Raw genomic sequence first — 228,653 nt, 5'->3', positions numbered from 1 at the left:
AAAATTAACTAGACAGGCAGTACGCGATAATTAAATACTCTTTTCAACGGACTGTTAAAACATGTGCCACGCTCATCCAGCAGGAGCCCGGATGCCCTCTCTCCAATACCCGATCAATGTGCCAGGCCCGGCAACGCCTGCGGCCGAGCCGTCCGTCCCTCGTTTAATGCAGGCAATCCCAAGCAGCATCTGACAAGAAGAAGAGTGGCGCCTGACAACGATCAGATGTCCACCGAATAATTGTGTGGAAAAACCGACAGTGATAGTCAGGTTCGGCTCAAACCGCCGGATCGTTTGATACAGGAGTGTCTCCATGCTGGTCTTGCGTCCAGTCGAGTTGGCTGACCTGCCAAGGTTGCAGAAGCTGGCTCGTGAAAGCCTGGTGGGCGTCACATCCCTGCCCGACGACAGCGAACGGTTGCGCGAAAAAATTCTCGATTCCTGTGCCTCGTTCGAGAAAGCCGTCGAGGGTCATGGCCGGGAAAACTATTTCTTTGTCCTCGAAGACCCGGCGACGCAGCACCTGGTCGGCTGCTCGGAAATCCTCGCCACGGCGGGGTACGACGAGCCGTTCTACAGCCTGCGCAACCGGCACTTCACCAGTGCCTCGCGGGAACTGAACATCGAGCACGGTGTACCGGCCTTGTCGTTGTGTCACGACCTCAGCGGCCACACCTTGCTGCGCGGCTTCCATATCGATGCCGCACGGGTACACACCGCCCACTCCGAACTGCTGTCCCGGGCGCGCCTGTTGTTCATCGCGGCCCATCCCGGGCGGTTTTCCGCAACGGTGATCACCGAAATCGTTGGTTACAGCAGTGATGAAGGGCACTCGCCATTCTGGGATGCCGTGGGCAAGCATTTCTTCGACCTGCCCTACGTCGAGGCCGAACGGCTTTGCGGCCTGCAAAGCCGTACCTTTCTTGCCGAACTGATGCCGCAGTATCCGATTTACGTGCCCATGCTGCCCAAAGCGGCACAGGACTGCATCGGCAGCATCCACCCCGATGGCCAGGAAGCCTTCGATATCCTCGAGCGTGAAGGCTTCGAAACCAACAGCTACATCGATCTGTTCGATGGCGGCCCGACGCTCTATGCGCGCACCTCGGGCATTCGGTCCATCGCCCACAGCCAGTGTGGCCTCACACAGCGCGGCCCGGTGAACGATGCCCGGGGCAGCTATCTGGTGAGCAACGAGTCCTTGACGGACTATCGGGCCATCGTCGCCGATCTTGACTACATCGCCGGGCAACCCGTCACGCTGGACGCGGCCATGTGCACGGCGCTGAAGGTCACCGAGGGCAGCCCGGTCAGGCTGATCGCCCTGTGAGTGCCCGCCTGGGTCAACGCCAACGCCCGAACACCCATGAACAAGGAACAGCCGCATGATTGTCCGTCCGGTCCAGATCACCGACCTGCCCGCCTTGTTTATGCTGGTGCGTCAGGCCAGCCCCGGACTCACCAGCCTGCCGGCCGACGAAGAACGCCTGGCCTACCGGATCCGCTGGGCCCAACGCACTTTCGCCGGGCAGGTCGATCGGGCCGATGCCGATTACCTGTTCGTGCTCGAGGACGACGAGCAGCAAGTGGTGGGCGTCAGCGCCCTGACGGGTGGGATCGGTCTGCGCGAGCCCTGGTACAACTACCGGGTCGGGCTGACGGTCAGTGCTTGCGCGGACCTGGGTATCCAGCGCCAGATCCCGACCCTGTTCCTGAGCAATGAATTGACCGGGCAATCGGAAGTCTGCTCGTTGTACCTGCGCCCCGATCAGCGCCAGGGAAGCAACGGCCGTTTGCTTTCGCTCGGGCGCTTGTTGTTCGTAGCCGAGTTTACGCAGCTGTTCGGCAACCGGCTGATCGCCGAATTACGCGGCAGTACCGACGAACGAGGCGGCTCACCGTTCTGGGACAGCCTTGGCCGGCATTTTTTCAAGATGGATTTCAGCCATGCCGATCACTTGTCCGGGCTGGGCAACAAATCGTTCATCGCCGAACTCATGCCACGCCAGCCGCTGTACACCTGTCTGCTCACCGAACAGGCCCAAGCGGTGATAGGCAAGGCCCACCCGAACACCGAGCCGGCCCTGAAAATCCTCAGTGCCGAAGGTTTTGCCCACAAGGGCCATATCGATATCTTCGACGGCGGACCGGTCATCGAGGCCCCGGTTTCCGGTATCCGCACCGTGTGCGACAGCCGACCGCTGCAACTGGCCATCGGCTCGCCGGACGCTAACGATCCGCTTTGGCTGATTCACAATCGGCGCCTGGAAAACTGCCGCATTACCTGCGTCCCGGCCCGACTGGCGGGCAACAGCCTGGTGGTCGATCGCCTGACCGCCAAGCGCTTGCAACTGCAGCCCGGCGACTCGGTACGCGCCGTGCCGCTGCTCAACCAGCGGCACCAGGCCGCAGCGGCGTGACCTATCAGCTTGCTGCCTCAGGCGTCAATCCGGCTTACCCAGCAAATTCGTCATCATTCTCCCCCTGCGCGCGTGATAGCCTTTTATTTCTTCGGCGTTGACACTTTTGCTCAAGCCCTTCCATTCCATTGGTGGAACTCATATGTCCAGGCTTTCCCATCAAGATTTGCGCCGCAACTTTCGCCAACTGTTCGCTTCCAACACCTGCTACCACACGGCCTCGGTGTTCGACCCGATGTCGGCGCGCATCGCCGCCGACCTGGGTTTCGAAGTCGGGATCCTGGGTGGCTCGGTCGCCTCGCTGCAGGTGCTGGGCGCCCCAGACTTTGCCCTGATCACCCTCAGCGAGTTCGCTGAGCAGGCCACCCGCATCGGCCGCGTTGCCCAGTTGCCGGTGATTGCCGATGCCGACCACGGTTACGGCAACGCGCTCAACGTCATGCGCACCATCGTCGAACTCGAACGCGCCGGCGTCGCCGCGCTGACCATCGAAGACACCCTGCTGCCCGCGCAGTTCGGTCGCAAATCCACCGACCTGATCACGGTCGCCGAAGGCGTCGGCAAGATCCGCGCGGCACTGGAAGCCCGCTGCGATAAGGAAATGGCGATCATCGCCCGCACCCACGCCGGGATTCTGCCGGTGCAGGAAATCATCAGCCGCACCCGGCAATACCAGCAAGCCGGGGCCGACGGGATCTGCATGGTGGGCGTCAAGGACTTCGACCATCTGGAGCAGATCGCCGAGCACCTGAGCGTGCCGCTGATGCTGGTCACCTACGGCAACCCCCTGCTGCGCGACGACAAGCGCCTGGCCGAACTGGGTGTGCGTGTGACCATCGACGGCCATGGCGCCTACTTCGCCGCGATCAAGGCGACCTACGACAGCCTGCGCGAGCAACGCCAGATCCTCACCCAGACCTCGGACTTGAGCGCGACCGAGCTCACTCACACCTACACGCAACCTGAGGAATACATCCGCTACGCGGAAGAGTTCATGAGCGTGAAGGAGTGATGGTTTAACCCGGCACGACGCCATCGTCGGATCGCCTGGTTCGCGGTTGCACACCAATGTTGGACTCGCCACAGATCCACTGTGGGAGCGGGCTTGCTCGCGAAGGCGTAGTGTCAGTCGATACAAATACTGAATGACACACCGCATTCGCGAGCAAGCCCGCTCCCACATTTGGATTGCGGGTGTACACAGGTGATGGACTCACCACAAATCTACTGTGGGAGCGGGCTTGCTCGCGAAGAGGCCATCACAGCCAACATCCCTGCCGCCTGACACTCCGCCTTCGCGAGCAGGCTGACTCCCACAGGTCTTGCGGTGGGCGGTCACGCCGAGTCGAGCAGTTCGCGATGGGGTTTGCCATTGCCGCAACAGATCACGCGGTTACGCCCGGTGGTCTTGGCTTCGTATAGCGCATGATCGGCGTCGTTGAGCCAAAGCGTCGCGTCGGCGTGCGCCGGGTCGAATGACGCCAGGCCAATGCTCAGGCTGACTTTCAGTGCCGGACTCTGCTCGTAGCCCAAGGTGGCGAAGCGATCACGCAACGCCTCCATGAGCACCGCGGCGCGGTTCAGGGGCAGGTCCGGAAGGATCACGCAGAACTCGTCACCGCCGTAGCGCCCGGCCACATCGGTCGCTCGCAGGTTCTGCTTGAGCATTTTGCTCAACTGACGCAGGACGATGTCACCGGCAACATGGCCGTAGGTGTCGTTGATGGCCTTGAAATGGTCGATGTCGATCAGGGCAATCGCCCCGCCTTTTTGCTGGCGTTTGCAGCGCTGGAACTCGACTTCCAACTGGTCCTTCCAGGTGCCATGGTTGAACAGGCCCGTCAGGCTGTCGGTGCGGCTCAGTGCCAGCAGTTCACGCTTCTGACGGCCGAGGGTATGGGCCTGGCGGAAGCAGATCCAGCCCAGCGCCAACGGATACAGGCACAGCAAGGGCAAACAGGCATAGAGCTGCAGCGGGCTGGTCGCTGGAATGAACGCAGGGGCGAAAATCTGTAAACCGACGCCGATGCCCAGCACTTGCGCGGCCGTCCCGGCCAGCAGGAAGCGCATGCCGCCGATGGCCACGTTGTTCATGGCCATCATGGAAATGGTGGTCGCGCTGGGCAACGGATTGAAATGCATCGCGGCAATCCAGAAGCCGCCGAGAAAGGCATCGATCAGCAGATTGCGGTGTTCGGCGTGATAAGGCTTTCTGGCCCGGCGCGCCCATTGATAAGCCACGTGCGGCCAGACCAGGCCATTAAACCACATGAAACCCCAGACCCAGGGCGCTGGATCGAGTGGATACATCGCCGCGCTCACGCACACCAATCCCAGGGCCACCCCCAGGATTCGCGATGTATAGAGCCTCCTGGCCAATGAGAAACCCTTTCCTCCCGCTTTTTCCATAAGGCCTCTGTGCCACTCGACGGAATGCGATAACAGCCTGCGCCTGTGCGCTGGAGTCTATCAGGGCGAGATTAAATAGCCATCACCGGCTGGCGGGCTGAATATCGCGGCATCACCCTCGCATAAAAGCAAAAGCCTCACCCCGGAAACGGCTATACATGAAAGAAGGGGTTGATCAATGACCATAAGAGGAGGCCCATGCAGACCTTTCAAGTATTGATCATCGGCAGCGGGTTTGGCGGCCAATGTGCCGCAATCAATTTGCTCAAGGCCGGGATCGACGATTTTCGCCTGCTGGAGCGGCGGGATTTCTTCGGCGGCACCTGGTGCCAGAACACCTACCCCGGCGCGGCCGTCGACGTACCTTCGCCGCTGTATTCGTTGTCTTTCGCACCCTATCGCTGGACGCAGATGTTCGCCGAACAGGCCGAGCTGCATCGCTACACCCGCCATGTGGTGGAACACTTCGGCCTGCGCGACAAGGTGGAACTGGACGCGAATGTCGAGCGCATCGAATGGGACGACACCAGCAAGCGCTGGACCGTCTACACCGCCGGCAAGGGCACGTATTGCGCGCAGTTCCTGATCAACGCGACCGGGCCGCTGAGCCAACCGGTGGTGCCGCACTTCGAGGGACAGGAGCGTTTTCAAGGTAAAACGTTTCACACCAACAACTGGGATCACGGCTACGACTATCGGGACAAACGCGTGGCCATCGTCGGCAGCGGCGCCAGTGCGGCCCAGGTGATACCGGCCATCGCCCCGGATGTCGGGCACTTGCATGTGTTCCAGCGCACGCCCCACTGGGTGTTGCCCCGGGCCGACCGCAGCTTTGGCCGTTTCCAGCGCTGGCTGCTGGGGCTCAAGCCGGCCTACAAACTGCTGCGCTGGGGGATCTACTGGCAGTTCGAAACCCGGGTGATTGCCTTCAAGTATTCGAAGCCGGCGATACACTTGGTCCAGCGCCAGGCCCTGCGCTTTCTCAAACGCCAGGTGCCGGACGCCGAACTGCGACGCCAACTGACGCCGGACTACACCATCGGCTGCAAACGAGTGATCCTGTCCAGCACGCTGTATCCGGCACTGGCGCGGCGCAACGTGACGCTGCATAGCCGCGAGCAAGGCATCGCCGCCATCGACGAAACCGGCATCGTTACCCTGGACGGCCAGCACATCGACCTGGACCTGATCGTCTGGTCCACCGGCTACGACGCCACCGACGGCGTGATTTCCTACCCGGTCACGGGGAAAAACGGCACCCGTCTCAAGGAGGTCTGGGCGCAATACCCCCGAGCCTACCTCGGCACCGCCCTGCCCGACTTTCCTAACCTGTTTATCGTCACCGGGCCGAACACCGGGATCGGCCACACCTCGGCGCTGTTCATCATCGAATCGCAGATGAACTACATCCTCGACTGCATTCGCACGTTGAAGGCTCAAGGTTTACGCAGCATCGAAGTTCGCCATGAGGCGGAACGTACCTACACTGAAATGATCCACCGGGAAATGGAACGTACCGTGTGGAAGTCCGGTGGTTGCCACAGTTGGTATCAAAGCAAGAGCGGTCATGTGATTGCGATGTTTCCGGGGTTCAGTTTCAGCTTTCATCGCTTGACCCGAGCGCTGAAACCCGCCGATCACATTTTGTCCTGAGCAGATAGAAGGGAGACGCGTGATGCTTTTGTTGTTCGTGGTTCTCGCAGTATTCGTCGCCTGGAGCTGGTTGACCTACCCGGCCATCGGCTACTGGCTCTATGACTTGTGCATGGCGGCCGAGGCCAAGCTGTACCGGCTGCACAAGATCGTCGTGCCCATCCCCGAGATGACCGTCTCGACCTGGCAAGGCGGGCCGTACGAGGCCACCAGCAGTGTGCTGATGCTCCATGGCTTCAGCGCCGACAAGAACCTCTGGCTGCGTTTCGCCCGGCACTTTGTCGGCAGCCATCGCGTGATCATCCCGGACATCGCCGGCCATGGCGAAACCGGCTTCAAGGCGGGCGGCGGCTACGACATCCCGTTGCAGGCCAAGCGCATGATCCAGCTGCTGGACGTATGCGGCGTCGAGAAAGTCCATGTCATCGGCAACTCCATGGGTGGCTACATGGCGGCGTGGCTCGCGGCCAATTACCCCGAGCGCATTGTGTCCCTGGCCCTGATCGACCCGGCGGGGGTCACCTCGCCCGAGCCCAGTGACCTGGAGCGGCATTTGGCCAAGGGCCACAACCCGTTCCTGATTCATTCGCGGGAAGAATTCCAGCGTTTCTACGCCATGACCATGGCATCCCCGCCCTGGGTGCCGAAACTCGTGCTCGATGCCGTGGCCCAGCGCTATGAACAGTCCCGCGAGGAGCTGGAAGAAATCTTCCGCGATTTCCGCGCCAGCCCGCCGATGGAACCCCACCTGCCCGACATCAGCGTCCCGTCGCTGTTGCTGTGGGGGCGCAAGGACCGGCTGATCGACGTCAGCAGCGTGGCGGTCTGGAGCAAGGGCATCGCCGACCTGCGCGTGCATATCTGGGACGCCATCGGGCACATGCCCATGGTGGAAGCGCCCTCCGGTTCGGCGCGCCTGTATCGGGAGTTTTTGGCATCGCTGCGCTCGGAGAGTCCACAGGATCAACGGCTGCACTAGGTTTGCAGTCCTTTGCAGAATGAAGTTCGTCAGAAACTTCGTTTGTCGGCGTCGCTGAAGGCTGCGATCTTTTGCCCATCCTTTACGTCACCGCGCCAGGAATCCTGTTCATGAACCACCCGAACTTCGTCAGCCCTGACCTGATCCGCCAACGCTTCTCCAAAGCGATGTCCGACATGTACCGCGAGGAAGTGCCGTTGTACGGCGCGTTGATGGAGCTGGTGGAGCAGACCAACCGTCACGTGCTGCACAGCGATCCACAGATCCTCCGACAGCTCAGCAGCACTGGCGAAATCGAGCGCCTGGACCTGGAGCGCCATGGGGCGATCCGCGTCGGTACGGCCGATGAACTGGCGACCCTCGCCCGCCTGTTCGCGGTGATGGGGATGCAACCGGTGGGCTACTACGACCTGACACCGGCCGGCGTCCCGGTGCATTCCACGGCGTTTCGCGCCGTGCATGAAGCGTCGTTGCAGGTCAGTCCGTTCCGGGTGTTCACCTCGCTGTTGCGCCTGGAGTTGATCGAAGACCTGGAGCTGCGAGCGTTCGCCCAGTCGATGCTCGACCGGCGCTCGATCTTCACCGCCAAAGCCCTTACGCTCATCGAGCATGCCGAGTCCGAGGGGGGCCTGACCGAACCGCAAGCCCGGGAATTCGTCGAACAGGCCCTGGAAACCTTTCGCTGGCACCACAGCGCCACCGTCACCGCCGAGCAGTATCAGAAACTCAGCGCCCAGCATCGGCTGATCGCCGACGTGGTGGCGTTCAAGGGCCCGCACATCAACCACCTGACGCCACGGACCCTGGACATCGACATCGTCCAGGCGCAAATGCCCGCCCATGGCATCACCCCCAAAGCAGTGATCGAAGGTCCGCCCCGCCGCCAGTGCCCGATCCTGCTGCGCCAGACCAGTTTCAAGGCCCTCGACGAGCCGATTGCCTTCACCGATCAGAACGAAGCTCGCGGCAGCCACAGTGCCCGCTTCGGCGAGATCGAACAGCGCGGTGCCGCCCTCACGCCAAAAGGCCGCGCACTGTACGACCGCTTGCTCAATGCCGCGCGGGACGAACTCAAGGACTTCCCCAACGAGGCCAACGCCGCGCGCTATAACACCCTGATGGCGCAGCATTTCAGCGAGTTCCCCGACACCTGGGAAGGCATGCGCCAACAGGAGCTGGCTTACTTCCGCTACTTCGTGACGGAAAAAGGCCTGGCGGCGGGCGACCTGAAAAACGTCGCCCTGGACGATCTGCTCGGCAGCGGTTACCTGCGGGTTGAACCGCTGGTGTACGAAGACTTCCTGCCGGTCAGCGCAGCGGGGATTTTTCAGTCGAACCTGGGGGACGCGGCGCAAACCCGCTACGGCGTGCACTCCAATCAGCAGGCGTTCGAAAAGGCCCTGGGGCGTACGACGATCGATGAGTTGGCGTTGTATGCCGAGAGCCAACGGCGCTCGATCGAACAGTGCTTCGCGGCGTTGGCCGATGTTGAAAAAGGCTCTTCGAGCAATCCCGGGAAACACCGATAACGCAATACCTGTAGGAGCCAGCCTGCTGGCGATGGACTCCAGTGCGCCGTGTTCATCCAGTTAACCCGCGTTATCGTTAACGACCATCGCTGGCAGGCCAGCTCCTACAGGGGACCGTGCCCACGCTGAAACCCCCAAAAAAAACGGGCGACCCGCAGGTTGCCCGTTTTTTTTATATCCGAAACTTTCAATACAACCAATAAAGTGTTCGCCCAGTGCAATGGCCTCGGCAATCCATGCACTGGTAAAGAGCCGCACACTGGGCGAACGGAAAGCATTTTAGTAGATGAGAATCAATATGTCCGCACTGCAAAGATGAAATTTATCGACACAATGTTTAAGGAAATATCGACTTGTTTGCGACGCCGCACAACGCTTTAAACGCGACCGTTAGACGCTATGAGCTGATTATTCCTGTACAAGACTTCTACAAAAACAATCAGCCCATATCACTCAATTTCAGTGCTTGCTGGTCACCGTCAATATGTCGGTGTAAACCACGTTAACGCTTTGTCCAACTTTCAAGTCCTTGAGTTTGGCCTGGACTTCAGGTCGCTTGACGTCAACCGTCTTGGACTTGCCTTCCGGGTTTTCAAAAGTCACTTGGTGTTTTTTCTGGTCGATGTGGGTGATTTTCAGCTGCACTTTCACTTGACGGTAAGCTTCGCCGCCGGGGTTGTCGCTACCGGGTGCTGCGCGCACTTCGCCAGTGGCTTCGGCAGTGCCCGGCAGGCCTTTGTCGACATCGGTGTCGAGGAAGGCGGCAACGGCGCTGGTGACCCTGATGTCGACCGTGTCGCCGGCCTTGAGGTTGTCGAGGTTTTTCGCCTTCTCGGTCAGTTGCACAGGGAATTCATTACCCTGCGGGCCTTTGAGGACCACGATACGGTTTGCGGTATCTACCGAAACGACTTGGGTGGCGACCTGATCGACCACCACCACTTCGGACAACGGGAGTTCGGCGGCAACCGCACCGAAACTGGCGGCAGACAGCAAGGTGGCGAGGGTGATGGCTTTGGTCAGTGCGTGGCGTTTCATAGGCAGAACTTTCCCTGTGATGGATGGCAACAGACGGCGTTGAAGCCAGGCCCAACGCCATGTGTGCGATGAGCATAGACGCTGTTTGGCGAGTGGTCGTGGCGGGCCGCTGATTTTCTAATACCCGGTCATTTCCAGATAGCCGATCCCTGCATGACTGCCACTGAGGCGCACCGGGCCTTCCCAGTACGGTATGCGCAAGTCCATCCACGCCTGGGGATTGAGCGCGGTGATGACGATATCGAGGTGTCTGGAGGGGATCCTGATCGACCAGCGAGTGGGCATCTCGCGCCCGGCCACGCTGGCCCTGTCTTGCGGTGTGAGGCTGATGTCGCCGGCGTGCAGCAACTGTGTCTGCCCCCGGGCGTCGATCCAGGTGCCGGTGAGGTAAGGCTCGCCGTCTTTTTGCCGCATGCGATACAGCATCACCTGCTCGCCGCTGTCCAGGTGCAGGGAGAACCAGTCCCAACCGCTCTGGTTGGCCGTCAAGGGCTGGCTGCTCCATTCGCGGTCGAGCCAGGCCGGGCCACTGACCTGAAAGGTCTGGCCGTCGATTTCCAGGCTGCCGCTGGCCTGGAAAAACGGCTGACTGTAGTAGTAAGAGGCCTGCCCCTGTTCGGATTTCTGGCTGAAGCCCTTGTCGCCTTGCAGCACCAGCGGACCTGTCGAGGTCAACCGCAGCCGGTAGCTGAAACGCTTGTCGCGGGCACTGAGCAGCAGGTCGGCCAACGGATCCTCGGCTGTTGCCTGGCTGCTCAGTTGCCAGTCGTCGATCCATGCATTGAACGGCGCAACGCTGACACCAGCCTGACCGACGCCGCCACGGGCGTAGCGCTCAGCCGCGTGATGCACCGTCGCCGACGTCACCGCCGCGTGACCGAGCCAGATCGTCTGGTTCTGCCAGCCTGCCCCCTCGGGGGTGGCTTTCAAGGCGCTGCGGAACAGCGTCCATTGCGCGCCGAACTCGTGCCCCTGAGCGTCCTTCAGGTTGGCGGTGATGTACCACCATTCGATGCGAAAGCCATCGTGCGGGCCGTGATCCGCCGGGAAGCTGAACACCCGGCCGGGCACCACCTTGGTAAACGCAGCGGCCTGGTTGCCCAGCCCGGCAAACCCCTTTTCTACCGGCGCCGGTTGATCGCAGCCATTCAACAGCAGCACCAGCAGCGCCAGGAGCAAGACGCCGAGATTAATCTTCATGGGCAAACGTTCGCAGCAAGTCCGCCGGTTGCGTGCGGTACAAACGGAACAACGGCCAGGCCGAAGCCAGCAATGTCGCCACCAGCGCCAGCCCCATCAACTGCAACAGTTGCAACGGAAACACCCGCAACGGCAGGCGCCAGCCAAAGGCCTGCACATTGATCACCGTGTCCAGGCACCACGCCAGGGCGATGCCCAACGGCAACGCCAGCAGCAGGGTCAGCATCGCCAGCAACCAGGTCTGCCCCAGGTTGAGCAACATCAGATGCCGGCGCGTCACGCCCAGTGCCCATAGCGGCGCCAGTTGCCCAAGACGGCTCTGGCTTTGGGTCAGCAGGCTGATGAACAGCGCCACGCCGGCTACGCACAACGTCAGGCTATTGAGCGCAGCAGTGGCGGCGAAGGTGCGTTCGAAGACTTGCGTGGACCAGCCCTTCAACTGCGCCTGATCGACGATGCGGCTGTCGTCCAGGGTAAAACGCGCCTGCAGCGCCGTGACGAACGCCGGGATCGACGCCGGCTCAATGCGCAGGTTGAAGCGGTTCGGTGCCAGTTGCGGCCAGACGCGCAACAGGTGGTTGATATTGACCAGAATGTGGCCCTTGGGATTGCCGTAGTCGGCGTAGATCCCGACTATCCGTGGCGACCAGGGGCCAGTGGGCGTCGGCAGCCTCAGATGGTCGCCCAGTTGCACACGCAGGCGCCGGGCCAGTTGTTCGCTGAGCATCACCGCATCGTCGTTGGCCAGACGTTCCCAAGGGTTGTCACCCAGGGCTTCGAGCAACGGCCAGTGCTGGCGGTAGGTCGGGTGGTCGATGATCCCGGACAGGTCCGCCGGCCAGCCCTGCAACTGGATCGACACCTGCCAGTTGGGCAACACCGCCGCCAGTTGTGGCTGCTGGTCGAGCCAGCCGTGCAGCTCCCTGGCCTGGGCCGGGTTCTGTGGGTTGAGGTAAAGCTCGGCCGTCAGCCGTTGCTCGAGCCAGTCGCTGAAGGTCTGGCGAAACCCTGCGGTCATGCTGCCGGCACCGATGTTTGCCGCCATGGCCAACAGCAGCGCCATCAACGCCAGGCTCAACGCCGGAAGTTGCTGGCGGCAATCGGCGACAAACCATTGACCCAGTACCGAGCGGTTGCGCGGCGAAGCGAGACTGAGCAGCGAACTGAGCACCACCGGCAACGCCAGCGCGGCGCCGATCAACAGCGCCGCCATCAGCACGAAGCCACTGACCAGGCTGTCGCCGAAGATCAACGCCAGCAACGCGATCACCCCGGCCATGGCCGCCACCCAAGCCTGGCGGCGCAACCAGCGTGCATGGGCCTGATGCCAGGCCTGCGGGTCGGCCAGCGCCAGCAATGGCAAACGCGCCGCCCGCAGCAGACTGTTGACACCGGCCAGCAACGCGCCGATCAGACTCAGGCCGATACCACTGAACCACCATGACAGGCCGAGGTTCAACTGCCCCGCCACTTCAGCGCCATACAAGCCACGCAGGCTGGCGGCGACATCCGGCAACAACACGGCGGCCAGCAGGTAGCCGCTGACCACCCCCGCCGCCCCGCCGACCAGGGCCAACCCACCCAATTCGACGGCGAGACAAGCGATCAGCATGCGCGCACTCACCCCACAGGCACGCAGGGTCCGCAGCAAACCCCGGCGTTGCTCCAGCGCCAGCCCGATGGCGGCGTGCACGATAAACAGACCGACCACGAACGACAGCACCCCCAAGGCCGCAAGGTTCAGGTGAAAACTTTCGGTCAGGCGTGTGAGGTTGTTTTCTTCGCCGGCGCTCTTGAGTTGCAGCTGGCCCTGGAAGACGTGCGGCAGCGACGCAGTGAAATCCTTCGGTAGCAGCAGGCGCGACAGTTGATCCGGCAACCCGAGAATCTGCTGGGCAAAACCGATGTCCACCAGCAGCACACCGGGCGCCATGTCGGCCTGCACCTGCAGCGGCGGCAGCGCCACGCCCGCCAGGTTCAGTGGCCGGTCACCTTCGTGCAAGCCCAGTGCCTGCAAGGTTTGCGACGATATCCAGGTACTGCCCGGCGGGCTGAAAAAGCCGACCACCTGCTCGATCGCCAAGGCCTGCCCCGCCACCGCCGCGCCCGCCGGCAGCGACACCGGCTCGATGCCCATCAACTGCAGGCGCTGCTCTTCATGCCCCTTGAGCGTGACCCGGCCTTGCAGCACCGGTGACACGGGCCACCCCGAGCGGCGCAGATCGACAAACCATTGCTGCGCGAAGGTGCCGCCACCGGGCGCACCGAGACTGGCCTGGGGTTCGCCGCCGATCAGCTGACTGGCGCGGGCATAGCTGTCGCGGGCCTGGCTGTTGAGTGCCTGGACGCCGGTCAACAGGCCGGTGGCCAGCCACAACCCGGTCAGCACGCTGAAAAACTGCACCGGATGCTGCCGCCAGTGGCTGAGCAGCGCGCGCAGGGTCTGGCCAAAGATGCCCATGTCAGCGCTCGCCCACAGCGGCCAGGCGCCCACCGCACAGCAGGGCCTTTTCCGCCAGCCGCGCCGCCACGCCGGGACTGTGGGTGACCATCAGCAGGCTGGTGGGACTGTCGTCGAGCAGTTCCAGCAGCAACTGCAACACCTCGGCGCCGGTGGTTTCATCGAGGCTGCCGGTGGGCTCGTCGGCCAGCAGCAATGGCGGGCGCGACGCCAGCGCCCGGCCCAGCGCGACCCGTTGCTGCTGGCCGCCGGACAGTTGCTCCGGGTAGCGCCGCAGCAGCTCACCCAAGCCCAGGCGCCGCACCAGATGGGCTTGCCAGCGTGGGTCATGACGCCCGGCCAGACGCGCCTGAATCGCCAGGTTGTCTTCGACCCGCAGGCTGCCGATCAGGTTGAATTGCTGGAACACCAGGCCGATTTCCGTACGACGCCAGTTCGCCAGTTGCCCTTCGTTCATCTGTTCCAGGCGATATCCGCCACTGCGGATGCTGCCGCGATCGACCTTGTCCAGCCCGGCGATCAGGTGCAGCAAGGTGCTTTTGCCACTGCCCGACTCGCCCATCAGCGCCAGGCTGCTGCCGGGCCTGAGCGTCAGGTCGACGCCTTGCAGCACCGGCAGCTGCCCCTGCGGTGTGGCGTAGCTTTTGAAAACGCCATGGACTTCAAGCATGGGTCAACCTGCTGGATATGCGTGGCTCAAGGATAGCGGCCCTGAATGTTTTTTGTCCGTTGCCGATGATCGCCCTGCCCGTGCCCCGCCCTACCCTCGAAGTTGGTCTAGCCATAACGATAAAAAACGGAGACGCCATGCCTCGTTTCACCTTGAGCCCTCGTGGGCTACTCGCTTGCCTGATCACTGCCTGCCTGGTGCAATCGGTGGTCGCCGCCGATGCACCGGTCGCGGCCAGCCCGCAAACCACGGCCAGTAACGCCGCCGTGCTGAAGCAACTGCCCTTCACCGACCGCACCGACTACGAGTCGGTCACCAAGGGCTTGATCGCGCCCTTCAAGGGCCAGGTCAAGGACGCCGCGGGCAAGGTCATCTGGGATATCCAGGCCTATGACTTCCTCGCCAAAGACCAGGCCCCGGAGTCGGTCAACCCGAGCCTCTGGCGCCTGGCCCAGCTCAGCGCCCATGCCGGATTGTTCGAAGTCAGCCCGCGTTTGTATCAGGTGCGCGGCCTTGATCTCGCGAACATGACCATCATCGAAGGCGACGACGGGCTGATCATCATCGACCCGTTGACCATGGCCGAAACCGCCAAGGCGGCACTGGACCTGTACTACCAGAACCGTCCACACAAACCGGTGGTGGCGGTGATCTACAGCCACACACACGTCGACCACTTCGGGGGCGTGCGCGGGGTCATCGACGAAGCCGACGTCAAGGCCGGCAAGGTCAAGGTGTTCGCCCCCGCCGGGTTCATGGAACACGTGATGAGCGAGAACGTCTACGCCGGTAACGCCATGAGCCGCCGTGCGCAGTTTCAGTTCGGCAGCCTGCTGCCCCGTGGCGAGAAAGGCCAGGTCGATGCCGGCCTGGGCAAGAGCACGCCGAGCGGCGGCACCGTCACCCTGATCCCGCCCACCGACCTGATCGACAAAGAACTGGAGACCCGCACCATCGCCGGCCTCGAGGTGGAATTCCAGTTGACCCCGGGCACCGAGGCGCCCGCGGAAATGAACCTGTACCTGCCGCAGTTGCGTGCCTTGTGCATGGCGGAAAACGCCACGCAAATGATGCACAACATCCTCACCCCGCGCGGCGCGCAAGTGCGGGACGCCAAGGCCTGGGCCGAGTACCTGGACGGCAGCCTGGCGCGGTACGGCGACAAGAGCGACGTGCTGTTCGCCCAGCACAACTGGCCGACCTGGGGCGGCGAACGCATCCGCATCTTCCTCGCCGACCAGCGCGACATGTACGCCTTCCTCAATGACCGCACCCTGCACCTGCTGAACCAGGGCCTGACACCGCTGGAAATCGCCGACTCGATCAAGAAACTGCCCGGCAGTCTGGACCAGAAGTGGTACACCCGTGGCTACTACGGCTCGCTGAGCTTCAACACCCGTGCGGTGTATCAGCGCTACATGGGTTTCTATGACGGCAACCCGGCCAACCTCAATCCGCTGCCACCCGTGGAAACGGCGAAGTACACGGTCGAAGCCATGGGTGGCGAAGCCGCGGTACTGGAGAAAATGCGCGCGGCGATGACCAAGGGTGAGTACCGCTGGGCCGCGCAACTGGGCAATCAATTGCTGTTCGCCAATCCGGACAACGGCGACGCGCGCAAAGCCCAGGCCGAGGCGCTGGAGCAGATGGGTTATCAAAGCGAAAACGCCACCTGGCGCAACATGTACCTGACCGGCGCCATGGAACTGCGCAACGGCGTACCGCCTCATGCAGGCACTTCGGTGTCGGTGGACATGGTGCGGGCGATGAGCCCGCAGATGTTCTTCGACTTCCTGGCCGTGCGTCTGGACAGCGAAAAGGCCGCAGGCCATGACCTGACCCTGAACTGGACCTTCGAGGACCTGAACAAGGACTTCAACCTGACCCTGCGCAACGGCGTGCTGACCCACCGCACCGGCCTCAACGCCCAGGCGGATGCCGGCGTGACCATGAGCAAGGCCACCCTGGAACAGATCAGCCTCAAGCAACTGGATATCCCCACGGCGATCCAGAAAGGCCTGATCAAGTTGCAAGGCAATGGCAAGAAGCTTGGAGAATTGATGTCCAGCCTCGATACGTTTGCGCCGCAGTTCAATATCGTTACCCCGTGACAGATCCCCTGTAGGAGCGAGCCTGCTCGCGATGGAGGTCAACGATGATGCGGGGGGCCTGACACCCCGCGGTGCGCTCAGGTTTTTCGCGAGCAGGCTCGCTCCTACAGGGCCCGCCGCCATCCATGCCGGGTTGCCCACTGGACAGAACCGGAGGGCAAGAAGATCAAAAGATCGCAGCCTGCGGCAGCTCCTACAGGCCGAGCGTTAGCTCGCCTGCAGCTCTTGATCTTGATCCACCCGCCCCCTCGGCAGGCTGAGCGCAGGTGTTCATCCGGGGATGGGCGCGCAGCGCCGTTCGACGCAGTCGAACTCATTGCATGTAGGTCGAAGCGAAGCCGACCGGAGGGCAATGCCCCCGGATGAATACCGCAGCGAAGGAACCCCGAGCCTCAGCGAGGGGCCGTACGTTCGGGGCGAGCGTTTTTTGCTTCCTTTTTTAGGCGCTTGTAAAAAAGGGAGTCGCCGTCAGGGCGAAACCATAAGCCGCCGTTACCGAAGAAACGGATATGTACACCCGTAAAAATCCACACCGCCTGACACTCCGCCTTCGCGGGCAAGCCCGCTCCCACAGGGATCCAGGTTGTCCAATACAGGTTTGAACGACACAGATCCGATGTAGGAGCGCAACTCAGGCAGACACCACTTCAACCACCGGCATTTTCCAGCGCTGATTGACCACCTGCTGCCCGGGCCCATAGAGGCGCAAGACCAGGGTGAACGCCCCGCTCGCCGGCGTCGGCAACCAGTTGCTCTGCTCAGGCGGCGTGGCGTTCTGCAGGATCAACGTCAACCCGCCGTCCGCGTCCATCTGCATAGGATCCCGGCTGCTCAGGCAATAACGATTGATCGGGTTGGCCACCAGTTGCCGGTCCGGCAAGTCATACAAGGTCAGTGACCAGAACTCGCTGGCGGGCGGCAATTGTCCCGGTGCGAAACGCAGGCGATAGCTTCGCCCGCCCTGCAAGGGTTGCCCCTGATTATCCACACGAGTGCCGGTGTAGAAGGCCTCCTCCACACTGTTACCGTAGATGCCGACATTCGCCGCAACAGCGCGGTTGAGGTAATTGCCGTCCATCGCTTCGCGAGTGCCGAACAGGCCGAGGGTGGTGCGGACCTGGCTCACCGCCGTTTGTAATTGCGCCTGGGCGTCCTGAATCCCGGCGAGCAGTGCCTTGCGGGTGGCTGGTGGCAACGTCGCCGGGTCGAAACCCTGGCCAGGCACGATGCCGATCCGCGCAAAGCGTGCACGCAAGGCTAGCTCGGACGGTTGCGTCGGACACAGGCTGAGGATCTGGTTCAACGCCGGGATAAACTCCAGCCCCAACCCGGTCTTGCTGTCCCAGGGGTGCCAGTCAATGGCTGGCGCAGCCACGGGCGGTGCACTGCCGATGTATTCATGCAACGAACGCAACTCGTATTGCTGCTGCAAGGCACGCACCGCCGGCAGGTCCCCGGCGTTTTTCAGGCCCGTTCTGCCAAGCACCATGACGATTTCGGTTTCGCTGCGCAGCACGGCCGTGACACCGTCCGGTATCTGTCCTTGCCAGCCGGGTCCGGCGATCAGGTAGTTTCCCGCATCGCGCCCGGTGCTGAGCACGCCGACATAGGCAAAGTTGTGGGTGTACTGGTCGACCAGTTGAAGCACGTAATAGCGGTCGTCAGGCACGGTCGGCACACTCAACACTTGCGGCTCGCTGCGCAGGTCGAGCCAGGCCCAGGAGTACGGCGTGTCGTTGTTCGGCGTGACGATTTCGCGGTTGTTCGGGGTGTACAACTCGCTGTAATGGCGAAAGCGATTGAAGCCGCCGACGTACTCCGGCGCAGACGCGTTGAGCGCCTGTTTTTCCATGGTCTGGTAATGCATGAGCATGGGGTACGCGTAAATCCACGCCTCTTTGGCAATCTGGCGAAGGTCATCGGAATCAGCGGCCAGCAACCAGCGAGGAAACATCAGGCTGCCTCCCAATACCCCCATGCAGCCCAACATCCGGCGGCGACTGAAAATCAGGTTCATGATTCGATCCTCGTGATCGTCGGCAACTGATAACTCCCGTCCAGTGCCCCGCCCTTGGGCAGGTACAGGCGCAACAGCAGGTTGAACGGACCTTGCGGCGTCGGCAGCCAGTTGCCCTGCGGCGCATCCTTGGGCGCATCGGCTTGCAGGGTCAGGGTCAAGCCGCCGTCGGCATCGTATTGTAGACCAGGGCTGCGGTCGCCAAGGGCGTAACGCTGGATCGGGTTGGCGGCGAGCAGTTGGGTTTGGCCGTCATACAAGGTCAGCGACCAGAACGCATTCACCGGCGGCAATTGACCGGCGGGGAAATGCAGGCGATAGGCGTGCTGGCCGCTGAGCATCTGCCCCTGGGCATCGTGCAGCGCCATCGGGTACAGCGCTTCCAGCGCATCGTTGGCGTAGATGTAGCGCCAGGCGACCGCGGCACGGGTCAGGTCGTCGTCGCCGAACTTGCCGACGTTGGACGGCGACGGCAACCAGCCCTGCTGTTCCACCGACAGCTGGCTGGACGCTGCGCGCACTTGCTCGCGACCGGCTTCGGCGCCCTGGGCGACGGCTTCGTGCAAATCCGCCGGCGCCTGGAATGTGGCGCCCGGCTTCACACCGATGGCGGCGAAACGGGCCAGCTTTTCCTGCTCGCTGGCGCTCCATTGGTGCAGCGGCGCCAGGGCGTTGAAGGTGCTGAACAGCGCCTGCGCCGGCCCCTGTCTGGTGTCCGCATACGCTGGAAGCTGTAGCGCTGCCAAGGGTTCAGGCGCCGCGCCGCCGCTCACGGAGGACAGTGCTTGCAAAGCGTAGCCCTTGAGCACTTGAGCGGCGTCTTTCTGATCCGCTTCGCCCTTGACCTCGGTGCGCCCCAACAGGAACACCAGGCGGCTCGGCGAGCGAATCACGCCGCTGAAACCCGATGGCGCTTCACCCTTCCAGTCCGGCCCGGCGATCAGGTAGCGCCCCGCTTTATCACCCGTGGCGCGGGTGCCGATGTAGTCGAGGTTGTCGGTGCGCATGTCGACCAGTTGAAAGCTGTAGTAGCGCCCCTGCACGGCCGGCACGTCCAGCACCATCGGTTCGCTGCGCAAATCAAGCAAGGCTCGGGAATAGAAGGTGTCGTTGTTCGGTGACACCACTTTGTTGTCCTGCGGGCCGAGCAAGCGCGGTTCGCTGTAGAGCCGGTTGAACGGCAGCTTCGCGGCAATGGCGCTGAGCACTTTGTCGTGCTCGACGGTGGCGTAGGCGAACACGTAGGCCTCCCGGGCCAGTGCCTTCGCCTGGGGTTGATCGAGGGTTGCAGCGTGAACGGTACCCAGGCTTGCGCCCAGGGCAAGAGCGGATATCCAGTAGCGCACGGTAGATCTCCTTTAGATAAACATCGGCATACACAGATCCCTGTGGGAGCGGGCTTGCTCGCGAAAGCAGTGTGTCAGCCAACATTGATGGCGACTGACACGACGCCTTCGCGAGCAAGCCCGCTCCCACAATGGGTTTGCAGTGATTTGGCGAAGGGTTACTTGGCCCAGCGCCGCAGGTCCGACGGGGTGTAGTCGTCGGTCTTGGCGGCGAAGCCCACGCGCATCGGTTCTGTCTCTTCGTTGGCCAGGCCGCCGGCGTAGTAGCGTCCGGAGATCAGGTCGTACGAGGTTTCCAGCACGTTGTAGGTGAAGCCGTGGTCGTACTGCTGAATCGCATGCAGTTCACCGCTGCGCCACAGTTCACCGCGGCTGTCGTACTGGTCCGACTGGGCGATCTGCCAACTGTCCTCGTCCACATAGAAGCGGCGCTTGGCGTAGATGTGCCGGGCACCCGGCTTGAGGGTCGCTTCCACCACCCACACCCGATGCTTCTCGTAGCGGGCCAGGTCCTGGTTGACGTGGTTGGGCTTGATCACGGCGTCGTACTTGAGGTCGCGGCTGCCGATCTTGTAGCTGTTGTAAGGAATGAACAGCTCTTGCTTGCCCACCAGTTTCCAGTCGAAACGGTCCGGCGCGCCGTTGTAGCCGTCGACGTTGTCGGCGGTGATCAGGCCATTGCTGTAACGGGCGCTGTTGTCGTAGGCGATCATCGGCGCACGACGCACGCGACGTTGCCCCGGCAGGTATTGCCAGGCCGAACGCGGCTCGGCGACCTGGTCGATCGGCTCATGCACCAGCACCGCTTCGCCGGACAGACGCGCCGGCTCCAGGACCCGGCTCTTGAACATGAACAGCACGTTGGAGCCCGCCTCCAGGCCACTCACGGTGTCGGCGAAGTTGATCAGCGACTGGTTGCGCACGTAGCTGGTGGCGCCGTTTTCACGCACCAGTGCGGCGCTGCTGATGCGCTCGTAGCTGCCGCCGCGATAACGGGTCATGTGGTTCCACATCACCTCCAGGCCTTCGGTGGGCAGCGGGAACGGAATGCCCCTGGCGTAGTCATGCAGACCGTTGCCGCCATCGGCCATGCTGGTCTTGGCCACGTTGTCGCGGCTTGCCGCCAGCACCTCCTTGGGCAGGTTGGCGCTGCGATGAGTCGGGTAGATGTTCATCTTGTAAGTGTCGGGAAAACGCTTGAACAAGGCGATTTGCCCGGGGCTGAGAAACTTCTCGTACTGCGCCACATTCTTCGCCGTGACGGTGAACAAGGGCTTTTCGGCCGCATAAGGGTCGCTATAGCCGCCCTTGCTGTCGACGGTACCGGCGTTGCTCGCCAGGCCACCGGTCCAGGCCGGAATGCTACCGTCGGCATTGGCCGCCATTTCCGAGCCCATGGGGGTCAGGGTCTTGCCCAGGGCCGCCGAATCGGTGCCTTTGGCCTGTGCCAGGCCGACGGTGCAGGCCAGGGCCAGCACGCACAATTGCATACGCATAACGGTTCTCCTTAGAAGTCTGCCTTGAAGCTGACGGATGCGAAATCGCGGTCGTCGAGGGTGCTGTAGTCGTTGGAACCGAAGAAGGCGTTGTAGGCCAGTTCCACGCTGTAATCGTTCATGTAGACGCCGGTCAGGCTCACGCCCAGCGCTTGTTGGCCCTCCTGGAACGGCCCTTGCGGATCGTAGGAATAGCCCTCGACGTCATGTCGCCAGTTGACGGCCGGAATCAGGTTGATGCCCGGCAACACATCGCTGTATTCGAGGCTGGCGCGCAGGCGATAACCCCACGACCACTCGGTGGCAAAGCCCTTGTCGGTGCAGTACTGGTTGGTGACCCCGGAGGCCACGGTGTTGCACGGTGTGCCGTTGCGCGGAGCACTGCGGCCGAACGCGGCGTTACGGCCAAGGCGCTCATCGCCGAGATCGTCGATGTGCACGACCCCGGCCTCACCGAACAGGCTCAGGCGCGTGGCGCCCAGCACGTTGTCGATGGCCTGGGTGGCCGAGCCGGTCAACTGCCAGACACCCTTGCGTTCCCAGGCATCGAACTGACTGCCATTGGTGGTGCTGAAGCCGGCCGGCAATTGCACCCAGGAGCTGCCCCCCGGCCCGGAAATCACGGCGACGTTGACGTCGGGTGCGTTGATCGCCAGTGGCATGTTCGGCCGGTAGCTCAGCTCACCGGCCAGGGAAATCCCGGTGACCGGTTCGACGCCGTTGAGGCTGATGCCGTACAGGTGAATGTTTTCCGGGAAGGCCGCCGCATAGCTCGGCGCCTGGGTGCCACCGGGAAAGGTGCCGGGCAAGGAAGTGTTCCTGGCGTTGAGGGTGAAATACGGCAACCGCGAGTGATAGTTGATGTAGTAGATCGCCGCTTCGGCATCGTTCAGCGCCGGGATCATCTGGCGCAAGGCGAAGCCGAACTGGCCGTAATCGGACGGCGACTCATTGCCCCGGGAGGTGGCGTACAACCCCGCGGCCTGCATCTGATCATCGGTCTGCACCTGGCTCAGGTACAGCGGCCCGCACCCCGGCTGAATCACGTCGCTGCTGGCGAAGAAAGTGCCGCAACCGTCGAGGACACTGGGCCGCCAGTTGTACTGATAGAAACCTTCGAGGTTGGTGGTGTCGGTCAGGCCGAAGCTGAAGGACACCATCTCCACCGGCAACTGGCCTTCCTTGATTTCCACGCCGGGACGGTTGAACGCCGAGATGTCCAGCGGGTTGATCACGTTGATGCCGTTCTGGATCAACAGCGCCTCGCCCCAGGACAACACCTGGTTGCCGACCTTCACGTTCAGCGGATGCTCGGCCACCTGGAAGTCTTTCCAGACGTAGGCGTCGAGGACCTGGAAGCCCTTGAACTTGGCCAGGTCGTCCCAGCCCGAATCGTCGAAATCCTTGAAGCGGCCATTGCCGGTTTCATAGGCGTGGTCGTACCAGTATTTGAAGCGCAGGAACGCGCCCTGGCCCTGGCCATCGAGACTGAAATCGGTGAGGCCCTTGAAAAGCTGCGAGATGGGATCGCCCTTCTCGAAGTTCAGCCGGTTGTCGTCGGCGCTGACGCTGGTGCCATTGGCATTCACGCCCTGGGCCTGCAAGGCATTGGCGCGGGTCATCAGGCTTTTGTCGGGGTTTTGCGTCGACCAACTGCTGCCCAGGCTCAGACTGGTCTTGGTCGACAGGCTCCAGTCTTCGTTGAGGTCAAAGGTGGTGGCGCAGGCCGGCCCCGTGAGTACGGCAAGAATCGCCAACGCAAGAGGTTGCGGGCGGGTATGGCCAAGCCGGTGAAGTCGTTGGCGGACTCCGGCTGTGGCCGAGCTTTTTTTTATCATTATTGGGCTCCGGTCAGGTTTGCTCAGCCCCGACACGGTGCCCAACTATCGACCGCGACACGCAAGCGATGGCCGACAAAAAATAATCATCGGGGGATCTGCGAGGCGGTAGGCTTATGTTTTCAAGGCGTACATATCCGTTTTTTCGGTAACAGCCCCAAATAACCAAGGGCTCTTGCCCCTTACATTAGGCCTCTCGAGGGGCAAGAAGATCAAAAGCCAAAGCGAGGTGGCCTACCCGCGCGCGTTTCCCTGCAGGAGCTGCCACAGGCTGCGATCTTTTGAATTTGATTTTTGACAATGTCGAAAGGGCAGAAGATCTAGATCAAAAGATCGCAGCCTGTGGCAGCTCCTACAGGGGGAGTGCATTTTGTCGAAAGAGATTGGTCGGCCATAAGGCCGAGTCTTGGCGAGGGGCCGTACGTAAGGGGCGGGCGAGTCCATACATAAGGGCGAAACCATCAGCCGCCGTTACCAAAAAACGGATACGCACTCAGGCCCAGAACCAAATCGACAAGTCCCGAACAAAGCCAAAAAAGTCCGACAATTATGCGGGACGGCCGCCGTACGCCCGTACTAAGCTCTGCGCTTCATTTCATCAAGGACGATTCATGATACGCATTGCCGTTTGCCTCCTGTACCTCCTCACCTTCAGTGCATACGCGGCAGACCTGAACCTGCTCACCGACAACCATCCGCCCTTGCATTTCCAGCAAGGCGGCGAAATGGTGGGCTTTGACGTGGACGTGGTGCGGGCACTGACCGAGCGCACCGGGGATCGCGCGAATGTGCAGCAATTGCCGTTGCTGCGGGCCTTGCATATCGCCCGCAGCGAACCGGCCACCGGCGTCTTCACCGTGTTGCGCACGGCCGAGCGCGATGGCCTGTATCAATGGGTCGGCCCGTTGCTGGACGTCGAAACGGCGCTGTACTCCGCCGACAGCACCCGGCAACCGGTGCACAGCCTGCTGGAGGCCGGCAGCCACGGATCCATAGTGGTGCCGCGCAAATGGTTGGCCTACAACTACTTGCAGAAGCAGGGTCTGAACAATCTGTATGGCGTCGAAACACCCGAGCAAATGATGCGCCTGGCGCGTCTGGGACGTGCCGACTATGTGGTGGCCGACACCTTGTCCATCGCCACCCTGGCCCGTGAAGAAGGCTTGCCACCCAGTCAATTGCACTACCAGATTCCGCTGATGCAGCAAGGCAGCTACATTGCGTTTTCCCTGCAAACCGATGCCCGTGACGTGGCGCGCTGGCAAGAGGCGCTGGATCAGATGCGCAAGGACGGAAGCCTGGAGCGGCTCAAACAACGCTGGCTGAGCGCCAACGCGCCGCGCTGACGGCGCGGTGTGTTGAATGGACGGCCTTAGCGCACCAGTCGCTCGGCCAGCGCCTTGGCCTGGCTCGCCACATCCGTGACGGCCGTGCTTTCCCACCACAGCCCGCGCAATGGCGGGCCCATGGCAAACAGACGGCCGGCGGGCAGGCCCTCGGCGTTCAGGACCGCACCATCGACTTCTGCCGCGATGCCCAAGGCCAACGGCCCCGGCCGCACCAGGCCACGGGCGAGCAGTTGCCGGGGCAGCGGTCGCGCGACCCGGCGCCAGTCGTACTCGATACCGCTGGAGTTGATCAGGGCAGCACCGCTGACCACACAGGCCTGCGCCTCGCCGCGTCGTCGAAGGCGGATGCTCACCCCGCCATTGATCGAAGGCTCAAGGCCCTGGTATGACGCTGCGTGAATACGCAGCCGTCCTTCTTTATACAAGCGCTCGACCAGTTCGGCACTCAAGGGCGGCGAGCGGTGGTGATGGCTTTCCCACCAGGGCCGCACATGCCGCACGAACTGCCGACGCTGCACATCCGTCGCCTGATGCCACAAGCGGCCGATGTGTGCCCGTACCGTGTCCAGTGGCGCCTGCCAGTCGATGCCCTGGGCGATGGCGTCCCGACAGTGTCGACGCAATTCGCGCAGCAACTGGCGAGGTGTGCGGATGTCCTGATCCTCGGCGAGAAAATCCACCCAGGCCGGTGGCTGGCGGCGCACATGGGGCAGCAGACCATGGCGGGAAAACACTTCGATCGGCCCGCGATGTCCGGCCTGTTCGAGGGATACCACGGCGTCGACCATGGTCAGGCCCGAGCCGATGATCATGACAGTCGATTGCGCATCGAGCTGCTGCATGGCCGCCACGTCCCACGGATCGAGGGCGGCCGCATTCAAGCCGCTGGATTGGGTTTGTGGCGTGCGTGCGGCGGGGAACATCCCGGTGGCCAGTACCGCAAAAGCGCCCTGCAAGCATCGGCCGTCGCTCAAGGTCAAGCGCACGGCGTCTGCATCGACATGCAAATCGACCACCTCGGCCTGCACATGCTCGACCGTCGAACCGACCAAGGCGCCCACCGCCTGCGCTTCGGCCAGGCGTTGCCGAGCGTACAGACCGAAGATTCCCCGAGGCGGAAACAATTCGCTGATCGGCACATGCTGCTGGTCCGACTCTGGCCAGCCGCCGCCGGCAATGTAGTCGGTGAGCCATTGGGTCAGGTCGTCGGGGTTGTCCGGGTCGACACTCATGCGCGCCGCGTTGCCGTTGAGCGTATGGCCCAGTTCCACCGCGCTGTAGGCTTCGCCCCGCCCCAACTCGGCCCGGGGTTCGATCACCAGCACCCGACGCCGGCCCGGCAAGCGCATCAACTGCGCCGCCAGCATCGCGCCACTGAGGCCGCCACCGACAATCAGGATGTCGGCGTGGTGAATAGTGTCGGACGCTTGTCTGTTCAAGGTTTCACTCATGCCGATCTCGCTGCTCAATGCGTGCCTGGGTAGAAGTCGGGCGTATCGAGGACGTAGAGCCGTCGAGACGTACTTGAGCGACACATTAATATTTTGCTCGGCAATCAGGAAGGTCATCTGCGTCTGGCGACTTCAGATGCTCCTGAGTTTCGCTGCTTCATGACCGATGGATGGCGTCTCAACTGGCGCGATTCAGAACACCAGCGTGTATTTACGGATATCGGATCGCTTGGGTCCCACCTCGAAAGAAACTTCCGCCCAAGTGTTCCCCTGCAACAGGAATCGATCGAACACACCGACCACGCCTCTAGTGAGCTGGCTTTCCTGATCGACTGACACTCGCCAGCCAGGGCCATTCGCGTTGTCAAATTTCACTCGAAAGGTGACGTGGTCCCCCAACTGTATTCCCTCGTAGGGCAGCACCAGAATGGGAACGCCCCCATTCATATCCGAATAGTGAATGTCGTCGCCTTGGGCTTTTGGAACCGAAGGCGCAGGAAAATCGTTTGCAAGCGCGTGACTGCTCATGATGGACACCTCAAATGTGTGGTAGCCGAGAACTGTTCGACACCTCTCGATTGCACTGCACAATTTGGGTCACGTCTACTGTCATAAATAACAGGTCGAAACAAAAAAAATTAGATCACCACATTACGCACAAACCGCGCAGCTACCAGCCCGTCATTGCGATAACAGTGCGGCTGGTTGCTGGCGAACATGAAGAATTCACCCGCCGCAATATTCTGTGGCCGGTCGCCGAGCATAACGGTCAGGCAACCTTCGAAGACATAAATCTGCTCGCTCCAGCCATCGGCGTCCGGCTCCGAGGGATACACCTCGCCCGGTTGCAGGCACCACTCCCACTGCTCGACTTCGCGGCTGGCGCTGGCCTTGGAGAGCAACACCGCCCTACTGCCGGGGATCGTGCCGGTCCAGGCCAGTTCGTTGATACGGCTGGGATCACGGGCATCGGGGGCCTGGATCAAGTCACTGAAGGCGACGTCGAGGGCTTCGGCCACCCGGTCGAGGGTGGTCAGGCTGACATTCTTTTCCCCCGCCTCGATCGCCACCAGCATTCGGCGGCTGACACCGGACTTTTCCGCCAGCGCGGTCTGGCTCAGGTCGGCGGCATGACGCAAACGACGAACATTTTGGCTGACGTGCTGGAGGACCGAAGCCCGTTGGGTAGAATCTTTGTGCACTATATTGCTCACTGAGTGGGGTTGGGCAGTATACTGCGCAACATTCGGCGCATTGTGCGTCCCCCTCCAGTAGCGTGCAAGGTCATGACGTCGGTGAATTCCCCAAAGGCTTCCTCCCGTTTCACAAGATTCAGCAAGGCCGAATGCGTGCTGGTGCTGATCACGATGGTCTGGGGCGGAACCTTCCTGCTGGTCCAGCATGCGATGACCGTCAGCGGCCCGATGTTTTTCGTCGGCCTGCGCTTTGCCGCCGCCGCGAGCATCGTCGCCCTGTTCTCCTGGCGTCACCTGCGGGACCTGACCCTGTTCGAACTCAAGGCCGGGTCGTTCATCGGCGTGGCGATCATGCTCGGCTACGGCTTGCAGACAGTCGGATTGCAGAGCATACCCAGCAGCCAGTCGGCATTCATTACCGCGCTGTATGTGCCGTTCGTGCCATTGCTGCAATGGCTGGTGCTGGGGCGGCGTCCGGGGTTGATGCCGAGCATCGGCATCATGCTGGCCTTTACCGGGCTGATGCTACTGTCCGGGCCGGCCGGTGCGTCGTTCAACTTCAGCCCCGGTGAAATCGCCACCTTGATCAGCGCCGTGGCCATTGCGGCCGAGATCATCCTGATCAGCACCTATGCCGGCCAGGTCGATGTGCGCCGGGTGACGGTGGTGCAACTGGCGGTCACTTCGGTGTTGTCGTTCCTGATGGTGGTGCCGACCAATGAGGCGATTCCGAACTTCTCCTGGCTGCTGCTGTGCAGCGCACTGGGCCTTGGGGCGGCGAGTGCGGCGATTCAGGTGGCGATGAACTGGGCACAGAAAAGCGTGTCACCGACCCGCGCCACGCTGATCTATGCCGGCGAACCGGTATGGGCCGGGATTGTCGGGCGCATCGCCGGGGAACGCCTGCCGGCGATTGCCCTGGTCGGGGCCGGGTTGATTGTGGCGGCGGTGATTGTCAGTGAGTTGAAGACCAAGGCGAAGGCAGCCGAGGTTGATGAGCTGCTGGAAAGCGAAAGCGGCAACTAAAAAGATCGCAGCCTGCGGCAGCTCCTACAGGGGAACTCGGTGTTCTGTAGGAGCTGCCACAGGCTGCGATCTTTTTTTGCCTCCCGATGAAACAATGTGAATCAGGGCTTTTCCGTCTACCGTGTAGGATTCTGCGACAGCTTGGCGTTTGGCGATCCGGGAGCTGGCACGTATGATGCTTAACAAACTTCCGCAGATTAGAAGCCTATGTCCCTGATAGTTCTACTGCTTCTGCCTTTCATAGGCAGCTGTTTGGCGGCCGTGTTGCCGCACAATGCCCGTAACGCCGAATCCCTGCTGGCTGGCCTGATCGCCCTGATCGGCAGCGTTCAGGTCGCATTCCTGTACCCGCAGATCGCCCATGGCGGCGTCATTCGCGAAGAGTTTTCCTGGCTGCCCAGCCTGGGCCTGAACTTCGTCCTGCGCATGGACGGTTTCGCCTGGCTGTTCTCCCTGCTGGTGCTGGGCATCGGCACCCTGGTGTCGCTGTACGCCCGCTACTACATGTCGCCGAACGATCCGGTGCCGCGCTTCTTCGCGTTTTTCCTGGCCTTCATGGGCGCCATGCTGGGGCTGGTGATCTCCGGCAACCTGATCCAGATCGTGTTTTTCTGGGAGCTGACCAGCCTCTTCTCCTTCCTGCTGATTGGTTACTGGCACCATCGCGCCGATGCCCGGCGCGGTGCCTACATGGCGCTGATGGTGACCGGTGCGGGCGGTTTGTGCCTGCTGGCGGGGGTCATGCTGCTCGGCCATGTGGTCGGCAGCTATGACCTGGACAAGGTCCTGGCCGCCGGCGACCTGATTCGTGCCCATGCCCTCTACCCCATCCTGTTGCCCCTGATCCTGATCGGCGCCTTGAGCAAAAGCGCGCAATTCCCCTTCCACTTCTGGCTGCCCCACGCCATGGCCGCGCCGACGCCCGTGTCGGCGTACCTGCACTCGGCGACCATGGTCAAGGCCGGGGTGTTTCTGCTCGCGCGGCTATGGCCGTCGCTTTCGGGCAGTGAAGAATGGTTCTACATCGTCAGCGGCGCCGGTGCCTGCACCCTGTTGCTCGGGGCGTACTGCGCGATGTTCCAGAACGACCTCAAGGGACTGCTGGCCTACTCGACCATCAGCCACCTCGGCCTGATCACCCTGCTGCTTGGCCTGAACAGCCCGTTGGCCGCCGTCGCCGCGGTGTTCCACATCCTCAACCACGCAACGTTCAAGGCCTCGTTGTTCATGGCCGCGGGCATCATCGACCACGAAAGCGGCACCCGCGATATCCGCAAACTCAGCGGCTTGTACAAGCTGATGCCGTTCACCGCCACCCTGGCCATGGTCGCCAGCGCCTCGATGGCCGGCGTGCCGTTGCTCAACGGCTTCCTCTCCAAAGAGATGTTCTTCGCCGAAACCGTGTTCATCAATGCCACACGCTGGGTCGAGCTGAGCCTGCCGATCGTGGCAACGATCGCCGGTACCTTCAGCGTGGCTTACTCCCTGCGTTTCACCGTGGATGTGTTCTTCGGTCCGCCCGCGACCGACTTGCCCCACACTCCCCACGAGCCACCGCGCTGGATGCGTGCGCCGGTCGAGCTGCTGGTGTTCACTTGCCTGCTGGTGGGGATCTTCCCGGCGCAGGTGGTCGGCCCGCTACTCGCGGCGGCGGCGCAACCGGTGGTCGGCGGCGCCCTGCCCGAATACAGCCTGGCGATCTGGCACGGCCTGAACGCGCCGATGATCATGAGCCTGATCGCCTTGTCCTGCGGCACCGTGCTTTACCTGCTGCTGCGCAATCAATTCAAGCGCGGACGCTTCAACCGCCCGCCCGTCATGGGTCGCCTGGACGGCAAGCATCTGTTCGAATGGGCACTGGTCGCCAGCCTGCGCCTGGCCCGTCGCCTGGAGCCGCGGATTGGCACCCGGCGCCTGCAAATGCAGTTGTTCCTGGTGGTGCTCGCCGCCGTGCTGGCCGGCTTGATTCCCATGCTGCACAGCAGCCTGCACTGGGGCGACCGGCCGAAGATCCCCGGCTCGATCGTCTTCGTCACCCTGTGGTTGCTGGCCATCGCCTGTGCCCTTGGCGCGGCGTACCAGGCCAAGTATCACCGTCTGGCGGCCCTGACCATGGTCAGCGTCTGCGGCCTGATGACCTGCGTCACCTTCGTCTGGTTCTCGGCGCCGGACCTGGCCCTGACCCAACTGGCGGTCGAAGTGGTGACCACAGTACTGATCCTGCTGGGCCTGCGCTGGCTGCCACGACGGATCGAAGAAGTCTCGCCGTTGCCGGGCAGCCTGCGCCGCGCGCGGGTGCGGCGGATCCGCGACTTGCTGCTGTCGACCGTGGTCGGTGTCGGCATGGCGTTGCTGGCCTACGCCATGCTGACGCGCCAGACCCCCAACGACATTTCCTCCTTCTACCTGAGTCGCGCCTTGCCCGAAGGCGGCGGCAGCAACGTGGTCAACGTGATGCTGGTGGACTTCCGCGGTTTCGACACCCTCGGTGAAATCACCGTACTGGTGGCCGTGGCCCTGACCGTCTACGCCCTGCTGCGCCGCTTCCGTCCGCCGAAAGAAAGCCTGCAACTGCCGGCCCAGCAACGCTTGCTCGCACCGGATGTGGTCACCGACCTGGTCAACCCGCGTCACGCCAGCGACACCGCGCTCGGCTTCATGATGGTGCCGGCGGTGCTGGTGCGCCTGCTGTTGCCGGTGGCGCTGGTGGTGTCGTTCTACCTGTTCATGCGCGGACACAATCAACCGGGCGGCGGCTTTGTCGCCGGGCTGGTGATGTCGGTGGCGTTCATCCTGCAATACATGGTCGCCGGCACGCAGTGGGTCGAGGCGCAAATGAGCCTGCGGCCGCTGCGCTGGATGGGCACGGGCCTGATGATTGCCACAGCCACCGGCCTGGGTGCGATGCTGGTCGGCTACCCGTTCCTGACCACCCATACCTGGCATTTTTCGTTGCCGCTGCTGGGTGATATTCACCTGGCCAGCGCGCTGTTCTTCGACATCGGCGTGTACGGCGTGGTGGTCGGCTCGACCCTGTTGATCCTCACCGCCCTCGCCCACCAATCGGTGCGTGGTCACAAAACCGCTGCCCAGCCTAAATCCGTTGCCGCCAAGGGAGCCGTCTGATGGAAGAAGTCATCGCAATCGCCATCGGCGTCCTGGCCGCGTCCGGCGTCTGGCTGATCCTGCGCCCCCGGACGTTCCAGGTGGTCATGGGCCTGTGCCTGCTGTCCTACGGCGTCAATCTGTTCATTTTCAGCATGGGCAGCCTGTTCATCGGCAAGGAGCCGATCATCAAGGACGGCGTACCGCAGGATCTGTTGCACTACACCGACCCGTTGCCGCAAGCACTGGTACTGACGGCGATCGTCATCAGCTTCGCCATGACCGCGCTGTTCCTGGTGGTGCTGCTGGCGTCCCGGGGCCTGACCGGTACCGACCATGTGGATGGCCGGGAGCCCAGGGAATGATGGCGATGACCCACCTGATCGTCGCGCCCATCCTGCTGCCGTTGCTGACGGCCGCGATCATGCTGATGCTCGGCGAGAAACACCGGCCGCTCAAGGCCAGGATCAATCTGTTCTCCAGCCTGCTCGGGCTGGGCATTGCCGTGGCGTTGTTGCAATGGACGCAAACCACCGGCGTGCCAGGCTCCATCGGCGTGTACCTGCCGAGCAACTGGCAAGTGCCGTTCGGCCTGGTGCTGGTGGTCGATCGCCTTTCGGCGCTGATGCTGGTGCTAACCGGCATCATCGGCGTCAGTGCCCTGCTGTTCGCCATGGCCCGCTGGGACAGCGCCGGTTCGAGTTTCCATGCGCTGTTCCAGATCCAGTTGATGGGGCTTTACGGCGCATTCCTCACCGCAGACCTGTTCAACCTGTTCGTGTTCTTCGAGGTGTTGCTGGCCGCGTCCTACGGCTTGATGCTCCACGGCTCGGGCCGGGCGCGGGTGTCGTCGGGGCTGCATTACATCTCGATCAACCTGCTGGCCTCGTCGCTGTTCCTGATTGGCGCGGCGCTGATCTATGGGGTGACCGGCACGCTGAACATGGCCGATCTGGCGGTAAAGATCCCGCTGGTGTCCGAAGCTGACCGGGGCTTACTGCACGCCGGCGCGGGGATCCTGGCCGTTGCGTTTCTGGCCAAGGCCGGCATGTGGCCGTTGAACTTCTGGCTGGTGCCGGCCTATTCCTCGGCCAGCGCGCCGGTGGCGGCGATGTTCGCGATCATGACCAAGGTCGGCGTCTACACCTTGCTGCGCCTGTGGACGCTGCTGTTCTCCGCCCAGGCCGGGGCATCGGCGTTCTTTGGCGGGGAGTGGCTGATCTACGGCGGCATGGCGACCATCGTCTGCGCCGCCCTTGCGATCCTCGCCGCACAACGCCTGGAACGCATGGCCAGCCTGAGCATTCTGGTGTCGGCGGGCATCCTGTTGTCGACCATCGGTTTCGCCCAGCCGAACCTGGTGGGCGCAGCACTGTTCTATCTGTTCAGCTCGACCCTGGCTTTGAGCGCGCTGTTCCTGCTGGCCGAACTGATCGAGCGTTCGCGCTCGGCCAACGAGATACAGCTCGAAGATGAAGCCGAACTGCTGCCCCGCCCCCTGGAATCCCTGCATCCCCCCAAAGGCACCAACCTCGACGACGACCAGAAAGCCGTGGTCGGCCAGGTGATCCCCTGGACCATGGCGTTTCTCGGCCTGAGCTTCATCGCCTGCGCCTTGCTGATCATCGGCATGCCGCCGCTCTCCGGGTTTATCGGCAAACTCGGGCTGATCGGCGCCCTGCTCAATCCGCTGGGCCTGGGCAACAGCGGCGACGCACCGATTTCCAACACCGCGTGGGGCCTGCTGGTGTTGTTGATTGTCTCGGGGCTGGCGTCGCTGGTCGCATTCTCGCGCCTGGGTATCCAGCGCTTCTGGACGCCGGCGGAACGACCATCGCCCCTGCTGCGACGCCTGGAATGCGTGCCGATCTTCGCGCTGCTGGGCTTGAGCATTGCGCTGACCTTCAAGGCCGATCCGCTGCTGCGCTATACCCAGGCCGCCGCCGATGCCTTGTACAACCCGCAACAATACGTGATGGCGGTGCTCGACACCCGCGTCGTACCGAACCCCACGGCCAAGGCGATCCCGCAGGAGGTGCAACCATGAAGCGTCTGTTTCCCGCCCCCTTGCTGTCGCTGGCCTTGTGCCTGCTGTGGCTGTTGCTGAACCTGTCGACCAGCCCCGGCAATCTGCTGCTGGGGGCGGCGCTGGGGTTCTGCGCGCCGCTGATGATGCGCAGGCTGCGTCCGCTGCCGGTGCGCATCCGTCGTCCGGGGGTGATCCTGCGCCTGGTCCTGCTGGTCGGGCGTGATGTGCTGGTGTCCAACCTCGCCGTGGCCTGGGGCGTGCTCAATGCCGGGCGCCGCCCGCCCCGCTCGCAATTCATCAAGGTGCCATTGGATTTGCGTGATGCCAATGGCCTGGCCGCGCTGTCGATGATCACCACGGTGGTGCCCGGTACGGTCTGGTCGGAGCTGGCGCTGGACCGCAGCATTCTGCTGCTGCACGTCTTCGACCTGGACGACGAGGCACTCTTCATCCAGCACTTCAAGGCGACCTACGAGCGTCCGTTGATGGAGATCTTCGAATGAGCCCCTTGCTGGCGAACGCGATCCTGCTGAGCCTGTTCCTGTTTTCCCTGGCGATGATCCTGACCCTGATCCGCCTGTTCAAAGGGCCGTCGGCCCAGGACCGGGTCCTGGCACTGGACTACCTGTACATCGTCGCGATGCTGATGATGCTGACGCTGGGTATTCGTTATGCCAGTGACACCTACTTCGAGGCGGCGCTGCTGATCGCTCTGTTCGGTTTCGTCGGCTCGTTCGCCCTGGCGAAATTCCTGCTGCGTGGTGAGGTGATCGAATGAATACGCCCTTGTCGTTGTGGGTGGAAATCCCGGTGGCGATCCTGCTGGTGCTCGGCAGCCTGTTTGCCTTGATCGGCGCCACGGGCCTGCTGCGCATGCAGGATTACTTCCAGCGCATGCACCCACCGGCCCTGGCCTCGACGCTCGGCGCCTGGTGCGTGGCGCTGGCTTCGATCATCTATTTTTCGGCGCTCAAGTCCGCGCCGGTCTTGCACGCCTGGCTGATTCCGATCCTGCTGGCGATTACCGTGCCGGTAACCACCTTGCTGCTGGCCCGGGCGGCGCTGTTTCGTAAGCGCATGGCCGGGGATGATGTGCCGGCTGAGGTGAGTAGTCGGCGTACGGAGAGTGGGAGTTAGATCAGAGATTTTTAGTGACCGGGCGGGCCTCTTCGCGAGCAAGCTCGCTCCCACATTTTGACCTGTGTACGCAGATCAATTGTGGGAGCGAGCCTGCTCGCGAAGTGGCCAGTACTGTCACTACAGAAATGTCGATCAATCAAATCCAGGCCACCGCCAACAACCCCGCCCCCAACACCACACACAACGGCGAATAAACCCAGGTGTCGAGCCGGGCAAATTTCGAGCCCTTGACCTCCTTGAAAAAGCCCACAAGCTCCGAATCGCCAATGGCCCGGGCAAACAGCAAGATCGCAATGGCGCTGATCACCCACTGCAACGACCAGTGGTGCAAGGGCGGCAGCCACCAGCCCACCCGCCAGCACACCAGCACGGCGATCAACAGCAATGCCCCGGCCACCACCAGCGTGATCCAGCCTCGCGGCTTGAACGCCGGTTTCAGTTTTGCGCTGCCTTCCTGCGGTACTTGCGGGACCGCCGCCACCGCCGCCCACTCGCCACCCAACGCCCAATACACATGCACCAGACTGATCACGGCGAAGATCGTCACCAGCGACTGAGCCAACAACAGGGTCATGGTTCAGAGATCCTTGAAAGGGATATGAACCGAACATTGTAGGAGCTACCGCAGGCTGCGATGTCTTGATTTTGCTTTTTCATGACAAAGATCAAAAGATCCCGACCTGCGGCAGCGCCTACAGGGCGGCGGAGACTTTGTCCGCCACGTCCTTGGGCAGCCAGGCCCGCCAGACGTCCGGGTGAGCCTTCATGAACGCCTGCGCCGCCTGGCGCGGCGGTGTATGTTTCTCGCTCATTTCGGCCAGCGCCTTGTTCAGCGGGTCGATCGGAAAGTCGACCTTGGCAAAGAACTCGGCAATCTGCGGATATTGCTTCTGGAACGGAGTGGACACACCGATCGACAGCTTCGAAGCCAGGGAACGGGTCGGCCGTGGATTGGGGTTGTCGGCGTCGGTCAGGGTCTTCCAGGCTTCGGCGTCGAACGGAGGCTCCTCCAGTTGAATCAGCTTGAAGCGGCCGAGCAAAGGCGTAGGCGACCAGTAGTAAAACAGTACCGGCTTGCCACGATGAATGGACGAACTGATCTCAGCATCCAGGGCCGCGCCCGAACCGCTGCGGAAGTTCACGTAGCTGTCGTCCAGCCCGTACGCCTTGAGCTTCTGCTTGTTGACCACTTCCGAGGTCCAGCCGATAGGGCTGTTGAGGAAACGTCCCTTGGTCGGGGCTTCCGGGTCCTTGAACACGTCCTTGTAGCGCGGCAGGTCGCTGACGCTGCGCAGGTCCGGCGCCAGCGGCTTGATGCCCTTGGCGGGGTCGCCCTTGATCACGTATTCCGGCACCCACCAGCCTTCGGTAGCGCCCTTGACCGTGTCACCGAGGCTGACGACTTTGCCTTCGGCTTCGGCCTTGACCCAGACCGGGCTGCGACCGGCCCACTCTTCGCCAATGACCTGGATGTCATTGTTGGCCAGCGCGGTTTCCAGGGTGATGGTGGTACCCGGCAAGGTATCGGTGGGCAGCCCGTAGCCCTTCTCGACAATGATGCGCAGGACATCGGTAATCAGGCTGCCGCTTTCCCAGTTCAGGTCGGCGAAGTGGATCGGCACCTGGGCGGCAAACACCGGGGCGGGTGTCGCCAGCAAACCGAAAGTGGCCAGGACAGCAGCCAGCAACCGTCGAAGTCCGTTCATGCTTTTGCACCTCGTGCTGTTCACAGCAATAGCAGGATGGCTTGGCAGTAGACCGCGAAGCCTCTGAATACTCAGTCCAATGACTGTAGTAGAGGTTCCCGTTTTCGAGGTGCGTGGATCAGTTTTCGGAAATTTCCTGCAAACGCGCCAGCTCACGTCTGACCATGTTGGCGTAGGGCGCCGGTTGCAGTTGGTAAAGCTGTGACGCCACCCAGTTCAGCCAGGCTCCTTGCAGAAGGGTCTTGTGCCCGAACAGCCGCCGCGCTTCGTCTTGAGCGCTGGCCAGGTTCTGTTCGTGGAAGTCGGCGCGGGTCAGGGTCATCACTCGCTGGCCTTGAAGGTCACCAGTTCGCCCTTGCGCCACTTGGCCGCTTTGGCGGTCACGGCCTTGAGGGTCTTGGTCAGGCCTTCCTGCAGCTGTTGATGGGCGGCAAACACCATCACCACGCTGTGCCCCTCCTTGAACACGACCCCCTGACCGTCGGCCGTGGTCACGAAGGCGTAATCGCCAATTCCGTAAACCGTCAGCTTGATGTCGCGGAACTTGATGTCCAGCTTGCCGCCTTCGCGACTGGGCAGCACGGAGGCGCTGAAATGATCGCCGACCTTGAGTTTGAGTCCGGGTTTGTCGTCTACCACCAGAGCTGATTCGGTGTCGATTTCGGCAATGTAAATGCCTTCAGCGTTCTGTTCGGTGATGTAAACGAAACGTGACTGAAACTGCTTGACCAGCTTTGCGCGCAAATCGCCCAGCACGAACAGGGCATGCATATCGAGATTACTTACTGCCAAGGAAACATCCCCACATCTGAAAAATGGTGCCGTACGCGAAAAATAAACGCACAGCCAAAAAAGCGGCAATGCCGAAGGTGTAGCCAGAGAACCCGGATTGAAGTCCTGAATGAGCAGTGCACTCATTCATCACGAAGCTTGAGAAGACTACTGGAACGTCACTCGTGTCGTCCTGACTGACGTTCGTCACAGGCTGAAGGAAAACGCCCTTCCTGCTGCCAGAAAATCATGGACTATCAACTTCGGAGAAAAATCTCACCAAGAGAAAAAAATTTCCTACATATCGTCAGCAAAAAATTGCTTTAGATAAACATCATTCACCCGCCAGTAAGGGTGATTCTAGAGCAGCGATGCTCCTGGAGACTAGCCAAAACGACGTACATACGTCGGTAAAACAATGAAAAGGACTTCATATGCGCACACTGACACACTTTGCCTATCCCTTGGTGCCTGACTCGCAAACAGCAGCATTCTCACAGCCGATACCGTTCGGCCGCTCTGAGCCGCTTCCCGATACCCCTCCTCGCCCGCGATTTCAGGTGGTGATGGCGGGCATTGCCTTCTTTCACATCAAGGATATTTCTACAGGCTGTGTAAGAGGTTTCCGAGTCAATCATAACGAAGCCTGCGCCCTCGCACGGTTTCTTGAATCACACGGTTGACAGGCCCGCCGCGCTCATTTCCATCTACGTTTGGTCTGCCCGTCGACTTATCTCAGCCGTCGACGGGCAACTACTGCCATACTGCCCGCCCAATAAAACGGATCCGCAACCAATCGGATTGCGTTGACAACAACAATGTATTTCCAGGGGAAGTCTGCAACGTGACGGAATTTGATATCGGCGAGTTTTTTATCCGGGGTGAAGCCAGAGAAGTCGAGGGTGAATTCCAGGCCGTGATTGTCATGCGCGCCAAACCACCGCTCAAGACCGTGACCTATCACCAGGTCGAAAAAGATCGCTGGTTCAAAACCCCGGATGTCGCCGCCATCGCGGCCCAGGAATCTGCCAGGGAACTGAAGGCGGCGGTCGATGCCGGGGCACTGAAAGCCTGATACCCGGATTGGCGGTCTATGCTCTGTGTTGCGTTTGAACATCGTGATCGAACTCCACCCGTGCGGCGCCCTCGAAACCAGGAGACCGCACGTCGCCCCTCGACCCGACTGATGACCTGCAAGGAGATGAAGATGGAATCACCGACACACGACTTGAAAGGCCTGTTCGACCAGCTCGGCCTGGACTCGAGCCAGAAAGCGATCGACGACTTCATTGCCGGCCATTCCCTGCCCGACGACAAGAAGCTCATCGACGCCGAGTTCTGGTCACCGCAGCAGGCCGGCTTCCTCAAGGAACAACTGCGCGAAGACGCAGACTGGGCGCGGGTGGTCGACGACCTGAACCTGCGCATGCATCAGACCCACTGACCACTTCAATGCAGGCTGTCAGGTCGTTCGGCGTTCAATTGCGCCAACCAGGCAGCCTTGCACTCCTCCGCTTCGTCGCGACTGGAGAACGCCATGCCCCGGCGCTCGCCATTGAGCAACACCACCCAGCAAACCTTGCGTCCCATGGAGCGCAGACTAGCAGGTACGCCACTGCCGATCATGACCGCGACATCAACTTTGCCTTGCATGCTGACCTCGAATTTCATTAGCAACCTAATTAGTAGGTATGCTAGTTAAATTCTCGACGAGGAAACAGCAAAACGCTGCACAGGTCAGTTGCAGGATTTGTAACAATCACTCAAGGATGAACACTGGACCTGTGGCGAGGGAGCTTGCTCCCGCTGGGGCGCGAAGCGGCCCCTCCTTTTCCCTGAAGAGCAGGGGCCTGCTACGCAGTCCAGCGGGAGCAAGCTCCCTCGCCACAGGTTGCTTATTGTTCGCTTGAGTAATCAGCATTAGCGGTTTCTAGCGCGGTTTTTCCGGCTTGTAGCCCAGGCGCAAACCGCCCCAATGCCGGCCCTTGAGCATGATCGGCACCGAAAGATCGTGCATCAACTCGCCGGTGTCACGGGTATAGGTTTGCAGCAGCACGGCCTTCTGATGGCTACCGCAGCGGATCCCGGTGCGGTCGGCGAACTTGCGTTTGGTCCGGTTCTGCAAGGCATCGACCTGCGCGTCCCCCGTCAGCGGCTGGCTGAACGCATGGTTGTGGGTCGGCACATAACCCTGCTGGGTGCAGGCGATGGCGAACACCAATCCTTCGTGACGCGGCAACAAGGGTTCCTGGATCGCTGGCAAGACCTGATCGGTGTAGCGGTCGAAACGCGTCTGGTACTTTGCCGGGCTGGTATGGGGGATGACCTGGTAGTTGCGGTCGAACAAATCGTCCAGACTGATTCGACCGGCATCGATATCCGCCTCGAAACGCTCTGCAATCCGGCTCGCGCCTTCCCGGGCCAGGTCATAGATCCGCTGGTGATAATCATCCAGCCCCACCTCGGCCAGTCGCTCGCTGATGATTTCGGCCTGCCCTTCCATTTGCACCGCCGCCTGGGCCAGACGCTGAGTCTGCTGGTCGCTGACCGCCAGGTCGCTGCGCATCTGTTCGATGGCGTGAAACAGGCTGTCGAGCTGTTCACGGTTGGTGTCTGCGCCCTGGGCGATTTCCCCGACCTGGGACTCGACACTGGCCGCCAGACGGGCAATGTTCTCCAGATGCTGCCCCGTGCGCTCGACCTGCTCGACGCCAAAGTCGAGGTCGCTGGACAGTTGGCGGATCTGCTCCACCACCTGTGTCGTACGTTGCTGGATATCGGCCACCATCTCGCCGACTTCGCCCGTCGCGGTCGCCGTGCGCGCGGCAAGCCCGCGAACCTCGTCGGCCACCACGGCAAACCCGCGACCGTGCTCCCCCGCCCGCGCCGCTTCAATGGCGGCGTTCAACGCCAACAGGTTGGTCTGGCTGGCGATGGACTGAATCACCAGGGTCACGCGCTGGATATCATCGCTGCGCAGGCTCAAGGCTTCGATCAGTTCACGGCTGTTGCTGGCGCGCTGGCTGAGCTGATGCATGCGGGCAATGGACTCGATCAGTTCCGTACGCCCCATCACGCCGCTTTGATGAGCCTCGCTGGCGGCGCTCAGCGCCTGGCGACTGAGCAGCGAGGTGGCGTGTTCGGTGGTAATCATGACCTCGGCGTTGCTGACGATCTGTGCCGCCGCCGAGAGTTGCGATTGCAGCTTTTGCGCCAATTGCCGAACCGAGAACGCCACCCCGGCGGCCGAGAGCGCGTTATGGCTGGTGGTGTAGGAAAGATCGCGAGTCAATTCGCCGATGGCATCGGGGTTGCCGGGGGAAGCCGCCTGTGGGGTCGCGCGCGAACGCAAGCGAGGCAGCCAGATGATCAGTACGGCCAGGGGCAGGCCAAGGTAGAGCGACCCACCGCCCAACGACATGCCACATAACAACAGCATCAAGGCGATGCTTTGCAGCGTCGGTGTCAGCCAACGGTTTTTCGGCAACAGCACTGGTGCAGGCACTGCCGCAGCCAGAGACCCGTCTCTTGTCATCATCGTCACCCCGGAAAACTTCTAATTGTTGTCATCGCATTAAACGCCGGCATAAGGCCATTATCCATGAGCCTTTAGTCGCGAACCTTGCAGCAGATCAATAGAAGAATCGGGAAATCGCAGACGACAGAAAACAAAGATCGCAGCCTTCGGCAACGCCCTACATCAATTGCGTAGGAGCTGCCGAAGGCTGCGATCTTTTCCAGGCAGCCCGGGATTAACAGGGCTGCCTAACAGAATCAGGCCTGACGCTGGTGCTTGTCGATTTGCTCGTGACGCTCTTGAGCTTCGATGCAGTACTTGGTGGTCGGGCTGATCAGCAGGCGCTTGAGGCCAATCGGCTCGCCGCTGTCGTCGCACCAGCCAAAGCTGTCTTCCTTGATGCGCTCAAGGGCTTGTTCCAACTGAGGCAGCATGCGCTGGTCGCGATCGATCGCGTTCACCAGCCAGGTGCGCTCTTCTTCGACCGAAGCCGCGTCTGCCGGATCGGCCGGGGTGTCCAGGCTTTCGATGGCGATGCGGTTCTGTTCGATGCGCTCATGGGTTTCGACTTTCATGTTCTGCAACAGCTCGGAGAAAAAAGCATGTTGCTCGGCATTCATGTAGTCATCCGCCGGCATGGCCAGCAACTTGTCCTTTGTCATTGATATCTCTATAAAAAAACGTGCATTAAGGCGAATAAGGGAGCGTTCCGGCAGACCTGGGCAGGCCATCGGAAAGGCGCCGTTTGTTCCAAGCGCCACCCGGCACTCAATTTACGAGGGGCGGCAGTCTACGGCCGACTTGAGGCCTCAGCAACTGAAAAGACAGCGAATTTGTCCGACAAAGCCCTGAAAATGCTCTACGGCAGGCTTTGAGGCGGTAATCGGAGTGCGTTTATAGCAAGAAATTCAATCGAGCGGCTGTATATAGAAGACAAACGGCCTGCACGGGGCCATTTTCCCCGCGTTTCTCCCTGCCATTTGCACGGCTGCGAACCTCAGCTAAGGTTGTCCCTCCCGAAATGGCCATATAAAGGAAAGGACCATGAAGCTGATCGGTATGCTGGACTCGCCCTATGTCAGGCGCGCCGCCATTTCTGCCAAATGCCTGGGAATCACGCTGGAACATCAATCGGTTTCGGTGTTCCGCCACTTCGAACAATTCCGGCAGATCAACCCGGTGGTCAAGGCGCCTACGCTGGTGCTGGATGACGGTGAGGTGTTGATGGACTCGACGCTGATCATCGACTACCTGGAAACCCTGGCCGATAGCAGCCTGATGCCCGTCGAACCGGCTCAGCGTCTGCGCGCGTTGCGCCTGATCGGCCTGGCGCTGGCCGCCAGCGAAAAGTCCGTGCAGCTTTACTACGAGCGCAACCTGCGGCCGGCGGAAATTCAATTCGAGCCTTGGGTGCAGCGGGTCGAAGGACAGTTGGTGGCGGCCTGGTCGGCGCTGGAACGGGAGCTGGAAAAGCAGCCGCTGAAGACTGAGGGTGCGATCGAACAGGACGGCATCACGCTGGCGGTGGCCTGGAGCTTTACCAACCTGGTGGTGCCGGACCAGGTGACTGCGGCGCAGTTTCCCCGAATTGCCGCGTTCACGGCGTATGCCGAAGGGCTTGAGGTGTTTGTCAGTACGCCGATTGACTGACGGATTCATTTCGCCTCTTCGACCGCCATCGCGAGCAAGCTCGCTCCCACAGGGAATCACGCGTTCCTGTGGGAGCGGGCTTGCTCGCGAAGCTTTTATAGCTTCAGTCGAATCAATGCACAAACAACGCAATCAAAATGATGATCGGGATCGGCACGCCGAGAAAGAACAGCAGTAATGAACGCATGGTAGTTCTCCTGGATTAACGGATCGATGCAGCGGTGACGTAGGTATCGGTTTCCAGATACACCACCGCATCCCGACGACGACCGCCGAAAGTGGCGGCAAGGCTGGCGAAGAACGCACCGGCCAACAGTGCAACGAACATCCACAGCGTGGTCCACGCCGCCACTTTCGCAGCGGTGTCAGCGGCTTGTTGAGCGGCCAGTTTGGCGTCGGCCACGGTTTTCTGGGTGCGGGCATAGACTTCATCGACACGACGTTCGGCGTCAGCCTGAGTGAGGTTGGTCCGTTGTGCGACCAGTTGCGCCAGGTAAGTCCGGTCTTCGGCGGCCAGTTCACCCCTGTTCAGGGAACGCACAAAGATCCGGGTGACGGCGCCCCGGGCCGCATCATCGCTCACGGCAACCGGGCGATCATCACGGAACAGGCTGTCGACGAAGTAACCGTACTCATCGCCTTGGGTGTTGCCCGCCGCAGTGCCGACGGCTTGCGTCGCGGCACTGGCGGCACCGCCGACCATGTTCGCCCCGACCTGCACGCCACCGCCGACCAGACTGCTGACCGACCCGGCGACCAGCGTGGCCGTCACCAGCGTCGCCACGCACCAGGCCAGAAAACCATGGGCCGTGTCGCGAAAGTAAACTTCATCGCCGTGCATGTACGCCCACTTCACCCGCAGTCGCCCGGCGATGTAACCGCCAAGCCCCGAAGCGACAATCTGGGTGAAGGCCAGCCAGACAATGGTCGAGATCCCCAGGCCTTTGGCGCTTACGCCTTCATTGGCCCAGGGCGATACCGCCGAAAAACCCAGGCCGAAGCCGAGCAACACCAGGATCAGCGACAACGCCGCCGCGGCAGCGGCACCCGCGAAAATCGCTCCCCAGGACACGCCGGACAGCGTCGTGGACTCGTCCATGGCGGGATAGAAACCGTCAGAGGATCTATTCATAGTTGTATCGCTCCAGGCAGAAAGATGGTGTTACAACTCTTCGAGGAAGGAATTGCAGTCACCGTGCCAGTCACGCACTTTGAATAAATCGTTGTGCCTCAATCGCTTAGAAAGTTTGAACTTCCCAGTCCCATGCAAACTGCAAGGATCAGGTTGAGCCAACGGGTTTTATGCATGGGTTATTTGCGCTTATAGCTTTTATTGCCACTGGGGGTCAGGCAGTAAACGCCGCCTCTTGGCCCGGTACAAAACGAACCGGTGCCACAGGAGCAGCCCTGCGTGTCCTGGATAAACGCTTGTGGACGTGCCTGGGTCTGACCGCCGAACATGGCCGAGCAACTTTTTTTCGAGCCGCTGATGGAGCCGTCGTTACACAGGAACAGATCGCCGTCGCAGCGATCGATTCCACCCTTTTTGCCGGAGCAGGGTGTATTGCCAGCCCAGGCAGATGAACTGAACACACTGAACAACAACAGACAAATCGGCATCCAGCCATGGCGGATCGAGTTACGCACAATGCAGCACCCCATTGAAGTTATGGCTCAATGATATCAATGTTGCGAACGGGACCCCGCCCAGATGAAAGTTAATTTATTAAGTCGCGGTTTTTTCTTGGCAAAATGCTCGCAACTTCGTATTGAACTGCAAATCAGGCCAGCCTTATGACCCGCATCTTGACCATCGAAGACGACGCCGTGACCGCCCGGGAAATTGTCGCCGAACTGAGTAGCCACGGCCTCGACGTCGACTGGGTCGACAATGGCCGCGAAGGGCTGGAGCGTGCGGTGAGCGGCAACTATGACCTGATCACCCTCGACCGCATGTTGCCCGAACTCGATGGCCTGGCGATCGTCACCACGCTGCGGACCATGGGCGTGGCGACGCCGATCCTGATGATCAGCGCACTGTCAGACGTCGATGAGCGCGTGCGCGGCTTGCGCGCCGGCGGCGACGACTACCTGACCAAACCCTTCGCCACCGATGAAATGGCCGCCCGGGTCGAAGTCCTGCTGCGTCGGCAGAACACCGTGACCGCCCAGGCCACCACGTTGCGGGTGGCGGACCTGGAACTGAACCTGATCAGCCACGAAGCGAGCCGCGACGGTCAACTGCTGACACTGCTGCCCACCGAGTACAAACTGCTGGAATTCCTGATGCGCAATACCGGGCAAATCCTCTCGCGGATGATGATTTTCGAAGAAGTCTGGGGTTACCACTTCGACCCCGGCACCAACCTGATCGACGTACACATCGGCCGTCTGCGCAAGAAAATCGACCCGCCTGGCAATGTCCCACTGATTCGGACCGTGCGAGGCTCCGGTTATGTCATTGCCGAACCCGTCTAAAGGCTGGCGCTCTTCCAGCAGCCGTTTGCTGGCGCTCTACAGTTCGCTGTTCGTGATCTGGAGCGGGATCCTCATGGGGGTCATGTACTACGAGGTTTCCGCTTATCTGGACAACCTGGCCAAGCACTCACTGATGCAGCGCCAGCACCTGTTTTCGCGCTTCTCGGGCGAACAACTGGTGGACGCCCTCGCCGTCAGCATGACCTTCGACATCCGCGGCATCGACGCCTATGGCCTGTTCGATGCCCGGCATCATTACCTCAGCGGCGCCCTGCGCTACATTCCGGACGGCTTGCCGCTCGATGGCAAGATCCACATGCTGCGCGACTGCGATGCCTCCGGCGACAATGATGACCAGACGCTGCCCGCCGACAGTTGCGACGCCGTGGCGACCCGCACCCTCGACGGCCGCTGGCTGGTGCTGGTGCGCGACAACGGTTCGCTGTTCGCCGTGACCCGCATCATTCTTCACGCGCTGTTCTGGGGGGTGACCCTGACCATCCTGCCGGGCATCGTCGGCTGGTATCTGCTGCGGCGCCGGCCGTTGCGCCGCATCCGCGGGATCCAGGCCAGTGCCGAAGCCATAGTCGCCGGCGACCTGAGCCGGCGCCTGCCACTGTCCAATCGGCGTGACGAACTGGACATGCTCGCCGCCATCGTCAACGCCATGCTCGAACGCATCGAGCGCCTGATGCACGAGGTCAAGGGTGTGTGCGACAACATCGCCCATGACCTGCGCACGCCCCTGACCCGTCTGCGCGCGCAGCTTTACCGCATGCAGCAGCAAGCCGGCGAAGGCTCGCCGCAGGCCATGCAACTGGACCTGGTGCTGGCCGAAGCCGATACGCTGATGGCGCGTTTCCGTGGCCTGCTGCGGATTTCCGAACTGGAAGATCGCCGGCGCCGCTCCGGTTTCGTGCAACTGGACCCCGTGGCGTTGCTGCAGGAACTGCATGAGTTCTACCTGCCCCTGGCGGAAGACGACGGCCTGGTTTTCCAGTTGCACCTGCCTGCGTCATTGCCCCCCCTCAATGGCGACCGGGCGCTGCTGTTCGAAGCCGTGGCGAACCTGCTCAGCAACTCGATCAAATTCACCCCGCCCGGCGGGGCGGTGATCCTGCGCGGGGTCAATGCTGGCGGGCATACACGGATCGAAGTGCTCGACTCCGGCCCGGGCATTCCCGAGGCGGAGCGTGAAGCGGTATTCCAGCGCTTCTATCGCGCCGAGGCCGGCAATCAAAAGACCGGCTTCGGGTTGGGCCTGTCCATCGTCGCGGCGATTGTCAGCCTGCACGGATTTACGCTGGAGGTGGGCAGCAGCGAACTGGGCGGTGCGCGGTTGGTGCTTGATTGTCGGGAAAGCTTGATAGCGCAGACTTGAAAACCAAAAGATCGCAGCCTGCGGCAGCTCCTACAGGTGTACACATAACCCTGTAGGAGCTGCCGAAGGCTGCGATCTTTTAAAAATCTCAACCCGGGTAATTGGCCCGCAATGCTTGCAGTCCGCCGGAATAAATCCCGGTAAACAACGCCTCCACTTCCTCGTTGCTCACGCCCACCGGTTCAAACCGCCCGGACCAGGTCACCCGCGCGCCCTCGCCTTGCGCCTCGACCTTGATCGTCGCCAGATAATCAGTCGCCGCAAAGGGTGCCTGCTCAATCGAGTAGCTGTAGGTTCGGCCCGCGTTGTCGAAGGTTTGCAGGCGTTCGATCACCACCGCGCCATCCGCCGTTTGCAGGCTGCGCACGCGCCCGCCGTCACTGAGCTCGCTCCTGGGAATGAACGGCAGCCAGTCCGGCAGCGAGTTGAACCCGCCAATCAATTGCCAGACCTGCTCGGCCGAAGCCGGGATGTCGATGAAGGCTGTTGCAGTTGCCATGAAATGCTTTCTCCAATCAATAAGGTTCAGATGGCCAGGCTGTCGACGACACCGCCGTCGACCCGCAAGGCAGCACCGGTGGTGGCCGAGGATAACGGCGAAGCGATGTAGGCCACCAGATTGGCAACCTCCTCGACGTCCGCCACGCGCTGGATGATCGACGTCGGCCGGGCCTTGCGCACGAACGCATCGGCTTCGTCCCGGGCACTGCGCCCGGATTCGGCCGTGGCGTCCTTGAGCATGTCTTCCAGGCCATCGGTAAAGGTCGGGCCGGGCAGGATCGCGTTGACCGTCACCCCGGTGCCGGCCAGGCGTTTGGCCAGGCCATGGGACACCGCCAGGTTGGCACTTTTGGTCACGCCATAGTTGATCATGTCCGCCGGGGTCGCCACGCCGGATTCCGAAGACAGGAAAATCACCCGCCCCCAACCCTGCTTGACCATGCCCGGTGTGTAGTGCCGGGACAGGCGCACACCGGAGATCACGTTGACCTCGTAGAAGCGCGTCCACTCACTGTCCGGGGCGTCGTAGAAGTCCACCGTGTTGAAGATCCCGAGGTTGTTCACCAGGATGTCTGCCCGTGGTTCGGCGGCGAACAGTTTCTCGGCGCCTTCGGCGGTGCCCAGGTCGGCGGTCACGCCACGCAATTGCGCAGCAGGAACACGCTGACGGATGCTCGCCAGTGCCTGCTCGACCTTGGCCGTATCGCGGCCGATCACCACCACCGTGGCGCCCGCCTCGGCCAGTGCCTGGCTGATGCCCAGGCCGATGCCGGCGGTGCTGCCACTGACGACTGCCAGTTTTCCACTCAAATCAATCTTCATGTTCAAGCTCCAATGAGGGGCAAGGGCGCGCGCTCGGAGACCAGCTTCGCCTCACGCAACGCCTGCCAGAAAGCAGCGGGAATCACCGCCGACAGCGCGGCCACGTCTTCGGCAATCCGCTGCGGACGGCTGGAACCCGGAATCACCGCGGCGACTGCCGGGTTAGCCAGCGAAAACTGCAATGCCGCGGCCTTGACATCGACGCCATGGGCCGCCGCGATACGCTTGATCTGCTCGACCTTGTCGATGATCGCCGGGCTGGCCTTCTGGTATTCGAAGTGCGCGCCACCGGCCAGGATGCCCGAGCTGTAAGGACCGCCGACCACGATTTCGACCTGCTGCGCCAGGGCGGCGTCCATCAAACGCTGCAAGGCGCGATCATGGTCCAGAAGAGTGTAGCGACCCGCCAGCAGAAAACCGTCCGGCTGCGCTTCGCTCAGATCAAGGGTCAGCTCGCAGGGTTCGACCTTGTTCACGCCCAGGCCCCAGCCCTTGATCACACCTTCCTCGCGCAAGCGTGTCAGCACTTTGAACGCGCCGGTGCGGGCCTGGTTGAAGTACTCCAGCCATTGATCGCCGTAGAAATCCTGGGCGATATCGTGGACCCAGACGATGTCCAGGCGATCGGTTTGCAGGCGCTTGAGGCTGTCTTCGATGGAACGCAGGGTCGCGTCGGCGCTGTAGTCGTTGACGATTTTGTTCGGCAGGCCGTGCTCGAACACCCCGCTCTTCTCGCCCAGGTCACGGGCGGCGGTGTCTTCGACTTCATCGAGGATCACCCGGCCGACCTTGCTGCTCAGTACATAGTCGTCGCGGTTGTAGCGGGCCAATGCGGCGCCGAGGCGAATTTCCGACAGGCCGGATCCGTAGAACGGCGCGGTATCGAAGTAACGCACGCCGGCGTCCCAGGCGGCATGGACGGTGGCCATTGCCTCGTCTTCGGGAATGGCGCGGAACATGTTGCCCAGTGGTGCGGTGCCCAGGCCCAGCGCGCCGGGCAGTTTGTCTTTCAAGCTCATGGTGGATCCTCTTGAGTATCAGAGGTCAGGTGGCTGACCGTTGAGCCGATCCTAGATTGCGAGCATCGGACCGTCCAAGACATAATGTGCAGCACTTGAGTCCCTGAAGGTCTGACATGATCGACATCCGCCAATTGCGCTACTTCGTCGCCGTCGCCGAGGAAGAACACGTCGGGCGCGCCGCCGAACGCCTGCATATTTCCCAGTCACCCCTGAGCCGGCAGATCGCCCAGCTCGAAGAACGCCTGGGCCTGACCCTGTTCGAGCGCAGCCAGCAACGCATCCGTCTGACCCGCGACGGCCAGACTTTCCTCGCCGAAACCCGCGCCCTGCTGACCCACGCCAATCGCCTGGAGTCCCTCGGCAAACGCCTGGGGCGCGGCGAGGAAGGCGGCCTGTGCATCGGCTACATCGAAAATGCCATGCACGCCGGCGTGCTGCCCAATGCCTTGCGCGTGCTGCGGGTCAACCGCCCGAACGTACATGTGGCGCTGTACAACCTGCGCTCGGCCGAACAACTCGAAGGCTTGCGCCAGCGTAGCCTGGACATTGCCCTGGTCAGCGAACCACCGACCGAAGACGACCCGGACCTGCTGGGCTTCCAGGTGCTGGACGACCCGATGCTGCTGGCCCTGCCCGAGCACCATCCGCTGGCACAGCAGACCGTGCTTACCCCGGCAGACCTCGCCGGTCAGGAGTGGATTGGCGTGCAACACCAGAATGTCGCCAGCCGTGAAAACTTCGTCAGCGCCTGCATCCGCGCCGGCTTCACCCCGGATATCCGCATGGAAGCCACCGGCCCGTTCACCGCAATGGCACTGGTGGCCTCAGGACTGGGCATCGCCATGATCCAGAAAGGCTTGAGCCGCAACGCACCGCCGGGCGTGGTGCTGCGGGAAGTGTCGTGGATTTCCCTCACCCGACCGCTGTGGGCGGCGTGGCACCGGATCAATTTGCGGCCGTTGGTGGAGACCTTCCGCAAAATGTTGACCGAGCCTGAGTCCACCCCATGAACCTGTGGGAGCGGGCTTGCTCGCGAAGGCGTCGGCATTGCCAGCAATGTTGTCGACTGATACACCGCTTTCGCGAGCAAGCCCGCTCCCACAGGTTTCGTGATCAGCCCAAAGCCATGTTTTTGTCGTGACATCCGCACATTAAACATCGACTGACCGCCATTGTTTAACGGCTGTCAGCGTAACTTGATGAAAGCTACAGCGCCTTGCGTCATTGCCTACGGTTACGCCAGAATCCGCCGGCTTACGCGCCTTGGGCCCGGGCTTTATCGTTAGCCGGTCGCTGAAAAACAGCGATCGGGTTTGGTAGCCCGGACTAATTAGGCGCATAGCGCACCGTTTGCAGACCTTTCAGGTCTCTGTTTTATGGTGGCCATGCGCAGGGCTCTCTCGGGAGCGCCGGGTTCCTAATTACCGGTCTACCAACCCGCGTATGGCCGCCACCCCTCGTTTGGTAGCGAGGGCTGAAGGCTCCGTAATTTCAATTAGGAGCTCCATCAATGATCAAGCCCACACCCAATCCCCCGGAAACAAATCCAGCCTCCCCCTACGAAAGCCCCGACTCCAAGCAATTCCACGAAGCCGCCGAACGCGCCCTCAATCACTACCTCAACCCCGCCGCCAACATCATGGCCACGCCCCACAAACCGTCCACGATGTTCACCATCAACCCCGACATCGACACCGAAACCCTGCTGGCCCACGCCTGCGAGTCGCTGGCCTCGGCCAATGTGATGACCAACGATCTGGCGGGTTTTCTGGAGGGCTCGCATCGCAACACGCTGCTGGGCATTGCTCAGGTCATCATGCTGGGTGAGTTGGCAGTGAACCGGGTGCTGGATCGACTCGATCCGCCTGAATAAAGCGCCGAACCTGTGGGAGCGGGCTTGCTCGCGAAGGCGTCGGCATTGCCAGCAATGTTGTCGCCTGACACACCGCTTTCGCGAGCAAGCCCGCTCCCACAGGTCATCAGCGAATTCCAGATTGCGCAGGATTTGGTGCTTTACTGAGAAGACTCAAGATCCCACCGAGAACCCCGGCATGAACCGCAACGACCTGCGCCGCGTGGACATGAACCTGCTGGTGATTTTCGAAACCCTGATGTTCGAGAAGAACCTGACCCGGGCCGGGGAAAAACTGTTCCTCGGTCAACCTGCTGTCAGTGCGTCGCTGGCCAAGCTGCGCGATCTGTTCGACGACCCGTTGCTGGTGCGCAACGGTCGAACCCTGGAGCCGACCCCGCGGGCGTTGCAGATTCTCAAGGAGTTGCAGCCGGCGATGGACACCATTTCCGGTGCAGTCAGCCGGGCCAAGGATTTCGAGCCCTCCACCAGTCGCGAGGTGTTTCGCATCGGCCTGTCCGACGACGCCGAATTCGGGCTCTTTCCGCCGCTGCTCAAGCAGATTCGCGAAGAGGCACAGAACGTTGTGGTGGTGGTGCGCCGGGTGAATTTTCTGCTGATGTCGTCGATGCTGGCCAGCGGCGAGATTTCCGTCGGTATCAGCTACACCACGGAATTGCCGGCCAATGCCAAGCGCAAGAAATTGCGCGACCTGAGTGTGAAGATCCTGCGCGGCGATGACCGTCCCGGCCCATTGACCCTTGACGAGTTCTGCGAACGCCCTCACGCACTGGTGTCGTTTTCCGGGGATCTGAGCGGTGCCATCGACAATGACCTGGCCCGGATCGGCCGTTCGCGCCGGGTGGTACTGGCGGTGCCACAGTTCGCGGGCTTGCGGGCGTTGCTGGCGGGTACTGACATGCTCGCCACCGTACCGGATTATGCGGCCAGTGCGCTGATCGAAGGCAGCAGCCAGTTACGGGCGGACGATGCGCCCTTTGAGATCAACCTGTCCGAACTGTCGATGGTCTGGAACGGGGTCAGCGATAACGATCCGGCAGAACGCTGGTTGCGTTCGAAAATTGCACAGCACATGGCGGCGCCACCGTCGGGGCATTGATCGACTGCAGGACCACCGGTTCGGATTCGCGTAGGTACACCGGCATGTCGGTCACCGGTGGCATGGCCGGAATCTCGAAGTACATCTGCACCACCCAGCCGCGGTGATAGCTGGCGTGGTTGACCACATGCATCAGCATCGCGCCGGCACTCATGGTGCCGCTTTCGCCCGAGACAAAGGTGAACTCCACCGGTCTGTCCAGGGAGGCATCGGTTTGCCGGGCGCTCCAGTCGCAGTACCAGCGGTCGATCTCTTTTTGCGCCTGGCGCAGTTCCGACAGGTCGGCATGCAGCAGATCGTGCGAGGTCTTGAAGCCATGTCCCCGGCCTTCAAGGTGCGCCCGCCAGATGCAATCCACCACGTAGACATGATTGAGGGTGCCGATCATGTTGTTGAACACCGACACCCGTTGTTTTTTGACTTCGCCCGGAGGAAGCGCCGCAAGGCTGTCAAACAGACGCTGATTGGCCCAGCGTTTGTAATCGGCCAGCAGGCAGGCAGTGCGTACAGTGATCATCAGAGGTCTCCGATGGCAGTAAGCGCACTCCCTAGCATAGACCCGATGCCCGCAAGGCAGGGTCAGCACCGATCATCGGTCATCGAGGCGTTTCACCACGTACTCGGCGAGCGCCAGGCAACTGGTCAGCCCCGGTGATTCGATGCCGAACAGATTCACCAGACCCGGCACGCCATGTTCGGCGCATCCGCTGACGAGAAAATCGGCGGCCGGCTCGGTTGGCCCGCTGATTTTCGGGCGAATGCCGCTGTAGGCCGGTTGCAGGCTGTTGTCCGGCAACCCCGGCCAATAACGGCGGATCGCCTGATAGAAGCCCTCGGCCCGGCGGGGTTCGACACGGTAATCAATGTGCTCGACCCATTCGACATCCGGCCCGAAGCGCGCCTGCCCGCCCAGGTCGAGCGTCATGTGCACGCCCAGTCCCGCACTCTCCGGAGCCGGATACACCAGGTGCCGAAAGGGTGCCCGGCCGCTGAAACTGAAATAGCTGCCCTTGCAAAGATGCGCCTGGGGAACGCACTGTGCAGGCAGACCGACGATAGCGCGCGCCACCTCGGGAGCGGACAGCCCCGCGCAGTTGATCACTTCGCGGCAGCGCAGGGTCATGGGTTGACTGCCGCCCATGTGCAGCTCGAAGCCCTGGTCGATGCACAGGGCCGACAGCAACGGCGTGTGCAAGGCCAGCGTCGCACCGAAGCGCTCGGCGTCGCCCTGAAGTGCCAGCATCAGCCCGTGGGAATCGACGATGCCGGTGGAGGGCGACCACAGTGCCGCGACGCAGGACAACGCCGGCTCGAGCTCGCGGGCCTGTGCGCTGTCGAGCCATTGCAAGTCATCGACACCATTAAGCCGCCCTTGCTCCAACAGACGCTGCAACGCCGCGCGCTGCTGCTCATCGGTGGCCACGATCAGCTTGCCGACGCGCCGGTATTCAACGGCGTGCTCATCGCAAAAAGTGTAAAGACGCTGCTTGCCCTCCACGCACAGTTGCGCCTTGAGGCTGCCTTCCGGGTAATAGATACCGGCATGAATCACCTCCGAGTTGCGCGAGCTGATGCCCGTGCCGATGCCCGCCCCGGCCTCGACCACCAGCACGTCCCGCCCGCTCATGGCCAGGTGCCTGGCCACCGCCAACCCGACGACGCCAGCCCCGATCACCACGCTTTGAATATCGACGTTCAACGACCCTGTCTCCCACAACCGTTCTCGGCGGCGACGCCTCAGAGCTCTCCTCACGGAACTCTCGTCGACTGCCACGTATCCTAAACTATGTGATACATCCCTTATGCTTCATGCAGTCGGAGGACACCGTCATGCGCCGCCTATTTATCATCTCTGCACTGGTACTTTGTTTGCCCGCAGGTTCGGCTCTGGCCAAAGTGGATGCCGGTGACGTCGCCACTTCCGCCGGGGTTTCCGCCTCGCTGTACTCAACGTTCAAAGACCACAAACTCATGATTCCCGCCCGGGATGACGCCTCCAGTTTCGTCGCCAGCGGCGGTGCGATTCGTGGTGCTTATCTGGAAGCGGTGTTGAAAAAGATCCGTCAGGACAATCCCGCCCTCAACAACGCAAGCGACGAAGACCTGGCCCGCGCCATCCTCGTCCAGGATGGCGTTGCCACCGATCACTGAAGACCGTCATCGCCAGCGGTAGGGCTTGTGACACCGGGATAGCGTTTCCAGCCCTGCCTTGCGTGCGTGCCAGTGGACATGCGTGCCCACCCGGCCACGAGCTGCGCGTTGATACTCACCCCGCCGCACACCACGATCACCACGTCATGAGCGTCGGCAATCGCCGGGTGATCCAGGTAGGCGATCGCCAATGAAACGCCGCACGCCGGCTCGACCATCTGACGCAAATCATTGGCGTAATGCACCACGCCCATGATCGCCTCATCATCACTGAGCACCACGCACTCATAGGGAAAATCGCCGATGTGCCTGACCGGCCAGGCGGCCACTTGCGCGGCCCCCAGGGACGTGGCAACCGTGTCGATTTTCGGCAGTCTGACCGGATGCCCGGCCGCCACCGCCGCGGCGAATGACGCCGCGCCTTCGGTTTCGCAGGCGACGATGCGGCAATCGGTGTGCCGATGACGAATCAGTCCGGTGAGCAGCCCGGCCAGCAAGCCACCGCCGCCCACCGATGCCACCAGCACATCCACTGGCGGGCAGTCGGCAAGGATTTCATCGACCATCGTGCTGTGCCCTTCCCACAACACCGGGTGGTCGAAGGCCGGCACGAATTCACTGCGTGGGTCCTGGGCGAGTTCCCGGGCCCGTTGATTGGCTTCGTCCCAGACCTTGCCGTGCTCGATCACCTCGGCGCCGGTCTTGCTGATCCGCGCCCGGGTGCTGTGGGGGGTGGTGTGCGGCACCACGATGCAGGCCTTGAGCCCCAGGCATGCCGCGGCCATGGCCGTGGCCAGTCCCGCGTTACCGCCGGAGGGACAGACCACCTTGCGCTTGCCCTGCTGCGCCGCCCGGCTGCACAGCAAGCCGATGCCGCGTATTTTGAACGAGCCGCCCGGTTGCAGGTTTTCCAGTTTCAGCCAGATACGGCGGGTCGGGGTCGACAGGCCGGGGTGCAGAATCAAAGGCGTGCGGATGTGAAGCATGTCGGTTCCTGTTACACGCCACCGGCTCGCCGAACAGGTCGACGAGCCAGCGGTGAACGGTCCTCTCATGCAAGTTTAGTTCACCCGATCCGGGGACAGTCTCAGCGATAACGCGGCGCCGCCACGCAATTGCCAAACAACCCGGACAGGGTCTTGCGCTGGGCTTCGTAACGATCCCACTGGCTGCCATCGTGCAGGCCCGGGATGGTCACCGTTTCACCGGCCGCCAGGCCCGCGAGCGCGGCATCGACCATGTCTTCGGCGGACATCACGATCTCCTGTGGCAGGTTTTCCACCGGATTGCCGGCCTCGCTCCAGAAATCGGTGGCGGTCGCCCCCGGCAACACCGCCTGCACGCGCACGCCTTTGTCCGCCAACTCATGCTGCATCGACTGGCTCAGGGCCAGGACGAACGCCTTGGTCCCGCCGTACACGCCGTTGAGGATTTCCGGGGCGATGGCGACGATGGAGGCGATATTGACCAGGGTGCCGGTGCCCCGTGCAACGAAACCGGGTACAGCGGCGTAGGCCAGGCGCATCAATGCCGTCACGTTGAGGCTGACCATCGCTTCCATGTCGTCCACGGGACTGGCCAGCAGCGGCATGACGCCACCGACCCCGGCGTTGTTGACCAGCAGGGTGATGCTGGCGTCGTTGCGCAGGATCTGTTCGACCCGTAGCGAATCCGCCTTGTCCGTCAGGTCGGCGGCCACCACCTCGACGCTGCGCCCGGTCTGGTCGCTCAAATGCTTGGCCAGGGCATTGAGTTTGCCCCGGCTGCGGGCTACCAGGATCAGGTCGTAACCCTGGCGAGCCAGGCGGTCGGCATACACCGCGCCGATGCCCGAAGAAGCGCCGGTGATCAGTGCAGTGCCTTTGGATGAGAGAGCCATGGTGCAATTCCTCAAGGGTGAGGCGAGAGATTCGCCGGGTGCAGTCCGTTATAAAGGGACTTACGCCTGTCTCAAATGACGTTTAAAGTACGTTTTTCGGACATAGCGTTTGAGGACAGGCCGATGATCAGCGTGGCGTTCGTGGTTTTCGAGGGTTTCCAGTCCATGGCGCTGGCCGCCATGCCGGTGTTCGAATACGCCAATTTCAGTGCCGCACAGACCCTGTATGACGTGCGCGTGCTGTCGGAAAACGGTCACACCCTGCGCGCCTCGGGTGGCTTGAGCGTTTGCACCGAGGCCTTCGACGGGCGCGTGTTCGACACCGTCATCGTGGTCGGTGGCGACTCGATCGTCGAACAGGCGCCCGAAGCCGTGCTGGACTACCTGAAGGCCAGCATCCACAGCGCGCGCCGCACCGCGTCGATCTGCTCCGGGGCGTTCGTCATGGCCCAGGCCGGCTTGCTCGACGGACGGCGGGCCACCACCCATTGGGCCTACGCCCGGGAACTGCAGGCGCGGTTTCCGGCGATCAAGGTCGAGGCGGATCGCATCTACGTGATCGACGGTTCGATCTGGACGTCCGCCGGCATGACCGCGGGTATCGACCTCGCACTGGCCATGGTGGAAAAGGACCACGGCGCCGAGCTGGCCCGGGCCGTGGCGCAGAAACTGGTGATGTACCACCGCCGCGCCGGCGGCCAGTCGCAGCATTCGGCGCTGCTGGAACTGGCGCCGAAATCCGACCGCATCCAGACCGTGCTCGGCTACGCCCGGGAACACCTCGCCCAGCCTCTGTCGGTGGAGCAACTGGCACAAGTGGCCAACCTCAGTCCCCGGCAATTCAGCCGGGCGTTTCGCGCCGAAACCGGGCAATCGCCGGCCAAGGCCATCGAGAACCTGCGTCTGGAAGCGGCGCGACAGATGCTCGAGCGCGGACGCCTGACCCTCGACCAGATCGCCGTGGAAACCGGGTTCACCGACCGCCGCCGCATGCGCGAAACCTTCCTGCGGGTGTTCGGACAACCGCCCCAGGTGATCCGGCGCAATGCGCGGGCGGAGGTGATTTGATCGCTCCCTCGCTCTGCGTGGGAACCCTCGGTATCTACACTGAACATACCGGAGGTCTTTTTTGGAGGCGCCATGAAAATCTCGGCCAAACTGGCGTTTTTTGCCGTCGTCAGCACCCTCGCCTATCTCGCCCTGGCGATCTGGGGACTGGGCGGTTTCGCGGCTTACTTCAGCCACGGCTCACTGGTCGTCGTTGCCCTGGCCACCCTGGTCATGGCCGTCGCATCGCTGTTCACCGAGGTCAACCTGAGTTCGGGAGAACGCGAAGACCGGGCCAATCGCTGGGTCCTCCCGGTCTTCGGTGTGATCGGCGTGCTCAGCGGCTTCCTGCCGGCCTATACCGACCGCATCGATTTCTGGACCTTTGGAGGTGAAGGCGTGCGCTGGCTCGGGGCACTGTTGTTCATCGCGGGCGGCGCGCTGCGGTTGTGGCCGGTGTTTGTGCTGGGCAAGCGCTTCAGCGGGCTGGTGGCGATCCAGCCGGGGCATCGACTGGTCACCGAGGGCATTTACCGGCGCCTGCGCAACCCCAGTTACCTGGGGATGATGGTCATCGCCGTGGGCTGGGCGCTGGCGTTTCGCTCAAGCGTCGGTCTGCTGCTGGCGGCGTTGACCCTGATCCCGTTGATTGCCCGGATTCACTCGGAAGAGGCCTTGCTCAGGGCGCAGTTCGGCAGCGAATACGAAGCCTATTGCGCCCGCACCTGGCGGTTGGTTCCGGGACTTTACTGAAGCAACGCAGGACCCTGTGGGAGCGGGCTTGCTCGCGAAGGCATAGTGTCAGTCGCAATCAATGTTGACTGACACACCGCTTTCGCGAGCAAGCCCGCTCCCACATTAGACCGCGTACAGGTGCAGGCCTGCGGCATCCACCTGAACCCGGACCAGGTCATAGTCAACCAAGGTCCCATGCGCCGTCTCGATCGGCTGCTCATGGGTCGCCGTGACAATCATCAAATCCGCCCCCGCCGCTTCAGCCGCCAGAATCCCCACCGTGGCATCTTCAAAAACCAGGCACTGCCCAGGCTCCACACCCAGGCGCCGGGCCGCGAGTCGGTAACCCGCGGGGTCCGGTTTGCCGGCAGTCACATCCTCGGCGGTGATCATCACGGCAGGCTCTGGGATTCCCGCCGCCGCCATCCGCCGCAATGCCAGTTCCCGTGGGGCGGAGGTGACAATGGCCCACTGCCTGGCCGGCAAGGACCGCAGGAATTTCGCCGCGCCAGCCACTTCGAATACCCCGTCGACGTCGTCGATTTCCGCTTTGGTGATCCACGCGGCTTCGGCCTCGGCATCCACCCCGGGCAAGCCCAGGCGCCTGATGGTGTCGATGGCGCGGGCACCGTGAATGGTCGGCAGGAAGGATCCGACATCGACCCCATGGCGCACGGCCCAGGTGGTCCAGACCCGCTCGGCAGCGGCAATGGACGTCAGGACGGTACCGTCCATGTCGAACAGAAAGGCACGGTAAGTCGAGTTGAATACAGAGTGATCGGACAAGGAAAGGACCTCGCAGCTGCCGGACGGATTTGCCCGGCAATGTAGCATCTGCGAACGGCTCAGTTGAGTCGTTTGGACTTGAAGGCCTGGCTCACACAATCGAGCAGCCCACCGATCATCCAGGGCTTCTTGATAAACGAGACCGCGTGCCGCACGCCGGAGCTTTCAGGGGTTTCGAAACCGGACATGATCATGATCGGCTTGTCCGGCCAGCGATCACCGAACTGGTTGGCCAGGTCCGCGCCATTGAGCGTGCCGGGCATGGTGATGTCTGTCAGCAGCATGCCCACCTGCGGCGCATGCTGTTCCAGATAGATGGCTGCCGCGTCCGCACTGGTGTGCGGCTCGACGACAAACCCCTCCTCCTGGAGAATCTCACAGAGAAACTCCAGGATCAGCGGGTCGTCCTCGACCACCAGAATCAACCCGCCAGGACGATGTCCGTCCGCCGTCGGTACTCGACTCATGACCGTGCCGCTCCCTGATTGCCTCAATGATTTCGCGGAATTGGATCCGCTGCCTAAAGGTATGAGCAGCGCAAACCGCGGAAATTCATTTTTGATACAGCCAGGTGACCGGCATCACGCGTCCGGATCAATCATCGATGTCTTTTTTCGGGGCTCAGGTCGTTCGGGGCGACAAAAAACCTGTGGGAGCGGCGGTGATTGGACTTACTGAGACATTTCGCTTTTTTTCATTGCATCCTTGGACATTGCATCTTTTTTCATCGAATCCTTGGACATGCTGCCTTTGGACATGGCGTCCTTGGACATCGAATCGGTCTTCTTCATCGCGTCCTTGGACATCGCATCCTTGGACATCGAGTCCTTGCTCATGCTGTCGTTGCTCATCGTGTCAGCTGCAAACACGGGGGCGGCGCCAACGGCCAGGCACATGGACAGTACAACGGTGGTCAACTTTTTCATGATGAAACTCCTTGGAGCGTGGGTTGTGGAGGTGTGAAAGGGCCAGGCATCCGTCAGCTGCCACCGAACCAGTTGTAGCCCTGGTCTTCCCAGTAGCCGCCGCTGTAGGTGTTGCTGACGAAAATCGCCTGAATGTGTTTGGGGTTCTTGTAGCCAAGCTTGGTGGGCATGCGCAGCTTCATCGGGAAGCCGTATTCGCGCGGCAGCACCGTGCCGTCCCAGGTCAGCGCCAGCAGGGTTTGCGCGTGCAGCGCCGTGGCCATGTCGATGCTGGTGTAATAGTCGTCGGCGCATTTGAAGCCGACGTATTTGGCGTCGGTGTCGGCGCCGATGCGCTTGAGGAAATCGCTGAAGCGCACGCCGCCCCACCGTCCGATCGCGCTCCAGCCTTCGACGCAAATGTGCCGGGTAATCTGTTCGGTCTGGGCCATGGCACGCAGCTCTTCGAGGCGCCAGCTGCGCTTGTCGGCGACCAGGCCGCTGACCTCCAGGCGATAGCTCTCCTCCTCCACTGTCGGTGCCTCGTCGATGCCGTAAAACGCATTGAACGGAAACGGCCGGGTGATCATCGACTCAGGGTAGGTCGGCGCCATCGCGTTGGGGTTGAACAGCCAGCCCTGCACCCGGTCGTTGAAGCGCGACATGGACGACAGCGCGGTGTCGACGCTTTCGTTGTCGGTGATGTTGCAACCGGACAACATGGCCACGCCACCGAGGGTCAGGCCACGCAGCAGGAACGAGCGGCGCGAGCGGTCTTCGATTTGCGGGGCCAGGATCTTGCGGGCGTCGGTGAGAATCGAAGATTCGTCCAGCCCGGGGATCTGAATACGCTTTTTCATGCTTGCTCCTTGCGGCCGACGATCATGGCCAACAACGTTTTCGGCACCAGCGCGACCATCAGCAGATGGACCGCCACGAAGGCCACCAACAGCGCCATGGCGAAGAAATGCACACGGCGTGCGCCCTCGTAACCGAACATCAATTCACGCAGCAGCGGAAACTGCACCGACTTCCACAACACCAGCCCGGAGAGCACCAGCAGCGTGATGTCGACCATCACGAACAGGTAGGCGACGCGTTGCACCTGGTTGTAATGGCTGAGATCGGCGTGTGCGAGTTTTCCGCGCAAGGCGGCCCACAGGTCATGCAGCACGCCCTTGGGCGAAACCGGGAAGAAGCGCCGCTTCAGGCGCCCGCTGAACAGGTTGAAGGCCAAGTAGATCAGGCCGTTGATCGCCAGGAACCACATCGCCGCGAAATGCCACTGCAGCGCGCCACCGAGCCAGCCGCCGAGGGTGATCGACTTGGGAAAGCTGAATTCGTAGATCGGCGAGGCGTTGTAGATGCGCCAGCCGCTGGTGACCATCACCAGCACCGCCAGGGCGTTGAGCCAGTGGGTCAGGCGTAGCCAGCGTGGATGACTGGCCTTGGGTGAAGCAGTTGACTGCGACATGTCCGGCTCCCGTTTGTTGTTCGTTGGGGCCGAGTATGGGAGCCGGAAGATCGCCAAATCCTCACGTAAAGTTAAATTAAACGTGATAACTCGCTCACAACGAGCACCACAAAACCTGTGGGAGCGGGCTTGCTCGCGAAGGCGTAGTGTCAGTCGCTATTAATGTTGGCTGACACACCGCCTTCGCGAGCAAGCCCGCTCCCACAGGGGGATTTGTGTGGTCCGTCGAGTGCGCAATTATGGTTAAATGCCGCCCCTTTCCATGCCACCGACCCGACCCGATGAACCCTGAAGCCCTAGCCACCCTCGACCAGCACCTGCTGACCGCCCTCGCAGCCGCCCCTGCCGAAACCCGTCGCCTGTTCCACGGCCGTGGCCGCTGCTGGCCGGGGCTGGAGCAAGTGACCGTGGACTGGTTGCAGGGCGTGGTATTGGTGGCGTTGTTCAAGGAGCCTGAAGCCGGGCAACTGGAAGACCTGAAGCAGCGGCTGATGGCGATCACCCAGTCTGAACAGTGGGCAAAATCCGGCGCCCATACGCTGTTGCTGCAACATCGCTACCTGCTGCAAAGCACCACCGAATGGCTGCAAGGCGAAGTCATCGAAGAAATGACCATCACCGAGGGTGGCCTGAAATACCGGGTCGACCTGGGCCGCAAGCAGAACACCGGGCTGTTCCTCGACATGCGCTACGGCCGCGACTGGGTCCGTGCCAACGCACAGGGCAAGCGGGTGCTGAACCTGTTCGCCTACACCTGCGGCTTCTCGGTGGCGGCCATCGAAGGCGGCGCGAGCCACGTGGTCAACCTCGACATGTCGAGCCCGGCCCTGAGCCGTGGCCGCGACAATCACCGCCTCAACGGCCATGACCTGGGCAAGGTCAGCTTCCTCGGCCACGACCTGTTCAAGTCCTGGGGCAAGGTGATCGGCAAAGGCCCGTACGACCTGGTGATCATCGACCCGCCGTCGTTCCAGAAAGGCAGCTTCTTGCTGACCAAGGATTACCAGCGGGTGCTGCGTCGCCTGCCGGAATTGCTCAGCCCTGAAGGCACGGTGTTGGCCTGCATGAACGACCCGGCGTTTGGGGCGGACTTCCTGATCGATGGCGTGACTCGTGAGGCGCCAGGTCTGCGGTTCGAGCAGCGGCTGGAGAATCCGCCGGAGTTTCCGGATGCGGATGTTGAGTGTGGGTTGAAGGCGTTGGTGTTCAGGCTGGGTAAATAGAGATTTTTCACGTCACGGATCAACATCGTCCCCTCACCGCTTACCAAACAGCTTTTGTAAAAACGAAGGTGTTCTGGGTTCTCTCCGGACTGAGGGAGTCGGCTCGGCGGCAAAAGCTCTGGAGGCTCGTCCAAGTCTATTCGAAGGTCCGGCTTTCCTTGATTCGATTTTCCTTGATTCGATTTTCCTTGATTCGGCATTCCTGGATTCGGATTCTTTGATTCGGACTTGCTGGGCCGTCAGCCCCGTAGCCTCCATTTTAAAGATGATATTCATTCCTTCGTTATCGTCCCAACGTACTTTCGAAGCCTCCCAAACGCCCTGTTCTTTCAAGTACCCGATCAAATCGTTGAAGTCACACCTGAACGCATTCACAAGACGCGAATACTCCTCAGGCGAGTCAATGGAACTCAATCGCAGTGTTGAATCAAATGTCGAACTTTCAGGAATCGGGACATAGCTCACTGACTGTTGTTGCGGAGCGATTTCACGAATCATCGCATCGACGTCGATTGATGACTCGGGTTTGTAGTGCCCGGAATGGTTGGTGATAACGAATCTTGACGAGTCCTGTTCGTCAACCTTCAACACCCCGGCAAACTCTGGCAGGCCCATCTCGGGTTGTATGCCCATGTGCTGAAAATACAAATTTGTAAAAAGACGGAGCTTACGATCCTGATCGCGAAATAGGGCAACCGCGCTCCCGAATAAACTAGATACCCACTCAGAACTTTCCCCCTCGATTACTTTCAATCCGCGGCCATAAACGGGTCCGACACTCACGAAAGTGCTTTTGTCTTCACTCCAAATCAATTCTTCGAACCACCCTGTTCCAATACTTGGGGCAATGGGGTCAACAATATCGATAATAAAAATGTCCACCGGAATTTTTAAAGTGCCTTGCCAGTCGTAGAAGCTGACGGGATTGTTTCCAACCATTTGATAGACATTAAGACCATCTATGTTCCCCGCAGGATCGGGACAAATCCAGCGCTGCAACCACGGCACGTAATACCGGTAGCCATAGTAATAAAGCCCGGTTGCATCCCGTTCCTTACCCGAGTAGCGCATGGTTTTGTACTGCGCCACCAACGCACTTTTCCCCGCCCAACACGCCGTGCCGCCAAAGGGATAATAGTGTTCCTGGGTCAGCACACCCGCCTCATCGTCCAGTTCTAGTGTGCTGGAGCCGAGGTGATCGCTGAGGCTGTAACGCAACTGGTCGTCATGATCACCTTCGGGCCAATGCAACGCCCGTACGTTAGTACGCCCGGCTTCGATGCTGATGACGTGATGTTCTTTGCCATCGGCCTGGCGGTGAATTTCCAGACCAGGGAGGTAACGGACCTCGGTGCGCAGGGTGCGACCGCTGCTTTGGGCGAATCCCACTTTGCGCAAGCGATGGCCGGGGCGGTCGTAGCGGTAGCATTCGTAGTCGTCGGGCTCGGTTTGGCGCTGGACCAAGGTGACCTGACTCAACTGGTTGCGCAGGTCCCAGGTCATGGCTTGGCCACGCTGCAGTTCCCGTTGATTGCCGCAGGCGTCGAAGCCCATGGCAATCTCGGGTTCTCCCGGCAATGAGCCGTCGCCCCGTTGCGCCAGGCTGCGATTGCTTCGGGTCGAGGTGAACATCGAGAAACCCGGTGCGCCGCTGTGCTGGCGGGTGATCAGGTTGCCGCCCCGGTCGTACTCGAAGCATTGGGTGTAATTGCGCCGTTGGTTGGGGTCCAGCGGTGTGGGTAAAAGCTCCGGCAGCATCGGGCCGTGGCTCGGCTGGCTGACCTCCCAGCCCCGGGCTTCGACCAGTTGGTACAGGCTGTCATAGCGGTAGCGGTTGACCGGGTCGATGCGCTGGTTGTTGAAGTGGATCACCGGTTGGGCCAGGTCTTGCAGCTCGACGATATTGCCCACCGCATCGTAAACGTAGTTCAGATCCTGCAACGGCTTTTGACTGCCGAGCGCGGCCTGCAACCTGAGCAAGCGACCGTCATCCGCCGCGTATTCGACACGGGTCACCACGCCATTGCCCGCAGTTTCGCTTTCGACCTGATCGAGAGCGTTGTAGCGGATGGCGCTGACCAATCGTTTTGGCGGTTTCCCCTCCCCGACCGCTTGCAGCCAGGCCTCATCCGGCTTGCCCGCGAGGTCGTAACCGAAAGTGCGCAGATTGCCCATGGCGTCGGTCTGCTGCCGTAGCTCGCCCGTGGGATTGAAGGTGTAGCGGGTGATGAACGGGCGGGTTTCCAGCAACTCATCGCGGGCCTCGGGTTCGAGAGGCCAGTCAGGCGTTTCAAGCTCGGCGAGAAAGCGCTGCTCTTCCCGCAACACCGCTGCGGCCATTCCATACTCGGGATAGATCTGACTGCCGGCCGGATCGTCATGACGGATCAGTTGACCGCACTGGTTGCGTACAGCGGATGCTGGATCGGAGCCAGCGTAGGTCAAGCGCTCGACCACGCGCGCAGCCTCTCCTGCAGCCTGCTCCACCAACGCGAGAGGGCGCCGCTGAGGGTCATATTCGAGGTGCCGCTGGCTGCCGCGAGCGTCCCAGAACGAACAGGGCAAGCCGCTCTGATCCAGCAAGCTCAGTTGCCAACCGGCATCGACGCTGTCGGTGCACAATGGCTGGCCGTTCAGGCCATATACGCTGGCCAGATTCGGCTTCAGTGCCGCTCCCCACAATCGCGGATCCCACGACTCCACCAAGCGCCCCGCCGCATCGAAACCTTGCCGGCTGATGCGCGAATCAATCCCGGCGCTGTCGGGATGCCGGCAGTAACCCACGCCGCGAATCGCCAGGGCGCGCGGATCGATGACCGACAGCGTCGGTGTCGCAGTGTGTGGGTGAGCGTTCACGGCATCGTCTGTCCTTCGCTCGGATCGCGGACAGCGTGAGCCTTTTTTGCGCCGGCCGATACTGTAAGAAGTAACAGGTCGGTGATTCTCCTTGCAGGAGTCGGCTTGCCAGCGATGACGTCATTGCATTCACCACCGCCATCGCCAGCAAGCCGGCTCCTACGGACTCTGCTTAGCCCAATTTTATCTGCACGCCACGCGGCACCGACGCCCCACTGTCCTCATCGATCTGCGCCATGCTCAAGTGCGCGGTTTCCTTGAGGAACAACGAGCAGACCGCGACGATGGCCAACGCCAGCGTGCCGTAGATCGCAACACCAAGCGGATTGTGATCGGTGGCAATCAGGATCGCCGTGGCCACGCTCGAAGCCGTGCCGCCGCCCAGTGCCGCGCCGATCTGGTAGGCGGCGGACATTCCCGAATAGCGCATGTCCCTGGGGAATTGCTCAGCCAGGAACGCCGGGATAGGTCCTTGTGTGGCGCCCATGAAGGCACCGACGGCGATATACGCCAGGGTTGAAACCAGCAGGCTTTTCAGACCGACCAGCGCAAAGAACCCGAAGAACCCCAGCGCCATGATGATCGCCCCCAGCACCATCACTTTGCGTCGACCGATCCGGTCGGACAGCAGGGCAAACAGTGGCGCGGTCACCACGATGGCCACCGACAGCGAAAAATCGAAGATCAGTGCATCGGTGCTGCCGTAACCGATCTGCGTGGCGTACGACAAAAAAAACGTGCTGCCGATGTAGGCAATGGTCACGTAGCCAAACGCAATCCCCGTGCACAGCAGCATTTCCTTCGGCCGCGCCCGCAGTGCCGCGATCAGTGGCATACGCACCGGCGTCTTGTGTTCGACGCGCTGTTCAACCGTTTTTTGCAGCCGCGCATAGAGCCCGATCAACACCAGCACACCACCCAGCCAGAAGGGAATGCGCCAGGCGAAATCGGCGAGATTATCGTTGGAGGCGACACTGACAATGCCGAACACTGCCGCGCCGAGGATGCCGCCGATGCCGATCCCCATGCTGGTGAAACTGCCCCACAACCCTCGTCGACCGGGCGGCGCCGACTCGATACCGAACAGCGCCGCCCCGCCCCACTCACCACCGGCGGCGAAGCCTTGTATCAACCGCAGCAACACCAGCAGTGCCGGTGCGGCCAGGCCTATCGACGAATAGCCCGGCAGGCAGCCGATCAGCAAGGTGCTCAAGCCCATAAGCAACAGGGTGATCACCAGCATTTTCTGGCGGCCGATCCTGTCGCCGTAGTGCCCGAACACCATGCCGCCCAATGGCCGGGCAAAAAAGCCTGCGCCAAAGGCGCCGAAGGCAAACAGCGTGGCGGTGAGCGGGTCCATCTGCGGGAAGAACACCTTGGGAAACACCAGCGCCGCCGCCGTGCCGTAGATGACGAAGTCATAGAACTCCAGCGCGGTGCCCATGCCGGAGACGAAGAAGGTTCTGAGGGCGGACTGCGAACCCGCCGGGGAATGACCGTAACTAGCCATATCGAGTGCTCTTTTTGTTGTTATGGAGGACGTCGTTTCAGAAGCGCTGGAAGCCGTCGCGGGCCAGCAGCATCGGGTTGCCGGCGGCGTATTCGAGGACCGCGTTTTCGCTGTCGATGCCGAGGGTCAGCAGGGTTTCCCAGCGCTCGGTGGCCGGCATGCTCAGGTCCGGATGGAAACAGATCGGCGCCTCGTCCCCGGCGTCACCGCACATGGCCGCAGCCCGGCGATTCAAGTCGCCATGGATCATCTCGACCCGGGCCGCGTTGACATGGGCCAGGCGTGCGTAGGTGGTCGATGCATCCGGCGTTCGCTCGCCAAGGCTCAGCACCGGGTCAAGGAAGTGATTGGTGTGGGTGATCCAGCCGTCTTCGCCGGGCAGGACCACGGCGGTGCCGGCGGCGGACATTTCAATGCTCGCCGCCCGTGGCGTCGTATCATGGTTCGAGAACACGGTCAGGACGGTCGACGCACTGACCCGCGCCGACCGCGCCAAGGCAATGGCCTCTTCAACGCTGGTCGCCTCCTCCAGGATCCGTCGGGCAATGGCGTGCACCGGCACGCCGGCTACCGCGTTGTCGCTGGCGTGGTGGAGGATGTTGAAATGCAGCCCGAGGCCGGCGCTGTTCACACCGATCTTGCCCAGCATGCCGAACTCGGTGAACAGCTTGACGGTCATGCCGCAACGGTTTATCAGTTGCAGCAGCATGCCGTGGGGTACCAGCGAGTCGTGCCAGTCCCAGGTCTGGAGGGTCCTGGGCGCATCGGCCCCCGCCGGCGCGAAGACCGCCGTGGAGCATTCGCCCTCGAGAGAGGCCGGCATCACCGCGAGGATTTCCGTGCGGGCGTTCAGGCTCGCCAGTTGCCACAGGGGAATCCCGGCGCCTTCGGCCGTGGCTCGCAGTTCCTGGGCCAGGCTCGGGCTCCAGTCGGTGAGTGCTTGCAGGCTGGCTTCGCCCAGGGCGCGCACCTGCTCGGATGCCACGCCCACCTGATTGAAAAAGTCGAGATAGAGCGCCACCGTCTGGCCGATTTGCGCCGCCCAGGTTTCTCCGATTTGCTGGCCTCGGATCTGGGGGTTGTGGGTGTCGGTGACGAAGCAATGCAGTTTCACGAGCGGTGTTCCTTTTTTGCGTGGGTATTCAACCTGTGGGAGCGGGCTTGCTCGCGAAAGCGGTGGTTCAGCTTGCATCAATGTTGAATGTGCCGCCGCCTTCGCGAGCAAGCCCGCTCCCACAGGGTTTGTGTGTTCTGGTGGATCGGGTTCAGGGATTGCGGGCAAAAATCTCGCGGCCGGCGAACCAGGTCTGCAGTACTTGGGTATCGCGCAGGGCCTCGGGCTTGACGGTGAAGACATCCCGGTCGAGGACGATCATGTCGGCCTGTTTGCCCGGCTTGAGCGAACCGATCCGGTCTTCAAGGCGCAGGGTGCGGGCGGCGTTGAGGGTGTAGGCCTGGAACATGGTCTGGCGGTCGATCGCTTCGGCGGCGTTGAGCACGCCTTTGGGGCCGGTGCGGCTGACCGCCTGGTAGATCGCCTTCCACGGATCCGGCGTGGTGATCGGCCAGTCGCTGGCGCCGGCAATGGTCGCGCCGTTCTTGAGCAACGAGCGGGCCGGGTACGAATACAGGAAGGCCATGGCACTGACATAGGGCTTGACCAGTTCCATGCTCGACTCATCGGCCATGGCCCAATACAGCTGCATCGAGGCATTCACGTTGAGGGTTTTGAACCGGGCGAATTCCTTGGGGTTGACCATTTGCAGGTGCGTGATGGAGTGGGGAATCCCGCTTTGTCGATCCTTGCGCGCCTGTTCGATGCCGTTGAGCGATTCACGCACCGCGCGGTCGCCAATCGCGTGGATGTGCACCAGCCAGCCACGGGCGTCGGCAGCGCTGACCAGTTCGCCGAAGTGCGCCGGATCGATCAGCAATTCGCCGGATTTTTTCGAGTTCTTGTAGGGCTCCAGCATGGCGGCGCTTTGCGCCGGGACTTCCGCCACGCCGTCGGCAAACACCTTGATCCCCGGCAGGGTCAGGTTGGGCACGCCGAGGAACTGCTGGCGAACCTTGTCCAGTTCATCGAGATCGGCCGGTGTGGCTTTCGAATCGGCCATCAGCAGTGCGGCGACATGCGCAGTCAGCTCGCCGCGTTCGGCCAGCGCCTTGTAGATCGGCAACACCCCCAGCGATTGATTGTTCACATCGCCGCCGGGAATTTCATTGGCGATGGGGTCCATCCAACCGGTGATGCCCAGGCTTTTGTAATAGTCGAGTGCTGCACGCGCGCCCGCCATCAGCTCCTCGGTGGTCGGCGGGGGCAGCAGGGCCTGCACCGGGTACAGTCCGGCGTCGACCAGGAAGCCATTGGGCCGTCCATCGTCGTGATGCCCTATCGTGGCCTGCTCTTCGTCCTTCAACGCCTTGACCCGCGCGGCATCCACACCGGCACGCTGGAGCATGGCCCGGTTGGCCCACCCCGTGTGCAGGTCCCAGCCCAGAAAGAGAATCGGCGTGTCAGCCCATTCGCCCTGATTGAAGCGCTGCTCAAGTGCCTCGACCTGGCTCCAGTAAGTCGATGGCAGGCCGCCGACGCTGAGGATGTCACCGTGTTTGGCCTTGCCGTCTTCGCGCCACTGGCGCAGGCGTTTTTCCAGCTCATCGAGCGCCAGCAACTCGCCGTCCAGATTGGCCTGACGCAATTGCAGGCCGCCCTTCACCGTATGTGAGTGCGAGTCGATAAACCCCGGCATCAGCACCTTGCCGCCCAGGTCGACGATGCGCGTACCCGGCTGTTTGAGCCGCAGCACCTGGGCATCGGAACCCACCGCCGAAACCTTGCCGTTCTCGACCGCGATGGCCTGCTGCAAGGGCTGGCCAGGTTCGGCGGTGTACACCCTGGCGTTGTGCAGGATGAGATCGACAGCGGCCATACTTTCCATCGAGGAACAGGCCAGAGCAAGTGACGCGGCCAGGGTCAGAATCTGTTTCATGGGTGGCTCTTTATTTTTGTTGGGCTGTAGCCAAGACTATCCAAGCCTAATCGAGAACTGAATGCCTGCTCCCGCACAACTTCTGTGCCTATCAGGAATAGATAAATGGATAAAATGAGTGCCCTGACCATGTTCGTCGCCACCGCCGAACAGGGTAATTTCAGCCGAGCCGCCGACCTGCTCGGCAAGACCCCGTCCGCCCTGACCAAAGCCGTGGCCCAACTGGAGGAAGAACTCGGCACGCGCCTGTTCGACCGCACCACCCGGCGCATGGCGCTGACCGAAGCCGGTCGCATCTACCTGGAAGGCGCACGCCAGGCGCTGATGCAACTGCAACTGGCCACCGAGGACGTGGAGCAGTTGCAGCATGAGCTGCGCGGCGACCTGCGGATCACCGCCCCGCCCTCGTTCGCACCGGCTTTTCTGAACCAGGTGTGCTGTCGTTTTTTGACTGCGCACCCGCAGGTCAAACTGGAAGTGGACCTGAGCGATAACTTCGAAGACCCGGTGGACGGTGGCTACGACCTGGCCCTGCGCGACGGCCCCATCGACCTGCCTGGCGTGATCGCGCAGCCGCTGGTGGATAACCAGATGTTGCTCTGCGCCAGCCCGGCTTACCTGGCGCGCAAAGGCGAGGATGTTTCACTGGAGAACTATCAGCAGCACGACTGGCTGATCTTCCGCCACCCGCTGCTCAACCGGCATTTCTGGTGGGTCAAGCAAGGCGAACAACGGATTCGGCTGACACAACCGACGCCGCGGGTAGCCAGCGACAACTACGATTTTCTGCTGGCCTGCCTGCTCGATGGGCAAGGTTTGCAGTTCACCCCGCAATGGAGTGCCGAGCCCTATCTGGCGCGTGGCGAACTGGTCGAGTTGATGCCGCAGTACTGGCGTGAACCCAGTGCGTTCGGGCCGTGGATCTACGTGCTGTATCTGGCCCACCGGCGCAACACGCGCAAGGTGAAAGTGTTCATCGAATACCTCAAGGCGCATTGGCAGCAACAGCAGGCCTGAAGACCGCATAGCGCCCTTCGCGAGCAGGCTCGCTCCCACAATGAAATGCAGTTCAACTGTGGGAGCGAGCCTACTCGCGAAGGCGACGGCTTGGTCAACCAGACAATCCGGATTAACGCGGCTGCAACACCAGCGCAAACAACTCGCCATGCCCGTTCACGTTGAGCTTGTGATAGAGGTTGCGCCGGTGCACTTTCACCGTTTCCGGGGAGATGCCCATTTGCTGGGCGATGGCCTTGCTGGAGAAGCCCTGGAGAATCAGGCGCGCGGTTTCGATTTCCCGCATGGTCAGGCGGGCATCGAAGCGATCGAGCAAGGTCGCCAGATCGCCGGCCGGCGGTTCAGCGACCGACCCTTCCGGAGGCAGCAAATCCAGGTGTCGGCGCATCGCGGACAGCACCCAGTCACGCACGCATAGCAGGCGCCCCTGATCCTCAAGGCCAAAGCGCGTCGAACGCCCGAGGGACAGGCCAAGCACGGCGCCGTCGAGGTTGACCATGAACTGCAACTCGTCGCCACCGACCACGGTGCTGAAATAACTCAGGTAGTACTCGCTGTGCTGGAACTGGTCGGGGGCCACCGATTCGAGGCTGTGCAAGCCGTCGGCGATGCCGGCGCACACGGCTTGATAGAACGGATCGAGCAAGTACATGCCGGCGCGGTAATCCGCCAGTTCTTCCTGCTCGGCACTGTTGCCCTTGGCATCGAAATCAATCAGCAGGCGCGGCACGTGGCCCGGACGCATCAGCGCCACCAGGGCGTTGTCCAGCGGTACCAGCAGCCGCAGGGTATCGACCAGCGCCCGCCAGAAACCATCCCGCCCCACCGTCGTGAAGACCCGCGCCAGCCCCTGGTGCACCGGCAACTCTTTCAACAACGCGTCCACGCACTACCCCTTTTGAGTAACCCATGATGGGAATGGGTGAAGGCCACCCCGGTCGATACGCTGAAAACTCCTGATTACCACCGGCCGCAACAGGCCAGGAGTGCCGCATCATGAGTCGTCACCGCTTGTATTTCAATCTGGGGTTTGGCGCCTGTCTGGCAGTGTCGCTGTCGGCGCAAGCCGTCGAAGCCCCGACCGTGCACGTGTACAACTGGTACGACTACATCGGCCCCACGACCCTGCATGACTTCAAGCGTGACACCGGGATCGCGCCGGTCTACGACACCTTCGACAGCGCCGAAGTGCTCGAAGGCAAGTTGCTCACCAGCCGCAGCGGCTACGACGTGGTGGTGGCCAGCAACTTCAGTCTGCCCACGCTGATCAAGGCCGGTGCCCTCGCCCCACTGCCCCGGGCGCAGATGCCGGACTTCAAGAACATGGACACCGATCTGCTGGCGAAACTGGCCAACAACGATCCGGGCAACCAGTACGCCGTGCCGTACCTGTGGGGCACCAACGGCATCGGCTACAACGTCGACAAAGTGCGCGCGGTACTGGGCGACAAGGCACCGGTGGACTCCTGGGACCTGGTGTTCAAGGAGGAGAACCTGGCCAAGCTCGGCGAGTGCGGCGTGGCCATGCTCGACTCGCCGTCGGAGATGCTGCCGGTCGCCCTGCACTACCTCGGCCTGCCGCCCAACAGCACCAACCCGGAAGACTACAAGAAGGCCGAAGCGCTGCTGCTCAAGCTGCGGCCGCACATTGCCTACTTCAACTCGTCGAAGTTCATCAGCGACCTGTCCAACGGCAACATCTGCGTGGCGGTCGGCTGGTCCGGCGCCATGCTCGAAGCCAAGACCACCGCCGAGCAGGCCGGCAACGGCGTGAAGATCGCCTACAGCCTGCCCAAGGAAGGCGCGCCGGTGTGGTTCGACACCCTGGTGCTGCTCAAGGACGCCCCGCACCCTGAACAAGGGATGGCCTTCATCGACTACCTGATGCGCGCCGAGGTCATCGCCCCGGTCAGCGACCACCTCAACTACCCCAACGGCAACCGCAACGCGACCACGCTGGTGGCCGAAGCGACCCGCAACAACCCGGCCGTCTACCCGTCAGCCGAAGCCATGGCCACCCTGTTCACCCTCCAGCCCCTGCCGCCGGCGACCGAGCGCGTGCGCACGCGAATCTGGAGCAAGGTCAAGAACGGCCAGTGAACACACCGCATGCCCCTGTGGGAGCGGGCTTGCTCGCGAAAGCGTTGGCTCAGCAAAAATTGATAGCGACTGACACTACGCCTTCGCGAGCAAGCCCGCTCCCACAGGGGATCTACGGTGCCCGAAATACCCTTTTTTCTGCCACGAATCGAAGATGAGAAAACCCATGAAACCACGCGCCCGCGACCTGAACATCCTGTTCGGCCAACTGCAACCCGGCCCGCTCAATGCCATCACCGACGTCCCCGGCGTGCGGGTCGGCCACTGTGATGTACGAGGACGCACGGCCAACGGCCGCGACATCCTTACCGGCGTCACCGTCATCGAACCGCGTGCCGGCTCCACCAGCCAGCAACCCTGCTTTGCCGGCGTGCATGTACTCAACGGCAATGGCGATGCCACCGGGCTGGAATGGATACGCGAAGCGGGCTTGCTGACCAGCCCCATCGCCTTCACCAACACCCACAGCCTGGGCGTGGTGCGCGATGCGCTGATCGTGGTCGACCGCGAGCAGCAAGCCGATGACGGGCGCCTCTACTGGAACATGCCGGTGGTGCTGGAAACCTTCGACGGCTTGCTCAACGACATCAACGGCTTTCACGTGAAGCCTGAGCACGTAGCCCAAGCCGTGCGCTCGGCGGTGGGTGGCCCGGTGGCTGAAGGCAATGTCGGCGGCGGCAGCGGCATGATCTGCCACGAATTCAAGGGCGGCATCGGCACCGCGTCGCGACGTTTGAACAGCGCTCAGGGCGGCTGGACAGTGGGGGCGATTGTCCAGGCCAACCATGGCATCCGTAACGAACTGCGCGTCGACGGGTATCCGGTCGGGCGCTACATGGAACAGGTCGATTCGCCGTTCCTCAAGGCCTCGCTGCCCCATCCGGGCATGGGTTCGATCGTGGTCTGCCTGGCCACCGATGCGCCGCTGCTGCCGCACCAGTGCACGCGCCTGGCCCAGCGCGCCAGCCTCGGCCTGGCTCGCACCGGCGGCGGCAATGAAGACCACAGCGGCGACATCTTCATCGCCTTCGCCACCGGTAACGATCACGTGCCACCGGCTGCCTACGAGAGCAAGAAAGCGCCGACCACAAACAACCTGAGCATGGTCAACAACGACCACATCAGCGAGCTGTTCCTGGCCGCCACCGAAGCCGTGGAAGAAGCCATCATCAATGCCCTGCTCGCCGCCGAAACGGCCGAAGGCAACGGGCATGGGGTGCCGGGGCTGGATGCCGAAACCCTGCTCGAGGCGTTGCGCCGCGCCGGCTGGCCGGGAGATGCGACTAGCGGTACTTGAGTGAAACACTCGGTCTTTCTAGGATGAACTTACGCAGTCGCTTGCTTGTGCAAGCCGCTGCGTAGGTGGTGAGTGAACTGAACCCCTACCAAGCTCACCGCCTGCTTCATGCGCATCTTGAGCCTCGAGGGCTCTACTTCCTCCCCATCAAAGAGCTTTGAGGCTCTTTTTTTGCCCCTGAAAAACCATCTCTCCATCAACACATTACATTCCCCCCTGTGGGAGCGGGCTTGCTCGCGAAGGCGGTGTGTCAGCCAACATGGTTGGCGACTGATACGACGCCTTCGCGAGCAAGCCCGCTCCTACAGGGAAATTGTGGTGTTTGGGAGCGTGCGCTCAGACCAGGCGCAACCGGGGGCCACTCGCCGGCACTGCCTCATCACCCAAGCGCTCGCGCACAAATTCACTGGCCTTGCGCGTCAACTGGTCCAGATGCCGGTCGCGCTGTTTTTCCGCGTCGGTCATGGCCCGCTTGCCGTGCTTTTGCAGCAGATAGGTATGAATCTGCCGCACTTCCAGCGAGCTGTAGATCGACGCCACGTCCAGCAGCGCCATCAAGCCATCGGTGCTGTGGTCGCGGGTATTCATCAACACCAGGGTCGCACGCACGCCCACCACCTGAAAACCCATCGCCTCGAAATACGGCACCTTGGCCACCGCGCAGGTCAGCTCGGCATGGGGATAGCGGCCGACCATTTCCCGCAGCATCCGCCGGGCCACACCCTGGCGCCGATACTCGGCCTGTACCGCCATGTACGCCACGCCACACGCCTCGGGGTCGTCCTGCACCGGCAGGTACAGCAAAAAGCCCAGCACCTTGTGCGGATCGTCTTCGTCCGTGGCAACGATCAGCTCCACGGCAATGCCTTTTTCACCGTTGAGCGCCTCCAGGTACAGGTGCACCTCATAGCCGATCGCGTATTGATAAAGGTTGTACAGCAGGTTGCTGGGCGGGATCGCGACCATGCTGATGTCGGTCAGGTTGTCGACCACCATCTGCAGGATCTGGCTATTGATGTGCTCGGGGCACGGGGTCTTGAAGTGGCTGATCAGGGGCATTGCGGTGACAGGCTCCGGGAGGCAAGGGCCGCCTATCATAACGCGCCTGACACTTGCGGTCCGAAGGGTGATGGTGGGGTGGCAGGTGATTGGGGAAATGGGTGGGTCAAGGCCCCCGAACTTGAGGATTGCTACCCACTTCGGCGCTACAGAAAAGTCTTAATATCTTGATACAAATCAGCCTTCCATACCCTCCGAGACTCCCTAGTGATTGGCGTAGCTCTTGCATCGACCGCATTGCGTACGTCAGCCACATCGGCGCGCCCCGAGGGAAACACTATGAAAAGCCTGCCTGACCTCAAACCGCTCGGTTTCAGCAAACCGGGCATCGCCGCTGTGATGCTGATCAACATCAGCCTCGGCACTGTCAACGCCACACCGCTGGACGATGTCAGCTATCCGCCGCCAACGGATCCTTCGGCTTATACCAACCCACCTGCCGACCCCCAGGCCGCGCTGGATGCCATTCTGACCATGCCGCCCACCTACCAGGGCGCCATCGCCCTGCCCAATGGTATGTACGGCACCCGCACGACGCCAACGACCGACAACGTGCTGCAGCCAGCCCAGCAAACATCATTCAAGATCCCCACCAATGGCAAGCCCAGCCCGTTGTTCGGGGCCCAGCCCTACACTCAGCAACTGCTGCTTCTCGAAGAGTTCGGCACGGAAAAACTCGACCCGACACTGCCAGCACCACCCCTGACGTTCCCGCCTCCGACCGTCGGCCCGGCGCCCGTGCAGGACCCGAACAGCATCGCCCGCAGCGGCCCTTCGGCCGCAGCGCTGGAAGCCTTCATGCGCCAGCCCGGGCTGTACCCGTTTCCGTCACAGTATTCCAACGCGCTGGACCGCAATCCGTGGCAAGCGCAGATCGAAGCCTTCCTCAATCGCCATCCGGTCGGCTCGCCGGCCGAAGGTCGTCCGCCAGGAAAAGGCTGGTCCCATCAGCGCTGGAACGAGTTCTACCCACAGGTCGCCTTCAAGACCGCTCAAGCGGGCGCCAAGCTCAACGGCGGCATGCGCGACCGCCGCCAGTTGCACAACTATGCCGTTGGTGAGTTCGGGCCGGGCGGCCTCTACAACCAGACCTCGGACACCCCGGTCATCGCGGGCACCACCAAAGGCATCGACACGCGTTTTCACCCCAACATGCCGATTCAGAACCACAAGGCGCTCTGGACCTTCGACGGCACCTTTCCGCCAAAACTGTTGATGGTGCGCTACGGCCAACCGGTGCTGATGCGACACTACAACGCCCTGCCGATCGATCCGTCGGCGAACATGGGGTTTGGCTTGCACACCCTCAGCACCCACGAACACAACGGCCACTCCCCGGCCGAAAGCGACGGCTATGCCAATGCGTTTTTCTTTCCTGGCCAGTACTACGACTATCGCTGGCCGGTGCAACTGGCCGGTTACGACACCATCAACACCACTGCGCAGGATCCGCGCGCGGCGTTCCCCTGCGCCCCAGGTGAAACCCTGTTCGTCAACGATGCCTCACCAGGCCTCAAGACCTGCAACAACGGCAGCATCAAGATCCGTGGCGACTGGCGCGAAACCATGAGCACCCACTGGTTCCACGACCACATGCTCGATTTCACCGCGCAGAACGTCTACAAGGGCAACGCGGTGATGATGAACTACTACAGCGCCCTGGACCGCGGTAACGAAGCCTTCGAAGACGGCGTGAACCTGCGCCTGCCCAGCGGTTCGGCGTTGCCCTGGGGCAACCGCGACTATGACGTCAACCTGATAGTGGCCGACAAGGCCTGGGATGCCAGTGGCCAGTTGTGGTTCAACCCGTTCAACACCGATGGCTTCCTCGGCGATCAGATCCTGGTCAACTGGCAGTACCAGCCACGCCTGAACGTGCGTGCGCGCAGCTATCGTTTCCGCATCCTCAATGGCTCGGTATCGCGCTACTTCAGGATTGCGCTGGTGCGTGAAGTCGTCGGCACCGGTGGCGAATTCCCCGGCCCGGCAGGTTCGGGCGTGTCCTATACCCGCGTGCCGTTCCACATGATCGCCAACGACGGCAACCTCATGGAACACGCCGTGCCGTTCGACGGCAGCATGGACCTGGACGGTGACGGTGATGTGCAGGACCACAACGCGATACTGCCCACCCAGGGTATTGCCGAGCGTTTCGACATCATCGTCAACTTCGCGAAAAACGGGATCAGCGTTGGCGACAAGCTGTACTTCGTCAACTTGATGGAGCACCAGACCGGCAAAGGTCCGGAGAGTGTACCGCTGAGTCTGGCCGATGTGCTGTCCGGCAAGTACAAGGCCGTGCTCAAGTTGGGCAGCAAAGGGCTGGAATGGGACGCCGGCGACCCGGTGGTGGGCAAGTTCATGCAGATGGTGGTCAAGCCTTATGCCGGCCAGGACGTGAGCATGAATCCCGCCGACTACGAACCCGCCAAACCGGGTAAAGCGGCCGGCAAGGTCATGATTCCGCTGACGGTCAACCGCGACGATCCAACGATGCAGGCCAAGCTCAAGACAGTGCGGCATCGCGAGTTCATCTTCGGTCGCTCCGACGGCACCGACCTGGCACCCTGGACCATCAAGACCGACGGTGGTTTCGGCTACCACATGGACCCACGGCGGATCAGCGCCGCACCGCAACTGGCCAACGGCCCGACCGATGCCGGGTTCTCCGGCGACGGCACCCTGGAAGTGTGGAAAATCAAGAACGGCGGCGGTGGCTGGAGCCACCCGGTACACGTGCATTTCGAAGAAGGCGTCGTCCTCAGCCGCGACGGCAAGGCACCGCCGGAATGGGAAAAATGGGCACGCAAGGACGTCTATCGCATCGGTGAAGGCATCGACAGCTCGCAGGAAGTGGAAATGGCAATCCGCTTCCGCGAATTCGCCGGGACCTACATGGAGCACTGCCACAATACCCAGCACGAGGACAACGCCATGTTGCTGCGCTGGGATATCGAGCACCCCGGCCAGTTCCAGTTGATGCCAACGCCCCTGCCCGGCTGGGACGGCGTCACCTACGTGAACTCCGCCGCGCTGCCAACCTTCCGCACGGGCGATACTCGCAACACTGATGGCGATAACAAACTGCCGATCGCCAACCCCGACAGCGCCATCAGCAACAGCGGCCCGGTGACCATCAACGTGCTGGCCAACGACAGCGACCCTGACGGCAACGTGCCGCTCAAAGTGGTGGGCCTGGAGCAACCGGACTCCGGCAAGGGCACGGTCACCACCGATGGCGTGCGCGTGATCTACACACCACCGGCCACGGTCCCCGCGCCGTTCACCGCGACCTTTACCTATAAGGTCGCCGATGCCAAGGGTGCGGAATCGGCACCGGCAACGGTGTCCGTGGCGGTCTCGGCAGCGGTCGTCGAGAACCTGATCGTCACCAGCGCTACCGTCACCGCCCGCAGCAACAACCGCTGGTATTGGGTGCTGTCCGGCACCACCTCGCGTGGCACGGGCAATACCATCACCGCGACGGTCACGACCACGACCGGCACGGCGAACCTTGGCACCGCCACCCTGACGCCTACGGCTACAGGCGCGCGCTGGAATATAGCGGTGACGACCGTCGGCAGTGCCCCCTCGCCGAGCCCGACAGCGACCATCAAGTCGGCATTCGGCAAAACCGTGACAGTGCCAGTGCACTAGAGCGGATTGATCAGCGCCCGGTTCATGCAATGTGGACCGGGCGTTTTTTTTTGCGGATCGTGCGGGGGGACCGAGAGTCTTTTTATTGACTGTTACAACGCCTTCGCGAGCAAGCCCGCTCCCACAAGGAGCTTATGCTCGACGCAGATCCCCTGTGGGAGCGGGCTTGCTCGCGAAGGCGGCCACACAGTCACCGTTGCGGCGCCACCATCCGAAAGCGGATATTGATCTCGTTGGACACCATGCTGTCCGCCCACTCGCCCTCGCCTATCTTGAAGTCGTTACGCTTGAGCACCAGTTGGCCATCGAAGATGCCGATGGAACTCTCCGACCTGAGCTGCACCGGCACACTCACTTCCCGAGTGAGCCCGCGCAGGGACAGTTTGCCGGTGATGGTGTAACGGTTATTGCCGAGGGCCTTGATGGACGTCGATTCGAACGTCGCCACCGGATAAGTCGCAGTGTCGAACCACGCCGGTTTTTGCAGCTCGGTGTTGGCGTCGTCGCTGCCGGCGTCGATGCTGCTCAGGTCGATGGTCAGTGCGGCATGGGCGGCGCCCGGGTTATCGGTGTCGAAGTCGAGATTGGCCTTGAACTTGCCGAAGGTGCCGTAGGTTCTCGACCCCATCTGCTGATAGGTGAAACTCAAGGTGCTGGCCTTGGCGTTGACCTCCTTGTATTCCACGGCTTCAGCGAACAGCACCGGGCCGAACACCAACGTGCCGGCCAGAGCGATGCAACGCGCGGATCGAAGGTTCATGGCACTCTCCGGGAGGACTCCCGTCTTGAGTTGGCATGCCGCACACAAAGGCCGGCACCAGATGGACTAAAGCAAACAACCGGTGTTTATTCCACCTCAGCCGTTGAATGGCGACCACCTGCCGATGACCGTCAGCGCTACCCGCACGCCTCGCGTTGCCACGCCCGCCGCAACAGCTCGATCACCTCGGCATCCGAAGTCTGGGAAAAGTCCATGTACCAATGGCCAATCGAAGTGAACCATTCGGGCATCAGCGGGCAGACCAGTTCATCCACCTCGCGGCGCAGCGCCTCCACCGTCTCGATCGGTGCCACTGGCACCGCCACCACGATGCGCGCAGGTTCCTGCACCCGCAGCGCCTGGATCGCCGCCCGCATCGAAGCGCCGGTGGCCAGGCCGTCGTCGATCAGGATCGCGACCTGATCCTTGAGCTGCACCGCCGGCCGCGTGCCGCGGTAGACCTGCTCGCGGCGCAGCAACTCGCGGCTTTCCCGTTCGACCACGGCGTCGAATGCAGACTTGGCAATCGGATGCACCCGCAGCGCCTCTTCATTACGAATCTGGACGCCACCGCTGGCAATCGCGCCCATGGCGTATTCGGGGTGGGACGGCACGCCAAGCTTGCGCACCAGTATCAGGTCCAGGCGAACCTTCAGCGCCGTGGCCACCTCATAAGCCACCGGCACGCCGCCACGGGGCAAGGCCAGGACGATGACATCGGGGCGATTGGCGTAAGGCAGCAGCGACTCGATCAAACGCCGCCCGGCTGCCGGCCGGTCTTGCAGGATGGAATGGGACAAGGGGCTCATGTGAAAACCTCCCCAGGCGATTGCGCCTGGCTTTTTCAGTCACACCGTCCTTTTGTGGCAAGGGGCTCTGTGGCAGGGGCTTTTGTGGCGAGGGGGCTTGTCGGGTCGCCGCACCGCCCCGTTGGGCCGCGCAGCGGCCCCAAATCACATAACAAACTCAGATCTTTGTGAGCGCTTCGCACTCAAACGGGGGCAAGCCCCCTCGCCACAGGGTTCAGTGAACAGCATGCCCCACCCGACGCGTCCCGCCTACACCAACCGCTCAATCTTCTGATGCTGCCACACCAGTTTGTAATACAGCGTCTGCAGCACCAGCATCCCCAGATACGCCACCGGAAACGCCATCCACACCCCTTGCAGCCCGAACTTCGCATCCAGCACATAGGCCGCCGGCAACTGCACCCCCACCACGCAGACAATGGAAATCGCCACCGGCACCATCACCGTGCCGCTGGCCCGCATGATGCCGCCGATGATCGCCTGGAAGCCGAACACCAACAGGCTCCAGAGCATGATGTGCAACAGGTGCTGAGCCATGGTCCGCGTCGCTTCTTCCGTGAGGAACGAGGCCAGCAGCCAATGCGACAGCAAATACCCGAGCACCACCAGACCACCGGTCAGGCACAGATTGATCATCAACCCCGTGCGCAGAATCGGCCCCATGCGCTCGATGCGCCCCGCCCCAATCGCCTGCGCGCCAAGAATCGATGCGGTAATCGCAATCGACAACGCCGGGAACTGCACGTAATTGACGATCTGCGTCACCGCGCCATAGGCCGCCGTCGCCTGGGAACCGTGCTGGTTCACCAGTGCCAGAATCACCAGCTCCGACAGCGACAACACCACCATCTGCAACCCGGTGGGCAAACCGATGCGCAGCACCTTGCCGAGAATCGCCATGTCCAGCTTCATCGCCGCAAAGAACTCGCGGTCCGGCGCCAGCGGATGGCCCTTGCCAATCAAGCGCCACGCCAGCAACCCCATCGCCACCAGGTTACCCACCAACCCGGCAAACGCCGCACTCTGAATCCCCATCGGCGCAAAACCCAACCAGCCGCGAATCAACGCCGGCGTCAGCGCCAACCCGACCATGGTCGACACCACCAGCGCCAACAATGGCGACAAGGTATCGCTTACTCCACGCAGCAGTTGCGTGAACAGCACAAACACCAACAGCGACGGCATGATCCACAACATCACATGGGCATACGCCACCGCATCGTCCAGCACATCCGCCGGCGTCCCCAACCCGACCAACGCCGACCGCGCAAACACACTGCCCACCACCGCCGCCGTCAACCCGATCAACACCCCCAGCAACAAGGTTGCCCCGGCAATCGCCTTCACCAGATGCGTCTCCCGCGCGCCCCACGCCTGCCCGATCAACACCCCCGCGCCGGCACCGAGGCCGATCACCAGAGCGATGAAGAAAAACACGATGGGGAACATCCCCGACACCGCCGCCAGTGCCTGGGTGCCAAGCATCTGGCCGATGTAGATGCTGTTGACCGTGCCGGACATGGATTGCAGGAAGTTCGACAGCACCATCGGGGCGAGGAAAAACAGGTAGGTTTTCCAGAGGGGGCGTTGGGGGTTGGGGGTTTGCATGGGCGAAGATCCATCTCGACGGCAGTAGCGATGATTAAGGATAGCGTGGGTGGCTGAAACCAAGGGGCGATGACCATCTCAGGTCTGTGTCTGGATTTCCAGCGACCAGAGGTGAAAGGTCTGAAGTTTCATCCTCAAAGGTCCTACACAAAGCTCGGAATGCCTCACCTTCCCGCGCTGATCTCGTGAGGCTTATAGTCGGCGCCGTCGCCCCAGAATGGCGGCCGGGTTTGGCGACCTGAACACAGAGAATGACCAACTGACGGCCTTGAGCCCATCAAACAGAGATCATTCAAAATGAATCGATACATGCCCCTCACCGGAATCGACCTAATTCCGGCCTCCCTGCTCATCGACACCCAAGCCCCACTCGACGTCCTGCAAGCCATGGCCGATTACCGTATTCGGACAGTCACACAGGTGCTGGAAAACATCGCCTACCGATCCGAACTAGGTTGCGACACGGTGGTGCTGGAAGACTTTTCCAAGCTGCTGGTCATTCCGTTGCGCGATGGTTGTGACTTGATGGATGTGATTGGTCGGCGGCTGCGGGCACAGGCGGCGCAGTAAAAAAAACGGGTGCTCTCGCGCCCGTTTTATTGCTACTCCAGAAAGGGGTTACCCGTCAGCTTGATTCGAGGCCGCGAAAAACCAATCAGGCGAAGATACTCAATATGCCCGTAACAAAGAGAAGAGCCGCCGGGTAGCGGCTCAACCTGGGAAACCTTCGATGATTTAAACGACTGGACAAGGGAACCGGACGGCCACGAAATGATGGCTACGGTCACCGCTCTCTGGCACCTGCGTTCAGGCACTTGGTGCTGTCAATCAAAGGTATATTTGCCTTCGAGCATGAATGCCGGCTCTCTCCAGTTGGGTCCCCTCACAACTCCGGTCCCACTATATTTGATAAAACCGGCATCACACATTTTATGAACAAGGTTCAATAGCCCTATGTTGTTCTCCACATGCGCCCAGTTAGCCAGATTATAAAGGCCATCAAGCCGCGGAAGGGAGATGCCTAATTTATTTTTTGTAAGAAATAGAATTACCTCTTCAGGCTTTTCGTTAAGTACGATGGTTGCAATGACGCTCATTATTTTACCCCTCCAAGTTCCTTGTACTCTCGCTCACTTTGCTTTCGATGCGCTTCTATAGCATCAGGTGTATAGAGCAGTTCAAAAGCATCCTTGACTTTGTAGTCCTCCAGCGTTGCTGCGTGAGTATTGTTCCAAATAACACCGTCGTCATTCGGGTCTACACCGTCAACCACGCCTAATACTCTGAAACGTTCCAGCTCTCTGAGTTCATGAGTATAGAAGCGTTTGTCTACACCTGTAGTTACCAATTCACCCAGCAGAATTTTTTCCAAGCGCTCAATCATGATGGCATTGGCGTCCGAGGGCCCAAAGCGTCCCGTATGCAATTTGACCAGGTCAATACCCGCTTGGGTCACGGTAGCACTTGTCCAATCGAGATCGAGTATTGGGCCTCCGGCTTTGGCGGGATTGAAAAATCGGCCGCTGTATTTCCCCTTTGTGGTTGCTCCTTTATAAGGACTATTAAAAACAACGTATACTGGCGGCAGGCCGCTTTCAATCGGAAAACAGTAAATACAATCCCTGAAATCGGGTAATTCGGACGCAGGTAAGGTTTCAGGCTGTACAAGCAATGGCGACAGCGTCACTCCAGTGTACGTCGGTACTTGCGCAGGTCGGGCGGGCGAAGTTGTCGAATTGCTTCCCAAGTGAATAATGGGAAAACTGAGGATATTGGGCGGCGTATCGTTTGACGTGAAACTGTAGCTGCTGGTCGTTGGATCGAACACCAATGCTCGCACTGGCACTTTTGCCGAGACACTCCCTCCAGCCGGGGTTGCAACAAGTGAGTATTGGTTAAGGTCGCCAACAATCCGATAAGGAAGGTCAATGGTTCCTTCGGCAGCGGCGATTTCACTCAGGTTTGGCGGCAGCTTTGGCAAAAAAGTGCTACCGGGTAGTGTGAGTACTGTTTGAGGAAAGCGTTCGCCGTTAGCAAGAGCAGGTGAATAGAGCAAGGCCCCTATCCCAACAGCAGTGGCCGGACTGATAAGTGCTTCCCCCAACCCTGCCAACAACTTAATGCCTTTATGGATCACTGCCTCGAAGGGCCAACCTTCGGCGAAATGGATGGCAATGGCACCCGCCACAGTTCCCGCCTCTATGTCATTACCAATGTGTAGCCTGTAGGTATAAGCGACTTCACCCCTTGCCAAGGCGCGATGGATTTCAGCGTCTGCAGTTGCGGAAGCGTCCTCCAAAATGCGAACGGCCTCGATTAGAATTCGTTTAACGTAGGCGGCAGTTAGTGATAACAGGAATTCCTCATAAAAACTTAGTCGTACTTCATCATCATCTTTTTCTGACTCCACATCACCTGCAAAATTCTCGGCAATTGTTTCTCTGCCTAGTGACAATGCGTCCACGCCAATATGTAATATTGCATCACCCCAACTCCCGTGCATTTCGACCCTTTGCAAAAGCTCAACGATGACCACTTTCTTTTTTAAGGCAGCTTCCAACGCATTTAACTCTTGGGACTCAATGGCTGCGACTATGCATTTCTCTAGATAACCTCGAATATTCGGGGTTCCACCCGAAAAAACATCCTTTATCTGATCGTACACCGAAAGCAACATCTCCACTAATTGTTGGTATTCGTTTCGGGTATTTTTGACGCTCTCAATACTATACGGCGTAGTAACCGCCGGGACAGTCTTATCCCAAAACAAAATACTATCGAAGCTTGAAGGAAAAACTTGGGCTTCTGTAGCTAGAACCTGTCGAGACTCAGGCATTATCAAAGGCGAGTAATGTGTAATTGGTTCCTGCATATAGCGCTCCATGCAATAATATTAATTCCACAACAAACAGCATAAAAGTTATGCCAAAATAACTTATAAGCTTCAACGATTAAATATTAACCACATACGTCACGCGCGAAAAATCACATCAACCCCAAACAACCTCTGCGGCTTCCGGCGCACCCCTTACAGCAAAAGCACCAATTCAATCTTCCATATATATGAGAGCCACCAAAACAAAAAGACCGATTTATTTTTACGATGTTTTTCAAACAATGGCGAATGTCGTGTTCGGACGGTTACACAGGTGTTGGAGAGCATCGCCTACCGATCCGAGATCGGTTTCGACACGATGCGTTGTAGGTTTTTTTTCAAACTACTGGTCATTCCATTGCGCGATGGTTGTGACTTGATGGATGTGATTGGTCGGCGGTTACGGGCGCAGGTGGCGCGGTAAATGAAAACGGGCGCAGAAGGCGCCCGTTTTTGTCCAGCGAGAAAAGTGGCTTGATAGACGACGCTAGCCTTTGCCTCCGCTAACGCTGCCACTTCCACTTCCACTTCCACTTCCACTGCTACTCCCACTGCCACTGCTAGTTCCCTGGTCATTGTTGACCTTGACCTGTGGCCCGACGCCATCTCCCGTACGGAAGGTCGGTAACGCCACCGAGTCCACGAATTTCACGCCGTCCCAGCTGGGCAATGGCGTGGGCATCAACTGGATCTGGCCCGGGTGCTCAGAGTCCCAGCGCAGCAGCATCGAGGTGTCCTCATGCTGTGTGTTGTGGCAGTGCTCCATGTAGGTACCGGCAAACTCACGGATGCGTATGGCCATTTCAACATTGTCGCCGCTGTCCGGATCGGGGCCTATGCGATAGATATCCTTGCGCGCCCCTTTTTCCCATTCCGGTGGAGTTTTGCCACCTCGAGTGAGAATGACCCCTTCCTCGAAATGCACATGCACCGGGTGATCCCAGCCATTGCCGCCGTTCTGGACCTTCCAGACTTCCAGCGTGCCCTCCCCCTTGAACCCTGCCGGTGTCGGCCCGGTAGCCAGTTGTGGCGCGGCCGAGATCCGGCGCGGGTCCATGTTGAAGCCTGGGCCGCCATCGGTCTTGATCGTCCAGGGCGCAAAGTCGGTGCCGTCGGAGCGGCCGAAGATAAAGGTGCGGTGCCGCGCCTGGGCGAGCCGGGCGATATCGGCAGGGTCGTCGCGGTGCAAGGGCAGCGGGATCATGAACCTGCCCTCGGGCTTGCCAGGCTTGGCGGGCTCGAAGTCGACCGGATTCATGCTGACATCCTGGCCGGTGTAAGGCTTGACGTTGACTTGCATGAACACGCCCACGCCCGGGTCACCGTTGATCCACTGTGGCCCGTGGCTGGTTTGCCTGACCACAGGCAGGTACCTCTCGGAGAGTACATCCGCCAATGGAATGTCACGATTGGGACGCTTGCCGTTTTCATGCTCCTCGATGTTGACGAAGAAAATCCTGTCGCCCGGCTTGATGCCGTTTTTCGCGAAATCGACGACGATGTCATAGCGTTCGGCAATGCCCATCATCGGCAAAATGGCATTGTTGTCTTGTCTGTCACCGTCACCATCGAGGTCCAGGCTGCCATCGAACGGCACCGCGTGTTCCATGATATTGCCGTCGTTGGCAATCATGTGGAACGGCACCCGGTTATAGGAAACCCCGGAGTTTTTCGGGCCGGGAAACTCGCCACCATTACCATTGACCTGACGCACCAGCGCCAGCTTGAAGTAGCGGGAAACCGAGCCATTGAGAATGCGCAGACGGTAGCGCCGGGCACGCACGTCCAGGAAGGGCTTGTACTCCCAGTTGGTCAGCACCTGGTCACCGAGAAAACCGTCGGTGTTGAAGGGGTTGAACCACAACTGGCCGGCCTGGTCCCAGGCCTTGTCGGCGATCGTCAGGTTGATGTCATAGTCGCGGTTACCCCAGCCCAGCGCCGAACCGCTGGGCAAGCGCAGGTTGACCCCGTCGTCGACCGTCTCGTTGCCACGGTCCACGGCGCTGTAGTAGTTCATCATCGTCGCGTTGCCCTTGTAGACATTCTGCGCGGTGAAATCGAGCATGTGGTCGTGGAACCAGTGGCTGCTCATGGTTTCGCGCCAGTCGCCACGGATCTTGATGGAGCCGTGGTCGCAGGTCTTGAAGCCGGGGGTGGCGTCGTTGACGAAAAGCTGTTCTCCGGGATCGCACGGGAACGCCGCACGCGGATCCTGAGCGCTGGTGTTGATGCTGTCGTAACCGGCCAACTGGATCGGCCAGCGATAGTCGTAGTACTGCCCCGGGAAGAAGAACGCGTTGGTAAAACCGTCGCTTTCCGCAGGTGAGTGGCCGTTATGTTCATGGGTGGTGATGGTGTGCAAGCCAAAGCCCCGGTTGGCCGACGGGTCAATGGGCAAGGCATCGTAATGACGCATCAGCATCGCTTGGCCATAGCGCACTAGAAGCAGTTTGGGCGGAAAGGTGCCGTCGAACGTCCACAACGCATTGTGGTCCTGCACAGGCATGTTGGGGTGAAACTGCACTTGAATGCCCTTGGTCGTGCCCTCGTTGGCCGGGTTGCCGTTGGTGTTGTGATAGAGCCCGCCCGGTGCGAATTCCCCCACGGCGTAGTTATGCCGTTGCATACGGTCACGCAAGCCGCTGTTGACGTGCGCGCCGGCTTGCACCGTCTTGAAGGCGTCGCGCGGGAAAAACTCATTGAAACGCTGGTGCGACCAGCCTTTTCCCGGCGGCCGGCCTTCTGCGGGCGAATCGACCCGGCGATTGAGGAAAAGCTCGATCTGCGCCTTCCAGGGGTTGCGGTCCAGCACATTGGAAAACTCTGTCGGGAAAGGCGTCAATGCCGGCTGCCTGAGAAAGGCATCCAGCGCAGCCGGCGACGGGCCGCTGCGCGCCACCTTCAAGGGATCTTGCGCCGGTGCGGGGCCCACCGTCGGGACCGGAAACGGAACGGGTGACGGTGGGTCGGCCGCGTTCAGTTTGTTCGAGCCGAACTCCTCGAAAAGCTCGAGCTTCTGCGTGAACGGCTGAGCCCCGAACACAGGGCTGGCATTTCCGTTGGTGGGGATGTTGAAGCTGGTTTGCAGATTGGGTGGCAGCACATTGTCGGCCAAGGGGGTCGTGCGGTTACCGACCACGCCATTGGGCAGGTCGAAGGCGCCTACATTTGCGCGAGGCAGCTTGAGCAAGTCCCTCAAGGCAGCATTGGGGTCGGCGGGCTGATTGGTGAACGCCGACGGGTCGGTGGGAGGCGGTGCATCGGTGTTGTCGAGGGGGGCTGCCTGGGTCTGGGAAAAGCCCAGCCCCAGCATGATCGCGGCAGCAGAGATACTCAGCGCCAGTCTGGTTTTGGACAATGCACCAGGATTCAACCTTGCGGTATCCAGTTTCATCGCAAACACCTCTGACGGGTTTTTCGGAGCGCGTGGCATTACAGGAGCAACGAGCCAATGCGCCTGGCCCGGCTGGCGAAACGCTTGATTTCGAGCCGGGATGGTAACGACGCAACTTCCCTGCCAAAAATGACAGGAGGTGACCAATGGCTCTAGGCCATACCCCCGTTGTCTTCTGGCGTGTGGCAGGCGTATGAGAAGCCAGGATGAAAGCCCCGATGACGGGGAATTTCCCCCGATACAGGGTGCGATTGTGTGGGGTATTCGGGCCAGGAAAAATCGCCACTTTCTGAATGTATCGAGCGGTTGAGTCCGCAGCCGATCACTGCTTGTGACGAGTGACTGCATAGACCGATATCGGCCTCGTCAAAGGCTCCAGCGCGTCCCTGCATGCGCCCCTATCCCCGCCAATTCGGCATTCCTTGCCTCTAAATCTGACATTGTTCCCCTCTGCCCCGCCAGCCCATCCAAGAATGATGGCAAACGGCTACACTCCTCAGGATTTCTCAACTACACCTCGACCATGGCGGCATCGATTTACCTCATGGTTCAAGCGATAACAGGCTTGTCTTCCGGTATCAGTCCAACCCCAGCTTCTTCCCGGTTCGATTACATGGAGTCAGCGTACATGCCCTTCCCCCCTCGCTTCCTCGACCACTACCGCAAAGCCGACCGCATCATGCTGGGCCTGATCTGGCTGATGTTCGCTTTCGCGGTGGGCCTGGCGTTCTGGCACGACACCTTCAAGCAGGCGCTGCTGGTGGGTGGCGGTACCAGCCTGTTGTTGACGCTGTTGTATCGCGCCATCGGCGGCTCGCGGTTGATGCGTTGTTTGCTCGGCACAGGCTTGATGGTGATGGCGGCGTTGCACATCAATCAGGCCGAGGGGGTCATTGAGTCGCACTTCGGGATTTTTGCGTTGTTGGCGGTGCTCACGTTTTATCGCGACTGGCTGCCGATTCTGGTGGCGGCGGTGACGATTGCGCTGCATCACGTGGTGTTCCATGTGCTGCAGCACCAGGGTTTTCCGGTGTATGTGATGGCGCATCACGGTGGCTGGACGATGGTGTTCGTTCACGCCTTTTATGTGGTGATGGAGACGGTCGCGTTGCTCTATCTGGCGGTGCACAGCCAGGCGGATGCGGTAGAGAGCCAGGACATGCTGGACAAGATGCTCGCCGCGACTTCGCAGCTGACAACCGATCCCGGCAAGGGTGACAAGGCACGGGCGCATGTGTCGCTGGCGCAGCGCTTCGATCAGTTCCTGATGCAGATCACCGCGTTGGTGGACGGGGTGGTGCGTGACTCCAACGGTTTGGGTCAGTTGGGCCAGGAGTTGGCCAAGGCCAGCAACACGCTGGAGAAAGGCGCCAAACATCAGCTGACGGAAATCGCGCAGATGACAGGGTCGATGCAGCGCATGGGCGATGCGATGGAGCACATCGTGGTGCAGGTCGAGCATGCCGTTGAGCATGCCGGCCAGGCCAGTGTGCAGATCACCCGCGGACAGGAAAGCGTGAACCGCGCGCGGCAGGAAATCACCCAGCTGGCTTCGCGCCTGGAAGGCACCAACCAGACCGTGCAGGTGCTGGCCGGGCAGGCACAGCAGATCGGTACGGTGCTGGAAGTGATCAGCAGCATTGCCGAGCAGACCAACTTGCTGGCCCTCAACGCGGCGATTGAAGCGGCGCGTGCCGGCGAGCAAGGCCGCGGCTTTGCGGTGGTGGCCGATGAAGTGCGCAGCCTGGCGCAGCGCACGGCGGTGTCGACCAAGGAAATCAGGACGATTATCGAGGCCCTGCAGCAAGGCAGCCGCAAAGCCGTGGAGGCCATGCAGGACAGCCGTGAAGGCGTGGAGCGCTGCGTCGAGGACAGTCAGTTGGCGGCGGCGATGTTGCAGGCCATCGGCAGCGACATCTCACAGATCGATGAACTCAATGGGCGAATTTTCACGACGACCCGCGAACAATCCACGGCGAGCGTCGAGATTGTCGGGCGCTTGCAGTCGGTGCAGAGCATCGCGCAGAACACGGCGGATGATGTGCAGATGCTGGCGTCGAGCAGTCGGCGCTTGCCGCCTATTGCGACTCGGCTGGATGCGTTGGGGCGCACGTTTCATCAGTGATGGAGCCGTGGGTGCCCAATTTGTACTCGATAGCGATCGGCACTTCCGAATTCTGGAGTTTTTCAAATAAGTTTGTGAAATAAAATGTGAAGACAGATCAATTAATAACCCTCACATTTCCACACAAAACCCAACAAAATAAGGCTTATTAAACGATTACCCATGTGAAATAAAATGTGAAGATAACTCTGACGAAACGAACTGCCATGTCCTTAATCACATCAAAATCCTGGCTGGACCCGGTTCTTCCAGAATTACTGCCTCCATCGATCATTGATCTTGCCGATGCATTGCTCAGAAAGACCCAGTTTCTAGCCGGGCGACTACCGCCTGAAACCGCCGCACGACTCGGCCGTCTCCTGCAAATCACCAATACGTACTACTCGAACCTGATCGAGGGGCAATACACCGAGCCTGCCGATATGCAGAAAGCACAAACGGCGCCGGTCAAAGATCGCAAGCGGCTCAAAAGCCTGGCGGTTGAACAAATGGCGGTGCAAGCCTTGTTTGAGCGGACGTTGCGCCAGCGAGGCCCCTTTACCTGGGGCGACATGTTCGCACCCGAGTTCGTGAGCGCTGCGCATAACCGGCTTTTTCGCGGCGCCAGTGACGCAGAACGTACATTGTCAGATGGCTCAATCATGCAGCCCGGCATACTTCGGTCGGTCACGGGGCAAACCGTGATCGTCGGCAATCATGATGCGCCGGACGCTTCAGTTGTCGAGGCGATGCTGCGACACCTTCAGTCAGGGTTTGGCCGGCAGACGGACCCTCGCCGCCAGCTGATTTCTTCGCTTGCCTACCACCATCGGCTCGCCTGGGTTCACCCCTTTACCGACGGGAATGGTCGGGTTGCGCGCCTGATCACTCATTTGCAGTTGGTACATCTGGGGCTGGAGCCAACCCTCTGGTCACTGTCACGCGGCCTTGCTCGACGGCATCAGGATTACTACAGCGCCCTGACCATGGCCGACCGCGCACGAGAAGGTGATTTGGACGGACGGGGTCAATTGTCCCAGCGACGTTATTTCGAATTCATTGAGTTCATGCTGCAGGTTTGTCACGACCAGGTCGACTACATGATTGCCGCAGTGGACCCATCCCGCCTGCGTGAGCGTGTCATACGCGCATTTCGCTACAACGAGAAACTTCTACAGCAAGGTATCCGTCCGGAAAGTGCACCCGCGATCATCGCGCTAATCACCCAGGGCAGCTTGCCGCGCAATGAAATCAAGACGTTCACCGGCCTGACGCCGCGCCCGGCAATCGACGAGTTATCCAGGCTTGTAAAAGTCGGCCTGGTAGAAAGTCGAACACCGAAATCCAGAATCGTGACCCCCGGCCTGCCCGCCTGGTTTGCCCAGGATGTCTTTCCAGACTTGCATCGACGTTTTCAGTAGCGCCTCAGCAAGATAGCGGCCCTGATGCAGAGGCACGCCAAGGCCACCTGTCGCACGAACATTGCTCTACAGACTCATTAAATCTACATTTGAATCTATAGATGCAAAAAAGGACACGAACATGGCCGTCCCCGCCCAAGCCCAATCCTTCACAAAAAACCAATGCGTCACCGGCCTGCGCGCCGCCGTGAGCATTCTGGAAAAGTGGCAGGCCAGCACTGACCAGGCCTGTCGCATCCTGCGCATTTCCCGCAGCACCTACACCCGCGCCCGTCAGCGTGACCCGGACTGGGCTGTGGCACTGGATGCGGACCAGATGCAGCGCATCAGCTTTGTGCTGAACATTCACGCCACGCTACGCCTGGTGTTCGACAACCCGGACAACGTGTACGGCTTTGCCTCGATGGCCAACGACAACGAGTTTTTCAATGGCCGCAGCCCGTTGGAGATCATGGCCCAGGGCGACATGATTGCGCTGTATGAAACCTTCCGCCGCATCGACATGTTGCGGGGTGCGCAATGGTGATGGCGAGTGAGCTGGCGGTGTTTGCCGGTCAGTCGTTGCAGGCTTATCGCTTGGTCAATTCGAAGTTTCCGCCGATTGCGTTGTTTGATGACGTCGCGGATGCGGATGAGTTTGAGGTGCTGTTCGAGATTCAGGCGTTGACCAATCCGCGGTTGAAGAATGAAGTGGGTCAGCTGGAGTTGATTGCGCGCAAAGAGATCCCGTTCGGGATTGCCGGGTGCTCTTACGCCATTGCGCCGTTTACCCATGTCAATCCGGCGGGGTCGCGCTTCAGTGACGGCAGTTTCGGGGTGTTGTACCTGGCGGACTCGATGGAAACGGCGCTGGCCGAAGTGCGGCATCACCAGGCGCTGTATTGGTCGAAGGTGCCGAGCCTGAACTATGAGCGGTTTGTGTTTCGCGGGTTGGCCTGTGCCTTTGGCGATGGCGGGATGAAGGACGCCACCGCCCTGCCACTGATCGATCCGGTGTATGCGTCGGACGATTACAGCCGTTCCCGCGTGCTGGGGCGGGCGGTGCGGGACGCCGGCTGTCCCGGTTTGCGTTATCGCTCGGTGCGAATGCCAGGCAGTCATTGCTGGGCGTTGATGACGCCGAGGCCAGTCTCGTCGATTGTGCAGACGGCGCATTACGAGATGGTGTGGAATGGGCAGATCACCAGCGTCAGCCAGATCAGCGAAGCCTGATTGCCTTGCGATGACCCTGTGGCGAGGGGGCTTGCCCCCGTTGGACCGCGCAGCGGGCCTGAGATCAACGACGGTGTTTTTCCTGACAGAACGCATTTTCCTCTCTTGCGACCGCTTCGCGGCCGAACGGGGGCAAGCCCCCTCGCCACAAAAAGCGGTGCTTGTATGTGCGGTGTTCGATCCATTGACTGCATCGATAGTCACCATCAGTTCAATGAAGTTCTCTTAAAAAATCCCCGGCGTAACATCTGCTCCATACCAACCCATCAGCACCCCGGAGCACACCATCATGAAACGCCAGACCCTCCTCAGCATCGCTTTCTCGGTTTTCGCAGTTAACGCTTTCGCCGCAACTTCTGCCCAACCTGTGGTCGCTGAAGGCGGCTCGGATCGTCTGATTGAAAGCCGTGTGGCTGAAGGTGGTTCCGATCGCTTGATTGAGAATCGTGTGGCCGAAGGCGGTTCGGATCGCCTGCTGGAAAAACGTGTTGCCGAAGGCGGTTCCGACAAACTGCTGCAAAACCGCGTCGCTGAAGGCGGTTCCGACAAACTCCTGCAAAACCGCGTCGCTGAAGGCGGTTCCGACAAACTGCTGCAGAACCGCGTTGCCGAAGGCGGTTCCGACAAACTGCTGCAGAACCGCGTCGCTGAAGGCGGTTCCGACAAACTGCTGCAGAACCGCGTCGCTGAAGGCGGTTCGGATCGTCTGATCGAAAGCCGCGCTGTCTGAATGCAGTGCTTTACCGCAGGACTCAACGATAAGCCCGGCCTCAACCGCCGGGCTTTTTCGTGCAGGTGATCAATTCGTCCGTTGTTCATGCGCTTTCGCATAGCGCGCCAGGCCAATCTTGATACCCACCAGGATGGGCGCGGCAAAGACGAACAGCAGGGCCACGGCGAAGAACGCCGTGTCGAAGGCAATCACGGTGGCCTGACCCGACACCGCCTTGCCCAGCAGACTGGTGGCTGCCCGGCCGGCGGTCACCGGGTCCATGCCCTTCCCCGCCAGCATCGCGGTTGTGGTCGTCAGCCGCTCGATGAGCGCGTGCCCACCCGGAGTGACGTAGGTGCCGAGGACCGCGCCGTTGGTGACGGCATGATGCTCGATCAGGGTCTGCAACCCGGCGACGCCCATCAGGCCACCCAGCTGGCGCCCTGTGTTGAACAGGCCTATGCCGCTGGCCAGGTTGCGGCTGTTGAGGTGGGTGAAGGCGATCAGTGTGATCGACAGAAACAGGAAGCCCAGGCCCAGGCCGCGCAGCAGGATGGCCGCCATCATGTCGTCGCTGCCACTTTCGCTGGTGGAGCCGGACAGCATCCACATCGCCGCCATGATCAACAAGATGCCCAAGGGCACGGTCGCCACCGGCGGCACGCGGCGGACCTGGAACAACCAGGCGGCGATGAGCAGCGAACCGACAAAAAAACCGCCGCTGGGCAATAGAAGCAGGCCGGCATCGGTCGGTGTGAAGGCGAGTACCGACAGGGCGAACGCCGGGATCAGGTAGGCGCTGCCGAACAGCGCGGCACCGGCGACGAAACTGACGATAAAGGCAAAGGTGAAATCGCTCGATTTGAACAGGCTGCAGTCAAGCAGACCCTGGCCGTCGGCCAGGACCTGTTGGCCGAGAAAGCCCAGCAGCGCGGCGGCACCGAGCACCGTCAGTACCAGGATGCGCGGTTCCTCGAACCAGTCCCAGCGGCTGCCCTGGCTGAGCACGTAGGTGAAACAGAACAGGGCCGCACAGAGCAACGAGAATCCGAGCCAGTCAAACGAAAGTTGCCGGCCCCTGGCGGGCACTGGGTGGTCGGCGATGAGCAAGAGCCCGCTCGCGGCCAAAGCCAGCGGCACCACACTGAAGAAAATCCAGGTCCAGGACTGGCTGTCGATCAACCACCCTTGCAGGGCCGGTGCGAGGGTCGCGGACGCGACCACGGCCGCCATGGCGAACAGGGCTTGCAGGATCGGCTGAAGGGCGCGCGGATAACCGCGAAAGATCATCGCCTGGCCCGCCACCAGCAAAGCGCCGCCGGCGAAGCCTTGCAGGATGCGCAATGCGATCAGCAGCTCCAGCCAGGCGCTGACGGCAGCCACGCAGCACGCCAGGCCCATGACCAGGGTGGCGCCGATGAGCACGTTGCGTGGAGAAAACCGCTGCATCAGCCAAGGGGCAAGCATGAACCCGATCAGCTTGAGGGCGATGTAGCCGACATCCAGCCAGGCGAACTCGTCAGGTGTGGCATAGGTGTCGCCGATGATGTCGCTGCGTCCAAGGGCGAGCACGGTGCTGGCGATCGCTTCGGTCAACGCGGCCAGGACGATGCCCGCGATCAGCAGCACGCCGGTCGTCGGCCTGACGCGACTCATGAGCCGGCCCCTTGTGCAACCTCTACCCGCGCGGACAGCCCCGGCACGATGCGCCCCGGCAGCGGATTGTCAGCCAGACGGATCTTCACCGGAACGCGCTGTACGACACGCACGAAGTTCCCGGTAGCGTTGTCGGGCGGCAGCAGGCTGAACGCCGAGCCACTGCCCGGTGCAAAACTGTCGACCACGCCAGCCAGTGCCGCATCGGGATAGCCATCGACCGTGACGCGCACGGGCTGACCAGGGCGAATCTGTTCGAGCTGGGTTTCCTTGAAATTGGCCACGACCCACACATCGTTGACCGGCACGATATCGAGCAAGGCGACACCCGGCGTGACGAAGCGGCCGAGGCGAACCTGACGATTGCCGACCACGCCATCCACAGGCGCATGCACCACGGTGTGATCGAGATCGATCCGAGCGAGATCACGGGCCGCTTCAGCCTGGGCCACCGCTGCCACGGCCGCCTCTCTTTGCGCGACAAACACACTGATGCGTTGCTGTTGGGCCTCGACCGTTGCCGAAGCGGCCGATACCGACGCCACGGCTCTGGATTGTGCCGTGCCGGTTTCATCGACCAGTGCCTGACTCACGGCATTGCTGACGATCAGTTTGCGGCTGCGGTCGTGGGTCTTGGCCGCCAGGCTCATGTCGGCGGTGGCCGAGCGCCTTTGCGCTTCAGCCTGCCTGATCAGCGCATGCTGAAGCCGGATCTGCGCGTCGACATGGGTCAGGTTCGCCCGGGCGGCGCTGACATTGGCCTCGGCTTGTGCGAGTCTGGCGCGATAGTCGCGGTCATCGATACGAAACAGCACATCACCCGCGCGCACGGTCTGATTGTCCTCGACCTCTAGCGCCGTGACATAGCCGGCGACCTTGGCGGCCAGCGAGGTGACGTCGCCGCGGACATAGGCGTTGTCGGTCGAGGTCACGCCACGGGTAAACGCCATGGCGCCCCAAACCGCCACGACCATCACGGCCGCGACACACAGCAACAGGCCGATGGTCTTGCGCTGGCTGCGCCGCACCACGACCACCGGCGTTGCGGTGGCAATGGCGGCCTTGTCCTGGAGCGAGTTCATTTTTTCATATCCTGTTCAGTGCCAAGAGCCAGGCAGCCACGGGGCGGCAGGGTCTGCCGCCCGGCTGTCGAGCCTTGATGAGCGGGTTGATCGGCTCACTGTTTGATCGGGGTGACGAGCACCTTTTCCTCGGTGTCGAGGACGAACACCGCCAACAGGCGTGCCGGTTGGGTGTCACTGGCGTTGGCGCTGACCAGGTGCACGGAACCCGGCTCCTCTACGAAGTTTTCGCCGACCTTGTAGATCTTTTCCGGCTGGCCTTTGACCTGGATGCGAAACGAGCCTTCCAGCACCGTCGCATAGATGAAGGCCGTTTTCGGATGGGTGTGGGCCGGCGACGCGGCACCCGGCCCATACTCGACGACCACCCCCCTCATACTCTTGCCGGGGATGTTGGGAATGGGACGGTCGAACACCACCGTGACCTTGCCGGGAGGCGGCTCGGCGGCCGAGGCGGCGCTGATCGAGAGCGCTGCGAAGACAGCAGCCATTAGCAATCGGGTAACCATGGGATTTCTCCTGGATGGGTAGGGAAATGTAAGGGTGCGATGCGTTACTGCGCTGTCGACCGGGCCAGCCAGTCGTCGAAGCGAATCGCCCCCAGGCGTGCGTTCTTGCCGGTGACCAGCGATTGATCGTCGAGCACGGCGCCGAAGTAACGGGCATGCACATCCGGCACGACCTTGCGGCTGTCCTGGGTGGCTCGCAGATAGCGCCTGGCCAGGTCGTCGATCGGCATGGTTTCCGGGCCGCCCACTTCAACCGTGCCATTGAGCGGTGCTGCCAGCACGACATCGGCCAGCGCCGCTACCACGTCGTCGGACGCTATCGGCTGGATCAGCGCCGGCGACGCATGAATCTCATCGCCAACGGCGAACGACTGGACAATGCCGCCGGCAAACTCAGAGAACTGCGTGGCACGCACAATGCTGTAGGGAATGCTGGACGCCTTGATAAGGGCCTCCTGCGCGACCTTGGCCCGGAAATAACCGGTATCGGGAAGCCGTTCGCTGCCGACAATCGACAGGGCCACGTGATGACGAACCCCGGCAGCCGCTTCGGCGGCCAGCAGGTTACGGCTGGAGGTCTGGAAGAAATCGAGAACGGCCTGGTCCTCCCACGACGGCGCGTTCGCCACGTCGACCACCACGTCAGCACCATCCATCGCTGCGGCCAGGCCTTCGCGGGTGATGCTGTTCACGCCCGTGCTGGGGCTGGCGGCGAGCGCATCATGGCCGTGCTCGCGAAGGGTGTTCACAAGTTTCGATCCGATGAGGCCGGAGCCTCCGATGACGACGATCTTCATGACTGTTCTCCACTTGTCGACTGCAACCATTGCGTCGGTGTAGAGAGATTGCCTGCACGCGCCAGGCAAGTCCTTGGGTTTACCTTGGAGAGCGCTTGGATTTTTGTCCAAGGCCACTGACGGTCGTCCAGCCTTCCTTGCCGCCGACGGTGCAGCGGCTGTCGAGCTGCCGTATCATCCTTCCCAGTTACCAATCAGCCGCCTGGGACACGGAGTTGAGGGCGCTTCGCCAGGGGATGCCCGACTTGCCATTCAGTTTTGAAGACTACGTACTCGATCAGGAACGCCGGGAGCTGACCCTGCGCGGGCAAGTCGTGGCCGTCGGACCGCAGGTCTTCGACCTGTTGCTGCTGTTCGTCAACAATCCCGACCGCGTCGTCAGCAAGGACGAACTGCTCAAGGCAGTGTGGGGCGACCGGATCGTTTCGGAATCAACCATCACCAGCCACATCAATGCCGTGCGCAAGGCCATCGGCGATACCGGTGAGGAGCAGCGCCTGGTGCGCACCGTCGCCCGCAAAGGCTACCGCTTCGTTGGCCGGATCAACGGCGACTCGACCGGGCAAGCACGACAGCCCGAGAGCGATGAACGCCCGACCGCCGCCCCCAAGCCAACCCCCTCCCCTGCGCTGGCCCTGCCGGAAAAACCCTCGATCACCGTCCTGCCCTTCCAGAACCTGAGCGGCGATCCGGAGCAGGAATACTTCGCCGACGGTGTCGTGGAGGACATCATCGCCGCCCTGTCGCGCCTTCGCTGGCTGTTCGTCATTGCGCGCAATTCGAGCTTCACCTACAAGGGCCAGACGGTGGACGCCCGGGGCGTTGGCCAAGCGCTGGGCGTGCGCTACGTGCTCGAAGGCAGCGTGCGCAAGAGCGGGAACAAGCTGCGTATTACCGGGCAACTGATCGATGCGACAAGCGGTACGCACCTCTGGGCCGAGCGCTTCGAAGGCTTGCTGGACGATATCTTCGAGCTGCAGGACCAAATCACCGAAAGCGTCGTCGGCGCGATCGCGCCGCAACTGGAGCGGGCAGAGATCGAACGCGCCAAGCGCAAGCCGACGGATAGCCTGGACGCCTACGACTACTACCTGCGGGGCATGGCCAAACTGCACAGCGGCGGCCGGGAAGCCATCGAGCAGGCGCTGCCGATGTTCTACCAGGCCATCGAGCTCGATGGGGAATTTGCCTCGGCCTATGGCATGGCCGCCTGGTGCCACTTCTGGCGCAAGCTCAATGGCTGGATGAGCGATCGGCCTGCAGAAATTGCCGAGGGCATACGGCTGGCGCGGCAGGCGGTGACCCTCGGCCGCGATGATGCCGTCGCATTGACCCGGGGCGGACATGCGCTGGCCCACCTCGCCGGCGAAGTCGACGGCGGCATTGCACTGCTCGACCGGGCGCGCCTGCTCAACCCCAACCTCGCCCCCGCCTGGTTTCTGGGCGGCATCCTGCGGGCGCTGCGCGGTGAAACGGACGCGGCCATCGAGCATTTGAACCATGCCGTTCGCTTGAGCCCGCTGGACCCGGAAATGTTCAGGATGCAGGTCGGCATGGCGCTCGCGCATTTCTTCGCCGGGCACTTCGATGCCGCTGCGGCCTGGGCGGACAAGGCACTGGGCAACCTGCCCAGCCTGCTGGTCGCCGCGGCACTGGTGGCGGCCAGCCACGCGCTCGGTGGTCGAATGGACAAAGCGAATCTGGCGATGCAACGCCTGCTAGCGCTGGATCCTTCTTTGCGCCTGTGCGCCCTCAAGGACTGGCTGCCCATTCAACGGCCTGAGGATTTCGCCCGTTTCGTCGAGGGATTGCGCCTGGCGGGATTGCCGGAGTAAACGCGCCCCACCTTGACCTGTAGGAGCGAGCCTGCTCGCGATGGTCGTCAACGATGACGCGGGTTACCTGATTAAACGCGGTGTCCTCAAGTCCATCGCGAGCAAGCTCGCTCCTACAATAGTTGCACATTGCTACGGTAGTCTAAGCTTTGAGCAACTCGTTGCTCATGATGCTCGGTTCTGCAGGTTTTGGGTGTTTCTGGAGAGCGTCTGCAACAGCGATCTCAGACTGGCCAAAACCTTTCACGCAGGATTGCCGTGATGACCGAGCCCCTCCTCAGCTTTGATGCACTCAAACGCGCCGCTGCCGCCGGCGAAATCGACACCGTGCTGGTCTGCATGGTCGACATGCAGGGACGCCTGGTCGGCAAGCGCTTCCAGGTCGAGTTTTTCATCGACAGCGGCCACGAAGAAACCCATTGCTGCAACTACCTGTTGGCCGACGACATCGACATGGAGCCGGTGCCGGGTTACGCCGCGGCCAGTTGGAGCAAGGGCTACGGCGATTTTGTGCTCAAGCCCGACATGTCCACCCTGCGCCGCGTACCCTGGCTTGAGTGCACGGCACTGGTGCTGTGCGACGTGCTCGATCATCACCATCGCCAGGACCTGCCCCACAGCCCGCGGGCGATTCTGAAAAAGCAGGTCGAGCGCCTGCGCGAGCGCGGCTATACCGGCATGTTTGCCTCGGAGCTCGAGTTCTATCTGTTCGATGAGAGCTACGAGGCGATCCACAAGCGCAACTATCACAAACCGAAAACCGCCGGCCATTACATCGAAGACTACAACATCCTCCAGACCACCCGCGAAGAGCCGGTGCTGCGGGCGATTCGCAAGCATTTGCAGGCCTCGGGCATTCCCGTGGAAAACTCCAAGGGCGAATGGGGCCCGGGCCAGGAAGAGATCAACATCCGCTACGCCGATGCCATGACCATGGCCGACCACCACGTCATCATCAAGCACGCCTGCAAAGAGATCGCGCAGTTGCAGGGCAAGGCGATCACCTTCATGGCCAAGTGGCGCTACGACGCTGCCGGTTCCAGTAGTCACATCCATAATTCGCTGTGGGACAAGAATGCCAAGAAGCCGCTGTTCTTCGACGCGAAATCCGAGTTCGGCATGTCGAAACTGATGCGTGCCTGGGTCGCCGGGCAGCTCAAGTACGCCAACGACATCACCTGCTTTCTCGCGCCCTATATCAACTCCTACAAGCGCTTCCAGGCCGGCACCTTTGCGCCGACGCGGGCGGTGTGGAGCCGCGACAATCGCACCGCCGGCTTTCGCTTGTGTGCCGAAGGCAGCAAGTCCATCCGCATCGAATGCCGCATCGGCGGCGCCGACCTCAACCCCTATCTGGCCTTCGCCGCGTTGATCGCGGCGGGCCTGGCCGGTATCGACGAAAAGCTCGATCTCGTGCCGCCATTCGAAGGGGATGCCTACCAGGACGAGCATTTGCCGGAGGTGTCCAAGACCCTGCGCGATGCGAGCGCCGCCCTCAAGGCCTCCGGCATGTTGCGCGAGGCGTTCGGCGATGAGGTGGTCGACCATTACGTGCACACCGCCGAGTGGGAACAGAAAGAGTACGACCGGCGAATCACCGACTGGGAACTGCAGCGCGGCTTTGAGCGCTATTGAGAACATCATGACTTCGAAGGTGCAATTGATCTCCCCGGTCGATGGCCGGGTGTACGTCGAACGAGAGATGGCCGATGCGGCGCAGGTCGAGCAGGCGCTGACCGCCGCTGCCAGCGCACAGGCGGCATGGCAACGCCGCTCACTGAGCGAACGCGCAGCATTGTGCAGCGCCGCAGTGGACGCGATGTTGTCGATGCAGGCGGACATCGTGCCGGAACTGGCCTGGCAGATGGGTCGCCCGGTGCGCTATGGCGCCGGCGAACTGCGCGGTTTTGCCGAACGCGCCCGACACATGATCGCCATCGCGCCGCAAGCGCTGGCCGCTGTAGAGCCGGAGCCTGTGGCGGGTTTTCGACGCTACATCAAGCGCGAGCCGCTGGGCACGGTGCTGGTGGTCGCGCCGTGGAACTACCCCTATTTGACGGCGGTGAACACGATCATCCCGGCGTTGATGGCCGGCAACAGCGTGATCCTCAAGCATGCATCGCAAACCCTGCTGGTGGGCGAACGTTTCGCCGAGGCCATGCGCCGCGCCAACCTGCCGGATGGCCTGTTCCACAACCTACTGCTCGATCATCGGCAGACCGCCGCGATCATTGATTCGGGCCGGGTACAGCAGGTCAATTTCACCGGTTCAGTCGATGCCGGCAAGGCCATGGAAAGCGCCGCCACGGGACGCTTCATCGGCGTGGGCCTGGAGCTCGGCGGCAAGGATCCGGCCTACGTGCGGGCTGACGCCAACCTCGAGCATGCGGTGGAAAACCTGGTGGACGGCAGTTTCTTCAATTCCGGGCAGAGTTGCTGCGCCGTGGAACGCATCTACGTCGACCAGAAAATCTTCCCGGTGTTTGTCGAGCGCTTCGCCGAACTGACCCGCCAGTACTTGCTGGGCAACCCGCTGGACGAAGCCACCACCCTCGGTCCGATGGTGACACCGGGCGCCGCATTTTTCGTTCGTGGCCAGATCGCCGAAGCGTTGGCCCAGGGCGCGACGGCGCTGATCGATCCGCAGGCCTTCAGCGCCGACGTGCCGGGCAGCGCCTACCTCGCACCGCAGGTCCTGGTCGATGTCAGCCATCAAATGTCGGTCATGCGCGACGAAAGCTTTGGTCCGGTGGTCGGCATCATGCCGGTGGCCAGCGATGACGAGGCCATTGCCTTGATGAACGACAGTGAGTTCGGGCTCAGCGCGTCCATCTGGACCCGGGACCTCGCAGCGGCCGAACGCCTGGGCAACCAGATCGCCACCGGCACGCTGCTCATGAACCGCTGCGATTACCTGGACCCGGCGCTGGCCTGGACCGGCGTGAAGAACAGCGGGCGCGGCGTCACCCTGTCGCTACTGGGCTACGAGCACCTGACCCGAGCCAAATCCTTTCATCTGCGTCACGAGGTGTAGACCATGAACCTGACTGGAAACTGGAACTACCCCACGAGCGTTCGATTCGGCGTCGGGCGCATCGCCGAGCTGGCCGACGTCTGTCGCAGCCAGGGTATCGAGCGACCCTTGCTGGTCACCGACAGCGGCCTGGCGCGCGCGCCGATCACCACGGCGGCACTGGACGCACTGCGCGCCGCCGGCTTGGGTGTGGCGCTGTTCTGTGACCTCAAGCCTAATCCGGTGGAAGCCAACCTGGCCGGCGGGCTCGACGCCTGGCGTGCCGGCAAACATGACGGTGTGATCGCATTCGGCGGCGGCAGTGGCCTGGACATGGGCAAGCTGATTGCCTTCATGAGCGGCCAGACCCGCCCGGTCTGGGACTTCGAAGACATTGGCGACTACTGGACCCGCGCCGACGACAGCCGCATCGCCCCGGTCATTGCCGTGCCGACCACGGCGGGGACCGGTTCGGAGGTCGGTCGTGCGGCGGTGATCATCGACGAGCGCACCCACACCAAACGCATCATCTTCCACCCGAAAATGATGCCACGGGTGGTCATCAGTGACCCGGCCCTCACCGTCGGCATGCCCGCCAAGGTCACCGCGGGCACGGGCATGGACGCGTTATCCCATTGCCTGGAAGCGTACTGCGCCCCCGGCTTTCATCCCCTGGCCGATGGTATTGCGGTGGAAGGCATGCGCCTGGTGGCCAACGCCCTGGTGAAAGCGGTACACACGCCGTCGGACCTCGAGGCGCGCGCGCAAATGCTCGCGGCGGCGGCCATGGGCGCCACGGCATTCCAGAAAGGCCTGGGCGGGATGCATGCGCTCTCCCATCCGGTGGGTGCGCTGTATGACACCCATCACGGCATGACCAATGCCACCTTCATGCCCTATGTCCTGCAATTCAATCGCACGGCCATCGAGGAGCGCATCACCCGCCTGGCGGCGTACCTGCGCCTGCCCTCGCCGGGGTTCGACAGTTTCCTGGCCTTCGTCCTCAAGTTGCGCAAGGACATCGGCGTGCCCCATACCCTGGTTGAACTGGGCGTGGATGACCGGCAGGCCGACCTGATCGCGGACATGGCGATTGTCGACCCCTCGGCAGGTGGCAACCCGCTGCCTTTGACCCGGGACGGCGTGGCAAAGATTTTCGACGCGGCACTTCACGGCCGTCTGTAGGAGCGAGCCTGCTCGCGATGGACGTGTGGATGACGCGGGGTGTCAGGCTCCCCGCGTCATCGTTGACGTCCATCGCGAGCAGGCTCGCTCCTACAGAAAACCAAGGTCGAGCCTACGGCGGCTCAGTTCGGCCTGTCCAACACCTGCAAAGGGGCACACAACAATGAACCCAACAAGCCAGCCGGGCACCGACGCGCATGACGAGGACGTCAAGGTGCTGCACAGCATGGGCTACGCCCAGCAACTCTCACGACGAATGGGTGTTTTCTCCAACTTCGCCATTTCCTTTTCGATCATCTGCATCCTCTCCGGTGGCATCAACTCACTGGCCCAGGGCACCTCGGGCGCCGGTGGCATATCCATCGGGATCGGCTGGCCGATCGGCTGCCTGATCTCCGGGGTGTTCGCCATGGCCATGGCGCAGATTTCCTCGGCCTACCCCACCGCCGGCGGCCTGTACCACTGGGGCTCGATCCTCGGTAACCGCTTCACCGGCTGGCTGACCGCGTGGTTCAACCTGCTGGGGCTGGTCACGGTGCTGGGCGCGATCAACGTCGGGACCTATTACTTCTTTTTCGGTGCCTTCGGACCGGCACTGGGCATGGAGGACACGACCACGGTCAGGGTGATTTTCCTGGCAATCCTCACGGGCCTTCAGGCCTTGTGCAACCACTTGGGTATCGGCCTGACGGCCAAGCTCACCGACTTCTCCGGCTACCTGATCTTCGCCACGGCGCTGGCGCTGACCATCGTCTGCCTGATCTCGGCACCCAGCTATGAATTCGCGCGGCTGTGGACCTTCGGCAACTATTCCGGCGAAGCGGGCGGCAGCGTCTGGCCGCAGGTCTCCAACGGCTGGGTGTTCATGCTCGGCCTGCTGCTGCCGATCTACACCATCACCGGCTACGACGCCTCGGCGCATACCTCCGAGGAAACCCGCAACGCGGCCATGTCGGTGCCGCGCGGCATGGTCATGTCGGTGGTCTGGTCGCTGCTGTTCGGCTGGCTGATGCTGAGCGCGTTCGTGCTGATGCTGCCGAACATGGACGAGGCGGCCAAGCAAGGCTGGAACGTGTTTTTCTGGGCCATGAACACCCAGGTCAACTCGACCTTGAAACTGGTGCTCTATGTGGCGATTTTCATCTCGCAGGTGCTCTGCGGGCTGGCCACCGTCACCTCGGTTTCGCGCATGATCTTCGCCTTCTCCCGGGACGGTGGCCTGCCCTGCTCCAAAGCCCTGGCCTCGGTCTCGCCGACCTTTCGCAGCCCGGTGGCGGCCATCTGGACCGGTGCCACCCTTGCCGTCCTGTTCGACTGGGGCTCGTCGGTGATCTCGGTCGGGGCAACGCCGGTCTACACGATCGTGGTGTCCTGCACGGTGATCTTCCTGTTCTTCTCCTTCGCCATCCCCATCGTGCTCGGCCTGTTTACCTACGGGACGTCGAAGTGGCCGACCATGGGGCCATGGAACATGGGGCGATTCTGGTACTCGGTGTTCGCCATCCTCTCGATCCTGTCGATGATCATCATATTCGTCATCGGCATCCAGCCACCGAACGATTGGGCGCTGTACATCACTATCGGCTTCCTGGTCCTGACCGCCATCGTCTGGTTCGGTTTTGAAGCCCGGCGCTTCCAGGGGCCACCGGTGGGCGACATGATCGTCAAGCGCCAGGCTGAAATCGCCGCGGCGGAAGCGGCGTTGAATAAACAAGCCGGAAGCTGATAGCACAATCACTGTAGGAGCGAGCTTGCTCGCGATGGACTCAAGAGCGCCGCGTTTAGCCAGTAAACCCGCGTTATCGTTAACGACCATCGCGAGCAAGCTCGCTCCTACAGGGTCCGGGCTTTTATGCACGCTGATGATTTATCCTGTGCCTCCCCCGATTTCATCCCGGAGACACCTGTGCCCGCCCTCACCGCCCGCGAGGTTTACCAGCCGTTGCGCGATGCCGCCCAGGGTATTCGCACGTTCCAGCGAGTCGACGACGCTTGCGAGTCCAGTCATGTTCGGGTCGACATCGACGGCTGGCGCCTGTTGCTCGACGTCGACGCCGGCCACTTGCGCCACTGCCTGCACGGCCAATGCCCCGATGGCCGCGAGTATGCGTTCGACAGCGGGCAGCGCTTCGGCACCGACCCGGTGAGTTTGCTCAGCACCTGGGAACTGGCGCAGATTGAGCGGTTGCTGGCCTGAATCATTGGCAAGCTATCGTTCCCTGGCCGCACTTGTGATACACAAGCCGGAGTGATTTTTGCGTCCAAGGAGATTCCGCCCATGCCCCGTTCCCCACGCCTTTCGCACTGGCTGGCCTGCGCCCTGCTCGGTTGGTTCGCTGGCGCTGCCCAGGCCGGCACGACGCCCCCGGCACCCGATGCCCTGCAACCCTTGCTGGCGACGATGAACGAGCGCTTGAACATCAGCGAGCTGGTGGCGCTGACCAAGTGGGACAGCGGCAAACCTGTCCAGGACAATGCCCGGGAAGCGCAAGTCATCGCCAACGCGCGCCAGCAGGCGGACCAGCGCAAGCTCGACCCCAACGATGTCGCCGACCTGATCGCTGCCCAGATCGAAGCCAGCAAACTGCTGCAATACGGCCGGCTCGCACAATGGCAAGCGGCGCACAAGGCACCGGACACGCCACGACCGGACCTCAACAACGACATCCGGCCCAAACTCGACAAGCTGCAGAACCTGCTGCTCACGCAGTACGCCGCGTTCCTGCCCTACCGCAAAGACCCGAACTGCCCGCAATGGCTGGCCACCGAACGCTCCGCACTGATCAAGGATTACCTGCATGGCCAGGCGATGATTCGTGCGACCGGGGAGCTGTGTATTGCGGGGCGATAACGTCATATGAGCCGGGTTGAAACCCTCGCCAAAATCCTCCTCGGCCCGGTGTTGCTGATGCAGGGCCTGTACACACGACGGGTGACGCCCAGGTTGCCGGAGGCCGAAGGTGAACGCCAGGGCGAGGCCGGTAGCGGCGAGGTTCTGCGGTTGTTGATTGTCGGCGACAGCGCCGCGGCGGGGGTGGGGGCGGCGACTCAAGGTGAGGCGCTCAGCGGTCGGTTGGTGGAGCGCCTGGCCGAGGATTACCGGGTGTCGTGGAAACTCTGGGCGCGCACCGGTCTGGATTCGCAAGGGTTGCTGGAGCTGCTCGAACAACACGCCCCCGAGCCGTTCGATGTGGCGCTGTTGTCGATTGGCGTCAACGATGTCACCAGTTCGCTCACCCTGGATCAGTGGCTCGCTCGGCAACAGCGATTGATGGCGTTGTTGTGCGACACATTCGCGGTGAAGCAGATTGTGGTGTCGCCGCTTCCGCCGATGCACCTGTTTCCTGCCCTGCCGCAGCCGCTGCGCTGGTTTCTGGGGTTCAGGGCGCGTCGTTTCAACGCACGGCTTGCGGATCTGGCCGCCAGCGTGGATCAATGTACGATGCTGACCACCCCGCTGGCGCCCGAACCGGACTTGATGGCCAGCGATGGTTTTCATCCGGGGCCGATGCTTTATCGTCAATGGGCCGACGATGCCGCCAGGGTTATCGATCAACGCTTTCGCACCACAACAATAAAAACAGGAGTTGAAGATGTCTGAGCTGAACCTGAACCCCAATGTCGCCGCGTCCCTGAAGCAGTGGCACGCGATGATCGGCAACCGCGATTTGAGTGGCTTGCCCGAATTGCTCGATCCGCAGGCGGTGTTCCGTTCGCCGATGGCGCACACGCCGTATCCGGGGGCGCCGGTGGTGTCGATGATCCTCAACACGGTCATGACTGTGTTCGAGGATTTTGCCTATCACCGCGAGCTGGCGACGGCGGATGGCTTGAACGTGATTCTCGAATTCAGCGCCAGGGTCGGCGAGAAAGAGCTCAAGGGCATCGACATGATCCGCTTCAACGAACAGGGCAGGATTGTCGAGTTTGAAGTGATGGTGCGGCCGCTGAGTGGCTTGCAGGCGTTGGGTGAGGAAATGGGGCGGCGCCTCGGTGCTTATCTGAAGGCCACAAAAGCCTGACTCAGCAAATTACCCTGTGGGAGCGGGCTTGCTCGCGAAGGCGGTGAACCAGTCGATAGAGATGTTGACTGACACTCCGCTTTCGCGAGCAAGCCCGCTCCCACAGGTTTTGTGTAGAGCCTGAAATCATCACACCATCGGCTGGTGACTGGTCACGCAGTGAATGCCGCCACCGCCTGCGGAGATCGCGTCGATATCGAGCTGCACCACCTTGCGGTCCGCGTAGAGTTCGGACAGCAGGTCGAAGGCCTTGGCATCCGCTTGTTTGTCGCCGAACTGCGGCGCAATGATCGCGCCGTTGATCACGAAGTAGTTGATGTAGCCGGCGGCGAAGTCCTGGTTGTCCTTGCTGAACTGGCTGTTGCGCGGGTTGAGCGGTGGCGAAACGGTATGCACCTGCAATTTGCGGCCATCGGCATCCGTGGCGTTTTCCAGGATCTGCAGATGGGCGCGAGTGACCTTGTAGTCGTAGGACTCGGGGTCGTTGTCGAGGTTGGCGATCACCACCCCGGGCTTGACGAAGCGCGCATAGAAGTCGACGTGGGCGTCGGTGATGTCCTTGCCCTTGATGCCCGGCAGCCAGATGATTTTGCGCAGGCCCAGGCGTTCCTTCAGCTCCGCTTCGACCTCGGCCTTGCTCCAGTCGGGGTTGCGATTGCGGTTGATCCAGCTGCTTTCGGTCATGATCCCGGTGCCGTGGCCATCCACTTCGATGCCACCGCCCTCGCCCACCAGTTCGCTGCGCTGGTACTCGGCCCTGGCGTTTTGCGCGACCTGGGCGGCCAATTGCGCATCGTCCTCATGCTGCTGCTTGTTGCCCCAGCCGTTGAAGTTGAAGTCCACGGCGCCGAGGTTGCCGTTGTCATCGACGACAAAATTGGCGCCGATGTCGCGCATCCAGATGTCGTCCAGTTCGGTGATCACGAAGGTGGTGTTGTGGCTGCCGCATTTGGCTTCGGCCAGGCGCCGTTCGCTCTGGCGACAGAACACCGTGACCGGCTCGTATTCGGCGATGCTGCGGGCGATCCGGCCAAGGGCGTCTTGCACGTGGGGCGTGAAGTCCTCCCAGATCGCGGCCTGAGCCCCGAAGGCGATGAAGGCCCGCTGGTGTTTTTCACCTTCATCGGGCATGTACCCGTTGCCTTTGCCGGCCGCGCGCACCGGCAGAGCGGCAAAGCCCAATCCCATGGACGCCACCGCGCCCAGTCCGGCGATGACCGATACCTGCTTGATGAATGTTCGACGTGTCGGCATGTGTTTTCCTGAAATCCGGGGTTTGGCCGGCCCGCGGGCCGGCCGGTGATCAATTGACCGTAGCGGTCTTGAACTTGGTCCAGGTGCGCATGCGTGCCCGCATGTCGGCCTGGGGAATGTCCTTGCCGGGAATCAACCGCGCGTAGGTGGCTTCATCGAGGTAGATGTCCGGGTTGTTGCGCATCGCGGCATCGACGTCCGGCCTTGCCTTGGCGTTGGAGGTCGGATAGCCGGTGAAGTTGCTGATGGCCGCCATGTTTTCCGGGCGCATCACGAAGTTGATGAACGCGTAGGCGTATTCCGGGTGCGGGGCGTCGACGGGAATGGCCATGGTGTCCATCCACACCGTGGTGCCTTCGCGGGGAATGCGGTAGTGGAAGGTGGTTTTCTTGCCGGCGCTGTCGGCCGTGCGCTGCGCCTGGGTCATGTCGCCGCTGTAGCCGAGGGACATGCACAGGTTGCCGTTGACCAGATCGGTCACCGGTTGCGACTGGAATTTGCGCACGTACGGCCGCATCTTCATCAACAACTCACTGGCCGCCGCCAGGTCCGCCGGTTTGCCGCTGCGCGGGTCGCGGCCGAGGTAGTTGAGCACCACCGCCAGCACTTCGTCCGGCGAGTCGATCATCGAGATGCCGCAATCGGCAAACTTCGCCGCCAGCTCCGGCTTGAACAGCATGTCCAGGCTGTTGACCGGTGCGTCCGGCGCACGCTGGGCGACCTGTTCGGCGTTGTAGGTCAGGCCGATGGTGCCCCAGGTGTAGGGAACCGTGGCGTTGCTCGAATGCTCATAGTGCGAGCGCAGCTTCTGCAACCCCGGCTCGACGTCGTTCAGGGCGCTGATTCTGGACTGATCCAGGGGTTGCAGGCTGCCGGCGCGCACCAGGCGTTCGGCCACGGTGTCGCCGGGGAAGATCAGGTCGTAACCGCTGCCGCCGGCAAGCATCTTGGCTTCCAGGGTTTCACTGCCGTCCATGACGTCGTAGATCACCTTGATCCCGGTTTCGGCGGTGAACTTGCTGAGAGTGTCCTCGGCAAAATAGTCGGCCCAGTTGTACAGCCGCAGGGTTTTCTCCTCGGCATGCAACGCAGGCACCGCACAGGTCAGCGCCAGCCCCATGGCCAGGCACAGCGTGTTGATCGTATTCATGTCACACCCCTTGGGTTGCCCAGCGAGAGTGGATCTGACGACCGTCCTGGGTCAGCAAGGCGCCGTACATGTCCGGACGGCGGTCGCGGTAGATGCCCCAGGTCAGGCGGTCTTCGCGCATGGCCGCCAGGTCCAGGGTGTGGACCAGCACGCCGGTGCTGTCGCGGTCGGCTTCGGCGAGCAACTTGCCCTTGTGATTGCAGATGAACGACGAGCCATAGAAGCTCATTTGCAGGGTCGGGTCGGTGGTCGCCGCTTCCCGGCCGACACGGTTGGCCGCCACCACCGGCAACAGGTTGGCGGCGGCGTGTCCGCGCATGGTCATCTGCCAGTGATCGCGTGAATCGAGGGCGGCGCAGCCAGGCTCCGAGCCGATGGCCGTGGGGAACAGCAGCACTTCGGCGCCCATCAAGGCCAGGCAGCGGGCGGTTTCGGGGAACCACTGGTCCCAGCAGATGCCCAGGCCGATGCGCCCGAACGCGGTGTCCCAGACCCGGAACCCGCTGTCGCCGGGGCTGAAGTATTCCTTCTCCTGATAGCCGATGGCGTTGGGGATGTGGGTCTTGCGGTACACGCCCAACAGGCGCCCGTCGGCGTCGGCCACGCTCAACGAATTGAAGTAGGCATTACCGGCCTTCTCGTACCAGCTCAGCGGCAGCACCACGCCCAACTCTTTGGCCAATGCGGCAAAGCGCTTGAGCACGTGGCTGTCGCGATATTCCTCGGCCAGGGCCAGGTGTTTGTGGTGTTGCTCGATGCAGAAGTACGGCGTGGCGAACAGCTCCTGCAGCAGGATGACCTGCGCGCCCTTGGCCGCGGCCTCGCGGACCAGTTGCTCGGCCTGGTCGAGGTTATTTTTCAGGTCCCAGGTGCAGGGCATTTGCGTGGTGGCGATGGTCAACAGTGTCATGGCATCAACCCCGCACCGGCCAGGCCGGCTGTTGCTGGGTGATGCAATGCACACCGCCGCCACCATGGGCCAGATGGTTGATCCGCACCGGCACCACTTCACGGCAGGGGAACGCCTGTGCCAACACTTCGGCAGCGGCCTTGTCGGCATCGATGCCGTAGGCCGGCATGATGATCGCGCCGTTGGCGATGTAGAAATTGGTGTAGGAGGCGCAGAACACTTCGGCCTCGGTGTCCACCGCATCGGTGGCTTCATAGAGTTCGATCAGCTCGAATTGGCGGCCTTGAGCATCGGTGGCCAGTTCAAGGGCACGACGATTCTCCCGGGCGACTTCGGCGTACACCGATTGTTGGTCGTGGGTGGCGTCCACCAGCAACACGCCAGGGCGGGCAAAGGCGCACACGCCGTCGACGTGGCCGTCGGTCATGTCACCGGTCACGTAGTCCGGATCGCCCGGCAGCCAGATGGTTTTCTTCACGCCCAACAGGCGGGTGAAGATCTCTTCGATCTCGGCCTTGGTCACACCCGGGTTGCGGTTAGGGTTGAGCAGCACCGACTCGGTGGTGATCAGCGTGCCCTCGCCGTCCACATGAATGGCGCCACCCTCGTTGCTCAGCGCCGTGCCGAAACACTCCAGGCCCAGATGGTTGAGCGCGCGGCGGGCCAGGCTTTCGTCCAGATCGTGGGCCGATTTGCCGCCCCAGGAATTGAAGCGCCAGCTCACACCGGCCAGGCCTTGCTGCGGGTGGCAGACGAAGCTCGGGCCGGAGTCGCGGCACCAGCTGTCGTTGACCGCCAGTTCGATCAACTCGATGTTCGGCCCGCACAAGGCTTTGGCGCTGGCGACCGCTGAAGGATCGACCACCAGTTTCACCGGTTCGAATCGGGCGATGGCGTTGGCCACCCGGGCGAAGTCCTCTTGAACCTGGGGCAGCGTCACCCGCCAGCCTGACTCCCACAGGGTCTTGTTGTGCGGCCAGACCATCCAGGTGGCGGCGTGGGTGACCCATTCGGCCGGCATCGTCCAACCGCTGTTTTGAATACCGTTCTGCTGCATGACAAGTACCTCTGAGTTAAGTCATTGTGTTCAATGAAAACGCCCTTGGCGGTCTTGGCATGCATGCTACGGCTGGTAAAACGGGCAAACAAACGATGTATTTTGCAGGAAACTGATTAGAGGAACTTATCGATATGCTCAAACACTGGCCGCCCCTGAGCACCCTGCGCGGCTTCGAAGCCGCCGCCCGGCTGGGCAGTTTTCACAAAGCCGCCGAAGAGTTGCACCTCACCCAGTCGGCGATCAGCCAGCAGATCCGCAGCCTTGAGGCGTACCTGGAGCAACCGCTGTTCTATCGCAGTGGGCGCAGCGTCAGCCTGACCGATGCCGGTCACGATCTGCTGAGCACCACCCAGGCGTTGTTGCAGCAACTGGCCGTGGGCATTCGCCGGCTGGGGCAATACCAGAAACCCAATCAACTGGTGCTCAACACCACCCCGGCGTTTGCCCGGCACTGGTTGTTGCCACGCCTGGGGGATTTCCGTCGACAGCATCCGCAGGTCGATCTGTGGATCTTCAGCACCGATGAAGTGCCGGACATGGCCAGCCAGACCATCGACCTGGCGGTGCGCGATGACATCAGTTCCCAGGCCGAGTGCAGTTTCAAGGTGCTGCACGCCGACCGCCTCTATCCGGCGTGTCACCCGAGCCTGTTGGCGGTGCCGACAGAACAGCGCACCACCCTGCATGGCGAGCGGGAAATGGACTGGAGCCACTGGGCGGTGGAATCGGGCATTGATGTGGGGCAGATGGATCAGGGGCTGAACTTTTCCGATCCAGGGCTGCTGCTGGACGCCGCCTGCACCGGGCTCGGCATTGCGCTGGTGAGCCAGTTGCTGAGCCGGCAGGCGCGGGCCACCGGGCTGTTGCAGCCGATGGTGGAACAAACCATCCGCGGCCCGAACTGGGCGTTGCTGACCCACCGTGACAGCGAGAACACGGCGATGGCGCGCAGCTTCACTCAATGGCTGGTGGAGAACCTGGGCGAGTGATTACTGCGCCGGAAACGTTTGCAGATAGGCCAACAGGTCTTCGATTTTTTCCGGATCGCTCAGGCCCCAGAAAATCATGCGCGTGCCGGGCACCACTTTCTTCGGCGCCTCGAGGTAGGCGATCAGGGTTTCGCGATCCCAGACCAGGTTGGCGGATTTCATCGCGTCGGAATACACATAGTCCGTGGTGACGGCGGAGTGGCGACCGATCACGCCATTGAGCTGCGGGCCGAAGAAGGCGCGCGCCGATTCGCCGATCTGATGGCAGCCGCTGCAGAGGCGCTTGAACACTTTCTCCCCGGCCTGGACATCGCCCGCAGCCAGGGTGGGAGTGCTGAGCAGGCCGGCGGTGAGTGTGCAGGCCAAGGTCAGGGCGGCGATTTTCTTCATGTTGCGGTTCCAGTCTGCGAAGGCTCGCTATTGGAACATGCAGGCCGGGGATACCCCAAGTGGTCAAATGGACGCAATCCCTGTGGGAGCGGGCTTGCTCGCGAAGGCGATAGTCCAGTCACCTACGATGTTGAATGTGAAGGCCTCTTCGCGAGCAAGCCCGCTCCCACAGGGACTTGTGCATGGCTTACTTTTTGTTGAGTTCAATCGCCGCCTGAATCAACGCCGTCAGCGCCTTTTCATCGATCTGCTCGCCCTCGCGTACATCGATGGCTCGGCGGGTATTGCCTTCAAGGCTTGCATTGAACAGCTTCGACGGGTCGTCCAGCGATGCGCCCTTGGCGAAGGTCAGCTTCACCACTTGCTTGTAGGTCTCGCCGGTGCAGAGGATGCCGGCACGGGACCACACCGGCACGCGCCACTTCCACTCTTCGATCACTTCGGGGTCGGCCTGCCGGATGATCTTGCGCAGGCGGGCCAGGGTTTCGCCGCGCCAGTCGGCGAGTTCGCGAATTCGCTCGTCGATCAGTGCCGAGGCTTCGTTTGATTCAACCTTGTCCGTTTTCATCACCGTCTGCACCCTCATCATGATGGTTGTGACCGATGAGGGTAGACGCTGTTGGCGGGTTTTCACGGTGACGAACCAAAACCCGGCGCTGAAGGCCAGGAAGACGGCAGGGACGGTGCGCCGATCCGACAGGCTCCCTCGCCACAATTGTTCATTTGTCATCGAATTGTCATGAAGTGGGCGCCATACTCAGCTCATCCAATGCGTGCTTTAACTTTCTGCTGCCTCTCCCGGCGGCTTTTTTTTTGCCTGAAATGGTGCTTACAGGCATTCCTGCGCCGCACGCTCGAAACTGGACGGCACGAAGGTCGACGCCAGCAGCTTGCGCTCGTACAGGAACACCTTGCCGCCGTTCGAGGCCTTGTAGGTTTCAAGCACGTTGTCCGCCGCCACTTTGCTCGATACGACGATCCGGTAGCTGCGCTGGGTCTGCGACACCGTGGGCGCCAGTGCATCGTGCTGCAACTTCGGCACCACGCAGTGGGTGTATTCCTCGGGCGACTTGCTGGTCTGCAAGGTCAGCGTCGGATTGTTCGGCGTGGCGCAACCGGCCAGCAACAGCGAGGCGAAGACCAGGGTCGGGGCAAAAAAAGTGCGCATGAGTCAGGTCCTGAAAAGCAATCTATGGTGAATTGGCTGGTTAATGGGTTGCTGCGGTCAATCCGGCGGAGACCAGCGCGCTCAACGACGCATCGAACTGTTTCAACGCGGTCAGTTGCAGGTCGCGTTGCTGTTCGATTTGCGCGGCAATCTCGGGCGCGGTCTTGTCATGCACCCACACCGACGGCAGCTGTTTTTCCACCGCGCCTTCGGCCTTGCCGATGTATTGCAGGCTGGCGTCGTAGAACCGTGCGGCAAAACGCGCCTCGACCCGATCGTTACGCTGGGTCAGCAACTGGTTGTGGGTATCGAGCATCACCACGACATCGGGATGGGCCTGTACCAGGGCATCGAGGCTGTCGTAGACCGTCACCGACAGAAAGGTCTTGTGCAAAGAACTCAGCAGCCAGTCGATGGCCAGTTGCGGATCGGAGCTGTCGACGAAGGCCTGACGAATTCGCGCATCCAGTGCGTGCTTCGCGCCGTTCACGGCCACCGAGTGGTATTGCTCAAGGTATTGCAGGTTTTCCACGGTGTGTTCGCTGTAGAGCACCCCGACCGTCTGCCCGTATTGCAAGCCGCCCTGGCTACCGGTGATGGGCGGCAGGTGGCAGGTGCGTGCGTCCCCGGCAAAGGCCGATGCGGTAGACGCAACACTGCCCAGCAACAGGGCGATCACAGCCAGTCGGGTCAAGATTTTCATCGCGCAGGTTCCTTGAGCGGCGTGTTCAATGCCGGCAATTTTCCGCCTTTGCGCAAAAAACAGAACTTGCGATTCTTGATGGTGACTATTGACTGAACCAATAGTGTGGCGGCGCCAGCACAGGCCTCTGACGCAAACTTACCGGTGAATGTCGAACAAGCGGCTGTGCCGGGCGCCCACTGTTGATTACAGTGTCGACTGCCCTCAAAACCTGATCAAGGAGTGAAACAATGGTGACCTGCTACCTGAAATACGTGCTCGACCCCTACCAGCTCGACGCCTTCGAGCACTACGGCAAGTTGTGGATCCCCCTGGTGGAGAAGTTCGGCGGCCAGCACCACGGCTACTTTTTGCCCTCGGAGGGCGCCAACAATATCGCCCTGGCGCTGTTCACCTTTCCCAGCCTGGCAGCCTACGAACATTACCGGCATCAATCGATGAACGACCCGGCGTGCATCGCGGCGTTCAAATACGCCGAAGACCGGAAATTCATCCTCAGCTACGAGCGTTCATTCATGCGGCCGGTGTTTGCCTGAAAGGCTCGCTGATTCAGTCTTTTTTCAGATCCAGGCAGTAGGTGTAGTAACCGGGATCGCGCACCCAGCCCAGGGATTCATACAAGCGCTGGGCGGTGAAATTGTCGGTGGCGGTTTCCAGTGTCATGCCTTTGCCACCGGCCAGCCTTGCAAAATCCCGGGCGGTGTTCATCAGCAAGGTGCCGACGCCTTTGCCCCGGGCCGCGGGCGTGGTGAACAGATCACCGAGCAACCAGGTGCGATGGGCATCGATCGAGGAAAAAGTCGGGAACAGCTGGACGAAGCCGAGGTTTTCACCGCCGGTGTCCCGGGCAAGAAAAATCACCGATTCATCCCGGGCGATGCGCTCGGCGATGAAGGCGCGCGACTGCGCCAGGTTCGACGGCTGCTCGTAGAACATCCGGTAGGCGTCAAACAGAGGGGCGATCTGGTCGATGTGCGATGCGTCGGCGCGCAGGGCCTGAATAGCCATGAGGGTGCTCCATTGCGGTCTCAAGGAATTACAGACTAGCAATGGCCAGGAAACAACGACGCACTATTTTCCTGAAAGCACCGAGATCCCTGTGGGAGCGGGCTTGCTCGCGAAAGCGGTGGATCAGTCACATCCATGTTTAATGTGCTGCCGCCTTCGCGAACAAGCCCGCTCCCACATTAGGTTTGCACATTGATTGCGGGTTGCCGTCAGACCCGCACGTTACGCCCCGGCAACGACGTACGCTGGCTGCTCTCCCAGCCCTCCACCAACCCTACCGGCACATCCGACGCCGGCAGCATCTGCACGCCACGCACCAGATCGGACGCCCGCTCAGCCAGCATGATGGTCGGCGCATTAAGGTTGCCGTTCGGTTCGGTCGGGAACACAGACGAATCGATCACCCGCAGACCGGCGATACCACGCACGCGCAATTCGGAGTCGACCACCGCCATGTCGTCCTCGCCCATGCGGCATGAACCGCAGGGATGGTAGGTGCTTTCCAGGTTGTCGCGCACGAAGGCATCGAGGTCTTCATCGCTGGTCACCTGCGCGCCGGGGGCGATTTCGCCGTCGCGGAAGCGGTCCATGGCTTTCTGGCCGATGATCTCGCGGGTCAGGCGAATACAGCGGCGGAAGCCTTCGCGGTCCTCTTCCCGCTCCAGATAGTTGAAGCGAATCTCCGGATGCTCGTACGGGTCGGCCGAGCGCACCCGCACGTAACCACGGCTTTTCGGTTTGTTGGGACCTGTGAGCACCATGAAGCCATGGCCCTTGATCGGTTTGTTGCCGTCGTAGCGCATCGCTGCCGGCAGAAAGTGGAACTGGATGTCCGGCCAGCGCAGGCCTTTTTCGGAGCGAATGAAGCCACCGGCCTCGAAGTGGTTGGTGGCGCCCAGGCCGTCCTTGAACAGCAGCCAGCGCAGACCGATCATCAGCTTGCTCAGCGGGTCCATCTTGCTGTTGAGGGTCACCGGTTCCTTACAGCCGAACTGGATGTACACCTCGGCGTGATCCTGCAGGTTCTCCCCTACCCCCGGCAGGTCATGGCGCACGCCAATCCCGGCCTTGCGCAGGACGTCCGCCGGGCCGATGCCGGAGCGTTGCAGCAGGTGCGGCGAGCCGATCGGCCCGGACGAGATCAGCACTTCGCGGTTGCAAAGCACCTGGTGGGTCTGGCCGCCGTGGTCATACATGACCCCGACCGCACGCTTGCCTTCGAGGATGACCTGGCGGGTCATCGCGTGGGTGATCACCGTCAGGTTCGGACGACCCATGGCCGGACGCAGATAGGCATTGGCCGTGGAGCAGCGCACGCCATTCTTCACGGTCATGTGCATGGCGCCGAAACCTTCCTGCATGTAGCCGTTGCAGTCTTCGGTCTTGATGTAGCCCGCCTCCGCGCCGGCTTCGACCCACGCGCCGTACAGCGGGTTTTTCATGTGGTTGCCGTTGGTGGTGTGCAAGGGGCCGGTCTGCCCGCGATAGCTGTCACCGCCCGACTCGTAGCTTTCGGCGCGCTTGAAGTACGGCAGGCAGTTGCGATAGCCCCAGCCTTCGGCACCCAGGGATTCCCACTCGTCGAAATCCAGCGCATGGCCACGGATGTACACCAGGCCGTTGATCGACGACGAACCGCCCAGCACCTTGCCCCGAGGGCAGTGAATGCGCCGGCCGTTGAGGAAAGTCTCCGGCTCGGTCTCGTAGCGCCAGTTGTATTTCTTGGTGTTCATCGGGATCGAGAAGGCACTGGGCATCTGGATCACTACGCTCTTGTCGCTGCCGCCGAATTCCAGGACCAGCACCGAGGTGGCCGGGTCTTCGCTCAGGCGGTTGGCCAACACACAACCTGCCGAGCCTGCGCCAATGATGATGTAGTCGTATTTTTGCGTGGTCATGCTTATCTCCCGACCGTCGATTCAGTGAATACCGGCAGTGGCTGCTGTTTGTGGGTCAGCGTGTCGCCGGTGGTGTATTGCGGGGAGCTTTTCTCGATCTGCTGGATCACCGCTTCTTCGCGCTTGAGGTCGATCGAGCGGCTCAGCCAGTAGTACGCCAGGCCCGAGACGATCAGCCCGACCAGCCAGGCGATGTCGATACTGCCCAGTGCCTTGGCGAGCGGGCCGACATACACCTCGCGCTGTTCAACGCCGTCGAAGATGTAGAAGAACGGAATCATCGAGATAAAACCGATGGCATAGGCCGCGATGCCGCGCAGTCCCCAGCTGCCATAGATGTTGCCGTGGGGCATGAAGAAGTGCGGGATGGCGTAGCGGCCTTTGCGCACGAAGAAGTAATCAGTGAGGTTGACCGAGGTCCAGGGCACCAGGAAGTACAGCATCACCACCAGGTAGATCCCCAGCACCGACAGGCCTTTGCCCGAACTCTGGATGCTCAGGGCCACGCCCAGTTGCAGCAGGATCACGAAGCCGATGGCCAGGATGCGTGCCTTGCGGGTGGGTTCGATGTGCTTGATCGAGTCGACGCAGGTCAGCGTGGTCAGCTTGGCGCTGTAGATGTTCATCGCGATCACCGGCAGGAACGCCAGGATAGTGACCACCACCACCGCCGTGCCCATCAGTGGCGACACGGTGTTGCCGACTTGCCCCAGGGCCACCAGCACATCAGTGGTATGCAGGTGATCGGCCAGCCAGCCACCCACGGAAATCATCCATGCGCCGGACAGCGAAGCCCCGAGGAACACCACCGCGATCAGCTTGCCGCTGGAGGTGTTTTTCGGCAGGTAGCGCGAGTAGTCCGACACGTAAGGCGCATAGGCGATGTTGTAGCTGGCGGCCGCCGCAAACTGCGCAATGAAACCGGTCCAGTTGAAACCCAGTGGCTCGCGGGCCACTTCGCCTTCCGCGAGTGCCGGCAGCACCGCATCCGGCACCCAACCCATCAGCACCGCCATGGTCACCAGGCCATACAGCGGCAACGACAGGAACAGCGCCCATTTGAAGCTGCGGTGCATCCAGTCATGGCCGAGGATCGCCAGCACCGCCGCCGGGATGGTCACCGCCACCGCGATCACCGCAGGGCTGAAACCGAACAGCGTGTGCAGCCCCTGCATCATCAGCACCAGGTTGACGATGTTGAAGCCGGCGAACACGAACAGCGTCGCCAGCAGCACCAGGATCACCCCGCGATAACCGAACTGCGCGCGGGACTGGATCATCTGCGGCAGGCCCAGGTGTGGGCCTTGCGAACCGTGAAACGCCATGAACAGCGTGCCGAACATGATGCCCAGCGTGCCGGCGAGCGTGGTCCAGAGCGCGGTCAGGCCGACGCTCGGGCCGACGAAGCCGATGGTCATGGTGAAAAAGGTGAAGTTGCCGAGGAACCAGAACGGGCCCTGGCTCGACAGTTTGTCGGTGCGCTCGTTCTCGGGGATGAAATCGATCGAATGGCTTTCGACGACGGGTTTGTCATCGAGGCTGGACACGCTCGGGGCTGACTTGGCGTTAGTGTTCATGATGGTCTCTTATTGTTGGAAGATCATGACGAGATAGGTGTACGCCCTTGTAGGAGCTGCCGCAGGCTGCGATCTTTTGATCTTGATCTTCAGCCGTCCGACAGGACAGCAAAGATCAAAAGATCGCAGCCTGCGGCAGCTCCTACAGGGATTGAGTCAGCCTTGACTCAGGGGAGCGTGATCCAGACTGCCTTGGTTTCGAGCAGGTAATCGAGCTGCTCGGCGCCCAGGTCCTTGCCGAACCCGGACTGCTTGTAGCCACCGAACGGCATCGACGGATCGAGGGTGCCGTGGGCGTTGACGTAGACCGAACCGGCCTTGAGGCGCGGGATCAGGCTGTGCACCTTGCCCAGGTCGTTGGAATACAGCGCCGCTGCCAGGCCGTAAGGCGAGTCGTTGGCCAGGGCCAGGGCCTCTTCTTCATCGTCGAAGGGTGCGGTGACCAGCACCGGGCCGAAGATCTCTTCCTGGACAATGCGCATGTCGTTGCGGCAATGGGCGAAGATGGTCGGCTCGACGAAGAAGCCAGGGCCATCGACCGCTTGTCCGCCGTAGACCAGTTTCGCGCCTTCGGCCTTGCCGGTCTCGATGTACTCGGTCACGCGCTGCTTTTGCAGGGCGGACACCAGTGGGCCGATGAAGCAATCCGGGTCCAGGCCCGGGGCCATTTTCAGGGTGCGCGTGTAGGCAATCAGCTCGCGCAGGAATTGGTCGTAGACACTGCTATGAATATAGGCCCGTGTACCGGCGTCGCATACCTGCCCGGAGTTGAAAAACACGCCGTTGGCAACCGCTTGGGCGGCGGCCGGGATGTCGGCGTCGGCGCAGACGATGACCGGTGATTTGCCACCGAGTTCGAGGGTCAGGCGCTTCATGTCATCCAGCGCCGCGCGGCCGACAGTCTGGCCGACCGGAGTCGAGCCGGTGAAGGTCAGTTTGTCGATGCCGGGGTGGGTGGCCATGGCCGCACCGACCACACTGCCGCGCCCGGTGACGATGTTGATCACGCCGTCGGGGATGCCCGCTTCCTGCACCAGTTCAGCGAAACGCAGGGCCGACAACGAAGTCAGTTCGGCGGGTTTGACCACCACTGTGCAACCGGTTGCCAGCGCCGCACCGAGCTTCCAGGCCATGGTCTGCAACGGGAAGTTCCACGGCACGATGGCGCCGACTACGCCCACCGCTTCCTTGCGGGTGTAAGCCAGGTAATTGCCCGGCAACGAAGGTTCGACGGTACGGCCGTGCAGTTTGGTGGCCCAGCCGGCGAAGTAACGCAGGGTATCGACGGTGCCCTGGATGTCCACGTCCTTGGCGAAGGCCACGGATTTGCCCATGTCGATCGATTCGATTTCCGCCAGTTCGGCAGCGTTCTTTTCGATCAGGTCGGCCAGGCGCTGCATCATGCGCTCGCGCTCGGCCGGTTTGGCCTGGCGCCAGGCGCCGCCGTCGAACTGGGCGCGGGCGGCTTGCACGGCGCGGTCCAGGTCAGCGGTGGTGCCCATGGGAATGCGGGTGATCAGGCCTTCGGTCGAAGGTTCGATGACATCGGAGGTCTGGCCGTCGCTGGCTTCGACCCAGGCGCCGCCGATGAACATTTTCTGGACTTTGCTGAGGAAGGTCTGGGTGGCTTCGCTGACGCCGAATTTCTGCAGGTAACTCTTGACGATCGTGTCCATTTTTATTCTCTCTGCCCGGCAGTCAGGTCCTGCCGGGGCTCTGGTTTCTGAGCTTTTTGGTTTCGATATCAGGCTGGAGTGGTTTCGCTCTCGGCGGCCGCACGCACCTTGCCGCGCTCGTGGAAGATGAAACCGATGCTGTTGAGCAGCAGTTGCGCGGCGAGGATCGAGGTCATGCCGGTCGGGTCGTACACCGGCGCCACTTCCACCAGGTCCATGCCGACGATGTTGCCCTTGCTGCGCTTGGCCAGGGCCTGGATGATTTCCAGCACTTCGTAGTAGAGGAAGCCGCCGTGGCTCGGGGTGCCGGTGCCGGGGGCGATGGACGGGTCAAAACCGTCGATGTCGATGGTGATGTAGTAGTTGATGTTCTGTGGGATCAGCGCCAGCACACCCTCGACACCGAGGCGGCGCACGTCACGTACCGAGAGGATTTTCGAGCCGGCTTCATGGGCCGCTTCGTAGTCGTCACGGTTGGACGACGACACGTTGCGGATGCCCATCTGGGTCATGCCGACGATGTGGTTCATTTCCGAAGCGCGGCGCAGCGGGTTGCCGTGGCCGTAGCGCACGCCGTGGCGCTCGTCGACGAAATCCAGGTGCGCATCGAAGTGGATGATGTGGATCGGGCCGCGGCCTTCGAAGGCCTTGATCACCGGCGCGTGCACCGAATGATCGCCGCCGAGCACCACCGGCATCACGCCGGCATCGAGGATCTTGCGCACGGCGTATTCGGTGTTCTTGTTGCTGGTGGCCATGTCGGTGTGGACGATGTCGGCATCCCCGACGTCGACCATGCGCACATCCGATGCGGTGAGGTACATCACGTCATCTTCGTGATCGTAGGCGCCGGCGTGGCCGAAGGAAAACAGCGTCGATGCTTCACGAATCCCGCGGGGTCCGAAGCGTGCGCCGGAGCGCCACTGGGTGCCCATGTCGTTGGGCACGCCCAGCACCGCGACGTCGGCATCCAGTGCATCCCAATCGGTGCACACCGGGGATTTGCCAAAGGTGCAATGACCCACGAATGGCAGGTTCAGGCGACCGGATTCATAACCGTTGTTCGACATTTCTAGCCTCTCCACTTCTTGTTATCGGCCTGGCGGACTGCAAGGCGACCGCCGTTGGAAAGACTATGGGCGCAGGTTTTCGTGGAAAAAATGCTAAACATCAGATACTCATATCGGCATTCCCGATGCATCCACAGGCCGGAGGTCCAAGATGATCCAGCTGCACGATGTCGACCTGAAACTGCTCAGGGTGTTTGCCACGATTGTCCGCTGCGGCGGCTTCTCGGCCGCGCAGGCGGCGCTGAATGCCGGGCAGTCGACCATCAGCGAGCAGATGACCCACCTGGAAACCCGCCTGGGGGTCAAACTCTGCCAGCGTGGGCGCAGCGGCTTTCGCCTGACCGAACAGGGCGTGGCGATTCATGAAGCCACCCAGCGCCTGCTGTCGGCGGTGGAAAACTTCTGCATGGACGCCGACGTGCTCAAGCAGCACATCAGCGGCAAGCTCAACCTGGGGATCATCGACACCACGATCACCGACCCCGACTCGCCGATCCCGCGCACCACCCAGCGCTTCGTCTCCCGGGGCCACGACGTTCACCTGAACGTGTACGTCGGTACCCCGGCGGAACTCGAAGAACGGGTGCTCGACGGTCGACTCCATCTCGCCATCGGGCACTTCCCGATCCATGTGCCGGGGCTGCTGCAATCGCCGCTGTACCAGGAAGCCCTGGGCTTGTATTGCGGGCGGCGCCATCCGCTGTTTGGCAGCCAGTCAGAAGGTGAGGAACTGCTCGAAGAAGTCGCCGCCGGGCGCATCGTCGTGCGCGGCTACATGCAGCAATACGACCTCGAGCACCTGGGCGTGAGCAAGGCGGCGGCCACTGTCGATAACATCGAGGCTTCGGCCATCCTGATCATCTCTGGCGCCTATGTCGGCTTCCTGCCCGAGCACTTCGCCAGCCAGTGGGTCAAGAGCGGCGAGATGCATCAACTGGCAGCCGCGAGCCTGCGCCTGAAGTCACCCTTCGATGTGATCACCCGGCGCGGTACGGCACCGCCACCCATCCTCCAGGCGTTCCTTGAGGACCTGGCCGCCAGCGCCCGTAAAACCGCCAAGCCGTGACATGACACTCGCCAAATTGAAATTTTGCCGGGCATACTGATTTTAGTTCGCCAACCTTGCAGGCCCGTCATGCGCATCCACGTCACCTTCATCGACCGCGTCGGCATCACCCAGGAAGTGCTGGCCCTGCTCGGTGGACGCAGTTTCAACCTGGACGCCGTGGAGATGGTCCCGCCCAACGTCTACATCGATGCGCCGACCCTCGGCGCCGAGGTGCTCGAAGAGCTGCGCGAAGCCCTTTTCGATGTGCGCGGCGTGCAGGCCGTGACCATGGTCGACATCCTTCCGGGGCAACGCCGGCGCCTGCAACTGGACGCCTTGCTGGCCGCCAGTTCCGACCCGGTGCTGGCGGTGGATGACCGTGGTCATGTGCTGCTGGCCAACCCGGCGCTGATCGCCCTGTGCGGCCGCGAACCAGCCGGTGAATCGCTGACCGCCCTGTTCGACGATGCCGATTTGCAGCGCACCCTGATCGCCCATCATTTCCGCCTGCCGATGCACGAGGTCAGTCTCGGCGGGCAGACGTTGCTCCTCGACGCGATGCCGATCACCGACGCCGGCGCCCTGCTCACCCTGTATCAACCCAATCGTATCGGCGAACGCCTGTCGGCGCTGCACCACGACCATGCCGAAGGCTTCGATGCGCTGCTCGGCGAATCGCCGCCGATTCGCGCGCTCAAGGCCCGCGCCCAACGGGTGGCAGCATTGGATGCACCACTGTTGATCCAGGGTGAAACCGGTACCGGCAAGGAGCTGGTGGCCCGCGCCTGCCATGCCATCAGCCCACGCCACGACGCGCCATTCCTGGCCCTGAACTGCGCGGCACTGCCGGAGAGCCTCGCTGAAAGCGAACTGTTCGGCTACGCCCCCGGCGCCTTCACCGGCGCGCAACGGGGCGGCAAGCTCGGCCTGCTGGAACTGGCCGACCAGGGCACGGTATTCCTCGATGAAGTGGGGGAAATGTCGCCTTACCTGCAAGCCAAGTTGCTGCGCTTCTTGAGCGATGGCTGCTTCCGTCGGGTCGGTGGCGACAAGGAAGTGCGGGTCAACGTGCGGGTGCTCAGCGCGACCCACCGCGACCTGGAAAAAATGGTCGCCGAAGGACGTTTCCGCGAAGATTTGTTCTACCGCCTCAACGTGCTCAACCTGCAAGTGCCGCCACTGCGCGAGCGCGGTCACGACATCCTGCTGATGGCCAATCACTTCATGCAACAGGCCTGCGCGCAGATCCAGCGGCCGGCCTGTCGCTTGGCACCGAGCACCTTCGGCGCCCTGCTCGGCAACCGCTGGCCGGGCAACGTGCGGCAACTGCAAAACGTGATCTTTCGCGCGGCGGCGATCTGCGAAAACCCGCTGGTGGACATCGATGACCTCGACATCGCCCGCACGGCGGTGGAGCGGCAAAACGACGGTGAAGTGGGCAGCCTGGAAGAGGCGGTTGGCGACTTTGAGAAGAACCTGCTGGAACAGCTTTATCGCAGCTATCCGTCCAGTCGGTTGTTGGCGGCGCGCTTGCAGACGTCCCATAGCGCCATCGCGATTCGACTGCGCAAGTATGGGATTCCCAACAAACCGTAAGCCTGACTCGGTCAAAATGTGGGAGCGGGCTTGCTCGCGAAGGGGCCGTGTCAGTCGACATCAATATTGACTGGCACGCCGCCTTCGCGAGCAAGCCCGCTCCCACAGGGGGATCAGTGTTGTTGCCGGATTCTCTGTCTGAAAATCGATACAGCGTAGCGAAATCAAGACACCCCCTTCCCTGCCAGCAATCACGGCGCTTGTGTCCGAGGCTTTACCTGCCTGTATTGATTTCCGTACAACGTCAGTCATCGCCAATTTGAAAAACATCTTCAAGCCATTGATTTAAAACAAATTAAGAACCTTGGCACCACCCTTGCTATCACTCCTGCAACCCCGCTCGTCGCCCCGCCACGAGCCTTAAAACAATAAGGAGTTGATATGAGCCAATTGCGTTTTACCGTCGATCACGAATGGTTGCGCCTTGAGAGCAATGGCCTGGTCACCGTCGGCATCACGGCATTTGCCCAGCAGGCGCTGGGGGATGTGGTGTTCGTTCAGGTGCCTGAATTGGGCGCCTTCGGTGCCGGCGCTGAAGTGTCGGTGCTGGAGTCGGTGAAAGCCGCCAGCAGCATCGGCATGCCGCTGGACGGTGAGGTGGTCGAGGTCAACGACACGCTGGAGAGCAGCCCGGAACGGGTCAACGAAGACCCGTTGGGCGAAGGCTGGTTCTTTCGCTTCAAACCGGTCGATGTCGAGGCGCTGGGAGATCTACTGGATCAAGACGCCTACGAACGCCTGACCGCAGAACACGCCGACGCTTGAAGCCCCCCGGGCATTTCCCGAATCCGCAAAAGGACCACACCATGTTCAGCAAACACGACCAGATCAAAGGCTACGACGACGAACTGCTGGCGGCAATGAATGCCGAGGATGCCCGGCAGGAACACCATATCGAACTGATCGCCTCGGAGAACTACACCAGCCAGCGGGTCATGCAGGCCCAGGGCAGCGGCCTGACCAACAAGTACGCCGAAGGGTATCCGGGCAAGCGTTACTACGGCGGCTGCGAGCACGTCGATGTGGTCGAGCAACTGGCCATCGACCGCGCCAAACAGCTGTTCGGCGCCGACTACGCCAACGTCCAGCCGCACTCCGGCAGCCAGGCCAACGCCGCGGTCTATCTGGCGTTGCTGCAAGCGGGCGACACCGTGCTCGGCATGAGCCTGGCCCACGGCGGTCACCTGACCCACGGCGCCAAGGTGAGCTTTTCCGGCAAACTGTACAACGCCGTGCAGTACGGCATCGACACCACCACCGGCCTGATCGATTACGACGAAGTCGAGCGTCTGGCGATCGAGCACCAGCCGAAGATGATCATCGCCGGCTTCTCGGCCTATTCGAAGACCCTGGACTTCCCGCGCTTCCGTCAGATTGCGGACAAGGTCGGCGCCTACTTCTTCGTCGACATGGCCCACGTCGCCGGGCTGGTGGCGACCGGTCTGTACCCGAACCCGCTGCCCTACGCCGACGTGGTTACCACCACCACGCACAAGACCCTGCGCGGCCCCCGTGGCGGTCTGATTCTGGCCAAGGCCAACCCGGAGTTGGAGAAGAAGCTCAACGCCGCGGTGTTCCCCGGCGGTCAGGGTGGCCCGCTGATGCACGTGATCGCGGCCAAGGCCGTGTGCTTCAAGGAAGCGCTGGAGCCGGCATTCAAGACTTATCAGGCGCAGGTGATCCGCAATGCCCAAGCCATGGCACAGGTGTTTATCGAGCGCGGTTATGACGTGGTGTCCGGCGGTACCGACAACCACCTGTTCCTGGTCAGCCTGATCCGCCAGGGCCTGACCGGCAAGGACGCCGACGCCGCCCTCGGGCGTGCCGGCATCACCGTGAACAAGAACGCCGTGCCCAACGATCCGCAATCGCCGTTCGTGACCTCCGGCCTGCGCATCGGTACACCGGCGATCACCAGCCGTGGCTTCAAGGAAGCGCAAAGCATCGCCCTGGCCGGGTGGATCTGCGACATCCTCGATCACCTGGGCGATGCCGATATCGAAGCCAATGTCGCCCGCCAGGCGGCCGCCCTGTGCGCGGACTTCCCGGTCTACCGCGACTGAGCACACAACACAAAACCCTGTGGGAAAAAACCTGTGGGAGCGAGCTTGCTCGCGATGGCGGACTTTCATTCAACATCAATGCTGAATGCAATGGCCTCATCGCGAGCAAGCTCGCTCCCACAGGGTCTCCCACAGGTTCTGTACCCTGTTGCACAAGGAAAGAACCATGAACGCCATTGTCGAATCGACCGGTAACCACCCGGCCAAGGTGGAGGTCGGCACCAAACTGCGCGGCGCGGACAAGGTTGCGCGGATTCCGGTGAAGATCATTCCCACGGATGAATTCCCGCGCAAACCCGACTGGATTCGCGTGCGCATGCCGATCTCTCCCGAAGTCGAGCGGATCAAGCAACTGCTGCGCAAACACAAGCTGCACAGTGTCTGCGAAGAAGCCTCGTGCCCGAACCTCGGCGAATGTTTTTCCGGTGGCACCGCGACCTTCATGATCATGGGCGACATCTGCACCCGGCGCTGTCCGTTCTGCGATGTCGGCCATGGCCGGCCCAGGCCGCTGGACGCTAACGAGCCGATGAACCTGGCCGTGGCCATCGCCGAGCTGCGCCTGAAGTACGTGGTGATCACCTCGGTGGATCGCGACGATTTGCGTGACGGCGGCGCCCAACACTTTGTCGATTGCCTGCGCGAGATCCGCAAGCTGTCCCCCGGCGTGCAGCTGGAGACCCTGGTGCCGGACTATCGCGGACGCATGGACGTGGCCCTGGCGATCACCGCCACTGAGCCGCCGGATGTGTTCAACCACAACCTGGAAACCGTACCGCGCCTGTACAAGGCCGCGCGCCCCGGTTCGGACTTCGAGTGGTCGCTGGACCTGCTGCAGAAGTTCAAGCTCGCCGTGCCCCACGTACCGACCAAATCCGGCCTGATGCTGGGCCTGGGCGAAACCGATGAAGAAGTCATCGAAGTCATGCAGCGCATGCGCGAGCACGACATCGACATGCTGACCCTCGGCCAGTACTTGCAGCCCTCGCGCAGTCACCTGCCGGTGCAGCGCTTCGTGCACCCGGACACCTTTGCCTGGTTCGCCGAGGAAGGTGCGCGCATGGGTTTCAAGAACGTCGCGTCTGGGCCGCTGGTGCGTTCGTCCTATCACGCCGATCAACAACTTCATGGAGGTGCCGGCGGTTTCCAGCCATGATGGAATGACTGGTCATGCATGGAGCCGTTCCCGATGCCGCGTTCACCCTGTCTGTTGTTGCTGTGCCTGAGCCTTGCCACGCCGTGCATGGCCGACGAGCCGAAACCCGGGCACATGCTGTATGTGCGCAGCGTCGACCCGGGCATCGTGCAGGACATCCGTTACGCCAGCGCGCACAATTTCACCGGGCACCCGCTCGACGGCTACCAGGCGGCGGAGTGCCTGCTGTCCGAAGATGCGGCAAAGGCATTGGCCCGAGTGCAAAGCGCACTGAAAGCCGAAGGCTACGGCCTGAAGGTATTCGACTGCTATCGCCCGACCCGCGCGGTGGCGGACATGGGCCGCTTCGCCAGCGAACCCGGCGACCCGCTCAAGACCGAGTTCTATCCACGGGTCGACAAGCAGGACTTCTGGCGCCTGGGGTATGTCGCCCGGGTGTCCAATCACTCCCGGGGCAACACCGTCGACCTGACGATGACCGGCCCCGACGCCCTGCCCGCCGACACCTGGACACCGTCGGTGAAACCGGTGGATTGCACGGCGCCTTATGGTGAGCGCTGGCACGACGGCGCGCTCGACCTGGGCACCGGTTTCGATTGCTTCGATGAGCGCGCGCACACCGATTCGGTGCTGATCAACGCCACGGCCAGGGCCAATCGCCAGCGACTGACCGATGCCATGGCCAAGGAAGGCTTTGTGGGTTATTCGGCCGAATGGTGGCACTTCACGTACAGCGGCAATCCGCCGAAGCCGGACGTCATGGACTTCCCCATCACGCCGTTGGCGCCATGAACAATCTGCTCAAGGCCCTGTTGATGGCGTTTTTTCCGCTGGCCGCCATGGCCCAGGGACTCGACGGCAGCGACCAACTGATCGTGGTCACCAGTAAAGGCTGGAATGACATCCAGGGTACTGCCCAGCGCTATGAACGGCACGGGCAGACCTTGCGCAAATTCGAAGCGCCCTTTGCCGTCGTTCTCGGCAAGAACGGCATGGGCTGGGGCAAGGGCCTGCTTGACCCAGAACAGGAAGGACCGGTCAAACAGGAAGGCGACGGCAAGGCGCCAGCTGGCATGTTCAAGCTGGACACGGCGTTTGGCTACGCGCCTTCGGCCGATACCCGCCTGCCCTATCTGTCGCTGACACCGAGCATCGAATGCGTGGATGACAGCCAATCGACTCGCTACAACGAACTGGTCGACGGCGAGGTCGTCGAAAAGGACTGGAGCAGCTCCGAACGGATGCGCCGCCCGGATGAGTTGTACCGCCAGGGCATTTTCATTCAGCACAACACCCCGGCCTCTCCCGCTGCCGGCTCGTGCATTTTCTTCCACATCTGGCGCGGCCCCACGGCGCCGACCCGTGGCTGTACGGCCATGGACCCGGGGGACATTGCGCGGCTGTTGGATTGGCTGGACCCGGGAAAGTCCCCGGTGCTGGTGCAACTGCCGCAAGCGCAGTACGAGCAGTTGCGTGAGCGCTGGAAACTTCCCCAGCGCTAATCAACGCTGAACCCTGTGGCGAGGGGGCTTGCCCCCTCGCCACAAAAGCCCCTTCACCACAAAAGCTCCCTCGCCACAAATGCGTGTTAAACCCGCTCAGCCACCACAGCACCCATCGACGGCTTGGCCAGCGCGTAATAGATCACTCCCGGCACCAACAACCCGACGATCCAGGAAATGTCCACGCCGCCCAGTTGCGCAACCATCGGCCCGGAGTAGAAATGGGTGTCGACAAAGGGCAACTGAATCAACACGCCGATCACATAGACGCTGATCCCCAGCACGTTCCAGCGACCGTAGCGGCCTGTCGGGTCGGACAGCGCCGGGATGTCATAACGCTCCTTGTTGATGAAGTAGTAGTCCACCAGGTTGATCGCACTCCACGGGGTGAAGAACGTCAGCAGGAACAGAATGAAGTACTTGAACGAATTAAGGAACGAGTACTGCCCGGCCAATGCCAGCGCGGTGGACGCCGCGACGATCAGCAGCACAAACAGCATGCGCTGGCGGGCGCTGATTTCCAGGCGGCGGCGAAAGCCACTGATGATGGTGGCGATGCACATGAAGCTGCCGTAGGCGTTGAGGGTGGACACCGTGACCTTGCCGAAGACAATGCTCAGGTACAGCAAGGAGGCGATCACCCCGCTACTGCCCAGGCCGACAATGGTCGCCACTTCGTGCCCACGGAAATTCGCCCCGGCCAGTGCAGCGGCGAACACCCCGAGCACCATCGAAGCCTGGGCCCCCAGCACCGTGCCGAGACCGACAGCGGCGAAGGTTTTCCATGACGACGTCTTGCTCGGCAGGTAACGCGAGTAGTCCGCCACATAAGGGCCGAAAGCGATCTGCCAGGACGCCGAGAGCGACACCGCCAGCAGGAACGTGCTCCAGCTGAAATGACGGTTGTCGAGCAGCAGGCCGATGTCGTTGAGGGTCATCAACCGGGTGAACAGGTAGGCGAAGGCGATGATGCCCAGCACGCTGGCCACCCGCCCGACCAAGTGAATCACCCGATAGCCGAAGATCGTCAGGAACGCGATGCACGCCGCGAAAATCAGGATGCCGGCGCTGTCGCTGACACTGATCAACTGCGCAATCGCCTGCCCCGACAGCACCGCGCCGGTGGCGCTGAAACCGAGGTACATCAGGCACACCAGGACAATCGGGATCGCCGCGCCATACACCCCGAACTGCACGCGGCTGGAGATCATCTGCGGCAGCCCGAGCTTCGGCCCTTGCGCCGCGTGCAGCGCCACCACGGCGCCGCCGAGCACCTGTCCGATCAGCAAACCGATCAGCGACCAGAACACATCGCCACCCAGTACCACGGCAAGCGCACCGGTGACGATGGCGGTGATTTGCAGGTTGGCGCCAAGCCACAGGGTGAACTGGCTGTAGAGGCTACCGTGACGCTCGGCCTCGGGAATGAAATCGATCGAGCGGGTCTCGATCAGGGGACTGCGTTGCGCACTCATGACGGTGTTTCCTTTGAGGAACTGTTTTTGTTGTCGGGGGTGAATCAAAAGGTCTTGGTGGCACTGGCAACGACCGTGGCCGAGCACAGGTCATCATAGCCATACCAACTGCTGCACTCGCTTTTCGACAAGTCCGTGTCGACGTAGCTCAGGCCCCAGGTCACGCCGACGAAGTCGCGTGTCAGCTTGGCCTCCCACTCGTAGTAAGACTCGCGGTTATCGCCACTGGCGGACCAGAATGCGGGGTCTTTCACATCGTTGCGTCCAAAGCGCAGGTCCAGGCCGACTTCAGCCGGCAGATCGATTTTGTAGCCCAGGTAGGTGTAGAGGGTGTCCTGGTCCTCGCCGAAGAAGTTCGGCGTGTCCTTTGAGTAATAGGCACCGAGCTTGACGCCATACACATCGACAATGGCGTACACCTCACTGAGGTTGAATTCGGAGTTTTTCGGGTAGTCGTACTTGATGTAGCCCAGGTCCAGGCTGATGGCCTCGGTCGCCTGCCAAAAGTAACCCGCGTAGTACTCAAGCTCCTGCCGGGTATCGAAGCCGCCACCGAAATCCACGTTGGAGGTCCAGGCGCCGATGTACAGGCCACTGCTGTGCAGCAGCGTTGCCCCGCCCTGCACGGCCGGATCACCCAGGGTTTGCGAGATGCCACGGGAACGGTAGTCGCTGACGACGCCCAGGGTCATGTCAAGGCTGAAGTCATCGTTGAGGGCCAGGGCTTGGCTGCTCAGGGGGGCCAATGCCAGTGCGGCGAGGGTCAATGCTGAAAGTGCGTTCATACAGTTCTCTTGTTGTTATGGCGTACGGGGAATTTCAGGCATGGCGATGCCAGGCCCCTCGCGCTGCGAGGGGCTGGCGGTTTTTGCGTGTGTCGGGTGTTCGCAGGTCAGGACGCGGGGGCGTAGACCTGCTTGCCGGCGAAGAAGGTGTTCAGGACTTTGGTTTCGAACAGGTCGTCATCGCTGACCTTGAACACGTCGCGGTCGAGGATGATCAGGTCGGCCTGCTTGCCCGGTGCCAGCGAACCGATCTGCTTGTCCAGGCGCAGGGTTTTCGCCGCGTTGAGGGTGTAGGCATAGAACATGGTCTGGCGGTCGATGCTTTCCTTGGCATTGAGTACGCCCAACGGCCCCTTGCGCGTGCTGGCCTGGGCAATGGCGTTGAACGGATTGGCGCTCGACACCGGCCAGTCGCTGCCACCGGCAATCGTTGCACCGGCGTCATGCAGGGACCGCGCGGGATACTGGTAACCGTAGGCAAAGGCGCTGATGTAGGGTTTGACCAGTTCGACGGTGTAGGACTCGCCGGTGGCCCACAGCAGTTGCATCGAGGCGATCACGCCCAGTTGCTTGAAGCGTGGAAACTCCTTGGGATTGACCAGTTGCAGGTGCGCGATGCTGTGCGGCACCGGGGTCGGGCTGAGCTTGCGCGCATAGGCCACGCCATTGAGCGCTTCACGCACCGCGCGGTCGCCGACGGCGTGCATGTGCACGATCCAGCCGCGTTTTTCCGCCGCCACCACCAGTTCACCGAAGTGCGCCGGGTCGGTCAGCAGTTGTCCGTCCTTGTGGCTGTTCTTGTACGGCACGATGACCGCAGCGGTTTGCCCCGGGAACTCGAGGATGCCGTCGACAAAGACCTTGATACCGGGGAACGTCAGGTTGGGCACGCCCTCGAACTGCTTCATCACTGTGGCAATCACTTCCAGGTCGGCGGGTTTGCTCTTCGGGTTGGTGACCATCAGCGCGGCGACGTGGGCACTGAGTTCGCCGTTCTGCGCCAGTTCCTTGTACAGCGGCAGCACGCCGACGCTTTCGGCGGTGGCATGGAAATCGAACATCGAATCTTCGCTACCACCGTTCGCCGCCGCGTCCATCCAGGCGGTGACGCCGAATTGATTGTTGATCTTCACCGCCTCGCGTGCGGCCTTGAGCATGGCCTCCGGGGTGGGCGCCGGAATACCGTTGCGCACCACGTCCCAGCGGGATTCGGCAAAGTAGCCGTTCGGCGTGAAGTCCGCTTCATGGCCGACGTAACTGCGCTCTTTCTCCGGCAGGCTCTTGACCAGTGCCGCGTCGATGTTCAGACGCTTGAGCATCGCGTTGTTGGCCCAACCGGTGTGGCCGTCGATGCCGCTGAAAACGACAGGCTGATCGGCCCAGCGCCCCTGATTGAACACCTTGCCCAGTTCACGGCTTTTTTCCCAATAGGCCGAACTGACCCCGGCGACGCTGATCACATCGCCAGCCCGGGCACGCCCGGCCTTGTCCTCTTCGATCAACCACTGCTCAAGTTCGGGCAGCGGTTTGACTTCGTCCAGCAGGTTGGCCTTCATGCTGTCGAACGCCCCCACCACCGGGTGGCTGTGGGTGTCGATCATGCCTGGCATCAACACCTTGCCCGCCAGGTCGATGCGCTGGGTCCCGGCATCGGCCAGGGCATTGATTTCGGCATCACTGCCGACTTTGAGAATCTTGCCGTCTTGCACCGCAACAGCCTGCACCAGCGCCTGGCCGGGTTCGGCGGTAAAGACCTTGCCGTTGAACAACACCAGGTCAGCGGCGGCCATCGCCTGCACCGACGACAAGGCCAGTGCGGCGGCCAACAGGTTTGGAATCAATCGCATCGGAACGCTCTCTAGTTTTTATTGGGCGGATCGGGAAGTAACGGCCTGGGAAACCACGTTTGGCGCAAGCCCCAGGAACGGCGCCTTGGCCCACACGACCTTGCCGCCGACCAGCGTCAACAGTACGTCATTGCGGCCCAGCGCCTCCTCGGGCACCTGCATGAAGTTCTTGTCGAGCACGATCAGGTCAGCGAACTTGCCGACTTCGACCGAGCCCAGCACCGCCTCCAGCTTCAGCTGTTGGGCGGCATTGAGGGTGATGCTGCGCAGCACTTCGGCTCGCGACATGGCCGGATCGCTGTTGAGCCGCCCGGCATATTTGGGTCCATAGCTGTGCGGATTGGTGGGGTCGCCGGAGCGGGTGACACCGACTTTCAGCGCCAGGAACTCATCGAGGGGATCGACCGGCCAGTCGCTGCCAAACGCCACACGGCCGCCGGCATGGGCGATGCTGCCCGAGGGTTCCATGCGTTCGAATCGCTCGGCACCGAGGTGATCGCTGGTGCCGTCGACCGTGGACGGTGCCTGCTGCGCCCACTGGAACGACATGGTGGCCGTGACGTCCAGTGCCTTGAAGCGTGGGTAGTCGGCAGGATCGACCGACTCGGCGTGCGCGATGGCCGGACGGAAATCGGCACCGGGCAGTTCCTTGCGCACATAGGCGACGCTGTCCAGTGCATCGCGCACCGCGCGTTCGCCGGTGGCGTGCAGGTGCGGATCGAGACCGGCCTTGACCGCTTGCAGCACCAGCGGATTGAGCACCTGCGGCGGGAAGTACAGCTCGCCCAGGTTCTTGCCCGGCGTCCACTTCGGCGCCTGTTCGGTGCCGCTGTTGTGCAGATACGGGGTCAACATGGCGCCGGTGTCCGCCGGGGCATTGATGATGCCGTCCATGAACAGTTTGACGTGGCGCATGCTCACGCCCGGCGCGACACGCACTTCGCCCTGGTCGTAGGTGTTGGCCAGGGCCTTGGCCTCGGCGATGGTTTTCACCGGGTCGGCGGCCGCGGCGGCCGGGTCCAGCTTGATCGCCAGCAAGGCCCTGGCGGTCAGTTCGCCGGTTTTTTGCAGAGTGGTGAAGGCCTTGCCGCTTTCCGGCCCCGACAGGGCATCGAAGAAGCTGGTGATGCCCTGCTGGCGCATGGCGTCGAGGGCCGCACGGGTCTGGTTGAGTTTTTCCGCGTCGGTGGCGGGCGGCACCACGGCGGCCAGAGACTCGGCGGCGCCGTCCTCGCAGATGCCGTTCGGGTTGCCGGCGCTGTCACGTCGGTACTTGCCGTCTTCGGGGTCGGCGGTGCTCTTGTTGATCCCGGCCAGTTCCAGGCCGCGAGAGTTGGTCAGCACGGTGTGAAAATCGGTGGAGCGCACCTGGATCGGACGCTGGGTCTTGAGCGCATCCAGGGTCGATTTGTCGGCGTCGCCGTCAAGCCCGGTCATGCCCATGCGATCCCAACTGCCGACTTCCAGCCAGACATCCGGGCCCTTGTCCTTCTCGGCATCGAGGCAGGCCTGGATGCTCGCCTGAAACTGCGCGCGGGTCATGGTCTGGTATTTCAGGTCGCACAGCGTCATGGCGCGACCGCCATCCCCCGGGTGCATGTGCGCATCGACGAAGCCCGGCATCAGCATGCGCCCGGCCAGGTCGATCAGTTGTGTCTGCTTGCCGATGTAGCCGTCGACCCCGGCATCGCTGCCGACGTAGACGATCTTGCCGCCCGAAATGGCGATGGCCTGCTGCACGGAATTCTGGCCATCGACCGTGTAGACGTAACCATTGCGCATGACCGTGTCGGCGGGTGTCGCCGCCAACGCCATGCCGGAAAATGTCGTGGTCGCCGCAATGGCGACAAAAAGCCTGGAAAGTCTCAAATGCCTCACCCCTGTTCTTATTGTTTTGAAGCGGCCCGAACGGCTGCACAAGCCCTTGCATAGACAGGGCCTACCCTATAGGGCGCAGCGTTCGAATGGACCTCTGCAAATGAGGAGGGGTCAGGCAAATAATTGAAACGGCAGGGATTAATCCCGGCGCACGGACTCCGTCAACGCACCCGGCGAACGCAGGACAGAGCCCAGCTCCACCTTGCTTTTCACACCGAGCTGCAAGTAGCAATTGCGCAGGTAGGTCCGCACGGTAGACGGGCTCAAGGCGAGCATTCTGGCGATTTCCTTGTAGGAGTGGCCAGCGGCGAACAGCATCGCCGCCGTGCGCTCCCGAGGTGCCAGGCCGTCCCCGCCCGAGGGGGCTTCGAGGGACAGGATGACGTGTTCGGCGTTGGGGCTCAGGGTCAGGGCGCAGCGGCCCAGACGGATCACGCAGGGGGCTCTGGACAGTTGCGCGATCACCTCGGGTGGCAGCGTGGAACCGCTCCAGCCGGGCAGTTCGCGCTGGATGGCAACGCACAACCTGGCCCCCACATAGAGCAGACTGCCGTCCATGCGCGCGATGCCAAAATCACTCGCGCCGTTTTCGCTGTCGAAGCGAATCATGTCCTGCACTTGAAACCGCCACAGCTGGAACAGGTGATCGCAGAACGCCAAAAACAGTTCGGCTTCGTTCTCCTCGAACGCCTGTTCATCCTCACCCCGGTAGAGGCAGACGAAAAACATCAGGCCGCTTTCGGGCAATTCGTAGGTGATGCTCATCAAGTGATAGAGATCGAAGCGCCGGGCGAAATCATTGACTGCCTCGCAAGGGTCGGTGAAACCCTTGTCGCGCACCACTTCACCGGGACGATTGAGCGTGGCGTAGGAGAACTGATCGTTGGCCGCCACCGGATGCCATTCGGCGGCAAAGGATTCAGGAAGATTGATGCTGCCATGCATCCAGCTTTGCATGGGCACATCATGACCTGGCGCAGACATTTCGCCCCACCAGGCAGAGGCGAAGGGTACCAGTTGACCGAATGCCTGCAGGCCATCGGCGATGAATCGCGACGCCCCGCTCTCCCGCGCCAGCCGGCCAAGGTGCAGTACGCAATGATTGAACGCCTTGAGCGTGACCATCGTTGCGTCACCGTCGACTTTATTTCCCGCCCCCATCATTGCGATCCCGTTCACTGCATGGCCTTTCGTTTCGACGATGCCATAGGCCCCTGACGGGCGTCCAGCACGCAATGACATCATCGGTTACAAAGTGCTGTGCAACCCGTACAGCTGTGGCCGGCGGTCCTGATGCAGGTCGTTGCGCGCGCTGATGCGCTTGTTGCGCGCTTCGGCGAGGTTCAGCGTCGCCAGCAGGATCTGCTCGCCGCCCTGCTCCGCCGGACCGGCCAAGGGGTAACCGTCGGCATCGACGATGACTGACCCTTGCACCCAGCCGACCCCGCGCTCATGGCCATAGCGATCGCATGCTGCAATGAACAGGCGGTTCACCGAGGCATTGGCCTGCACCCGCAGGACTTCCGCCGGGCGCTCGGTCTGCGGCCGCGGACCGTCGGGCCAGTTGACCGGCGCGCACAACAGATCGGCGCCGGCCAGCGCCGGAAGACGCACCCACTCGGGGAACTCCAGGTCGTAGCAGATCAGCATGCCGAGCCGTCCGTGCAGCGTTTCGACCACCGGCGGCGGCGCATCGCCAGCGGTGAAGATGTCCTTTTCGGCATCCCACAGGTGCGCCTTGCGGTACACCGCGCGCAGGCCATTGGCGTCGATCATCGCAGCGCTGTTGGCCAGTTCATCGCCAGGCAGGCGTTCGCAGAGGCCGCCCACGATCACCAGGTTCAGCTCACGGGCCAGGGCCTGCCACAACTGCAAGGTCGGACCGTCAACGGTTTCCGCCAGGCTCAGCGCTTCATCGCGGTCGGCAAACACATAGCCGCTCTGCACCAGTTCGGGCAACACCACGACCTGCGCCCCCTGAAAGGCCGCTTGGCGAATCGCGCGCTCGGTGAGTGTGCGGTTGTAGGTCAGGTCACCTATTTTCGGTGCCAGTTGGCAACAAGCGACCACGGTATTTTTTGCGTTGTTCAACGCCCTGCCTCCGCAGATGAATGGGTCATGGCGACGATGTCGCTCTCGCTCAGGGCGTCGATCACCCGGCGTTCGGCGGCCAGATCAATCGAGCGGCTGAGCAGGTAATAGGTCAGCCCCGACACCACCAGGCCCACCAGCCAGGCGATGTCCACGCCTTCCAGCACCCGCGCCAGCGGCCCGACAAACACCTCTTTGCCGGCGGCGGCATCGAATATGTAGAAGAACGGCACCATCGCGGCGAAGCCGATCAGGTACGAAACGATGCCGCGAAATTGCCAGGCGCCGTAGATGCCCTTCGGTGTGAAGAAATGCGGGATCGCATAGCGGCCCTTGCGCACGAAGAAGTAGTCCACCAGGTTGACGGCGGTCCACGGCACGAGGAAGTACAGCAACAGCACCAGGAAGGTGTTCAGCAGCGCGATGCCGTCCCCTTTGATCGACAGCACGCAGGTCAACAGAATCACGCTGATCACACTGATCGACAGCACGCGGGCGCGCGGTGTCGGGGTGATTCTCCTGATCGAGTCGACACCAGTCAGCAGCGTCAGCATGGCGCTGTAGGTGTTGAGTGCAATGATCGGCAGAAAACCCGCCACCGAGACGATCACCAGCAGATTGCCCAAACCCGGCACCATGGAAGAACCGACCTGATTCAACGCCACCAGTGCATCCGCTGCTTTCAACTGCTGCGCCAGCCAGGCGCCGAGGCCGATCATCCAGCTGCCGGACAACGAGGCACCGATGAACACCGCCGCGATCAATTTCACCCGGCTGGTGTTTTTCGGCAGGTAACGGGAATAGTCGGACACGTAGGGCGCATAGGAAATGTTGTAGCTGGCACCGATGGCGAACAGCGTGGCGAAGGCCACCCAGTTGAAGCCCAGATCGGTCGCCAGCGTGACACCTTCCTGACCCGCACCGAACATCAGGGCGATGGTCACCAGGGCGTACAGCGGCAAGGTCGCAAGCAAGGCCCACTTGAACGCCTTGTGCATCAGGTCGTGGCCGTAGATCGACAACAGCGCACCGATCAGCACCACGGCCACGGCGACGATGGTCGGGTCGATGCCGAACACATGTTCAAGGCCGTTCATGATCAGCGAGATGTTCACCACGTTGAATCCGACGAACACGAACATGGTCGCCATCAACGCCAGGATCACCCCGCGATAACCGAACTGGGCGCGGGACTGGATCATCTGCGGCAGGCCCATTTCCGGCCCCTGGGAGCCGTGGAACGCCATGAAAATGGTGCCGAACATGATGCCCAGGGCACCGGCGAGCATGGTCCACAGTGCGGACAAGCCGAGGCTCGGGCCGACAAAACCGATGGAGATGGTGAAGAAGTGGAAGTTGCCCAGGAACCAGAACGGTCCCTGGCTGCTGAGTTTGGCGTGACGTTCGTTTTCCGGAATGTAATCGATGGAATGGCCTTCGATGGCCAATCCGCCACTCGCCTCGGCGGCGCGCGCAGAAACTGGGGAACCTGACATACGATTGTTCCTATGCTGGTGTTTGTTGTTTTTGTGGTTACAGCGCTCGCTACGACGTCCAGATCGGGTGAAACTCCAGAAAAAGCTGACGATGACGCTGGTTTCACGGCAATGTAGGGTGTGAGTCCGGGCAATAAAATATCGCAGGCACACTGTTCACATAGATCAGCACCTATGTAATCGACAATCGGGAGCCCTCATGCTGGGAACTGTAACGGAGCTGGATCTGCGTCTGATCCGGGTATTTCTGACCGTCGTCGAGGCCGGCGGCATCTCGGCGGCGCAAACCGCCCTCAACACCACGCAGCCGACGATCAGCGCGCAATTGGCGACGCTGGAAGCGCGGGTCGGTTTTCGCCTGTGCGAGCGCGGGCGTGGCGGGTTTTCCGTCACGCCCAAAGGCACGCAGTTCATCGAGGCGGCCCGACGCTTGCTGGCGGCGGCCGAAGGATTCCGGGTCGAGGTGCAGCACATCAACCGCAAAGTCTCGGGTAGCATCAACATCGGCCTGCTGGGGCAAATCGATCCGGTGGCGAACAAGAAAATCGGCCTGGCCATTGCCCGTTTGCGGGCTCGGCACGAGGGGCTTTACTTCCATTTCACCGAGCTGTCGTCGTCGCTGCTGGAAGAGAAAATCATCAACGGCCATATCGACCTGGCCATTGGTTACTTCTGGCACCGCCTGCCCAGCATCGATTATTTCCCGCTGTTCCCGGAAACCCAGATTGCCTATTGCGCACCCTCGCACCCGCTGTTCGACCAGGTCGGCGCACTGACCCGCGAAGATGTCAGCGGCTTTGACTGGGTCTGGCCGAGCCATCCGCTGCCGGAGATGCCGGCCCCCACCTCCATCGAACGCCTGACCGTGCTCACCGACAGCATGGACGGCGCGGCCCTGTTGATCCTGTCCGGCCAGCACCTGGGGTTTCTGCCGCAGCACTACGCGACCCGGCATGAACAACTGGGGCAACTGCACCCGCTGAACCCGGAGCTGCTGCGCTATGAGGTGAGCTTTCATGCGGCGGTGCGGCATTCATCTCGTCAGAAGGACCTGGTGAGTGCGTTCCTCAACGAGCTGATCGAGATTTTCGGAGCGGTGTAGGGCAGGTGGGAGCTGTGGGTCAGCTGACATCAGCGCTGGCTGTAATGACGCCTTCGCGAGCAGGCTCGCTCCCACAGGGAAATGGGGAGGGTTCAGAAGCGGATTTCTTCCGCCGGGATCACGTCGATCCGCGCCACGGAACCGGTCAGGCGCTTCAGGTCCTTGTTGTGTTCGGCGATGATGTCTTCGGCGGTCTGGTTGCCGTTGTCAACGGTGGAATGTGCGTCGCTCGCCAGCACCACGTCGTAGCCCAGTGTCAGGGCCTGGCGCACGGTGGTATTGATGCAGTAATCGGTTTGCAAACCACAGATGACCAGGCGATCGAATTCTTGCACCGGCAACAGTTTTTGCAGGTGGGTCTTGTAGAACGAATCTGGGGTGGTCTTGCGCACGCGATGATCTGTGGGCAAGGTTTGCAGCCCTTCGGCCAGTTGCCAACCGGCAGCCTTATGCGTCAGCGGGCTGCCCACTTCTTCGTGCTGGATCAGCACCACGGTCACGCCGGCCTTGCGCGCCCGGGCAGACAGGTCATTGATGGTGTCGATGACCCGTCCAATCTCGAAGCACTCATACTCACCGGAACACAAGGCCTGCTGGACGTCGATGATTAACAACGCAGTGGTCATGATTTCCTTCCTTGAACGGTCGATGGTTCAGGGGACGAACATAAGCCCGTCCCCCTCCGGACACAACCCTCAGTAACCCAGCGACAACCCGGTGTTACGCCGTGGGTCGTTCGCCCCGTAGAAACGGTTCTTGCCCACTGGCTTGCCGCCCAGGGACGGCGCACCGACCAGGATCGCCGCCAGGTGGTTGGCGTCCTGTGGACCGGCAAACTTGTGCCCCCAGCTTTCGAGGATCTTCACTGTGTCCGGGCTGGTGGTGAAGGCTTCGAGGTTGGTCTCCTCCGGCAGCCACTGCTGGTGGAAACGCGGTGCATCCACCGCTTCCTGGATGTTCATGCCGTAGTCGATCACGTTGAGCATGGTCAGCAAGGTCGCGGTGATGATGCGGCTGCCACCCGGGGTGCCGACCACCATCACCACTTTGCCGTCCTTGGTGACGATGGTCGGGCTCATGGACGACAGCGGCGCCTTGCCGGGTGCGATGGCGTTGGCCTCGCCCTGCACCAGGCCGTACATGTTCGGCACACCGATTTTCGAGGTGAAATCGTCCATTTCATCGTTGAGGATGACCCCGGTCTTGCTCGCCATCACGCCCGCGCCGAACCAGTCGTTGAGGGTGTAGGTCACCGACACCGCGTTGCCCCACTTGTCGACGATGGAGTAATGCGTGGTGTTGTTGCCTTCATGGGGCGCTACGCCAGGCTTGAGCTCACTCGATACCGCGGCTTTTTGTGGCTTGATCGCTTCGCGCAGCTTGGTCGCGTAGTTTTTATCCAGCAGGTGAGCAATCGGGTTCTTCACGAAATCCGGGTCGCCCAGGTAGCTGTTGCGGTCCACATAGGCGTGGCGCATCGCTTCGATCTGATAGTGCATGCCCTGGGCCGAGTGATAGCCCAGATCCTTCATCGGATAGCCTTCGAGGATGTTCATGATCTCGCAGATCACCACGCCGCCGGAGCTCGGTGGCGGTGCCGAGACCACGTGGTAGCCACGGTAGTCGCACTCGATGGGCGCCAGTTCGCGGGTCTTGTATTTGTCGAGGTCGGCCTGGGTGATGATGCCCTTGTTGGCCTGGCTGGAAGTGACGATGGCGTCGGCCACCCAGCCCTTATAGAACCCGTCGGCGCCTTTCTCGGAGATTTCCCGCAGGGTCTTGCTCAGGTCCTTTTGCACCAGCTTCTGGCCGACCTGCATCGGCTCGCCGTTGCTGAGGAAGATCGAGCCGGAATCCTTGATGTCCTTCTTGAACATGTCGGTGGCGTAGTCCAGCAGATCGACGTCGCCCTGCTCCAGCACGAAACCGTCTTCGGCCAGCTTGATGGCCGGGGCGATGATTTCCTTGCGCGGCTTGGTGCCGTACTTGGACAGCGCCAGTTCCATGCCCGAAACGGTGCCCGGCACACCCACGGCCAGATGGCCACGGGTACTCAGGTCGGGAACGACGTTGCCGTCCTTGTCCAGGTACATGTTGGCGGTGGCGGCCAGCGGCGCTTTTTCACGGAAGTCGAGGAAGGTCTTGCGCCCGTCCGCCAACTGGATGGTCATGAAACCGCCGCCACCGAGGTTGCCTGCCGCGGGGTACACCACCGCCAGCGCATAGCCGACCGCGACCGCTGCGTCGACGGCGTTGCCGCCGTTCTTCAGTACATCCACGCCCACATGGCTGGCCAGGTGCTGGGCCGTGACCACCATGCCATTTTCCCCGGTAGCCGGGGCCACGGAGGCGCCATGGGCGGTCAGGCAGCTGAGCGCCAACGAAGTCGCAATCAGCGATTTGGCAAAAGGTTCGTACTTCATGAGTCGGTCTCTTCTTGTCATTAACCAGGGGAACGTTTCAAAAGCCGTTGCCAAGTATGGTCGGGATTACGGTTTGCGCCTCCCCGTCGAGACAGTATCCTTAACGCTTGTTCAGCAATTTCCCGCGAGCCCTGGCATGACCTATACCTGCATCACCGTGGATTCCCCGGTCGGCCAGTTGAAGCTGGTGGCGAACGGTTCGCGACTGGCAGCCATCCTCTGGGAAAACGACAAACCCGGGCGGGTGCGCCTCGGCCCGATTAGCGAGGCGCCGGACAACCCGATCCTGGTGCGTACCGCCGCGCAGCTGCGCGAATATTTTTCCGGCACCCGCGATCGCTTCGAACTGGAACTGGACTTTGCCGGCACGCAATTTCAGAAAAAGGTCTGGGCGGCGCTGCTGACCATCCCGTTCGGCGAGACCCGCAGCTACAGCCAGATCGCCGAACAGATCGGCAACCCGGCGGCGGTCAGGGCGGTGGGTGCGGCGAATGGCAAGAACCCGATTTCGATCGTGGCGCCGTGCCACCGGGTGATTGGTGCGTCGGGCAAGCTCACCGGGTTTGCCGGTGGGCTGGAGGCGAAGGAGCTGTTGCTCAAACTTGAAGGTTGCGAGTGGCCAGACGCTAGCCGGATGGATGATTTGTTTTAACGGAACACACGTTTTTTTGTGGCGAGGGAGCTTGCTCCCGCTCCAGTGCGCAGCGCTGGCAAAATCTTCGACAGTTCAAGAATTTTGGGGCTGCTACGCAACCCAGCGCGAGCAAGCTCGCTCGCCACACAAACGGTATGGATCAACCCGCGAATAGGTTTTTCATCGCCGCATACTGCAACAGCATGATGGTCTTGGCGTCGCAGATCTCGCCACGATAGAACGCCTCGAGGGCGTCGTCGAACGCCCACTCCAGCACTTCCAGCTCTTCGGTTTCCGCCTCCAGCCCGCCACCGTCGCTGACTTTCGACCTGGCGTCGTACTCGGCAATGAAGAAGTGCAGTTTTTCCGTCACCGAACCGGGGCTCATGTACGCCTCGAACACCTTCTGCACATGGTGCACGCGGTAACCCGTTTCCTCCTCCGCTTCATCACGGATGCGGTCTTCAGGCGCCGCGCCTTCCAGCAACCCCGCCGCCACTTCGATCAACAGCCCGTCGTGACCGTTGACGAACACCGGCAGGCGAAATTGCCGGGTCAGTACCACGGTTTTCCTTTCCCGGTTGTACAAGAGAATCGCCGCGCCGTTGCCACGGTCGTAGACCTCCCGCACCTGGCGTTGCCACTCGCCGTTGTTGCGTTGGTAATCGAAGGTGATTTTCTTCAGCAGGTACCAGTCGTGGGACAACACCTGGGACTCGAGGATGTTGACCCGCTCGGCTGTGTTCGACATGACAACGCGTCCTGTTATTTCTCAGAGAGTGCACATGTTAGGTGAAAACCTGCCTCTTCAAGCAAGCTGCGCCTTGTACTCCTTCTCGTATTGCCCGGCCAACGACTCTTTCTGTTTGTCGTCGAGCAGCTTGCCGGCCATCTGGAAGAACTTCTGCTCTTCTTCCTCGAGGTGGTGATGCACCGTCTCCGAGAGCTTCTTCGCGGTCACCAGCCAGGCCGGGCTGGACATTTCGGTGTCATCGAGCGCCTCCATCATTTCGTCCATTTCGTGGTGTTCGGCGATGCCATGACGGCTGAGGTCGACGCCGTTGTCGAACTTCATCAGCGGAATGTAGAAATGCCGCTCTTCGGCCGTGGCGTGAGCCTGCAATTCTGACTTGAGTTGCTTGTACGCCTCGACCCGCTCAGGCGTATCGCCGCTGGTACGGATCAGCGCCTTGGCATAGGTCCGTTGGCGTTCGTGGCTTTCGCGCAAGGCTTCAAAAATGTTCACGGGGCGTTGTCCTCATCAGCGGCGTCTGGAGTGACGCGTCTTAAGGAGTGACAGCTGTGCGTTGGCGACGGTTCAACTTTCCCGGGGATGGAACAATCACAGCAACCGGGATAGGCTGCGGCTTCACTGCCATAAGGATATAGCCATGAACCTGCGTATCGAACGCAAGCACAACCCCAGCACCGAAGAGCGCGAGGCGATCCTCGTGCCGTTGCGCGCCTACAACGCCTCGAAGTCTGCAAGCCCGCCACCGGAACATATCGCATTGCTGATACGCGACGACAACGACGAAATCGTCGGCGGCGTTTACGCCCGGTTGTTTTATCAGTGGTTGTTCATAGACTTGCTGGCGGTGCCGGAACAGGCCCGGGGACAAGGCATGGGCACCAGGTTGATGCAGATGGCCGAAGACCTTGCGCGCGAAAAGGAATGCGTCGGTCTGTGGCTGGAAACCTTCGAATTCCAGGCGCCGGAGTTCTACAAGAAATGCGGCTACAGCGAGATCGGGCACATTGCCGATTACCCGCCGGGGCACAAGCACTTCTTCTTCCAGAAGCGCCTGAGCTAAAAGATCGCAGCCTGCGGCAGCTCCTACAGGTTTCGCGCCCTCCGTAGGAGCTGCCGCAGGCTGCGATCTTTTGATCCTGATTTGCCTACAGGCAAGTCGCCAACGCCGCCAACCGGCGCTTGGCCACGAAATCATCCTTCTGTGCGTAGTAGCTCAACACCGTGCCCGAGGCATCGGTGGTCACGTCGACGAAGGACTCCGCCGAACGGGTATAAACGGTCGTGCCGCCCTTCTCGCCAGGCTCCAGATAGGCGGCGGCATCCACGCCGAACACAGCCTCGTCCTGCCAGGAAAACTGCACGCACTGGGCGACGTCCTTTCCCGGTTTATCCGAGTTCAGGGTCTTGTACGGGGCCTTGGTGCGGGCGTCGTTCATCGCCGAGCCGGCGCATCCGGCCAGCAACGTCACGGCCAGCGCCACCATCAGAATTCGCATTGCATTCACTCATCGGGAAAAAGCGGACTTTATCACCCCGGCAGCCCGTATCGTTCTGCTTTACTGCATTTATACCGCGACAGCGCCCATCGATTCGCGCACCCTGTCGCGCCAATAACGCCCCATCGCACCCCTGACTGGAAATCCGATGACACCTAATGCCGAGTTCTACAAACCGAGCACTGAATATGCCGACAAGCTGATCAGCCAGATCGGTCAGACGCCGTCCTGGATCGCCAAGCGAATCGGCGTCACCGACAAGCGGATTCGCTACATCCTCGACGGCGAAAGAACCGTCAAAGGCGAAACCACGCCGATCCAGATGACCTACACCGAGCAGTTTGCCCTCGAATGCCTGGCAGCAGCGGCCAAGGCTAGCAAGAAGCAACCCTCGTAATCCGTTCTCAAGGAGCGACCATGGAGGCAACCGAGCAGCAACATGAACAGGCACTGAAGCGGTTTCTCGACGAACGCCCCGAGTTGCGCCACGACCTCGACAACCTCAACCCGTTGCAGGCCCAGGCCAAGGGTGAAACCCCGGCGCAGTACCGTGACGAACGCTTGCACGAAGCCTTCGAAGCCGAGGCGGAACGCCAAGGATTGTTCGCCTGGGAGCTGACGCTGCAACTGACGGCTGCTACGGCCGAAGACTACGAAGCGCAGCGCCTGGAAGTGCACCGGGAAGTGGCGGAAATGGCCGGTATGGACTGGCTGGAGTATTGCGAGTTGAATGGGATAAAACCCTAAGCACCGTTCAAGGATGCCGTCGCCCATGCTGCCCAACACCGCCAGGACCCACGCCAGCCCCGGTCACTTGCACACGCAGAAATGGCGCGGTCGCATAGGCCTGAGCCTGGTGGCCATGCTCTCGGTACTCGCCGGCATGACCGACGCCATCGGCTTCATGGCCAGCGGCGACTTCGTCTCGTTCATGAGCGGCAATACCACCCGGATGGCTGTCGCCATCAGCACTGGCGACCTTGGCTTGACCCTGCGCCTGGTGATTCTCATCGCGACCTTCATCGTCGGCAACGCGCTGGGCATTATCGTCAGCCGCCTGGGTCGCCGTCGGGCCCTGCCGCTGCTGTTGTCCATCGCCACTCTGCTGTGCGCCGCCGCAGCCTGGCCTTATGACGCACAACTGCCGGCCCTGCTGGCGGCGATCATTGCAATGGGCATGCTCAACGCCGCGGTGGAAGAAGTGAACGGCCTGCCGGTAGGCCTGACTTACGTCACCGGTGCCCTGTCGCGCTTCGGCCGCGGGCTGGGCCGCTGGATGCTCGGCGAGCGCCGTAACGGGTGGCGCGTGCAACTGATTCCCTGGACCGGCATGTTCGCCGGCGCGGTACTCGGTGCCGTGCTGGAACATCACCTGGGACTCAAGGCGTTGTTTGCCAGTGGCCTGCTGGCTGCCGCGCTCGGGGTATTGTCGTTGAAGATCCCGCGGCGCTGGCAGTTGGGGTACATGCCGCGCTAACACCTCAATCCCCTGTAGGAGCTGCCGCAGGCTGCGATCTTTTGATCTTGTTTTTAAAAAATCAAAGTCAAAAGATCGCAGCCTGCGGCAGCTCCTACAGGGGGGTTGCGGGTATATGGCAGGTTACTTTCGCCGCCCCGCCGATAAAGCATTATCATGGCCGCAGTTTCGCTGATCGAGTCTGTCATGAAGTTCGCCATCGCCGTGTTTTCCGCCGCCCACGCGCCCTCCTCGCGCCGCGCCCTGCTGTTCGCCCAAGCGGCGCTGGCCGGCGGGCATGAGATTGTCCGGCTGTTTTTCTATCAGGACGGCGTCTACAACGCGTCCGCCAGCGTGGTCACGCCCCAGGATGAAGCGGACTTGCCCAAGCAATGGCGCGCCTTTGTCAGCGACCACCAACTCGATGGCGTGGTATGCATCGCTGCCGCCCTGCGTCGTGGAGTCTTGAATGAAGAAGAAGCCCGGCGCTATCAGCGCGAGGCCGTTGCCGTCGGTGCGCCGTGGGAATTATCCGGCCTCGGCCAATTGCATGACGCGGCGCAGGATGCCGACCGTCTGATCTGTTTCGGAGGCGCATGACATGGCCAAATCCATATTGATCATCAGCCGCCAGTCGCCATGGTCCGGCCCGGGCGCGCGCGAAGCGCTGGATATCGTGCTGGCCGGCGGTGCCTTCGATCTGCCGATTGGCCTGCTGTTTCTCGATGACGGCGTGTTCCAGCTCGCCACCAGCCAGAACGCCAAGGCCCTGCAACAGAAAGACCTGAGCGCCAACCTGCAAGCCCTGCCGCTGTTCGGTGTCGAGGAACTGTTTGCCTGTGGCTACAGCATCACCCAGCGCGGCCTCGACCCGAGCGGCCTGGCGCTGGAAGAAGCCCGGGTGTTGGCCGCCGACGAAATCACCGCCCTCATTGACCGTTACGACCAGGTGATCACCCTCTGATGTCGACTTTGCATGTGTTGTCTCACTCCCCGTTCGGTGACGAACGCCTGACCAGTTGCCTGCGCGTGATCGGTACCAACGACGGGTTGCTGCTGTCCGGTGATGCCGCCTATGCGTTGCAGCCAGGCACCGAACCGTTCACGGCACTCAGCACCCGTGGCCTGAAGCTGTTCGTCCTGGCCGAAGATGCCCAGGCCCGTGCGCTGGTGGTTCCGGACTGGGCCCGGGCGATCGATTACCCGGCCTTCGTCGAACTGTCGATTCACTATGACAAGGTCAACAGTTGGCTATGAATGCATTGACGGTCGGCGCTCGCGCCATCGAGCTGGACAAGGACGGTTTCCTGGTCGAACTGAATGACTGGTCTGCCGATGTGGCCAGTGCCCTGGCGGCGGCCGAAGACATCGAGCTGACGCCCGAACACTGGGAAGTCCTCGAACTGCTGCGTAGTTTCTACGCCGAGTTCCAACTGTCACCGGCCACCCGCCCGTTGATCAAGTACACCGCATTGAAACTCGGCCCGGAAAAAGGCAACAGCCTGCACCTGAACCGACTGTTCAAAGGCACCCCCGCCAAACTCGCCGCGAAGCTGGCGGGCCTGCCCAAACCGACGAATTGCTTATGACCGATTACCCAGCACTGACCCTCGAAACGCCCGCCGAGCACCCGTTCGCCCAGTTCGTACGGATCCTCGGCAAAGGCAAGCGCGGCGCCCGTGACCTGACCCGGGTCGAAGCCCGCGAGGCCATGGGCATGGTGCTCGATGAAAAGATCGAGGAAACCCAGCTCGGCGCATTCCTGATGCTGTTGCGGCACAAGGAAGAAAGCGCCGAGGAAATGGCCGGGTTCACCGAAGCCTTGCGCGAGCGCCTGAACCCTCCGGCGCTGGCGGTGGACCTGGACTGGCCGACCTACGCCGGCAAGAAGCGGCACTTGCCGTGGTACCTGTTGGCAGCCAAGTGCCTGGCGCAAAACGGCGTGCGGATTTTCATGCATGGCGGCGGCGCCCACACGGCCGGTCGCTTGTACAGCGAGCAACTGCTGGGTGAATTGAACATCCCGCTGTGCCGCAACTGGCAACAGGTGGGTTCGGCACTGGATAACGGCGGCCTGGCCTTCATGCCGCTGGTAGACTGGGCACCGCAGCTGCAACGGATGATCGACCTGCGCAACACCCTCGGTCTGCGCTCGCCGATCCACTCGCTGACGCGGATTCTCAATCCGCTGGGCGCCCGTTGCGGCCTGCAGAGCATTTTCCACCCCGGCTATCAGGCCGTGCATCGCGATGCCAGCGGCTTGCTTGGCGATACCGCGATTGTGATCAAGGGCGATGGCGGCGAGATCGAGATCAACCCGGACGCCGACAGCCATCTGTACGGCACCACTGGCGGCGAGAGTTGGGACGAGGAATGGCCGCAGTTGTCGGCGCAGCGTCACGTCAAACCCGCCTCGCTCGATCCCGAGCATTTGAAAGCGGTGTGGCGTGGCGAGGTGGTCGACAGCTACCCGCAAATGGCCCTGATCTCGACCATGGCCCTGGCCCTGCGTGGACTCGGTCAGAGCCGCGAACAGGCCTTTGAAACCGCCGAACAATACTGGGCCGCGCGCAACAAATCGATTTAACCGATCATTCGTGCCCGATCTTTGCGCTTTTTGTTCGAACCCATGGGAATAGACTCGACTCCAACGAATATTGGCTTCTGGAGTCTTGAACATGGGTTTGTTAGTCGATGGCCGCTGGCAGGACAAGTGGTACGAAAGCAGCAAGGACGGCGCGTTCCAGCGTGAACAGGCGCAGCGTCGGCACTGGCTGACCGCAGATGGCAAGCCGGGGCCGACCGGCGTCGGCGGTTTTGCGGCAGAACCCGGTCGCTATCACCTGTACGTATCCCTGGCCTGTCCATGGGCCCATCGCACCCTGATCCTGCGCAAACTCAAAGGCCTCGAAAGCCTGATCGACGTTTCGGTGGTCAGTTGGCTGATGCTGGAAAACGGCTGGACCTTCGACAAAACCCTCGGCTCCACCGGCGACAAGCTCGATCACTTCGACTTCATGCACCAGCGCTACACCGCCGATACCGCTGACTACACCGGCCGCGTCACCGTGCCGGTGCTGTGGGACCAACAGCAAAAGCGCATCGTCAACAATGAATCATCGGAAATCATCCGCATGTTCAATGGTGCCTTCGACGACCTGACCGGTAACGACCTGGACTTCTATCCGACGCCGCTGCGCGGTGAGATCGATGCGTTGAACGAGCGGATTTATCCGGCGGTGAACAATGGCGTGTACCGCGCCGGGTTTGCCACGTCGCAACAGGCTTATGAACAAGCCTTCGACGAGGTGTTTGCCGAACTGGACCGCCTGGAGCTGCTGCTGGGCGCCAACCGCTATCTGGCTGGCGAATACCTGACCGAAGCGGACATCCGCCTGTTCACCACGCTGATGCGATTCGATGCGGTGTACTACGGGCACTTCAAGTGCAATCTGCGGCGGATTGCGGATTATCCGAACCTGTCGAACTGGCTGCGGGAGATTTATCAGTGGCCGGGGATTGCCGAGACGGTGGATTTTGAACACATCAAGAATCACTACTATGCCAGTCACCGCACCATCAACCCGACGGGTGTGGTGCCCAAGGGGCCGGCGCAGGACTTTACCGTGGCCCATGATCGGGAGCGGTTGAGTGGGAAAGGGGTTTGGCGCAAGGCCTGAGTCTGAGCTGAGTTTTGCGGTGGATGTGAGGGCCTCTTCGCGAGCAAGCCCGCTCCCACAGGGGATTTGTGTCGTTCACGAATCCAATGTGGGAGCGGGCTTGCTCGCGAATGGGGGCAACTCGGTCTCTAGACCTGCCCCTGAGCCCCTTCAAACCACGCCAGCTTCTCGCGCAGTTGCACCACTTCACCCACGATCACCAGCGTCGGCGCATGCACTTCATGCTCCGCCACCAATCGTGGCAAGTCGGCCAGGGTTCCGGTAAACACCCGCTGATTGACCGTGGTGCCCTGCTGGATCAACGCCGCCGGGGTATCAGCACCGCGACCGTGCTTGATCAGCTGCTCGCAGATGATCGGCAAGCCCACCAGGCCCATGTAGAACACCAGCGTCTGTGCCGGCGCGACCAGATCGGCCCACGGCAAATCGGTTGAGCCGTCCTTCAGGTGCCCGGTGACAAAGCGTACCGATTGCGCGTAATCGCGGTGGGTCAGCGGAATCCCGGCATAGGCCGCGCAACCACTGGCCGCCGTGATCCCCGGCACGACCTGGAACGGGATGCCATGGGCCGCCAGTTCTTCGATCTCTTCACCGCCACGACCGAAGATGAACGGATCTCCGCCCTTCAGTCGCACCACACGCTTGCCCTGTTTGGCCAGGTCCACCAATTGCTGGTTGATCTGATCCTGCGGCACCGCGTGATCGGCACGGCGCTTGCCAACGTAAACCCGCTCGGCGTCGCGGCGGCACAGTTCGAGAATCGCCGGCGCCACCAGACGGTCGTACAGCACCACGTCCGCTTGCTGCATCAGACGCAGTGCCTTGAACGTCAGCAGATCGGGATCACCTGGCCCTGCGCCCACCAGATAGACCTCACCGGTCGCCACCGGAGCTTCACCATCGATTTTCGCCTGGAGCAAACGCTCGGCTTCAGCGCCCTGCCCGGCCAGTTGCCGATCGGCAACCGGGCCCTGGAAAACATCTTCCCAGAATGCCCGACGCTGCTGCACATCCGGAAACAGGCCTTTGACCTGATGACGGAAACGCGCCGCCAGACCGGCCAGTTGACCGTAGGTGGAAGGAATCCAGGTTTCGATCTTGGCGCGGATCAAGCGTGCCAGCACCGGCGCATCGCCACCGCTGGACACGGCAATGATCAGCGGCGAGCGGTCGACGATGGCCGGGAAGATCACGCTGCACAGGGCCGGCGCGTCCACCACGTTGACCGGCACGCAACGCCGATGGGCATCGGCGGAGACTTGTGCGTTCAGCGCTTCGTCGTCGGTGGCGGCAATGATCAGCCCGCAACCGTCCAGATCCGCTTCGGCGTAGCCACGCAACAGGCACTCGCCACCGCTGCCGGCAACCAGTTCGCGCAGTTGTGCTTCGATTTCAGGTGCAACCACCCGCAGCTGCGCACCGGCATCGGCCAGCAGGCGGGATTTGCGCAAGGCAATTTCCCCCCCACCGACGACCAACACACGACTGCCGCGAAGGTTGTGAAACAGCGGCAGATATTTCATTTAACCGATGACCTCAAGACCACCCATGTACGGCTTGAGGACTTCAGGTACACGGATCGAACCGTCGGCCTGCTGATAGTTCTCCAGCACCGCCACCAAGGTGCGACCCACTGCCAGGCCGGAGCCGTTCAGGGTGTGTACCAGTTCCGGCTTGCCGGTTTCCGGGTTGCGGAAGCGCGCCTGCATGCGGCGGGCCTGGAAGTCGCCACAGTTGGAGCACGACGAGATTTCGCGGTACTTGTCCTGGCTCGGGATCCATACTTCCAGGTCGTAGGTCTTGACCGCGCTGAAGCCCATGTCGCCGGTGCACAGCGCCAGGGTGCGGTAAGGCAGTTCCAGCAGTTGCAGGACTTTCTCGGCGTTGGCGGTCAGGCCTTCCAGCGCTTCCATCGATTTCGACGGCTCGACGATCTGCACCATTTCAACCTTGTCGAACTGGTGCTGACGGATCATGCCGCGGGTGTCACGACCCGATGCGCCGGCTTCACTGCGAAAGCACGGCGTGTGGGCGACGAACTTGATCGGCAGCAGTTTCGAATCGACGATTTCGCCGGCGACGATGTTGGTCAGCGACACTTCGGCAGTCGGGATCAGGTACAGGTCGGCCTCGCCTTCGCGGGCGATCTTGAACAGGTCTTCTTCGAACTTCGGCAGTTGGCCGGTGCCTTGCAACGCCGGAGCCTGGACCAGGTAAGGCGTGTAGGCCTCTTCGTAGCCGTGCTCGGTGACGTGCAGGTTGATCATGAACTGCGCCAGGGCGCGGTGCAGACGGGCGATCGGGCCACGCAGCAGGGCGAAACGGGCACCGGACAGCTTGGCCGCGGTTTCGAAGTCCAGCCAGCCGAACTTTTCGCCCAGGGCCACGTGGTCCTGAACCGGGAAATCGAAGGCAGTCGGCGTGCCCCAACGGCGCACTTCGACGTTGCCGTCTTCGTCTTCGCCAACCGGCACGGATTCGTGCGGCAGGTTGGGAATGCCCAGCAGGATCGAGTCCAGTTCGGTCTGGATCGCGTCCAGTTCGACTTTACCGGCGCTCAATTCGCCCGCCATGCGCTCGACGTCCGCCATCAGCGGCGCGATGTCTTCGCCGCGCTGCTTGGCCTGACCGATGGATTTGGAACGCGCGTTACGCTCAGCCTGCAGTGCTTCGGTGCGGGTCTGGACGGTCTTGCGCTGTTCTTCCAGCGCTTCGATGCGCGCAACATCCAGCACAAAGCCACGGGATGCCAGGCGGTCCGCTACGTCCTGAAGGTTGCTACGTAACAGTTTGGAATCGAGCATGTCGGTTTCTCGTTTATCAAAGTTTGGTCAAGGACAGGCCGGCCCAGGTGGCAAGCAGCCCGCCGAATACGCTGAGTGCCGCATAGCCCAGGGCCAGCGGCACTTGCCCGCTTTCCAGCAGGCGCACCGTATCCAGTGAAAAGGATGAAAAAGTCGTCAGCCCCCCGAGGAAGCCGACCATCAACCCGGCGCGCACCTCGATGGGCACCTCCGGGCGTATCAAAAACAGACCGTATAGAACGCCGATCAGCAAACAGCCCACGATATTAACGGCCAGCGTCGCGGTATAGAAGTGCCGCGGCCAATTCGCGTTGATCCAGTTACCCGTGGCAAAGCGCAACAGCGTGCCGGCCATCCCGCCGACGGAAACCGCAACGATCAAGGGAAGCACTATTTTCTCCGCTGCCGGGGGCTTAAACGGTCGAGTTTTGCCAGGTGGTTGAGTTTTTCGCCGATCTTCAACTCCAGGCCACGGGGCACGGGCTGATAGAACGGAATAGGGTCGAGTTCTTCGGGGAAATAGTCTTCCCCGGCAGCGTAGGCATCCGGTTCGTCGTGGGCATAACGGTATTCGTCGCCGTAGCCCAATTGTTTCATAAGCTTGGTCGGCGCGTTGCGCAGGTGCAGCGGCACCTCCAGCGAGCCGTGTTCGGCGGCGGCGCGCAATGCGGTCTTGAAGCCCATGTACACCGCGTTGCTTTTTGGCGCGCAGGCCAGATAGGTGATGGCCTGGGCCACCGCCAGTTCGCCTTCGGGGCTGCCGAGACGCTCCTGCACTTCCCAGGCCGCCAGGCACAGGCTCAGGGCGCGCGGGTCGGCGTTGCCGATGTCTTCGCTGGCCATGCGCACCACGCGCCGGGCCAGGTACAGCGGGTCGCAACCGCCGTCGATCATGCGCGCGAACCAGTACAGCGCGCCGTCGGGGTTGGAGCCGCGCACCGATTTGTGCAGCGCGGATATCTGGTCGTAGAACGCTTCGCCTCCCTTGTCGAAGCGTCGACGGGTGTCGCCGAGCAGGCTTTGCAGGAGCTCGGTACCGATCTCGCTGTTGTCTTCGGCCAGGTCCGAGGCGTTTTCCAGCAGGTTGAGCAGGCGTCGACCATCGCCGTCCGCGGCCGACAGCAGCATCTGGAAGCCTTCATCGCTGAGGGTCAGGTTGCGCCTGCCCAGGCCCCGCTCTTCGGTCAGCGCGCGCTGCACCAGTTTGCGCAGGGCCGCTTCGTCGAGGCTCTTGAGCACGTAGACGCGGGCGCGGGACAGCAAGGCGTTGTTGAGTTCGAACGAAGGGTTTTCCGTGGTCGCGCCGATGAAAATCAGCGTACCGTCTTCAACATAAGGCAGGAACGCGTCCTGCTGGGACTTGTTGAAACGGTGCACTTCGTCGACGAACAGAATGGTGCGGCGGCCGTACTGCGCGGCCTGCTGCTTGGCGATTTCCACCGCCTGACGGATCTCCTTGACCCCGGCCAGCACCGCCGAGACCGTTTCGAAGTGTGCATCCGAGACTTCCGCGAGCAATCGCGCCAGGGTGGTTTTGCCCACGCCTGGCGGCCCCCAGAAAATCATCGAATGCAGGGCACCCTGCTCCAGCGCTTCGCGCAAGGGCTTGCCGCGAGCGAGCACGTGTTCCTGACCGACGTACTCGTCCAGATTGGCCGCGCGCAGGCGGGCGGCCAGGGGCTGGGCGATGGGGGTGCTGCGAAACAGGTCCATGGCTATCTACAAAACCTCACTGGTTCTCTATCCCCCTGTAGGAGCGAGCCTGCTCGCGATGGACGTTAACGATAACGCTGGCAGCCTGACACCCAGCGGTGTCCTTGAGTCCATCGCGAGCAGGCTCGCTCCTACAGAGGTACTGCGTTTTATTCCTGGATCACGTCCGCCCCTTTAGGGATGTCGAACTTGAACTTGGACGCCGGGATCGGCTCGTTGGCCTTCACCCCGGTGAACAGGATATTGGTGCGCTGGCCGACACTGTCGATCAGCTGCATGTCGTTGACCAGACCATTGCGGAACGACAGGCGCAGGCTGTCGAACAGGGTGTCCTTGGTCTTCGGCTTCAAGGTGAAGTCAATCACGCCGCCGGCTTCCTTGGCGCTGATGTCGAAGCTCTGGCTGATTTTGGACACGTCACCGGACAGCAGCAAGGCTGGCGTCTGGGTCAGGCGCTGGTCGAGGTTCTTGATGGTGGCCTGTTCCAGGTCCGGGTCCCACAGGGTGACCTTCTTGCCATCGGACACCATGGTCTGTTCGGCCGGTGCATCGGTGTGCCAGTAGAACAGGCCCGGACGCTGCAGGGACATGTCACCGGCGGTTTCCTGCAACTGGGTGCCGGCGCCATCAAGGGTCAGTTGCGAGAAACGCGCAGTCAGGGTCTGGGATTTTTCCAGCAGTTGGGTCAGGCGTGCCACATCCTTGTCATCGGCGTTAGCCTGGAGCGTGGTCAAAGCCAGTACCGGCAGCAACAGCATGCGGATCAGACGCATGGGAGTCCTCATAACATTCGTGGGAGTGCGAGCGGCGCCAAAGGGCGCCACCCTTTCATATTCGGGTCAGTCGCGCACCGGGCCCGGGGCCAGGACTTCACGCGAACCGTTGGTGTTCATGGACGTCACGACCCCGGCCATTTCCATGGCTTCGATCATGCGCGCGGCGCGGTTGTAGCCGATCTTGAGCTTGCGCTGAACCGCGGAAATGGAGGCACGACGGCTTTCCAGCACGAACTGCACCGCTTCGTCGTACAGCGCGTCGGCCTCGGGATCATCACCGTCGCCGCCCCCGCTGCTGCCTTCGAAGCCGCTGCCCGCCTCTTCGACGCCATTGAGGATGTCGTCGTTGTATTCCGGCGCGCCCCGCAGCTTCCAGGCCTCCACCACGCGGTGAACCTCATCGTCGGACACGAAGGCACCGTGAACACGAATCGGCAGACTGGTGCCCGGCGGCATGTACAGCATGTCACCGTGGCCCAGCAGTTGTTCGGCACCGCCCTGGTCGATGATGGTCCGCGAGTCGATCTTGCTCGATACCTGGAACGCCATGCGGGTCGGGATGTTGGCCTTGATCAGACCGGTGATCACATCCACCGACGGACGCTGGGTCGCGAGGATCAAGTGGATACCGGCCGCACGCGCCTTCTGGGCGATACGCGCGATCAGTTCTTCAACCTTCTTGCCGACGATCATCATCATGTCGGCGAATTCGTCGACCACCACCACAATGGTCGGCAGCTTTTGCAGGAGCGGCGCTTCGTCGTGGATGCTTTCGCGCTTGTACAGCGGATCGCTCAACGGCTCGCCGGCGTCCTGGGCTTCCTTGACCTTGGCGTTGAAGCCCGACAGGTTGCGCACGCCCATCTTGGCCATCAGCTTGTAGCGTCGCTCCATCTCGGCAACGCTCCAGCGCAGGGCATTGGCGGCGTCCTTCATGTCGGTGACCACCGGGCACAGCAGATGCGGAATGCCCTCGTAGATCGACAGTTCCAACATTTTCGGGTCGATCATGATCAGCTTGGCGTCTTCCGGGCCGGACTTGAACAGGATCGACAGGATCATCGCGTTCACGCCCACCGACTTACCGGAACCGGTGGTACCGGCCACCAGCAGGTGCGGCATCTTCGCCAGGTCGGTGATGACCGGTTTGCCGCCGATGTCGTGACCCAGGGCCAGGGTGACCGGGGATTTGAAGTTGTCGTACTCGGGGGTCGACAACACCTCGGAGAAACGCACGATCTGCCGGTCTTCGTTGGGAATCTCGATACCGACCGTGGTCTTGCCCGGAATCACTTCCACCACGCGCACGCTGGTCACGGCCAGGGAGCGGGCCAGGTCTTTGGCCAGGTTGGCGATGCGGCTGACCTTGACGCCGGCGGCGGGCTGGATTTCGTATCGGGTAATCACCGGACCCGGGTGGATCGAGTCCACGGTCACTTCGACGCCGAACTCCTTGAGCTTGATTTCCAGCAGGTGGCCGACCGCCGCCAGGGATTCGGGCGAATAATTGAGCTGTTTCTTTTCCGCGGGATCGAGAATCGAGATCGGCGGCAAGGTGCCTTCAACGGCGCTGTCGACGAACAGTGGCGCCTGTTTCTCTTTTTCCACGCGTTTGCTCGGTGCGGCCGGTTTTGGCGGCGCGGGTGCAATGACCGGCGGCACCTGCTTCTCACGCTCGGACATGTGCTTGCTCAGGGCCTGCTCACGCTCGATCAACCGCTCCTTGACCTTGGCCTGCTCGCGCTTGTCGGTGACGGTCGGCGCAACCACTTCATCCATACGGTCATCGACTTCACGCAACTGGGCGACCAGCTGTTTGCGTTCGGTACGGGCCGCCCACCAGCGATTGGCCGCGCCCTGGAACAGTTCGAACAGGTCGAGGGTGATCTTGCCGGTGATGTCCATCACCTTGAACCACGACAGGTCGGTAAACACCGTCAGGCCGAACAGGAACAACGCGATGAACAGCAGCGTACTGCCCTGGATATTCAGGGCGTTCCTCGCCAGTTCGCCGAGGCTTTCCCCCAGCGCACCGCCCGCACCGGCCGGCAGACCGGTCGCGGCATGGAAATGGATATGGGCCAGCGCGGCACCCGACAGCACCAGGAACACCAGGCCGATCAGGCGCCAGGAGAACAGCCAGCCGCTCCACTGCCACGGTTCGTGACGCTGGCGGAAGATCTGGTACGCCTTGACCGCCAACAGCAACGGGAAGATGTAGGCGAAGTAACCCAGCACCATGAACAGGATGTCGGCGCTGTAGGAGCCCGCGGGCCCGCCGAAATTCTGCACGTCGTCGATCTTGCTGTTATGGCTCCAGCCCGGATCATCCTTGCCATAGGTCAGCAAGGCCATCATCAGGAACAGGCACAGGGCACCGATGGCGATCAGCGCACCTTCCTTGAGTCGGTAGTGCAAGTGCTGGCGCCAGAGCGGAACGACGGCTGGTTTAGGTGCTGCGGTGGATTTCTTCAAAACGCTACTTTTCCTGCGCCAATGGCGCGTCCATCTGTTGAAAGTCTAAAAAACTGCCCAATCCAGGCAGGTAAAAAAGTTAACACACGTAACCGGGACTACTTTTAACACTGCGCCCCGGTTTTTATAAACACGGTGCGCACTGAATATATGTAACACGCAGGGCATTGTACGGGTTTGTACGCACGACGCCATGCTTGAGACCCTTGGGTGTAGCATAGTCAACAGCACATGACATGCTATTCAATTTGAGCATGCATTGTCTTTTGTGACAAAGGCTTATGAGGTGTTTTTATGAGCGAAGCGAAGCATTCCCGCTTGATCATCCTGGGCTCCGGCCCTGCCGGTTACAGCGCAGCCGTTTATGCCGCCCGCGCCAACCTCAAGCCCGTTGTCATTACCGGCATACAGGCAGGTGGCCAGCTCACCACCACCGTCGAAGTCGATAACTGGCCAGGCGACGTCGAAGGCCTGACCGGCCCCGTGCTGATGGAGCGCATGCAAAAACACGCCGAGCGCTTTGCCACCGAGATCGTTTACGACCACATCCATACCGCCAAGTTGCAACAACGGCCATTCGAGCTGATCGGCGATGGCGGCACCTACACCTGCGACGCCCTGATCATTGCCACCGGCGCCTCCGCGCAATACCTGGGCCTGCCGTCGGAGGAAGCCTTTGCCGGCAAAGGGGTGTCGGCGTGCGCGACCTGTGACGGGTTCTTCTATCGCAACCAGGTGGTCGCGGTGGTCGGCGGCGGCAATACGGCGGTCGAAGAAGCACTCTACCTGTCGAACATCGCCAGGGAAGTGCACCTGATCCATCGACGCGACAAACTGCGCTCGGAGAAAATCCTCCAGGACAAACTCTTCGAAAAAGCCGCCAACGGCAATATCCGCCTGCATTGGAACCAGAACCTGGACGAAGTGCTCGGCGATGCCAGTGGCGTGACCGGTGCCCGCCTGCGGGACAGCCAAACGGGTGAAACCACAGAGCTGCCGCTGGCCGGGGTGTTTATCGCCATCGGCCACAAACCCAACACCGACCTGTTCATCGGGCAACTGGAAATGCGCGACGGCTATCTGCTGGTCAAGGGCGGCAGCGAAGGCGATGCTACCGCCACGGCGATTGCAGGTGTGTTTGCCGCCGGGGATGTGGCCGACCATGTTTATCGCCAGGCCGTTACGTCTGCCGGGGCCGGTTGCATGGCGGCGCTGGACGCCGAAAAATACCTCGACGACATTCCTGCCGTTTGAAGGCAAACTTTATGGCGGGCCAATGCCCGCCACTGCCCTCCCCTTCTGCAAGCCCGGATGCCATGCTGACTTGGTTACAACGCAACACCTTGCATTTCCCACCGCTGGAAAAGGCCATGCGCGACCCCAACGGGCTGCTGGCTGCCGGTGGCGACCTGTCCGCCGATCGGCTGATCTCGGCTTATCGCCATGGCTGCTTCCCATGGTTTTCCGAAGGCCAGCCGATTCTCTGGTGGTCGCCGGACCCGCGCACGGTTCTGTTTCCCGACGAATTGCACGTCTCGCGCAGCCTGAGCAAACTGCTGCGCCAGCAACGCTATCAAGTGACCTTCGATCAAGACTTCGCCGCCGTCATTCGCGCCTGTGCGGCTCCCCGGGATTACGCCGACGGCACCTGGATCACCGAAGCGATGCAAGAGGCCTACATTGAACTGCACAGGCGTGGTCACGCGCACTCGGTGGAAGTGTGGGACGGGGACGAACTGGTCGGCGGCCTGTATGGCTTGGCGATGGGGCAGTTATTTTTTGGCGAATCGATGTTCAGCCGCGCTGACAACGCCTCTAAATTCGGCTTTGCCACCCTGGTCCGGCATCTGAAAGACTCGGGTTTTGTACTGATCGATTGCCAGATGCCCACCGATCACCTGCATAGTTTGGGAGCCCGGGCGATTCCGCGTCGCGAATTTGCCGCTTATCTGGCCCGGCATCTGGACCAACCCAACCATGCCACCTGGGTTTGCTGAGCGACTTTCTCCCGTGTGGCTTACACTTATTCAAAAGCATTATCCCGAGGGTTGATCATGACCGAGTTGGCGCGTTTGAAGTTCTATGCCACTCAGCCGCACTCTTGCAGTTATCTGCCCGATGAGCAGGCCACAACCCTGTTCCTCGACCCTAGCCAGCCCATGGATGTGCATGTCTATGCAGACCTGTCGGAGATGGGGTTCCGTCGCAGTGGCGATCATCTCTACCGGCCGCATTGCCAGAATTGCAATGCCTGCGTTCCAGCGCGCATTCCCGTGGGGCCGTTCACGCCCAACCGGCAACAGAAACGCATCTTCAAGCGCAACACGGACTTGCAGGTGCGTCCGGCCAAGCCCTGCTTCAACGAAGAGTACTTCGAGCTTTACCAGCGCTACATCGAACAGCGTCACGCCGATGGCGACATGTACCCGCCCAGTCGCGACCAGTTTTCGACCTTCCTGGTGCGGGATCTGCCGTTTTCACGGTTTTATGAGTTCCGCCTGAACGGCCAACTGTTGGCCGTCGCCGTCACCGATTTGCTGCCGAACGGTCTTTCGGCGGTCTACACCTTCTACGAACCATCCGAAGAGCGTCGCAGCCTTGGGCGCTATGCAATCCTCTGGCAAATCGCCGAGGCCCGGCGACTGGGACTAGAGGCGGTCTACCTCGGCTACTGGATCAAAAACTGCAAAAAAATGAATTACAAGACTCAATATCGCCCCATTGAGTTGCTGATTAATCAGCGCTGGGTGGTTCTAAACTAGAGCCGGCCCTAAACCCCTTGGCTTAAACCCCACTTTTCGGGCACAATGCACGCCGCTTTTGCCTGGCGCAGTTGCACCGGGCCATTCATTGGACACCGAGGGCTTTACTGCATGTCGAAAGAAGACAGCTTCGAAATGGAAGGCACTGTCGTCGACACCCTGCCCAACACCATGTTTCGTGTGGAGTTGGAAAATGGGCACGTCGTAACCGCGCACATCTCCGGCAAGATGCGCAAGAACTACATCCGTATTCTTACCGGCGACAAAGTGCGCGTAGAGCTGACTCCCTATGACTTGAGCAAAGGGCGCATCACTTACCGCGCCCGCTAATCTGGTCAATACAAGACGCCCGGCTTATGCCGGGCGTTTTTGTTTGTGCGGGATTTGCTCGCCACCGATCCCTGTAGGAGCTGCCGAAGGCTGCGATCTTTTGACTTTGATTTTTTAAAACAAGATCAAAAGATCGCAGCCTTCGGCAGCTCCTACAGGGATAACAAAAAGGCGCCTTTCGGCGCCTTTTTGCTTTGTTGCGATTTAACGTCAGGCCATCTCGGCCGTGGTCTCGAACTCGAAGGTCAGCTCGCCATCCTTGATATCGATGTGCACCACACCGCCATGTTCGGCCAGTTCGCCAAAGAGAATCTCCTCCGCCAGTGGACGCTTGATCTTGTCCTGGATCAGGCGAGCCATTGGGCGAGCACCCATCGCCGCGTCGTAGCCACCCTCGGCCAGCCAGCTGCGGGCCGCATCGGTGACTTCCAGCAACACTCGCTTGTCTTCCAGCTGCGCCTGAAGCTCGGTAAGGAACTTGTCCACCACGCTCTTGATGACCTCATGGCTGAGGCGACCAAACTGGATAATGGTGTCCAGACGGTTGCGGAATTCCGGCGTGAAGCTCTTCTTGATCACTTCCATCGCATCGGACGAGTGGTCCTGGAAGGTGAAACCGATCGAAGCACGAGCCGCTGTCTCGGCACCGGCGTTGGTCGTCATGATGACGATCACGTTACGGAAATCCGCCTTGCGCCCGTTGTTATCGGTCAAGGTACCGTGGTCCATGACCTGCAGCAGCAGGTTGAAGACTTCCGGATGCGCTTTCTCGATTTCATCGAGCAACAGCACGCAGTGTGGTTGCTTGGTGATGGCTTCGGTCAGCAGACCGCCCTGATCGAACCCGACATAGCCCGGAGGCGCACCGATCAGACGCGATACGGTGTGGCGCTCCATGTACTCGGACATGTCGAAGCGAATCAGCTCGACACCCAGCGCCTTGGCCAACTGACGCGCCGCTTCGGTTTTACCGACACCGGTAGGTCCTGCGAACAGGAACGAACCGACAGGCTTGTCAGGGGACTTGAGGCCGGCACGGGACAACTTGATCGCGGTTGCCAGCGAGTCGATCGCGGCATCCTGACCAAATACGGTCAACTTCAGGTCGCGCTCGAGGTTACGCAGCAATTCCTTGTCGGAGCTGGTGACGTGTTTTGGCGGAATCCGCGCGATTTTCGCGACGATGTCTTCGACCTGAGGCACTTCGATGCGCTTAACACGCATCTCGACCGGTTGCAGGCGCTGGTAGGCACCCGCTTCGTCGATAACGTCGATCGCCTTGTCCGGCATGTGACGATCGTTGATGTAACGCGAAGCCAGTTCGGCAGCCGCGCGCAGGGCTTCATCGCTGTATTCGATATTGTGATGGCTTTCGAAACGCCCCTTCAGGCCGCGCAGAATGCCAATGGTGTCTTCCACCGAAGGCTCCGACACATCGACCTTCTGGAAACGCCGGGCCAAGGCACGGTCCTTCTCGAAGATGCCGCGGAATTCCTGGAAGGTGGTCGATCCGATGCAACGGATATCACCCGAGGACAGCAGCGGCTTGAGCAGGTTCGAGGCGTCCATGACACCACCGGACGCAGCACCCGCACCAATGATGGTGTGGATCTCGTCGATGAACAGGATCGCCTGCGGCCGCTTCTTCAGCTCATTGAGCAACGCCTTGAAGCGCTTCTCGAAATCGCCACGGTACTTGGTACCGGCCAGCAAGGCACCCAGGTCGAGGGAGTAAACCACGCTGTTGGCCAGCAGGTCCGGCACCTGGTTGTCGACAATGCGCTTGGCCAGGCCTTCGGCAATCGCGGTTTTACCCACGCCCGCCTCGCCCACCAGCAGCGGGTTGTTCTTGCGCCGACGCGCCAGGATCTGTGCGACACGCTCGACTTCCAGCTCACGCCCCACCAACGGATCGATACGACCCTGGCGCGCGAGTTCGTTGAGGTTGCTGGCATAAGCATCCAGGGGATTGCCCGAGGAAGAAGACTCACCGCCCTCGTCGTCCTGCATATCTTGCTCACCTTCAGAGTGATCGCCATGCCCCGGCACCTTGGAAATGCCATGGGCGATGTAGTTGACGACATCTATGCGGGCAACGCTCTGCTGTTTCAGCAGGAACACTGCCTGACTCTCTTGCTCACTGAAGATCGCGACCAGCACGTTGGCACCAGTCACTTCGCGTTTGCCCGAGCTCTGTACGTGAAACACAGCACGTTGCAGGACACGCTGGAAGCCCAGGGTTGGCTGGGTTTCGCGATCCTCGTCATGCACGGGGATCAATGGCGTGGTGGAGTCGATGAACTCCTGCAGGTCATGCTTGAGTTTGTCGAGGTTTGCGCCGCACGCACGCAAAACGGTGGCGGCAGCCTCATTGTCCAATAGGGCCAGCAGGAGGTGTTCGACGGTCATGAACTCATGACGCTTCGAACGGGCTTCCTTGAAGGCAAGATTGAGGGTGACTTCGAGCTCGCGGTTTAACATAGCTTCACCTCATACCCAAGTGGTCGGCGATTAACCGTCCTTCTCGATTTCACAGAGTAGCGGATGCTGGCTTTCCCTGGCGTACTGGTTGACCTGCATGGCCTTGGTCTCCGCGATGTCGCGGGTAAACACTCCACATACTGCCCGCCCTTCTGTATGGACGGCCAGCATGACCTTGGTCGCCAGCTCGCGATTCAGGTTAAAAAACACCTCGAGCACTTCGACGACGAAATCCATCGGTGTGTAGTCATCATTGAACAAAACCACCTTGTACATCGGCGGCGCCTGTAGAGCAGGCTTTGCCTCCTGAACAGCAATGCCTGCGGAATCGTCGTCGTGTAAATCAGGGCGATCCTGATTGAATGTTAGTCGAATCTGGCTGATTGCATGCATGGAAAGAAAGGTTCGTCAGTTGTTCAAATACAGTGGTGGGGGCGGCTATCAGCGATTTCAACTCCGACTGCCGGTCAGCTTGACTATCGGCAAAAGGGTGTTACAACCAATAGAGCCCACAGTGGGTAAAAAAGGTCCGCGGAGTCAAACTTATTTACAGGTTCGACTGCGGATGTAGTGGATGATACTCCAGTGATGGAGTCTGTTGCAGAGGGAGTTGGGTATGGCAGTCGGCAAGGTGAAGTGGTTCAACAACGCCAAGGGTTACGGTTTCATCAACGAGGAAGGCAAGACAGAAGATCTGTTTGCCCACTACTCGGCCATTAAAATGGAAGGTTATAAAACCCTGAAAGCCGGGCAAGCTGTCGTATTCGACATCATCCAGGGCCCCAAAGGTCTTCACGCGGTCAACATCGGCAACCCGGTGGATGCCTCGAAAACCGCGACACAGTCACCTGAGCAGACCGTTTCGGTTTAATATCGCCGCGTCATCCAGTCATAAAAAAACCGCCTGACTCAACTTCTTGAATCAGGCGGTTTTTGTGTGCCTGCGTTTTCTTACATGTGCGAGATCAGCGCATCACCGAAACCGGAAGACGACACCAGTTTCGCCCCTTCCATCAGACGCTCGAAATCATAGGTCACGGTCTTGGCGGAAATCGCGCCATTGGTGCCCTTGATGATCAGGTCGGCCGCTTCGGTCCAGCCCATGTGGCGCAGCATCATTTCAGCGGAGAGGATCAGCGAACCCGGGTTGACCTGGTCCTTGCCGGCGTACTTCGGCGCCGTACCGTGGGTGGCTTCGAACATGGCCACGGTGTCGGACAGGTTGGCCCCCGGTGCGATACCGATACCGCCCACTTCCGCCGCCAGGGCGTCGGAGAGGTAGTCACCGTTCAGGTTCAGGGTCGCGATCACATCGTACTCGGCCGGGCGCAGCAGGATCTGCTGGAGCATGGCGTCGGCGATGGCATCCTTGACGATGACGTTCTTGCCGGTTTTCGGGTTCTTGAACTGCATCCACGGACCGCCGTCGAGCAGGGTCGCGCCGAATTCTTCAGCCGCCACTTCGTAGGCCCATTCCTTGAAGGCACCTTCGGTGAACTTCATGATGTTGCCTTTGTGCACGATGGTCAGCGAATCGCGATCGTTGTCGACCACATATTGCAGGGCCTTGCGCGCCAGACGCTTGGTGCCTTGCAGCGAAACCGGCTTGACACCGATACCGCAGTTCTCGTCGAAACGGATCTTGGTGACGCCCATTTCTTCCTTGAGGAACTTGATGACCTTGGTGGCTTCCGGCGTACCGGCCTTCCACTCGATGCCGGCGTAGATGTCCTCGGAGTTCTCGCGGAAGATGGTCATGTCGACGTCACCCGGCTTCTTGACCGGGCTAGGCACGCCTTCGAACCAGCGCACCGGACGCAGGCAGACGTACAGGTCGAGTTGCTGACGCAGGGCCACGTTCAGCGAACGGATGCCGCCACCGACCGGGGTGGTCAGCGGGCCCTTGATGGAAACCACGTAATCCTTGACCGCGTCCAGGGTCTCCTGAGGCAGCCAGGTGTCCTGATCGTAGACCTGAGTCGCTTTTTCCCCGGCGTACACTTCCATCCAGGAAATCTTGCGCTCGCCACCATAAGCCTTCTTAACAGCAGCATCGACAACCTTGATCATGACCGGGCTGATGTCGACGCCAATGCCGTCGCCTTCGATGAAGGGGATGATCGGGTTATTAGGAACATTGAGAGAATGGTCTGCATTGACGGTGATTTTGTCGCCGACGGCTGGAACCTGAATCTTCTTGTAACCCATGCTGAACTCCATTGATTGGATTGAACATCTGGCTTGGTTCGAGCGTAACCCAGTTGAATCGGCGCGCAAACCCTATGTTCTATCCATATGCCGCAAAGCCGCACAACCAGCAGCCTACAAGCCTGAAAGCAAAGGGAAAAACGCCAAACTCAAGCACGACGAATGACCTTACGCTCTCCTCGCCCCTGCGACCTTTAGACCAATGGACGACATTCGTTGCGTATGAACCATCGGCAGATTGCCAGCTACCTATGTATAATGCCGCCGCTGACTAAAGGGTCACGACGGACTGAGCAGCTCTACGATGAGTGTTTACGCCCGATTAGCCGGTCTGTTACCGCAGCCCGACTGCATGACGCCCTACTGATGCACCCAACATCACAGCAACGAAACCTCGATATTCGGCTCATGGATGACTTTGAACGAACGCGCTTACCCGGCGCCCTCGAGTTTCTGCGCACGCTTTAGCAAAGAAGAGAGAGTTAATCCGAATATGCCCACCCGCTCGAAGATCATCTATACCTTCACCGACGAAGCTCCTGCCCTCGCCACCTATTCACTGTTGCCTATCGTAGAGGCGTTCACCGCCTCGGCTGATATCGCCGTTGAAACCCGCGATATCTCTCTTGCAGGGCGCATCCTGGCCAGCTTCCCCGAGCAACTGGGTGACAAAGCCGTAGCCGACCACCTCGCCGAACTGGGCGCCCTGGCCGTTACGCCTGAAGCCAACATCATCAAGCTGCCGAACATCAGTGCTTCGGTCCCACAACTGCAAGCCGCGATCAAAGAGCTGCAAGCCCAGGGCTACAACCTGCCGGACTACCCGGAAACCGTGACCTGCGACGCCGACAAAGAAGCCAAGGCGCGCTACGACAAGGTCAAGGGCAGCGCCGTGAACCCGGTTCTGCGTGAAGGCAACTCCGACCGCCGCGCCCCGCTTTCGGTCAAGAACTACGCGCGCAAGCACCCGCACAAAATGGGCGCCTGGGCCAAGGACTCCAAGTCCCACGTTGCACACATGAGCACCGGCGATTTCTACGGCAGCGAAAAAGCCGCCCTGATCGACGCCGCTGACGCCGTGAAAATCGAACTGATCGCTCAAGACGGCAGCGCCACCGTCCTGAAAGAAAAGACCAGCGTACAAGCCGGTGAGATCCTCGATTGCGCGGTCATGAGCAAAAACGCCCTGCGCAGCTTCATCGCCGCTGAAATCGAAGACGCCAAGGCACAAGGCGTGCTGCTGTCGGTTCACCTGAAAGCCACCATGATGAAGGTCTCCGACCCGATCATGTTCGGCCAGATCGTTGCCGAGTTCTATAAAGACGCACTGGCCAAGCACGCTGACGTGCTGGCACAGATCGGCTTCAACCTGAACAACGGCATCGGCGACCTGTACGCTCGCATCAAGGCCCTGCCTGCTGAACAGCAAGCGGCCATCGAAGCTGACATCCAGGCGGTCTACGCCGCTCGCCCTTCTCTGGCGATGGTCAACTCCGACAAAGGCATCACCAACCTGCACGTGCCGAGCGACGTCATCGTCGACGCCTCGATGCCGGCGATGATCCGTGACTCCGGCAAGATGTGGGGCACCGACGGCCAGCTGCACGACACCAAGGCCGTGATCCCGGATCGTTGCTACGCCACCATCTACCAGGCCGTGATCGAAGATTGCAAAGCCAACGGCGCATTCGACCCGACCACCATGGGCAGCGTGCCGAACGTTGGCCTGATGGCGAAGAAAGCCGAAGAGTACGGCTCCCACGACAAGACCTTCCAGATCAAGGCTGACGGCGTTGTTCGCGTCACCGACAGCAAGGGCAACCTGCTGCTGGAGCAGTCGGTCGAAGCCGGCGACATCTTCCGCATGTGCCAGACCAAAGATGCACCGATCCAGGACTGGGTCAAACTGGCGGTCAACCGTGCTCGCGCCAGCAGCACGCCGGCGATTTTCTGGCTGGACCCAATGCGCGCCCACGACGGCGTGGTGATCGAGAAAGTTCAGGCTTACCTGAAGGATCACGACACCACCGGCCTGGACATCCAGATCATGTCGCCTGTCGACGCCATGAAGTACACACTGCAGCGCACCCGCGAAGGCAAGGACACCATCTCGGTGACCGGCAACGTACTGCGCGACTACCTGACCGACCTGTTCCCGATCATGGAACTGGGCACCAGCGCCAAGATGCTGTCGATCGTGCCGCTGATGAACGGCGGTGGCCTGTTCGAAACCGGCGCCGGCGGTTCGGCGCCGAAGCACGTTCAGCAGTTGCTGGAAGAGAACTTCCTGCGCTGGGATTCGCTGGGTGAATTCCTGGCCCTGGCCGCGTCCCTGGAACACCTGGGCGTGACCTACAACAACTCTAAGGCGCTGGTACTGGCCAAGACCCTGGACCAGGCCACCGGCCAGTTCCTGGACAACAACAAGTCGCCATCGCGCAAAGTCGGCAACATCGACAACCGCGGCAGCCACTTCTACCTGGCGCTGTACTGGGCTCAAGCCCTGGCCGCTCAGACCGAAGACACTGCACTGCAAGCGCAGTTCGCGACCCTGGCCAAAACCCTGACCGAGAACGAGGCGACTATCGTTGCCGAACTCAACGCCGTTCAGGGCAAGCCAGTGGACATCGGCGGTTACTACCACGCCGACGCCGAGCTGATCAGCAAGGCCATGCGCCCAAGCGCAACCTTCAACGCAGCGGTTGCAGCGTTGGTTTAAGGTTGTAAGGAAGCACCACCAACCCCGGCCATGTGCCGGGGTTTGTGTTTTCTGGCCGTCACACAATTTACCGGTGACACACGGACCAATGTGAGAGCGGGCTTGCTCGCGAAAGCGGTTTATCATTCAACACCTTCATTGACTGACCCACCGCTTTCGCGAGCAAGCCTGCTCCCACAGGGACCGCATTTCAACTTCGAGGAGATCTCATGGACTGGAAACCCCACATCACCGTCGCCACCATCGTCGAAGACAACGGCCGCTTCCTGATGGTCGAAGAACTCAAGCACGGTCGCGTGGTGCTCAACCAGCCCGCCGGGCATCTCGATCCGAACGAAACCCTGACCGACGCCGCCGTTCGCGAAACCCTCGAGGAAACCGGCTGGGACGTCGAACCGACCGGCGTACTGGGCATTTACCTCTACACCGCCCCGAGCAACGGCGTGACTTACCAGCGAGTGTGCTTCATTGCCAAAGCGCTGAAACACCACCCCGATTATCAACTGGACGACGGCATCGTCGGCGCCAAGTGGTTGACCCGCGACGAATTAATGGCACAACGCGACAACTGGCGCAGCGAGCTGATCATGCGCTGCATCGACGATTATCTGGCAGGCATTCACTTCAGCCTTGAATTGATCCGTCCTTCTCTTTAGCCATGCAGGCTCCGGCCTGTTAGAATCGCGTCCTTTTTCAAGACACTCATTGAATCCCTATGCGTGATCCAGCCCCTTCTGACACACAAAAGAAGCGCGTCATTGTCGGCATGTCCGGCGGCGTGGACTCTTCCGTTTCCGCCCTCCTGCTGATCGAGCAGGGTTATGAGGTGGAAGGCCTGTTCATGAAGAACTGGGAAGAAGACGATGGAACCGAATACTGCACCGCCATGGATGACCTGGCGGACGCCCAGGCCGTGTGCGACAAGATCGGCATCAAGCTGCACACCGCCAACTTCGCCGCCGAGTACTGGGACAACGTGTTCGAGCATTTCCTGGCCGAATACAAGGCCGGACGCACGCCGAACCCGGACATCCTGTGCAACCGCGAAATCAAGTTCAAGGCGTTCCTCGACTACGCCATGATGCTTGGCGCCGACCTGATCGCCACCGGCCACTACGTGCGTCGCCGCGACATCGATGGCCGCACCGAGCTGCTCAAGGGCCTGGACCCGAACAAGGACCAGAGCTACTTCCTGCACGCCGTCGGCGGCGAACAGATCGCCAAGACCCTGTTCCCGGTCGGCGAACTGGAAAAACCGCAAGTGCGCGCGATTGCCGAGAAATACGAACTGGCGACCGCGAAGAAGAAGGACTCCACCGGGATCTGCTTCATCGGCGAACGCCGTTTCAGCGATTTCCTCAAACAGTACCTGCCGGCACAACCGGGCGAGATCAAGACCACCGAAGGTGAAATCATCGGCCGTCATCATGGCCTGATGTATCACACCATCGGCCAGCGCCAGGGCCTGGGCATCGGCGGCCTGAAAGACGCCAGCGACGAGCCGTGGTACGTGCTGATCAAGGACCTGGAGCACAATGAGCTGATCGTCGGCCAGGGCAATGACCACCCGTGGCTGTTCTCCCGCGCCCTGCTCGCCTCCGATATCTACTGGGTCAACCCGATCGACCTGAGCCAGCCACGCAAGCTGACCGCCAAGGTTCGTTATCGTCAGAGCGACCAGCCCTGCACCCTGGAAAAAACCGCCACCGGTTATCGCGCGACCTTCGATGATCCGCAACGCGCGGTGACCCCAGGCCAGTCCGTGGTGTTCTATGACGGTGAAATCTGCCTCGGCGGTGGTGTGATTGAAGTAGCCGAGCCGTGGACGAGCAAGGGCCAGGCCCTATGAACCCGATTCAGGAGCAACTGACAGCACTGGGCGGCGTGTTTCTCGCCGCGGTGCTGGTGGACAGGATTGCCAAGAGCGGCCAGACCAACGAGGCCGGCCTGACCTGCATGCTCGGCAGCCTGCTGATCCGCGACCCCAAGGACACCCTGGAAGTCTATGGCGGCGATGACATCAACCTGCGTGAAGGCTATCGCGCCCTGATCGGCGCCCTCGAGCGCGATCCGAGCGCCCTGCAGCGCGAGCCGCTGCGCTATGCCCTGGCCATGCTTGGTCTTGAGCGCCAATTGGCAAAACGTGGCGACATGCTTGAGGTGATCGGCAAGCGCTTGCCGCAGATCCAGTCCCAGGTCGAACACTTCGGCCCAGCCCACGAAAATGTGATCGCCGCCTGCGGCGCGCTGTACCAGGACACGTTGAGCACCCTGCGCCAACGCATCCAGGTGCACGGCGACATGCGCAACCTGCAACAACCGAGCAACGCCTCGAAAATTCGTGCCCTGCTGCTGGCCGGCATCCGTTCTGCACGCCTGTGGCGGCAATTGGGCGGTCATCGCTGGCAGCTGGTGATCAGCCGTCGCAAATTGCTCAAAGAGCTTTACCCCTTGATGCGTAACGAATAACCCGCATCGACAGCACCGAACTCTGCAATACGCGTAATACGCCGGTCAGTTGGCGACGGACCGGCGGATTTTTTCATGTATGATACGCGCCCCATTTCGTTGCCCGACTGTCCGAGAACACCCCATGCAGCTCTCTTCGCTCACTGCGGTTTCCCCTGTTGACGGCCGCTACGCCGGCAAAACCCAGGCCCTGCGCCCAATTTTCAGCGAGTACGGCCTGATCCGTGCCCGCGTTCTGGTTGAAGTGCGCTGGCTCCAGCGCCTGGCCGCTCACCCTGCCATCAGCGAAGTGCCGGCGTTCTCCGCCGAAGCCAACGCTGTGCTCAACACCCTGGCGGAAAACTTCTCTCTGGAGCACGCCGAGCGCGTCAAAGAGATCGAGCGCACCACCAACCACGACGTCAAGGCCATCGAATACCTGCTCAAAGAGCAAGCGGCCAAGCTGCCGGAACTGGCCAAGGTCAGCGAGTTCATCCACTTTGCCTGCACCAGCGAGGACATCAACAACCTGTCCCACGCCCTGATGCTGCGCGAAGGCCGTGATGACGTGATGCTGCCGCTGATGCGCCAGACCGCCAACGCCATCCGCGAACTGGCCATCCGCTTCGCCGACGTGCCGATGCTGTCGCGCACCCACGGGCAACCGGCCTCGCCGACCACCCTGGGCAAAGAACTGGCGAACGTGGTTTACCGTCTGGAGCGCCAGATCGCTCAAGTCGCCGCCGTTCCGCTGCTGGGCAAGATCAACGGCGCTGTCGGCAACTACAACGCCCACCTGTCGGCCTACCCTGAGATCGACTGGGAAGCCAATGCCCGCGCCTTCATCGAAGACGAACTGGGCCTGGGCTTCAACCCATACACCACGCAGATCGAACCGCACGACTACATTGCCGAGCTGTTCGACGCGATCGCCCGCTTCAACACCATCCTGATCGACTTCGACCGCGACATCTGGGGCTACATCTCCCTGGGTTACTTCAAACAGCGCACCATCGCTGGCGAAATCGGTTCGTCGACCATGCCGCACAAGGTCAACCCGATCGACTTCGAAAACTCCGAAGGCAACCTGGGCATCGCCAACGCACTGTTCCAGCACCTGGCGAGCAAGCTGCCAATCTCCCGCTGGCAGCGCGACCTGACCGACTCCACCGTACTGCGCAACCTCGGCGTCGGCTTCGCCCACAGCGTGATCGCATACGAAGCCAGCCTCAAGGGCATCAGCAAGCTTGAGCTCAACGAGCAGAAGATTGCCGCCGACCTGGACGCTTGCTGGGAAGTATTGGCCGAGCCGATCCAGACCGTGATGCGTCGCTACAACATCGAAAACCCGTACGAAAAACTGAAAGAACTGACCCGCGGCAAGGGTATCAGCCCTGAAGCACTGCAGACTTTCATCGACGGCCTGGACATGCCAGCCGCCGCCAAGGCCGAGCTGAAACTGCTCACCCCGGCGAACTACATCGGCAATGCCGTGGAACAAGCCAAACGCATCTGATCGATCGCTAGACCCTTTGAAGACGCCCGGCCGCGCCGGGCGTTTTTATTCCCGTCTGAAAAGTGCATTTTTTCAATAGGTTACACATGAATCCTGATATTCCTCTTCAACTTCTGGGCGGCATCACGGCACGGGAATTCCTGCGCGATTACTGGCAGAAAAAGCCGCTGTTGATCCGTCAGGCGATTCCTGATTTCGAAAGCCCGATCGACGCCGACGAACTGGCCGGCCTGGCGCTGGAAGAAGAAGTCGAATCGCGCCTGATCATCGAGAATGGCGAGCGTCCATGGGAACTGCGTCGCGGCCCGTTCGCCGAAGATGAATTCAGCAAGCTGCCTGAGCGTGACTGGACCCTGCTGGTTCAGGCCGTGGATCAGTTCGTCCCGGAAGTCAGCGAACTGCTGGAAAATTTCCGCTTCCTGCCGAGCTGGCGCATCGACGACGTGATGATCAGCTACGCCGCGCCAGGCGGCAGCGTGGGTCCGCACTTCGACAACTACGACGTGTTCCTGCTGCAAGGCCACGGCAAGCGCAACTGGAAGATCGGCCAGATGTGCAACACCGAGAGCCCGATGCTGGCCCACGCCGACCTGCGCATCCTCTCCGAATTCGAAGCCACCGATGAATGGGTGCTGGAACCGGGCGACATGCTTTACCTGCCGCCGCGCCTGGCCCATTGTGGCGTCGCTGTGGATGACTGCATGACCTACTCGGTGGGCTTCCGCGCGCCGAGCGCCGCTGAAGTGCTGACCCACTTCACCGACTTCCTCAGCCAGTTCCTGTCGGACGAAGAACGCTACACCGACGCCGACGCCTTGCCGACTGCCGATCCTCACCAGATCCAGCGCGATGCACTCGACCGCCTCAAAGGCCTGCTGGCCGAGCACATGAGCGACGAGCGCCTGCTGCTGACCTGGTTCGGCCAGTTCATGACCGAGCCACGCTACCCGGAACTGGTGGTGGGTCCGGAAGACGTCGAAGAAGAGGACTTCATGTCCGCCCTGGAGCAAGGCGCGATCCTGATTCGCAACCCGAGCGCGCGCCTGGCATGGTCCGAAGTCGATGACGACCTGCTGCTGTTCGCCAGCGGCCAGAGCCGTTACCTGCCGGGCAAACTGCGCGAACTGCTGAAGATGATCTGCGCCGCCGACGCACTGCACGCCGACAACCTCGGTGAGTGGTTGAGCGATGAAGACGGCCGCGGCCTGCTGTGCGAACTGGTCAAGCAAGGAAGCCTGGGGTTTGCCGATGAATAAGATTCACGTACGTGTCGCAGACTGGCAAAAGGACAACGCCGAGATCCGGCGCATTCGTGAAGCGGTGTTCGTCGCCGAGCAATCCGTTCCGCCAGAACTGGAATGGGACGCCGATGACATTGATGCCGTGCATTTCCTTGCGTACGAAGGCGACTTTCCGATTGGTACCGCGCGCCTGCTGCCTGACGGCCACGTCGGCCGGGTCTCGGTACTCAAGGACTGGCGCGGGCTGAAAGTCGGCGATGCGCTGATGCAAGCGGTCATCGGCGAAGCCGAAGAGCGCGGACTCAAGCAGCAGATGCTCAGCGCCCAGGTACAAGCCACGGCGTTCTATGAGCGCCTGGGCTTTAACCTGGTCAGTGAGGAGTTCCTGGAAGCCGGGATTCCGCACGTGGACATGGTTCGGCATTCGGCCTGAGACCCTGTGGCGAGGGGGCTTGCCCCCGTTGGGTCGCGAAGCGACCCCAAGATTTCAGGGCTGCTGCGCAGCCCAATGGGGGGCAAGCCCCCTCGCCACAAACGCGTCTTGATACACACCACAAAACGCCCCGCTATCTTCGGATACCGGGGCGTTTTGCTGTCCAGGATTCAACTAGCGCCACTACAGGCCGACAAACTGGCAATATCAACACATGCACCTGTAGGAGCGAGCTTGCTCCGGGTGGCGTTCCGACGATGCTCCTGAGAACGCCGCGGGGGTGTCAGGCTTCACGCATTATCGTTCACGACCATCGCGAGCAAGCTCGCTCCTACACAAATCACGAAGCCGGAGATAACGGATATGTCCCTACGCACCCTGCTCACCACACTGCTGCTGGGCTGCAGTTTTTCGGTGATGGCAGCCACAGAAATCGTCCCCCTCAAGTACCACACCAGTGCCGATCTTCTGCCGGTGGCGCAGGATTTCGTCGGCAAGGACGGACAGGTCAGCGCCTACGGCAATCAACTCATCGTCAACTCCGATCAGCGCAAGATCGACGAACTTAAAGCCCTTCTTTCCCAACTCGACACGGCACCCAAGCGCCTGCTGATCACTGTCGACACCAGTGACAACAACTTCCAGGGTGACCAGGGTTCTTCAGCCAACGGCGCCAAGACCCGCATCATCAACTACAGCACCGACAGCCGCGACGGCGGCATTCAGCAAGTGCAGGCCAGCGAAGGCGCACCGGCGCTGATCCAGGTCGGCCAGAGCGTGCCGCTGACCAGTTCGCAGACCGATGGCTATGGCGACCTGCGCAGCCAGACCGAATACCGCAACGTCACCCAGGGCTTTTACGTCACCGCAAACGTCACCGGCGACATCGTTCACCTCTCGATCAGTACCAATCGTGACCGCATGAGCCAGGAGCGTCCCGATGTAGTGAACGTGCAAAGTACCGACACAACCGTCACCGGCCACCTCGGTGAGTGGATCCTGCTGGCCGGGGTCAATGGCCAGACCCAGGCCGACAAACAGGGCCAGACCCGCAGCTACTCAACCCAGAGCCGCAACGACATGACTTTGCGGGTGAAAGTCGACACCTTGGACTAAATCACCAAAAACTGACTGACGAGTCGTATTAGACCAAAGATGTAGTGCTTGAAAAAAAGCACTACAAAACGTTTGACGAGCCAAAAAAGCGAAGGCATGATGGCCTCGCTCCCGCTAATCAGGGGCCCTGGCAAGGGCCTTCGAGGCGATGTTCGCACCTACCCCGCGAACCGCTTCGTGTCTGTACCGCCCACAAGGTGTGTTTGACGAGGTTGTCGACTGGAACGAAGTTGTCCCGAGGGACGGAAGCGTAATAGGTAACCCGGCACCACACTGATGTTCGTACCAAGGCCCACGACGCCCGAATGCGCCCGCAGTTCGCCTTTACCTGCTCACTTCCCCTCGAGCCCATCGTTCATCCCGTCGCCCTCCCCGCCGAATCCGACTTGACCGCTTAAGCTTCTGGTCAGCGAGCGCAGGAATTTTCCACCGCAGAACAACTTTTCATAAAGACGCGACGAGGTTTATCTCCCATGGCACTGACACGCGAACAGCAAATTGCAGCCCTCGAAAAAGACTGGGCTGAAAACCCGCGCTGGAAAGGCGTGACACGCACTTACTCCGCTGCTGACGTCGTCCGCCTGCGTGGCTCGGTTCAACCTGAGCACACCTTTGCAAAAATGGGCGCCGAGAAGCTGTGGAACCTGGTCACCCAGGGTGCCAAGCCAGCCTTCCGTCCTGAGAAAGATTTCGTCAACTGCATGGGCGCCCTGACCGGCGGCCAGGCTGTACAACAAGTCAAAGCCGGTATCCAGGCGATCTACCTGTCGGGCTGGCAGGTTGCTGCGGACAACAACTCCGCCGAATCGATGTACCCGGACCAGTCGCTGTACCCGGTGGACTCGGTTCCAACCGTGGTCAAGCGCATCAACAACTCGTTCCGTCGTGCCGACCAGATCCAGTGGAAAGCCGGCAAGAACCCGGGCGACGCTGGCTACATCGACTACTTCGCGCCGATCGTGGCTGACGCCGAAGCCGGTTTCGGTGGCGTACTGAACGCCTACGAGCTGATGAAGAGCATGATCGAAGCAGGCGCCGCCGGCGTTCACTTCGAAGACCAGCTGGCTTCCGTGAAGAAATGCGGCCACATGGGCGGCAAGGTACTGGTTCCTACCCAGGAAGCCGTACAGAAGCTGACCGCTGCCCGTCTGGCAGCTGACGTTGCCGGTACTCCGACCATCATCCTGGCCCGCACCGACGCCAACGCCGCTGACCTGCTGACGTCCGACTGCGACCCGTACGACCAGCCATTCGTGACTGGCGAACGTACCCAGGAAGGCTTCTACAAAGTGCGCGCCGGTCTGGACCAGGCCATCGCTCGCGGCCTGGCCTACGCTCCGTACGCCGACCTGATCTGGTGCGAAACCGCCAAGCCGGACCTGGACGAGGCTCGTCGCTTCGCTGAAGCGATCAAGAAGGAATACCCGGACCAACTGCTGTCGTACAACTGCTCACCTTCCTTCAACTGGAAGAAAAACCTGGACGACGCGACCATCGCCAAGTTCCAGCGCGAACTGTCCGCCATGGGCTACAAGCACCAGTTCATCACCCTGGCCGGCATTCACAACATGTGGCACAGCATGTTCAACCTGGCGCACGACTACGCCCGTAACGACATGACTGCCTACGTGAAGCTGCAAGAGCAGGAATTCGCTGACGCCGCCAAAGGCTACACCTTCGTGGCTCACCAGCAGGAAGTGGGCACCGGCTACTTCGACGACATGACCACCGTGATCCAGGGTGGCTCGTCTTCGGTAACCGCACTGACCGGTTCGACTGAAGAAGAACAGTTCCACTGATCTGCTTCTTGAGTAAACAGCCGCCGCGGACTGAATAGAAAGCTAACCGCAGCGCTGCACATCTGACGCCCCGACTGGTTCGGGGCGTTTTTTTTGCCTGCGATTCAACAACCTCCGCGCCCCCCCCTGTAGGAGCTGCCGCAGGCTGCGATCTTTTGATCTTGTTTTTTAAAAATCAAAATCAAAAGATCGCAGCCTGCGGCAGCTCCTACAGGGGCCGGTGGCAGGCGGGCAAAACATTGATCCAGAGCGCTATCGCTGGCAGAAAAATCCGCTAAAACGCTCACCGCCGCTACTTGCAGTAACGCCCATATAAGACAACTTCCCGAACACCTGAGGGACAACCAGTTTAAAAATCAAGTCAAACAATATTGATTATCATTCAGATGCAACTATGTTCGTTACATTCCCTACAAAACATAATTGGCGAAATGTCGGCTAATGCCCGTAACGCATGGGCTGCAGGGCCTTTATGGCTCGCTATGTCCTTATTCCTATAAATAATTTCGCTATAGGAATTTTACTTGCCGGGTGTTTAGCCATAAAATCAGCGGGATTGATTGCTGCGACATATCGTCACTGCTTTTGTTTCTTTTCAAGCTCAGAGACCTTTGCTCTCTGTTAAGGATTACCAGCATGCCCGAAGCGACAGGACTCATGGCCCACAACTGGGGCTTTGCCATTTTCCTTCTAGGCGTCGTCGGCCTCTGCGCCTTCATGCTGGGCGTCTCCAGCCTCCTCGGGTCAAAAGCCTGGGGCCGCAGCAAAAACGAACCGTTCGAGTCCGGCATGCTACCTACAGGTGGCGCCCGCTTGCGGCTCTCAGCCAAATTCTATCTGGTCGCGATGCTCTTCGTGATCTTCGATATCGAAGCCCTCTTTCTCTTTGCATGGTCTGTGTCCGTCCGCGAAAGCGGCTGGACCGGATTCGTCGAAGCTCTCGTTTTCATAGCAATTCTGTTGGCAGGCCTTGTCTACCTATTCCGAGTGGGCGCCCTTGACTGGGCTCCGGAAGCTCGGCGCAAGCGGCAAGCGAAGCTGAAACAATGAGGCTTTGGCAATGCAATACAATCTCACCAGGATCGACCCCGATGCTCCTAACGAGCAGTATCCGATTGGCCAACGGGAAACCGTTTCCGATCCGTTAGAAGATCAAGTCCACAAAAACATTTTCATGGGCAAGCTCGAAGACGTGCTCAACGGCACGATCAACTGGGGGCGCAAGAACTCCCTGTGGCCGTATAACTTCGGTCTTTCGTGCTGCTACGTGGAAATGACCACCGCCTTCACGGCGCCCCACGACATCGCGCGCTTTGGCGCCGAGGTTATCCGGGCATCGCCGCGCCAGGCGGATTTCATGGTTATCGCCGGTACCTGTTTCATCAAGATGGCGCCGATCATTCAGCGTCTCTACGAGCAAATGCTCGAGCCTAAATGGGTCATTTCCATGGGTTCGTGCGCCAACTCCGGTGGCATGTACGACATCTACTCCGTCGTTCAAGGGGTGGACAAGTTCCTGCCCGTGGACGTCTACGTGCCTGGCTGCCCGCCCCGCCCTGAAGCTTTCCTGCAAGGCCTGATGCTGTTGCAGGAGTCGATTGGCCAGGAGCGTCGCCCACTTTCCTGGGTCGTTGGCGATCAAGGCGTGTATCGCGCCGAGATGCCTTCCGAGAAGGAAAAGCGCCGCGAACAGCGTATTCAGGTAACCAACCTGCGCAGCCCCGACGAAGTCTGATCCAGATCTGCTGTTTCAAAGAAACGAGAAGCTGGCTTCATTCTTTACGTTGACCGAAAGCGATAAATAACCATGACTACAGGCAGTGCTCTGTACATCCCGCCTTACAAGGCAGACGACCAGGATGTGGTCGTCGAACTGAACAACCGTTTTGGCCCGGAGGCGTTCACCGCCCAGCCTACCCGCACCGGCATGCCGGTGCTTTGGGTTGCCCGCGCCAAACTCGTGGAAGTCCTGACTTTCCTGCGTAACCTGCCCAAGCCGTACGTCATGCTCTATGACCTGCACGGCGTGGACGAGCGTCTGCGCACCAAGCGTCAAGGGCTGCCAAGCGGCGCCGACTTCTCCGTGTTCTACCACTTGATGTCGATCGAACGTAATAGTGACGTAATGATCAAGGTCGCCTTGTCCGAGAGCGACCTCAGCTTGCCGACTGTCACCAGCATCTGGCCGAACGCCAACTGGTACGAGCGTGAAGTCTGGGACATGTACGGCATCGACTTCAAAGGCCACCCGCACCTGTCGCGCATCATGATGCCGCCGACCTGGGAAGGTCACCCGCTGCGCAAGGACTTCCCGGCGCGCGCCACCGAGTTCGATCCGTTCACCCTGAACCTGGCCAAGCAGCAGCTCGAAGAAGAGTCTGCGCGTTTCAAGCCGGAAGACTGGGGCATGAAGCGCTCCGGCCCGAACGAGGACTACATGTTCCTCAACCTCGGCCCGAACCACCCTTCGGCGCACGGTGCATTCCGCATCATCCTGCAGCTGGACGGTGAAGAGATCGTCGATTGCGTACCGGACATCGGCTACCACCACCGTGGTGCCGAGAAGATGGCCGAGCGTCAGTCGTGGCACAGCTTCATCCCGTACACCGACCGTATCGATTACCTCGGCGGCGTGATGAACAACCTGCCGTACGTGCTCTCGGTCGAGAAGCTGGCCGGCATCAAGGTGCCCGAGAAGGTCGACGTCATCCGCATCATGATGGCCGAGTTCTTCCGGATCACCAGCCACCTGCTGTTCCTGGGTACCTACATCCAGGACGTCGGCGCCATGACCCCGGTGTTCTTCACGTTCACCGACCGCCAGCGCGCCTACACGGTGATCGAAGCCATTACCGGTTTCCGCCTGCACCCGGCCTGGTACCGCATCGGTGGCGTCGCCCACGACCTGCCGCGCGGCTGGGAAAAGCTGGTCAAGGACTTCGTCGAGTGGATGCCCAAGCGTCTGGACGAATACCAGAAAGCCGCCCTGGACAACAGCATCCTGCGTGGCCGGACCATCGGCGTCGCCGACTACAACACCAAAGAGGCCCTGGAATGGGGTGTCACCGGTGCCGGCCTGCGTTCGACCGGTTGCGATTTCGACCTGCGTAAAGCGCGCCCGTACTCGGGCTACGAGAACTTCGAATTCGAAGTGCCGCTGGCGGCCAATGGCGATGCCTACGACCGCTGCATCGTGCGTGTCGAGGAGATGCGCCAGAGCATCAGGATCATCGACCAGTGCCTGCGCAACATGCCGGAAGGCCCGTACAAGGCGGATCACCCGCTGACCACGCCGCCGCCGAAAGAGCGCACCCTGCAGCACATCGAAACCTTGATCACGCACTTCCTGCAGGTTTCGTGGGGCCCGGTCATGCCGGCCAACGAATCCTTCCAGATGATCGAAGCGACCAAGGGCATCAACAGTTATTACCTGACGAGCGATGGCGGCACCATGAGCTACCGCACCCGGATTCGTACCCCAAGCTTCCCGCACCTGCAGCAGATCCCTTCGGTGATCAAAGGCAGCATGGTCGCGGACTTGATCGCGTACCTGGGTAGTATCGATTTCGTTATGGCCGACGTGGACCGCTAAGCATGAACAGCACGCTTATCCAGACAGACCGTTTCGCCCTGAGCGAAACCGAGCGCTCGGCCATCGAGCACGAGCTGCATCACTACGAAGACCCGCGCGCGGCGTCGATCGAAGCCCTGAAGATCGTCCAGAAGGAACGTGGCTGGGTGCCGGACGGCGCCCTGTACGCCATTGGCGAGATCCTCGGCATCCCGGCCAGCGACGTTGAAGGCGTGGCGACGTTCTACAGCCAGATCTTCCGTCAGCCGGTCGGCCGCCACATCATTCGCGTCTGCGACAGCATGGTCTGCTACATCGGCGGCCACGAGTCCGTGGTCAGCGAAATCCAGAGCAAGCTCGGCATCGGCCTGGGTCAGACCACCACCGATGGTCGTTTCACCCTGCTACCGGTCTGCTGCCTCGGCAACTGCGACAAGGCGCCGGCGCTGATGATCGACGACGACACGTTCGGTGATGTGCAGCCTGCCGGCGTTGCCAAATTGCTCGAGGGCTACGTATGACCCTGACTTCCTTCGGTCCAGCCAACCGCATCAAGCGTTCGGCCGAGACTCACCCGCTCACCTGGCGCCTGCGCGACGACGGCGAAGCCGTATGGCTCGACGAGTACCAGGCCAAGAACGGTTACGCCGCTGCGCGCAAGGCCTTCGCCGACATGGCCCAGGACGACATCGTCCAGACCGTGAAAGATTCCGGCCTCAAGGGTCGCGGCGGTGCAGGCTTCCCCACGGGCGTGAAGTGGGGCCTGATGCCCAAGGACGAATCCATCAACATCCGCTACCTGCTGTGCAACGCGGATGAAATGGAGCCGAACACCTGGAAAGACCGCATGCTGATGGAGCAACTGCCCCATCTGCTGATCGAAGGCATGCTGATTAGCGCCCGCGCGCTGAAAACCTACCGCGGCTACATCTTCCTGCGTGGCGAGTACACCACCGCCGCCAAGCACCTGAACCGTGCCGTGGAAGAAGCCAAGGCAGCAGGCCTTTTGGGCAAGAACATCCTGGGCAGCGGTTTCGATTTCGAGCTGTTCGTCCACACCGGTGCCGGGCGTTACATCTGCGGTGAAGAAACCGCACTGATCAACTCCCTCGAAGGCCGCCGCGCCAACCCGCGCTCCAAGCCGCCCTTCCCTGCCGCCGTTGGCGTGTGGGGCAAGCCGACTTGCGTGAACAACGTCGAGACCCTGTGCAACGTGCCGGCGATCATTGCCGACGGCGTGGACTGGTACAAATCCCTGGCTCGCGAAGGCAGCGAAGACATGGGCACCAAGCTCATGGGATTCTCCGGCAAGGTCAAGAACCCGGGTCTGTGGGAATTGCCGTTCGGCGTCACCGGTCGCGAGCTGTTCGAAGATTACGCCGGTGGCATGCGCGACGGTTACAAGCTCAAGTGCTGGCAGCCAGGCGGCGCCGGTACCGGTTTCCTGTTGCCGGAACACCTGGACGCACAAATGTATGCCGGCGGCATCGCCAAAGTGGGCACCCGCATGGGTACCGGCCTGGCCATGGCGGTGGACGACAGCGTCAACATGGTGTCCCTGCTGCGCAACATGGAGCAGTTCTTCGCCCGCGAATCCTGTGGCTTCTGCACCCCGTGCCGCGATGGCTTGCCATGGAGCGTCAAGCTCCTGATGGCCATCGAGAACGGTGAAGGCCAGCCAGGCGACATCGAGACCCTGCTGGGTCTGGTCGGTTTCCTCGGCCCGGGCAAGACCTTCTGTGCTCACGCACCGGGCGCCGTGGAGCCGTTGGGCAGCGCAATCAAATACTTCCGTCCAGAGTTCGAAGCCGGTATCGCGCCTGTCAGCGCCGCCGTCCCGCCTCTGGCAAGGCCGATCGTAGTCGGCGCGTAACCGCTTTAAAAGGCGAAGGGTCCGTGCCCTTCGCTTTTCGTGTGATGACGCCGTAAGCGGCTGTGTTGATTCACACGGATAACAAGATTCCATTAGCCACGCCCGCTGACACCGGGCCAACGAAGAACTTTGAACCATGGCCACTATCCACGTAGACGGCAAAGCGCTCGAAGTCGATGGGGCAGACAACCTGTTACAGGCATGTCTGTCTCTGGGCCTCGATATTCCGTATTTCTGCTGGCACCCTGCCCTGGGCAGCGTTGGCGCTTGCCGCCAGTGCGCGGTCAAGCAGTACACCGACGAGAACGACACCCGTGGTCGTATCGTCATGTCCTGCATGACCCCTGCCACCGACAACACCTGGATCTCCATCGATGATGAAGAATCCAAGGCTTTCCGTGCCAGTGTTGTTGAATGGCTGATGACCAACCACCCTCACGACTGCCCGGTCTGTGAAGAAGGCGGTCACTGCCACCTGCAAGACATGACGGTAATGACCGGCCACAACGAGCGCCGTTACCGCTTCACCAAGCGTACCCACCAGAACCAGCAACTGGGCCCGTTCATTTCCCACGAAATGAACCGCTGCATCGCTTGCTACCGCTGCGTGCGCTTCTACAAGGACTACGCCGGCGGCACCGATCTGGGTGTGTTCGGCGCCCACGACAACGTGTACTTCGGTCGCGTTGAAGACGGCACCCTGGAAAGCGAGTTCTCCGGCAACCTCACCGAGGTCTGCCCGACCGGTGTGTTCACCGACAAGACTCACTCCGAGCGCTACAACCGTAAATGGGACATGCAGTTCTCGCCGAGCATCTGCCATGGCTGCTCCAGCGGTTGCAACATTTCCCCGGGCGAGCGTTACGGCGAACTGCGTCGCATCGAAAACCGTTTCAACGGTTCGGTGAACCAGTACTTCCTGTGCGACCGTGGCCGCTTCGGCTATGGCTACGTCAACCGCGAAGACCGTCCACGCCAGCCGCTGCTGGCCAATGGCACCAAGCTGAGCCTCGACGACGCGCTGGATAAAGCTGCTGATTTGCTGCGCGGTCGCAACATCGTCGGCATCGGTTCGCCTCGCGCCAGCCTCGAAAGCAACTACGCGTTGCGCGAACTGGTTGGTGCCGAGCACTTCTACTCGGGTATCGAAGCCGCCGAACTGGAGCGCATCCGCCTGGTCCTGCAAGTGCTCAAAGACAGCCCGCTGCCAGTGCCGAACATGCGCGACATCGAAGACCACGACGCCGTGTTCGTCCTCGGTGAAGACCTGACCCAGACGGCTGCGCGCATGGCCCTGTCCCTGCGTCAATCGGTCAAGGGCAAGGCCGAAGACATGGCCGACGCCATGCGCGTCCAGCCTTGGCTCGACGCCGCCGTGAAGAACATCGGCCAGCACGCGCTGAACCCGCTGTTCATCGCCAGCCTGGCTGAAACCAAGCTCGACGACATCGCCGAAGAGTGCGTTCACGCCGCTCCCGACGACCTGGCCCGCATCGGTTTCGCCGTGGCGCACGCCCTCGACGCCAGCGCACCGGCCGTTGAAGGCCTGGACAGCGAAGCGCTCGAACTGGCCAAGCGCATTGCCGACGCCCTGCTCGCGGCCAAGCGCCCACTGATCATCGCCGGTACTTCCCTGGGCTCCAAAGCCCTGATCGAAGCTGCCGCGAACATCGCCAAGGCCCTGAAGCTGCGCGAGAAGAACGGCTCCATCAGCCTGATCGTGCCGGAGGCCAACAGCCTCGGCCTGGCCATGCTCGGTGGCGAATCGGTCGACGCCGCGCTGCAAGCGGTGATCGACGGCAAGGCTGACGCCATTGTCGTGCTGGAAAACGATCTGTACACCCGTACCGACAAAGCCCGTGTCGATGCCGCCCTGACTGCCGCGAAAGTGCTGATCGTGGCCGACCATCAGAAGACTGCCACCAGCGATCGCGCGCACCTGGTGCTGCCAGCTGCCAGCTTCGCTGAAGGCGACGGTACCCTGGTCAGCCAGGAAGGCCGCGCCCAGCGCTTCTTCCAGGTCTTCGATCCGAAGTACATGGACGCCAGCATCTTGGTCCACGAAGGCTGGCGCTGGCTGCATGCCCTGCGCGCCACCCTGCTGAACCAGCCGATCGACTGGACCCAGCTGGACCACGCCACCGCCGCTGTCGCTTCCAGCACACCGGTCCTGAACCGCATTGTCGACGCCGCACCGTCCGCCGCGTTCCGCATCAAGGGCATGAAACTGGCCCGTGAACCGCTGCGCTACTCCGGTCGTACCGCCATGCGCGCCGACATCAGCGTGCACGAACCGCGTACCCCGCAGGACAAGGACACCGCGTTCGCCTTCTCCATGGAAGGTTACTCGGGTTCGGCCGAACCGCGTCAGCAAGTGCCATTCGCCTGGTCTCCGGGCTGGAACTCGCCGCAAGCCTGGAACAAGTTCCAGGACGAAGTCGGTGGTCACATCCGCGCTGGCGACCCGGGCACCCGCCTGATCGAAAGCACCGGTGATTCACTGAACTGGTTCGCCAGCGTTCCGCGTGCGTTCAATCCGGCTCCAGGCACCTGGCAGGTCGTGCCGTTCTTCCACCTGTTCGGCAGCGAAGAGAACTCTTCGAAAGCCGCTCCGGTTCAGGAACGCATTCCGGCTGCCTACGTTGCACTGGCCAAGTCCGAAGCCGACCGCCTGGGCGTCAACGACGGTGCCATGCTGAGCCTGAACGTGGCCGGCCAGACCCTGCGTCTGCCGCTGCGCATCAATGAAGAACTGGGCGCAGGCCTGGTGGCCTTGCCTGCGGGCATCGCCGGCATTCCGCCAGCAATCTTTGGCAAATCCGTTGACGGTCTGCAGGAGGCAGCTCAATGACCTGGTTCACTCCTGAAGTGATCGACGTGATCATCGCGGTCCTCAAGGCCGTGGTGATTCTGCTCGCCGTGGTGATCTGCGGCGCCCTGCTCAGCTGGGTCGAGCGTCGCCTGCTTGCCCTCTGGCAGGACCGTTACGGTCCGAACCGCGTCGGTCCGTTCGGCGCGTTCCAGATCGCCGCCGACATGATCAAGATGTTCTTCAAGGAAGACTGGACGCCTCCATTCGCCGACAAGATGATCTTCACCCTGGCACCGGTCGTGGCCATGAGCGCCCTGCTGATTGCCTTCGCGATCATCCCGATCACCCCGACCTGGGGCGTGGCGGACATCAACATCGGCATCCTGTTCTTCTTCGCCATGGCTGGCCTCTCGGTCTACGCGGTGCTGTTCGCCGGCTGGTCGAGCAACAACAAGTTCGCCCTGCTGGGCAGCTTGCGTGCCTCGGCGCAAACCGTGTCGTACGAAGTGTTCATGGGCCTGTCGCTGATGGGCATCGTGATCCAGGTCGGCTCGTTCAACATGCGCGACATCGTTGAATATCAAGCGCAGAACCTGTGGTTCATCATTCCGCAGATCTTCGGGTTCCTGACCTTCTTCATCGCTGGCGTGGCCGTGACTCACCGTCACCCGTTCGACCAGCCGGAAGCGGAGCAGGAACTGGCCGACGGTTACCACATTGAATACGCCGGCATGAAATGGGGCATGTTCTTCGTCGGCGAGTACATCGGCATCGTGTTGATTTCGGCACTGCTGGTGACCTTGTTCTTCGGTGGCTGGCACGGTCCGTTCGGTCTCCTGCCGCAGATCCCGTTCATCTGGTTCGCACTGAAAACCGCGTTCTTCATCATGATGTTCATCCTGCTGCGCGCGTCGATTCCGCGTCCACGGTATGACCAGGTGATGGATTTCAGCTGGAAGTTCTGCCTGCCGCTGACCCTCGTCAACATGCTGGTGACCGCTGCGATCGTGTTGCTCAACACGCCCGCCGTCGCGGCTCAGTGAGGATAGAGAATCATGAAGTACATATTTGACATCGTGCATGGCTTCTACACCCAGCTTCGCAGCCTGGTGATGATTTTCGGCCACGCCTTCCGCAAGCGCGACACGCTGCAGTACCCGGAAGAACCGGTCTACCTGCCGCCGCGCTACCGTGGACGCATCGTCCTGACCCGCGACCCCGATGGCGAAGAGCGTTGCGTAGCCTGCAACCTGTGCGCCGTGGCCTGCCCGGTCGGTTGCATCTCGCTGCAGAAAGCTGAAACCGAAGACGGTCGCTGGTACCCGGACTTCTTCCGCATCAACTTCTCGCGCTGCATTTTCTGTGGCCTCTGCGAGGAAGCCTGCCCGACCACCGCGATCCAGCTGACACCGGATTTCGAGATGGCCGAGTTCAAACGTCAGGACCTGGTTTACGAGAAAGAAGATCTGCTGATCTCCGGCCCCGGCAAAAACCCTGATTACAACTTCTATCGTGTTGCAGGTATGGCGATTGCCGGGAAGCCGAAAGGCTCCGCGCAGAACGAAGCCGAACCGATCAACGTGAAGAGCTTGCTGCCTTAAGGAAGAAAGATGGAATTCGCTTTCTATTTCGCATCGGGTATCGCTGTGGTGTCCACGCTTCGCGTGATCACCCACACCAACCCTGTGCACGCCCTGCTCTACCTGATCATTTCGCTGATCGCCGTGGCCATGACGTTCTTCGCCCTCGGCGCACCGTTTGCCGGTGTCCTGGAAGTGATCGCCTACGCTGGCGCCATCATGGTGCTGTTCGTGTTCGTGGTGATGATGCTGAACCTGGGCCCGGCCTCGGTTCAGCAAGAGCGCGTCTGGCTCAAGCCCGGCATATGGGGCGGCCCGGTCCTCCTCGCCGCGCTGCTGCTGGTGGAACTGCTGTACGTGCTGTTCTCCCACCAGAGCGGCCAGGCCGTCGGCCACACCACCGTAGACGCCAAGGCCGTGGGCATCAGCCTGTTCGGTCCTTACCTGCTGGTGGTTGAACTCGCCTCGATGCTGCTGCTCGCCGCAGCCGTCACGGCGTTCCACTTGGGCCGCAACGAAGCCAAGGAGCAATGACGATGCCTGCTATCCCCATGGAGCATGGTCTGGCGGTCGCCGGCATCCTGTTCTGCCTCGGTCTGGTCGGCCTGATGGTCCGCCGCAACATCCTTTTCGTGCTGATGAGCCTGGAGGTCATGATGAATGCCTCCGCTTTGGCGTTCATCGTTGCCGGTAGCCGCTGGGCGCAGCCGGATGGACAGATCATGTTCATCCTGGTGATCAGCCTGGCAGCCGCCGAGGCCAGTATCGGCCTGGCGATCCTGCTGCAACTGTATCGCCGCTTCCACACGCTCGATATCGACGCTGCCAGTGAGATGCGCGGATGAACCTTCTCTATCTGACTTTCGTATTCCCTCTCATCGGTTTCCTGCTGCTGTCGTTCTCCCGTGGACGCATCTCGGAAAACCTGGCCGCGCTGATTGGCGTCGGCTCCATCGGTCTGTCGGCGATCGTTACCGCCTACGTGATCTGGCAATTCAACGTCGCACCGCCGGAAGGCGGCCACTACACCCAGGTGTTGTGGCAGTGGATGGCGGTGGAAGGCTTCACGCCTAACTTCGCCCTGTACCTGGACGGCCTGTCCGTGACCATGCTCGGTGTGGTCGTCGGCGTCGGCTTCCTGATCCACCTGTTCGCGTCCTGGTACATGCGCGGTGAAGCCGGTTACTCGCGTTTCTTCGCCTACACCAACCTGTTCATCGCCAGCATGCTGTTCCTCGTGCTGGGCGATAACCTGTTGTTTCTGTACTTCGGCTGGGAAGGCGTGGGCCTGTGCTCGTACCTGTTGATCGGTTTCTACTACAGCAACCGCAACAACGGTAACGCCGCACTCAAAGCCTTCATCGTGACCCGCATCGGTGACGTGTTCATGGCCATCGGTCTGTTCATTCTGTTTGCCCAACTGGGCACGCTGAACGTCCAGGAACTGCTGGTGCTGGCACCGCAGAAATTCCAGGCCGGCGACTTCTGGATGGTCATGGCCACCCTGATGCTGCTGGGCGGCGCTGTCGGTAAATCCGCGCAACTGCCACTGCAAACCTGGCTGGCGGACGCGATGGCCGGTCCTACTCCGGTTTCGGCACTGATCCACGCCGCAACCATGGTGACCGCCGGTGTCTACCTGATCGCCCGTACCCACGGCCTGTTCACCCTGGCGCCGGAAATCCTGCACCTGGTAGGCATTGTCGGTGGCGTGACCCTGGTCCTGGCAGGTTTTGCAGCCCTGGTTCAAACCGACATCAAGCGTATCCTCGCCTACTCGACCATGAGCCAGATTGGCTACATGTTCCTGGCCCTGGGCGTCGGTGCCTGGGATGGCGCGATCTTCCACCTGATGACCCACGCCTTCTTCAAGGCCCTGCTGTTCCTTGCGTCCGGTGCGGTGATCGTTGCCTGCCACCACGAACAGGACATCTTCAAGATGGGCGGCCTGTGGAAGAAGCTGCCACTGGCCTACGCCAGCTTCATCGTCGGCGGCGCGGCCCTGGCGGCCCTGCCACTGGTGACCGCGGGCTTCTACTCCAAGGACGAAATCCTCTGGGAAGCGTTTGCCAGCGGTAACGAAGGTCTGCTGTATGCAGGTCTGGTGGGTGCGTTCATGACTTCGCTGTACACCTTCCGCCTGATCTTCATCGCGTTCCACGGTGAAGCGAAGACCGAAGCCCACGCCGGTCACGGCATTGCCCACTGGCTGCCCCTGTCGGTGCTGATCGTGCTGTCGACCTTCGTCGGCGCAATGATCGTTCCACCGCTGCACGGCGTGCTGCCTGAGAGCGTCGGCCATGCCGGCGGCGAAGCCAAGCACAGCCTGGAAATCGCCTCGGGCGCCATCGCCCTGGCCGGTATCCTGCTGTCCGCGCTGCTGTTCCTCGGCAAGCGTCGCTTCGTGACGGCCATCGCCAACAGCAGCATCGGCCGTGTCCTCTCGGCCTGGTGGTTCGCTGCCTGGGGCTTCGACTGGATCTACGACAAACTGTTCGTCAAGCCGTACCTGGCGATCAGCCACATCCTGCGCAAAGACCCGCTCGACCAGACCATCGGTCTGATCCCGCGCATGGCCAAAGGCGGTCACACCGCCCTGAGCCGTACCGAGACCGGTCAACTGCGTTGGTATGCCGCCTCGATGGCTGCTGGTGCCGTGCTGGTCATCGGCGCCGTCGTGCTGGTAGCGGTCTGATATGAACCTTGCGAATTTGCGAAAGGAAACGAACCCGTCATGATTCTGCCTTGGCTAATCCTGATCCCCTTCATCGGCGGCCTGCTGTGCTGGATGGGTGAGCGCTTCGGCGCCACCCTCCCCCGCTGGATTGCGCTGATCACCATGTCCCTGCTGCTCTCCCTCGGCCTCTGGCTGTGGGCCAACGGTGACTATTCATTTGCCCCGGCGCCTGGCGCCGACCCGACCTGGGCGCTTGAGTTCAAGCACGTCTGGATCCAGCGCTTCGGCATCAATGTGCACCTGGCCCTCGACGGCCTGTCGCTGTTGATGATCATGCTGACCGGCCTGCTGGGTGTCCTCTCGGTACTCTGCTCGTGGAAAGAGATCCAGCGTCACGTTGGCTTCTTCCACCTGAACCTGATGTGGATCCTGGGTGGTGTCGTCGGCGTGTTCCTCGCCCTCGACCTGTTCATGTTCTTCTTCTTCTGGGAAATGATGCTGGTGCCGATGTACTTCCTCATCGCGCTCTGGGGTCACAGTTCTTCGGACGGCAAGAAAACCCGGATCTACGCGGCGACCAAGTTCTTCATCTTCACTCAGGCTTCCGGCCTGATCATGCTGGTGGCGATCCTGGGCCTGGTACTGGTCAACTTCAACGACACCGGCGTGATTACCTTCAACTACGCCGACCTGTTGAAGACCAAGATGTCGACGACCACCGAGTACATCCTGATGCTCGGCTTCTTCATCGCCTTCGCGGTCAAGCTGCCAGTCGTACCGTTCCACTCCTGGCTGCCTGACGCTCACGCCCAGGCACCGACCGCAGGTTCCGTCGACCTCGCCGGTATCTTGCTGAAAACCGCTGCCTACGGCCTGCTGCGTTTCGCCCTGCCGCTGTTCCCGAATGCATCGGCCGAGTTCGCGCCGTTCGCCATGACCCTGGGTCTGATCGGGATCTTCTACGGTGCGTTCCTGGCGTTCGCGCAAACCGACATCAAGCGTCTGATCGCCTTCTCGTCCGTTTCCCACATGGGTTTCGTACTGATCGGCATCTACTCCGGCAGCCAACTGGCGCTGCAGGGCGCGGTGATGCAGATGCTGGCCCACGGTCTGTCGGCAGCGGCACTCTTTATCCTGAGTGGCCAATTGTACGAACGCACTCACACCCGCGACATGCGTGAAATGGGTGGCCTGTGGTCGAAGATCGCCTACCTGCCGGCCCTCAGCCTGTTCTTCGCGGCGGCGTCCCTGGGCTTGCCGGGTACCGGTAACTTCGTCGGTGAGTTCCTGATCCTGATCGGCACCTTCCCGATCGCCCCATGGGTCACCATCATCGCGACGTCCGGCCTGGTGTTCGGTTCGGTCTACTCGCTGATCATGATCCATCGCGCCTACTTCGGCCCGGCCAAGTCGGACGCGGTGCTGCATGGCATGGACGGTCGCGAAATGATCATGGTGGTCGGTCTGGCTGCACTGCTGATCTACATCGGCGTGTACCCACAACCGTTCCTCGATACCTCTGCCGCTACGATGCATGGCGTGCAGCAGTGGCTCGGTACCGCCTTCACTCAACTCGCTTCGGCCCGGTAAGAGCGCTATGGAATTCACGACTCAACACTTTATCGCGCTAGCGCCGCTGTTGATTACCAGCGCCACGATCATCGTGGTGATGCTGGCGATCGCCTGGCGCCGCAACCACTCCCAGACCTTCCTGCTGTCGGTGGCCGGTCTGAACCTGGCATTGCTGTCGATCCTGCCTGCCTTGAAAGTCGCGCCTCTGGCCGTGACCCCATTGCTGCAGATCGACACCTTCGCCTGCCTGTACATGGCGCTGATCCTGGTCGCCACCCTCGCCTGTGTGACCCTCGCCCACGCCTACCTTGGCGATGGCGGTTCGGGTTACCCGGGCAACCGTGAAGAACTGTACCTGCTGATCCTGATGGCCGCCGCCGGTGGCCTGGTTTTGGTCAGCGCGCAGCACCTGGCCGGTTTGTTCGTCGGTCTGGAACTGCTGTCGGTACCGGTCTACGGTCTGGTGGCCTATGCCTTCTTCAACAAGCGCTCGCTGGAAGCCGGTATCAAGTACATGGTGCTGTCGGCGGCCGGCTCGGCGTTCCTGTTGTTCGGTATGGCCCTGCTCTACGCTGACGCCGGTTCCCTGAGCTTTGTCGGTATCGGCCAGGCGCTGGCGGCCACCGGCCTGCCAAGCTCGCTGGCGCAACTGGGTCTGGGCATGATGCTGATCGGCCTGGCATTCAAGCTGTCGCTGGTGCCGTTCCACCTCTGGACCCCGGACGTCTACGAAGGTGCTCCGGCGCCGGTCGCAGCGTTCCTGGCCACCGCGTCGAAAGTGGCGGTGTTCGCGGTGATGGTGCGTCTGTTCCAGATCTCGCCAGCGGCCAGCAGCGGTGTGCTGAGCAACGTGCTGACCATCATCGCCATCGCGTCGATCCTGTTCGGTAACCTGCTGGCCCTGACCCAAAGCAACCTCAAGCGTCTGCTGGGTTACTCGTCCATCGCCCACTTCGGCTACCTGCTGATCGCCCTGGTGGCGAGCAAGGGCCTGGCCGTGGAAGCCATTGGCGTGTACCTGGTCACCTACGTGATCACCAGCCTCGGCGCCTTCGGCGTGATCACCCTGATGTCCTCGCCGTACAACGGCCGTGACGCGGATGCCCTGTACGAATACCGCGGCCTGTTCTGGCGCCGTCCGTACCTGACCGCCGTACTGACCGTGATGATGCTGTCCCTGGCCGGTATCCCGCTGACCGCGGGCTTCATCGGCAAGTTCTACATCATCGCCACCGGTGTCGAGTCGCACCAATGGTGGCTGGTCGGCTCCCTGGTACTGGGCAGCGCCATCGGCGTGTTCTATTACCTGCGTGTGATGGTCACCCTGTACCTGATCGAACCGAACCTGCGTCGCCACGATGCGCAACTGCACTGGGAACAACGTGCAGGCGGCGTGATGCTGCTGGCCATCGCGGTACTGGCCTTCTTCCTCGGCCTGTACCCACAACCGCTGCTGAACCTGGTTCAACAGTCGGGTCTGGCGGGTTGATCGCTTAGGCGATACTCGGCAACAAACAGAAACGGCACCTTCGGGTGCCGTTTTTGCGTTTGGGGTTTTCAAGGTCAAAAGATCGCAGCCTCCGGCAGCTCCTACATTTGGGAGGCGTACATCCTGTAGGAGCTGCCGCAGGCTGCGATCTTTTGATCTTAATACCCTACCCTTTTCAGGAAGCAGCCTATGCGACAGTAGGTGATGGCTGACAAGTTTTCGGGTTTCGTTTTTGTGGCAAGGGAGCTTGCTCCCTCGCCACAGGTCATCTGTTGTATTGATAAGTGTTGTTCTGGGTGGAGAAGCAGGTGGTTTGTGGGACTTGTTACTGCCCTACCCTCGTGAGTCCACCCACAAACCACTCGAATTAGTTCGGTCTAAAAAAGTCGATCGGACTGTCATCTCTGACAGGTTACACCGTGCTTGTTTTATTGCTAATTTGAATCGTGCCATAGACTTGATCTGGAACGGGCGCATGAATTCAAGTATTGACTCGCGAACCCCACACATCGCGGTTACTAACAGCCGTGGTTTACCGGTGCGTCAGGTTGCCTACTGGCGCCAGGACACCAGCGAGTTCGAGGCTCGGGTCACTGTGCAGCAGTATGACGTCGCCGGACGGCTGGTGACACAGCGGGATCCGCGACGGTCGACAGACGCATCTGCTCCCGCCAACCTCTCCACGACGTACTCCCTGTCCGGCCGGGTAATTAGCACGATCAGCGTCGATGCAGGGTGGCATGTCAGCTTGTTGAGTTCACCGGATCGGCCCGTGCACAGTTGGGATAGCCGGGGCAGTCAGCGCTGGGCTGACTACGACGAGCAAATGCGAACGCTGGCGGTGTTCGAACAGACGGCTGATGGCCAGCCGTTGTGTACCGAGCGATGTGGTTATGGCGGAGCTGACCCAGCATTCGCCGAGCACAACCAGTGTGGGCGACTGATTCGTCACGATGATCCAGCAGGCACGCAGCTATTTTCGGCATTCGGATTGACCGGTGGGGTTTCAGAGCTGACTCGATATTTTCTGTGCTCTGTGGAACTCCCCGACTGGCCCCAGTTTGTGACCGAGCGCGACAAGTTGCTTGAGTCCGGCCAAGGGGCCACGAGCCGCTCACACTTCAACTCGTTGGGCGAAATCATTGAGCAGACCGACGCCAAAGGCCACCGACAGTTTCTTGGCCAAACCCTCGAAGGTCAATTGCGCGAGGTTAGTCTGCAATTGGCGAAGGAGATCGAGCCGAAAATCCTGGTCAGTGCCATCCAGTACAACGCCCATTCTCAGACGGTCCAGGAAATAGCTGGCAACGGCACAATCACCACGCTGCAATACGCGCCTGACAGCGGCCGCCTGATTCGGCTTCAAACCAAACGGAGCAACGGCGTTCTGCAAGACTTGCATTATGCCTACGACCCGGTCGGCAATGTGCTCAGCATCGAAGATGCTGCCCTGCCGATCCGCTACTTCGCCAATCAGCGGGTCGAACCGATCAACCACTACGTGTATGACAGCCTCTATCAGTTGATAAAGGCGACGGGGTGGGAGGCTGGTAGACCCAATCAGGGCCCGCAGCTATTGGTGTTCGACGATCCTGCACCGTGCGCCAATTACACCCAGACCTACCGCTACGACCGGGGTGGCAATCTACTGGAATTAACTCACCAAGGTGCGCAAAACCACAGCCATCGCCTGGTTGCAGCCGCGCAGAGCAACCGTTGTTTACCAGTGCGCAATGGTGTGGAACCGACCGAGGAAGACTTTCGCAACAACTTCGATGCCAACGGCAATTTGCTCAACCTGCAACCCGGACAGTCTCTGCGTTGGGACCTGCGCAACCAATTACGCGAAGTCCGGCCGGTTGAGCGAGCCTCTGGTCCTGACGATAGCGAGCGCTACGTTTACGGCGCCGATGGAATGCGTATGCGTAAAGTCCGGCAGATGCAAACCAATACCCGAACGCTGTTCTCTGAAGTCCGTTATCTTCCAAATCTGGAAATCCGCACCCACAGTGGTACGGGGGACGTGTTGCAGGTGATCAGCGTTCAGGCCGGACGCAGCACCGTGCGGGTCCTGCACTGGGAATCCGAGCCACCCAAAGATACTCCCAACGATCAATATCGTTACAGCCTCAATGATCATCTGGGTTCCTGCGCCTTGGAGCTCGACAGTTCAGGTTACGTGATCAGCCAGGAGCGGTATCACCCCTTTGGCACAACTGCGTGGTTCGCCGGATGCGGGGACGTCGAGGCGAGTCATAAAACAGTGCGGTATTCGGGGAAAGAGCGGGATGCAACGGGGCTTTATTACTTTGGTTTCAGGTATTACGTGGCGTGGTTGCAGCGTTGGCTCAATCCGGATCCGGCGGGGACGGAGGATGGATTGAATTTGTTTGCTATCGTGAAAAACAATCCAATCACTTACTTCGATGTTGATGGGCGAGTACGCGAGGGGATTCATAGAGACCATCTGAAAGAAGAGGCCGTTGAGTACTTGCCTTCGTCGTTATCAGGAACACCGTCATCAGCAAACATTGTTAGTACCGACAGCCAACAACTCAATTCCCCTGATACGCCTCCGAGCCCTCGAGAAAGCACCAGTAATACGGATCCTTTTGACGAATTAATGGAAAAGCTTCATCTGGCGCCTGAAAAAACCAGGAGTAGTTTCATTTCTGTTGCAGAGGATATTGGTGGTCGCCCCCGTATAGCGGGAGGCGGCGAGGGGGAAATCTACGAGAGCTCTGACGGAAAACATGTTTACAAGAAGTTCAAGGGCATGAATAGGGAAACCAGCATTCCCCGTTCTATCGAGTCTGAAGCAGAGAGTTTTAACGCTTATTACGGAGCCGGATCCGCAACAGCACTCTTGGAGGACAATCAGGTGTACCTCAAGATGATCAAACTGGATGGCATCCCCCTCAACGAGATTCAAAAAGGTTCTATCCCGCAGCACGCCGCCAGGGCGTTGCTAGATATGTTCGATGAAATGGAGGAAAAAGATCTGTTCCACAACGATGTACAAGGCACAAATTTTCTTTACTCCAAGAGGGACTATAAAGTTTATCCCGTGGACATGGCGGCGGATCCGTACGAGCTAGCTCAGTACTCAATCGACGTATACGACAGGAATAAAATAAAACTGCTTACAGAATTTGCAAGTAACGTACAACGCTGATTTTTACCTCTGAGTTTAATGATGTTCGCGAAATCAGCAGACATACCGTGAAACTGCGAGAGCGGGCTTGCCCGCGAAGACGGCAGATCAATTACAAAAGAAAACGGCACCTATCGGTGCCGTTCGCCTTTCACACTCCCAAACATTTACTTACGCGCATCCGCCCACGATTTCAGCAGCTCGCTGTAGCTCACGGTCTCGCCCTTAGGCTTCTCGTTCGCCAGTTTCGGCTTCGGTGCGCCCGGCTGATCGAACCAGTACTGAGCATCGCGCTCAGGGTTCATTTTCGGTGCGCAGGTGGCTTGTGCCTTCGAACGCTCCAGGCGGGTCATGATCGCGTCCTGATCCTTGGCCAGGCCGTCGAGCGCCTGTTGCGGGGTTTTGTCGCCGCTGGCTGCTTCGGCGATGTGGCTCCACCACAACTGCGCGAGGCGAGGATAATCAGGCACGTTGGTCCCGGTCGGGGTCCATTGCACGCGGGCCGGGCTGCGGTAGAACTCCACCAGGCCGCCGAGTTTCGGTGCCAGGTCGGTCATCGCCTGCGAGTTGATGTCCGACTCGCGGATAGGCGTCAGGCCGACGATGGTTTTCTTGAGCGACACGGTTTTCGAGGTCACGAACTGCGCATAGAGCCAGGCCGCCAGTTTCTGCTTCTCAGGCGTGGACTTCATGAAGGTCCAAGACCCCACGTCCTGATAGCCCAGCTTCATGCCCTCCTCCCAGTACGGTCCCCGCGGTGACGGCGCCATGCGCCATTTCGGCGTGCCATCGGCGTTCATCACCGCCAGGCCTGGCTTGGTCATGTCGGCGGTGAAGGCGGTGTACCAGAAAATCTGCTGGGCGATGCTGCCCTGGGAGGGCACCGGGCCGGATTCGGAGAAGGTCATGCCCGCCGCTTCCGGTGGCGCATACTTTTTCAGCCAGTCGACGTACTTGGTGGTGGCGAACACCGCCGCCGGGCCGTTGGTGTCGCCGCCGCGGGTCACGCTGGAACCCACCGGGTGGCAGTCCTCGACACGAATGCCCCACTCGTCCACCGGCAAGCCATTGGGGATGCCCTTGTCGCCACCACCGGCCATGGAGAACCAGGCATCGGTGAAACGCCAGCCCAGGGACGGGTCCTTCTTGCCGTAGTCCATGTGCCCGTAGACGCGCTTGCCGTCGATTTCCTTGACGTCTTCGCTGAAGAACTTGGCAATGTCTTCATAGGCGGACCAGTTCACCGGTACGCCCAGCTCGTAACCGTACTTTTCCTTGAACTTGGCCTTGAGGTCCGCACGTTCGAACCAGTCGGCACGGAACCAGTACAGGTTGGCGAACTGCTGGTCAGGCAACTGGTAGATCTTGCCGTCCGGCGCGGTGGTGAAGGAAATGCCGATGAAGTCCTTGAGGTCGAGGGTCGGCGAGGTGAAGTCCTTGCCTTCGTTCGCCATCAGGTCGGTGATCGATTCGGTCTTGCCGTACCGAAAGTGCGTACCGATCAAGTCCGAGTCGTTGACCCAGCCGTCATAGATGCTCTTGTCCGATTGCATCACGGTCTGCAGCTTTTCCACCACGTCGCCTTCCTGCAGCAGGTCGTGGGTCAGCTTGATCCCGGTGATCTCGGTGAAGGCCTTGGCCAGGACCTTGGACTCGTACTCGTGGGTGGCGATGGTTTCCGACACCACCTTGATGTTCATTCCGCGAAAGGGTTCCGCCGCCTTGATGAACCACTTCAATTCTTCCAGCTGCTGATCGGCCGTCAGTGTGGATGGTTTGAATTCACTGCCGATCCATTTTTTTGCGGCATCTTCGTAGGCATCGGCCCAGGCCGAAGCGCTCAAACCGCTGAGTGCCAGCATGGCTGCCAATGAAATGCTATGTCGCAGCTTATTGTTTTTGTCGAACATAAGACCTCCTTATAGGGTTTCGGAGCAGGCTCTGTACGAGAGCTGCCTGCGCGTCGATCATGCTGCGTTAAAAACAGGCTCGGTATGCTCATTGACTGACGTCAACTCCGCTACCTCGCCTGTTTTTGCCTTGCCTGATCGCCGCTCGGCGATCTCTCGTACAGACCCTAGCCCCAACGCATCACAGCCAACAGCCACACCAGGGACAACGCGAACGCCACCCAGATGCTCCAGTCGGTGACGCCGATTACCAGCAAATGCAGGTAGGCGCTGCCGAGAAGACCGATGAACAAGCGATCGCCACGGGTAGTGGCAATCGGTAGCAAACCTCGCCGAAGCACGCTCGGCGAACGCAACTCCCAGGTGGTCATGCCCACCAGGATCAAGCCGATAACACCAAAAAATGCCGCCGTGGGGACGGTCCAGCTCATCCATTCCATCATCAGTTCCTCATACCCGGCCCAGGGCAAAGCCCTTGGCCACGTGGTTGCGAACAAACCAGATCACCAGCATGCCCGGCAGGATGGTCAACACCCCTGCCGCCGCCAGTACCCCCCAATCGATACCGGATGCCGAAACCGTACGCGTCATCACCGCCGCGATGGGTTTGGCGTTCACCGAGGTGAGGGTTCGCGCCAGCAGCAGTTCGACCCAGGAAAACATGAAGCAGAAGAACGCCGTCACACCGATGCCGGAGCCGATCAACGGGATGAAGATCTTCACGAAGAACTTGGGAAAACTGTAGCCATCAATGTAGGCGGTTTCGTCGATTTCCTTGGGTACGCCCGACATGAAGCCTTCGAGAATCCACACCGCCAGCGGCACGTTGAACAGGCAGTGAGCCAGGGCAACGGCTATATGGGTGTCGAACAACCCGATCGACGAATACAGCTGGAAGAACGGCAACAGGAACACCGCCGGCGGCGCCATGCGGTTGGTCAGCAGCCAGAAGAACAGGTGCTTGTCGCCCAGGAAGCGATAACGCGAAAACGCATAAGCCGCCGGCAATGCCACGGTCAGGGAAATGATCGTGTTCAGGCTCACGTAATACGCTGAGTTGATGTAGCCGGTGTACCAGCTCGGGTCGGTGAAGATCACCTTGTAGTTGGCCAGGGTGAAATCCTGCGGGAACAGCGTCAGGCCGCCGAGGATTTCGCTGTTGCTCTTGAAGGACATGTTCAGCAGCCAGTAGATCGGCACCAGCAGGAACAGGATGTAGAGCAGCAGGGGTATCAACTTTCTCTTGCTCATGGCGCGGGCCTCAGCGGTTGGCGTCAGAGTGAGTCATGGCGGTGTAGAACAGCCAGGACACCAACAGGATGATCAGGAAGTACACCAGCGAGAACGCCGCGGCCGGCCCCAGGTCGAATTGCCCTACGGCCATCTGGGTCAGGGTCTGGCTGAGGAAGGTCGTGGCATTGCCCGGGCCGCCGCCGGTCAGCACGAACGGCTCGGTGTAGATCATGAAACTGTCCATGAAGCGCAGCATCACCGCGATCAGCAGCACGCTCTTGAGCTTGGGCAACTGGATATGCCGGAACACCGCCCAGGCCGAGGCACGGTCGATCCGCGCCGCCTGGTAATACACATCCGGAATCGCCCGCAACCCGGAGAAACACAACAGCGCCACCAACGAGGTCCAGTGCCAGACGTCCATCACCAGCACGGTGACCCAGGCGTCCGCGGTGTTCGCCGCATAGTTGTAGCTGATGCCCATGGCATTGAGGCTTGAACCGAGCAGGCCGATGTCGGCGCGGCCGAAGATCTGCCAGATGGTGCCGACCACGTTCCACGGGATCAGTAGCGGGATCGCCAACACGATCAACACCACCGACGACCAGCGGCCCTTGGTCGGCATGGTCAGGGCGATGGCGATGCCCAGCGGAATTTCGATCAGCAGCACGCAGGCGGAATAGATGAACTGACGCAGCAACGAGTCGTGCAGCCGAGGGTCGAGCAGTACCTGCTTGTACCAGTCGGCACCGACGAAATAGCGGCTGGACTGGTCGAAAATGTCCTGCACCGAATAGTTGACCACGGTCATCATCGGGATCACCGCACTGAACGCCACCAGCAGGAACACCGGCAGCACCAGCCACCAGGCCTTGTTGTTCTGCACCTTGTTCATGGCTGCGCCTCCTGGTTGGCATGGGCTTCGAGCAGGAAATCATCGGCGTACACCATCAACCACTGCGCCGGAAAACTGATGTAGGCCGTGCCTTGCGGCACCGGTTTGTCTTCAGCCAGGCGCACCTTCAGGGTCGCGCCGTCGAGGTTGAGGGTCATGATCTTGTAAGTGCCCAGGTCCTCGACGTGTACGACCTGTGCCCGCAGCGCGTCATCAAAGGCTTCGTCCCAGACATGAACGAACTCCGGGCGAATGCCGACCTTCAGGGTTTTCCATTCGGATTCGGCGATGCGTTGCTGCATGGCCTCGGACAGCGGCAGGTGGGTCGAGGCGAACCCGACGCCCCCCGGTCGCGGCTGCACCTCGATCAGGTTCATCCCCGGGCTGCCGATGAAGTAGCCGACAAAGGTGTGGCTCGGGCGCTCGAACAATTCCCGCGGTGTGCCGAATTGCACGATCTGCCCGCCGTACATCACCGCAATCTTGTCAGCGAAGGTCGAGGCCTCCAGTTGATCGTGGGTGACGTAGACCATGGTGATGTTGAACTGCTCGTGGATCTGCTTGAGCTTGCGTCGCAGTTTCCACTTCAGGTGCGGATCGATCACCGTCAGCGGCTCGTCGAACAGGATCGCCGACACATCGTCGCGCACCAGCCCGCGGCCCATGGAGACTTTCTGTTTTTCGTCGGCGGTGAGGTTGCGCGCCTTTTTGCTCAGCAGGTTCTGCAGGTCGAGGACTTCGGCGATTTCCTGGACCTTGGTATGAATTCTTGCCTCGGCCATGCCCTGGTTGCGCAGGGGGAAGGCCAGGTTGTCGAACACCGTCATGGTGTCGTAGACCACCGGGAACTGAAAAACCTGAGCAATGTTGCGCTTCTCCGGCGTCAGGTCGTTGACCGCTTTGCCGTCGAACAAGACATGCCCCTGGGACGGGCTGAGCAGCCCGGAAATAATGTTGAGCAAGGTTGATTTGCCACAGCCCGACGGACCGAGTAACGCATAGGCGCCGCCCTGCTCCCAGATGTGGTCCATCTCGCGGATCGCGTAGTCCTCGGGTCCCACCGGGGTTTTGGTGTAGCTGTGGGCGAGGTTCTGCAAACGAATTTCGGCCATCAGGCTACCCTCGCGACACGCTGGCCCGGCGCCTGCACCAGCCGGCCCTGCGTATCGAACACAAACAGTTTATGGGTCGGGATGTAGATACGGATCGGCGCGTCGACGTCGTACTCGTGAACACCCGGCAAGTGCAGCACCAGCAGGAAATGCTCGTTGCGCACGTGCAGGAAAGTTTCCGAGCCGCTGATCTCCGCCACCTCAACGGTCACCGCCAGTTCGAGGTCATCGTCATTGCTCGGCACCAGCGAGATATGGCTGGGTCGCACGCCGAAACGGAACTCGCCCTCGCCCACCGGACGCAAATCGACATTGAGCGGGAAGTGCACGAAGTTGGCGAAGCTCACTTCGTTGCCGGCAATGCGCCCTGGCATCAGGTTGATCGGCGGCTCGGAGAACAGCTCCGCCGCCAGCACGGTTTGCGGCTGGTGATAGACCGAAGACGACTGACCGCTCTGGATTACCCGGCCTTCGTGAAGAATGGTGGTGGTACCGCCCAGGGCCAGGGCTTCGTTGGGTTCGGTGGTGGCATAGATCGCGATGGTATGGCGCGCCTTGAACAGCTCGCGCATTTCCTGGCGCAGTTCCTCGCGCAACTTGTAGTCGAGGTTGACCAGCGGCTCGTCGAACAGGATCAACTCGGCATCCTTGACCAGCGCCCGGGCCATGGCCGTGCGTTGTTGCTGGCCACCGGAAAGCTCCAGCGGATAACGCTTCAGAAACTTTTCGATGCGCAGCATCTTCGCGGTTTCCAGCACCTTGCTCTGGATCAGCTCGCTGGATACACCGGCCTGGCGCAGCGGCGAGGCGATGTTGTCGAACACTGTCATGGTCGGGTAATTGATGAACTGCTGATAGACCATCGACACATTGCGCAAGCGCACTGGCCGTTGGGTAACGTCGACGCCGTTCATCAGGATGCGGCCGCTGTCGGGCTTGTCCAGACCGGCCATCAGGCGCATCAGGCTGGTTTTGCCGGACAGGGTGCGCCCCAGCAAAACGTTGAAGGAACCGGGTTCAAAACTCAGGTTGGCATCGTCGATCCAGGTCTGGCCCTCGACGGTGCGGCTGACGTGCTCCAGGGTGAGTGACATGGGTCGGCCTTTTATTATTGGAGTCAAGCGACCGGAGCGATAAAGCGACATCCGTGCCAAAAATCCCAAGCCATTGATTCAGCTAGAAATCAGTGAAAACCACAGCCCGTCGACGTTCGTTGCTGAACACAAATGAACAATCTGAAATGAACAATTGAACAGTTCACCCATTGACAGTGAACAATAGTGAACAACACTCTAGACACCGTTCACGCCTCTCCGTAGGAGCTGCCGCAGGCTGCGATCTTTTGATCTTGCTCTTCAAAAACAAGATCAAAAGATCGCAGCCTGCGGCAGCTCCTACAGGGGGTGCATGTAGCCATAACAACAATAAAATGCTGATTCAGAGACTGACTGCCATGCCCGCACCCGCATCGCCGCTGTCCCACGACGCCATCATCCAGGACTCCTGGTCGCGTTGCCGCGCGTTCGGCCTCAGTCATCAGAGCGCGCCGGCATTCGATCAATTGCCGGCCGCGGGCATCGCGCAACTGCTGGAGAGCCAGCACTCACTGGTGCAAACCACCCACCAGGAAGTGCTGCCCTACTACGAGAACATCCTGAGCAATTCCAATTGCCTGATCATGCTCGCCGACCATCAGGGCCAGGTACTCACCTCGTGGGGCACCCAGCGCTTTATCGAGCCGAAGCTGGCCCGGGGTTTCAGCGCCGGCGCCAGCTGGATGGAACGTTGCACCGGCACCAACGCCATTGGCACCGCCCTGGCCTGTGAACAAGCCGTGCACATCGAGCACGATGAACATTTCCTCAAGGCCAACCGCTTCATGACCGGTTCCGCCGCGCCGATTTTCGATGCCGAGCGCAAGGTGATCGCGGTGCTGGACGTGTCCAGCGACAGCTACCTGCCGCCATCGCACACCCTGGGCATGGTCAAGATGATGAGCCAGACCGTGGAAAACCGGCTGATCCTCAACCTGTTCCATGGCCAGCATTTCCAGTTGACGTTCAATACCGGGCTGAACAACCTCGACAGCCAATGGGCCGGCTTGCTGATTTTCGATGAAAGTGGCCAAGTGCTGTCGGCCAATCGCCGGGCCGACAATCTGCTGGGCATCAGCCTGTCGCGGGTCAGTGTCGAGAGCCTGTTCAAGGTCTCGCTGCTGGAACTGCTCAATCAGCCCGAAGGCCTGCCCTTCGCCTTGCAAACCTCAGGACGCAACCGCTTCCAGTGCCTGCTGAAGCGGCCGAAACAGGCATCCATTCAACCTCGAGTGTTTGCCGAGCCGGTTGTCGCTGCACCCGCGGCCATCAGCCTCAACACCCTGCATTTCGGCGACAGCCGCGTGGAAAAAGCCGTGCGCCAGGCCGAACGCTTGCTGGAAAAAGACATTCCACTGCTGATCCACGGTGAAACCGGGGTCGGCAAGGAAGTGTTCGTCAAAGCCCTGCACCAGGCCAGCTCGCGTAGCAAACAAGCGCTCATCGCCGTCAACTGTGCGGCGATTCCCGCCGAACTGGTGGAATCCGAGTTATTCGGCTATGAGAAAGGCGCGTTCACCGGCGCCAACCAGAAAGGCAGCATCGGGCTGATCCGCAAGGCTGACAAAGGCACGCTGTTTCTCGACGAAATCGGCGACATGCCGCTGCCGACTCAGGCGCGTTTGTTGCGGGTGTTGCAGGAGCGTTGCGTGCAGCCAGTGGGCAGCAGCGAATTGTTCCCTGTGGACTTGCGCATCATTTCAGCGACCAACCGCTCGCTGCGCGAACAAGTACAGCTGGGGCGGTTTCGTGAAGACTTGTACTACCGCATCGGCGGCCTGACCCTGGAACTGCCGCCCCTGCGTGAGCGCAGCGATAAGGAGGCACTGTTCAAGCGCCTGTGGGAGCAGCACCGCGAACCAGCGCAATGGGCCGGTTTGAGCCAGGAAGTGATGGCGTTGTTCAGCCGCCACCCGTGGCCGGGCAACTTGCGCCAGGTCAGCAGCGTGATCCAGGTGGCCCTGGCCATGGCCGAGGAACAACCGGTACGGGCAGAGCACTTGCCGGATGATTTTTTTGTCGACCTGGAGATGGAACCGGTGGAGATGCCGGAGCCGCTGGGCATCGACTTGAACGATGTGGAAGCACTGAATCGGCAGTTGCAGGCGGTCGGCGGGAATATTTCGTATCTGGCGCGCTTGTTGGGGGTTAGCCGCAATACACTTTACAAGCGGTTGCGGCAATTGGACGGTTGAAAAAGATCGCAGCCTTCGGCAGCTCCTACAAGGTGTACGCAATCCACGTGTAGGAGCTGCCGAAGGCTGCGATCTTTTGATTCTAAAAAACAAAAACCCGCACAAGGCGGGTTTTGCTTTACAGCGGATCAGGCAATCAGTCAGCCAGACGCCAGGTCGTGCCGCCCTTGCCGTCTTCCAGCACCACGCCCATGGCGGTGAGTTGGTCGCGGATGCGGTCGGATTCGGCCCAGTCCTTGCCGGCACGTGCCGCCAGGCGAGCGGCAATCAGCGCCTCGACTTCGGCTGCATCCACGCGCCCTTCGGCACCGGCCTGCAGGAAGTCATCGGCTTCGAGCTGCAACACACCCAGCACGCTGGCCAGTTCTTTCAGACGCGCCGCCAGGCCGGCCGCTGCATGGAGATCGCTCTCGCGCAGACGGTTGATCTCGCGGACCATCTCGAACAGCACCGCGCAAGCTTCCGGCGTGCCGAAGTCGTCGTTCATCACCTGGGTGAACCGCTCGACAAAGGCTTCGCCGCCGGCCGGCGCCACGTTTGGCAGGCCTTTCAACGCGTGGTAGAAACGCTCCAGGGCGCCCTTGGCGTCCTTGAGGTTGTCTTCCGAATAGTTGATCGCGCTGCGGTAGTGGCTCGATACCAGCAGGTAACGCACGACTTCCGGGTGGTACTTGTCGAGCACGTCGCGGATGGTGAAGAAGTTGTTCAAGGACTTGGACATCTTCTCGCCATTGATACGGATCATGCCGCAATGCATCCACGCGTTGGCGTAGGTCTTGCCGGTGGCCGCTTCACTCTGGGCGATTTCGTTTTCGTGGTGCGGGAACTCAAGGTCGCTGCCGCCGCCATGAATGTCGAAGGTTTCGCCCAGGCAGCAGGTCGACATCACCGAGCATTCGATGTGCCAGCCCGGACGCCCGGCGCCCCACGGCGATTCCCAGCTCGGTTCGCCCGGCTTGGCGGCTTTCCACAGCACGAAGTCCAGCGGGTCCTGCTTGGACTCGTCGACTTCGATGCGTGCGCCGATGCGCAGGTCTTCGATCTTCTTGCGCGACAGCTTGCCGTAGCCCATGAACTTGCCGACGCGGTAGTACACGTCGCCATTGCCCGGGGCGTAGGCATAACCCTTGTCGATCAGGGTCTGGATCATCGCGTGCATGCCCGGGATGTGATCGGTGGCACGCGGCTCCATGTCCGGCTTCTTGATGTTCAAGCGCGCTTCGTCTTCGTGCATCGCCGCGATCATGCGCTCGGTCAAGGCTTCGAACGACTCGCCGTTCTCGTTGGCCCGGTTGATGATCTTGTCGTCGATGTCGGTGATGTTGCGCACATAGGTCAGGTCGTAGCCGCTGAAGCGCAACCAACGGGTCACCAGGTCGAACGCAACCATGCTGCGGCCGTGGCCCAGGTGGCAGTAGTCGTACACGGTCATGCCGCACACGTACATGCGCACCTTGTTGCCATCGAGCGGCTTGAAGACTTCTTTGCTCTTGGTGAGCGTGTTGTAGATCGTAAGCACGTTATTTCCCTTGACGCTGAATCACTGGCCCCACGAATCACGCAGGGTCACGGTACGGTTGAATACCGGCTGACCTGGTTTCGAGTCCTTGAGATCGGCGACGAAGTAACCTTCGCGCTCGAACTGGAAACGGTCTTCCGGCTGTGCATTGCCCAGCGAGGGTTCAGCACGACAACCGGTGAGCACCTGCAGCGAGTCAGGGTTGATGTTGTCCAGGAAACTGGCGCTGTCTTCGGCCTTCTCCGGGTTCGGAGAACGGAACAGCCGATCGTACAGACGCACTTCGCACTCGACGCTGGCCGCGGCCGGCACCCAGTGGATCACGCCTTTGACCTTGCGGCCTTCCGGGTTCTTGCCCAGGGTGTCCGGGTCGTAAGAGCAGCGCAGTTCGACGATGTTGCCATCGGCGTCCTTGATCGCTTCGTCGGCGCGGATCACGTAGCTGCCACGCAGACGCACTTCACCGGCCGGCTCCAGGCGCTTGTAGCCCTTCGGCGGCTCTTCCATGAAGTCTTCACGGTCGATGTAGATTTCACGGGCGAACGGCAAGGCGCGCACGCCCATGTCTTCCTTCGGATGACGCGGCAGTTCGAGGTTCTCGACCTGGCCTTCCGGGTAGTTGGTGATCACGACTTTCAGCGGACGCAACACGCACATGGCACGCGGAGCGCTCTGGTCGAGGTCGTCACGGATGCTGAATTCGAGCATGCCGAAGTCGACCACACCGTCGGAACGGTTGGTGCCGATCATTTCGCAGAAGTTGCGGATCGATTTCGGCGTGTAGCCACGGCGGCGGAAACCCGACAGCGTGGACATGCGCGGGTCGTCCCAGCCGTTGACGTGCTTTTCATCGACCAACTGCTTGAGCTTACGCTTGCTGGTGATGGTGTAGTTCAGGTTCAGACGGCTGAACTCGTACTGGCGCGGGTTGGCCGGTACCGGCAGATGCTCGAGGAACCACTCGTACAGCGGACGGTGGCTTTCGAACTCCAGGGTGCAGATCGAGTGGGTGATGCCTTCGATGGCGTCCGACTGACCGTGGGTGAAGTCGTAGTTCGGGTAGATGCACCACTTGTCACCGGTCTGGTGGTGGTGAGCGTGACGGATGCGATACATGATCGGGTCACGCAGGTTCATGTTCGGCGAGGCCATGTCGATCTTGGCCCGCAGCACGCGTGCGCCGTCCGGGAACTCGCCGGCCTTCATGCGGGCGAACAGGTCCAGGTTCTCTTCGACGCTGCGGTCGCGGAACGGGCTGTTCTTGCCAGGTTCGGTCAGGCTGCCACGGTATTCCTTGGCTTGCTCCGGAGTCAGGTCATCGACGTAGGCATTGCCGGATTTGATCAACTCCACCGCCCAGTCATGCAACTGGTCGAAATACTGCGAGGCGTAGCGCACTTCACCAGACCACTCGAAGCCCAGCCATTTGACGTCGCTTTCGATCGCGTCGATGTATTCCTGGTCTTCCTTGGCCGGGTTGGTGTCGTCGAAACGCAGGTGCGTGACGCCGCCGAACTCCTGGGCCAGGCCGAAGTTCACACAGATCGACTTGGCATGGCCGATGTGCAGGTAGCCGTTGGGCTCAGGCGGGAAACGGGTGACGATCTGCGTGTGCTTGCCCGAGTCCAGGTCTGCCTGGATGATCGGCCGCAGGAAGTTGACCGGCACGGCTGGGCCGGTCTTGGCATTCGAGGTAGGGTCGACAGTGGGCTTGCTCATAGGATCCTTGAACGTACAAGTGCGTGGCCGTAATGAAGGCCGGACAAAACAAAGCCGCTATCATAGCCGATGCCGTCAAGTACCTGACAGAGCGCACTCTGTAAACCGTCGCATTTAATGGGCCGCAAATGAAAAAACTGCCTCGAAATTCGTGCCTGTCACGCTAAACTGCGCACCTTGGCCGAGACAGGCTGAACCGGTTAGGGGATGGAATGTCCCAAAACCACGAATTCCTTAAGTATGCTTCTCCTGAAAAGAGTGCTGATCATGACCCAAGTCAAACTGACTACCAATTTCGGCGACATCGTCATCGAACTGAACGCCGACAAAGCCCCGATCACCGTGGCCAACTTCGTCGAGTACGTTAAAGCCGGTCACTACGAAAACACCGTTTTCCACCGTGTCATCGGTAACTTCATGATCCAGGGCGGCGGTTTCGAGCCAGGCATGAAAGAAAAGAAAGACAAGCGCCCAAGCATCCAGAACGAAGCCGACAACGGTCTTTCCAACGACAAGTACACTATCGCCATGGCCCGCACCATGGAGCCGCATTCGGCTTCCGCACAGTTCTTCATCAACGTGGCGGACAACAGCTTCCTCAACCACAGCGGCAAGAACGTTCAAGGCTGGGGCTACGCGGTATTCGGTAAAGTGACCGCCGGCACCGACGTTGTCGACAAGATCAAAGGCGTGGCCACCACTTCCAAGGCCGGCCACCAGGACGTACCGGCAGACGACGTGATCATCGAGAAAGCCGAGATCATTGAGTGATATTGCTGATTTCAGATTTACATCTGGAAGAGGAGCGCCCGGACATTACCCGGGCGTTTCTGGATTTGCTCGCCGGACGCGCCCGCTCGGCGAGTGCGTTGTACATCCTGGGCGACTTTTTCGAGGTGTGGATTGGCGACGACGCCATGACGCCCTTCCAGCGTTCCATCTGCCAGGCCCTGCGCGACCTCAGCGACAGCGGCACGGCCATTTTCCTGATGCACGGCAATCGTGATTTCATGCTCGGCAAGGCCTTCTGCAAGCAGGCCGGCTGCACCCTGCTGAAAGACCCGAGTGTCGTGCAATTCAACGGCGAGCCGGTGCTGCTGATGCACGGCGACAGCCTGTGCACCCGCGACGAAGGCTATATGAAGCTGCGCCGCTATCTGCGCAACCCGATTACCCTGTTCATCCTGCGTAACCTGCCCTTGCGCACCCGGCACAAGCTGGCCCGCAAACTGCGCAGTGAAAGCCGTGCCCAGGTGCGGATGAAGGCCAATGACATCGTCGACGTCACGCCCGAAGAGATTCCGCGGATCATGCAGGAGTTCGGGGTGAAGACCTTGATCCATGGGCATACCCATCGTCCGGCCATCCACAAGCTGCAGTTGGGCGACCAGGCCGCCCGGCGCATCGTGCTGGGGGATTGGGATCGTCAGGGTTGGGCGTTGCAGGTGGATGAGCAAGGGTTTGCGCTGGCGCCGTTTGATTTCACACCTCCGCCGCAGCTGGCAGCACCCGCGAACTAACAGCCGAACACAAAAACCTGTGGGAGCGGGCTTGCCCGCGAAGAGGGAGTGTCAGTCAACATCTGTATGACTGATCCGCCGCCTTCGCGGGCAAGCCCGCTCCCACAGGTTATGTGTTGCCTTAGTGTCCCGAGGCCGCAGGCCCGGCCTTGGCCGTAAACGGCGGCTTGGCCAGCCACACGATCAGGATCAGCCCCATGAACATCCAGCCCAGCAAGGTGAAGTAATCCACCGTGGACATGATGTATGCCTGGCTGATCACCATCTGATCCAGTTGCGTGTAGGCCTTGGCCCCCGCCCCGCCCAGGTTGCTCAGTGCTTCGCGGGTCGCCGGGTCGAACGGGGTGATGCTTTCGGTCAGGTAGGCATGGTGCTGGTCGGCACGACGAATCCAGATCCAGGTGGTCAGCGACGCCGCGAAACTACCGCCCAGGGTCCGCAAGAACGTCGCCAACCCGGAACCGTCGGCAATCTGGCTCGGCGGCAGGTCCGAGAGCAGGATGGTCAGGGTCGGCATGAAGAACAGCGCCACGCCGATCCCCATGAACAGCTGCACCATGGCGATGTGCTGGAAATCCACTTCATTGGTGAACCCGGCGCGCATGAAGCAACTGAGGCCGATGGCCAGGAACGCCCCGCCCGCCAGTAACCGCATGTCGAATTTCGGTGCATATTTGCCAACAAAGGGTGCCAGCAACACCGGCAGGATCCCCAGCGGTGCCACGGCAAAACCGGCCCAGGTCGCGGTGTAGCCCAGTCGCGTTTGCAGCCACTGCGGCAGGATCAGGTTGATCCCGAAGAACCCGGCATAGCCCAGGATCAGCACGATGGTGCCGTAGCGGAAGTTGCGGTGGGCGAACAGACGCAGGTTGACCACCGGGTGTTCGTCGGTCATTTCCCAGATGATGAAGAAGGCCAGGGCTACCACCGAAATCACACTGCCGATCACGATGAAGCTGGATTCGAACCAGTCGGCATCGTTGCCCTTGTCGAGCACGATCTGCAGCGCCCCGACACCGATGATCAGCGCGATCAGACCGACGTAATCCATCGGCTGGCGGCTGGTGACCACCGGGCGCTTTTTCATCTGCTGGGTGACCACCCATGCCGCGAACAGGCCGATCGGCACGTTGATGAAGAAAATCCACGGCCAGCTGTAGCTGTCGGTGATCCAGCCGCCGAGGATCGGCCCGGCAATCGGCGCGACCACTGTCACCATCGCCAGCAACGCCAGGGCCAGCCCCCGTTTCGCCGGCGGATAAACCGCGATCAGCAATGTCTGGGTCATTGGGTACAACGGCCCCGCCACCACCCCTTGCAGCACCCGGAAGCCCACCAGCTCGGGCATCGAGGTGGATATCCCGCACAGGAACGAGGCCAGCACGAACAGCAGCGTCGCCCAGACAAACAGCTTCACCTCACCAAAACGCCGACTGAGCCAACCAGTCAGCGGCAAGGCGATGGCATTGCTCACCGCAAACGAGGTGATGACCCAGGTGCCCTGCTCCGAACTCACGCCCAGGTTGCCGGAGATCGTCGGCAACGCCACGTTGGCGATGGTGGTGTCGAGCACCTGCATGAAGGTCGCCAGCGACAGGCCGATGGTGCTGAGCAGCAGGCTGGGGGGCGTGAAAGAGGCGTTATTGCTCATCGCGAATCCTTGGAAGCCTGATTGGTGCTGCGTCCGTTACGGACGCAGCCAACCCTGTGGGAGCGGGCTTGCCCGCGAAGAGGTCGGCACATTCAACATGGATGTCGCCTGACGCTCCGCCTTCGCGAGCAAGCCCGCTCCCACAGGGGCGGTGTAGTGGCGAATCAGCGTTGCGCGGTCTTGCTGACTGCGGCGCTGTTGTCGTGGATCAACTGGGTGATCATCGCGTCGGCCTCGGCCAACTGACGGTCGTAGACGTTGGTGCTGAACGACGCCTTCTGCGGCGGCTGTTGTGCCAGCACCGGCCCGCTCTGGTCGTGCAGGTCCACGTCGACCATGGTCGACAGACCGACCCGCAGCGGATGCCTGGCCAGTTCCTCGGCGTTGACGTGGACTCGCACCGGTACGCGCTGCACGATCTTGATCCAGTTACCGGTGGCGTTTTGCGCCGGCAGCAGGGCAAAGGCGCTGCCGGTACCGGCTCCGAGGCTGTCGATGGTGCCGCTGTATTTGACGCTGCTGCCGTACAGGTCCGTCTCGATCTCCACCGGTTGGCCAATGCGCATGTCACGCAGCTGGGTTTCCTTGAAGTTGGCGTCGATCCACAGCTGATCCAGCGGAATCACCGCCATCAGCGCGGTACCCGGTTGCACGCGCTGGCCCAGTTGCACCGAACGCTTGGCCACGTAACCGGTGACCGGTGCAATCAGGACGCTGCGTGAGTTGTTCAGGTAGGCCTGGCGCAGTTGTGCGGCGGCGGCCATCACGTCCGGGTGCGAAGAAACCACGGTGTCATCGACCAGCGCGCTGGTGGTCTTGAGCTTTTGTTCGGCATTGGCCAGGGCGTTTTGCGCCGAGGTCAGGTCGTCGCGGGCGTGGGACAGTTCTTCCTGGGAAATCGCCCCGCCAGCGGCGAGGTTCTTGCGCCGGCTGAAGTTATCCTGGGCCTTTTGCACTTCGGCCTTCTGCGCATTGACCTGGGCTTTCATGCCATCCACATCGCTGTACAGGCCACGCACCTGACGCACGGTACGGGCCAGATTGGCCTGGGCGTTTTGCAGACCGATTTCGGCGTCGTTCGGGTCGAAGTTCACCAGCACCTGGCCTTCATGCACCAGATCGCCATCGTCGGCGCCGATGCTGACCACGGTGCCCGTGACCAGCGGGGTGATTTCCACCACGTTGCCGTTCACATAGGCGTCGTCGGTGCTTTCGCTCCAGCGTCCGTAGAACTCGTGATAAGCCCAGACGCCCGCGCCACTCAGCACGACGGCGACAGCGAGGATCAACAACATGAACTTGCGCTTGCCCGAATTGGGGTTGCCTTGGGTGTTTTCCGGAGGTTGAGTTGTATCGGCAGTGGCCATGACAAGTACCTTGAATTAGTGGGTCAGCGTGGCTGGCGTGGCGTTGGCCGAGGCGATGGCCTCAGGCTGGAAACCGCCGCCCAGCGCCTGCATCAGTTGGATCGACAGGTCGATCTGCTCGGCATTCAGGTTGGCCAGCTGACGCTGAGCCTGGAGTAATTGCTGCTCGATGCTGAGCACGTCCAGGTAGTTGCCGATGCCGGAACCGTAACGCTGGACCACGGTGTTGTAGGAATCCTGGGCGATGTCGGTGGCGTGCTGCTGGGCAGCAATCTGCCGGCCGATATCGCGCAGCTGGTTGATGCTGTCACTGACATCCCCCAGCGCCTTCACCAGGCTTTTGTTGTACTGCGCCACCGCAAGGTCGTAGTCGGCGTCGCGCGAATCGAGGTCGGCGCGCAAGCGGCCACCGTCGAAAATCGGCACAGAAATCGTCGGTGCAATGCTGAAGAAGCGGCTGGCCGATCCAAACATCGCATCGCCCAACAAGGACTCGGCGCCGGCAGCGGCGCTGAGGTTCAAGTTGGGGTAGAACCGGGTCTTGCCGGCGTCGATACTTTTGCTCGCCGCCTCGACCCGCCAGCGCGCGGCGACCAGGTCCGGGCGACGCCCGAGCAGCTCGGCCGGCAACACCGAAGGTAGCGCTACCGCACTCGGCTGAAGAATGTTCGGCCGGGCAATTTCATTGCCGCGGTCCGGACCTTTGCCGAGCAGCACCGCAAGGGCGATCTTCGCGCTGTTCAGGCGCTTTTCAGCGTCGATCAAATTGGCCTGGGAGGTGGCTTCCAGGCTTTCGGTCTGTTGGAACTGGTACTGGCTGTCGATCCCGGCCGTCAGCCGCCGCTGGCTCAGTTCGAGCATTTGCCGGGTGCGCTTGAGGTCTTCGCTGGACAGGTCATACACGATGTGCGCCTGACCGAGATCGCTGTAGGCCCGGGCGACGTCGGCGGCCAGGGTCAGTTGCGCGGCCTGCTGGTCGACTTCGGCGGCACGGGCCTGGCCGAGGGCCGCTTCCCAGGCATCACGCTGGCCGCCCCACAGGTCGAAGTTGTAGTTGAAACTGGTGCTGATGTTACGCACGGTGGCGTAAGCGTCACCCTGCCCGAGCGGGTCCTGGTCCCGGGCCAGGCGCGAGCGGCTGACACCGGCGCTGGCATCCAGGGTCGGCATCCGCGCAGCGTCGGCAGCGTAGGCGGCGGCGCTGGCCTGGTGGGCACGAGCGTCGGCGATCTGCATGTCCGGGCTGTCGCGCAGGGCCTCGCGGATCAGGCCGTCGAGTTGCGGGTCGCCGAGGCTTTTCCACCAGTCGTTTTTCGGCCAGGCGGCCGGCGACAGGGTCACGCCGCCGAGGGATTGCCCGGCCTTGAAGTTTTTCGCGTCGAGGCTGACACCTTCGGTTTTCAGGCCGCTGTAACTGGCGCAACCGGCCAGGCTCATGGCCAACAGCACCAGGCTCAGGCCGGCACGCAAGGGTTTGTTGCTCATTTGTCACCTACTCGCAGCAGGGTGATCGAGTCACCGGCTGCTACCAAAATCTTCTTCAGAATCATCTCCAGGGTTTTCAGCTCATCTGGAGTGATGGCACCGGCCAGTTCATTCATGGCTTCGGCACCGATGTGCGGCAACAGCCCGGCGAGCTTCTGGCCGTCGTCCGTGAGTACCAGCTGCACCTGACGGCGATCCGCCTCGGACCGTTGGCGGGCGAGGAAGCCCTTCTGTTCCAGACGATCGAGCATGCGAGTCATCGAGCCGCTGTCCAGGGACAGGTGACGGCACAACTCGCCCGGCGAATCGACGCCGTACTGGGCCATGATGATCAACACCTTGAACTGCGCAGCGGTGATGCCGTGGGGTTCCATGTGGGTGTCGATGATCCGGTCCTTGAGCAGCGCGGCGCGCCCGAGCAGCAGGCCGAGATGGCAATTGTGGAAATCGTCCGAAGAGAAATGTTTCATCTGACCACCAGTTAGCTGCCTAGGCAGTGAATGTATGTCGAGATGTTACTGCCTAGGCAGCGAATGTCAACGCAATAGTTAGCATGCTTGGTAAATAGTTGATAAATGGTGTCGGATAAAGCGAAAAGACCGCAGCCTTCGGCATCTCCTACAGGTGTACATCAAACCCTGTAGGAGATGCCGAAGGCTGCGATCTTTTGAATCAAGCGGGCCTAGAAATCCCGCTTGTAGAAGATGTCCAGCGAACTGGCCACGCCGCCCGCGGCTTCGAGGTAGACCTTTTTGCTCAGCTTGTAGCGCAAGGCAATGGTGTTGGCCGGTTCGAACACGCCGACGCCATAGCGCAGGCTGAGCTTCTCGGAAATATTGCCGCTGGCTACCACGCTGGTGGCGTCACCGCTGCCCTGGGTGTCGAGCTGGAAGTCCTGGATGCCCAGGTTCTTGGCGATGCCGCTGGTCACACCGGAACTGCCCATCAAGCCCAACCCGAGGGCCGCCTGGGCGAGCATGTTGTTGTCTTCGCCATTGCTGCTCAGTGGACGCCCGAGCACCAGATAGGACAAGGCCTGCTCCTGGCTCATGGCCGGCTCTGAAAAGATTTGCGTGGTCGGTTGTTCGGCGCTGCCACTCAAACGAATGCCGGCGATGATGTCGTCGGTCTTGCGAATGGCTTCGATGTCCAGGTACGGCTGATCGATGGGCCCGGCAAACAGCAAGCGTGCCCGGCGCACCGACAGCCTCTGGCCATAGGCGCGGTAACGCCCGTCGTTGAGCCACAGCTCGCCACGGGTGTCCATGTTGTCGCCGATGTGCACATGCCCCTGCACATTCGCCGTCAGGCCAAACCCGGCAAAGCTCAGCTTGTCCTCGCCGACCAGCACTTCGATGTCCATCTTCATCGCCAGCGGTGGCTTGCCCTCCTCGGTCTGCTGACCGACGATCACCGTGTCATCGGAGACCTTGACTGTTGACGGCGGCAATTCACGAATGGTGATTTCGCCCCTGGGCACCAGCACCTTACCGGCGATGGCCAGCTCATCGCCCTTCATCGAAATCTTCAGGTCCGGTGCGACTTCAAGCTTGGCGTAAGGCTCGACGGTGACCGGCAATTGCGAACCCTTGAGTGCCAGATCCACCACCAGCGCCTGACCCCAGGCGATGTTGCCGTTCAAGCTGCCCTGCCCGGCCTTGCCGCTGTTCCAGCCACCGTTCAGTTGCACGCTTTCACCGGCGATGAGCGCCTGAACGTGCAGGTTTTGCAGCTCCATCGGCAATTCAGGCCCGGCCACCACGCCGTCACTGAGTTGCAGACTGCCATTGACCTGCGGCGCCAAAAGCCCGCCGGAAATCGTGCCGCTGCCATTCAGGCGCCCGGCCAGCTTCTCGACCATCGGCACGAACGGCCGCGCCACCGACAGGTCCAGCCCACTCAAGCGGAATGAGCCGCTCAACGGTTTGTTCTTCGGCAACGGATTGAGCTGCGCCTGCACCATCAACTCGCCGAGCTTGCCGCCGACGAAATTGAGTTCGGTGTCGATACGTTTCGGCGTGAGTCTGCTGGTGAGTTTCAGGGTCTGGTACGGGAAGTCCAGCCACTGGTCCTTTTCCTTGATGCGCAACGTACCGCCGCCGGCATCGACACTGACCTGGCCGTTGGGGCCACTGGCCGGCAGATCCAGTTGCAGGTCGGCATTGAGCCGGCCCTGCCAGGCGAAATCCTTCGGCAACCACTGCGCGAGGCTGTCGATCGGGAACTGCTTGAGGTGATAACGCAGCTTAGGCTCGGGCATCAGGCGCGAGTCTTCACCACACAGGCTGGCCTGGCCGGATGCCCAGCAATGGGCACCGAAGTTGATCTTGCCGTCCGCCAGACGTTCGAGTTTCGCCGGCCCTTGCAGCTTCCAGTCCTGGCCACCGGCCTGGATATCACCGCTGGCCAGGCGTCCACGCCAATTGCCTTTATCCAGCGCACCGTCCAGACCCAGCGCCAGTTTCAGTTTCGGGCCCTGCAGATCGAGGCTCAGCTTCTGGTTCCTGATGTCGCCCTGGCCGCTGGCGGTCAGGGTTCCCAGCGAGGTGTCGCCAGCCTGGATGCCACTGCCCTTGAGGTCGATTTTCGCCCTTTGCGCACTGTCCAGCGTGGCGTCCAGGTTCAGGCTTTGCAGGCGATTGTCCTGGAAAACCAATTGCGAGCCTTGCAGATCAAGCTTGCCTTGGGGCGCCTTGAGCGTGCCGGCGACATCCACGCGGCCATTGAGTTGGCCACGCAGCTCTGGCCAGAGCTGGGCCAGGCGCGGCAGCTTGATATCGATCTGTCCGGCGAGCTTCTGTTGCAGGCTGCCCTTGCCGTTGATGCTGTTCTCGCCCAGGCGAACCTGCAGGGCGTTGAGGTTCCATTGCTCACCACGGCCATCGGCCTTGGCCTGTATCACCGCCGACTGACCGCGCAGTTTACCCTTGAGGTCCAGGTCGGCATTGAGACTGAGCACTTCGTTTTTCAGTTCGCCCGTGCTGCGCAACGGCCCCGCCAGCGTGCCCGGCAGCTCCGCGACCCAGTACGCCGGGTTGATCGCCGACAGGTCCAGGGCGGTGTCCCAGGCGATGCCGTCGGCGAACTGCAGGTTCAAATGCCCTTCAGCCTTGCCCTGCCCGGCCTGGAGCTGAATCTGTTGCAGGTAGATTTTCGTCAGGTCGCCGGCGAACGGACTGGCCAGGGTGAAGGCGCCGGCCGGACCATCCGCCGCGGCTTCAAAATGACCGAGGTACTTGCCGTCGGTGTAGGACACCTCACCGGTGAAGCGGCGCAACGCTACCTCCGGCTCGTCGATCAATGGATAGAGACGGTGCCAGGGGAAGTCCAGCCAGTCGATTTTCGCTTCGGCGCTCAGGCCTTTGCTCCAATCCACAAGCCCTGTGAGCTTGAGGCGTTGCTTGTCGTTGGCGGTCAGGTCGAGCGCGGCGATCTGCGCGCCGCTGGCATCGACCTTGCCTTGCAGCGCCAGGGCGACCGGCCCTTGCTCGGCGGGCAACGTGGCTTTGCCGAGCAGCGCGTAGCCGTTCTTCAAGTCGCCTGCGCCGGTGAGCTCAAGCTGATTGAGTTGCAGGGTGTCCGGCAGATCGGCACCAGGTTTGAAACCATCGGCGGTGATCCGCACCTTGGCCGGCAAATTGTCCACCAGCGGTTGCAGCTCGCCAGTCAGTTGCCCGTTGAGGTAACCGCTGCTGTCGGCTTTCAGGTTCAGGGTCTTGAGCAGGTTGCCGTCGACTTTCAGTGCCAGCGCCAGGGGTTCAGGGGTCGACAACAGGGTCAGTTTGCCTTCGGCGCCGAGCGGCCAGTTGCCGCTGGGTTGCAACAGGCCGGACAGGTTCAGGGTCAGGTCCTCGCGCTGTAACGATACCGAATCGATCTTCAAACCGGCCGCGGTCCAGTGCGCCGCCAGTTGCAAACCCTTGAGCTCTTCACTGCCGTTGAACAACAGGCTGCCGACCTTGATTTCCCCCAGTTCGATAGCCAAGGGTAACTTGAGTTCCGGGAGCGTGATCGGGCCGCTGTCCGGCTCTTCGCCACCCGGCGGAAACGTCAGGCTGACCTGGTCGGCCTGCAATTGCTCGATGCACAAGGTCATGCGGGTCAGGCACAAAGGCGACCAGGCGAAAATCACCTGGTTCAGTTCAACCCGGCTGGTGTCCTGCTGCCACAGCAACCGGTCGGCACTCCACTGCCCGCCCAGCCGACCCTGGAAGTTGTCCAGGGTCAAACCCGGTACGAAGCCCAAGGCCCAGCGGCTGCCCGTCGCCGTGCCGAGCACCGTGGCCAGCGTCAGGACAACCAGCATCAACAGTGCGGCTATTGCCAGCAGCGTTACTTTCAAACCACGCTTCACAGCTCAGGCCCCATGGAAAAGTGCAGTCGAATGCCGCCATCGTCGTCCAGCGCATGGGCCAGGTCCAGGCGGATCGGCCCCACCGGCGATACCCAGCGCACGCCGATACCGACCCCGGTCTTGAGGTTCGGCAGTTCGAGGGTGTTGAAGGCGTTGCCCTGGTCGACAAAGGTCGCGACCCGCCATTTTTCGGCCACCGAATACTGGTACTCCGCGCTGGCGGCCACCATGTAGCGGCCACCGATGCGGTCGCCGTCGGAGTTTTCCGGCGACAGGCTCTGATAGTCGTAGCCGCGCACGCTCTGATCGCCACCGGCGAAGAAGCGCAGCGATGGCGGCACCGATTTGAAGCCGTTGGTGGCACTGCCGCCGACCTGCACCCGCCCGAGGAAGCGGTGTTTATCGAACACCGTGGTCAGGCCTTTGACCAACGCCGTGCCGTAGAGCAGGTTGCTGTCGGAACCCAGACCTTCCTTGGCCACCTTGGATTCGAATTGCAGGCGATAGCCGTTGTGCGGGTCGATGCGGTTGTCGCTTTTGAGGTACGAATAGCTCACACCGGGCATCAGCAAGGTACTGAGTCCCGAGTCATCGCCCAGTTGGTAATCCTCACGCTGCCACTTCAGCGATACCACCCGTTGCCAGCCGCTGGGCAGTTTGCTGTGCCATTCGGGGCCGAGGGTCAGCAACTTACTGTGACTTTCCTTATCGGCGATTTCTTCATTCTGGTAGCCGCCGGCAAAACGCAGTTTGTCGGTCAGTGGCGGGTCCAGCGGAATGTCGTAGAACAGCCCGACGTTTTGCCGGGGTGCCGAGACTTCGGTTTCCCAGCCGTAACTGTGCCCTTGCGCATTGACCCAGTGCCGGGTCCAGTTGGCCTTGGCCCGTGGGCCGACGTCGGTGGAGAAACCCAGGCCCAGGCCCATGGTCCGTGGCTTGCGGGTTTCGAGCTTGACGTCCACCGGGATCGCATTCTCTTTTGACGCCGCAGGTGCCGCGTCCACGCGCACGCCTTCGAAGTAGCCACTCGATTGCAGGTTCTGATTGAGTTCGGCAATCAGCTCCGAGTCATAGGGTGTACCGGCCTTGAATGGCACCATGCGTTGCAGCAGGTCGTCATCGAACGGCGTATCGCCCTCGAAACTGACCTTGTCCAAGGTATAGCGCGGACCGCTTTCATAGATCAGTTCGATATCGGCAACGCCGGCCCGCGGGTCGACCGACAGTTTCGAACGGGTGAAACGGCCGCTGAAAAAGCCATAACGCGAAGCCTGGTTCTGGATCAGGCGCTTGGCGTCCTCGTAATGTCCATGGTTGAGCACGGCACCGGGCTTGAGCGCGTCGCTTTTGGGGATTCGAAAGGATTTGAGGGACGCTGCGGGTCCTTCGACTCGCACCGTGACATTGCGCAAGTGCACCGGCTCGCCGGGGTCGACCTTCAACACCAGGCGTGGCTTTTCGCCCCCCCTCACTTCGCTATCGATGTGCGGCTGGTAATAACCCAAGGCCTGGGCGGCCTTGCGCGCCTGCTCCTCGGCGCCACGACTGAAGCGCTGCAAGGCTTCTTCGTCACGATCGCCGAGGCTGCCGATATAGCCCTCTATATTGGCCTTCAGTTCATCGTTGGACGGTTTGATCCGCACATCCAATTCACTTTGCGCCAGCGCCGTGCAGCTGGATAACAGCATGAGCACGCCACTGGTAAATCTTCCTGGAAACTTCATAGGCGCGGATGCTAGCACGAGCATGGTTCATGAACATGGAAGCGTGATAGAGCCTGACATGCAAAGAAAGTTCGCGGGCTAAGCCGTTGCTGTCTGTAACACCTGGGGATTGGGGTGAAAAAACACGTGTTCGCGAACCGGCCCAACGGCAACTTCACCGATTTCCTCGTAGCCCTGGCGTTTATAGAACTCCAGATAGCGAGGATTCCCGGTATCGAGGATCACTCCCTGTGAGTGTTCATCCACCGCGCACCAGTTGTGCACGGCTTGCAACAATTGTTCGCCGAAATGCTGGCCCTGGAACTGCGGGTGAACCCCCAGCAACGGCAAGACGTGCACCGAGTCGTTCGGCACGCAGGCCTCCACGGCAGCGTGATACTCGAGGTAGCGACGGGTGCAGCGAAATCCCGTGCTGAGCACCATGCGCAGGCGCCACGCCCAACTTTCGGTGACCCCAAGGCGACGTTGCGGCGGCGCAATCAGGGCGATGCCGATCAGGCGGTCGTTGACCAGCAGACCGATGGCCGGCAGGTCCTGGAGAAAATGCTGGGTCACCAGTTCGCGCACCGTGGCGCGAACCCGCTGTTCGTAACCGGGGCGTTCAGCTTCGAACAGATAGCCGAAGGTCGGTTCGTGTCGATAAGCCTGGTACAGCAGCGAACGGGCTTCACGGGCGTAGCCGCTGTCGAGCATGTGAATATCGGCGATGGCGGTCGAGGTTTCGGGCATGACGGTTGATCTCCCCGGCACAGCTCGGATGGCTGCGCTCTTGTTGTTACGAGCGGATCGGCGCTGACACAGTTCCTTACAGATCCGCAATCAGTGTAGGCAATGAAATAGCCTTCGCGAGCAAGCCCGCTCCCACAAAAGCAAAGTCAGGCACATAACCTGTGGGAGCGGGCTTGCTCGCGAAGGGCCATCACTGCCCACACAAGACTGACAGGCAAAACCCAATCCCCCTCACCCCACACTGGCCCGATTCCCACATGTCAGCTAGCATCGCCCTTTTGCCAGGACTGCCGACCATGAAGATCGTCTCCTTCAACATCAACGGGCTGCGCGCCCGTCCCCATCAGCTGGCGGCGCTGATCGAAAAGCACCAGCCCGATGTGATCGGCTTGCAGGAAACCAAGGTCCACGACGAGCAATTCCCGCTGGCCGAGGTGCAGGCGCTGGGCTACCACGTGTATTTCCACGGGCAAAAAGGCCATTACGGCGTCGCCCTGCTCTCGCGCCAGGAACCACTGGCCCTGCATAAAGGGTTCGCCACCGACGAAGAAGATGCCCAGCGGCGTTTCATCTGGGGCACCTTCGCCGACGCCAACGGTGTACCGGTCACCATCATGAACGGCTACTTCCCACAGGGCGAAAGCCGCGACCACCCGACCAAATTCCCGGCCAAGGAGCGTTTCTACGGCGACTTGCAGCAATTGCTGGAAAGCCAGTTCAAGAACGACCAGCCGCTGGTGGTGATGGGCGATGTGAACATTTCCCCGGAAGACTGCGACATCGGCATCGGCCCGGACAACATGAAGCGCTGGCTGAAGACCGGCAAATGCAGCTTCCTGCCGGAAGAGCGCGAGTGGATGGCTCGCCTGAAGAACTGGGGCCTGGTCGACAGTTTCCGTCACCTGAACCCGGACGTGACCGACACCTTCAGCTGGTTCGACTACCGCAGCCGTGGCTTCGAAGACGAACCCAAGCGAGGCCTGCGCATCGACCTGATCCTCGCCTCCCACGGCTTGCTGCCGCGGGTGAAGGCCGCCGGTGTGGACTACGAACTGCGCGGCATGGAAAAACCTTCGGACCATGCGCCGATCTGGCTTGAGTTGAGCTGAAAAGCAAAAGATCGCAGCCTGCGGCAGCTCCTACCTAGACCTGTAGGAGCTGCCGCAGGCTGCGATCTTTTGACTGTCATTTTTCGGAAACCTTACTGACTTAATCTCCCGACACCTCCTTTGGCTATATAAGGTGCCGGCATGATGCTGCGCGTGTTGTTCCTGTTGATGCTGTGCCTCGGCTTGCCACACCTGGCGGCTGCCGGCAATTTGCCGACATCCGGACAAGGCCCGGTGTTGCGCATTCAGGGCTCCAACACCATCGGCGCGGCCCTGGGGCCGGCGCTGGTCGAGGGGCTGCTGGGCGAACAGGGCCTGCGCAGGATTCACCGCGAAACCCTGGCTACCGCCAACGAACTGCGCATCGTGGGTGAAACCGATCAGGGCAGCCGGGTTGTCGTCGAAGTCGCAGCCCATGGTTCGAGCACTGGTTTTGCCGCCCTGAAAACCGCCCATGCCGACCTCGCCGCCTCATCACGCCCGATCAAGGACAGCGAACGGGTGAACCTTACATCCCTGGGCGATCTGAAAAGCCCGGGTGCCGAACAAGTCATCGCCATCGACGGCCTGGCGATCATCCTTCACCCGGACAATCCGCTGACTCAACTCGGCACCGAGCAACTGGCGCGCATGTTCAGTGGCGAAGTCAAAACCTGGGAAGACATCGGCGGCCGCGGCGGGCCGATTCATCTGTATGCGCGGGATGATCAGTCCGGTACCTACGACACCTTCAAGGAACTGGTCCTGAGTGATCGCGGGAAAAGTCTCAGCAGCACGGCGAAACGCTTCGAGTCCAGTGAGCAACTGTCCGACGCCGTGAGTGCAGACCCACAAGGCATTGGTTTTATCGGCCTGCCCTACGTGCGTCGGGCCAAAGCCGTGGCAATTGTCGATGGGCAATCACAGGCCATGCCGCCACTGAACAACCTGATTGCCACGGAAGACTATCCGCTGTCCCGTCGACTGTTTTTTTATCTGCCGCCGAGCGCAAAGAACCCTTGGGCCGATGCACTGGCGGCGTTCGCCCAAAGCAGTAAAGGACAAGCGATTGTCGCCGCCAACGGTTTCATCGCCCAGACCGTCCAGGCCATGAGCGTGACACCCAATGCGTTGATGCCCGAGGGTTATCAGGCCCTCAGCCGTCATGCGCAGCGTTTGTCGGTCAACTTTCGTTTCGAGGAAGGCAGCGCAACGCTGGACAACAAGGCGCAACAAGACTTGTCCCGGGTGCTCGACTATATAAAGCAGCACGACAAAACCAATGGCCAGGTAACACTGGTGGGCTTTGGCGATGCCAAGAGCGACCCGGCGCGAGCCGATCTGTTGTCGAAACTGCGGGCCATGGCAGTGCGGCGGGAGTTGGTGAAAAGCGGTGTGGTGTTTCGCGAGATTCGCGGGTTTGGAGCGCAGATGCCGGTGGCGGCCAATAGCGCCGATGAGGGGAGGATCAAGAATCGGCGGGTTGAGGTTTGGGTGTATTGAATCTGATGTTGCTGCATTGAATGGAATGACGCCTTCGCGAGCAAGCCCGCTCCCACAGGGATTACACTAAGCCTGTGGGAGCGGGCTTGCTCGCGAATGGCAGGCGCCGCGGTCTTAGTGCCCGCTACGCATCATCTCTTTCGGCACATATTTGCCGATTTCGAACTTGCCGATCGCCGCACGGTGCACTTCGTCCGGGCCGTCGGCCAGGCGCAGGGTGCGCTGCATCGCGTACATGTAGGCCAGCGGGAAATCGTTGGAAACCCCTGCCCCGCCATGAATCTGGATCGCCCGGTCGATCACCCGTAGCGCAACGTTCGGCGCGACGACCTTGATCTGCGCGATCTCGCTGCGGGCCACTTTGTTGCCAACGGTGTCCATCATGTACGCCGCCTTCAGCGTCAGCAGGCGTGCCATGTCGATTTCCATCCGCGAATCGGCGATCTTGTCGACGTTACCGCCCAGCCGCGCCAGGGGCTTGCCGAAGGCCGTACGGCTCACTGAGCGCTTGCACATCAGTTCCAGCGCACGCTCGGCCATGCCGATCGAACGCATGCAGTGGTGAATCCGGCCCGGGCCAAGGCGACCTTGAGCGATTTCGAAGCCGCGTCCTTCGCCCAGCAGGACGTTTTCGTACGGCACCCGGACGTTTTCAAACAGCACTTCGGCGTGACCATGGGGCGCATCGTCGTAACCGAATACCGGCAGCGGGCGCACAATCTTCACGCCGGGGGTATCGACCGGCACCAGAATCATCGAGTGCTGGGCATGGCGTGGCGCGTCCGGATTGCTCAGCCCCATGAAAATCAGGATTTTGCAGCGTGGGTCGCAAGCACCCGAGGTCCACCATTTCTTGCCGTTGATCACCCACTCGTCGCCATCGCGCACCGCACGGGCGGCCATGTTGGTGGCATCGGAGGACGCCACGTCCGGTTCGGTCATGGCGAATGCCGAGCGGATCTCGCCGCGCAGCAAGGGTTCGAGCCAGCGTTGCTTCTGCTCTTCGTTGGCGTAACGCACCAGCACTTCCATGTTGCCGGTGTCCGGTGCCGAACAGTTGAACGGCTCTGGCCCCAGCAACGAGCGGCCCATGATTTCCGCCAGTGGCGCGTACTCGAGGTTGGTCAGACCGGCACCAAGCTCAGACTCAGGCAGAAACAAATTCCACAGCCCTTCAGCCTTGGCCTTGAGTTTGAGTTCTTCCATGATCGCGGTCGGCTGCCAGCGGTCGCCCTCGGCGACCTGGCGCTCGAACACGGCTTCGGCGGGATAAACGTAGGTGTCCATGAACGCTGTTACGCGCTCACGCAGTTCCTGAACCTTGGGCGAATAAGCGAAATCCATGAGCGAGATACCTTCTTGGGGGAGGTTGTTTAGATCATGCAATCGATGCTAGAACAGCCATGAAAATTTACCTAGCCTATTCTCGGCGTGTATAAACATTCATCACCGATATATGATCGGCTGATCGTCAAGGTCAGCCCGCCCACACAATAAGAGAGCCGCGTAATGAATCTGAGCAAGGTCGATCTCAACCTTTTCATCGTCTTCGACGCGATCTACACCGAAGCCAACCTGACACGCGCCGGGCAGATTGTCGGCATCACCCAACCGGCGGTGTCGAACGCTCTGGCCCGCCTGCGCGAGACCTTCAACGACCCGCTGTTCGTACGCACGGCCCAGGGCATGGTGCCGACGCCCATGGCGCAGAACATCATCGGCCCGGTGCGCAATGCGCTCTCGCTGCTGCGCGTGTCGGTGCAGGAAAGCCGCATTTTCAACCCGCAGCAAGCGGTCAAGACCTATCGCATCAGCATGACCGACCTCACCGAAGCGGTGATCCTGCCGCCGCTGTTCCAGCGTCTGCGCCGCCTGGCGCCGACGGTGATCATCGAGAGTTTTCTGTCCAAACGCCGCGAGACCACCAAGGAACTGGCAGCCGGCCGCCTGGACTTTGCGGTCGATGCGCCGCTCAACACCGACCCGCAGGTGCGTCACGTCAAGTTGATGGAAGACCGCTACGTGTGCGCCATGCGCAAAGGGCATCCGCTGGCGGGCAAGGAAAAACTCACGCTGGATGATTACCTCAGCCTGACCCACATCCATATTTCCAGTCGCCGCAGCGGCCTCGGCTATGTCGACCTGGCGCTGGGCAAGATGGGCATCCAGCGCAAGATCGCCCTGCGTTCCCAACATTACCTGATGGCCTCGCAGGTATTGCAGCAGACGGACATGGTCATGACCGTGCCGGAACGCTTCGCCCGCCGCAACGACCTGCACGCCTTTTATCTGCCGGTCAATGATGTGCCGCCGGTGGAAACCCACCTTTACTGGCACGAAAGCACTGACCAGGACCCGGCGAATCGCTGGATGCGCGAGCAGATGATCGAGCTGTGCCAGCAGGTGACGGCGCAGGAGAAGAAGCTGGACAAGCAGCCGGCTTGAGAAAAATCAAAAGATCGCAGCCTGCGGCAGCTCCTACAGGGTGAATACAATTCCCATGTAGGAGCTGCCGCAGGCTGCGATCTTTTCTCCCTTGACGTAAACGTCAACCTGCCATTAGCTTAGCGCCATGACCTTTTGCGAGCGCTTCCATGAGCAGCCAGACCTACAGCATTTCCGACCTCGCCCGCGAGCTTGACATCACCACCCGCGCCATTCGCTTTTATGAGGAACAAGGCCTGCTCAGCCCCGAGCGCCGTGGCCAGGAACGCATTTACTCGCCCCGCGACAAAGTCAGCCTGAAGCTGATCCTGCGGGGCAAACGCATCGGTTTCTCGCTGGCTGAATGCCGCGAGCTGATCGAGCTCTACGACCCGTCCAGCGGTAACACCAAACAGTTGCACAGCATGCTGGCGAAAATCAGCGAGCGCCGTGAGCAGCTTGAACAGCAGTTGCTGGACATCGAACAGATGAAACTGGAACTGGATACTGCCGAAGAGCGCTGCGTACAGGCGCTGGAGCAAACCCTCAAAAGCCAGGAATCGATTCAGTAAATCCACACCGCCCCCTGTAGCAGCGAGCTGTGGCGAGGGGGCTTGCCCCCGTTTGAGTGCGCAGCACTCACAAGATCTTCGATACATCGGAAATTTTGGGGCTGCTTCGCAGCCCAACGGGGGCAAGCCCCCTCGCCACAGCTCGCTCCTACAGGGTTCTCCGAACAATCAGCACAGGTCGAAGCCCATGTCCCTCCCCTCCCACGTACGCATTGTCGAAGTCGGCCCGCGCGACGGCCTGCAAAACGAAGCCCAACACATCAGTGTTGCCGACAAGGTGCAACTGGTCGATGCACTGACCGCAGCCGGGCTCGGCTATATAGAAGTCGGCAGTTTCGTGTCGCCCAAGTGGGTGCCGCAAATGGCCGGCTCCGCCGAGGTTTTCGCGCAGATCCAGCGCAAACCGGGTGTGGTCTATGGCGCGCTCGCTCCCAACCTGCGCGGTTTCGAAGATGCCCTCGCCGCCGGGGTGAAGGAAGTGGCCGTGTTCGCCGCAGCGTCCGAGGCGTTTTCCCAGCGCAATATCAATTGCTCGATCAGCGAAAGCCTGGAGCGTTTCGCGCCGATCATGGAGGCCGCCAGACAACAGGGGGTGACCGTGCGCGGGTACGTGTCCTGCGTGCTGGGGTGCCCCTATGAAGGTCACGTCCCCCCGGAGCAAGTCGCTTTGGTCGCTCGCGAACTCTATGCCATGGGCTGCTACGAGGTCTCGCTGGGGGACACCATCGGCACCGGCACCGCTGGCGCGACCCGGAAAATGTTCGAAGTGGTATCAAAGGATGTACCCCGTGAAAAGCTCGCCGGGCACTTCCACGACACCTACGGCCAGGCCGTGGCCAATATCTACGCCAGCCTGCTGGAAGGTATCTCGGTGTTCGACAGCTCCATCGCTGGTCTCGGCGGCTGCCCCTATGCCAAGGGAGCCAGCGGTAACGTCGCGACCGAAGACGTGGTTTACCTGCTGAACGGCCTGGGTATCGACACCGGAATCGACCTCGACGCCCTGATGCTCGCCGGTCAACAGATTTGCAGCGTATTGGGTCGCCCTACCGGTTCCCGCGTGGCCAGGGCTCGCAGCGCACAGTGAGTGTGTCAGGGTGTTACCGCGCAGACTCAAACGTGGGCACAAGCGAGTAACACGGAAACAAAATGTAGGGTTTTGCCTGAGGCGGAAAACCTTACAAAATCGCAAAGCGTTGATTTTAAAGGCTTTTAAAAAGTTGGCACGGCTCCTGCTATATCTATCGCATAACAAGAATAAAAAAATTGCGGCAACCCTAATAAAAACAAGACGTAACGACTCTGACATAACAAAAACAACACGGCAGAGACGCAGCTAACAGATTTTTTTGGAGAAGATGTGCTTTTCAGGGTGCTTTTCGAAGTGACCCGCGGCCAGACAGAGAATAATAAAACTACCTTCAGGTAGCTCCCGTACTGGTTGGATCGCTCAGCGAAAAAGCAGATCAGCGCTCAAAAAAATACGTTTGCTCTTGATCCCGGATGGGGATCGCCAAAAACAGCGGTAAAGGGCAACGGTTGCCAAAAACAAAAACAGACCGACCCTCAATAATAAAAAAAGAGCACGCGCAACGACAAATTAAAGGGGAGCTTCGGCTCCCCTTTGTGCTGTCTGGCGTTCAGGTTTTCCTCGACCAAAACTGTGGGAGCGGGCTTGCTCGCGAAGACGGTGCTTCAGTCAATACATGTATCGACTGATCCGGTGCCTTCGCGAGCAAGCCCGCTCCCACATTAGGTTGTGTTCAGCCTTTGTTGATGCGCAACTCCTCGATACTGATCTCGCGCATCCGGAATTTCTGGATCTTGCCGGTCACGGTCATTGGAAACTCTTCCACGAACTTGAAGTAACGCGGTGTCTTGAAGTGCGCGATGCGCTCCTTGCACCAGGCTTGCAGTTCTTGTTCGGTAGCACTGTGACCGGGGTGGAACTTGATCCAGGCGACGATCTCTTCGCCGTAGCGCGAGCATGGAATGCCGATCACCTGAACATCCGCAACGGCCGGATGCGTGAAGAAAAACTCTTCCAGCTCCCGCGGGTAAATATTCTCACCGCCACGGATGATCATGTCCTTGTTGCGCCCGGCAATACACACGTAGCCCTCATCGTTCATGCTCGCCAGATCACCGGTGTGCATCCAGCCTGCCTGATCGATGGCTTCTGCGGTGCCTTCGGGATTGTTCCAGTAACCCAGCATCACGCTGTAACCGCGAGTGCACAGCTCACCGATGGTGCCTCGCGGCACCAGGTTGCCGGCTTCGTCGATGATCTTGCTTTCAAGCTGCGGCTGCGTGCGACCGACAGTGGTCACGCGCAATTCCAGGTCGTCTGAAGGACCGGTCTGCAATGACACCGGACTGGTTTCCGTCATGCCATAGGCAATCTGCACTTCGCTCATGTGCATTTCGCTGATGACCCGGCGCATCACTTCGATAGGACAGGTCGCGCCTGCCATGATCCCCGTGCGCAGGCTCGACAGATCGAATTCGGCACGTTGAGGTTGATCGAGCATGGCGATGAACATGGTCGGCACGCCGTACAGCGCCGTGGCTTTTTCGTCAGCCACAGTGCCGAGGGTCAGTAACGGATCGAACGCGTCGTTCGGATAAATCATCGTGCTGCCATGGGTGATGCAGCCGAGATTACCCATGACCATGCCGAAGCAGTGATACAAGGGCACCGGGATCACC

At 61.2% G+C, this 228,653-nt stretch carries 205 protein-coding genes and 1 pseudogene (1 of these 206 only partly in view); 106 read left to right on the top strand and 100 right to left on the bottom strand.

Annotated features, from left to right (window positions below):
* Window positions 1–313: 313 nt before the first annotated feature.
* The 3 genes from KW846_RS17400 to KW846_RS17390 all read left to right on the top strand — a co-directional run bounded on the left by KW846_RS17400 (window position 314) and on the right by KW846_RS17390 (window position 3,432).
* On the top strand, window positions 314–1,330 hold the full coding sequence (locus KW846_RS17400; RefSeq protein WP_218483749.1) for an arginine N-succinyltransferase: 1,017 nt from the start codon (window positions 314–316) through the stop codon (window positions 1,328–1,330).
* A 55-nt stretch (window positions 1,331–1,385) separates the two neighbouring features.
* A complete protein-coding gene (gene astA, locus KW846_RS17395; protein WP_218483747.1) occupies window positions 1,386–2,420 on the top strand; it encodes an arginine N-succinyltransferase in 1,035 nt (344 codons plus the stop codon).
* A 142-nt stretch (window positions 2,421–2,562) separates the two neighbouring features.
* Window positions 2,563–3,432, top strand: coding sequence for an oxaloacetate decarboxylase (locus tag KW846_RS17390; protein WP_007975765.1), 870 nt, complete (start codon window positions 2,563–2,565; stop codon window positions 3,430–3,432).
* A gap of 323 nt (window positions 3,433–3,755) precedes the next feature.
* Here the strand turns inward: KW846_RS17390 and KW846_RS17385 are convergent, their stop codons facing one another.
* Window positions 3,756–4,829 carry a diguanylate cyclase gene (locus KW846_RS17385; protein ID WP_218480540.1) on the bottom strand — a complete coding sequence of 358 codons (1,074 nt, stop codon included), beginning with the start codon at window positions 4,827–4,829 and terminating at the stop codon, window positions 3,756–3,758.
* Window positions 4,830–5,027: 198 nt separating this feature from the next.
* On the opposite strand from KW846_RS17385, the gene KW846_RS17380 reads away from it, so the two are divergent.
* The 3 genes from KW846_RS17380 (at window position 5,028) to KW846_RS17370 (ending at window position 8,990) form a co-directional block, all read left to right on the top strand.
* The gene (locus KW846_RS17380; protein ID WP_218483746.1) at window positions 5,028–6,482 is read left to right on the top strand and encodes an NAD(P)/FAD-dependent oxidoreductase; all 1,455 of its coding nucleotides are present in this window, start codon (window positions 5,028–5,030) and stop codon (window positions 6,480–6,482) included.
* A gap of 22 nt (window positions 6,483–6,504) precedes the next feature.
* Window positions 6,505–7,461 (top strand): alpha/beta fold hydrolase, encoded by a 957-nt coding sequence (locus KW846_RS17375; protein ID WP_218483744.1) that lies wholly within the window; start codon window positions 6,505–6,507, stop codon window positions 7,459–7,461.
* A gap of 110 nt (window positions 7,462–7,571) precedes the next feature.
* Complete coding sequence (locus tag KW846_RS17370; protein WP_218483742.1) at window positions 7,572–8,990, top strand: VOC family protein; 1,419 nt, start codon at window positions 7,572–7,574, stop codon at window positions 8,988–8,990.
* A gap of 459 nt (window positions 8,991–9,449) precedes the next feature.
* Here the strand turns inward: KW846_RS17370 and KW846_RS17365 are convergent, their stop codons facing one another.
* The 4 genes from KW846_RS17365 to KW846_RS17350 form a co-directional block, all read right to left on the bottom strand.
* Window positions 9,450–10,028, bottom strand: coding sequence for a hypothetical protein (locus KW846_RS17365; protein ID WP_008052121.1), 579 nt, complete (start codon window positions 10,026–10,028; stop codon window positions 9,450–9,452).
* A 117-nt stretch (window positions 10,029–10,145) separates the two neighbouring features.
* Entirely contained in the window at window positions 10,146–11,228 is a 1,083-nt protein-coding gene (locus tag KW846_RS17360) for a lipocalin-like domain-containing protein (RefSeq protein ID WP_218483740.1), read from the bottom strand.
* Entirely contained in the window at window positions 11,218–13,689 is a 2,472-nt protein-coding gene (locus KW846_RS17355) for an ABC transporter permease (RefSeq protein WP_218483738.1), read from the bottom strand. Before KW846_RS17355 ends, KW846_RS17360 begins: the two co-directional genes overlap by 11 nt.
* A gap of 1 nt (window position 13,690) precedes the next feature.
* The gene (locus KW846_RS17350; RefSeq protein ID WP_218483736.1) at window positions 13,691–14,359 is read right to left on the bottom strand and encodes an ABC transporter ATP-binding protein; all 669 of its coding nucleotides are present in this window, start codon (window positions 14,357–14,359) and stop codon (window positions 13,691–13,693) included.
* A 137-nt stretch (window positions 14,360–14,496) separates the two neighbouring features.
* On the opposite strand from KW846_RS17350, the gene KW846_RS17345 reads away from it, so the two are divergent.
* Complete coding sequence (locus KW846_RS17345) at window positions 14,497–16,470, top strand: alkyl/aryl-sulfatase (protein ID WP_218483734.1); 1,974 nt, start codon at window positions 14,497–14,499, stop codon at window positions 16,468–16,470.
* 631 nt (window positions 16,471–17,101) lie between these two features.
* Here the strand turns inward: KW846_RS17345 and KW846_RS17340 are convergent.
* The 4 genes from KW846_RS17340 to KW846_RS17325 form a co-directional block, all read right to left on the bottom strand.
* Window positions 17,102–18,487 (bottom strand): DUF1254 domain-containing protein, encoded by a 1,386-nt coding sequence (locus KW846_RS17340; protein WP_218483732.1) that lies wholly within the window; start codon window positions 18,485–18,487, stop codon window positions 17,102–17,104.
* The gene (locus tag KW846_RS17335) at window positions 18,484–19,833 is read right to left on the bottom strand and encodes a DUF1254 domain-containing protein (protein ID WP_218483730.1); all 1,350 of its coding nucleotides are present in this window, start codon (window positions 19,831–19,833) and stop codon (window positions 18,484–18,486) included. Before KW846_RS17335 ends, KW846_RS17340 begins: the two co-directional genes overlap by 4 nt.
* A 158-nt stretch (window positions 19,834–19,991) precedes the next feature.
* A complete protein-coding gene (locus KW846_RS17330; protein WP_218483728.1) occupies window positions 19,992–21,329 on the bottom strand; it encodes a DUF1329 domain-containing protein in 1,338 nt (445 codons plus the stop codon).
* Between the two features lie 11 nt (window positions 21,330–21,340).
* Entirely contained in the window at window positions 21,341–23,167 is a 1,827-nt protein-coding gene (locus tag KW846_RS17325) for a DUF1302 domain-containing protein (RefSeq protein ID WP_218483726.1), read from the bottom strand.
* Window positions 23,168–23,778: 611 nt separating this feature from the next.
* On the opposite strand from KW846_RS17325, the gene KW846_RS17320 reads away from it, so the two are divergent.
* On the top strand, window positions 23,779–24,513 hold the full coding sequence (locus tag KW846_RS17320) for an ABC transporter substrate-binding protein (protein ID WP_218483724.1): 735 nt from the start codon (window positions 23,779–23,781) through the stop codon (window positions 24,511–24,513).
* Between the two features lie 26 nt (window positions 24,514–24,539).
* On the opposite strand, the gene KW846_RS17315 is transcribed toward KW846_RS17320, so the two are convergent.
* From KW846_RS17315 to KW846_RS17305, 3 genes are all read right to left on the bottom strand, one after another.
* A complete protein-coding gene (locus tag KW846_RS17315; protein ID WP_218483722.1) occupies window positions 24,540–25,967 on the bottom strand; it encodes an FAD/NAD(P)-binding protein in 1,428 nt (475 codons plus the stop codon).
* A 192-nt stretch (window positions 25,968–26,159) separates the two neighbouring features.
* Window positions 26,160–26,495, bottom strand: coding sequence for a hypothetical protein (locus KW846_RS17310; protein WP_218483720.1), 336 nt, complete (start codon window positions 26,493–26,495; stop codon window positions 26,160–26,162).
* A 110-nt stretch (window positions 26,496–26,605) separates the two neighbouring features.
* Window positions 26,606–27,169 carry a helix-turn-helix domain-containing protein gene (locus KW846_RS17305; protein ID WP_116583269.1) on the bottom strand — a complete coding sequence of 188 codons (564 nt, stop codon included), beginning with the start codon at window positions 27,167–27,169 and terminating at the stop codon, window positions 26,606–26,608.
* 84 nt (window positions 27,170–27,253) lie between these two features.
* Between KW846_RS17305 and KW846_RS17300 the strand changes: the two genes are divergently transcribed.
* The 7 genes from KW846_RS17300 (at window position 27,254) to KW846_RS17270 (ending at window position 34,460) form a co-directional block, all read left to right on the top strand.
* A complete protein-coding gene (locus KW846_RS17300; protein ID WP_256356763.1) occupies window positions 27,254–28,189 on the top strand; it encodes a DMT family transporter in 936 nt (311 codons plus the stop codon).
* A gap of 207 nt (window positions 28,190–28,396) precedes the next feature.
* Entirely contained in the window at window positions 28,397–31,315 is a 2,919-nt protein-coding gene (locus KW846_RS17295; RefSeq protein WP_218483716.1) for a monovalent cation/H+ antiporter subunit A, read from the top strand.
* Window positions 31,315–31,659 (top strand): Na+/H+ antiporter subunit C, encoded by a 345-nt coding sequence (locus KW846_RS17290; RefSeq protein WP_007973781.1) that lies wholly within the window; start codon window positions 31,315–31,317, stop codon window positions 31,657–31,659. The genes KW846_RS17295 and KW846_RS17290 overlap by 1 nt, the downstream gene beginning before the upstream one ends.
* A complete protein-coding gene (locus tag KW846_RS17285; RefSeq protein ID WP_218483713.1) occupies window positions 31,656–33,341 on the top strand; it encodes a monovalent cation/H+ antiporter subunit D in 1,686 nt (561 codons plus the stop codon). The genes KW846_RS17290 and KW846_RS17285 overlap by 4 nt, the downstream gene beginning before the upstream one ends.
* A complete protein-coding gene (locus KW846_RS17280; RefSeq protein WP_116583265.1) occupies window positions 33,338–33,826 on the top strand; it encodes a Na+/H+ antiporter subunit E in 489 nt (162 codons plus the stop codon). Before KW846_RS17285 ends, KW846_RS17280 begins: the two co-directional genes overlap by 4 nt.
* On the top strand, window positions 33,823–34,101 hold the full coding sequence (locus tag KW846_RS17275) for a K+/H+ antiporter subunit F (RefSeq protein WP_007973773.1): 279 nt from the start codon (window positions 33,823–33,825) through the stop codon (window positions 34,099–34,101). The genes KW846_RS17280 and KW846_RS17275 overlap by 4 nt, the downstream gene beginning before the upstream one ends.
* A complete protein-coding gene (locus KW846_RS17270; RefSeq protein ID WP_218483711.1) occupies window positions 34,098–34,460 on the top strand; it encodes a Na+/H+ antiporter subunit G in 363 nt (120 codons plus the stop codon). Before KW846_RS17275 ends, KW846_RS17270 begins: the two co-directional genes overlap by 4 nt.
* A 139-nt stretch (window positions 34,461–34,599) precedes the next feature.
* On the opposite strand, the gene KW846_RS17265 is transcribed toward KW846_RS17270, so the two are convergent.
* The 4 genes from KW846_RS17265 to KW846_RS17250 form a co-directional block, all read right to left on the bottom strand.
* Complete coding sequence (locus tag KW846_RS17265; RefSeq protein WP_218483709.1) at window positions 34,600–35,037, bottom strand: DUF3995 domain-containing protein; 438 nt, start codon at window positions 35,035–35,037, stop codon at window positions 34,600–34,602.
* 118 nt (window positions 35,038–35,155) lie between these two features.
* The gene (locus KW846_RS17260) at window positions 35,156–36,169 is read right to left on the bottom strand and encodes an ABC transporter substrate-binding protein (RefSeq protein ID WP_218483706.1); all 1,014 of its coding nucleotides are present in this window, start codon (window positions 36,167–36,169) and stop codon (window positions 35,156–35,158) included.
* A 118-nt stretch (window positions 36,170–36,287) separates the two neighbouring features.
* On the bottom strand, window positions 36,288–36,491 hold the full coding sequence (locus KW846_RS17255) for a hypothetical protein (RefSeq protein ID WP_218483704.1): 204 nt from the start codon (window positions 36,489–36,491) through the stop codon (window positions 36,288–36,290).
* Window positions 36,491–36,961 (bottom strand): hypothetical protein, encoded by a 471-nt coding sequence (locus KW846_RS17250; RefSeq protein ID WP_218483702.1) that lies wholly within the window; start codon window positions 36,959–36,961, stop codon window positions 36,491–36,493. Before KW846_RS17250 ends, KW846_RS17255 begins: the two co-directional genes overlap by 1 nt.
* 413 nt (window positions 36,962–37,374) lie before the next feature.
* On the opposite strand from KW846_RS17250, the gene KW846_RS30050 reads away from it, so the two are divergent.
* From KW846_RS30050 to KW846_RS17240, 3 genes are all read left to right on the top strand, one after another.
* Window positions 37,375–37,623: a hypothetical protein gene (locus tag KW846_RS30050; RefSeq protein WP_256356762.1), complete on the top strand. Its 249-nt coding sequence runs from the start codon at window positions 37,375–37,377 to the stop codon at window positions 37,621–37,623.
* A 161-nt stretch (window positions 37,624–37,784) separates the two neighbouring features.
* Window positions 37,785–38,015: a hypothetical protein gene (locus tag KW846_RS17245; RefSeq protein WP_007973761.1), complete on the top strand. Its 231-nt coding sequence runs from the start codon at window positions 37,785–37,787 to the stop codon at window positions 38,013–38,015.
* Between the two features lie 132 nt (window positions 38,016–38,147).
* The gene (locus tag KW846_RS17240) at window positions 38,148–38,384 is read left to right on the top strand and encodes a DUF2789 domain-containing protein (RefSeq protein WP_007973758.1); all 237 of its coding nucleotides are present in this window, start codon (window positions 38,148–38,150) and stop codon (window positions 38,382–38,384) included.
* A gap of 5 nt (window positions 38,385–38,389) precedes the next feature.
* On the opposite strand, the gene KW846_RS17235 is transcribed toward KW846_RS17240, so the two are convergent.
* The 3 genes from KW846_RS17235 to KW846_RS17225 form a co-directional block, all read right to left on the bottom strand.
* The gene (locus KW846_RS17235) at window positions 38,390–38,593 is read right to left on the bottom strand and encodes a hypothetical protein (RefSeq protein ID WP_218483700.1); all 204 of its coding nucleotides are present in this window, start codon (window positions 38,591–38,593) and stop codon (window positions 38,390–38,392) included.
* Window positions 38,594–38,870: 277 nt separating this feature from the next.
* Entirely contained in the window at window positions 38,871–40,013 is a 1,143-nt protein-coding gene (locus tag KW846_RS17230) for a methyl-accepting chemotaxis protein (protein ID WP_371321759.1), read from the bottom strand.
* 701 nt (window positions 40,014–40,714) lie between these two features.
* Window positions 40,715–41,119, bottom strand: a complete 405-nt coding sequence (locus tag KW846_RS17225) for a TraR/DksA C4-type zinc finger protein (protein WP_007935965.1) — start codon at window positions 41,117–41,119, stop codon at window positions 40,715–40,717.
* 382 nt (window positions 41,120–41,501) lie between these two features.
* Between KW846_RS17225 and KW846_RS17220 the strand changes: the two genes are divergently transcribed.
* Window positions 41,502–42,107 carry a glutathione S-transferase gene (locus KW846_RS17220; RefSeq protein WP_218483698.1) on the top strand — a complete coding sequence of 202 codons (606 nt, stop codon included), beginning with the start codon at window positions 41,502–41,504 and terminating at the stop codon, window positions 42,105–42,107.
* A 202-nt stretch (window positions 42,108–42,309) separates the two neighbouring features.
* Here KW846_RS17220 and KW846_RS17215 read toward each other — a convergent pair whose 3' ends face one another.
* Window positions 42,310–43,239: a hypothetical protein gene (locus KW846_RS17215; protein ID WP_218483696.1), complete on the bottom strand. Its 930-nt coding sequence runs from the start codon at window positions 43,237–43,239 to the stop codon at window positions 42,310–42,312.
* Between the two features lie 179 nt (window positions 43,240–43,418).
* Window positions 43,419–43,769: a hypothetical protein gene (locus tag KW846_RS30045; protein ID WP_007973747.1), complete on the bottom strand. Its 351-nt coding sequence runs from the start codon at window positions 43,767–43,769 to the stop codon at window positions 43,419–43,421.
* Between the two features lie 132 nt (window positions 43,770–43,901).
* On the opposite strand from KW846_RS30045, the gene KW846_RS17205 reads away from it, so the two are divergent.
* On the top strand, window positions 43,902–44,585 hold the full coding sequence (locus KW846_RS17205; RefSeq protein ID WP_020796732.1) for a response regulator transcription factor: 684 nt from the start codon (window positions 43,902–43,904) through the stop codon (window positions 44,583–44,585).
* A complete protein-coding gene (locus KW846_RS17200; protein WP_218483693.1) occupies window positions 44,563–45,966 on the top strand; it encodes a HAMP domain-containing sensor histidine kinase in 1,404 nt (467 codons plus the stop codon). Before KW846_RS17205 ends, KW846_RS17200 begins: the two co-directional genes overlap by 23 nt.
* Before the next feature lie 88 nt (window positions 45,967–46,054).
* On the opposite strand, the gene KW846_RS17195 is transcribed toward KW846_RS17200, so the two are convergent.
* From KW846_RS17195 to KW846_RS17185, 3 genes are read right to left on the bottom strand one after another with little or no spacing between them, the layout of a single operon-like run.
* Complete coding sequence (locus KW846_RS17195; protein ID WP_218483691.1) at window positions 46,055–46,465, bottom strand: SRPBCC family protein; 411 nt, start codon at window positions 46,463–46,465, stop codon at window positions 46,055–46,057.
* Between the two features lie 26 nt (window positions 46,466–46,491).
* On the bottom strand, window positions 46,492–47,289 hold the full coding sequence (locus KW846_RS17190; protein WP_218480381.1) for an SDR family NAD(P)-dependent oxidoreductase: 798 nt from the start codon (window positions 47,287–47,289) through the stop codon (window positions 46,492–46,494).
* A 2-nt stretch (window positions 47,290–47,291) separates the two neighbouring features.
* Complete coding sequence (locus tag KW846_RS17185; RefSeq protein ID WP_218483689.1) at window positions 47,292–48,308, bottom strand: aldo/keto reductase; 1,017 nt, start codon at window positions 48,306–48,308, stop codon at window positions 47,292–47,294.
* A 116-nt stretch (window positions 48,309–48,424) separates the two neighbouring features.
* Between KW846_RS17185 and KW846_RS17180 the strand changes: the two genes are divergently transcribed.
* The 3 genes from KW846_RS17180 to KW846_RS17170 all read left to right on the top strand — a co-directional run bounded on the left by KW846_RS17180 (window position 48,425) and on the right by KW846_RS17170 (window position 51,283).
* Window positions 48,425–49,321 (top strand): LysR substrate-binding domain-containing protein, encoded by an 897-nt coding sequence (locus KW846_RS17180; RefSeq protein ID WP_218483687.1) that lies wholly within the window; start codon window positions 48,425–48,427, stop codon window positions 49,319–49,321.
* Window positions 49,322–49,821: 500 nt separating this feature from the next.
* Window positions 49,822–50,184 carry a DUF6124 family protein gene (locus KW846_RS17175; protein WP_218483685.1) on the top strand — a complete coding sequence of 121 codons (363 nt, stop codon included), beginning with the start codon at window positions 49,822–49,824 and terminating at the stop codon, window positions 50,182–50,184.
* 178 nt (window positions 50,185–50,362) lie between these two features.
* Entirely contained in the window at window positions 50,363–51,283 is a 921-nt protein-coding gene (locus tag KW846_RS17170) for a LysR family transcriptional regulator (RefSeq protein WP_015094492.1), read from the top strand.
* Here the strand turns inward: KW846_RS17170 and KW846_RS17165 are convergent.
* Window positions 51,204–51,800, bottom strand: coding sequence for a DinB family protein (locus tag KW846_RS17165; RefSeq protein WP_218480385.1), 597 nt, complete (start codon window positions 51,798–51,800; stop codon window positions 51,204–51,206). The two genes, KW846_RS17170 and KW846_RS17165, sit on opposite strands and share 80 nt — an antisense overlap.
* Before the next feature lie 72 nt (window positions 51,801–51,872).
* A complete protein-coding gene (locus tag KW846_RS17160; protein WP_218483682.1) occupies window positions 51,873–52,982 on the bottom strand; it encodes an NAD(P)/FAD-dependent oxidoreductase in 1,110 nt (369 codons plus the stop codon).
* A gap of 131 nt (window positions 52,983–53,113) precedes the next feature.
* Between KW846_RS17160 and KW846_RS17155 the strand changes: the two genes are divergently transcribed.
* Entirely contained in the window at window positions 53,114–53,434 is a 321-nt protein-coding gene (locus tag KW846_RS17155) for a DUF2388 domain-containing protein (RefSeq protein ID WP_116583254.1), read from the top strand.
* Here KW846_RS17155 and KW846_RS17150 read toward each other — a convergent pair.
* Both KW846_RS17150 and KW846_RS17145 read right to left on the bottom strand, forming a co-directional pair.
* On the bottom strand, window positions 53,428–54,420 hold the full coding sequence (locus tag KW846_RS17150) for a pyridoxal-phosphate dependent enzyme (protein WP_218483679.1): 993 nt from the start codon (window positions 54,418–54,420) through the stop codon (window positions 53,428–53,430). The two genes, KW846_RS17155 and KW846_RS17150, sit on opposite strands and share 7 nt — an antisense overlap.
* 101 nt (window positions 54,421–54,521) lie before the next feature.
* Window positions 54,522–55,313, bottom strand: coding sequence for an SDR family oxidoreductase (locus KW846_RS17145; protein WP_218483677.1), 792 nt, complete (start codon window positions 55,311–55,313; stop codon window positions 54,522–54,524).
* A 123-nt stretch (window positions 55,314–55,436) separates the two neighbouring features.
* Between KW846_RS17145 and KW846_RS17140 the strand changes: the two genes are divergently transcribed.
* On the top strand, window positions 55,437–56,381 hold the full coding sequence (locus KW846_RS17140) for a GlxA family transcriptional regulator (RefSeq protein ID WP_218483674.1): 945 nt from the start codon (window positions 55,437–55,439) through the stop codon (window positions 56,379–56,381).
* A gap of 72 nt (window positions 56,382–56,453) precedes the next feature.
* The gene (locus KW846_RS17135) at window positions 56,454–57,113 is read left to right on the top strand and encodes an isoprenylcysteine carboxylmethyltransferase family protein (RefSeq protein WP_218483672.1); all 660 of its coding nucleotides are present in this window, start codon (window positions 56,454–56,456) and stop codon (window positions 57,111–57,113) included.
* Between the two features lie 105 nt (window positions 57,114–57,218).
* Here KW846_RS17135 and KW846_RS17130 read toward each other — a convergent pair whose 3' ends face one another.
* The 5 genes from KW846_RS17130 to KW846_RS17110 form a co-directional block, all read right to left on the bottom strand.
* Window positions 57,219–57,881, bottom strand: coding sequence for an HAD-IA family hydrolase (locus KW846_RS17130; RefSeq protein ID WP_218483669.1), 663 nt, complete (start codon window positions 57,879–57,881; stop codon window positions 57,219–57,221).
* Window positions 57,882–57,940: 59 nt separating this feature from the next.
* Window positions 57,941–58,348, bottom strand: a complete 408-nt coding sequence (locus tag KW846_RS17125) for a response regulator (RefSeq protein WP_218483667.1) — start codon at window positions 58,346–58,348, stop codon at window positions 57,941–57,943.
* Between the two features lie 204 nt (window positions 58,349–58,552).
* Window positions 58,553–58,807, bottom strand: a complete 255-nt coding sequence (locus KW846_RS17120; RefSeq protein ID WP_218483665.1) for a pentapeptide MXKDX repeat protein — start codon at window positions 58,805–58,807, stop codon at window positions 58,553–58,555.
* Between the two features lie 53 nt (window positions 58,808–58,860).
* On the bottom strand, window positions 58,861–59,646 hold the full coding sequence (locus KW846_RS17115; protein ID WP_218483664.1) for a molybdopterin-dependent oxidoreductase: 786 nt from the start codon (window positions 59,644–59,646) through the stop codon (window positions 58,861–58,863).
* On the bottom strand, window positions 59,643–60,260 hold the full coding sequence (locus tag KW846_RS17110) for a cytochrome b/b6 domain-containing protein (RefSeq protein ID WP_218483661.1): 618 nt from the start codon (window positions 60,258–60,260) through the stop codon (window positions 59,643–59,645). Before KW846_RS17110 ends, KW846_RS17115 begins: the two co-directional genes overlap by 4 nt.
* 281 nt (window positions 60,261–60,541) lie before the next feature.
* On the opposite strand from KW846_RS17110, the gene KW846_RS17105 reads away from it, so the two are divergent.
* A complete protein-coding gene (locus KW846_RS17105; RefSeq protein ID WP_218483659.1) occupies window positions 60,542–61,483 on the top strand; it encodes a class I SAM-dependent methyltransferase in 942 nt (313 codons plus the stop codon).
* Window positions 61,484–61,516: 33 nt separating this feature from the next.
* On the opposite strand, the gene KW846_RS17100 is transcribed toward KW846_RS17105, so the two are convergent.
* The 4 genes from KW846_RS17100 to KW846_RS17085 all read right to left on the bottom strand — a co-directional run bounded on the left by KW846_RS17100 (window position 61,517) and on the right by KW846_RS17085 (window position 68,842).
* Window positions 61,517–64,339 (bottom strand): RHS repeat-associated core domain-containing protein, encoded by a 2,823-nt coding sequence (locus tag KW846_RS17100; protein WP_218483656.1) that lies wholly within the window; start codon window positions 64,337–64,339, stop codon window positions 61,517–61,519.
* 172 nt (window positions 64,340–64,511) lie between these two features.
* Entirely contained in the window at window positions 64,512–65,849 is a 1,338-nt protein-coding gene (locus tag KW846_RS17095; protein WP_218483654.1) for an MFS transporter, read from the bottom strand.
* A gap of 37 nt (window positions 65,850–65,886) precedes the next feature.
* Entirely contained in the window at window positions 65,887–66,963 is a 1,077-nt protein-coding gene (locus KW846_RS17090) for a C45 family peptidase (RefSeq protein ID WP_218483652.1), read from the bottom strand.
* Between the two features lie 151 nt (window positions 66,964–67,114).
* Window positions 67,115–68,842: an amidohydrolase gene (locus KW846_RS17085; RefSeq protein ID WP_218483649.1), complete on the bottom strand. Its 1,728-nt coding sequence runs from the start codon at window positions 68,840–68,842 to the stop codon at window positions 67,115–67,117.
* 105 nt (window positions 68,843–68,947) lie between these two features.
* Between KW846_RS17085 and KW846_RS17080 the strand changes: the two genes are divergently transcribed.
* Window positions 68,948–69,859, top strand: a complete 912-nt coding sequence (locus tag KW846_RS17080; protein ID WP_218483647.1) for a LysR family transcriptional regulator — start codon at window positions 68,948–68,950, stop codon at window positions 69,857–69,859.
* A gap of 112 nt (window positions 69,860–69,971) precedes the next feature.
* On the opposite strand, the gene KW846_RS17075 is transcribed toward KW846_RS17080, so the two are convergent.
* Window positions 69,972–70,745: a helix-turn-helix transcriptional regulator gene (locus tag KW846_RS17075; protein WP_218483645.1), complete on the bottom strand. Its 774-nt coding sequence runs from the start codon at window positions 70,743–70,745 to the stop codon at window positions 69,972–69,974.
* Window positions 70,746–70,855: 110 nt separating this feature from the next.
* Here KW846_RS17075 and KW846_RS17070 point away from each other — a divergent pair, with 110 nt between their 5' ends.
* Entirely contained in the window at window positions 70,856–71,959 is a 1,104-nt protein-coding gene (locus tag KW846_RS17070; RefSeq protein ID WP_218483643.1) for an extracellular solute-binding protein, read from the top strand.
* A gap of 166 nt (window positions 71,960–72,125) precedes the next feature.
* Entirely contained in the window at window positions 72,126–73,256 is a 1,131-nt protein-coding gene (locus KW846_RS17065; protein WP_218483642.1) for a P1 family peptidase, read from the top strand.
* Window positions 73,257–73,592: 336 nt separating this feature from the next.
* Here KW846_RS17065 and KW846_RS17060 read toward each other — a convergent pair whose 3' ends face one another.
* A complete protein-coding gene (locus KW846_RS17060; protein ID WP_218483639.1) occupies window positions 73,593–74,315 on the bottom strand; it encodes a GNAT family N-acetyltransferase in 723 nt (240 codons plus the stop codon).
* Between the two features lie 279 nt (window positions 74,316–74,594).
* On the opposite strand from KW846_RS17060, the gene KW846_RS17055 reads away from it, so the two are divergent.
* Window positions 74,595–77,972, top strand: a complete 3,378-nt coding sequence (locus tag KW846_RS17055; RefSeq protein ID WP_218483637.1) for an Ig-like domain-containing protein — start codon at window positions 74,595–74,597, stop codon at window positions 77,970–77,972.
* 190 nt (window positions 77,973–78,162) lie between these two features.
* Here the strand turns inward: KW846_RS17055 and KW846_RS17050 are convergent, their stop codons facing one another.
* The 3 genes from KW846_RS17050 to KW846_RS17040 all read right to left on the bottom strand — a co-directional run bounded on the left by KW846_RS17050 (window position 78,163) and on the right by KW846_RS17040 (window position 81,149).
* A complete protein-coding gene (locus KW846_RS17050) occupies window positions 78,163–78,732 on the bottom strand; it encodes a YceI family protein (RefSeq protein WP_218480406.1) in 570 nt (189 codons plus the stop codon).
* Window positions 78,733–78,869: 137 nt separating this feature from the next.
* A complete protein-coding gene (locus KW846_RS17045; protein WP_218483635.1) occupies window positions 78,870–79,541 on the bottom strand; it encodes a phosphoribosyltransferase in 672 nt (223 codons plus the stop codon).
* Window positions 79,542–79,790: 249 nt separating this feature from the next.
* Window positions 79,791–81,149, bottom strand: coding sequence for an MATE family efflux transporter (locus tag KW846_RS17040; RefSeq protein WP_218483632.1), 1,359 nt, complete (start codon window positions 81,147–81,149; stop codon window positions 79,791–79,793).
* A 297-nt stretch (window positions 81,150–81,446) separates the two neighbouring features.
* Between KW846_RS17040 and KW846_RS17035 the strand changes: the two genes are divergently transcribed.
* A complete protein-coding gene (locus tag KW846_RS17035; RefSeq protein ID WP_218483629.1) occupies window positions 81,447–81,719 on the top strand; it encodes a hypothetical protein in 273 nt (90 codons plus the stop codon).
* Window positions 81,720–81,973: 254 nt separating this feature from the next.
* Here KW846_RS17035 and KW846_RS17030 read toward each other — a convergent pair whose 3' ends face one another.
* Window positions 81,974–82,246, bottom strand: a complete 273-nt coding sequence (locus tag KW846_RS17030; protein ID WP_218483627.1) for a hypothetical protein — start codon at window positions 82,244–82,246, stop codon at window positions 81,974–81,976.
* Complete coding sequence (locus tag KW846_RS17025; RefSeq protein WP_218483625.1) at window positions 82,246–84,021, bottom strand: S-type pyocin domain-containing protein; 1,776 nt, start codon at window positions 84,019–84,021, stop codon at window positions 82,246–82,248. Before KW846_RS17025 ends, KW846_RS17030 begins: the two co-directional genes overlap by 1 nt.
* 191 nt (window positions 84,022–84,212) lie before the next feature.
* Here KW846_RS17025 and KW846_RS30035 point away from each other — a divergent pair.
* A pseudogene (locus KW846_RS30035) lies at window positions 84,213–84,448 on the top strand (hypothetical protein).
* A gap of 63 nt (window positions 84,449–84,511) precedes the next feature.
* On the opposite strand, the gene KW846_RS17020 reads toward KW846_RS30035, so the two are convergent.
* Entirely contained in the window at window positions 84,512–87,418 is a 2,907-nt protein-coding gene (locus KW846_RS17020) for a multicopper oxidase domain-containing protein (RefSeq protein ID WP_218483623.1), read from the bottom strand.
* Window positions 87,419–88,046: 628 nt separating this feature from the next.
* Here KW846_RS17020 and KW846_RS17015 point away from each other — a divergent pair.
* The 5 genes from KW846_RS17015 (at window position 88,047) to KW846_RS16995 (ending at window position 92,885) form a co-directional block, all read left to right on the top strand.
* Window positions 88,047–89,543 carry a methyl-accepting chemotaxis protein gene (locus KW846_RS17015; protein WP_218483622.1) on the top strand — a complete coding sequence of 499 codons (1,497 nt, stop codon included), beginning with the start codon at window positions 88,047–88,049 and terminating at the stop codon, window positions 89,541–89,543.
* 206 nt (window positions 89,544–89,749) lie between these two features.
* On the top strand, window positions 89,750–90,943 hold the full coding sequence (locus KW846_RS17010; RefSeq protein WP_218483620.1) for a Fic family protein: 1,194 nt from the start codon (window positions 89,750–89,752) through the stop codon (window positions 90,941–90,943).
* Between the two features lie 121 nt (window positions 90,944–91,064).
* A complete protein-coding gene (locus KW846_RS17005) occupies window positions 91,065–91,469 on the top strand; it encodes an antitoxin Xre-like helix-turn-helix domain-containing protein (RefSeq protein ID WP_218483618.1) in 405 nt (134 codons plus the stop codon).
* Window positions 91,463–92,155: an RES family NAD+ phosphorylase gene (locus KW846_RS17000; protein ID WP_218483616.1), complete on the top strand. Its 693-nt coding sequence runs from the start codon at window positions 91,463–91,465 to the stop codon at window positions 92,153–92,155. The genes KW846_RS17005 and KW846_RS17000 overlap by 7 nt, the downstream gene beginning before the upstream one ends.
* Window positions 92,156–92,444: 289 nt before the next feature.
* On the top strand, window positions 92,445–92,885 hold the full coding sequence (locus KW846_RS16995; RefSeq protein ID WP_218483615.1) for a phage infection protein: 441 nt from the start codon (window positions 92,445–92,447) through the stop codon (window positions 92,883–92,885).
* A 69-nt stretch (window positions 92,886–92,954) separates the two neighbouring features.
* Here KW846_RS16995 and KW846_RS16990 read toward each other — a convergent pair whose 3' ends face one another.
* The 4 genes from KW846_RS16990 to KW846_RS16975 all read right to left on the bottom strand — a co-directional run bounded on the left by KW846_RS16990 (window position 92,955) and on the right by KW846_RS16975 (window position 96,911).
* Window positions 92,955–94,523, bottom strand: coding sequence for a DHA2 family efflux MFS transporter permease subunit (locus KW846_RS16990; protein ID WP_218483613.1), 1,569 nt, complete (start codon window positions 94,521–94,523; stop codon window positions 92,955–92,957).
* Entirely contained in the window at window positions 94,520–95,605 is a 1,086-nt protein-coding gene (locus KW846_RS16985; protein ID WP_218483611.1) for an HlyD family secretion protein, read from the bottom strand. The genes KW846_RS16990 and KW846_RS16985 overlap by 4 nt, the downstream gene beginning before the upstream one ends.
* A 95-nt stretch (window positions 95,606–95,700) precedes the next feature.
* On the bottom strand, window positions 95,701–96,114 hold the full coding sequence (locus tag KW846_RS16980; RefSeq protein ID WP_007979246.1) for a cupin domain-containing protein: 414 nt from the start codon (window positions 96,112–96,114) through the stop codon (window positions 95,701–95,703).
* Between the two features lie 44 nt (window positions 96,115–96,158).
* Window positions 96,159–96,911, bottom strand: coding sequence for an SDR family oxidoreductase (locus KW846_RS16975; protein WP_218483610.1), 753 nt, complete (start codon window positions 96,909–96,911; stop codon window positions 96,159–96,161).
* A gap of 245 nt (window positions 96,912–97,156) precedes the next feature.
* Here KW846_RS16975 and KW846_RS16970 point away from each other — a divergent pair, with 245 nt between their 5' ends.
* From KW846_RS16970 to KW846_RS16930, 9 genes are all read left to right on the top strand, one after another.
* Window positions 97,157–98,746, top strand: a complete 1,590-nt coding sequence (locus KW846_RS16970; RefSeq protein WP_218483608.1) for a winged helix-turn-helix domain-containing tetratricopeptide repeat protein — start codon at window positions 97,157–97,159, stop codon at window positions 98,744–98,746.
* A gap of 261 nt (window positions 98,747–99,007) precedes the next feature.
* On the top strand, window positions 99,008–100,381 hold the full coding sequence (locus KW846_RS16965) for a glutamine synthetase family protein (RefSeq protein WP_218483606.1): 1,374 nt from the start codon (window positions 99,008–99,010) through the stop codon (window positions 100,379–100,381).
* 7 nt (window positions 100,382–100,388) lie between these two features.
* Window positions 100,389–101,780 carry an aldehyde dehydrogenase family protein gene (locus tag KW846_RS16960; RefSeq protein ID WP_218483604.1) on the top strand — a complete coding sequence of 464 codons (1,392 nt, stop codon included), beginning with the start codon at window positions 100,389–100,391 and terminating at the stop codon, window positions 101,778–101,780.
* 3 nt (window positions 101,781–101,783) lie between these two features.
* A complete protein-coding gene (locus tag KW846_RS16955) occupies window positions 101,784–102,944 on the top strand; it encodes an iron-containing alcohol dehydrogenase (protein WP_102673960.1) in 1,161 nt (386 codons plus the stop codon).
* Between the two features lie 163 nt (window positions 102,945–103,107).
* Complete coding sequence (locus KW846_RS16950) at window positions 103,108–104,670, top strand: amino acid permease (RefSeq protein ID WP_218483602.1); 1,563 nt, start codon at window positions 103,108–103,110, stop codon at window positions 104,668–104,670.
* 180 nt (window positions 104,671–104,850) lie between these two features.
* A complete protein-coding gene (locus KW846_RS16945) occupies window positions 104,851–105,141 on the top strand; it encodes a hypothetical protein (RefSeq protein WP_218483600.1) in 291 nt (96 codons plus the stop codon).
* Window positions 105,142–105,222: 81 nt separating this feature from the next.
* Window positions 105,223–105,795 carry a chorismate mutase gene (locus tag KW846_RS16940; RefSeq protein WP_218483598.1) on the top strand — a complete coding sequence of 191 codons (573 nt, stop codon included), beginning with the start codon at window positions 105,223–105,225 and terminating at the stop codon, window positions 105,793–105,795.
* Between the two features lie 6 nt (window positions 105,796–105,801).
* The gene (locus tag KW846_RS16935; RefSeq protein ID WP_218483596.1) at window positions 105,802–106,545 is read left to right on the top strand and encodes an SGNH/GDSL hydrolase family protein; all 744 of its coding nucleotides are present in this window, start codon (window positions 105,802–105,804) and stop codon (window positions 106,543–106,545) included.
* Entirely contained in the window at window positions 106,538–106,966 is a 429-nt protein-coding gene (locus tag KW846_RS16930; RefSeq protein WP_218483594.1) for a nuclear transport factor 2 family protein, read from the top strand. The genes KW846_RS16935 and KW846_RS16930 overlap by 8 nt, the downstream gene beginning before the upstream one ends.
* Before the next feature lie 129 nt (window positions 106,967–107,095).
* Here KW846_RS16930 and KW846_RS16925 read toward each other — a convergent pair whose 3' ends face one another.
* From KW846_RS16925 to KW846_RS16910, 4 genes are read right to left on the bottom strand one after another with little or no spacing between them, the layout of a single operon-like run.
* The gene (locus tag KW846_RS16925) at window positions 107,096–108,220 is read right to left on the bottom strand and encodes an agmatine/peptidylarginine deiminase (protein ID WP_218483592.1); all 1,125 of its coding nucleotides are present in this window, start codon (window positions 108,218–108,220) and stop codon (window positions 107,096–107,098) included.
* Between the two features lie 49 nt (window positions 108,221–108,269).
* A complete protein-coding gene (locus KW846_RS16920) occupies window positions 108,270–109,370 on the bottom strand; it encodes an extracellular solute-binding protein (protein ID WP_218483590.1) in 1,101 nt (366 codons plus the stop codon).
* Between the two features lies 1 nt (window position 109,371).
* A complete protein-coding gene (gene aguB, locus KW846_RS16915) occupies window positions 109,372–110,280 on the bottom strand; it encodes an N-carbamoylputrescine amidase (RefSeq protein ID WP_218483588.1) in 909 nt (302 codons plus the stop codon).
* Between the two features lie 4 nt (window positions 110,281–110,284).
* Window positions 110,285–111,337: an agmatine/peptidylarginine deiminase gene (locus KW846_RS16910; RefSeq protein WP_218483585.1), complete on the bottom strand. Its 1,053-nt coding sequence runs from the start codon at window positions 111,335–111,337 to the stop codon at window positions 110,285–110,287.
* A gap of 134 nt (window positions 111,338–111,471) precedes the next feature.
* Between KW846_RS16910 and KW846_RS16905 the strand changes: the two genes are divergently transcribed.
* Window positions 111,472–112,329, top strand: coding sequence for a LysR substrate-binding domain-containing protein (locus KW846_RS16905; RefSeq protein ID WP_007980683.1), 858 nt, complete (start codon window positions 111,472–111,474; stop codon window positions 112,327–112,329).
* Here KW846_RS16905 and KW846_RS16900 read toward each other — a convergent pair whose 3' ends face one another.
* The 4 genes from KW846_RS16900 to KW846_RS16885 all read right to left on the bottom strand — a co-directional run bounded on the left by KW846_RS16900 (window position 112,330) and on the right by KW846_RS16885 (window position 114,590).
* On the bottom strand, window positions 112,330–112,719 hold the full coding sequence (locus tag KW846_RS16900; protein WP_218483583.1) for a c-type cytochrome: 390 nt from the start codon (window positions 112,717–112,719) through the stop codon (window positions 112,330–112,332).
* Window positions 112,720–112,906: 187 nt separating this feature from the next.
* Window positions 112,907–113,287: a DUF1801 domain-containing protein gene (locus KW846_RS16895; RefSeq protein WP_218483862.1), complete on the bottom strand. Its 381-nt coding sequence runs from the start codon at window positions 113,285–113,287 to the stop codon at window positions 112,907–112,909.
* Window positions 113,288–113,548: 261 nt separating this feature from the next.
* Window positions 113,549–113,887, bottom strand: a complete 339-nt coding sequence (locus KW846_RS16890) for a hypothetical protein (RefSeq protein ID WP_218483582.1) — start codon at window positions 113,885–113,887, stop codon at window positions 113,549–113,551.
* A 40-nt stretch (window positions 113,888–113,927) separates the two neighbouring features.
* Window positions 113,928–114,590, bottom strand: a complete 663-nt coding sequence (locus KW846_RS16885; RefSeq protein WP_218483580.1) for an ATPase — start codon at window positions 114,588–114,590, stop codon at window positions 113,928–113,930.
* Between the two features lie 230 nt (window positions 114,591–114,820).
* Here KW846_RS16885 and KW846_RS16880 point away from each other — a divergent pair, with 230 nt between their 5' ends.
* Complete coding sequence (locus tag KW846_RS16880) at window positions 114,821–115,126, top strand: NIPSNAP family protein (protein WP_218483577.1); 306 nt, start codon at window positions 114,821–114,823, stop codon at window positions 115,124–115,126.
* Between the two features lie 13 nt (window positions 115,127–115,139).
* On the opposite strand, the gene KW846_RS16875 is transcribed toward KW846_RS16880, so the two are convergent.
* The 5 genes from KW846_RS16875 to speB all read right to left on the bottom strand — a co-directional run bounded on the left by KW846_RS16875 (window position 115,140) and on the right by speB (window position 121,819).
* Window positions 115,140–115,598 carry a GNAT family N-acetyltransferase gene (locus KW846_RS16875; RefSeq protein WP_218483575.1) on the bottom strand — a complete coding sequence of 153 codons (459 nt, stop codon included), beginning with the start codon at window positions 115,596–115,598 and terminating at the stop codon, window positions 115,140–115,142.
* A gap of 209 nt (window positions 115,599–115,807) precedes the next feature.
* A complete protein-coding gene (gene betA / locus KW846_RS16870; RefSeq protein WP_007980667.1) occupies window positions 115,808–117,496 on the bottom strand; it encodes a choline dehydrogenase in 1,689 nt (562 codons plus the stop codon).
* A 2-nt stretch (window positions 117,497–117,498) separates the two neighbouring features.
* On the bottom strand, window positions 117,499–119,073 hold the full coding sequence (locus tag KW846_RS16865; protein WP_218483573.1) for a cytosine permease: 1,575 nt from the start codon (window positions 119,071–119,073) through the stop codon (window positions 117,499–117,501).
* Between the two features lie 167 nt (window positions 119,074–119,240).
* On the bottom strand, window positions 119,241–120,749 hold the full coding sequence (locus tag KW846_RS16860) for an aldehyde dehydrogenase (RefSeq protein WP_218483570.1): 1,509 nt from the start codon (window positions 120,747–120,749) through the stop codon (window positions 119,241–119,243).
* Window positions 120,750–120,817: 68 nt separating this feature from the next.
* Window positions 120,818–121,819 (bottom strand): agmatinase, encoded by a 1,002-nt coding sequence (gene speB / locus KW846_RS16855; protein ID WP_008049320.1) that lies wholly within the window; start codon window positions 121,817–121,819, stop codon window positions 120,818–120,820.
* A gap of 151 nt (window positions 121,820–121,970) precedes the next feature.
* Between speB and KW846_RS16850 the strand changes: the two genes are divergently transcribed.
* The 7 genes from KW846_RS16850 (at window position 121,971) to KW846_RS16820 (ending at window position 129,184) form a co-directional block, all read left to right on the top strand.
* Window positions 121,971–122,885: a LysR family transcriptional regulator gene (locus KW846_RS16850; RefSeq protein ID WP_218483568.1), complete on the top strand. Its 915-nt coding sequence runs from the start codon at window positions 121,971–121,973 to the stop codon at window positions 122,883–122,885.
* Between the two features lie 69 nt (window positions 122,886–122,954).
* The gene (locus tag KW846_RS16845) at window positions 122,955–124,463 is read left to right on the top strand and encodes a sigma-54-dependent transcriptional regulator (RefSeq protein WP_218483567.1); all 1,509 of its coding nucleotides are present in this window, start codon (window positions 122,955–122,957) and stop codon (window positions 124,461–124,463) included.
* Between the two features lie 381 nt (window positions 124,464–124,844).
* Entirely contained in the window at window positions 124,845–125,228 is a 384-nt protein-coding gene (gene gcvH, locus KW846_RS16840) for a glycine cleavage system protein GcvH (protein WP_218483565.1), read from the top strand.
* A 41-nt stretch (window positions 125,229–125,269) separates the two neighbouring features.
* Window positions 125,270–126,526, top strand: a complete 1,257-nt coding sequence (glyA, locus tag KW846_RS16835; protein WP_218483564.1) for a serine hydroxymethyltransferase — start codon at window positions 125,270–125,272, stop codon at window positions 126,524–126,526.
* Window positions 126,527–126,692: 166 nt separating this feature from the next.
* Window positions 126,693–127,682, top strand: coding sequence for a lipoyl synthase (gene lipA, locus KW846_RS16830; RefSeq protein WP_218483562.1), 990 nt, complete (start codon window positions 126,693–126,695; stop codon window positions 127,680–127,682).
* 33 nt (window positions 127,683–127,715) lie between these two features.
* A complete protein-coding gene (locus KW846_RS16825) occupies window positions 127,716–128,474 on the top strand; it encodes a M15 family metallopeptidase (RefSeq protein ID WP_218483560.1) in 759 nt (252 codons plus the stop codon).
* Window positions 128,471–129,184: a L,D-transpeptidase gene (locus tag KW846_RS16820; RefSeq protein ID WP_218483557.1), complete on the top strand. Its 714-nt coding sequence runs from the start codon at window positions 128,471–128,473 to the stop codon at window positions 129,182–129,184. Before KW846_RS16825 ends, KW846_RS16820 begins: the two co-directional genes overlap by 4 nt.
* 86 nt (window positions 129,185–129,270) lie before the next feature.
* On the opposite strand, the gene KW846_RS16815 is transcribed toward KW846_RS16820, so the two are convergent.
* The 7 genes from KW846_RS16815 to KW846_RS16785 form a co-directional block, all read right to left on the bottom strand.
* Window positions 129,271–130,659 carry a cytosine permease gene (locus KW846_RS16815; protein ID WP_218483555.1) on the bottom strand — a complete coding sequence of 463 codons (1,389 nt, stop codon included), beginning with the start codon at window positions 130,657–130,659 and terminating at the stop codon, window positions 129,271–129,273.
* A 44-nt stretch (window positions 130,660–130,703) separates the two neighbouring features.
* Window positions 130,704–131,444 carry a TorF family putative porin gene (locus KW846_RS16810; RefSeq protein WP_104447753.1) on the bottom strand — a complete coding sequence of 247 codons (741 nt, stop codon included), beginning with the start codon at window positions 131,442–131,444 and terminating at the stop codon, window positions 130,704–130,706.
* 107 nt (window positions 131,445–131,551) lie between these two features.
* Window positions 131,552–133,291 (bottom strand): amidohydrolase, encoded by a 1,740-nt coding sequence (locus tag KW846_RS16805; protein ID WP_218483553.1) that lies wholly within the window; start codon window positions 133,289–133,291, stop codon window positions 131,552–131,554.
* An 18-nt stretch (window positions 133,292–133,309) separates the two neighbouring features.
* Window positions 133,310–135,106 (bottom strand): amidohydrolase, encoded by a 1,797-nt coding sequence (locus tag KW846_RS16800; RefSeq protein ID WP_218483859.1) that lies wholly within the window; start codon window positions 135,104–135,106, stop codon window positions 133,310–133,312.
* A gap of 201 nt (window positions 135,107–135,307) precedes the next feature.
* The gene (locus tag KW846_RS16795; protein WP_116581379.1) at window positions 135,308–136,330 is read right to left on the bottom strand and encodes a helix-turn-helix transcriptional regulator; all 1,023 of its coding nucleotides are present in this window, start codon (window positions 136,328–136,330) and stop codon (window positions 135,308–135,310) included.
* 87 nt (window positions 136,331–136,417) lie between these two features.
* Window positions 136,418–137,260, bottom strand: coding sequence for a nitrilase family protein (locus tag KW846_RS16790; RefSeq protein ID WP_218483551.1), 843 nt, complete (start codon window positions 137,258–137,260; stop codon window positions 136,418–136,420).
* Window positions 137,257–138,756 (bottom strand): cytosine permease, encoded by a 1,500-nt coding sequence (locus tag KW846_RS16785; RefSeq protein ID WP_218483549.1) that lies wholly within the window; start codon window positions 138,754–138,756, stop codon window positions 137,257–137,259. The genes KW846_RS16790 and KW846_RS16785 overlap by 4 nt, the downstream gene beginning before the upstream one ends.
* A gap of 199 nt (window positions 138,757–138,955) precedes the next feature.
* On the opposite strand from KW846_RS16785, the gene KW846_RS16780 reads away from it, so the two are divergent.
* A complete protein-coding gene (locus KW846_RS16780) occupies window positions 138,956–139,858 on the top strand; it encodes a LysR family transcriptional regulator (RefSeq protein ID WP_218483547.1) in 903 nt (300 codons plus the stop codon).
* A 92-nt stretch (window positions 139,859–139,950) separates the two neighbouring features.
* Here the strand turns inward: KW846_RS16780 and KW846_RS16775 are convergent, their stop codons facing one another.
* Both KW846_RS16775 and ggt read right to left on the bottom strand, forming a co-directional pair.
* Window positions 139,951–140,484, bottom strand: coding sequence for a cysteine hydrolase family protein (locus KW846_RS16775; protein ID WP_218483545.1), 534 nt, complete (start codon window positions 140,482–140,484; stop codon window positions 139,951–139,953).
* 69 nt (window positions 140,485–140,553) lie between these two features.
* Window positions 140,554–142,281: a gamma-glutamyltransferase gene (ggt, locus tag KW846_RS16770; protein ID WP_218483543.1), complete on the bottom strand. Its 1,728-nt coding sequence runs from the start codon at window positions 142,279–142,281 to the stop codon at window positions 140,554–140,556.
* 136 nt (window positions 142,282–142,417) lie between these two features.
* On the opposite strand from ggt, the gene KW846_RS16765 reads away from it, so the two are divergent.
* Complete coding sequence (locus tag KW846_RS16765) at window positions 142,418–142,933, top strand: methylated-DNA--[protein]-cysteine S-methyltransferase (RefSeq protein WP_218483541.1); 516 nt, start codon at window positions 142,418–142,420, stop codon at window positions 142,931–142,933.
* Between the two features lie 142 nt (window positions 142,934–143,075).
* Here the strand turns inward: KW846_RS16765 and KW846_RS16760 are convergent, their stop codons facing one another.
* Together KW846_RS16760 and KW846_RS16755 are read right to left on the bottom strand one after the other, a co-directional pair.
* Window positions 143,076–143,666 carry an NUDIX domain-containing protein gene (locus KW846_RS16760; protein ID WP_218483539.1) on the bottom strand — a complete coding sequence of 197 codons (591 nt, stop codon included), beginning with the start codon at window positions 143,664–143,666 and terminating at the stop codon, window positions 143,076–143,078.
* Window positions 143,667–143,723: 57 nt separating this feature from the next.
* Window positions 143,724–144,161, bottom strand: a complete 438-nt coding sequence (locus KW846_RS16755; RefSeq protein WP_218483537.1) for a hemerythrin domain-containing protein — start codon at window positions 144,159–144,161, stop codon at window positions 143,724–143,726.
* Window positions 144,162–144,306: 145 nt separating this feature from the next.
* On the opposite strand from KW846_RS16755, the gene KW846_RS16750 reads away from it, so the two are divergent.
* Window positions 144,307–144,729: a GNAT family N-acetyltransferase gene (locus KW846_RS16750; RefSeq protein ID WP_218479021.1), complete on the top strand. Its 423-nt coding sequence runs from the start codon at window positions 144,307–144,309 to the stop codon at window positions 144,727–144,729.
* Between the two features lie 85 nt (window positions 144,730–144,814).
* Here the strand turns inward: KW846_RS16750 and KW846_RS16745 are convergent, their stop codons facing one another.
* A complete protein-coding gene (locus tag KW846_RS16745; RefSeq protein WP_218483534.1) occupies window positions 144,815–145,165 on the bottom strand; it encodes a hypothetical protein in 351 nt (116 codons plus the stop codon).
* A 148-nt stretch (window positions 145,166–145,313) separates the two neighbouring features.
* Between KW846_RS16745 and KW846_RS16740 the strand changes: the two genes are divergently transcribed.
* From KW846_RS16740 to KW846_RS16700, 9 genes are all read left to right on the top strand, one after another.
* On the top strand, window positions 145,314–145,562 hold the full coding sequence (locus KW846_RS16740) for a hypothetical protein (protein WP_057714184.1): 249 nt from the start codon (window positions 145,314–145,316) through the stop codon (window positions 145,560–145,562).
* A gap of 20 nt (window positions 145,563–145,582) precedes the next feature.
* On the top strand, window positions 145,583–145,912 hold the full coding sequence (locus KW846_RS16735) for a DUF6388 family protein (protein WP_218483532.1): 330 nt from the start codon (window positions 145,583–145,585) through the stop codon (window positions 145,910–145,912).
* A 25-nt stretch (window positions 145,913–145,937) separates the two neighbouring features.
* The gene (locus tag KW846_RS16730) at window positions 145,938–146,642 is read left to right on the top strand and encodes a YoaK family protein (protein WP_218483530.1); all 705 of its coding nucleotides are present in this window, start codon (window positions 145,938–145,940) and stop codon (window positions 146,640–146,642) included.
* A 186-nt stretch (window positions 146,643–146,828) separates the two neighbouring features.
* Entirely contained in the window at window positions 146,829–147,221 is a 393-nt protein-coding gene (gene tusD, locus KW846_RS16725) for a sulfurtransferase complex subunit TusD (RefSeq protein WP_007977064.1), read from the top strand.
* 1 nt (window position 147,222) lies between these two features.
* Window positions 147,223–147,585, top strand: coding sequence for a sulfurtransferase complex subunit TusC (gene tusC, locus KW846_RS16720; protein WP_218483528.1), 363 nt, complete (start codon window positions 147,223–147,225; stop codon window positions 147,583–147,585).
* Window positions 147,585–147,878: a sulfurtransferase complex subunit TusB gene (gene tusB / locus KW846_RS16715; protein WP_218483526.1), complete on the top strand. Its 294-nt coding sequence runs from the start codon at window positions 147,585–147,587 to the stop codon at window positions 147,876–147,878. Before tusC ends, tusB begins: the two co-directional genes overlap by 1 nt.
* The gene (locus KW846_RS16710) at window positions 147,875–148,210 is read left to right on the top strand and encodes a TusE/DsrC/DsvC family sulfur relay protein (RefSeq protein ID WP_015094405.1); all 336 of its coding nucleotides are present in this window, start codon (window positions 147,875–147,877) and stop codon (window positions 148,208–148,210) included. The genes tusB and KW846_RS16710 overlap by 4 nt, the downstream gene beginning before the upstream one ends.
* On the top strand, window positions 148,207–149,208 hold the full coding sequence (locus KW846_RS16705; RefSeq protein WP_218483524.1) for a glycosyl transferase family protein: 1,002 nt from the start codon (window positions 148,207–148,209) through the stop codon (window positions 149,206–149,208). Before KW846_RS16710 ends, KW846_RS16705 begins: the two co-directional genes overlap by 4 nt.
* Before the next feature lie 91 nt (window positions 149,209–149,299).
* On the top strand, window positions 149,300–150,301 hold the full coding sequence (locus tag KW846_RS16700) for a glutathione S-transferase family protein (RefSeq protein WP_218483522.1): 1,002 nt from the start codon (window positions 149,300–149,302) through the stop codon (window positions 150,299–150,301).
* A 128-nt stretch (window positions 150,302–150,429) separates the two neighbouring features.
* Here the strand turns inward: KW846_RS16700 and cysG are convergent, their stop codons facing one another.
* From cysG to KW846_RS16670, 6 genes are all read right to left on the bottom strand, one after another.
* Window positions 150,430–151,824, bottom strand: a complete 1,395-nt coding sequence (gene cysG, locus KW846_RS16695) for a siroheme synthase CysG (RefSeq protein WP_095966489.1) — start codon at window positions 151,822–151,824, stop codon at window positions 150,430–150,432.
* Window positions 151,825–153,105, bottom strand: coding sequence for a serine--tRNA ligase (gene serS, locus KW846_RS16690; RefSeq protein ID WP_015094401.1), 1,281 nt, complete (start codon window positions 153,103–153,105; stop codon window positions 151,825–151,827).
* 16 nt (window positions 153,106–153,121) lie between these two features.
* On the bottom strand, window positions 153,122–153,496 hold the full coding sequence (crcB, locus tag KW846_RS16685; protein ID WP_008049383.1) for a fluoride efflux transporter CrcB: 375 nt from the start codon (window positions 153,494–153,496) through the stop codon (window positions 153,122–153,124).
* A complete protein-coding gene (locus KW846_RS16680) occupies window positions 153,496–154,818 on the bottom strand; it encodes a replication-associated recombination protein A (RefSeq protein ID WP_218483520.1) in 1,323 nt (440 codons plus the stop codon). The genes crcB and KW846_RS16680 overlap by 1 nt, the downstream gene beginning before the upstream one ends.
* Before the next feature lie 149 nt (window positions 154,819–154,967).
* A complete protein-coding gene (gene lolA / locus KW846_RS16675; RefSeq protein ID WP_218483518.1) occupies window positions 154,968–155,591 on the bottom strand; it encodes an outer membrane lipoprotein chaperone LolA in 624 nt (207 codons plus the stop codon).
* Window positions 155,592–155,657: 66 nt separating this feature from the next.
* A complete protein-coding gene (locus tag KW846_RS16670) occupies window positions 155,658–158,069 on the bottom strand; it encodes a DNA translocase FtsK (protein ID WP_015094398.1) in 2,412 nt (803 codons plus the stop codon).
* Between the two features lie 294 nt (window positions 158,070–158,363).
* Here KW846_RS16670 and trxB point away from each other — a divergent pair, with 294 nt between their 5' ends.
* From trxB to infA, 4 genes are all read left to right on the top strand, one after another.
* A complete protein-coding gene (trxB, locus tag KW846_RS16665) occupies window positions 158,364–159,323 on the top strand; it encodes a thioredoxin-disulfide reductase (protein ID WP_007972075.1) in 960 nt (319 codons plus the stop codon).
* A 62-nt stretch (window positions 159,324–159,385) separates the two neighbouring features.
* Window positions 159,386–160,066 carry a leucyl/phenylalanyl-tRNA--protein transferase gene (gene aat, locus KW846_RS16660; protein WP_218483516.1) on the top strand — a complete coding sequence of 227 codons (681 nt, stop codon included), beginning with the start codon at window positions 159,386–159,388 and terminating at the stop codon, window positions 160,064–160,066.
* Between the two features lie 57 nt (window positions 160,067–160,123).
* Complete coding sequence (locus KW846_RS16655; protein ID WP_218483514.1) at window positions 160,124–160,831, top strand: arginyltransferase; 708 nt, start codon at window positions 160,124–160,126, stop codon at window positions 160,829–160,831.
* Between the two features lie 111 nt (window positions 160,832–160,942).
* The gene (gene infA, locus KW846_RS16650) at window positions 160,943–161,161 is read left to right on the top strand and encodes a translation initiation factor IF-1 (protein ID WP_002553999.1); all 219 of its coding nucleotides are present in this window, start codon (window positions 160,943–160,945) and stop codon (window positions 161,159–161,161) included.
* 210 nt (window positions 161,162–161,371) lie between these two features.
* Here the strand turns inward: infA and clpA are convergent, their stop codons facing one another.
* Window positions 161,372–163,642, bottom strand: a complete 2,271-nt coding sequence (clpA, locus tag KW846_RS16645) for an ATP-dependent Clp protease ATP-binding subunit ClpA (RefSeq protein WP_007972069.1) — start codon at window positions 163,640–163,642, stop codon at window positions 161,372–161,374.
* A 30-nt stretch (window positions 163,643–163,672) separates the two neighbouring features.
* Window positions 163,673–164,035, bottom strand: coding sequence for an ATP-dependent Clp protease adapter ClpS (clpS, locus tag KW846_RS16640; RefSeq protein ID WP_015094394.1), 363 nt, complete (start codon window positions 164,033–164,035; stop codon window positions 163,673–163,675).
* A gap of 223 nt (window positions 164,036–164,258) precedes the next feature.
* Between clpS and cspD the strand changes: the two genes are divergently transcribed.
* The gene (gene cspD, locus KW846_RS16635) at window positions 164,259–164,513 is read left to right on the top strand and encodes a cold shock domain-containing protein CspD (protein ID WP_116581359.1); all 255 of its coding nucleotides are present in this window, start codon (window positions 164,259–164,261) and stop codon (window positions 164,511–164,513) included.
* Window positions 164,514–164,593: 80 nt separating this feature from the next.
* Here the strand turns inward: cspD and icd are convergent, their stop codons facing one another.
* A complete protein-coding gene (gene icd, locus KW846_RS16630; RefSeq protein WP_007972065.1) occupies window positions 164,594–165,850 on the bottom strand; it encodes an NADP-dependent isocitrate dehydrogenase in 1,257 nt (418 codons plus the stop codon).
* Between icd and KW846_RS16625 the strand changes: the two genes are divergently transcribed.
* The 24 genes from KW846_RS16625 to KW846_RS16510 all read left to right on the top strand — a co-directional run bounded on the left by KW846_RS16625 (window position 165,849) and on the right by KW846_RS16510 (window position 195,871).
* Complete coding sequence (locus tag KW846_RS16625) at window positions 165,849–166,016, top strand: hypothetical protein (RefSeq protein ID WP_162831814.1); 168 nt, start codon at window positions 165,849–165,851, stop codon at window positions 166,014–166,016. The genes icd and KW846_RS16625 overlap by 2 nt on opposite strands.
* A gap of 327 nt (window positions 166,017–166,343) precedes the next feature.
* Window positions 166,344–168,569, top strand: coding sequence for an NADP-dependent isocitrate dehydrogenase (locus tag KW846_RS16620; RefSeq protein ID WP_218483512.1), 2,226 nt, complete (start codon window positions 166,344–166,346; stop codon window positions 168,567–168,569).
* Window positions 168,570–168,778: 209 nt separating this feature from the next.
* Window positions 168,779–169,225, top strand: a complete 447-nt coding sequence (locus KW846_RS16615; protein WP_218483510.1) for an NUDIX hydrolase — start codon at window positions 168,779–168,781, stop codon at window positions 169,223–169,225.
* 59 nt (window positions 169,226–169,284) lie between these two features.
* Window positions 169,285–170,418 (top strand): tRNA 2-thiouridine(34) synthase MnmA, encoded by a 1,134-nt coding sequence (gene mnmA / locus KW846_RS16610; RefSeq protein ID WP_007972086.1) that lies wholly within the window; start codon window positions 169,285–169,287, stop codon window positions 170,416–170,418.
* Window positions 170,415–171,038, top strand: a complete 624-nt coding sequence (gene hflD / locus KW846_RS16605) for a high frequency lysogenization protein HflD (RefSeq protein WP_104447781.1) — start codon at window positions 170,415–170,417, stop codon at window positions 171,036–171,038. The genes mnmA and hflD overlap by 4 nt, the downstream gene beginning before the upstream one ends.
* 124 nt (window positions 171,039–171,162) lie before the next feature.
* Window positions 171,163–172,533: an adenylosuccinate lyase gene (gene purB / locus KW846_RS16600; protein WP_007972090.1), complete on the top strand. Its 1,371-nt coding sequence runs from the start codon at window positions 171,163–171,165 to the stop codon at window positions 172,531–172,533.
* 86 nt (window positions 172,534–172,619) lie between these two features.
* Complete coding sequence (locus tag KW846_RS16595; RefSeq protein ID WP_007972092.1) at window positions 172,620–173,789, top strand: cupin domain-containing protein; 1,170 nt, start codon at window positions 172,620–172,622, stop codon at window positions 173,787–173,789.
* On the top strand, window positions 173,782–174,207 hold the full coding sequence (locus tag KW846_RS16590; RefSeq protein ID WP_217835703.1) for a GNAT family N-acetyltransferase: 426 nt from the start codon (window positions 173,782–173,784) through the stop codon (window positions 174,205–174,207). Before KW846_RS16595 ends, KW846_RS16590 begins: the two co-directional genes overlap by 8 nt.
* A 363-nt stretch (window positions 174,208–174,570) precedes the next feature.
* On the top strand, window positions 174,571–175,323 hold the full coding sequence (locus KW846_RS16585) for a secretin N-terminal domain-containing protein (RefSeq protein WP_218483508.1): 753 nt from the start codon (window positions 174,571–174,573) through the stop codon (window positions 175,321–175,323).
* Between the two features lie 473 nt (window positions 175,324–175,796).
* The gene (gene aceA / locus KW846_RS16580; protein WP_007970439.1) at window positions 175,797–177,122 is read left to right on the top strand and encodes an isocitrate lyase; all 1,326 of its coding nucleotides are present in this window, start codon (window positions 175,797–175,799) and stop codon (window positions 177,120–177,122) included.
* A 636-nt stretch (window positions 177,123–177,758) separates the two neighbouring features.
* Window positions 177,759–178,172 carry an NADH-quinone oxidoreductase subunit A gene (locus KW846_RS16575; protein WP_003223812.1) on the top strand — a complete coding sequence of 138 codons (414 nt, stop codon included), beginning with the start codon at window positions 177,759–177,761 and terminating at the stop codon, window positions 178,170–178,172.
* 10 nt (window positions 178,173–178,182) lie between these two features.
* On the top strand, window positions 178,183–178,857 hold the full coding sequence (locus KW846_RS16570) for an NADH-quinone oxidoreductase subunit B family protein (RefSeq protein WP_007970441.1): 675 nt from the start codon (window positions 178,183–178,185) through the stop codon (window positions 178,855–178,857).
* Between the two features lie 72 nt (window positions 178,858–178,929).
* The gene (gene nuoC, locus KW846_RS16565) at window positions 178,930–180,714 is read left to right on the top strand and encodes an NADH-quinone oxidoreductase subunit C/D (RefSeq protein WP_116581354.1); all 1,785 of its coding nucleotides are present in this window, start codon (window positions 178,930–178,932) and stop codon (window positions 180,712–180,714) included.
* A gap of 2 nt (window positions 180,715–180,716) precedes the next feature.
* Window positions 180,717–181,214: an NADH-quinone oxidoreductase subunit NuoE gene (gene nuoE, locus KW846_RS16560; RefSeq protein ID WP_007981272.1), complete on the top strand. Its 498-nt coding sequence runs from the start codon at window positions 180,717–180,719 to the stop codon at window positions 181,212–181,214.
* Window positions 181,211–182,566 (top strand): NADH-quinone oxidoreductase subunit NuoF, encoded by a 1,356-nt coding sequence (nuoF, locus tag KW846_RS16555; protein ID WP_095966502.1) that lies wholly within the window; start codon window positions 181,211–181,213, stop codon window positions 182,564–182,566. Before nuoE ends, nuoF begins: the two co-directional genes overlap by 4 nt.
* A gap of 136 nt (window positions 182,567–182,702) precedes the next feature.
* On the top strand, window positions 182,703–185,417 hold the full coding sequence (gene nuoG / locus KW846_RS16550; protein ID WP_218483506.1) for an NADH-quinone oxidoreductase subunit NuoG: 2,715 nt from the start codon (window positions 182,703–182,705) through the stop codon (window positions 185,415–185,417).
* Window positions 185,414–186,421, top strand: a complete 1,008-nt coding sequence (gene nuoH / locus KW846_RS16545; protein WP_116581352.1) for an NADH-quinone oxidoreductase subunit NuoH — start codon at window positions 185,414–185,416, stop codon at window positions 186,419–186,421. Before nuoG ends, nuoH begins: the two co-directional genes overlap by 4 nt.
* Window positions 186,422–186,433: 12 nt before the next feature.
* Window positions 186,434–186,979, top strand: a complete 546-nt coding sequence (nuoI, locus tag KW846_RS16540) for an NADH-quinone oxidoreductase subunit NuoI (RefSeq protein WP_007970449.1) — start codon at window positions 186,434–186,436, stop codon at window positions 186,977–186,979.
* Between the two features lie 9 nt (window positions 186,980–186,988).
* Window positions 186,989–187,492: an NADH-quinone oxidoreductase subunit J gene (nuoJ, locus tag KW846_RS16535; protein WP_104447787.1), complete on the top strand. Its 504-nt coding sequence runs from the start codon at window positions 186,989–186,991 to the stop codon at window positions 187,490–187,492.
* A 2-nt stretch (window positions 187,493–187,494) separates the two neighbouring features.
* Complete coding sequence (gene nuoK / locus KW846_RS16530; protein WP_007946416.1) at window positions 187,495–187,803, top strand: NADH-quinone oxidoreductase subunit NuoK; 309 nt, start codon at window positions 187,495–187,497, stop codon at window positions 187,801–187,803.
* Entirely contained in the window at window positions 187,800–189,653 is a 1,854-nt protein-coding gene (gene nuoL, locus KW846_RS16525; protein WP_218483503.1) for an NADH-quinone oxidoreductase subunit L, read from the top strand. The genes nuoK and nuoL overlap by 4 nt, the downstream gene beginning before the upstream one ends.
* 39 nt (window positions 189,654–189,692) lie before the next feature.
* A complete protein-coding gene (nuoM, locus tag KW846_RS16520; RefSeq protein WP_104447789.1) occupies window positions 189,693–191,225 on the top strand; it encodes an NADH-quinone oxidoreductase subunit M in 1,533 nt (510 codons plus the stop codon).
* A 7-nt stretch (window positions 191,226–191,232) separates the two neighbouring features.
* Window positions 191,233–192,696 carry an NADH-quinone oxidoreductase subunit NuoN gene (gene nuoN / locus KW846_RS16515; protein WP_175390218.1) on the top strand — a complete coding sequence of 488 codons (1,464 nt, stop codon included), beginning with the start codon at window positions 191,233–191,235 and terminating at the stop codon, window positions 192,694–192,696.
* A 475-nt stretch (window positions 192,697–193,171) separates the two neighbouring features.
* Entirely contained in the window at window positions 193,172–195,871 is a 2,700-nt protein-coding gene (locus KW846_RS16510) for an RHS repeat domain-containing protein (protein ID WP_218483501.1), read from the top strand.
* 146 nt (window positions 195,872–196,017) lie between these two features.
* On the opposite strand, the gene KW846_RS16505 is transcribed toward KW846_RS16510, so the two are convergent.
* From KW846_RS16505 to KW846_RS16480, 6 genes are all read right to left on the bottom strand, one after another.
* The gene (locus tag KW846_RS16505; protein ID WP_007970455.1) at window positions 196,018–197,760 is read right to left on the bottom strand and encodes an ABC transporter substrate-binding protein; all 1,743 of its coding nucleotides are present in this window, start codon (window positions 197,758–197,760) and stop codon (window positions 196,018–196,020) included.
* A gap of 167 nt (window positions 197,761–197,927) precedes the next feature.
* Entirely contained in the window at window positions 197,928–198,200 is a 273-nt protein-coding gene (locus tag KW846_RS16500) for a DUF2160 domain-containing protein (RefSeq protein ID WP_218483500.1), read from the bottom strand.
* Window positions 198,201–198,210: 10 nt separating this feature from the next.
* The gene (locus tag KW846_RS16495; protein ID WP_007970460.1) at window positions 198,211–199,011 is read right to left on the bottom strand and encodes a carbohydrate ABC transporter permease; all 801 of its coding nucleotides are present in this window, start codon (window positions 199,009–199,011) and stop codon (window positions 198,211–198,213) included.
* 10 nt (window positions 199,012–199,021) lie between these two features.
* Window positions 199,022–199,888, bottom strand: coding sequence for a carbohydrate ABC transporter permease (locus KW846_RS16490; protein ID WP_007970461.1), 867 nt, complete (start codon window positions 199,886–199,888; stop codon window positions 199,022–199,024).
* On the bottom strand, window positions 199,885–201,000 hold the full coding sequence (locus KW846_RS16485) for an ABC transporter ATP-binding protein (protein WP_218483497.1): 1,116 nt from the start codon (window positions 200,998–201,000) through the stop codon (window positions 199,885–199,887). The genes KW846_RS16490 and KW846_RS16485 overlap by 4 nt, the downstream gene beginning before the upstream one ends.
* Window positions 201,000–202,094 (bottom strand): ABC transporter ATP-binding protein, encoded by a 1,095-nt coding sequence (locus KW846_RS16480; protein ID WP_015094365.1) that lies wholly within the window; start codon window positions 202,092–202,094, stop codon window positions 201,000–201,002. Before KW846_RS16480 ends, KW846_RS16485 begins: the two co-directional genes overlap by 1 nt.
* A 359-nt stretch (window positions 202,095–202,453) precedes the next feature.
* Here KW846_RS16480 and KW846_RS16475 point away from each other — a divergent pair, with 359 nt between their 5' ends.
* The gene (locus KW846_RS16475) at window positions 202,454–204,289 is read left to right on the top strand and encodes a sigma-54-dependent Fis family transcriptional regulator (RefSeq protein ID WP_218483495.1); all 1,836 of its coding nucleotides are present in this window, start codon (window positions 202,454–202,456) and stop codon (window positions 204,287–204,289) included.
* A gap of 136 nt (window positions 204,290–204,425) precedes the next feature.
* On the opposite strand, the gene cysS is transcribed toward KW846_RS16475, so the two are convergent.
* Entirely contained in the window at window positions 204,426–205,808 is a 1,383-nt protein-coding gene (cysS, locus tag KW846_RS16470; protein ID WP_218483493.1) for a cysteine--tRNA ligase, read from the bottom strand.
* A gap of 21 nt (window positions 205,809–205,829) precedes the next feature.
* On the bottom strand, window positions 205,830–207,527 hold the full coding sequence (locus KW846_RS16465; RefSeq protein ID WP_007970483.1) for a glutamine--tRNA ligase/YqeY domain fusion protein: 1,698 nt from the start codon (window positions 207,525–207,527) through the stop codon (window positions 205,830–205,832).
* A 267-nt stretch (window positions 207,528–207,794) separates the two neighbouring features.
* On the opposite strand from KW846_RS16465, the gene KW846_RS16460 reads away from it, so the two are divergent.
* Window positions 207,795–208,298, top strand: a complete 504-nt coding sequence (locus KW846_RS16460) for a peptidylprolyl isomerase (RefSeq protein WP_007970485.1) — start codon at window positions 207,795–207,797, stop codon at window positions 208,296–208,298.
* A complete protein-coding gene (gene lpxH, locus KW846_RS16455; RefSeq protein WP_095966513.1) occupies window positions 208,295–209,047 on the top strand; it encodes a UDP-2,3-diacylglucosamine diphosphatase in 753 nt (250 codons plus the stop codon). Before KW846_RS16460 ends, lpxH begins: the two co-directional genes overlap by 4 nt.
* Window positions 209,048–209,168: 121 nt before the next feature.
* Here the strand turns inward: lpxH and KW846_RS16450 are convergent, their stop codons facing one another.
* The 7 genes from KW846_RS16450 to KW846_RS16420 all read right to left on the bottom strand — a co-directional run bounded on the left by KW846_RS16450 (window position 209,169) and on the right by KW846_RS16420 (window position 220,357).
* Window positions 209,169–210,698 (bottom strand): DHA2 family efflux MFS transporter permease subunit, encoded by a 1,530-nt coding sequence (locus KW846_RS16450; protein WP_218483491.1) that lies wholly within the window; start codon window positions 210,696–210,698, stop codon window positions 209,169–209,171.
* Window positions 210,699–210,862: 164 nt separating this feature from the next.
* Entirely contained in the window at window positions 210,863–212,065 is a 1,203-nt protein-coding gene (locus KW846_RS16445; protein ID WP_218483489.1) for an efflux RND transporter periplasmic adaptor subunit, read from the bottom strand.
* Between the two features lie 15 nt (window positions 212,066–212,080).
* A complete protein-coding gene (locus tag KW846_RS16440) occupies window positions 212,081–213,550 on the bottom strand; it encodes an efflux transporter outer membrane subunit (protein WP_218483488.1) in 1,470 nt (489 codons plus the stop codon).
* Window positions 213,547–214,020: a MarR family winged helix-turn-helix transcriptional regulator gene (locus KW846_RS16435; protein ID WP_218483487.1), complete on the bottom strand. Its 474-nt coding sequence runs from the start codon at window positions 214,018–214,020 to the stop codon at window positions 213,547–213,549. Before KW846_RS16435 ends, KW846_RS16440 begins: the two co-directional genes overlap by 4 nt.
* Window positions 214,021–214,232: 212 nt before the next feature.
* Window positions 214,233–217,904 carry a translocation/assembly module TamB domain-containing protein gene (locus KW846_RS16430; protein WP_218483486.1) on the bottom strand — a complete coding sequence of 1,224 codons (3,672 nt, stop codon included), beginning with the start codon at window positions 217,902–217,904 and terminating at the stop codon, window positions 214,233–214,235.
* Window positions 217,901–219,628, bottom strand: coding sequence for an autotransporter assembly complex family protein (locus KW846_RS16425; protein ID WP_218483484.1), 1,728 nt, complete (start codon window positions 219,626–219,628; stop codon window positions 217,901–217,903). Before KW846_RS16425 ends, KW846_RS16430 begins: the two co-directional genes overlap by 4 nt.
* Before the next feature lie 78 nt (window positions 219,629–219,706).
* Entirely contained in the window at window positions 219,707–220,357 is a 651-nt protein-coding gene (locus KW846_RS16420; protein ID WP_095966520.1) for an N-acetyltransferase, read from the bottom strand.
* 296 nt (window positions 220,358–220,653) lie between these two features.
* Between KW846_RS16420 and xthA the strand changes: the two genes are divergently transcribed.
* Together xthA and KW846_RS16410 are read left to right on the top strand one after the other, a co-directional pair.
* The gene (gene xthA / locus KW846_RS16415) at window positions 220,654–221,466 is read left to right on the top strand and encodes an exodeoxyribonuclease III (protein ID WP_007970500.1); all 813 of its coding nucleotides are present in this window, start codon (window positions 220,654–220,656) and stop codon (window positions 221,464–221,466) included.
* Between the two features lie 141 nt (window positions 221,467–221,607).
* Window positions 221,608–222,948: a substrate-binding domain-containing protein gene (locus KW846_RS16410; RefSeq protein WP_218483482.1), complete on the top strand. Its 1,341-nt coding sequence runs from the start codon at window positions 221,608–221,610 to the stop codon at window positions 222,946–222,948.
* Window positions 222,949–223,062: 114 nt separating this feature from the next.
* On the opposite strand, the gene KW846_RS16405 is transcribed toward KW846_RS16410, so the two are convergent.
* On the bottom strand, window positions 223,063–224,292 hold the full coding sequence (locus KW846_RS16405; RefSeq protein WP_015094355.1) for an acyl-CoA dehydrogenase: 1,230 nt from the start codon (window positions 224,290–224,292) through the stop codon (window positions 223,063–223,065).
* A 165-nt stretch (window positions 224,293–224,457) separates the two neighbouring features.
* Here KW846_RS16405 and KW846_RS16400 point away from each other — a divergent pair, with 165 nt between their 5' ends.
* The 3 genes from KW846_RS16400 to KW846_RS16390 all read left to right on the top strand — a co-directional run bounded on the left by KW846_RS16400 (window position 224,458) and on the right by KW846_RS16390 (window position 227,031).
* Window positions 224,458–225,393 (top strand): LysR family transcriptional regulator, encoded by a 936-nt coding sequence (locus tag KW846_RS16400; protein ID WP_218483481.1) that lies wholly within the window; start codon window positions 224,458–224,460, stop codon window positions 225,391–225,393.
* A gap of 149 nt (window positions 225,394–225,542) precedes the next feature.
* Entirely contained in the window at window positions 225,543–225,944 is a 402-nt protein-coding gene (locus KW846_RS16395) for a MerR family DNA-binding transcriptional regulator (RefSeq protein ID WP_007980992.1), read from the top strand.
* Window positions 225,945–226,131: 187 nt separating this feature from the next.
* Window positions 226,132–227,031 carry a hydroxymethylglutaryl-CoA lyase gene (locus KW846_RS16390; RefSeq protein ID WP_218483478.1) on the top strand — a complete coding sequence of 300 codons (900 nt, stop codon included), beginning with the start codon at window positions 226,132–226,134 and terminating at the stop codon, window positions 227,029–227,031.
* Between the two features lie 676 nt (window positions 227,032–227,707).
* On the opposite strand, the gene KW846_RS16385 is transcribed toward KW846_RS16390, so the two are convergent.
* Window positions 227,708–228,653 carry the 3' portion of an AMP-binding protein gene (locus KW846_RS16385; protein ID WP_218483476.1) on the bottom strand. The gene runs 752 nt beyond the window's last position, so only the last 946 of its 1,698 coding nucleotides appear in the window; its start codon lies off the right edge, out of view; the stop codon is at window positions 227,708–227,710.

Origin of the sequence: Pseudomonas sp. PDM32 (genome assembly GCF_019219225.1) — a bacterium.
Lineage (GTDB): Bacteria > Pseudomonadota > Gammaproteobacteria > Pseudomonadales > Pseudomonadaceae > Aquipseudomonas > Aquipseudomonas laurylsulfatiphila.
This window is presented reverse-complemented; position numbering and strand designations above follow the sequence as displayed.

What these genes read in the sequence shown, in the direction of transcription:
- KW846_RS17205 (WP_020796732.1), top strand. Translation starts at nt 43,902, where the DNA reads ATGACCCGCATCTTGACCATCGAAGACGACGCCGTGACCGCCCGGGAA.
- KW846_RS16820 (WP_218483557.1), top strand. Translation starts at nt 128,471, where the DNA reads ATGAACAATCTGCTCAAGGCCCTGTTGATGGCGTTTTTTCCGCTGGCC.
- KW846_RS16890 (WP_218483582.1), bottom strand. Translation starts at nt 113,887, where the DNA reads ATGCGCACTTTTTTTGCCCCGACCCTGGTCTTCGCCTCGCTGTTGCTG.
- KW846_RS16800 (WP_218483859.1), bottom strand. Translation starts at nt 135,106, where the DNA reads ATGGCGTTGGCGGCGACACCCGCCGACACGGTCATGCGCAATGGTTAC.
- clpS (WP_015094394.1), bottom strand. Translation starts at nt 164,035, where the DNA reads ATGCATGCAATCAGCCAGATTCGACTAACATTCAATCAGGATCGCCCT.
- KW846_RS16975 (WP_218483610.1), bottom strand. Translation starts at nt 96,911, where the DNA reads ATGAAGATCGTCGTCATCGGAGGCTCCGGCCTCATCGGATCGAAACTT.
- KW846_RS17140 (WP_218483674.1), top strand. Translation starts at nt 55,437, where the DNA reads ATGATCAGCGTGGCGTTCGTGGTTTTCGAGGGTTTCCAGTCCATGGCG.
- mnmA (WP_007972086.1), top strand. Translation starts at nt 169,285, where the DNA reads ATGCGTGATCCAGCCCCTTCTGACACACAAAAGAAGCGCGTCATTGTC.
- KW846_RS16710 (WP_015094405.1), top strand. Translation starts at nt 147,875, where the DNA reads ATGAATGCATTGACGGTCGGCGCTCGCGCCATCGAGCTGGACAAGGAC.
- KW846_RS17315 (WP_218483722.1), bottom strand. Translation starts at nt 25,967, where the DNA reads ATGAGTGAAACCTTGAACAGACAAGCGTCCGACACTATTCACCACGCC.
- KW846_RS17180 (WP_218483687.1), top strand. Translation starts at nt 48,425, where the DNA reads ATGATCGACATCCGCCAATTGCGCTACTTCGTCGCCGTCGCCGAGGAA.
- KW846_RS16955 (WP_102673960.1), top strand. Translation starts at nt 101,784, where the DNA reads ATGAACCTGACTGGAAACTGGAACTACCCCACGAGCGTTCGATTCGGC.
- KW846_RS16400 (WP_218483481.1), top strand. Translation starts at nt 224,458, where the DNA reads ATGAATCTGAGCAAGGTCGATCTCAACCTTTTCATCGTCTTCGACGCG.
- KW846_RS16930 (WP_218483594.1), top strand. Translation starts at nt 106,538, where the DNA reads ATGTCTGAGCTGAACCTGAACCCCAATGTCGCCGCGTCCCTGAAGCAG.
- KW846_RS17005 (WP_218483618.1), top strand. Translation starts at nt 91,065, where the DNA reads ATGGCCGTCCCCGCCCAAGCCCAATCCTTCACAAAAAACCAATGCGTC.
- KW846_RS16505 (WP_007970455.1), bottom strand. Translation starts at nt 197,760, where the DNA reads ATGTTCGACAAAAACAATAAGCTGCGACATAGCATTTCATTGGCAGCC.
- KW846_RS16450 (WP_218483491.1), bottom strand. Translation starts at nt 210,698, where the DNA reads ATGAGCAATAACGCCTCTTTCACGCCCCCCAGCCTGCTGCTCAGCACC.
- KW846_RS17380 (WP_218483746.1), top strand. Translation starts at nt 5,028, where the DNA reads ATGCAGACCTTTCAAGTATTGATCATCGGCAGCGGGTTTGGCGGCCAA.
- KW846_RS17220 (WP_218483698.1), top strand. Translation starts at nt 41,502, where the DNA reads ATGAAGCTGATCGGTATGCTGGACTCGCCCTATGTCAGGCGCGCCGCC.
- nuoH (WP_116581352.1), top strand. Translation starts at nt 185,414, where the DNA reads ATGACCTGGTTCACTCCTGAAGTGATCGACGTGATCATCGCGGTCCTC.
- KW846_RS16510 (WP_218483501.1), top strand. Translation starts at nt 193,172, where the DNA reads ATGAATTCAAGTATTGACTCGCGAACCCCACACATCGCGGTTACTAAC.
- KW846_RS17360 (WP_218483740.1), bottom strand. Translation starts at nt 11,228, where the DNA reads ATGAAGATTAATCTCGGCGTCTTGCTCCTGGCGCTGCTGGTGCTGCTG.
- trxB (WP_007972075.1), top strand. Translation starts at nt 158,364, where the DNA reads ATGAGCGAAGCGAAGCATTCCCGCTTGATCATCCTGGGCTCCGGCCCT.
- KW846_RS16925 (WP_218483592.1), bottom strand. Translation starts at nt 108,220, where the DNA reads ATGCCGACACGTCGAACATTCATCAAGCAGGTATCGGTCATCGCCGGA.
- KW846_RS16910 (WP_218483585.1), bottom strand. Translation starts at nt 111,337, where the DNA reads ATGCAGCAGAACGGTATTCAAAACAGCGGTTGGACGATGCCGGCCGAA.
- KW846_RS17165 (WP_218480385.1), bottom strand. Translation starts at nt 51,800, where the DNA reads ATGATCACTGTACGCACTGCCTGCCTGCTGGCCGATTACAAACGCTGG.
- KW846_RS17385 (WP_218480540.1), bottom strand. Translation starts at nt 4,829, where the DNA reads ATGGAAAAAGCGGGAGGAAAGGGTTTCTCATTGGCCAGGAGGCTCTAT.
- KW846_RS16990 (WP_218483613.1), bottom strand. Translation starts at nt 94,523, where the DNA reads ATGAGTCGCGTCAGGCCGACGACCGGCGTGCTGCTGATCGCGGGCATC.
- KW846_RS17035 (WP_218483629.1), top strand. Translation starts at nt 81,447, where the DNA reads ATGAATCGATACATGCCCCTCACCGGAATCGACCTAATTCCGGCCTCC.
- KW846_RS16905 (WP_007980683.1), top strand. Translation starts at nt 111,472, where the DNA reads ATGCTCAAACACTGGCCGCCCCTGAGCACCCTGCGCGGCTTCGAAGCC.
- KW846_RS16810 (WP_104447753.1), bottom strand. Translation starts at nt 131,444, where the DNA reads ATGAACGCACTTTCAGCATTGACCCTCGCCGCACTGGCATTGGCCCCC.
- KW846_RS16850 (WP_218483568.1), top strand. Translation starts at nt 121,971, where the DNA reads ATGATCCAGCTGCACGATGTCGACCTGAAACTGCTCAGGGTGTTTGCC.
- KW846_RS16940 (WP_218483598.1), top strand. Translation starts at nt 105,223, where the DNA reads ATGCCCCGTTCCCCACGCCTTTCGCACTGGCTGGCCTGCGCCCTGCTC.
- KW846_RS17275 (WP_007973773.1), top strand. Translation starts at nt 33,823, where the DNA reads ATGAGCCCCTTGCTGGCGAACGCGATCCTGCTGAGCCTGTTCCTGTTT.
- KW846_RS16585 (WP_218483508.1), top strand. Translation starts at nt 174,571, where the DNA reads ATGTCCCTACGCACCCTGCTCACCACACTGCTGCTGGGCTGCAGTTTT.
- KW846_RS17370 (WP_218483742.1), top strand. Translation starts at nt 7,572, where the DNA reads ATGAACCACCCGAACTTCGTCAGCCCTGACCTGATCCGCCAACGCTTC.
- KW846_RS17280 (WP_116583265.1), top strand. Translation starts at nt 33,338, where the DNA reads ATGAAGCGTCTGTTTCCCGCCCCCTTGCTGTCGCTGGCCTTGTGCCTG.
- KW846_RS17055 (WP_218483637.1), top strand. Translation starts at nt 74,595, where the DNA reads ATGAAAAGCCTGCCTGACCTCAAACCGCTCGGTTTCAGCAAACCGGGC.
- KW846_RS17200 (WP_218483693.1), top strand. Translation starts at nt 44,563, where the DNA reads ATGTCATTGCCGAACCCGTCTAAAGGCTGGCGCTCTTCCAGCAGCCGT.
- KW846_RS17345 (WP_218483734.1), top strand. Translation starts at nt 14,497, where the DNA reads ATGCCTCGTTTCACCTTGAGCCCTCGTGGGCTACTCGCTTGCCTGATC.
- KW846_RS17020 (WP_218483623.1), bottom strand. Translation starts at nt 87,418, where the DNA reads ATGAAACTGGATACCGCAAGGTTGAATCCTGGTGCATTGTCCAAAACC.
- lipA (WP_218483562.1), top strand. Translation starts at nt 126,693, where the DNA reads ATGAACGCCATTGTCGAATCGACCGGTAACCACCCGGCCAAGGTGGAG.
- serS (WP_015094401.1), bottom strand. Translation starts at nt 153,105, where the DNA reads ATGCTCGATTCCAAACTGTTACGTAGCAACCTTCAGGACGTAGCGGAC.
- KW846_RS16705 (WP_218483524.1), top strand. Translation starts at nt 148,207, where the DNA reads ATGACCGATTACCCAGCACTGACCCTCGAAACGCCCGCCGAGCACCCG.
- aguB (WP_218483588.1), bottom strand. Translation starts at nt 110,280, where the DNA reads ATGACACTGTTGACCATCGCCACCACGCAAATGCCCTGCACCTGGGAC.
- KW846_RS17195 (WP_218483691.1), bottom strand. Translation starts at nt 46,465, where the DNA reads ATGGCAACTGCAACAGCCTTCATCGACATCCCGGCTTCGGCCGAGCAG.
- cysG (WP_095966489.1), bottom strand. Translation starts at nt 151,824, where the DNA reads ATGAAATATCTGCCGCTGTTTCACAACCTTCGCGGCAGTCGTGTGTTG.
- KW846_RS16815 (WP_218483555.1), bottom strand. Translation starts at nt 130,659, where the DNA reads ATGAGTGCGCAACGCAGTCCCCTGATCGAGACCCGCTCGATCGATTTC.
- ggt (WP_218483543.1), bottom strand. Translation starts at nt 142,281, where the DNA reads ATGAAGTACGAACCTTTTGCCAAATCGCTGATTGCGACTTCGTTGGCG.
- KW846_RS16465 (WP_007970483.1), bottom strand. Translation starts at nt 207,527, where the DNA reads ATGAGCAAGCCCACTGTCGACCCTACCTCGAATGCCAAGACCGGCCCA.
- speB (WP_008049320.1), bottom strand. Translation starts at nt 121,819, where the DNA reads ATGTCGAACAACGGTTATGAATCCGGTCGCCTGAACCTGCCATTCGTG.
- KW846_RS17065 (WP_218483642.1), top strand. Translation starts at nt 72,126, where the DNA reads ATGAAACCACGCGCCCGCGACCTGAACATCCTGTTCGGCCAACTGCAA.
- KW846_RS17145 (WP_218483677.1), bottom strand. Translation starts at nt 55,313, where the DNA reads ATGGCTCTCTCATCCAAAGGCACTGCACTGATCACCGGCGCTTCTTCG.
- KW846_RS16595 (WP_007972092.1), top strand. Translation starts at nt 172,620, where the DNA reads ATGAATCCTGATATTCCTCTTCAACTTCTGGGCGGCATCACGGCACGG.
- KW846_RS17115 (WP_218483664.1), bottom strand. Translation starts at nt 59,646, where the DNA reads ATGAAAAAGCGTATTCAGATCCCCGGGCTGGACGAATCTTCGATTCTC.
- KW846_RS16995 (WP_218483615.1), top strand. Translation starts at nt 92,445, where the DNA reads ATGAAACGCCAGACCCTCCTCAGCATCGCTTTCTCGGTTTTCGCAGTT.
- KW846_RS16875 (WP_218483575.1), bottom strand. Translation starts at nt 115,598, where the DNA reads ATGGCTATTCAGGCCCTGCGCGCCGACGCATCGCACATCGACCAGATC.
- astA (WP_218483747.1), top strand. Translation starts at nt 1,386, where the DNA reads ATGATTGTCCGTCCGGTCCAGATCACCGACCTGCCCGCCTTGTTTATG.
- nuoL (WP_218483503.1), top strand. Translation starts at nt 187,800, where the DNA reads ATGAACCTTCTCTATCTGACTTTCGTATTCCCTCTCATCGGTTTCCTG.
- nuoG (WP_218483506.1), top strand. Translation starts at nt 182,703, where the DNA reads ATGGCCACTATCCACGTAGACGGCAAAGCGCTCGAAGTCGATGGGGCA.
- KW846_RS17230 (WP_371321759.1), bottom strand. Translation starts at nt 40,013, where the DNA reads ATGGGGCGTACGGAACTGATCGAGTCCATTGCCCGCATGCATCAGCTC.
- KW846_RS16420 (WP_095966520.1), bottom strand. Translation starts at nt 220,357, where the DNA reads ATGCCCGAAACCTCGACCGCCATCGCCGATATTCACATGCTCGACAGC.
- KW846_RS16490 (WP_007970461.1), bottom strand. Translation starts at nt 199,888, where the DNA reads ATGAACAAGGTGCAGAACAACAAGGCCTGGTGGCTGGTGCTGCCGGTG.
- nuoI (WP_007970449.1), top strand. Translation starts at nt 186,434, where the DNA reads ATGAAGTACATATTTGACATCGTGCATGGCTTCTACACCCAGCTTCGC.
- KW846_RS17260 (WP_218483706.1), bottom strand. Translation starts at nt 36,169, where the DNA reads ATGAACGGACTTCGACGGTTGCTGGCTGCTGTCCTGGCCACTTTCGGT.
- KW846_RS16390 (WP_218483478.1), top strand. Translation starts at nt 226,132, where the DNA reads ATGTCCCTCCCCTCCCACGTACGCATTGTCGAAGTCGGCCCGCGCGAC.
- KW846_RS17330 (WP_218483728.1), bottom strand. Translation starts at nt 21,329, where the DNA reads ATGCGTATGCAATTGTGCGTGCTGGCCCTGGCCTGCACCGTCGGCCTG.
- KW846_RS16985 (WP_218483611.1), bottom strand. Translation starts at nt 95,605, where the DNA reads ATGAACTCGCTCCAGGACAAGGCCGCCATTGCCACCGCAACGCCGGTG.
- KW846_RS16480 (WP_015094365.1), bottom strand. Translation starts at nt 202,094, where the DNA reads ATGTCACTCACCCTGGAGCACGTCAGCCGCACCGTCGAGGGCCAGACC.
- KW846_RS30050 (WP_256356762.1), top strand. Translation starts at nt 37,375, where the DNA reads ATGCGCACACTGACACACTTTGCCTATCCCTTGGTGCCTGACTCGCAA.
- KW846_RS16405 (WP_015094355.1), bottom strand. Translation starts at nt 224,292, where the DNA reads ATGGATTTCGCTTATTCGCCCAAGGTTCAGGAACTGCGTGAGCGCGTA.
- KW846_RS17300 (WP_256356763.1), top strand. Translation starts at nt 27,254, where the DNA reads ATGACGTCGGTGAATTCCCCAAAGGCTTCCTCCCGTTTCACAAGATTC.
- KW846_RS16760 (WP_218483539.1), bottom strand. Translation starts at nt 143,666, where the DNA reads ATGTCGAACACAGCCGAGCGGGTCAACATCCTCGAGTCCCAGGTGTTG.
- KW846_RS16885 (WP_218483580.1), bottom strand. Translation starts at nt 114,590, where the DNA reads ATGAAAATCTTGACCCGACTGGCTGTGATCGCCCTGTTGCTGGGCAGT.
- KW846_RS17320 (WP_218483724.1), top strand. Translation starts at nt 23,779, where the DNA reads ATGATACGCATTGCCGTTTGCCTCCTGTACCTCCTCACCTTCAGTGCA.
- KW846_RS17265 (WP_218483709.1), bottom strand. Translation starts at nt 35,037, where the DNA reads ATGACCCTGTTGTTGGCTCAGTCGCTGGTGACGATCTTCGCCGTGATC.
- KW846_RS17295 (WP_218483716.1), top strand. Translation starts at nt 28,397, where the DNA reads ATGTCCCTGATAGTTCTACTGCTTCTGCCTTTCATAGGCAGCTGTTTG.
- purB (WP_007972090.1), top strand. Translation starts at nt 171,163, where the DNA reads ATGCAGCTCTCTTCGCTCACTGCGGTTTCCCCTGTTGACGGCCGCTAC.
- KW846_RS16745 (WP_218483534.1), bottom strand. Translation starts at nt 145,165, where the DNA reads ATGCGAATTCTGATGGTGGCGCTGGCCGTGACGTTGCTGGCCGGATGC.
- KW846_RS16655 (WP_218483514.1), top strand. Translation starts at nt 160,124, where the DNA reads ATGACCGAGTTGGCGCGTTTGAAGTTCTATGCCACTCAGCCGCACTCT.
- KW846_RS17290 (WP_007973781.1), top strand. Translation starts at nt 31,315, where the DNA reads ATGGAAGAAGTCATCGCAATCGCCATCGGCGTCCTGGCCGCGTCCGGC.
- KW846_RS17170 (WP_015094492.1), top strand. Translation starts at nt 50,363, where the DNA reads ATGAACCGCAACGACCTGCGCCGCGTGGACATGAACCTGCTGGTGATT.
- KW846_RS16590 (WP_217835703.1), top strand. Translation starts at nt 173,782, where the DNA reads ATGAATAAGATTCACGTACGTGTCGCAGACTGGCAAAAGGACAACGCC.
- KW846_RS17040 (WP_218483632.1), bottom strand. Translation starts at nt 81,149, where the DNA reads ATGCAAACCCCCAACCCCCAACGCCCCCTCTGGAAAACCTACCTGTTT.
- aat (WP_218483516.1), top strand. Translation starts at nt 159,386, where the DNA reads ATGCTGACTTGGTTACAACGCAACACCTTGCATTTCCCACCGCTGGAA.
- nuoK (WP_007946416.1), top strand. Translation starts at nt 187,495, where the DNA reads ATGCCTGCTATCCCCATGGAGCATGGTCTGGCGGTCGCCGGCATCCTG.
- KW846_RS17235 (WP_218483700.1), bottom strand. Translation starts at nt 38,593, where the DNA reads ATGCAAGGCAAAGTTGATGTCGCGGTCATGATCGGCAGTGGCGTACCT.
- KW846_RS16680 (WP_218483520.1), bottom strand. Translation starts at nt 154,818, where the DNA reads ATGGACCTGTTTCGCAGCACCCCCATCGCCCAGCCCCTGGCCGCCCGC.
- KW846_RS17045 (WP_218483635.1), bottom strand. Translation starts at nt 79,541, where the DNA reads ATGAGCCCCTTGTCCCATTCCATCCTGCAAGACCGGCCGGCAGCCGGG.
- KW846_RS17355 (WP_218483738.1), bottom strand. Translation starts at nt 13,689, where the DNA reads ATGGGCATCTTTGGCCAGACCCTGCGCGCGCTGCTCAGCCACTGGCGG.
- KW846_RS16625 (WP_162831814.1), top strand. Translation starts at nt 165,849, where the DNA reads ATGCTGAACTCCATTGATTGGATTGAACATCTGGCTTGGTTCGAGCGT.
- KW846_RS17390 (WP_007975765.1), top strand. Translation starts at nt 2,563, where the DNA reads ATGTCCAGGCTTTCCCATCAAGATTTGCGCCGCAACTTTCGCCAACTG.
- KW846_RS17270 (WP_218483711.1), top strand. Translation starts at nt 34,098, where the DNA reads ATGAATACGCCCTTGTCGTTGTGGGTGGAAATCCCGGTGGCGATCCTG.
- nuoC (WP_116581354.1), top strand. Translation starts at nt 178,930, where the DNA reads ATGACTACAGGCAGTGCTCTGTACATCCCGCCTTACAAGGCAGACGAC.
- KW846_RS16615 (WP_218483510.1), top strand. Translation starts at nt 168,779, where the DNA reads ATGGACTGGAAACCCCACATCACCGTCGCCACCATCGTCGAAGACAAC.
- KW846_RS17060 (WP_218483639.1), bottom strand. Translation starts at nt 74,315, where the DNA reads ATGCCCCTGATCAGCCACTTCAAGACCCCGTGCCCCGAGCACATCAAT.
- KW846_RS16495 (WP_007970460.1), bottom strand. Translation starts at nt 199,011, where the DNA reads ATGAGCAAGAGAAAGTTGATACCCCTGCTGCTCTACATCCTGTTCCTG.
- hflD (WP_104447781.1), top strand. Translation starts at nt 170,415, where the DNA reads ATGAACCCGATTCAGGAGCAACTGACAGCACTGGGCGGCGTGTTTCTC.
- KW846_RS16780 (WP_218483547.1), top strand. Translation starts at nt 138,956, where the DNA reads ATGCTGGGAACTGTAACGGAGCTGGATCTGCGTCTGATCCGGGTATTT.
- nuoJ (WP_104447787.1), top strand. Translation starts at nt 186,989, where the DNA reads ATGGAATTCGCTTTCTATTTCGCATCGGGTATCGCTGTGGTGTCCACG.
- KW846_RS17240 (WP_007973758.1), top strand. Translation starts at nt 38,148, where the DNA reads ATGGAATCACCGACACACGACTTGAAAGGCCTGTTCGACCAGCTCGGC.
- KW846_RS17375 (WP_218483744.1), top strand. Translation starts at nt 6,505, where the DNA reads ATGCTTTTGTTGTTCGTGGTTCTCGCAGTATTCGTCGCCTGGAGCTGG.
- KW846_RS16500 (WP_218483500.1), bottom strand. Translation starts at nt 198,200, where the DNA reads ATGGAATGGATGAGCTGGACCGTCCCCACGGCGGCATTTTTTGGTGTT.
- KW846_RS17225 (WP_007935965.1), bottom strand. Translation starts at nt 41,119, where the DNA reads ATGACAAAGGACAAGTTGCTGGCCATGCCGGCGGATGACTACATGAAT.
- tusD (WP_007977064.1), top strand. Translation starts at nt 146,829, where the DNA reads ATGAAGTTCGCCATCGCCGTGTTTTCCGCCGCCCACGCGCCCTCCTCG.
- tusC (WP_218483528.1), top strand. Translation starts at nt 147,223, where the DNA reads ATGGCCAAATCCATATTGATCATCAGCCGCCAGTCGCCATGGTCCGGC.
- glyA (WP_218483564.1), top strand. Translation starts at nt 125,270, where the DNA reads ATGTTCAGCAAACACGACCAGATCAAAGGCTACGACGACGAACTGCTG.
- KW846_RS16825 (WP_218483560.1), top strand. Translation starts at nt 127,716, where the DNA reads ATGCCGCGTTCACCCTGTCTGTTGTTGCTGTGCCTGAGCCTTGCCACG.
- KW846_RS17400 (WP_218483749.1), top strand. Translation starts at nt 314, where the DNA reads ATGCTGGTCTTGCGTCCAGTCGAGTTGGCTGACCTGCCAAGGTTGCAG.
- KW846_RS16960 (WP_218483604.1), top strand. Translation starts at nt 100,389, where the DNA reads ATGACTTCGAAGGTGCAATTGATCTCCCCGGTCGATGGCCGGGTGTAC.
- nuoN (WP_175390218.1), top strand. Translation starts at nt 191,233, where the DNA reads ATGGAATTCACGACTCAACACTTTATCGCGCTAGCGCCGCTGTTGATT.
- KW846_RS16475 (WP_218483495.1), top strand. Translation starts at nt 202,454, where the DNA reads ATGCCCGCACCCGCATCGCCGCTGTCCCACGACGCCATCATCCAGGAC.
- KW846_RS16950 (WP_218483602.1), top strand. Translation starts at nt 103,108, where the DNA reads ATGAACCCAACAAGCCAGCCGGGCACCGACGCGCATGACGAGGACGTC.
- KW846_RS16980 (WP_007979246.1), bottom strand. Translation starts at nt 96,114, where the DNA reads ATGGTTACCCGATTGCTAATGGCTGCTGTCTTCGCAGCGCTCTCGATC.
- KW846_RS16740 (WP_057714184.1), top strand. Translation starts at nt 145,314, where the DNA reads ATGACACCTAATGCCGAGTTCTACAAACCGAGCACTGAATATGCCGAC.
- KW846_RS16445 (WP_218483489.1), bottom strand. Translation starts at nt 212,065, where the DNA reads ATGGCCACTGCCGATACAACTCAACCTCCGGAAAACACCCAAGGCAAC.
- KW846_RS16935 (WP_218483596.1), top strand. Translation starts at nt 105,802, where the DNA reads ATGAGCCGGGTTGAAACCCTCGCCAAAATCCTCCTCGGCCCGGTGTTG.
- infA (WP_002553999.1), top strand. Translation starts at nt 160,943, where the DNA reads ATGTCGAAAGAAGACAGCTTCGAAATGGAAGGCACTGTCGTCGACACC.
- nuoF (WP_095966502.1), top strand. Translation starts at nt 181,211, where the DNA reads ATGACCCTGACTTCCTTCGGTCCAGCCAACCGCATCAAGCGTTCGGCC.
- clpA (WP_007972069.1), bottom strand. Translation starts at nt 163,642, where the DNA reads ATGTTAAACCGCGAGCTCGAAGTCACCCTCAATCTTGCCTTCAAGGAA.
- KW846_RS17085 (WP_218483649.1), bottom strand. Translation starts at nt 68,842, where the DNA reads ATGAAACAGATTCTGACCCTGGCCGCGTCACTTGCTCTGGCCTGTTCC.
- KW846_RS17215 (WP_218483696.1), bottom strand. Translation starts at nt 43,239, where the DNA reads ATGAATAGATCCTCTGACGGTTTCTATCCCGCCATGGACGAGTCCACG.
- KW846_RS17070 (WP_218483643.1), top strand. Translation starts at nt 70,856, where the DNA reads ATGAGTCGTCACCGCTTGTATTTCAATCTGGGGTTTGGCGCCTGTCTG.
- KW846_RS16570 (WP_007970441.1), top strand. Translation starts at nt 178,183, where the DNA reads ATGCAATACAATCTCACCAGGATCGACCCCGATGCTCCTAACGAGCAG.
- KW846_RS16730 (WP_218483530.1), top strand. Translation starts at nt 145,938, where the DNA reads ATGCTGCCCAACACCGCCAGGACCCACGCCAGCCCCGGTCACTTGCAC.
- KW846_RS16575 (WP_003223812.1), top strand. Translation starts at nt 177,759, where the DNA reads ATGCCCGAAGCGACAGGACTCATGGCCCACAACTGGGGCTTTGCCATT.
- KW846_RS17185 (WP_218483689.1), bottom strand. Translation starts at nt 48,308, where the DNA reads ATGAGCTTGAAAGACAAACTGCCCGGCGCGCTGGGCCTGGGCACCGCA.
- KW846_RS16435 (WP_218483487.1), bottom strand. Translation starts at nt 214,020, where the DNA reads ATGAAACATTTCTCTTCGGACGATTTCCACAATTGCCATCTCGGCCTG.
- lolA (WP_218483518.1), bottom strand. Translation starts at nt 155,591, where the DNA reads ATGCGTCTGATCCGCATGCTGTTGCTGCCGGTACTGGCTTTGACCACG.
- KW846_RS16805 (WP_218483553.1), bottom strand. Translation starts at nt 133,291, where the DNA reads ATGCGATTGATTCCAAACCTGTTGGCCGCCGCACTGGCCTTGTCGTCG.
- KW846_RS17175 (WP_218483685.1), top strand. Translation starts at nt 49,822, where the DNA reads ATGATCAAGCCCACACCCAATCCCCCGGAAACAAATCCAGCCTCCCCC.
- KW846_RS17340 (WP_218483732.1), bottom strand. Translation starts at nt 18,487, where the DNA reads ATGAACCTGATTTTCAGTCGCCGCCGGATGTTGGGCTGCATGGGGGTA.
- KW846_RS17050 (WP_218480406.1), bottom strand. Translation starts at nt 78,732, where the DNA reads ATGAACCTTCGATCCGCGCGTTGCATCGCTCTGGCCGGCACGTTGGTG.
- KW846_RS17110 (WP_218483661.1), bottom strand. Translation starts at nt 60,260, where the DNA reads ATGTCGCAGTCAACTGCTTCACCCAAGGCCAGTCATCCACGCTGGCTA.
- KW846_RS17095 (WP_218483654.1), bottom strand. Translation starts at nt 65,849, where the DNA reads ATGGCTAGTTACGGTCATTCCCCGGCGGGTTCGCAGTCCGCCCTCAGA.
- KW846_RS16750 (WP_218479021.1), top strand. Translation starts at nt 144,307, where the DNA reads ATGAACCTGCGTATCGAACGCAAGCACAACCCCAGCACCGAAGAGCGC.
- KW846_RS16845 (WP_218483567.1), top strand. Translation starts at nt 122,955, where the DNA reads ATGCGCATCCACGTCACCTTCATCGACCGCGTCGGCATCACCCAGGAA.
- xthA (WP_007970500.1), top strand. Translation starts at nt 220,654, where the DNA reads ATGAAGATCGTCTCCTTCAACATCAACGGGCTGCGCGCCCGTCCCCAT.
- KW846_RS16700 (WP_218483522.1), top strand. Translation starts at nt 149,300, where the DNA reads ATGGGTTTGTTAGTCGATGGCCGCTGGCAGGACAAGTGGTACGAAAGC.
- KW846_RS16795 (WP_116581379.1), bottom strand. Translation starts at nt 136,330, where the DNA reads ATGGGGGCGGGAAATAAAGTCGACGGTGACGCAACGATGGTCACGCTC.
- KW846_RS16900 (WP_218483583.1), bottom strand. Translation starts at nt 112,719, where the DNA reads ATGAAGAAAATCGCCGCCCTGACCTTGGCCTGCACACTCACCGCCGGC.
- aceA (WP_007970439.1), top strand. Translation starts at nt 175,797, where the DNA reads ATGGCACTGACACGCGAACAGCAAATTGCAGCCCTCGAAAAAGACTGG.
- KW846_RS17025 (WP_218483625.1), bottom strand. Translation starts at nt 84,021, where the DNA reads ATGCAGGAACCAATTACACATTACTCGCCTTTGATAATGCCTGAGTCT.
- KW846_RS16735 (WP_218483532.1), top strand. Translation starts at nt 145,583, where the DNA reads ATGGAGGCAACCGAGCAGCAACATGAACAGGCACTGAAGCGGTTTCTC.
- KW846_RS17285 (WP_218483713.1), top strand. Translation starts at nt 31,656, where the DNA reads ATGATGGCGATGACCCACCTGATCGTCGCGCCCATCCTGCTGCCGTTG.
- cspD (WP_116581359.1), top strand. Translation starts at nt 164,259, where the DNA reads ATGGCAGTCGGCAAGGTGAAGTGGTTCAACAACGCCAAGGGTTACGGT.
- KW846_RS17150 (WP_218483679.1), bottom strand. Translation starts at nt 54,420, where the DNA reads ATGCTTCACATCCGCACGCCTTTGATTCTGCACCCCGGCCTGTCGACC.
- icd (WP_007972065.1), bottom strand. Translation starts at nt 165,850, where the DNA reads ATGGGTTACAAGAAGATTCAGGTTCCAGCCGTCGGCGACAAAATCACC.
- KW846_RS17105 (WP_218483659.1), top strand. Translation starts at nt 60,542, where the DNA reads ATGAACCCTGAAGCCCTAGCCACCCTCGACCAGCACCTGCTGACCGCC.
- KW846_RS16895 (WP_218483862.1), bottom strand. Translation starts at nt 113,287, where the DNA reads ATGAAAACGGACAAGGTTGAATCAAACGAAGCCTCGGCACTGATCGAC.
- KW846_RS16620 (WP_218483512.1), top strand. Translation starts at nt 166,344, where the DNA reads ATGCCCACCCGCTCGAAGATCATCTATACCTTCACCGACGAAGCTCCT.
- nuoM (WP_104447789.1), top strand. Translation starts at nt 189,693, where the DNA reads ATGATTCTGCCTTGGCTAATCCTGATCCCCTTCATCGGCGGCCTGCTG.
- KW846_RS16865 (WP_218483573.1), bottom strand. Translation starts at nt 119,073, where the DNA reads ATGAACACTAACGCCAAGTCAGCCCCGAGCGTGTCCAGCCTCGATGAC.
- KW846_RS17325 (WP_218483726.1), bottom strand. Translation starts at nt 23,167, where the DNA reads ATGATAAAAAAAAGCTCGGCCACAGCCGGAGTCCGCCAACGACTTCAC.
- KW846_RS17000 (WP_218483616.1), top strand. Translation starts at nt 91,463, where the DNA reads ATGGTGATGGCGAGTGAGCTGGCGGTGTTTGCCGGTCAGTCGTTGCAG.
- tusB (WP_218483526.1), top strand. Translation starts at nt 147,585, where the DNA reads ATGTCGACTTTGCATGTGTTGTCTCACTCCCCGTTCGGTGACGAACGC.
- KW846_RS16425 (WP_218483484.1), bottom strand. Translation starts at nt 219,628, where the DNA reads ATGAAGTTTCCAGGAAGATTTACCAGTGGCGTGCTCATGCTGTTATCC.
- KW846_RS16460 (WP_007970485.1), top strand. Translation starts at nt 207,795, where the DNA reads ATGACCCAAGTCAAACTGACTACCAATTTCGGCGACATCGTCATCGAA.
- KW846_RS16775 (WP_218483545.1), bottom strand. Translation starts at nt 140,484, where the DNA reads ATGACCACTGCGTTGTTAATCATCGACGTCCAGCAGGCCTTGTGTTCC.
- KW846_RS16395 (WP_007980992.1), top strand. Translation starts at nt 225,543, where the DNA reads ATGAGCAGCCAGACCTACAGCATTTCCGACCTCGCCCGCGAGCTTGAC.
- KW846_RS17125 (WP_218483667.1), bottom strand. Translation starts at nt 58,348, where the DNA reads ATGAGTCGAGTACCGACGGCGGACGGACATCGTCCTGGCGGGTTGATT.
- KW846_RS16965 (WP_218483606.1), top strand. Translation starts at nt 99,008, where the DNA reads ATGACCGAGCCCCTCCTCAGCTTTGATGCACTCAAACGCGCCGCTGCC.
- KW846_RS16920 (WP_218483590.1), bottom strand. Translation starts at nt 109,370, where the DNA reads ATGAATACGATCAACACGCTGTGCCTGGCCATGGGGCTGGCGCTGACC.
- KW846_RS17080 (WP_218483647.1), top strand. Translation starts at nt 68,948, where the DNA reads ATGGATAAAATGAGTGCCCTGACCATGTTCGTCGCCACCGCCGAACAG.
- KW846_RS17010 (WP_218483620.1), top strand. Translation starts at nt 89,750, where the DNA reads ATGTCCTTAATCACATCAAAATCCTGGCTGGACCCGGTTCTTCCAGAA.
- KW846_RS17310 (WP_218483720.1), bottom strand. Translation starts at nt 26,495, where the DNA reads ATGAGCAGTCACGCGCTTGCAAACGATTTTCCTGCGCCTTCGGTTCCA.
- KW846_RS16880 (WP_218483577.1), top strand. Translation starts at nt 114,821, where the DNA reads ATGGTGACCTGCTACCTGAAATACGTGCTCGACCCCTACCAGCTCGAC.
- betA (WP_007980667.1), bottom strand. Translation starts at nt 117,496, where the DNA reads ATGACCACGCAAAAATACGACTACATCATCATTGGCGCAGGCTCGGCA.
- KW846_RS16765 (WP_218483541.1), top strand. Translation starts at nt 142,418, where the DNA reads ATGACCTATACCTGCATCACCGTGGATTCCCCGGTCGGCCAGTTGAAG.
- KW846_RS17015 (WP_218483622.1), top strand. Translation starts at nt 88,047, where the DNA reads ATGCCCTTCCCCCCTCGCTTCCTCGACCACTACCGCAAAGCCGACCGC.
- KW846_RS17155 (WP_116583254.1), top strand. Translation starts at nt 53,114, where the DNA reads ATGCGCCGCCTATTTATCATCTCTGCACTGGTACTTTGTTTGCCCGCA.
- KW846_RS30045 (WP_007973747.1), bottom strand. Translation starts at nt 43,769, where the DNA reads ATGGGGTGCTGCATTGTGCGTAACTCGATCCGCCATGGCTGGATGCCG.
- KW846_RS17255 (WP_218483704.1), bottom strand. Translation starts at nt 36,491, where the DNA reads ATGACCCTGACCCGCGCCGACTTCCACGAACAGAACCTGGCCAGCGCT.
- KW846_RS16485 (WP_218483497.1), bottom strand. Translation starts at nt 201,000, where the DNA reads ATGGCCGAAATTCGTTTGCAGAACCTCGCCCACAGCTACACCAAAACC.
- KW846_RS16785 (WP_218483549.1), bottom strand. Translation starts at nt 138,756, where the DNA reads ATGTCAGGTTCCCCAGTTTCTGCGCGCGCCGCCGAGGCGAGTGGCGGA.
- KW846_RS17135 (WP_218483672.1), top strand. Translation starts at nt 56,454, where the DNA reads ATGAAAATCTCGGCCAAACTGGCGTTTTTTGCCGTCGTCAGCACCCTC.
- nuoE (WP_007981272.1), top strand. Translation starts at nt 180,717, where the DNA reads ATGAACAGCACGCTTATCCAGACAGACCGTTTCGCCCTGAGCGAAACC.
- KW846_RS17190 (WP_218480381.1), bottom strand. Translation starts at nt 47,289, where the DNA reads ATGAAGATTGATTTGAGTGGAAAACTGGCAGTCGTCAGTGGCAGCACC.
- KW846_RS17030 (WP_218483627.1), bottom strand. Translation starts at nt 82,246, where the DNA reads ATGAGCGTCATTGCAACCATCGTACTTAACGAAAAGCCTGAAGAGGTA.
- KW846_RS17365 (WP_008052121.1), bottom strand. Translation starts at nt 10,028, where the DNA reads ATGAAACGCCACGCACTGACCAAAGCCATCACCCTCGCCACCTTGCTG.
- KW846_RS17120 (WP_218483665.1), bottom strand. Translation starts at nt 58,807, where the DNA reads ATGAAAAAGTTGACCACCGTTGTACTGTCCATGTGCCTGGCCGTTGGC.
- KW846_RS16860 (WP_218483570.1), bottom strand. Translation starts at nt 120,749, where the DNA reads ATGGACACGATCGTCAAGAGTTACCTGCAGAAATTCGGCGTCAGCGAA.
- gcvH (WP_218483565.1), top strand. Translation starts at nt 124,845, where the DNA reads ATGAGCCAATTGCGTTTTACCGTCGATCACGAATGGTTGCGCCTTGAG.
- KW846_RS16440 (WP_218483488.1), bottom strand. Translation starts at nt 213,550, where the DNA reads ATGAGCAACAAACCCTTGCGTGCCGGCCTGAGCCTGGTGCTGTTGGCC.
- KW846_RS16410 (WP_218483482.1), top strand. Translation starts at nt 221,608, where the DNA reads ATGATGCTGCGCGTGTTGTTCCTGTTGATGCTGTGCCTCGGCTTGCCA.
- KW846_RS17350 (WP_218483736.1), bottom strand. Translation starts at nt 14,359, where the DNA reads ATGCTTGAAGTCCATGGCGTTTTCAAAAGCTACGCCACACCGCAGGGG.